Raw genomic sequence first — 230,686 nt, 5'->3', positions numbered from 1 at the left:
CAACAAACTGCTCGAAGTCGTCGCACAACCTGAAAGGATCCTTTCTTTCTTCAAGAGCAACGTCAAAACTTGGGTCAAGCAGATGCTCAGTCCGAGCCAAATAGGCGAAGTCGTGGAAAGTTTCGTGCTCAACGACTTGATCTACCCGCAGTTCACATCCCACTTGGAAGAAGAATTGCATGAGCTTTTGAACACGTCGAAAACTTTTGTGCAAGAGAATTATGAAAAATACTGGGACTTCTACAAGCGCTCCGAGCTGATGAGAAAGAGCTTCGAAGAGATGAGAAAATCTTTGATGGGAAATCTCTTTGACGTTTCCTACAAAGCCTTGACAGACAAAGGACCGATCGACAATTGGCAGAGCGTTCTTTTGGTCTTTCAAGAAACCATACCTTTCGTGATCGATCTTCTGAAGCTATTCGAAGTTCGCTATCCTGAGTTCAGAGAGATCAAAGAAGCGCTGAGCACGCTGTACCAAGCCTTGGACGCCATAGGCACACTGACGAAGACCTACGAAGTGGCGTTGAAGGTCGATTATTTGAACAGAGAATTCCATCAAAGGGTAGGATCAATGAGCGAAGCAGTTTATCAGTTCAAGTGATTCATCTTTTGCCGTGCGTTGGCTCCAAGTGAGCACGTTTTTTGTTGCACTCTTTGGCTACTCTGAATTTGTAATCACATACTATCAGTTCGAGCATATGTTATGATATTTTTAGATGGCCATCTTCACCATTTCTGAAAGCTCTTCGGGCTCCAAGAATTTGAACGAAACGATTCTGCGAGCGCACTCTCAATCAAGCATTGAAACGCGTTCTTGCAGGGTCAAAATTCTGAAAGGAGGTGCTTGTATGAGGAAGTTGTTGGTAGCTTTTCTGGTAACACTCTTAACCTTGGCAATCTTCGCGCAGAAGCTCGGAGGCAGACTGATCATCGCCATGGAGACCGAACCTGTCGGCTTGGATCCCCACCTCGTTACGGCGTTCGCTTCACACAGGGTGCTCGAAAACGTCTACGACGGTCTACTTCGCTACGGTGAGAACCTGCAGTTGATTCCAAACATCGCCGAAGAATTCCAAGTGGTCGATCCCTACACAATCGTCTTTAAGATTCGAGAAGATGTCAAGTTCCACGACGGCACACCTTTGACAGTCGAAGACGTGCTCTTCTCCTTCGAAAGAATACTGAACCCAGACACCAAATCCCCCGCCGCGGCGTTCTACCAAGATGTGGAATCCATCAAAGCGATCGGTGACAACAAGATCGAGTTCAAACTCAAAAAACCCATGGCCAGCGCACTCCTGCCGAACTTCGCAGGTGTGAACAGCTCGATAGTCAGCAAGAAGTTCGTCGAGTCTGGAAAAAATCTTCAACTCGAGACGAACGGAACTGGCCCGTTCTATCTGGCGGAGTACGTTCAGGGCAACTACATCGTTCTGAAGAAGAGCCCGCACTACTTCGTGAAAGACCAACCCTACCTGGACGAGATCAAGATCGTCTTCATGCCCGAGGAAGTTTCAAGAGTGTCAGCGTTGAGGAATGGCGATGTGGACATAGCGAAAATCAATGAACCCCTCAACGTGAGACAGTTTCCCGAGGGTAGGTTCAAAATCTACAGATCCCCCGTGCTCAGCTACTACTTGATAGGCATCAACACCACCAGAAAACCGTTCGACGATCCACGGGTTAGAAACGCTTTGAACTACGCCATCAACAGAGAAGCCATCATAAAGACGGTCGCGTTCGGTGAAGGTGTCGTCACAGGCCCACTGAGCCCGATGGTCCAGCCTTGGGCACTTTTGCCGAAAGACTTCGACGAGTACACTTACAACCCCGCGAAGGCGAAGCAACTCTTGGCGCAGGCAGGATACCCCAACGGCTTTGAATTCGAAATAGTGACCTCTCAGCGCTACAACTTCGACAAGGTCGCCCAGGTGATTCAGGCGCAACTCGCAGAAGTCGGGGTCAGAGCGAAGATCAACCTGGTCGAATGGGGCATATTCATAAAGAGATGGCGCGAGAGCGACTTCGACGCCTTCATCTCCATGAACAGTGGTTCAATCGAGCCAGACATTCAGTTCTACAGGACCTTCCACAGCAAAGGTTCGACCAACGTTTTCCGCTATTCCAACCCACGAGTGGATGAGCTGCTCGAACTCGGTAGGAGTACGGTCGATACCACGAAGAGGAAGGAGATCTACGATGAGCTCCAGAGATTACTCGTCAAGGAATCACCAATCATCTTTTTGTACAGTGCCAATCAGATCTTCGTCAGCAACGCGTCCGTTGAAGGCTTCAAGCTCTTGCCGAACGAGAGTCTCATTTTCTTGAGGGAGACTTACAAGAAATGAGCTTTGCTTATCTTCTGCGTCGCATTCTCACTTCGATACCGACGGTGTTCTTCGTCGTGTTCGTGGTGTTCATCGCGATACACCTCGTCCCTGGTGACGTTGTGGACATGATGCTTGGTACTCAGAATTATTTGACAGAAGAGCAGATAGACCAATTGTACAAACAGTACGGCTTGGACAAACCTTTGATCGTCCAGTTCGGTGTTTGGTTGAAGAACCTCTTCACGCTGAACTTCGGAACGTCTCTGAGAACCGGAAGAAGAGTCATAGACCTCATCCTCGATCGCTTTCCAGTGACGCTGGAGCTCTCCGTTCTGTCCATGTTCTTCGCGACTGTGATCGGCATACCCCTCGGCATCGTCGCCGCGATCAAGAAGAACTCCTTCGTGGATGGTTTGGTGAGAGTGATAGGTTTGATCGGACTGTCGTCCCCATCCTTCTGGGTGGGGGCGATTTTGATTGTTATTTTCTCCGGAACCTTCAAAGGTTTCAACATCTTCGGTTACGTGCAGCTACGTGAAGATTTCTTAAGAAACCTTCAAGTGATGTTTCTGCCCTCCCTCACGCTCGGTCTCATGCTCTCGGCGCAGATCATGAGGATGACCAGATCCTCGATGCTCGACGTACTGCAGCAGGAGTACATAAGAACGGCGAAGGCGAAAGGTGTGAGTTATTCAAGGTTGATAAGCAAACACGCGCTCAAAAACGCGCTCATACCCATCATCACACTCTCTGGAATTCAGCTGGGTTATCTCTTGGCAGGAACGATCGTCATCGAGAACATGTTCGCCCTACCTGGCCTTGGAAGATTGCTCCTTCAAGCGGTGAACGAGAGGGACTATCCAGTGATCCAGTTCGTGGTGATGTTCATTGCCATACTCATAGTCGTGCTCAACATCTTGATCGACTTCGTCTACACCTTGATAGATCCTCGCGTCGAACTGAGGTGAGCGCTCTCGATGAACAGGACGTTGAAGAAGTTCTTGAAAAGACCACTGAACTTGGTATCGCTCTCGTTGATAGTTTTGTTCCTTATCGTCGCCATTCTTCCTTCCACCTTCGCACCGCACAGTCCCTACGCGATGGACTACGACGCGATCCTCGAAGGACCATCTCTGAAGCATCCCTTCGGAACAGACCAGTTCGGCAGGGACATATTCTCAAGGTGCGTCCACGGTCTTCAAAAGAGCGTCGTCATAGCCTTCAGCGCGATCCTGTTCGCATCCTTCGTTGGAACGATCCTCGGACTCACGGCGGGTTACTACGGCGGAATCTGGGACCTGCTCATCATGAGGCTCTGCGATGGTCTGTTCGCCTTCCCATCGTTGATCCTCGCTCTCTTCATCGTGGCCCTCTTCGGCTCCAACCTCGTCAATTTGATAGTTGCCATAGGCGTGGTCTACGTTCCGATCTTCGCCAGGACCGTGCGTGGTGCGGCACTCTCTGTAAAGGAGACTCTCTTCGTGAAGGCGTCCAAAGCGATAGGAAAGAGCGATTTGAAGATAATGCTCACCGACGTGTTGCCCAATCTTTCATCTGTACTCATTGTGACCTTCACCACCAATCTCTCAACCGCCTTCTTGACCGAAGCTTCGCTGGGCTTTCTGGGTTTGAGCGTTCCACCACCCGAGCCGACGCTCGGAGGCCTGGTGAGCCAAGGCACCGCGTTCTTGTTGAGCGCACCGTGGATCTCTCTCTTTCCTGGCTTCGTCATAGCCCTCGTGGTGTTCGCCTTGAACGTGCTCGGCGATGGGCTGAGAGACGTTCTCGATCCGAGGAACAAGTGAGAATGACAGCCCACACGTTTTCGAGACGATCGCGTTTCAAAAACTCCCGTGGTTTTTTCAGTGTCAAAAAACCTGTATAATCTTCGTCGGTGATGGTGGAGGGTGAGCGTTTGAGCTTCTTCGATCCGATCGCGAACGTGTACGATCTTTGGTACGAAAAGCCACTTGGAAGATTCGTCGACGAAATCGAAACACGAGTCGCACTTGAGTTCTTCCACCCAAAGCCTGGCACCTGTGTGCTCGATGCTGGCTGTGGCACGGGCAATTTCAGCATCAAGTTGGCGAAGCTCGGTGTGAAGGTCGTTGGAATAGACATCTCAGAAGAGATGCTGAAGATCGCGAAGGACAAAGCCGATAAACTGGGTCTCGATATAGAGTTCAAAAAGATGAACGTCTACTCTCTGGAATTTCCTTCAGATCACTTCGACGGCGTCTTCTCCATGGCCACGTTCGAATTCATCCACGAGCCCAAAAGAGCCTTCGACGAGATGATGAGAGTTTTGAAACCTTCAGGTTATCTCTTGATCGGCACCATAAACAAAGACAGTCCCTGGGGAGAACTGTACGAACAACAGGCGAAGCAAGATCCAGCCTCTGTGTTCAGACATGCGAGTTTCAAAACTCAAAAAGACCTCGAAGAACTCGATCCAAAGAACTTGGTCAGAATAGCGCAGTGTGTCTTCATCCCACCGAACGCGTCCGAAGAACAGCTCAACTGGGAAGAAGAAAAAAGGCTTTCGAAAACCCAAAGGGGAGGCTTCATCGTCGCGCTGTGGAGAAAACCGAGTTGAGTTGCCAGATGAGTTTTTATCCGCTCGGAACAGAAAGGATCGATGAAACGGTCAACGAGGTTTTGAAGATCATAGAATCGTCTGGTTTGAAACACCAGATCAACCACATGAGCACAACGCTGTGGGGAAGACCATCCCAGATAGCTCAGCTGATCGAAAGAATAATCACATCGATGGACCAAACGAGGTTCGTCCTACAGATCACCATTTCGAACCACTGTGGCTGCACATTTGGTGGTTGGGGAGATGGTGATATAATACAAAACGCAAGCTAAGTTAACAGAAAAATCAACATGAGGGGGCTTTGATACAAGTGTTTCTGGTGTTCTTGAATTTCGTTAGCCTCTTTTTACTCTACAAACTCTTTGAAAGCACAGTTTATTCAATCGTTTTTTCACTTCTCGCAATTCTTTTCCTTTATACTTTCAGAGCTTACGATCTTGAAAATCTGGAAAGTTACACCGAACAACTCATCAGAACTCTTCTGAGCACCGCTACTTCTTTTGTACCGATACTGATCTTCAATGCTCTAATCGACGATCATGTACCAAAGCATGCATTCTTATTGAATCTGATGATAAACACATTAGTCCTACCGATCTTGAATGTATCCTTTTACAGGCTCACGCGGAAGGACAAGCCGATCACGTACCTCGTCGTCGGAAAGAGAGAAGATTTTGAGGGTTTCCTCCAAGTGATCGAAAAAGAAACGAACCACAGATACATCTTCGCTGAGTATGTCAACCCATCTGTCGATCTGTTGTCACAGAAAGCGAAGTATTACGACGCCGTACTCGTCGCAGACCAGCGGCTCTCTGATGTCGTTAAAAAGGCGTCTTTGAAAAACATCGAGTACCTTCCCACCTTCGTTGAGAAGGTCCTTCAGAGAATACCCGTGGAGATCGTGCAACGCTATAGAGAGTTTTACGAACTCAGCCTTCAAACTGTTAAAACTCGTTCTCCGGCGAAGAGGGTCATCGACGTCGTCGTTTCTATCGTTGCGCTCGTTCTGACTTCACCCATCATGTTGATCATAGCCTTGTGTATTCTAATCGAAGATGGTCGACCTATCATCTTCAAACAACGAAGAATTGGAAAAGATGGGAAACCCTTCACGGTCTACAAATTCAGAACGATGAGAAATTCTCAAACAAGTCAAGCGAAGTATGCAACGCACGAACAGGACAGAATCTTGAAAATAGGCCACATCATCCGCCCGTACCGGCTCGACGAACTACCGCAGTTCATCAACGTTTTGAAGGGAGACATGAGCGTCGTTGGTCCAAGACCAGAGTGGATCGACCTTGCAAACGAATATAGTCAAAAGATTCCGTACTATGACTTCAGGCACATCGTCAAACCAGGCATAACGGGTTGGGCACAGATAAAGTACAAATACTCGTCCTCGGTTGAAGAGGCAAAAGAAAAGCTTTCATACGATTTGTACTATGTCAAAAACCGAACGATCTTTCTGGATCTGAAGATAATGTTGCACACCCTCGAAGCGATCATCTTCCGAAGGGGCGCCAAATGACACGCTGTATAATTTGATTGTGCTGGGAGGAATGACGATGAGACGCTCGTTGCTGATACTCGCGCTTTTGGTCTGTGTTCTGTCTTTCTCCTACACCGTTCGGGTGGGTGACACGATCGCCATAGAGGTGTTTCAGCAACCTTCTTTCAGTCGCACGGTCAAGGTCGCCTTCGACGGGACCATTCCCTATCCCTACCTCGGCAACGTCAGAGTGGCCGGGCTAACGGTCGATCAAATAAAGGAGATGATCGAACAGATCGTCGGGAGGTTCATAAGAGAACCGGAAGTGACGGTCTACGTCCTCGAGTACGCTCCAATGTATGTCTACCTTCAAGGAGCTCTGAACCGTGCGATCGACATTTCCAACCATCCAGATCTCACGCTCACGAAACTTTTCTCCTTACTGAATCTAACATTGGACTCCGGCATTGACTTCGAGAATGTCCAGTTGGTGAGGGACGCGAAGGTTCAAAGGTTCAACGTTCTTTCGTTCTTCTTCGAAGGCAAGATCGAAAACGATGTACTCTTGAAAGAAGGCGACAAGATACACCTGCCACCTCTCAAGTACGAAAAGACCGTTCAAGTTGCTGGTGCTCACAGTCTCATCGAGAAGTACGTTCCTGGATTGACCTTGAGAACACTACTTTTGAAGCTCGACGCGCTCGATGAGGAAAAAGCAGTCATCGAGAGCGCTCAACTTTCGATCGACGGCGAAACGAGAACGATCGATCTGAGAAAGGTCCTCGATGGTTCCTTCGATGTCCCCTTGAAACCTGGCGCCTTCCTCTACATACCCAAAAGGCAAGAAAGGTACGTCTACGTGGTTGGTTTCGTTCCTGAACCAGGTTTGAAGACCTTCACCTCACAGGAAAGACAAACCCTCGCGCTCGCTCTGGCCAAAGCCGGTGGTATCTCGAAAGACGATGAGAAATGGGTTGAAAAGATCTTGATCAAAATGCCAGATGGGACCGTCCAAGAGCTGCCGTCTTCCGTTCTTGCAAAGGCGCACGAAATCGAGGTGCCGAACCGCTCGATCGTCGAGATCGTGAAACATCCAGAGTTCTACGTCTACATCCAGGGTGCGGTCAACAGGAAAGGCAGGATAGACTTCGAACCGGGCGAGAAGAGAACTTTGAAGACCTTGATCGACAAAGTCGGACTCGAGAATCCCAATGTTGAATGGGAAGGAAAGATCAGGATCAACAACACGCTCGAGATCGATCTGAAAGACGTCGTTCATGGAGACAAAGACATCGCGTTGTCACTCGGCGACTCGATTTTGGTAAGCTACGAACCTTTCATCGTTAACGTCGTTGGGGCGCAGACTGGAGTTCTTCAACTGAACCACTACGAACCCAAGACGCTGAACTATGTGGTGAAAAGATTGTCAGTTCAGCCCGAGTCGATCGAAAGCGTTCTGTTGATAAGAGGAAAAATCACATCGACCCACGATCCTTCTCAACTGGTAAAAGACCAGATCGAAGTGCCCCTACAACGATTCGACACCGTCTTGGTCAAAGAACTCGGTGCGAATGCGGTGTATTTGATCGGAGACGTGTCATCCTACGTGGAATTCAAACTCAACGAACCCATAACGCTTCAAAGAGTCCTCGCCAAGGTTGGTTTGAACGATCTGAGGAGAATAGAGAAGATCATCCTGGACGAAAAGCCGCTCGATCACTCCCAGGACCTTCCAATCGAAAGGGGAACCATACTGAAAGTCGAGCTCAAAAAGCCCATCCAGGTGACCGCCATGGGTTATCTGAAGAACACCGGAAGAGTTGAGTTTAACTATCACGAAACAGCTGATCTGAAAACGCTCTTTGCCAAACTGGGCGGTCTCATCATTGGTCCAGAACTTCACTACGTGTCTGACAAGATCTTCATCATGCGCGACAACACCATCGTAGCCCAGTACGACGCTCAGAAAGTCTTCATGGGTGTGGAAAATGCGATGCTTGAAGACAACGATTTCGTCTACGTGACCGTTAAAGAACCAAACCAAGTCTACGTCTTTGGAAAAGGTGTACCAAACGGCTTGGTGAAGTTCACTCATGCCGAGGAGTTCGACTTGAGAACACTCGTGGGAAAGATCGGAGGTATAAAAGAAGGCATCAGCAGGAAGATAACCATCGTCACCGAGAAAAGTGTTGAAACCTTTGTTTGGGACGAGTACGCCAACAGGGCCTTGACCAACAACAGCATAATCTTGTTCGACGTTGACAGAGAAAACTACGTCTATCTCATCAAAGCCGATGGAACACCAGACATGGTCTACATCGACCAGAACACCACGCTCTACGAAGTTTTGATGAAAGCCGGCGTCGACAAGAACTACAGAAAAATCGAGCTCACGAGGGGAATCGAAAAGTACTCCCTCGAACTGAAAGATCTCGCCCAGGCCAGATCTTACGTTGTGAAAGCCGGCGACGTGGTCAAGATACTCGACGTTCCGCAGAACTTCGCGTACGTGCTGGGAGAGGTGAACAAACCAGGAATAATCAAATTGACCGAGGGAACGACTGTGCTTCAAGCGATCATTCAATCTGGCTATTTCACCAACAAGGCCGCAGCTTCGAGCGTGTGGCTCTACAAGGGTGGTATCGATGGTAAACCTATCCGTGTCAACTTGGCAGGTGCGATCGGTGGTGGTAGAATTGAATACGATCCGATCCTCGAGAACGGTGACATAGTCTTCGTGCCTTCCGACATCTTCAAGACCGCGCTCGAGTGGATCCCAGTGATAAACAATCTCATCGTCTTCTACAACAACATCTCTGAGCTGTTCAAGTGATCTTTAGGGGAGGAAGTTCGTGTGGAGAAGTATCACGACGAAGAAATAACCTTGAGTGATATTCTTCGAATCCTCAAACGCAGAAAAAACTGGATCATTGGAATAACTTTTCTCACCATCTGTGTGACATTCGTCTATCTCCTTTACTTCGCAAAACCTGTTTATGAAATAACGGCAGTTATTAAATTGCCAAGAGGTGCATCATCGCAGATCGCTCTGTCTCCTCAACTTAGTTTCCTTGGCGTGAGCCAATCTCCCGCATTAACAGAACAAATGGAGATCATGAAGAGCAGAAGGGTTTTGATAAGCGTGGTCAACGATCTTAAACTTACCGAGTATTTTTCAAAGAAGAGCAAAGACGAAGTTTCCCAAGAGAGCGTTGTTTCGGCCCTTCTGAAAAACGTCGTGAACGTGTCTTCGGTCAAAGATACATCGCTCATCAAGCTGACCGTTTCTTTGGATGATAGGGAAATGGCCTACAAGATCGCTCGATCCATCATCGACAACTACATAAGGGTGGCGAGGGAGCTTAACAAAGACGAAAATACTTACCTCCTTGAATTTGTGGAAAGACAGCTCCCAACTGTTGAGAGAGAACTCACAGAGATCGAGAACAAGCTGTTGAACTTCCAAAAGACGAAATCCATCTTGCCCTCGGAAGAACTCAACGCGCTGATTCGAAAATTCTACGATCTGGACGGCAAGATAGTCGAAGCACAACTGAATTATCAAAATCTGCAGTCGCAGCTGAGCGTACTCAAACAAAACATCTCTCAACTGAAGGGCATGATCAAGATCTTGGAGTACGTTCCTGACAGCGCGAAGTTGCAAGAACTTCGAAAGCGTTTGCTCGATTTACAAATACGCTACAACACGCTCGAACTTCAATACACGGAGAATTCACCCGAGATGAGACAAATCGAACAGCAAATCAGCGTCGTTCAGCAGATGATCAACGAAGAAATATCACGTATCCTATCGTCTCAGTTCGAAACGGAAGATCCCATCCTCAGAGGTTACTATCTGCAACTGATAAACCTCCAAACCAACTTGGAGGTGTCTAAATCCCATATCTCGTCTCTGGAACAAGTGAGAATCCAGTTGGAGAAAGAACTGCAAAAATTTCCAGATCTACAGAGAGAGTACGCCACACTCTTGAGAGACTACAACCTCAAGCAGCAAACCTACACTCTTCTCAGATCAAGGAGAGAAGAGCTCAGACTCTCAACCGCAGGTATGTCGTTCAACGTGCCGATCGTGCTGGACGAACCTTATTTACCTGAAAGACCCGCCAAACCCAACAGGAGACTCATCTTGGCCGTCGCTTTCGTGCTCGGCGTTTTCCTCGGTGTGTTGATCGCCTTTCTCAGGGAAGCTTTTGATCAAAAGATTAGAGACGAATACGACGTTCTGAAAACAATTGGTGAAGAGCCAATCCTGTATCAACCTTCGAAAGATGGGAAGAAAGATTTGGAAGCGTTGAAACACATCGTCGTTCAAACTCTGAATTCAACCGGAGCCGAACCCTCACACGTACACCTATTGGTTTCCTCGACGAACAGTTCTTGGAAGATCCCGATAATCGAAGGAATGATAGAACTTTTATCGAAGAGTGGCAAAAAAACTGTGCTCGTCAATCTGGACGGCAACTCGAGCCTTCCACCTATTCCGAAAGAAGCCAAAGTTTTGTCCTTCGATGGTGAACCGCTTTCATTCTCTGATGAAGGTCTCAAAAAGATCTTGAAAGATGTCTCTCACGAAAACACCGTGGTGATCCTGTCGGCCCCAACTTTCACGAGCGCGGAAACAAAAGTACTCTCCTACGATGCGAATCAAACTGTATTGGTTTTGAAAGCCAACGACTCGAAGAGATCTGACCTTCTGTACGCTATGAAGAACTTGAAGAACCCAAAGTTCATTCTTGTGAGGGAAAAATCCAAGAAGAACTTGTGAATCAGCGGTGATTTGAATGAACAAGAAGAGAGTTCTTCAAATCATAACCCGTTCTGATTGGACTGGTGCACAAAAGGTTTTGTACAGTTTGGTCTACGGGTTGAAACAGTTTCATCCCGATGAATTCGAGGTTGAAGTTGCCTGCGGTCCACACAACGGGATGTTGATACCAGAGCTTGAGAAGTTGAACGTGAAAGTGCACGTCGTGAAAGACTTGGTCCGCGAGATAGACCCATGGAAGGATCTGAAAGCATATTTTCAGCTGAAGCAATTGATAAGACAAGGAAAATACGACGTGGTTCACTTGCATTCCTCCAAAGCCGGTTTTCTTGGAAGGATAGCAGCGAAAAGATGCAAAGTTCCAATGGTTGTCTACACGGTGCACGGTTGGTGGCCAATAGAACAATACAAAGGTCTGAAGCGCAGATTCTTCATTCTTCTGGAAAGGTTCGCTGCCAAGCACTCCGACAAGATAGTGTTTCTTTGTCAAAGAGATCTTCAGAAGGCCAAAGGATGGAAAATAGGAAAAGACCATCAATACGTTGTTATACCCAATGCGATAATTCCAGAAGCACCCGCACAAAAAGGCGCCTTGAGAAAAGAGCTTGGCATACCTGAAAGCGTGAAAATCGTTGGCAACGTTGCAAGACTCGACCCACCGAAGAATCCCATCAGGTTTTTGGAAGTCGCAAAGTCTGTGCTTCGAGAAAGAAGCGATGTTGTGTTCGTTTGGATAGGCGCGAGCGTGGTCGATGATGTCTACGGTGAGAAGGTGCGAAGGTGGCTCAAAGAGAACCCGCAGGTGAAAGAAAAAGTTCACTTTTTACCCTTCAGAAAGGACGCGGTGAAGTTGATGGCGGACTTCGACGTCTTGCTCTTGACATCTGACGCAGAAGGAATGCCCTTGGTGGTGTTGGAAGCGCTCAATCAGGGCGTGCCGGTCGTGAGCACGGACGTAGGGTGTGTGGGAGAGATGATTGGTGACGAACTGGTTGCTAAGGGACAGGACGACTTGTCATTGATTTTGCTGAACGCCTTACGTTTCGAGAAGAATACAAGGTCAGCATTCAAGAAGGACTATCAGATTTTCGTGAGTGCCTACAAGGCATTGTACACAAGGGTGTGAAACAAAGTGTTGAAGGAAGTATCAGTCGATATCACCAACAGTCGCGAGGTAATTCGGTATCGTAATTACGTTGTTTTTATGTGCATATATGTCTTTCTGTCTGGCTTTGTTTTCGTCGAGCCATCACCAGCGGAAATCTGGTTCACTGTGGCATTGCCGTTCTTGATATTAGGTCTCAAGACGAACAGATCGATCATCTTTGCCTTCAGTGCCCTTTTTTTGCCAATGCTGTTATCTGCCTTCATCGGTTTGATCTCTTTCGGTGTCTTAAATTTTAGGTTCGTCATCATAGACACTTATCTGTTCGTGTTTTTCTTTGTACTCGCATCTTACGCTAAATCCTTGACCAAGAACCCTTATCAAGAGAGGTTCTTAGATCGATTGATGATTCCATGGTCTTTGGCGGGTGCAGTGAACATAATCGTGGGCGGTTTTGGCTACTTGACAGGCAGAACGATGTTCTACGGTGCATGGATTTTGAAATATGGTAGACTGACCGGTTTCTTCAAGGATCCGAACGTCTTGGGACCGTTTTTGGTACCAGTATCGGCTTACTTCCTAATGCGATTCTTGAAAGGTCGAGGAAATGAATTTCTGAATCTTGCTTTTTTTCTATTCTTCAGTTTTGGGGTTCTGCTGACCTTTTCGAGAGCAGCGTGGCTGAACTACGCAGTGACAATCGTCTTGTTGGTTGGAACAGCTTTTTTAAACCGTGGCACGTGCTTAAAAGCCCTCGGTTTCTTTGTCATCGCAGCATTGATCTTCTTCGTGTTTTGGTATTATTTTGCGGATAAAGTCAATTTGCTCGGCGTAAGCCTTAAGGACTTTACTTTAGGTCGCCTTCGTTTTCAGAGTTACGATGTGGCACGTTTTGAAGCTCAACGCATGTTCATCGACATCCTAAGTTCCGCGAACGCTTTCTTCGGCATCGGTCCTGGCAACTACGAGCTTTACTCGCGAATGGCTACGCACTCTTTGTATGCCCGATACATAGGGGAGAGAGGACTGTTTGGTTTCTGTCTTTTTGTAATGTTCTGGGTTATAGTACTGAAGAAACTTTTCAAATCCCGCAGCAGAGGTTTTCTAATCCCAGTCCTTTTTGGGCAGTTAATAAATTCTTTGTTCATAGACAGTCTTCACTGGAGACATTTGTGGTTGTTGATCGAGCTTGCGTTTCTGGGTTGAGAAAAAGATCGATAAGTGTTGTGGGAGTTGGAGAGGGGAAAGACTCGTGAAGATAGTGATCGTTTCACCATATTCACCGAGATGGAATAACATAGCGTCCGTGAGATGGGAAAAGTTTGCCAAGTATTTGTCCGTAGGTCATTCGGTCTATTTCATAACAAGTTGCTTTCCAAGCAAACAGAGTTTCAGAAGCTTCGATTTGGGTCAAACCAAGTTGGTGGAGATCCCGTTGAAATACTTCAAGTACGATCCACACGTTGTGGTCAATAGTAAGTTTGCGAAAAAACAAACCATGTTCTCAAAACTACTTCGAATAATAAAACGTGAGATCAGGCCTGTCTTAGAAAAGTTTCTACCAGTATCATCTGGAGGTATGCTCCTTCATGATTATCAAGCTTATGTTACTGAACTGAGTAAGATTATCAGTGACCATGAAAGAACGGTCTTGATAACCACTTATGATCCTTGGTTTTCATTGAAGCTGGGTAAGTTATTTAAGAAACGGTTCCCCAAAACTGTCGTTTGGCTGGCTGACTTTAGAGACCCTTCGTTCAACTTACACGAATCTGTTTTGACGAAATTACCGGTTTTTGCTTACGCAACTAGACGAATCTTAGCCATGGCCGATGTAGTACTCGTTGTCTCAAAAAAGATGGTCGAAGATTATAAAAGGCTTTGTGGTGACAAGGTTTTCTTTTTGCCAAACGGTTATGATGGAGAGTTGTTTTTAGGAGAATGTTCAGATGATACACGTGAGAATTTCGAAATAGCTTACACTGGAAGTTTTCACCCTGGGACACGTGAACTTAGCTCGTTTATTTTGGCTCTCTCGAGGATCAAGGAGGAGAAAAGAGATATTTACTCCAAGCTCAAATTCATCTACGCTGGTAAGGACTATGAATACGTTCAGAGTTTATTTGACAAATTCTCCATGCTCGACATCTTAGAGAATCGTGGTTTTGTTTCAAGGGACGAGGCTTTGAGGTTGCAAGCTCAGGCTGATCTGCTTTTGCTGATCGTTTACACCGGTGAAGATCCACAAGAGGGTAGATCCATAAGGACTGGAAAAGTGTACGAGTATCTTGCTACGGGCAGACCCATATTGGTAATAGCTCCCAGGGACTGGGAAATGCGTGAAGAGATTGAATGCGATGGGATTTCGAAGGTGTTTGAGAAATCACAAACCGAAATGATGGCAGACTATATTGAACAGTTGTTTAGAAAGAGAAGTCCTGTGGATCGGAAAAGCCGCGAACAAGTTATTCAATCGTACCTCTACGAAAGCCTATCGAAAAAGCTTGAAGGAATAATAGAAAAAATAACGCTCGATGAATCAAGTGGAAAGAATGCTTAGGACTTGAGAATCCTGATTCTCACAAATCTGTTCCCCTTCGTGAATCAATTGTCAAGTGTTATATTCACAACTAAAAGACTCAAGCGACAAAGCTTGGCACTGACTACACAGCGGCACCAGTTTGGTTCCAAGACGATTTATTCGTGCGACTCGCAAGATATTTGCTCAGGAAAAGCTCATTCACTCCAGCCACGAACTTTAGCGGTGTTGATTATTCGCTCTTGAAATGTGGAAAAACGACCAGTTAGCTTCTGTGGGAAGTATTGAAAAGAATAAGCAAAGCTTTTGACGAGCGTACGATTTCAATCTACGCTCAATGCTTCGCCAGATGTGCCGAGAAAGGCTTTGATCTTTCCAAATTCAATTTGATCCACGCCCATGGGATGTACACACCATGAGCAGATTTACTTGTGCAGATTCTACTCAAAAGTATTCAAAACCGTACGTCTTGACAGTGCACGGAAGCGATGTCAATATCCTAAAAAAGAGAGAAGATCTATTTGAAAGTTTTCGAATTGGCTCAAGTAGTGATTTTTGTCAGCGATGAGCTTCTTGAGAAAGCAAAATCTTTCGGTTATTCAGCTAAAATGTGTTTGTGATTCCGAACGGGGAACGATCAACAGACTTTTAGACCACTCGACAAAGACCGAGTGAGAAAACAACTCGGTATACACGGCGAAGGCTACAAATAGGTTGGATTCGTCGGGAATCTGATAGAGATGAAACGAACAGATAGGCTGATCAAAATATTCGAAAAGGTGAGGAATCATATCGAGAGAGCGACTTTGTTTTGATAACTGGTGGAAAGATGAATCGTGACAAAAACTCATACGTGCCGATTCGCGCTTTCAGAAGTGTTGAATCTTTGGATCTACGTTTGATAATCTTTGCCGATACAGCGGAAGACGTCAAGAGAGTTGTTGGCAAGGCTATCGACCAAGACGAAAGGATCAAATACATAGGCTGGATAGACAGCAAAGAGATCTAAGAGTATTTTCTGGCATCCAACGTTGCCGTTTTTCCAGGAAGCATCAGTGTTCTTTGGCCGCAAGCCGTGGGATGTGGTCTTCCTTTGGTTTACAAATATTGGCCAGGCTCGGTGGAACATCTGGACCTTGGAGGTAACGTTGTCTTCTTGAAGGGTTAGTGCGGATGAAGAGTTAGAAAGAGAACTGACGGAGGTTATTCAAAGGTTGCTTTCGAGATCCGACATGAACGCACAAATGAAGAACATTGCTTCAGTGCTGGTGCCTAAGGTTTCTCATATGAGGGCATCGCCAAACGTTCTATCTTGGTTGTGGTGTTCTACAGAAACAGTCTAGGATCAGAAGCATCTTCAAGAAGTGACTGAACAGGTGAAAGGTACATCTGAGGAGAGCTGAACCCACAAGCGGATGACTTTTTAGATGTTTTCGTTATAAAATCAGGGATTGAAGAATTGGAGGACCGATCTTGGAATTTCGACGTCCGGTAGGGATATGTATAGTCGGAGGTGAGGAGGTGCACACACCAAATGTGTGGTATAGCTGGCATCATCAACGAAGACGGAGCGCCCGTCTTAGAGGAAGAAATCAAAGCCATGACAAGGCTTATAGCTCACCGAGGTCCTGACCACGAGGGTTTCTACTTCGGCAAGGACTTCGCCTTGGGTCACAGAAGACTGCGCATCATAGACCTGTCGGATTTGTCGAACCAGCCCATGAAGTACGTTGGTCAGAACGGAGAGTACGTCATCGTGTACAACGGGGAGATTTACAACTACATTGAGATCAGAGATGAACTGATCGCCGCTGGGTATCGTTTTTCTACACAATCAGACACCGAGGTGATCTTAGCTAGCTACGACAGATGGGGCTTGGACTGCGTGAACAAATTCAATGGTATTTGGGCCTTCGCTATCTATGACCAACGCAAGAATCTCATGTTTCTGTCTCGTGATCGATTCGGTGTGAAACCACTCTACTACACCAAGATAGGGAGCAAGTTCTGCTTTGGATCGGAGATAAAGCAGTTCACAACCGTCAAGGGTTGGAGAGCGAGAATGAACCACCGCAGGGTGTACGACTATCTGACGTTCAATCTCATAGACCACACAAACGAAACGATGTTCGAAGGAGTCTACCAGCTCAGAGGAGGAGAGTACCTTCTTTACGATTTGACCACGAAGAGGTTCACAGTGCAAAGATGGTACGACATCAAGATTGAGAAGATCGACATCCCTTACGAGGAAGCACAGAAGAAATTTCGAGAGCTCGTGTTCGATTCTGTGAGGTTACAACTTCGAAGCGATGTGAAGGTCGGTTCGTGTCTCTCTGGTGGTTTGGACAGTTCGACTTTGGTTAGTGTCATGAGGAGACTGCTCGGGGCGAATGGGAAGATCGAGACGGTATCGTTCTGTTCGGAGTTTGAGAAATATAACGAAGAAAAGTACGTGGACGAAGTTGTCAAGCATACAAATGTTGTTTCACACAAAGTCTCTCCGAAGTTCGAAGATTTCTTCGCCGAACTGAACTCCAACGGTTCCAACGAGATTGAATCGCTCGTCTGGCACCAAGACGAACCGTTCGGTTCAGCTTCGATCTTTGCACAATACAGCGTTTTCAAAGAAGCCAGAAAGAACGGAATAATTGTGATGCTCGATGGACAGGGTGCTGACGAAATCTTAGCTGGATATCATTCATCTGTAGGAATCTATCTTGCTTCTCTGCTGAGACGATTCAAGTTGCGAGTGTTCTCAAAAGAATTCAGGGCCGTGAAGAGCGTTTGGCCGAACGTTGGCGTCACGAAATACGTGTTGGTGAACATGCTTCCTGACAGTCTCAAAGTTCTGTTGAGGAGGAAAGTCGGCGGCTCAAGATTCTTCTCGGTGCCCAAAGATTATGATGGTGGTGTCAAATGGATGAATGTCAAAAACATCACCGAATATGCATACAAATTGGTATTTGAGTCTTCACTTCCCGCCCTGCTTCATTGGGAAGACAGAAACTCGATGGCTTTCTCGGTGGAATCCAGGGTACCATACTTGGATTACAGGATCGTAGAGTTTCTGTTGAGTCTTCCCGAAAGTTATATAATACGGAACGGATACACGAAAGCGATTCTGAGGGATTCGATGAGAGGTATTGTTCCGGACAAGATCTTGGACAGAAAGGACAAGATAGGTTTCGCCACACCGGAAGAAGTGTGGATGAGGAGAAATAGGAAGTTCGTGTTGAATAAGATACAAGAGAATGTCAAGATTTTAAAGAATATAGTGAGACCACAGTTCGCGGGTTACGCTGAGAAAGTATTGAGGGACGATGGTCAGAAGTACATTCCGACAATCTGGAAGGTTATCAATGTCGGTGAGTGGGTGAAAACTTTCAGCGTGGAAGTCTAATGGTGTGATTCTCCAAAGATGTATCGGAACGGAACTCACCGAATTTTGTCCACGGCCTATTTAAAACGTGTACGGACACACTTATTCGCGTCGGTCGTGATAATTTGGGACCGTGAATGGTGTTTTTCGTATTTGAATTGCGAACCGTTGACCTGGAACTTTCGTGCCAGGATTGGGGGTGAAGGTTGTGAAGGTACTGATTCTCGGCTACACGCACTTGAAGTATGACAAGCGCGTCTTCAGAACCGTTCAGGCGCTTTCAAAGTATGCCGAGGTTATCTACCAATTCCTTTCTGTTTCCAAGGAGCACCCGTATAAAGATGGAAACGTGAACTATGTGCCTTTGTTCAAACGGTCTAGTAAGAACTTTCTCGACAAAGTTGTGAAAAGGGTTAGCTTTGACAGAGCGATCGAGAAGTTAGTCACTGAAACCGATTTCGATGTTTTGTATTTGCATGATTTTTCATCAACGGCACCTCTTGCAGTCTTCAAGTGTGGGAGAAAGAAGGCGAAGAAAGTGGTCTTCGACATGCACGAGCTCTATCCCGGGGAGAGATACGAATGGTTGCCTTCACCCGTCAGGTTCATGAAGACGGCGCTTATGTGGAGAGTACTTCGTGAACAAATCTCACTGAGTGACAATTTGATCTTCGTCTCCGAAGAACAGCGTGATGAAGTGCTGAAACGAATCAGTCTTCCTCGCAAAACTATGGTGGTTCCAAACTATGCGTCCACATCGTACCGAAGCAACGAAAAAAACAAGGAAATATGTATAGTGGGCAGGACTCCGAGAAAATTCACACCGAACGAAATCAGAGTTCTTCGAGCGCTTTCAGATCTGGGCTTCACGATAAAGCAAATAGGTATAGTAACCAACTTACCCAGCGATTTAAACTACATGATTGTGTCCCCCTTACCCTATGATGAGATGATGCGAGAGATCTCAAAGGCAGCCTTCACTTGGATTTCCTACTACTCTGCCCGTGTAGACGTGTGTCTGAATGATGCTTTGTCACTACCAAACAAATTCTTCGACTCTATCGGAGCAGGCACACCTGTGATAGTCAAGGACTCGTTCGTGTCTATGAAAAGATTAGTTGAACGCTATGGCATTGGAGTGGTCATAAATCCAGACCAAGTGCAAGAATCTGTGGAGAAGATAACTCAAGCTTACGCGGAGTACGCACAGTTAGTTACAAACGTTCTGCGTCACCAACAAGAGTTTGTCTGGGACAGTAAAAAAGAAGAACAGTTTGTCCAATTTGTTTTGGGTTGAGAAAATGAACGAGACTGAACTGATGAGAAGCATAATGTTGCAGTTTCAAAATTACCGCAAGCTTTTAAGTTTTGGCGGGCCGATACCAAGCACAGGGGTTCAACGGTTTTCTTAGTGGAATCCAGCGTGCCATACTTGAGGCACAGGATTACAAAGAAGCTGTCGAGTCGTCACAAGGGATGTATGATCGAAAATGGATACACAGATTTGAAGGATTTCATGAGAGGGATCGGTCCGGACAAGATCCTAGACAGGGAAGACGAGCCGGTTTTCTTGGCACTTGAATGTTTTGGATCATGAACAACAGGTTGTGGGATGATGAAAGAGGGTCTGAAAGATGCTCAAATTCTTGGTTGTGAAGTTTTTGGAGATGGTTGCGAGATTGTTCTGCAGGGTGGATAAGAATTTGGTGACACTTTATTTCTTGAACTACTCAGGTTGCAATTTGAACCCAGTTTTAGAAGCCTACGAAAAGGGTGAGATAAAGGATTGCAAGTTCAAGGTCATAGAGTTGCCGGAGAAACCTTTTGAATCACTGTGGAAGAGATTACTATTCAAATGGCACATGATCGAATGGACTGCCAAGAGCAAGGTGATCGTGACGACGCACGGTGGTAGGAGGTTGCGTAGAAAGACGGTTCACATCGAGCTGTGGCACAGTTTTCCCACCAAGAAGGCAGGACTGATGGACAAGAGAGTTCAAAGATACGATAGTAAGCCAAACATCTTCTGTTCTTACTCCGATTTTGGCACCGTTTTGAGAAACGCGTGTGTGGGATTGTCCATCAGTCTATACGTTGTCACCGGTGCGCCGAGGAACGATTATCTGTTGACAGTGAACGGCAAGAAGAACCTCGAGAAACTCTTTGGTATGAGCCTCGAGGGAAAAAGAGTCATCATCTTCGCTCCGACCTTCAGGTTTGGGTACGAAGATTTTGTCGAGGGGAATAAATCTTACGACAACTTTTTTGGATTCAAGGAATTCGATATACAAAAGTTTTTGTCTTTTCTTGAGGAGAGTAACATCGTGTTCTTCTTGAAGCTCCATCCCAACGAAGAGTGGCTCTTTGTGGATCATTTCAAACGTTTTGGAAGCGATCGAATAAAAATCATAGAATCGGCGATTTTAAAACGTGAAAGAACAGATTTCTACAAACTGCTGAATGGTGCAGATCTTTTGGTCACAGATTATTCATCCATCTATTTCGACTGGCTCTTGCTCGACAGACCCGTCGTTTTCACGCCGGTTGATCTGAAAGAATACAAGGAAACTCGCGGTGGATGGCTGCTCGACTACGATTTCTGGGCAGCTGGACCGAAATGCGTGGACCAAGACTCGTTGCAGAAGGAAGTGAAGAAAAGTTTGGAAGATCCTAACTATTATAGACCAGAAAGACAGCTGGTAGTGAAGTTGGTTCACCAATACAGAGATGCCAATTCTACAAACAGAGTCTTAGAGTTGATCCAAAAGGCTCTCAGGGGGGAGAGGTTGGTATGAGAAGAGTTCTGACCTACGGCAGTTTCGATCTTTTCCACGTTGGACATTTGAACTTTCTGCAAAGGGCAAAGACTTATGGAGATTACCTGATCGTTGGAGTTGCAACGGAAGCGTTCAACCTCCAGAAGGGAAAGATCAGCCTGTTCAGTTACGAAGAAAGGGCCAAGATCGTGGAAAACATAAAGTGCGTGGATGAAGTTTTCCCTGCAAACAGTTGGGAAGAGAAGGTGAAGGACATCGAAAGGTACAAACCAGACGTGATCGTCGCGAGCGAAGAGTGGAAGGAGAAGTATGAACCGTTGAAGAAACTGTGTGGTGTGGAATTTCTTCCAAGGATGGCAAACATCAGCAGTTCCAAGTTTCAGCAATTATTGACCTCTATCGATGAACTGTGCTCGATTCTGAGACAGCTTCCCGATGATGACAGGCGAATTGTTTTGAACTTGATCAGAGAAAAGCTGAGAGATGAAAAGTAATGATCTGGCGATTATCAAAAAGTCACACCCATCAATTGAGTATTGAGAGCCACTATCCACCGAGGTGAGGAAGAATTGAAACAATACCTTAAGTCCTACATTTCGTTCTCTTTGGGCATGTGGTTTCGCGCAGTCATCTCTTTTCTCTCCGTGCCTGTCATATCTTACTTGATCATACCGGAAGAATTCGGAAAGAGCGCGATGTTCACGATGGTATTCAGCATCATAACTGGTTTCATATTCCTTGGCACAGATCAAAGCTTCATGAGATTCTTCAACGAATACAGGGAAGAGGAAAGAAGAAGACTTTTCTGGGTGTGTCTTTCTCCATCGTTTGTAGTGACCACGTGCGTTTCATTCATCCTGTTCATCTTTGGAAAACAAATCAGCTTGCTGCTGTATGGAAAAGTATATCCGAACATAAACTTGCTGATGTCGATCACCCTGTACTTGGTGGTGCTTCAACGTTTCAATCAAAGCTTGGTCAGAATGAGAAAGAAGGGATTTCTCTATTCACTTGTAGACTCCGTGAGCGCCGTCGGTAATCTTGCTTTCACACTTCTATACGCGTTACTCGTTGAGAGAAGCTTCATAGCCATAGTTTTCGGAAACATGATGGGATACGTTTTGGCTTTATTGACTGGTATTTACTTTGGAAAAGAGTACTGGAAGCCAGTGAGGTTCACTTTTTCTGAAGTTCGTGCCATCTTGAAATATGGTCTTCCTTTCGTACCGAACTTGTTGCTCAGCTGGTTGTTCACGTCGATGGATCGAATAGCACTCAGGCGATACAGCACGATGACGGAGATCGGTTTGTACAGTGCTGCGTTCAAGATAGTTTCGATCATGAACTTGTTTCAGACAGGTTTTTCTCTTTTGTGGATGCCCACCGCGTACGAGCGATACGAGAGGGACAGAGGGGACACGGTGTTCTTCAAAAAGGCGTTCGAGATGGTTTCTTTCGTTCTTTTCGCTGTTGGATTCTTGGTCGTTGGATTCAAAGACGTGATCTTTCTTCTCTTGGCGAAGAGTTACAGACCGTCTGCGCAGATTGCTCCTTTTTTGATACTGGTACCGATCACGCAGTTGTTGGGGTTAACGAGTGGTGTGGGGATAGATCTGACGAAGAAGACGTACTGGCACATGGTCATTTCATCCATATCGGCGCTTTTGAATTTCGTTGGCAACACTTTGCTCGTGCCGCTGTATGGCGGCCGTGGTGCAGCGATCTCGACAGGGCTTTCGTATGTGCTTTATTTCTACATGAGAACCTACATCTCAGAAAGACTGTTTCCAGTTGGGTACGATATCAAAAGGGCTTCGGTAGGAGTATTGATGATGATCACTGTATCGTCGATTGGCACACTCAACAGAAATCTTTGGCTCAACATGATGGCTGGAATGATTGGACTTTGCGCCGTTGTATGTCTCTACAAGAAAGAATTCGCTTTACTGAGAAAAGAGATGCTAAGCTTTGTTCGAACGAGGAGACAAAACTCTAAACCAACGACGTGAAGCATTCTTGGTATCTTTTTTGCTCCTGAACGAACCCTAACATTCCATGGCGAACGTCCACATCGGAATTGCGTTTCGAACAGGCAGGTCGATATCGCCGCATATTACAGACTTGGCTCGCTTTGACTTCTTGCCTGAGCCAGCGATTTCTAAACGGACGTTTCTGCCAGCACCTCATCTTTGTTCTTGAGGACAAGAGTAAAGAATGCCGCTTGTTTGACCGCGATAGTCTTTGTGGAAAATCACCTCAGAAGCGAAAACGCTTCAACTAATCTCAGTATCACTGCCAAGAATAACCACGCGGGAATCCCTGTGGTACCATCGTCCTTGAAGATGGTATCCTGGATGACAGAAATCTCATTTTATTCCAAGTAAACTGCTCGAATTTATAGAGTGCATTCGACAAAACCGCACGAATTTATCGATCATGATCTATGAGTATCGACTGAGAAAAGTGCGTGGCGTGTGATGATAAAATTGACCAGCCGCGCATCATTAACGACGGAAAAGTGGTCTGTGGTACTCGCGGATATCATCGTGGGTGGTTTCCCGCAATGTCAGCATGATCGCAGACAGTGATGTGAAAAGGTTATTTGGCAAAGGCCAACTGGAGAAGGAAGAAGAAATCGTGGTTTGTGTTCAGGGTGATAGGAACTGAATCATTCCTGCGGAGGTGTCTGGATGATTCTGGATCTGGCGAAGAAAAGAAAGACGGTTCGAAAGTTCAAACGGGAAAAACCTCCGATTGAAAAGCTCCTCAAATGCCTGGCAGTGGCCAGAGAAGCTCCCTCGGGCATGAACGCGCAACCCTGGCGTTTCGTGGTGGTGGAAAACCGGGAAAGAAGATCACAGATTCGAGAGATCTGTGAATCGGCGGAGAAGAGCTTCCATCTGAGTGTAAGGGGCGAACTTGGAAGTTGGTTGAAAGAGAAGGGTTTCAGCTGGGAGAAACCGTTTTTACAAGAGGCACCATATCTGATCCTCGTTTTCGCGCGGAAAGACGCCCCGTTCTCCAAAGAATCCACCTGGCTTGCCATTGGTTATCTTCTGCTGGCTCTGGAGGAGGAAGGTTTGGGGACGGTAACTTACACTCCGCCAAATCCGGGTGACGTAGCGAGAGCGATCGAGGCCCCCAGCGATTATCGTCTTGAAGTCATTCTTCCGGTGGGTTATCCCGAGGATGAAAGAGACAAATACGAAAGAAAGCCTCTTGAGGAAATCGTTTCTTTCGAGCTCTTAAAGGAATGAGATGTTTCTCTTTGCTTGAATAGAAGATAGAATCTCAGGACTCATCGAACTCTTTGTCGTTGGAGAAGAAGTGGCCGGTAGGATAGTGAATTTAGATGATTTTTCTCGATGAGCTGGCTTTAGACATAATTAGCGGTTATCTACTGCTTACCATTTTTGTGCATTTGATGGTGTTTTGTACCGTCAGAAAGATTCTTCAGTTCAATGCGATTCACGTAATCAACTCCGACGAAGACAAGCTACAGAGTGTTTCAAAAGATCGCGTGAATACGTTCAAGAACGTTCTATCATAGAAAGAATTACTCGGAAAATCGTGCTGAATCAGAACGTTGCTGTCGAAGCTGTAGTGGCCAAGGAAAATCGTTCGAATTTATCGATTATAATTTCGGGTGTTTATAAGCCGTTTGAGAATGACAGTGATCAAGCTCAATTTTCCACTTCCGCGAAAATCAAGGTGGAAGGTTCACCTGCACGTGAAACGCGATTTCAACTCGTTGTAGTTCGCACGACGCTTCTCAATGCCAGAACGACGATCCTTAGGTGTGAAGAAGACGCTTTCCTTTGTCAGAACGAAATGGGGGCGTGGTATCATTGCCGTGGGCAGGGAACATGACGAAAGATGTTGGGTTTCTGAAAGAGAAGAGCAAGAGGTTCTTTTCCAACGCGCTGTATTTATTGGAGAATGAGTTGTTCTTCGACGATCTGTCCGACGCCTACTTCGCGAGCAGGTATTTCCCGAAGGTCTTCACCAAGAACTTGGCTTAGAAGCTGATAGACGAATACAGAAAATTCTTAAACTTTCTGGAGGTCACCATGAATGAAAAGCTTGATTTCGATAAGTAAGAAGATTTGGGAAGAGAGGAAAAAATACTTCGAGAACTACCTTGAGCACGGTGAGAAGATAAAACGTATCGCGAGAGATCTTCTCAGCGACGATCTGAAAGTTTTGATCTTCGGTTCGGTCGTTCGAGGCGATTGGAACGCGAACAGCGATATAGACGTTTTGATCGTCTCAGAGAAGTTTTCTTCGAACTGGGAAGAGAACAGATGGGTGAGGACGCACATCAAAAGATCGATCGGCTCGCTTTCTCCGTTCCAGATCCATCTGGCGAGCGTTGAAGAATACGAATCGTGGTGGAAAAGGTTCGTGGAGAAGAATTGTGTCGAGGTGTGAAGAAGACGGATCAACGATTCGCCACAATAAAGCGAGTCACCCCTCGGTGGATTCGGTGTGTTCACTGGTATATTTCGACTGGCGATAGAGTTCTTCGCATGACTATCAGCACATTTTCACAAACTCCACAATGTGTGCTCATCACAGCCATGTGGGCATCTTGTGTGCTCATATAAAAAGCGCCGGCTCAGCCGGCGCGTTGTGGGGGTGGTGTTTACTTTGTGTACTCTTCGAGCGCGTCTATGAAGTCTTCGTCCAAGAACGCTGGTCCTCTGAAGCCTACCTTAGGCCCTGCGAACATCTCAGTCTTTCTGAGCCTGCAAGTTTGCATCAACCTCTGTAGCTGTTCCACGTTGATCGTCTTTTCTATCTCTTCTCTCATCTGATGTATGATCTCTGCAAGCTTTTGGTTCAGTTCTCTTACCTTGGTTCTGAACTCGTACACGCTCATGCTCTTGGAGTTCTCATGCAGCTCTTTGTACTGCTTCTGTAACTCTTCAAGCTTTACTTTCGCATCCTTGATCACGCTGAGTATCCTTCGAGCTTGTTCCTTTGTCAGGTTCATCTCTTCGAACAACTCTTGGTAGGTGAACTGCTGTTTTGTTTGATATCTTGGAGCTAAGGGTTGTCTGTAAGCTGGCAGATTCGGCATCTGTGGTTGGAAAAACCTGTTGGTCTGTGGAAGGTTTGAAAATCTTCCTGCCGCGAAGATCATTGTTGAGAGAATCAACAGTGTCACCGTCAAAACCATGAACCTTTTCACTCTGATCACCTCCTGAAGTTTTTTGTTTCCATTTCTATTGTCCTCTCATGAAAGATTTTTGTTTTGGTTTTTAAGAAAACTCTAATGATTTCACTGAACCACGAGAGAATCGTCACTGTGTGAGTCTTTTTTGCTTGAATGAATCTACAATGAAGACGGTGAGTGATCGTGACCTTAAGAGTCTTTGACGTCTGATCTTGGAGGTCTCAGACGACAGGCGTTATCTCTTGAAGGCCACTTACTGTGTGAGCCGCTATGCACCGACGTCTGAAGTATTCAACCTTTCTTGTCAACGTCTATTTACCTGTAAAGATCAGAATACCTGATGAACAACCGAGCAAGAAATTTTTGCTGGGATGATGGCTGAAAGATCCAGTTATGAAAGCAAACGCGTTGAGTCTGTCAGTTCGAGCCGAACGGGACCGATCTGCGAATGAATCTAATGACTCTCTTGGATCAACTTTGTATTACCGTGTGTCCGTTTTCTGTTTTGTGGCGTGAAACAGGACAAGAAGGTGTGATAGAATATGTGGTAAAACATGAAGGTTTTGGAATACGAGGGGTGAACCGTCCAACTAAACAGGACAGATTCAAGGGTGATGGGTGTGAAGAAGAAGTTAACCGCACTGATAGAGTGGCGCAGGCAGATTTTTAAGCCTTTGATCTTGCAAATTCCCAACTCTGAGTGGTTGTACATGCTAAAAGAGGAAACGAGAAACTCGCTCATGATAGAGGGCATCTTCGCGAGTGAGAACGATCTCGAGGCAGCTTTGACTGGAAAGTACAAGGCCAGTGACGAAGTGCTGAACTACTTCAAGACGGCAAGACTCTTTTACAATCTCGCGCTCGAGTACTCCATGACGGGTGAAAGGCCCTTTGGAACGACCTTGGTGAGGAGTGCACACAGATTGCTGTTTGAGAACATGATTGATCCACGAAAACTCGGCGATTTCAGACACGGTGCGATCGTTATAACCGGCGCGAAGATCAAGCCGCCAGTTTTCGACTTGGACGATTGGATTAGACTCTGGCTCGAATATGTCCAGTACGCGTACGAAAAACATGAGGTCCAAGAAGCGACCGCGAGGACACACGTTTTGTTCGAGTGTATACATCCTTTCGAAGATGGAAACGGGCGAATCGGCAGGATCCTGACGAACTTCTTCTTGATCTATTACGGTTATCTGAACGTGACGATCAAGGGTGTCGAGAACGAAGACAGAGACAGATACATCAAGGCGCTCGAGAGAGCGGAAAAGGGTTTGAGGGATCTGTTGAAGGAATCACCGAAAAATTTGTCGGTGCAGATGATAGATGAACGAATGAGCGAAGAGGACACCGAAGACTTGGCTGAACTCGTTGCTCGCGCGTTGATCGAATCCTACGATAGACAGATCTGTTGGTTCTTCGCAAAAGATCTCGTACCGGCCGAAGAGTTCGCGAAAAAGATCAACAAGACTACCGATGCGGTGAGGAAGATGATCGAGAGAAAGACTTTGATAGCCACCAAGCCGAAGGGAAGATGGATGGTCTATCCGAAGTTGCCGAGTGAGTCGTGATTCTCGAAGATCGTTCCTCTGAGTACGTGAACGCATGTCGTGATCCGTCATGTAGGGCTGTGTTAAACTCAGTTCGAAATCCAAGTGACTTCCTCTTGTTGAGAGCCCATTTCGGGAATCATCAACACGATGGATTGTGAACGGATGTAGCGCTCGCGTGAGGGGTCACGTTTACTTACTATGAGAATCGTCTTTACCAACCGATGGATGAAGATGCGGCAGAAGAATTCTTGGTGACGGGTCATGTGGCGGGCAACGAAACACTCTACAAAGAGATAAAGCAAGTCAAGGCGGGTGAAATGGCTAGAGTTGGTACACGGGTAAACAAAAGTGGTGGGATCAACGCTTTGAGGTATTTTTCGTATCGCAGAGGCATGGAAATTCATTGAATGGCTCAGCGTAGGAAGGAATGTACTAAGAAGCTTTTTTGTGAAAGGTCACTTCTCAACGATCTGGATTAAAAACAAAACCGCCTTTTCGAGTTCCGGAAGTTTTTCTTTTAGGACTTGCCACAATATTTCGCTGTCCACGCCAAAGTATTCATGGGTAAGTATGTTCCTGAGACCGGTGATTTTCTTCCAATCTATTGCGTAAAGATTTCTTAAATCCTCTGGGATCTTCTTTACCGCTTCGCCGATGTTTTCTAAGGCTTTCAATACTGCATAAAAAAACAAGGTCATCGGATTGGAGCTCATCAGCTGACTTTAAATGTGCTGTGAACCTTTTAATTCGCTGAATGTCTTCTATAATATCCTGCAAAAATAAGGTGATATCGCGTTTCTTAGACAAATTTTGCTTCCTCCAAAATGTACCGTTTCAACCTGGGCTTTATCGCTGATTTGATAACGAGGTCAACAGGTTTTTTGAAGAGCTCTTCGAGATAAAATTTGAGATCCATGTAGTTATCGAAGGTCTTACAGCCTTTTCTGAATTCAACCAAGATATCGATGTCACTCTCAAACGTCTTTTCACCTCTCGCATACGAACCAAAGAGGGCGATCTCTTCGACGCCGAATCTTTCAACAAGATACGGTTTTTGCTGTTTCAGTATTTCGAAAATATCATTCTTATTTTCCATAATAGACTCACCTCGAAAGCTTACTTCGGTACATTTGCTATTATATCGCGGATCTTTAATCCTTTGATCCTGCAAATTCCCAACTCTGAGTGGCTCGAGATATTGAAAGAGGAAAAAGACGAAAAATTCACGAAAACGATCGACAAGGGCACCGATGCGGTGAGGAAGAAGTTCCCAGAAAAGTTGTAATTCTCGAACATTGCTGCGTTGAGCACGCGAACCCATGTCGTGATCCAAACGCGAGTGAAGTATTGGCAGTCATCGCTTTTGAAGATAGGACCGGATCAAATCTTCGGTGGGTGGTACAATTACGTGTGAACCAACTCAGGTTGAAATCCAAGGGGGCTCTTTCATGTTGAGAACCCATTTCAGGAGTTATCAACACAATGGGTGGGTCAGTTCGATCGTGAACGGATGCGGCGCTCACGTGAGGGGGCATGTGTACTACGAAGGTCGTTTGTACTCTGCCATGGACCTGTGCCGACTAATCGTTAGCATGACGCCGTCCCAGATAGAGATCGAGATAACGAAGTTCAATGGATTATTCTCGTTCGTCAAGATGAATGACAACGAAATTGTTTTGGCTGTAGATCACATTAGAAGTATGCCTTTGTTTTACGCCTTTGAAGATGGCAACGTATATGTCAGCGACGATGCTTTCTGGATACTCAAACAACTATCTGTTGTGACGTTAGATGAAGATGCAGCAGAAGAATTCTTGGTGACGGGACACGTGGCGGGCAACGAAACACTGTACAGACAAATAAAGCAAGTCCAAGCGGGTGAGATGATTAGGATTCGTACGCGGGTAAACAAGGACGGTGAGATCAACGCTTTGAGATACTTTTTGTATCGCAGAGACAAGGAAAAAGAATTGAACACCGACAGCGAAACGCTCTTGACAATGCTGGATGATGTGTTGCAGAGGGTATTCAAGCGTGTGATAAAAGTTTTGAACGGCAGGACAGCGGTGATTCCGTTGTTTGGTGGGTACGATTCCAGACTGATCGCAATGATGCTCAAGAGATCAGGATACGAGAACGTTGTGTGCTTCAGTTACGGTGTTCCAGGAAACGTGGATTCAGAGGTTTCACGAATCATTGCCGAGAGTCTCGGTTACAGGTGGCTTTTCGTTGAGTACAGCGAAGAATCTTGGAAGAAGTGGTATGAGAGTGATGCGATGAGAAAATACGAGAAGTACTCAAGTGGTTTGGCATCGCTTCCCCACGTTCAGGACTGGCCAGCGGTGATGGAACTTCAAAACAGAAAGTTGATCCCACCAGATTCTGTTTTCATGCCGGGCCACAGTGCAGCTTTTGCACTCTACATTCCTGCGAAACTTGCCGGTGAGAGGAATGTCCTAAAAGCGATACTGTTGCGGTTCTACATATTGAACCCGTACAGTTGTGAGCAAAGAAACGTCTTTGAGGAAAGAATACGGAGCTTTCTCAACATGTTCGGTTCCTCTTACGACACCTTCGAGAAATTGGCATCTTTCTACCAATGCTGGCTTTGGCAGGAGAGGGAAGCAAAGTTCATTGGTAATTCCGTAAGAGTCTACGAATTCTGGGGTTACGATTGGCTGATGCCTCTCTGGGATTTGGAGTTGACAACATTTTTGTCGAGACTCCCACTGGAGCATTATTTGAACAGGAGACTCTACAAAGAGTACGTCAGAAGGCTGTGCAACATTCTGGGTGTGCCGCTCAAAACTTCAGAATTACCAAAATCGTCCTTGAAAACTTTCCTGAAAACTGCTGAGAAGTTCGGCAACAGCTTTCTGCCGCACTTTGCCCTGCAGTGGATTTGGAAGTTGAAGTGTGAGACGGTTTGCAAAAGGCGGAACGAGAAGGGCGACCTGGCGTTCTTCGGCATGGTTGATGAAAAGTATCGTGAAGAATACTGTTTCGATATCAACTCCTTTCTTTCCAGACGCTTCATTGAAAGGTTGAAAGCCGGAGTGTACGAGAACGTGAAACTTGAAACAGTCGAGAGAGTCTAAAACAAGAATTGAACGAGGACGAACAAGGCCGATACGCCAATCCCAAAGACAAAACCGTATGCACCCTGCGGATGCGTAAGATGCAAAAATTTCAACCGCGAGACACTCAAGAGTGAACCGTTCCAAGCTTATTGGTCGAACAACGAGCGATCGGTGCAACAAGCAAAACTTCAACTGAAGGTTTTCTGCTGTTAGTGCGTGGCCATAACGTACATCTGGTTCACTTCAGCTTCTCGAACTCTTCCTGAGCTGTCTTGACCGCACTGAAGTGCGCTGCAACCAACAAAGGATGCGGTTCCATCTCGAGTACTTTTTGGAACATCTCTTTAGCCTTCTGCTTGTTGTTCGTCTTCACGTAAAGATAGCCCAGTTCGAGATAGATGTTGGAGTAATTGGGCGTCAAGTTCGCCGCTTCGAAGAGCAGCTGCTCGGATTTTTTGTAATCGTACAGTGGCCATGGAACGTCTCTGTATCTCATGCCCGAGGCTATCAAAGCAAAGGTCTTGTAGAGTCTTTCTTTTTCGTTGTTTTCGTTCAACAGCGATATCGCCTTGTTTATGTATTTGTCGAAATCACCCAGCATGAAAAGACTTTGGATGATCCCCTTGTACTGTGCGAGCCTTCCTATCGCTGCACCTGCGATGTAGTGTGCCTTGCCGTTTTGAGAGTCCAACTTGATCGCGGCCTCCGCATACTTTCTCGCTTGTTCCAACGTTTTCTCCTTCTGTTCCTTCGCCACACCCCAATCGCCGTACTCCAGGTAACAATCTGCAAGAATGGTGAGCAACTCGCTGCTTTGGTTGAGATCGCCCCGTGATTCGAGCGTTTGAATGATCTGTAAGATCCTCTCGGTGTTTCTTTCTGAACGCGCCTCGAAAAAGAGTGCGTCGATCTCTTCGAAGGCGAAGATCAACGAGCCGAGGCACAACAATGAGAGCAGGAAGATCTTCCTCACCGCGACCCCTCCTTCTCGCAAGTGGTTTCAAGATTAATATACAACAGAAGAACACTCTGGATGGTATGACATCCTGTAAAATCAATCTGGAGGCAATTTGAGAGATCCTCTTTGCATGTTCGACTTCGGGGGTGATCTTTTGAAAGTCCTTTCTCTGGTCGGCGCGAGGCCACAGATCATAAAGGAAGCAGTGCTGCACGAGGCGTTCAAGGTTCGAGGAGTTCAAGAGCTCTTGGTTCACTCAGGTCAACACTACGACTACAACATGTCGGACGTGTTCTTCGAAATTTTGAAAATAAGAAGTCCCGATCACAACTTGAACGTCGGTTCAGGTAAGCACGGAGAGATGACGGGAAAGATCATGATCGAGTTCGAAAAGATCGTTGAGAAAGAAAGACCAGACATGATCGTCGTCTATGGAGACACGAACACCACCTTGGCCGGTGCGATAGTGGGTGCGAAGCTCAAAATACCCGTTGCGCACGTCGAAGCGGGTGTGAGGCAGCATCCCAAGGACATGCCGGAGGAGATAAACAGGGTCTTGACCGACCATGTTTCCAAACTCTTGCTCTGTCCGAGTCAGTTGGCTGTGGAGAATCTCAAAAAAGAGGGAATAACAAACGGTGTGCACTTCGTTGGAGATGTCATGTTCGATCTGTACAAGAAAATGGAGAAACATTTCAAGTACGATTGTCTGGAGAGGCTCAATCTCGAGGAGAATAACTACTTGGTGCTGACGCTCCATAGGGATTTCAACGTGGATCGAAAAGAGATCTTGGAGAAGATTCTGCGCGCGTTGGCAAAGGTGGCGGAGAAGTTCAAGATAGTTTTTCCAATCCATCCGCGAACGAGGAACAGGGTGAAGGAGTTCGGCCTGCAAGATCATTTGAAGAACATGATCGTGGTAGAGCCGTTGGATTATCTCAATCTGATGGGACTTGTGCAGAAGTGTTGGAAGGTGATAACGGACAGTGGGGGATTACAAAAGGAAGCGTACTTCGCAGGTAAACGTGCCATCATCTTGATGCCAGACACTGGTTGGAGAGAGCTCGTTGAAGTGGGTTGGAACAAGCTCGCGAGTGCGGAGGATCTGTTAAATGTGCTGTTGGAGGACGAAAAGGTACCGTACCCAGCGAACCTTTACGGAGATGGCCATTCGGCTGAAAGGATCGTGGAGATAATAGCTTCGTTCAGGAGTTGAAATTCGAAGAAGATTTGAGTCTTTCTATTTCTCTTCTGATCTCTTCGATGACCTCCGGGTTATGCAATTTCTTTTCGCCTTTTTCGCCGCTGGAGAACACGGTGAACACTTTGCCACCATATCTGCTCTGAAATTCTTCATGGGCTTTCCTTTGGCTTTCAATCCACTTGTGCGACTCTGGTGCTTGTTTGTAAGACAAAGGTTTTATCTGGATACCGATGCATTTACCAGAGATCTCGATGTAATAGTCGACGTTGTATCCCCTGTCCCATTCGTCTGGAGCCGGTTGGATGGATATCTCGAGTTTTTTTTCCAGTAATCCATGGACGGTTTCGATTTCCCTCTGGTATCCTTCGAAGGTCTTCTTGATCACGAGATCCTCGATGTACTTCACGCAGTCATCCAGAGAGATGCTACCTATCTCAGAGAGGACGACATCTTTGATTTTCTCGTAGAGTACCTTTCCGAGTTCCTCGAGATATTCTTTCGCCTCACGCTGAAAATGCTGTTTAAGTTTTTCGAAGTAATGTTGTCTCCACTCTTCCATGGATTTCGGTGCACATTGACGAATCCACTCCGAGACAGGCCCCACCTTGGTCTTTTTGTTCAGTCCCCATCTGTTCAACGACACGTTCAAAATCCATTGCTTCTTATCTCTTTTCTTTGGCACTTTCTATTTCCTCCTCTATCTCGATGAACCTTCTCTTGAACCGATGCTCTTTGGTTCTGTCCGCGAGAGCCATCCCGGACTTGATCAGATGAGTGTTGACGAATATCTTGTTTTTGGTGTAAACGTAGGCTTCCACAAACTTTTCGTACACCGAGTTTGGTGCGTCGAACTCAACAAAGACGTTTCTCTTCAACAAGTATCGTTTCAGATATTCGATCGTACGTTCTTTCTCGATCACCTTGACACCCAAAAACTTCACCAACAAACCGTTATCCAACTTCATCGTTTCTTCGTCGACGATTTCAACAACCTTGTGAAGATTCTCTCCACCAGAACTAAGCTCTTTCGGATCGATTCGTGGGCTTGCATCCTTTACAGTCGGCTCATACTCGTGCGCACTGTCAATCTTGATCTTTTCTTTTCTCTCCAATATCTGCACTTCACCCAACGTGAACAACCTGTTTTCTAAACCGATCTTTTCTCTCATCACGTTCAGGAATTCTTTGTTGATCTCGTAGCCAATCACGTTCCTGTTCAAACTCAGTGCAACTTTCACGGTGGTTCCACTGCCGAGGAACGGGTCCAGAACGATGTCTCCGACGAAGCTGAACATCTTTATGAGCCTGCGTGGTAGTTCTTCCGGGAACATCGCCTCGTGGCCAACCTGCTTTTCACCGTTGAACCTCCAATGTCCTTGAAAGTACTCTTTCCATTCTTCTTTGCTCAGTTTCGACATTTCTTTGACTTCGTCGGGGACTTTTTCCTCCTTTCCAGGCTTTTTGAAAATGAGTATGTATTCGTAGTCTATCTCGATCATCCCGTTGGGAGGATATGGATAAGATCCCATGATCGTGGCACCGCCAGTGGTGTTCATCGTGGTTTTCTTCTGCCAGATTATGGCTCCCATGTAGTCAAAGCCTATCAGTTCGCACTGGGAGATCACCTCGGCATGCAGCGGAACGATCTTGTAGCGGCCGTAGACGGTCGATCTTGCGAACTGATCGCCTATGTTCACACACAATCTTCTTCCCGGTTTGAGCACCCTGTACGATTCCTCCCATACCCGATAGAGATCCTTCAGATATTCGTGCAAACTTTGTCCATAACCTATCTGTCCCTCGACACCGTAGTCCTTCAAATGCCAGTACGGTGGCGAGGTGACTATCAAGCCTATCGTCTCGTCCGCTATCTCGGGCATTTTTCTACTGTCGGCAATTATGATCTTAGCCCAACAGGCCATGTGATCCCCCCGCGTACGATCAATGAGTTTACCAAAGAATTCGTCCAATTTCGAACTGTATTATACCACTGTGTAGTCACTGAACCTGACTCAACGCCCTTATCCTCTCCTCGGGTGCGGGGTGGCTGTAGTACCAGACTTTGTAGAGTGGGTGTGGATTGGCATTAGAAAGATTTTCCTTCACCAACCTCTTCAGTGCAGAGATCATAGCTGCAGGGTTTTTCAAGAGTTCTACAGAGAATAGGTCGGCCTCGTATTCCATCTTCCTCGAAAGGTAGTTCACGAGAGGCTCCAAAAAGTAGGATATGGTCGAAACGAAGAGAAAAGAATACACGAAGATCGTGTGAGGTCTTTGAACGTCGAAGGCGTTGGTCTTCAAGATGTGTTGGTAGACAAAATTCATCAGATACAACAAGATCGTTGCGTAGATTGAGAACAGGATCACGTTCTTTTGAATGTGTTTCTTCACGTGGTGCCCGAGTTCGTGCGCGACCACGGCGAGCAGTTCGTCGGAAGGATAGTTCATGATCGTGTCGTAGAGGACCAGTCTTCGAGATCTTCCAATGCCAGTCACGTAAGCGTTCTGCTTCTTTGTCCTCTTCGAGGCGTTCATCACGTAGATCTTTGGGATTTTCGCAGAAGATCTTTCGATGAGCTCTTTTATTCTTTTTTTCAGACCTTCGTCCTCGAGCTCTGTGAACTTGTAGAACAACGGTGCGATGAGCGTTGGCTGGATGAACCAGAAGAACAGTATGAAGCCAAAGGTCAAGATCGACGCCTGCCACCACCAAACTTGGTGTTTCAACAACCAAAGCAAAACAGGTATCAGGAGCGCGGAAAACACAAGGATGAGCGAAACTGCTATAGTTTGGTCCCTGAGGAATGTTCTTTTCGTCGCCGTGTTGAAGCCGTATTTGTTTTCGATCACGAAGATCGAATAGAGTCTGAAAGGCAGGTTCACGAGGTAGAAGATCGTACCGAGCGCACCGAAGAAGAGAAAGGCTTGAAGCAGTGGAGAATACGCAAGAAACAATCGCTCCAGCCGAGGAAAGCCTTGCAAGACGAGATAGATCGTCACGACGAGTTGTGTTGTTTCAGAGAGTATTCTCAGCTTCGTCCTATCTTTGAGATACTGCTTGGATTTTTCGAGCAGTTCCGGTGTGAGCTTGTCTTTCAGTACCTCTGGGATCTCAACCTGAGGGCTGGTCGAGTGGAGCAAGTTCAGAACTTCTAAAAAGATTCGCCAAGTCGTTCTGACGATGAGCACACTCAAGAGGATCGTTTCGATCATAGAGCCGCCTCCCACAACCTCTTCAATGTTGACAGAACGATTTTACAACGATTCACTGACTTTCTCAGAAAGGCGGGTAAAAGCCAACAGAAGTGAGTATTACTCGTCAGTCGTGTTGTTTGATCGAACTAACATGGTCGTACTATAATAAGATCAAAGGGAGATTCATCCTCGGGAGGTGAGGTTGTGAAGAGGTTGGCTGGTATCGTGATGTTGGTACTTCTGGTCGCGGTAACGTCTTTCGCCAGCGAACTTTCCATGGTCATCGCCATGACAGAAAATAGTGTTCTGCAAGCCCTTCCCCTTCAGGGGATGGGTAAGGAGCTTGTTCGTTATTAGCATGTGTTATAATTGTATAGGGTGAAAGCTATGCAATTAAGAAAAACAAGATGGAGTCTTTATAATTTGAACTATCATTTTGTGTGGATACCTAAATACCGCAAAAAGATTCTGGTAGATAGCGTTAGGCAAGAGCTCGAGAAACTTATTTTTGAAATCGCCAAAAAACATGGGATTGAAGTCCTATCTCTATCAGTTCAGCCAGACCATGTCCATCTTTTTGTTTCAGCACCACCGCGCTTATCCCCAGCTCAAATAGCCAATTTGTTTAAAGGAGTGTCTTCTAAAAAACTTCTTGAGAAGTTTCCACATCTAAGAACAAAGGAAGGATTATGGAGCAGAACATATTATGTTGGCTCAGCAGGAACGGTTTCAGAAGAGACTATCAGGAGGTACATCGAAGAATGTCAAGATATATAGTCAGAACTTATAAAGTGCCTGTTCCGAGAGAATTGTATCCTCTGTGTTCTGAACTGAACAGGCTCGCTGGTCGAATCTACAACAAAACCATGTCGCTGGTCAAAAAAGTAAAAAGCAAGAAAGGTTTCTGGCTTTCACCAGGAGCAGCACAAAAATATATCCTGCGCTGGAGTAGCACTATCAATATCCATACCCATTCCAAACAGGCTATAGTTCAGCAATACTTTCAGGCGCTTAACAGTTACTTTACTGCAGTCAAGACAAACCCACAGTTGAGACCACCACATAAGAAGAAAAGGTTTATGCCGTTCATCTGGAAAGATACTGCTATAAAACTTTCACCAGAAGGGGTTCTGAGACTTTCAATGGGTAGTAGTCAGGAGCCAATTTTGATACAAACGACACTGCCAGCCGGTACAACAATTAGGCAAGTAAGACTTGTGTATGAGGCTGAGAAATATTATCTTCACCTTGCAATAGAGGTGAAGAATGAGCATAAGAAGAAACAGTCTGTTGAAGTTATGTCTGTAGACCTTGGCATACTTCGTCCAATAACTTGCTTTGATGGCTCTGAAGTGATTTCGTATCACGGTGGTATTCTCAACAGTCTAATCAGATATCGCAACAAGAAGTTGGCAGACTTTCAGCAAACGTTAAGCAAATGCAAGAAAGGTTCCAAGAGGTATAGAAAACTGCTAAAAGCAAAGCAGCGAATGCTGAAACGAACAAAGCATCAAATAACGGACATACTGCACAAGATAGCAAGCAACTTTCTTAAGATGTGTTTACAGAAAGGGTATGGGACTATTGTAATTGGTGATATCACAAACATTCGAGAGCGTGTAGAAGGGAACGATAACTTTAATCAAAAAGTTCATCAGTGGTGTTTCAGAAAGATGGTGGACATGACAACCTACAAAGCACAGCTACTGGGAATTGAAGTGAAACTTGCTTCAGAAGAATATACGAGTCAGGTCTGTCCTGTATGTGGTAGCAAGAATCATGCGGTTGGTCGCAACTATGAGTGTAAAAGTTGTGGATTTAGTTATCACAGGGACGGAGTAGGAGCGATAAACATCTGGCAGAGGTATCTTGGGAAGAAGTTCCAAGTAGTAGCGGGATTGGCACCCGTCAGAGGTGTAAGGTTTAAACCGCACCTCTGTGGCCATGGAGTATCAAATGCTCCATGGAAGGCAGCCTAAAGAGCTGCTAAGAATCCCATCCCCTTCAAGGAATTGGGAGTGTCAAATAATCGCGAGTTTTCCTGAGTTTCACGGTACCATCGCAATGGAGTCCGTTCTGATCAGCAGATGGTTGGTTGATTATCCAGAGGAGAGCAAGCGGAAGATGCGCTTATACAAAGTCAAATCGGATCTGCTTGAACTGAGCGAAGCCCACTTGAAAGCTGTGAGGCGCTACTTGGTCGATGTCTTCGCTTTACCACTGTGAGACTGTCAACTTACGGAGGTTATCACTCAAACATGAATCCAGGCAGTGATGTTCGTCTAAAGACGAAACGTGGCTATCCAAAACTTGGTGCAACACCGGACGACAGCGGTGTTAATTTTGCCATCTTCAGCAGAAATGGTAGGAGGGTGATTCTCGAGCTCTACCAAAACCATTACGATGAAAAACCTTCTCACAGGTTCGTGCTGGATCCCATCAGAAACAGAACCGGCGATATCTGGCACATCTATGTTTACGGTGTTGGTCATGGTCAGTACTACGGCTGGCGCATCGATGGCGAATACGATCCGTTGAATGGAAAAAGATTCAACGTCAACAAACTGCTCTTCGATCCTTACGCCAAGGCAATTTCTTCTTCCATCGATTGGGAAGAAGATTACATTTACGGCTACGACAGGGAGTCTGCTGAAAAGGATCTTTCTTTTTCAACACTCGACTCGGCACAGAGTCCAGCCAAGTCTATCGTCATAGACGATTCGAAATACGATTGGGAAAACGATAGAAGACCCAAAATTCCGTGGAAAGACACCATCATTTACGAAATGCACGTTCGTTTCTTCACGATCAGTCCAACATCCAAAGTGAAACATCCAGGCACTTATCGCGGGCTTACCGAGAAACTCGATCATCTCAAAGAACTTGGAGTTACGACCATTGAGTTGATGCCCGTTTTCGAGTTTTCAGTGGATTCGAACACGAACATCAATCCATATACGGGAAGACGTCTGAAAGACATGTGGGGATACAATCCACTCGGTTTCTTTGCGGTCACAGGCAACTATTCAACTGGCGTGAAGTTGGGCGAACAGGTCTTTGAGTTCAAGGATTTGGTGAAAGAACTGCATAAGCACGGATTTGAGGTCATACTCGATGTCGTTTACAACCACACGGGTGAAGGGAACGAGCTGGGTCCCACGCTCTGCTTCAGAGGCATAGACAACGAGATCTACTACATGCTCGATCCAAAGAACAAGAGACGTTATCTGAATTATTCGGGTTGTGGAAACACCCTGAATTGCAACCATCCAGTTGTCAAGGAGATGATCATAGACAGCCTGAGATACTGGGCTACCGAAATGCACGTTGATGGTTTCAGATTCGATTTGGCCGCTATCTTAGGTAGAACTCCGGACGGAAAGTGGATCGGAGATTTCTCACTTCTGAAAGACATCTCCGAAGACGCGATATTGCACGATTTGAAACTCATAGCGGAGGGTTGGGATGCGGCGGGAGGATACTTCTTGGGTCAGTTCCCGGAGGGATGGGCGGAGTGGAACGGAAAGTACAGAGACGTGGTGAGACGATTCGTGAGAGGTGACGAGGGAACCGTCGTGGAGCTGGCAACGCGCATCGCCGGTAGTGCTGATTTGTACGCCGGTAGATCGCCGCACGCGAGCATAAATTTCGTCACCTGCCACGATGGTTTCACTCTTAGAGATCTTGTGAGCTATCGCTACAAACACAACGAGGCGAACGGGGAGGGAAACAGAGACGGCGCCGATGAGAATTTCAGCTATAACTACGGAGTTGAAGGTGAAACGGACGATCCACAGATCAACAGAATCAGAAAACAACAGGTGAAGAACTTCGTCGTCATACTCATGGTTTCGCACGGCACACCTATGATTCTGATGGGTGACGAGATGTACAGAACACAGAAGGGCAACAACAACGCTTACTGCCATGACGATGAAACCACGTGGCTTGACTGGACGTTGAAGGAAAAGCATGCGGACATATTCCGATTCTTTCAGAAGATGATTGAGTTCAGAAAGTTGCACCCGGCGTTGAGAAGGGAACATTTCTTTACAGGACAAGCTACGAGTCGTGGCATTCCTGACCTCACATGGCATGGGGTGAGGCCTTTCGAGCCAGATTTTTCTTACCATTCACACTCGATCGCCTTCATGATCAGTGGCGATGTGGGAAATGGCGAGCAGGATGACGACATCTACGTTATTTTGAACCAGTGGAGAGAGCCTTTGAGATTCGTTCTTCCATATCTGCATGGAAAAAGCTGGTACAGAGTTGTTGATACGTCAAAAGAGAGTCCAGATGATTTTCTGGACGAACCGGTTCACGTGGGTTACGTCTACGTGGCGCAGCCTCACAGCTCAGTCGTGCTCATCGGCAGATGAGCCTTTCATTCATTCTTAGCCACCGAGGAACGTTTTGGTTCCACGCTTAGGCAATATTGAGATACCAGTTTATCGGTAACTTGCGACATGGTCTTGTTAGAGGGAGTATAATCAGACTATAATGGATCACACTCCAAGGGGGGGGATTGAACGTGAGGCGGCTCATCGTGCTCACCACTATCCTGGCAAGCGCCATGGCCTTAGCCTTTGCACCGATCACGTCAGATTTTGCTTTGCTGATCAACAGATTTGACCGTGTCAAGGATTTGCTACCGCAGGGTGCGTTCACCAGTGAAGTGCCAAGAGGGTTTGTGTGCTTCTTTGGAAAGCTGACACTGAACCTCGCTGTGGCCTTTGAAATTTTCGAGTCCGAAGAATTTGAAAACGTACGAAACTTCACTGAGATTTCTGTGGTTACTGACGAACCTGAATGGGTCAGGGAGAATCTTTCCGAGGTCGTTCAGAACAGTGAACTGATTGAAAACAACGGTCTGTATTATTTCGCAAGTCCGTCCACGATCGAGGATGTGAAAGCGTTGATCGAAGGAAAATTGCCGGCCCTTGAACTTGATATGACCAAAGTGATCCACGGAAGAGTTCGCACGGTGCCCTTGCTGGGAATTTTGCTCCACGTGCTCGGTTTCAGTGAAGGTGTTCCCACTGAGGATGAATTCCTAATGGACCTGAAGGACGAGATGGTGGACTTGTTAATCACATCAAAGAAAGTGTGCAAATCGGACTGGGAGCTGACACAACTGGAGAAAAAGAACGTACCGCGAGGCTTGAAAACGCTCGTGCGGGCGGACGTGCGTGTTCTGACGCCAACCTCGATCCTCAAACAAGTACCAGCAGAGCTTTTAGAAGAATTCGAATTCGATCTGGGTGGTCTTGAGGAAATCTTGCTAAAGAGCAGTTACATCTCGATCAGCATGGCACAGGAAGAAGAGAAAATTCTGATTTCGTTCAACTTACAGGAAGAAGACGTTCAGGATGCGGTGAGATCACTTGAAGTGCAGGGTTTGGAGTCGAAACTGGAGGGCGATTTCATCTTGTTCGAGTCTGACGATTTCACGCTGAAGATACCTGCCAAAGGTGGGATCGGCTTGTTGTTTTCAAATGTGAGTGATGAAGATATGAAAGACGTCGATCCCAGTGCGATCCTGAGGTTCGTGCTTTCTCTGGAGGGTTCCATCGTTGATGTTTCGCTTTTCAGGGACGCGTGTTCTGTGATAGTGAAAGCAAAGGTCCCGAGCGCCCTGCTGAAAGAATTACTTTCCGAGATCTTCTTCGAGTTCATGCCGAAACCGAGCGAATTCACAACGCTCCAGAGGATCGTCCAAGCTATAGATGACGCCCACTATTACGCGAAAAGAAATCCTCCCGAAGACCTTGAGGAGTTGGAAGCTCTCCTCGGTGAAGGCTTGCCCGAGAACGTTCTTTATTCACGCAAGGAGGAGGACGGAAGTTTCCTCGTAGAAATTGGTATCACGAGCCCTCTCGCTCCGAGTCTCAGCGAGGGAGATGTCATGAGATTGATGAATTACAGCGTGAACTGGGTCGAGATTGACAAGGAAAAACAGATCATATTCGTGTTCAAGAGCTATGAGAAGTACGAGATCCCACCTGCCTCTGAGATCATACAGAGCTTGGTTGAGGCGCTTAGAAGTTACGTTGCCGATTATGGAGAATTTCCAGAGGATTTGGGTGATGTCGTGGTGTGGTACACCTGGCTACCCTATTCGGTGATCGAACTCGTAGATTACGAAGTGGACGAGAATGCGAGAACCGTCACGATGAAGCTGAAAAGTGATGAAGAGATCAATGAAACGTTGACTGAAGAATTGTCCTTGGAGAAACTCTTTCGTGAAGACGGATGGATCGTTGTGATCTTCAAGGTAGAGTAACTCAGCGAACTCGTTCGAAGGGGCAGCGTGCTGCCCCTTTTCTCTTTTCACAACTGTGCTAATCTAAACAAATGGAGCGATTCCATGTTTCTGCCGACGACGAAAGAAGAAATGAAGAAACTCGGCTGGAATGAGCTGGACGTGATACTCGTGACGGGAGATGCCTACGTGGATCATCCCTCCTTTGGTGTTGCTCTGATTGGGCATTACCTCGTCTCAAAAGGTTACAAGGTTGGTGTCATTGGCCAACCAGATTGGCGATCTGAGAGAGACATAACGCGCCTTGGAAGACCACGTTTGTTCTTTGGAATCACTGCAGGAAACGTCGATTCGATGGTTGCCAACTACACAGCTTCGATGAAGAAGAGAAAAAACGACGACTACAGTCCTAAAGGTGAGGCGGGAAGAAGACCCGACCGTGCCACGATCGTGTACGCGAACTTGGTAAGAAGGTGTTTCCCTGACGTGCCCATCGTCCTTGGAGGCCTCGAGGCCAGTCTGAGAAGGTTCGCTCATTACGATTGGTGGCAAGACAAAATCAGAAAGTCCGTTTTGGTGGATAGCAAGGCCGACCTTCTCGTGTACGGAATGGCTGAGAAGACAGTGCTCAACATAGCAAGGATCTTAGAAAAAACTGGAGACATCGACAGGTGCAAGGAACTCAGGGGTGTGATGTACTGGAGTTCACACAAACCAAACGACGCCATAGAACTTCCAAGTTATGAAGAAATCTCTATGGATAGGAAAAAGTTCGCTGAGGCAGTCAAGATGCAGCTTTTGCTCACAGATCCCTTCAGATCTGTCAAACTGTGTCAGAAACAAGACACCAGGTACGTTGTTCAAAACCCACCGGAAATGCCTCTCGAACAAGCAGAACTCGACGAGCTTTACCTTTTACCCTTCGAGCGGAGGGTACATCCTTTCTATGAGTCGATGGGACACGTGAAGGCCATAGACACTGTCCAGTTCTCGATCACGGCGGTGAGAGGATGTTATGGTAACTGTTCTTTCTGTGCACTGACGCACCATCAAACCACGCACGTCGTCTACAGAAGTGAAGAATCGATACTGGAAGAAGTGAAGCAGTTGACAAAACATCCAGACTTCAAAGGAATCATAAGCGATGTTGGCGGACCGACCGCTAATTTATACGGTGCACGCTGTGAAAGGAGAGAAACACATGGGCAATGCGCACGTTACTGTGTCTTTCCGAGCCCCTGTGAACGGGCCGTGCCGAACCATTCATCATTTTTGAATTTACTACGCAAAATCAAGTCGATAGCGAAGGTGAGACACGTGTTCGTTTCTTCCGGCATCAGGCACGATCTGGTTCTGTCAGATCCGTCGGGTGAAGAATTCATCAAAGAGCTGGTTCTCTTCACGCCGGGCCAGTTGAAACTCGCTCCGGAACACGCGCATCCCAAGGTCTTGAAGTTCATGAGAAAGCCTCCCGCTGAACTGTTCCTCGCCTTCAAAGAAAAATTCGAGAAGCTCGCCAGACTCCAAGGCAAGGAGAGGTACGTGATAGGGTACTTCATCGTGGCGCATCCTGGAGAATCTGAAAAGGAGAACGATTATTTGAAGAAGTTCATACAAAGCAAGCTTGGCTACAAACCGCAGCAGGTTCAAATATTCACACCTGCACCTGGTACTTTGAGCACTGCGATGTACTACAGTGGAATTGACCCGCTGACGGGCGAAGAGGTCTTCGTGGAGAAATCTCTGAAAAAGAGAAACTGGATGAAAGAAAACATCGTTGGCCCCAAAGCCACCCGAAGTGAGGACTTCACCTAACGAGCGAGGTGTCTGAGAGCGCATACCTTGAGCAAAACACGAGACAGGTCCTTGCTGAAGAGCGATCTCAGTCGGCGGAGACTTCAGAACAGAGTGAGTTTGGCTCGTCTAAATGATCTCTCTAAACTTGTTCGTCATAGGCATCCGCCAATCTTTGCCGAAAGCTCTGACAGATATCTTTGTTCCTATGGGGGCTTGTCTTCTTTTGTACTCGCTCGCATGGATCATTCGTAGAACTTTTTCGACGACAGAAGCGTCATAGCCTTTTTGCACTATTTCTTGCGCGTCGAGACCTTCGTCAATGTAGAGACGCAGTATGCCATCGAGCACTTCGTAGGGTGGAAGCTTCTCCTGATCCGTTTGATTGGGTCTCAACTCGGCCGTCGGTGGTTTGACGAAAACCCGTTGCGGTATTATTTCTCTGCCTTTCCAGTCGTTGTACCAACGTGCTATTCTGTAGACATCGGTCTTGTAGACATCTTTTATGACGGCGAAGCCTCCCGCCGTGTCACCATAGAGGGTACAGTAGCCAGTGGCGAGCTCGCTCTTGTTGCCAGTGGTCAAAACCAACCAGCCAAACTTGTTCGAAAGCGCCATCAGATAGTTTCCCCTGATGCGCGCTTGAATGTTTTCTTCTGTTGTGTCGCTTGGCATGTTTGAAAACACTGATGCAAGTGCCTGTAAGTATCCTTCGTAAACTTTGTTGATGGGTATCGTGAAAGTCTCGATCCCGAGGTTTTCGGCCAGGAGAGAGGCATCCTCGATGCTTTCTCTCGATGTGTACATCGAAGGCATAAGAACGCCCTTCACGTTCTCCGCTCCGAGTGCTTCGACCGCTATTGCTGCAACCAAAGAAGAATCCATTCCACCGCTCAAGCCCAAAACGACTTTCGTGAAGCCATTCTTTCTCACGTAATCTCTGAGTCCTGTTACGAGCGCCATGAACATTTCTTGTTCTCTCGTGTGGGGGTGTGCAATCGAAGGTGTCAAGTGTTGTTTTTTCTGTTTCGGTTCATCGAACTGTAGAACTTCCACCGGCGAGTTCTCCACGTACGTGTAACGACGCCGAGGTTCAGTCAAGTTCACTCTGAGATTCTCATCGAGATCGACGTCCACTGTGAGCAGATCTTCCTCGAAGGATTTCGACCGTGCGAGCAATTGACCGTTCGCATCACAAACGAAACTCGATCCATCGAAGACGATCTCGTCCTGGCCGCCGACCATGTTGCAATAAGCTATCGCTACATGGTATTCGTAAGCCTTCATCGACACGTACGATTCTCTGAACCTCGGCTTTCCAACCCAGTATGGAGAAGCCGAGATGTTCACAACGAGTTGCGTTCCGAGTCCGCTGACCAGTGAAGTAAGAGGCTCGGCAGGACTCCAGATATCTTCGCATATGGTCACTCCCACCTTGGCAGAACCGAATTTCAGCATAAGCAATCTGTCACCGGCCCGAAAGTATCTTTTCTCGTCAAACACGCTGTAGTTGGGAAGGAAGATCTTTCTGTAAACGCCTTTAACCTGACCGTCGTACACAACTGCAGCGGCGTTGTACAGGTCCTCGTCGAAATCCATGAAACCCACGATGGATACAACCTTTTTGTTGGCTGTACTCTCCACGAACTCCTCCAATGCCTTCCGATTGGCCTTCAAGAAAGAGAGCCTGAAGGCAAGATCCTCAGGAGGATAACCCGGGATGAACAGTTCGGGTATGAGTAGCAAGTCACTCTGTAGAGCGTGAGCCTGTTCTAATGCAAGCTTTGCCTTGCGAACGTTACCCTCGAAGTCACCAAGGGTCGGATTGAGCTGAGCAATAGTGAGCCTGATTCTCTTCATGTACGATCACCAAATAAATGATATCACCACGTTTGAGAGTAGAAACGTGTTAAAATAAGTTGTGGAGGTGGGGCCAGTGAAAGTGAGATATTTGGGTCACGCAGCTGTGCTGATCATCCACGAAGATAAGAGAATCATCATCGATCCTTTCATCACGAACAATCCACAAGCACCGATCAAGCTTGAAGACATCCCGAAGATAGATTACATACTCGTGACACACGGGCATGCAGACCATTTGGGAGACACCGTGACTCTGGCAAAACGCGACGGCTCGACAGTGATAGCGAACTTTGAGCTTTGTAGCTACATCTCGAGACACGGTATCAGTACCCATCCCATGCACATAGGTGGCAAATACGTTTTTGATTTTGGTAGTGTGAAGTTGACGCCAGCGCTCCATGGTTCGAGTATCGTGGAGGAAGATCTGCCAGTGTACGCAGGAAATCCCTGTGGTTTTCTGATCGAGATCGATGGTAAAAAGATCTATCATGCCGGAGACACCGGATTGACCAAAGACATGGAGCTTTTGAGAAGAGAAAACATCGATTTGACGTTTCTCCCCATAGGAGGCAACTTCGTTATGGACCTCTGGGACGCGATAGAAGCGGTGAAAATGATCCAACCTCGCATAGTCGTACCGATGCACTACGACACGTGGCCAGTGATCAAATCCGATCCCGAAAAGTTCAAAGAAGAAGTCGAGAAACTGAACGTGGAGTGCGTCATCATGAAACCCGGGGACGAACTTGAACTGTGAGGCGATGCACGTGCGCCTCACGATTGTTTTCTTATTGTGTGTGTCGAGTGTGGTTTTGGCGATGATCTACTACACGCCCGTTGGAAAGGTATTGCCCAACGAATTGTACGAATGGGTGGGCACGAAGTCGGCCAACTTCCAGTACATGGTCCTGAGCTACGAACCTGACCTCGTCATCTTAGTGAAGGGCTGGATTTTCTCGCCCGTCTCGGTGCCTGGACAGGAGGAGTACGCCTTCAAGATCGTCATAGAATCGGACGACTTCACACACGAAATCCGCCTGAGCGGGGAGAGGAGCGGTATATACATCTACATGCCCCAGCATCTCTTTGTACTGCCATCGAACACAAGATCTTTGAATCTGAACGGTTTCGTCGTAGAGATTCCAAAAAGGTGCACCTTCTCAACCAAGCAACTGTCGCGCGGAGGCATGGAACCTGGCGTTCATGTACTCGATGAGTCGATGAGAGAAACACATGTTTTCGAAAGGGGTCAGAAGGTCTTTCTGAGGGTTGACGCGGGTCAGAAAAACACCGGCGGATACTCCGTTAAGATCGACGAAGTGAGATTTGCTGAGAGAAGAATCTATCTGAGGGCACACGTTGAATCGCCAGAGCCAGGTGCGATGGTTACACAAGCGATAACGTATCCTGCGGCCGTGATCGAGGTCCAGGAGCAATTGGAGCCAGGTCTTTACACGGTCAAATGTGTGCTAATAGATAGAAACGTGGAGCAAACATTCGAAGTTGAATTCGAGGTGCGTTGAGACGTGAGAGTACTGAACAACGAGGTATCGAAGTTTTTCGAAGATTCATTCCACGATGCCAGGTTTTCACTCAAGAAGATCGATTCAAAGAACGCTGTCGTGGCGAAACTCAAAAGAAGCGATGAAAAACCATTCGAGATCTTAAGATGCAATAGAATATCGTGCTGGTCCTTCTCGGAACGATCTCTCAAGCACGTCTTCATGGAGAACGACACACTCGTTGGTTTTGCAGGTTTGGGAGAATTTCGGATCGAAGAAGACGCTGAGCAGGTGGTTGTTTTTGCGAAGCCACTCGTTGAGACTCTCATAGTTATCGTTCGAGGTTTTGACAGACTGAACCTGCTCAAGACTTTCTACCAAGTCCTGTGGAGTGAGTGCAATCTCTGCATAAAGACGCCAAAGACTTTGCTGATGAAGGGTTCCTTTGACGAAAAGTTCGATCAGCGAAGTGCTTTTTTGCTGCTTTCTTCGGACGAAGACAACGAGGTGAGAAGGTACTTGGAGAAGGGTGTCAGAGTCGCTGTAAAGCTGGAGAGTGAGGGAGAACTTCAAAGGTTCTACAACGTAGGGGTTCGGTGTTTTCTTCTGAACGACTTCAAAGATGAGTATCGCGAGAGATACGCTGACTGTTTTTTCATCTTGCAGAAAGGTAACGTTGCTTCAGCTATCGGGAAGGTCGACGGACTGATCGTCGATATCAAAGAATTCTCGCTGGAGGAGCTCGTCCTTGCAGGCCTGGTGAATCGCTTGTTGCCTCTGTACGTGTCTGCGGAAGGTGTAGATTCGAAGCTGTTGGATGTGCTGGGTTTCGGTGCAATTGGTTGGCGGAGGTGTACAAATCCCATCTTCACAAGAATCGAACAGGAACGAGAAAGTATATATGAAATCTCTTACGTGAGTGAGTTCAACGTCCCTGGACGTGTACGAATCGACGTTTCGAAAAATTCTGTGGAACGGTTCTTCGAGCAAAGCAAGACCAGCTTGAAAAAACAAACGTTGGAGAGAGAAGATGGAAGATACTTTCATTTTTACCGGGAAGGGGCATCGTAATGCTCGAGCTCAGGTACAATCCGCTCACGGACGAATGGATCATCGTTTCTGCCGAAACGCAAAGAAGGCCGGTGCAGCCTTCGCAGCAGAGCTGTCCCATATGTGTCGGTGGTGTCGAGCTACCTGAAGAATACGATCTGGTCAGTTTCGAAAACAGATTTCCCGCGTTGAAGCGGAATCCTCCACAGGTCTCATCTGAATCGGACATCTTCCTGAAAAAACGTTCCTTCGGTATCTGTGAGGTCGTGGTTTACACTTCCAGGCACGATGTGGCTTTGCCGGGGATGCCTTTGAGACAGATAGAGAAGCTCGTGGAAATGTGGGTCGACAGAACGGTGGAACTCTTCTCTCACGACTTCGTCGAGTACGTGTTCATCTTCGAGAACAGGGGTAAAGAAGTGGGAGCGAGCCTCACACATCCCCATGGTCAGATCTATGCCTTTCCTTTCTTACCCAAGCGAATCTTCGCCAAGGTCGAAGCTTTTTCAAGATGGCGAAATCAGAAAGGCTCGTGCCCTGTGTGTGATGTCGTTGTTGAAGAAGTCAAACTCAAGAAGAGAATCGTTTTCGAGACCGATTCGTTCGTCTCGCTCGTACCTTTCTATGCTCGCTTTCCCTTCGAGGTTCACATTTATCCAAAGAGGCACGTAATGAGTTTGCCTGAGCTCACGATTCAAGAGAGATCCGAGCTGGCTAAGCATCTCAAGATCATCACTTTGAAATATGATGGGCTTTATGGCCAAGAGTTCCCCTACATGATGATGTTTTTCCAGGCGCCGATGAAGAGGTTGGACGCAGAACTGTTTCATCTGCACGTTGAGTTCAATCCACCGAAGAGGGATAAGGACAAGATCAAATGGATGGCGAGTGTGGAAACGGGCACCTGGGCATTCATAAACCCGATGGTTCCAGAACAAGCGGCGGAGATGCTCAGGAAGGTCGAGGTGAACGAGCTGTGACGATTAAGATCAAAGCTCCAGGGCGTGTGAACATCATAGGTGAGCACACGGATTACAACGACGGTTTCGTCTTGCCTTTTGCAATCGACAGGTACGTCGAAGTTGAAGCGAGTCTGTCTAATAAATTCGTCCTCACATCGAAACTCTACAACGAAACAGTAGAGGTCGAGAAGAACGAAAAACGTGGGAGCTGGACCGACTACGTCATGGGGGTTGTTTGGGCGCTCGAGCAGGCAGGCTATCGTGTGGAAGCTTTCGAGATGCAAATAGACTCAACACTGCCGACAGGCGCAGGACTGTCGAGTTCCGCAGCTTTGGAAGTTGCGACGGCCGTTGCGATCGTCAAGTTGATGGACCACAGGATTGAGCCAAAGGATCTGGTTCAAATCTGTGTGAAAGCAGAGAGAGAGTTCGTTGGTGTACGCTGTGGTGTCATGGATCAATTCACCGCGGTGTTTGCCAAGAAAGATCACGCCATCTTGCTCGATACGATGACGATGGATTATGAATACGTTCCGCTGAACTTGAACAACTACGAATTTGTGTTGATAGATTCGAATGTGAAACACGAGCTTGCTTCTTCAGAGTACAACAAAAGAAGGGCAGAGTGTGAGGCGATTCTCAAGGCACTGAACAAGCGTTCTTTCAGAGAAATCGCAGAGAAAGATCTCGCCGCACTGGAATCGACGCTGCGAAAACGTGCCAAACACGTTTTGAGCGAGAACGAGCGCGTTCTGAAGATGGTCAAGGCTCTCAAGGATAACCGTCCGTTTCTGGCGGGATGTTATCTTTACGAGTCGCACGCGAGCCTGAGGGACTTCTACGAAGTTTCGTGCGACGAGGTTGATTTCATCGTGGGCTTTTTGAAAGGCAGGGCGGGCGTCCTCGGTGCGAGGATCGTCGGTGGAGGCTTTGGAGGAAGCGTTCTGGCCTTGCTGAGAAAAGGCTACACGGAATTCAGCTTTGAAGAGCTCGATATGGAGTACAGAAAGCTCTTCGGTAAGAGCATAAAAGTCTTACATGTGAACAGCAGCGATGGGGTTCTTTTCTCTCACTTTATATCTCCTGGATCCGTGAATGCGACCTGACGCGTGTTCTTGCGTAGATTATCAGTACTATCAACGTGAGAATGAACGGTATCATGTTCGTTATTTCGGATGGTATTCTCAAAGACTGCAAGGTGAAACCTGTCGCTTCTGCGACTCCAAAGAGCAAAGCACCAAGCGCTCCCAGAATGGCAGAATTTCCTCCCAGTGCTTGTGCCGCCAGAGCGATAAACCCTCTTCCACTGGTCATGTCACGGGCGAACCAAGAAACATAACCCATTGAAAGGAACGCACCGGCGAAGCCTGCAAAGACGCCGCTGAGCAACAACGACACGTACTTCACGCGCAAGACCGAAACACCGACAGATGTGGCGGCGTCTGGATTTTCACCGACTGCTCTCATTCGCATACCCAGAGGCGTCTTTCTGATGAGATAATCCACGAGAAAGATCGAGATCAGAGCAAAGTACGTCAGAGCGTTGTGGTTGTTCAAGACCTTTCCCAAAAAGGGTATGTCCCTCAGCAACGGTATATCGAGCCTCGGAATTGGTTGACTACCCAACGAAGCAGACGTTCCCTTCTCCCCAGTGAGTGCGAAGAGCATGAACACGGTGAAGCCAGATGCAAATAAGTTCAAAGCCACACCAGCGATCACTAAGTTGACTCTAAGTTTCAAATGCGAGAATGCCAGAAGTAGAGACATCGCTATGGCGCTCGCAATTCCAGCAAGAAGTCCGATCCAGGGGTTCTTCGCAAAGGCGCCGACTACATTACCCCAGAATGCGGCCATGAGCATCATGCCCTCGATGCCTATGTTTATCGAACCTGCGATGGAGCTGACTAACGCCGCCATGACAGCGAACAAAAGAGGAGTTGAGACTCTGAGCACGCTGTACCAGAAGGCGGGATCTATGAAATTCTGAAAGAAATTACTCACCTTTCATCGCCTCTCTCTCGACGATTCTCTTCTTGAACCTTTCCAGCAAGGCCTCTGCCGTCACGAGCAGAATCATAACACTCTGTATGACAATCACGACCTCCGGTGCCAGACCCGTCATCCTGCTCATGATGTTGGCTCCGACCCTCAAGTACGCTATGAAGAGCGCGCTCGGTATGACCAAGAAGGGATTGTTCCTTGCCAAGATCGCCACGATGATTCCATCGAAACCGAATCCGGGCAGAGATTGCCAGACGAACCTTCGATACATCGCCGTCAGTTCGATTCCGCCAGCCAATCCAGCGAGAGCCCCAGAGAGCAACTGCACCCAGAACGTCGTCAGAACGACGTTGATGCCCGTGTAGAAACCGAACTTTTTGTTGGCACCGACCACGCGTATTTCATACCCGTACTTCGTGAAGTAGAGAAGAAATCCGATCAAGATCGCTATAGAAACGGCAATGAAGAATCCGCTGTTCAGTCTGTAGCGTGTGAGTGTCGCAAGCCAGGCTGTCTGAGGAAAGCGATAGGAAACGAGTGCGCCCGCTGCCTTGTCCCTGAAGTAGTTGTTCACCAGGAAAAGAACCAAAAGGTAAGCGATGTAGTTCATCATCAAGGACGACACCAGTTCACTCGCTTTCCATTTCGCCTTCAAGATCGCCGGTACGAAGGCCCAGATGGCTCCGAACAGTGCTGCCGTGAGCAGGGTAACTATCAAATGAAGCACAGACAGTTGTGGAAACTCCAGAGCTGCCAGCATGGCACCGAAGCCACCAAAGAACAGACAGCCTTCAGCTCCAATGTTGAACACTCTGGCCTGAAAAACCAGTGAAAGTGCCAAACCTGTCATTATCAGTGGGACTGAGGTGTTCAGGAATTCTACGAACCTTCTCTGAGTTGACAATGGCCCGTACAAGAACCACTTGAACGCCTCACCAACATCCTCGGTACTGAAGAGCAGGAAGATGTAGCCTATGAGCAGTGCGATGAGGATCGTCAGTGCCATCCTCACTAACTCCAGCAGTGCGAGCGATCTCTTCATAGAGTCAACAACTCCTTGAGTTCCTCCTGACTTTGACGTTTTGTACCAAGCATATAGAAACCAAGGTCGGTCTCGGTGAGGTTTTCATTCTGAAGGTGCGCCACGATCTCACCTTTGTACAGAACCAAGATCCTGTCTGCTATTTGCAAAACTTCTTGCAGATCTGTCGAAATGAGAAGCACACCTTTGCCCTCGTCCCTCATTTGCAATAACTTCTTACGAATGAACTCGCTCGACGCAACATCGATGCCGTGCGTTGGTTGGTTCGCGATCACGATCTTCGGTTCGTTCGTCAACTCCCTCGCTACGACGACTTTCTGCATGTTACCACCAGAGAGCATTCTCACCAAAGTTGTGGGAGATTTCACCCTTACGGAAAATTCCCTGATCAACCTCCTGGCGAACTCGATAACGGGTCTTTTTCTGTAGACGATCCGCCCACTGAAAGGCCGTTGATCGTATCTATCGGATATCATATTCTCGGCCACGCTCATATCTAAGGCACTTCCCACTTCAATTCTGTCATCGGGGATGTGTGAAATTCCAAGCTGTCTCAGCTCCCAAGGTTTGGCACCCAAAACGTTTTTGCCGTCAACCAGCATTTCTCCGGACGCCTTTTCACGAAGCCCTGTGAGAATCTCAACCAGCTCTTTTTGCCCATTTCCCTCTAACCCAGCGATTGCCAAGATCTCACCGGACCTCAGATAGAATGACAAGTTCTTCAAGATGTGCGCCCCATCTTCCCTGAAGTAGTTCAGGTTTTTCACGACGAGCAATGGTTTACCAGGGATCGCTTTCACTCTGCTTATGTCGTACTCGAACTTTCTTCCGATCATCAGTTCCACGATCTGTGACTCACTGAGCTCTTCGTTCCTGTAAGTACCAACGACACGTCCCTCTCGCATGATCGTTATTCTGTCGGCGATCTGTTTGACTTCGTTCAGTTTGTGCGTGATGAAGATGATCGTGATGCCCTGTTGTGACAAGTTCTTCAACACCACGAACAACTCGTTCACTTCCTGAGGTGTCAAAACCGAAGAGGGCTCATCCAATATGAGCACCTTGGCACCACGTATGAGAGCTTTCATGATCTCAACTCTCTGCTTGACACCGACCGGCAGATCCATGACTTTCTCCCAAATGGGAAGTTCGAAATTCATTTTTTTCGCATACTCGCTTATGATCTGTTCCATGCGTTTGAAGTCGAGTGAGAACAGATTCTTCTTCGGTTCGATCCCGAGCATGATGTTCTCTGCCACAGTAAAAGAAGGAACGAGCATGAAATGCTGATGAACCATACCTACACCCATTGCGATGGCATCGTGAGGCGAATTCAGTTGCACGGGCTCCTCGAAGATTCTTATTTCACCGCTCGTTGGTTTCTCCATTCCGAAGAGGATCTTCATCAGTGTCGTCTTGCCGGCACCGTTTTCACCAACGACGGCGTGGATCTCACCGACAGTCGCAGAAAAATTCACGTTCCTGTTCGCGACAACACCGTTTGGATAAACCTTTGTCACGTTGATCGCTTCTATCGCCTTCATATCGACGCCTCCAGAAAGTGGGAGCCGCGAAGGCTCCCACCCTCATCACGGACGGACGCTCGCTCTGAGTTTGTTGAGCTCGTCGGTTGACATTCCGTAAGCAGTGCTGACTTTGATTTCTCCTCTGAGGATCTTTTGTTCGATCTCTTTTATCTTCGCTCGTATCTGTTCGGGCACAAGCTCTCTGTAGTATTTGTTGTCCGCCACACCGACGCCACCTTCGGCGATACCCAACGCTTCAGCCTGGCCGTACTTCAGCTTTCCTTCAAGGTGCAGTTTCAAACCACGGAAGATCGAGAGATCCACGTTCTTCATCATGGAGGTGACTATTCTCTTGGCGATTTCGATGTCTATATCCTCATAGATCAACGCCTGGTCGGAATCAACACCTATTGCCCATCTGTCAGCTTCCTTCGCGGCTTCGAGCAAACCGACGCCCGTGTTGCCCGCCACGTTGAAGATGATGTCTGCACCTTGTCTGTACATCGCAAGACTCAGCTCTTTACCCTTCGCAGGATCGTTGAAGCTTCCCACGTAGGAAATCAAGACCTTGATGTTCGGGTTGACGTACTTCGCACCTTCGATGTAACCAACCAAGAAGTCGTTGATCACGGGTATGTCCATTCCACCAAGGAAGCCTATGATTGGCTCTGGGTTGGTCTTCGGCATGCCGGAAGTTGTTATCAACGCTGCCAACGCACCAACGAGGAAGGAACCTTCGTTCTGCTTGTAGAGTATCGAGTAAACGTTGTCCAGACCAGGTTTGCTGTAGTCAACGGAGGTATCGAAAATGAAGTACTTCTTCTCTGGATACATTGGTGCAATCTCTTCGAGGATCTCCTGCATCTGCCAGGTTCCCACGATGATGATGTCGTAGTCTTGGTCTGAGAGGTCTTCCAGGTATGGTCTCCACCTTTCCTGCTGGTAACCTGCTTCGATGATTTTGGCCTGGATTCCCAGTTCTTTGATCGCCATCTGGATACCTCTACCCGCAGAGTCGAAGAAAGACTTGTCACCGAGTGTTCCGTTCAGCAAGAGTGCAACCTTGAGCGTTTTTGCGAAACTGAGCACGAAGAGCGTTGCCAACAGTATCACCAAGAACTTCCTCATGAACCAACACCTCCTTCTATGAGAATCTCAATGGCTTTCACGGCTATCTGGATCGACTTTTCCAAGCCTTCCTCAAATTTTGGACCGGCCTGGATGTATCCATCCTCTGAGAGTTCTTCCCTCACAGTGAGCACTGCTCCCGTCTTCAAACCTTTGATTCCCCCGACCACATAGAGCGCTCCGATCTCCATCTCTACGGCCAAGACACCTGCTTTAACGAGTAGCTTCTCCATATGCGAATGTCTCTCAGGGTCAAAATTTCTGCCATAGTAAGAGTCTGTGGAGGCGACGATGCCAACGTGGTAACGGTTCTTCACAAGCTCAGCAGCACGTACCAAGGCACTGACAACACGAAAATCAGCGATTGCGGGATACTCAGGCATGATGTACTGCGATGTTGTTCCATCCAGACGAACGGCTCCCGTCACGATGATGCTGTCACCGAGTTTGAGCTCTTTCTGGAACGCACCCGTCGTTCCCACTCTGATGACCACCTTGGCGTTGGTCGTTGCGAGTTCCTCGATTCCTATCGCCATAGCGGGTGCACCCATACCCGTGGACATCACGCTGACCTTCTTGCCCTTGACATAACCTGTGTAGGTCAGATACTCTCTGTTGTCGCCAACTTTCTTCGCATCCGAGAAGTACTTCGCGACACGTTCAACCCTTCCCCTGTCACCGACAACGATAACGAATTCACCCACATCTTCCGGATTCACCCTTATGTGATACCTTGGATCCACCAAAGCCATCTACCTCCTTGAAAGTGAACCGAATTTCTCGAACAATATATCGAAGAACTTCTCCCTGTTGACCTTCAAAAGCACTTTTGCGTTCGGTGTGTTACCCGTGGTTCGCCAGACATCGACGACTGTTTGTCCGTAGGTGAGCTCACCCTTCGTTTCCACATCAACGAAATAGTCTTGCGACTCGAAGATCTCAGGATGTAGCAAATACATCACGGTGCAGGGATCGTGTAGGATCGCACCATCGATATTGAAAACGTTCTTGTAAGTGGATTTGAAGAACATCAAAAGATCGGCCATGATCTGGAACCTTTCACCCATGCTTCTGAGTTTCTCAGCTTCTCTCTCAGTCGCCACAACTTGGTGTGTGAGATCGAGCGGTGCCATGACTATGGGTATACCCGATTTGAAAACGATCTTTGCAGCCTCAGCATCGGCGAATATGTTGAATTCTGCAACGGGTGTCACGTTTCCAAACGCGATCCCACCACCCATCAAGACTATCGTGGAAATTCTTTTCACGAGCTTAGGGTATTTCAGTATGAACAGAGCAATGTTCGTCAGTGGACCTGTGGGGACCAAGATGAGATCGTAGTATTTCTGTGCCATCTGGGCGATGAAATCTACGGCGTGGATTTTTTCTATACTCCGCTTTGGTGGAGGCATGGTTGCGCCATCAAGGCCAGACTGACCGTGTATCTGAGGCGCCACGACGATGTTTCTCAGCAACGGTTTGGCACAGCCGGGAAAGACCGGTACGTCCAGATCAAAGAGATCCAAAATCTTTCTCGCGTTGATAGTGGTGTTCTCGAGATAGGAATTACCAACGACCGTGGTCACACCGAGCAGTTCTATCTCCCGCGAGGCTGCCGCGAGCAATATCGCGAACGCATCGTCATGACCAGGGTCGCAGTCGAGTACTATTCGCAAAGCTTCCACCTCCGCTTTCTGAAAAAATACTATCATAATGCTACCATAATAATGTGTACAAGACAACGGATAACTCTGTGGAGGGGTGAGCATGAAGTTCTCTGAGATGCCTTACGAAAGGCCAAACTTAGACAAGATGAAGGTCGAATTCGAAAAGGCTATAGCGAATCTGAGGGACGCGCAGAAGCCCTCACAAGCTGTTGAAGCTGTGAAAACTGTCAACAGGTTGAGAAACAATTTCCATTCGGCGCTTAGCTTAGCGTTCATTCGCTACTGCATGAACACCCGAGACGAGTTCTACGCGAAGGAGAAAGACTTCTACGATGAAGCCCTGCCCCATGTAGAGGCACTACTGTTCAATTTCTACAAGACTTTGCTGGAATCACGGTTCAAGGAGGAACTCGAGAAAATTTTCAAAAGTCAGCTCTTCAACGTTGCCGAGATGACTGTCAAGACGTTCAGGCCGACAATCATCGAAGATCTGGAAAGAGAAAACAAATTGAGCACGAGTTACGCCAACCTTGTCTCCTCGGCACAGGTCGAGTTCGATGGACGAAAACTCACCCTCTCACAGCTGAGAGCCTACGAGCTCTCACCAGACAGGGACACCAGAAGGCGCGCTTGCGAAGCAAGGTATGAGTTTTTCGCGAGGAACCAAGACCAGCTGGACGAGATCTACGATCACTTAGTCAAGATCAGGCACGAAATGGCAAGAAAACTTGGCTTTGAATCGTTCGTACCGCTCGCATATCTGAGACTGAAAAGGTCAGACTACACGGTTGAAGACGTGGCGAAGCTCAGAAATGGCGTTCAGATGAAAATCGTGCCACTGCTCCAAAAACTCAGGGAAAAACAAAGAGAGATGCTGAAGATAGAAAAACTCAAGTATTACGACATGCCTATACTTTTGAAAGAAGGCGATCCGCGGCCGGCGGGTACGCGAACGGAACTTGTCGAGGCAGCGAAAATGATGTACGAGCAGATGTCAGATGCAACGGGGGAGTTTTTCAACTTCATGCTGACAAACGAACTGATGGATCTGGACAGTAGGGAGGGCAAATATCCTGGGGGATTCTGCGACTTCATACCCGATTACAAATCTCCGTTTATATTTGCGAACTTCAATGGGACTTCTCACGATGTAGAGGTGTTGACCCACGAGGCGGGTCACGCCTTCCAAGTATACAGGAGTCGGAACTTCGAGGTCCCCGAGTACTATTGGCCCACCACTGAGGCCTGCGAGGTCCATTCCATGGGCATGGAGTTCCTCGCCTGGCCCTGGATGGAGCTCTTCTACAAAGATCGCGCGGAGCAAGCGAAACTCGTGCACGCATGGAAAGCTCTGAACTTTGTTGCGTACGGTGTCTGTGTCGACGAGTTTCAGCACGTGGTTTACCAGAATCCAAACCTAACACCAGAGGAAAGGAGAAAACTGTGGAGACAGATCGAGGCCAAATACATGCCAGAGATTGACTACGATGGAAACCGTTACTTAGAAAATGGGGGCTTGTGGCAACAACAGATGCACATCTATGAAAGTCCCTTCTACTACATAGACTATGTGATCGCCCAGTTCTGTGCCTTTCAGTTGCTCAAACGCAGCTTTGAAGACAGAGTTTCCACGCTCCGAGACTATACAAAACTCTGCGATCTCGGTGGTAGTCTGTCTTTCCAACAGTTGTTGAAAGTCGCAAACATCGACTCGCCGTTCAGCGAAACCGTGGTCGAATCTCTGGGTAAATGGCTCTACGAAATGATCGATTCACAGATCAACAGATTGAAGAGTTCCTCGTAGGAACTCACCCTACGCCCATCGAAGTCGGAGTGAACCGAGTCAAGATCCAGAAGAACGAAGTCCGTTCCAGCGTTCCTGGCTGCAAGATAGTCGACCACGGGATCGTCGCCAACGTAAACTGACCGCGTCAGAGGAACATTGCTCTTGCTTGCGGCAAGCAGGAACATCGCCGGGTCTGGTTTCGGTTTTCCGGCAAGTTCCGATGTTATCATGAACTCGAAAAAACGTTCGAGTCCCAAGAGTTTCACCCTTCTTTCCTGCACTGACTGAACACCATTCGTGAGTGCGGCCATCCTGACGTTCAGAGCTTTCATCTTCATCAAGAACTCCTCAGCCCCAGGCAAAAAGTAGGCGCAGTTGGACAACTTTTCCAAGTATCGCCGTGAGACATCGAGTGGAGAAATTTCAGGATGTCCCAACCAAGACAAGAATTCCTCGAACCTTGCGACCACGATTCTCTCTTTCGAAGCCTTCCCCTCTGAGAAAAATCGCCACCACTTCTTGTTGATTTCAACGTAGGTCTGTATCTGATCGTTGCTCAAAGGGATGCCGAACTCTTCGAGAACAGCCCCTATGGATTCTCTCTCCGCCTTGGCGAAATCCAACAATGTGCCGTCGAGGTCGAAATAAACCATTTCATACTTCATCTATCGAATCCCTCGATCCTTCTTTCCTTCAAGAAGTTCAGAACTTCTTCGAATGTTGGTATTGAACTCTGAGCACCAAATCTCGTCACACTTATGGCTGCCGCAGCTGCTGCGAACATCAAGGATTTCTGCACGTCCTTACTTCTTTCAAACCAAACAGCGAACGCCGCGTTGAACACGTCACCCGCTGCGGTGCTGTCGACAGCGTTAACCTTGAAAGCATCTACTCTGAATGTTCCGAGTTTTCCTGTGAAATAACAACCCTTGTCACCCATCTTGAGCAGCACGTTTGCACAACCTCTTTTGAGTAACTCCTGCGCAGCGGATTCGCCGAATTTGCCTGTGAGTTGGTGTGCCTCGGACTCGTTCGGTGTGATTATGTCCACGTAGCTGTAGATCTCATCCTGAACACCCGTAGCAGGCGCCGGATCGAAGATCACGAGCTTTCCTTTCTCTTTGAACCGCCTTGCGACTTCCAAGTTCACCTCGAACGGTATTTCGTTTTGAAGCAGGAGAATGTCGGCTTTCAGAAGCTCGTTCAGATGTTTTTGAACGAGTTTCACATTCATCGCTGCGTTGGCACCTGGGAATATGATGATTCTGTTTTGACCATCGCGTGTCACCTCAATCATTGCAAAGCCGTTTGGAAGTTCCACATGTACCAGGCCATCCCTGAGCCCTGCTCGCGTCAGCGTTTCGAACGAGAATTCACCGTTTCCATCGTTGCCAACACACGTGAGAAAATAAACCTCGGCGGTGAGCTTCTTACAAGCTACAGCCTGGTTTGCCCCTTTACCACCCGGAAAACGTTCGTACGAAAGACACCTCTGGGTTTCCCCAGGTTGTGTGAAATGATCCACCGTGAGAACGAGATCGACGTTGTTGCTCCCAACGACTGCGATCATGCAATTCCCCCTTCACAAACTCTTTCCCGTCTTTCTGTAGTTTAATTGTATCGGATATGGTGCGCGAAGTGTTGGTCCAGAAACTGGTAACAAAAACGAAAATTCCCATAGCCAGATACGTTGTCAACCCCTACATCGGTTGTGGACACGGTTGCAGGTACTGTTATGCGCAGTTCATAGGTCCTTTCAAGAACACGGCCGGTGTTTGGGGAAGGGATGTCTTCGTCAAAACGAATGCGCCTGAAATATTCGAGCGTGAATTGTACAAGCTGAAGGGGAGCATACTGTTTTCGAGCATTTGCGATCCGTATCAGCCGATTGAGAAGAAGTATCAGCTGACGAGGACACTGCTGAAAATCGCTCTGGGCCGATTCAGAAGTGTGCATATTCTCACAAAGTCGAGCCTGATTCTGAGAGATCTTGACATACTTCAAAACAAAGACGTGAGTGTCACCATAACCATCACTACGGATGACGAGCTGGTGAGAAGAATTTTGGAACCAAACGCTGCACCCATAGACGAACGCATCGAAACAATAAGAAAGCTTCGAGAATCCAACGTTGATGTATCTGCCTTTGTCGGACCCGTGCTGCCCATGAACCCAGAAAGACTGGCAAGACTGTTATCGAAGCACGTTGGAAGGATCTTTGTGGACAGGTTAAACTATCCGTGGCTCGTCGAAGACATCTACCGTAAAAACGGCTGGACAGAGTGGTTGAGAGACGAAAAGTTCCACGAGGTTGTGGCCGTTTTCAAAAAGTTCCTCGACGTCGATTGATCACAGGTTCGTGAGAACGGTCTCTATCAGGTACTCCATGGCGCCCGTTAACATGGCGTCAGGATCCTTCTTGGACTTTCTGACTTCGACATCGAAGCCATAGAAGTGCTGTTTAACTTCAGCCTCCACTTTCGAGAGTAATCTCTCGTTGATATCGAAGGCTGTCCCACCCACAACAAAATTGACTACGTCTGGACGGGACAAAAGTCGGCTGTGGAAGTGCTGGAGTACGTGACCGAGGAAGTCAACAAGATGATAAAGAAATTTGGAACTTGGTGAGCTTGGCGCGGCGCTCAGCGCCGCGCTTTTAAAGGAGATGATGCTGTGATTCCACGCGTTTTCGATGTGCACGTGCACTTCGTTGAGGACGAGAGGCTTTACTCTGACAGAGTGGAACAGTTACTACGCTACGCTGAGGAATTCAACGTACGAAAGATCGCACTCATTGGCAATCTCGGGGCTAACCACTTGGTTGAAAAGGCGTTCAGGGAATATCCCGACGTGTTTGTGGGTTTGGCCAGAGTCGATCTCGATGCCGATGAACCTGAAGTGGTTGACGAGTACAATAAGAGAGGCTTCGCTGGTCTGAAGGTGATATTGACACGGAAAGACTACGACGATCCTTCGTACTTTCCTTTCTACGAAAGAGCAGAGGAAAACAACATGGTTGTTCTGTTTCACACGGGTGTGATAGGTGGACCCGTGGATTATTTACTGAACGAATCGAGCGCATTTCCTGGCAGAGAAGATGCCTCCTCGAAGATGTTGAGAGGTAAGTCATCTGCGAGAATGAGATCGTTGTTCCTCGACACCATCGCTAACACCTTCCCAAAGTTGAAGATCATAGGAGCTCATCTCGGTTGGCCGGAGTACCTTGTGTCTTGCGCAGTTGCACGATGGCGCCGAAATGTGTACTTCGACATCTCCGGTGGTGAGGTGGTCAGAAGGCACATCATTGAAGGGAAGTACATAAAGAGGGAAATCTCAGTGAAAAAAGTGCTCTTTGGAACTGATAGCAGCGTTGAAAAAATGCCGAGAGAAATCATATGCTGGTACGATGCGCTGAGGGGAATGGGTCTGACACACGAGGAGATAGACTCGATCATGTACGGCAACGCTGCAAATGTCTTTGGTTTGGAGGAATGAAAAACAATGACTTTGAGAAGAAAAGAAACCTTGGCCGCGTGGTTGTTCTTACTTCCTGGATTCGTGGGCTTTGCGATATTCGTCTTCGGTGCAGTCGTGTTCTCTTCCGTTCTGAGTTTCTTCGAGTGGGACATGCTGACCAAACCAACGTTCCTTGGCCTGAGGAATTTCACTAAATTGTTCCTCGAGGACAAAACCTTCCATCTGGTTTTCAGAAACACTCTCTGGTTCGTGCTTGGCACCGTCCCCACACGAGTCTTGCTCGGTTTGATCTTCGCACTCATCTTGGTTCGTAACATCCCAGGTCGTACGTTCTTCAGAGCCGCGATCTTCCTTCCAGTGATAATTCCAACGGTGGCAGCAGCGATGGTTTGGAGATGGATCTTCAACGCTGACTTTGGTTTGCTGAACGATTTTCTCTACCAAATCGGTGTTTCAAACTTGCCCAGATGGCTTTCTGATCCCAAGTGGGCGCTCGTTGCGATCGTGATTCTCAGTGTTTGGAAGGACGTGGGATTCTCAACTGTCATGTTCATGGCGGGCCTACAAAGTATACCGACGACCGTGTACGAAGCCGCAAGACTCGACGGCGCAAACGCTTGGAAAACCTTCGTTCACATAACGATGCCACTGCTTTCACCAACGACTTTCTTTGTTATCGTCATAAACGTGATCTCTTCGTTCCAAGTGTTCGATCAAGCCTATGTCTTAACTGGGGGAGGGCCTGGGAACGCTACCAATACCATCGTGTACTACATATACAACAATGCCTTTCAGTGGTTCAGGATGGGCTACGCAGCTGCGATAGCTTGGGTGCTGTTCGGCATAATATTCATCGCGACGTTCGTTCAGTTCAGGTACCAAAGAAAGTGGGTGTACTACGAATGAGGATGAAGGTCAAAGAAAAGGTTTTGAACTGGTCTTTGTTCTGTTTGATGGTGATAGTAGCTGTCGTCATGCTCGTGCCCTTCTTCTGGATGTTCTCAACATCGCTGAAGAGTTTGGGAGAGGTGTTCGAGTATCCACCAAAGTGGATTCCAAGACAACCTCACTGGGAGAACTACGCACGCATCTGGTCTGTGGTACCCTTTGGCAGGTATCTGCTGAACAGTGTCATAGTTTCCGGGTCCATCACGTTGTTACATTTGCTGGTTGCTTCGCTGAGCGCATTCGCATTTGCCAGATTGAACTTTCCTGGTAGGGACAAACTGTTCTTGCTGTACTTGGCTACGCTCATGGTCCCGGGTCAAGTCACGATGATACCAAATTTCATATTGATCAAACTACTCCGTCTCACTGATACCTACACGGGTTTGATCCTCCCTAATGTGTTCACAGCCTTCGGAGTCTTTCTGCTCAGACAGTTCTTCATGACGATACCCAAAGATTATGAAGACGCAGCACGCATAGACGGAGCTTCGAGATTCTACATCTACTCGAGGATAATTCTGCCTTTGTCTGTTCCCGCTCTCTCCACACTGGCGGTTTTCACATTTGTCTTTCAGTGGAACAACTTGCTCTGGCCGTTAGTCGTTGTGAGCAAGGACTCGATGAAGACGGTAACCATAGGGCTTGCGAGTTTTCAAGGAATGTATGGTACGACATGGAACTTGCTCATGGCGGCAGCCGTGATAGGCGTCCTCCCATCGATAGTGGCGTTCTTGATCGGACAGAGATTTCTCATAAAAGGAATCACATTGACGGGACTCAAGGCTTAGACCAAGCCCATGTCCCGCGAAAATACATGCTTCAAATTGTATAAATGGTCGATGAGATCGCAATGAAAAGTCTTCTAATATGGAAGTCGAAGAGCTTGAAAAGATTGTAAGGTAAACGCCTGGTACATCATCCTCTTTCATAGCAACTCGGAAATTCCACGTAATTCTTCTGCGGCTTTATCGACCCCCTTCAAAACATCTTCGTAAGTGAAGAAACCTTTTTCTTTTGTTAAAAGAAAGAGCGCCGCTCGCCGAACCCCGATTGAAAACGCCCTTCTGGAAAGTGCCCTGTGGCTTATCTCAACCACCTCGCCGGCATTTGAAAAGATCACCGTATGTTCACCGAAGATTCCACCAACCCTGATGGAACTGATCGATAAATCTCTTTGAATAACCTCCTTGAGCATCTTAGCGGTGCCAGAAGGTGCGTCCTTTTTTTGACTGTGGTGTATTTCTATCATTGCACAATCCCAATCCTTGAATTGTTCGCGGAAGGCCTTCAAGATCTCCTTCATGATGCTCATACCACTCGAAAAATTGTAACTCTGAACCACTGGCAACGTTTTCGAAAGTTCCCCCAACAACCTGAAAGATTCATCGGTTAAACCTGTTGTTCCGACGATCAGGCCACAGTTGTACTTTCTGCACAGCTCGACACTCTCTTTCAAGCCTTGCGGTGAGGAAAAATCAATGATCAACTGTGGGACATCCCGTTCTACGAAATGGTCAACATCCTTTTCAACGACGCATTCGTCGCCAAATGACGAGAAATATTCCATGATCTCTCTGCCCATCTTACCTTTGGACCCAACGATTCCGTACTTCAAACCACTCATTTGACCACCTCCAGTTCAAACAACGTTCTTCTTAATTGGTCCACTGTGGATTGTTTGGGTGGTACCAAAGGCAGACGAAATTCGTTCTCGATGCGACCCATCAGGTGAAGTGCAGCCTTCACCGGCATGGGGTTAGTCTCGACGAACAAGGACTTGAACAACTCAAGGTATTTGAAATGCAGTTCCCTTGCTTTCCTCAGGTTTCCCTCAAAAATCGCGTTAACCATCTCGACCATACGGTGTGGGATCACGTTCGACGCCACGGATATAACACCCTTCGCACCGGCACAAAGCATGTGAAAGGTTCTGTCATCGTTTCCGGAGTATACGTAGAAATCCATATTACGCGTCAGTTTCAAGATCTCATCGGATTGAGAAATGTCTTGATTGGCCTCTTTTATGGCGCGTATGTTTTTGCAGTCGTTCGCAAGTCTAGCCACGGTCTCTGGGGCTATATTTACACTGGTACGCGATGGAACGTTGTAGATAATTATGGGTATGTCAATTCTCTCCGAAAGGTACCTGTAATGAGCGTACAAACCTTCTTGGGTGGGTTTGTTGTAATAAGGTGTCACTACGAGTACAGCATCCGCGCCATTCTTAACAGCACTCAGGGAAAGCTCGAGAGTTTTGCGCGTGTCGTTGGTACCGGTCCCAACTATCACCTGAGCTCTTTTTTCACAGATTTCCTTGGTGACGGAGACCAAACGTTCCCTTTCGTCAATTCTCAGTGTCGCTCCCTCTCCCGTCGTTCCTGCAACCACAATTGCTTTGACGCCACTGTCGAGTTGCCACTCAACGAGCTTTTTGTAGCTCTCGTGATCCACCTCTCCGCCCTTGAACGGCGTCACGATAGCAGTTCCAACTCCCACGAACATGCCACTTTCCTCCATTTCTCAACCCCTCCTTATGAATAAAAAAGCGGGCTACATGTTTTGTAGCCCGCTCGTTGATGATCTTCTTTCTACATTGGCTTGCGCTCAGCTTGTACAAAACGAGCTAAGCGCAGGCCAACCATCAACGAGCGGGTGGCTGCGCTTAGCCTTCTTATTCTCAATAGAGTTCAAGGCAAATTGCCTGACAAATCGAAGAAATATGGCCATCACGATGGCACTCCTATGCTTTGTTTTTTGGTATTATACATAACCATCATGTAAGATGTCAAGAGATGAACAGACCGATGTCCTTGCGATAATACATGTTCTCGAAGTGGATTTTCTCAATCTCCTCGTAAACCCGTCTTCTGGCCTTTGCGTAAGTATCAGCCTTTGCACAAACGTTTAAAACCCTACCACCGCTGGTGACGATCTTTCCATCGACCTTCTTGGTACCTGCATGGAAAACGATCGCATCTTTCACCTTGTTCAAACCGAAGATCTCAAAACCCGTTTTGTAAGACTCGGGATAACCTCCGCTCACCAGAACCACGCAAACTGCCTTTTCTTTTGACCATAATATTTTGCGTCTCTCCAATTCTCCCTCGACCACGGCCTGGAGCATTTCCAAAAGATCACTTTCCAAGAGCAGCAGAATGGACTGAGTTTCTGGATCACCGAACCTGCAGTTGAATTCGAGCACTTTGGGACCATCTTGAGTGATCATCAGACCCAGATAAAGGACGCCTTTGTAGATCACGTTCCGCTTCTCGAGTGCTGGGAAAAGCTTGTCCAAGATTTCCTCTCTCACACTTCGCCACAGGTTCTCGCTGTAGTGCGGTGCCGGTGCGATTGAACCCATTCCACCCGTGTTGGGCCCCCTGTCGCCATCGTAGATTTTCTTGTAATCCATCGCACTCATCATGGGAACGTAAGTTTTACCATCGGTGAGAACCATCATGCTCATTTCTTTGCCTCGCAAAAACTCTTCGACAACGATCCTCTCACCCGACTCTCCAAAGATCTTTTTCCTCATCAACGAATCGATCACGTTGAACGCTTCTTCACGACTCATCACCACGTAACTTCCTTTACCTTGCGCCAAACCATCCGCCTTTATAACGATTGGAAATTCGCAGCGTTCAACATACTTTTCTGCCTGAACAGGGTCGTCGAACAACCTGAACCGCGCCGTTGGTATCCCACACTCGTCCATGAGCAGTTTTGCGTAAACCTTACTGCACTCGAGCTGAGACGCTTTTCTGTTTGGTCCAAAGATTTTGAGACCGTGCGATTCGAAAACGTCGACCACACCTTGTGCCAGATACGCCTCCGGACCCACGACAGTCAGATCTATCTTCTCTTTCAAAGCGAGCTGTAACAGTTCATCCACACTTTTTGCTTCGTAGCACGTCGCATCCTGGCAGATACCACCGTTACCTGGAGCGCAGAAGACTTCGTATCCTTCCTGGTGGAGTTTCCATACCAACGCGTGTTCGCGACCACCCGAACCTATGACGAGCGCCTTCATGGTACCACCTCAGTGCTTGAAGTGTCGTGTACCTGTGAAAATCATCGCCACGTTGTATCTGTTCGCCATCTCGATGACCTCTTGGTCCCTCACCGACCCACCTGGTTGTATGATGGCTGAAACCCCTGCTTTCGCCGCGATCTCGACAGCGTCCGGGAATGGGAAGAACGCATCGGAGGCCAGCACGGAACCTTTTGCCTTCTCTCCAGCCTGTCTGACGCAATGTTCTGTAGGCCAGACTCTGTTAGGCTGTCCTGCACCGATGGCGAGCGTGGTGCGATCCTTGGCCAGCACGATCGCGTTGGATTTCACATGCTTGACAACTTTCCAGGCGAAGAGCAGATCTTTCAGCTCTTCCTCGTGTGGTGCACGCTCAGTGACTACTTTCAACTGTGCGTAGTCGGTAAGGTCGGGTGTTTGAAAGAGCACTCCCCCGGAAATTCTTCGCAGATCGTAGATCTCACCCTTTTGGTTCAAATCGATCTGAAGGAGCCTCAGGTTCTTTTTCTTTTTCAAGATCTTGAGTGCTTCAGCGTCGAAACTTGGTGCCAGTATCACTTCGAGAAATATCTCAGAAAGCTTCTTAGCAGTCTCAGCATCGACACCTCGATTGAATGCCACGATTCCTCCAAAAATCGAAACTGGGTCAGCAGCCTTTGCCTTCTCGAAAGCCTCGAGAGTTGAATTTGCACAGGCGACAGCGCAGGGGTTGGTGTGTTTGACAACGACGCAGGTGGTGTCCTCGAAATCTTTCACAACCGACAAGGCAGCGTCGGCATCGAGGTAGTTGTTGAAGGAAAGTTCTTTTCCATGAAGCTGTTTTGCATTGACGATTCCAGACGGAACAAGCACATCTTTGTACAGGGCCGCTCGCTGGTGTGGATTTTCACCGTAGCAAAGTTCGCACACCTTCTCGTAAGATAACGTGAGGTATCTTGGGAAGAGATCACCCGCAACGCGAGAGAAGTACTGAGCAATCATAGCATCGTACCAGGCGCTGTACTGAAAAGCCTTCAAGGCGAGTCTCAATCTGTCGTTCAAGATTAAGGAATTGACCTTCACCTTTTCAACAAACCATTCGTAATCGGACACATCGCACAGCACAGCAACGTGTTTGAAGTTCTTGGCTGCGGCCCGAAGCACAGCGGGTCCTCCGATGTCTATGAAATCAACAAGCTCGTTGAGTTCTTTCTTTTCATGTACCGCGCGCGAGAAAGGATAGAAGTTCACGATTACTACATCGATTGGTTCTATCCCAAGCTGTTCAAGTTCTTTCATCTGAGAAGGATCGTCACGGTTCGCGAGGATCGCCGCGTGGATGTAGGGATGCAAACTCTTCACCCTGCCTCCCAGTAGCTGGTTGAAGGATGTGATGTTAGAAGTGGGAACGACGTTCACGCCGTTTTTGGAAAGAAATTCGGCCGTTCCACCTGTACTCATAATTGTGAATCCAAGCGTTGCAAGTTCGCGCGCAATCTCCACTATCTTTGTTTTGTCCCAAACTGAAATCAACGCTTTAGGCATCGTCTTCCCTCCTGATGAGAACTTTCCTACCGACTATGCGCAATTCGTTTTCCACGATCAACTTGATCGCTTCTGGCAACACCTCGTGCTCAACTTGTTTCACTTTTTCGGCGAGAGTCTCAGGCGTGTCGTCATCGTCAACCTCGACGGGTCTCTGCAGTATGATCGGACCTCCATCGACGCTTTCGTCAACGAAATGGACCGTGACACCCGTGATCTTCACCCCGTACTGGATCACGGCCTCGTGCACTTTCATTCCGTAATAGCCTGGACCACAAAAGGCAGGAATCAAAGACGGATGCACGTTGATGATTTTCCATCTGAAGGCGTCGATGAAATACGGAGAGAGTATGTTCAAAAAACCAGCCAGAACGACCAGATCAACGTTGTGCGCCTTGAGAATGGCTATCATTTTGTCCTCGTATTCGGTTTGGCTTTGAAAGTCCTTCTTCCTGACGACGTACGAGGGTATGCCCAAGGATCTCGCTTTCTCCAAGGCTGGAGCATTCTCTCTGCTGCTTATGACGACCGAAACAACTGCAGGTAATTCCCCGCTCAAACATTTCTTCGCAATCGAATACATGTTCGTACCGGTCCCCGACACGAGAATACCTAAGGAAGCTTTCCTCAAAGAACGATCCTCCTTTCACCCCTTTTGATCTCACCGACAACCCACACCTCTTCACCGAGATTCTTGAGTGCTCTGGCGATTCTGTCCGCAGAGTCTCTTTCAACGATCAACATGAAACCTATTCCCATGTTGAAGGTTCTGAACATCTCCGACTCGTTGATCATCCCGAGTCGCTGGATCAGGCTGAATATGGTCGGTACTGGCCAGGAACTTTTGTCGATTCGAGCCTCCAGACCAACAGGTATCACTCTGGGAAGGTTTCCAGGGATACCCCCACCCGTAATGTGCGCCATCGCATGGATAGAACTATCCAGAACTTTCAGCACGCTCTTCACGTAGATCTTGGTCGGCGTGAGCATTTCCTCACCGAGTGTTTTGCCGAGTTCGTCAACGTAAGAATCTACTCTGTAATGACTCAAGAGGATTTTCCTCGCCAAAGAAAAACCATTGCTGTGAAGCCCGCTCGAAGCGAGCCCAAGTACGAGATCACCTTCGCTGACCCTTGAGCCGTCCAGGAGCTGATCTTTCTCAACGATACCAACCGCAAAGCCAGCCAGGTCGTACTCGTCCTCGCCATAAAAATCTGGCATCTGTGCCGTTTCTCCCCCTATGAGTGCGCATTCGGCTTCCACGCAACCCTTCACGATCCCCGTGACGATCTGTTCCACACGCTCAACGTTCAACTTCCCCACCGCGAGGTAATCAAGAAAGAAGAGCGGTTTTGCGCCGTGCACCAAAACGTCGTTGACACACATCGCCACACAATCTATACCCACAGTATCATGCTTGTCCATCATGAAAGCGATCTTCAGTTTCGTTCCCACACCATCCGTGCCGGACACGAGCACCGGTTGACGGTAATTCGAAGGCAATTCGAAGAAACCACCGAAAGAGCCTATCCCTCCGAGCACTTGCGGTACGTACGTGAGCCGCGCCAAGCGTTTGATCCTTTCTACGCTTTCATCGGCTGCGTCCCGATCCACACCCGCCTCCTTGTAAGATCTCATCAAGGTTCTCACTCCTTTTCAAAAAGGTACTTCGTGCAAAAACTCGGAACCTGCAAAGGATAAATACCGTTGAAGCATGCGAGACAGAGACGATCCGAAGGCAGCCCAACAGCCTTTACCAGCCCTTCGAGGCTCAAATAGCCGAGCGAATCAGCCCCTATGAGTTGCTCGATCTTCTTTTCTTCGAGAACTGCCGCGATGAGTTCCCTCCTGTCGGATGTGTCGACTCCGAAGTAACAACCGTACCGTATAGGGGGTGAAGCGATGCGAACGTGAATCGACCTTGCCCCGGCAGTTCTCAACATCTTCACAATTTGACCCATCGTCGTGCCCCTCACGATGGAATCGTCAACCAAGACTATGCTTTTTCCTTTCACGAGCTCTCTCAAAGCGTTCAACTTGAGTCTGACCCCCAGGTTCCTGAGCTTCTGAGATGGTTGTATGAAAGTCCTACCGATGTATTTGTTTTTGATCAGACCCATTCCGTACGGGATACCACTCTGATTGGAATAACCAATGGCGGCGACGGTGCCAGAGTCTGGCACGCCTACGACAAGGTCTGCATCGGCAGGTTGTTCGATCGCCAGTATTCTGCCGGCTCGCTCTCGTGCAGCATAAACGCTCACGTTCTCCAGCACACTGTCGGGCCTGGCGAAGTAGACGAACTCGAAAATGCAGAACGCACTCCTTGAAAAAGCCGTCTTGTGAGACTCCACACCATTTTCATTCACCAAAACGACCTCTCCAGGTTCGATGTCTCTGACGAATTCGGCTCCCACGGCATCCAATGCGACCGTTTCCGAGGCGAACACCACGCAGTCATCCAGTCTGCCCATGCAGAGTGGACGAAAACCGAGTGGATCCCTGATGGCGATCAAACTATTTTGGTTCATGAGGAGCAAGCAGTAAGCACCCTGCAGGGTACGTGTCACATCGAGGCAAGCATGTAACATGTCCGGGCCTTGCTCGATCAAGAGTAACGCAATGATCTCACTGTCAGTGGTCGAACGAAAAGGTAATCCTTTCTTTTCAAGTTGACTCCTGAGCTCGCGCGTGTTGATTATGTTTCCATTGTGTGCCACCGCCAAGCTGCCTTGTTGACCTGCAACGACTATGGGTTGGGCGTTCTCGAACACGTTCGAGCCCGTCGTCGAATACCTCACATGGCCGATCGCAACGTGTCCGGAAAGCTCACCGAGCACTTCCTCGTTGAAGACGTCGTTGACCAGTCCCAAACCCTTATGATACTTGATCTTCTCTCCATCACCAACCGCGATGCCTGCACTCTCTTGACCTCTGTGCTGAAGAGCGATTAGACCATAATAGACAGTTCTGGAAATCTTCGGATCAGGTTTTGGAGAAAAGATTCCAAACAGTCCACATGATTCCTTCATTGGTTCACCAGCCTTTGCAAGGAAGACTCGTAGACCTCTTTGATCTTCCTCACCGGTTGGTCGATGAGCTTTCTTCCGTTCAGTTTTACGACGAGTCTGTCGCCCATGACCCTTCCGAGGACCGCTATGGGTACGTTTTCGTTTTTGGCGAGCTGGATCAATCGTTGGAGATTCTCCTCGGCCAAGCTGACGAGTATCCGGGACTGTTCTTCACCAAACAATAGAAAATCGGCTCGAGAATCGCTCCATAAATCGCATAATGCCCCGATGTTTCCTATGATGCACGACTCGGCAAGAGCGACTACCAGGCCACCTTCAGAAAGATCGTGTGCAGAATTCAGCAACCCATCTTTGATTGCGTTCAAGCAACACCGTTGAACTCTCTTTTCGAGCTCGAGATCGATCGTTGGGGGGAGTATGTTCTCGATCTTGTGTATCAGCCTCGTGTACTCACACAAACGCTGATCGGCAGACATAGGCCCGAGAAGGACTATGACGTCGCCTGGGTTTTTGAAACTTGCGGAGCAGATTCTCGATGCATCCTCTATGAGTCCCACCATGCCGACGATCGGTGTGGGATGGACCCTGCTCGTTTCTGTCTCGTTGTAGAAACTCACGTTGCCACTCACCACAGGAGTGTTGAGTGCTGTGGCCGCATCTCTCAGCCCATCGATCGTCATTTCGAACTGGTAAGCAACCTCTGGTTTGTCAGGATCGCCGAAATTCAAGCAGTCTGTCAAAGCCAATGGTTCGGCACCCGTAACAATCAGATTCCTCGCAGCCTCGCACACGGCTATCTGCGCACCGACGTAAGGATCTACAGAGCAGTAGAACGGATTGCAATCTGCTGTCACTGCCAAAGCCTTACTCGTTCCTTTTATCCTGAGGACCGCTGCATCGTGGCCGGGTCTGAGCACGGTATCTGTTCCAACCATGTGGTCGTACTGCTCGAAGACATAACGCTTGCTACAAATGTTGGGACTTGCAAGTATTTCCAGGAAGATTTCTTCAAGGTTGTTCGGCATCGGTATCTCAACGTGTGAAGAATTCACAGGCTTCAAAGCGACAGGATCGAGCTGGACCAGAGGAGCCTCTGTGAGAAGCGCTGCAGGAATTTGGGCAACGATCTTTCCATCGTACAGGGCTGTGAAGAAACCATCGTCCGTGACCTCGCCTATCCTTGTGGCCCTCAGACCCCACTTTTTAAAGATGGATTTGACCCTTTCCTCTTTTCCTTTTTCAACCACCAGGAGCATCCTCTCCTGCGACTCGGATAGGAGTATCTCACCCGGTGACATACCTTTCTCCCGAACCGGGACACACGAGAGATCTATCCGAACGCCCTTGTGGGCCTTTGCCGCGATCTCCGAACAGGCGGAGGTCAAACCAGCCGCACCCAGATCTTGTATTGTGAGAACTGTATCGAGCTTTGCTGCTTCAACGCAGGCTTCTATGAGGAGTTTCTCCATGAAAGGATCAGCTATCTGAACGCAGGGCCTCTTGTTTTCGCTCTCCTCTGATAGAGTCTCAGAGGCGAAACTGGCACCACCTATTCCGTCTCGACCAGTGAGCGATCCAACGAGCAACAAAGAGGCGCCGGATTTGACAGCTTTGGAGAACTTCAGATGTCTCTGCTCAGCCAGACCGACACACATGACGTTCACGAGTGGATTTTGTGCGTAGCATGGATGGAAATAGATCTCACCGGCGACCGTCGGAACGCCTATGCAGTTCCCATAGAACGAAATACCCGAGACGACCCCACCGAACAGATACTTGACGCGCGGTTCAGACAGATCACCAAAGCGTAAAGAGTCGAGCAAAGCTATCGGACGTGCTCCCATTGCGAGCACGTCTCTCACGATACCACCAACGCCTGTCGCTGCACCGTGAAAGGGTTCAACAGCCGACGGATGGTTGTGACTCTCCATTTTGAACACGACCGCCAGACCGTCACCTATATCCACAACACCGGCGTTCTCTCCAGGTCCCTGGATCACCCTTGGACCTTTCGTTGGCAACCTGCGCAGGGAAGACCTCGAGTGCTTGTAACTGCAATGTTCAGACCACATTACGGCAATCATCGCGATCTCGACGTCGTTCGGTTCTCTCGCGAGTTTTTCCAGGATGTGCTGATACTCCTTGTGACTGAGACCGTAATCTTCAATTCGCCTCATGATCGTGCCTCCGAGTGAAGTAACTGAGTAAAGATTCGAAGATTTTCCTACCGTCCGTGTTCCCAAGGATTTCCTCGCAGCATCTCTCAGGATGAGGCATCAGACCAAGAACGTTGCCTTTTTCGTTGATCACACCGGCTATGTTAAAGCAAGAACCGTTCGGATTGGAATCCTCTGTCACGTTGCCGTGTTCATCGCAGTACTGAAAAACTATCTGATCCTCTCTTAGCTGGTCATCAGGAATGAAGTATCGACCCTCACCGTGCGCAATGGGTATGCGCAGTACCTGACCGTCTTCAAGCAAACAGGTGAACGGTGTTCTGTTGTTCACAACCTTTATGTGGACGTCCCTGCACACGAACTTCAGCCCATCGTTTCTCAGGAGAGCCCCGGGTAGAAGTCTGCTCTCAGTGAGTATCTGAAAGCCGTTGCATATACCCAGGACGAACCTTCCTCGGCTCGCTGCCTCTCGAACGCTCTCCATAACTGGAGAGAAACGTGCGATGGCACCGGCGCGAAGGTAGTCTCCGAAGGAAAAGCCCCCGGGAAGGACTATCAGATCGAACTCGTCAGGTGGAAAACGATCTTCGTGAAAGATGTAGTGACAGTCGAGGCCGAAGACATTCTTCAGAACATGAAATGCATCTCTATCGCAATTCGACCCCGGAAAAACCACGACAGCACACTTCATGGGACTTCCTCCACATCGAGCAGTTGGTAGGATTCAATGATTGGATTTGCGAGTAATTTTTCACACATTGCTTTTGTTTGTACCATCAGTTGCGATTCGTCCTCTACGTCGATGAGGATCTCGATCAATTTTCCGAGCCGGACCTCTTTCACCCCGTTGAAACCGAGTTTCTCCAGGGCTCCCTTGACCGTATGACCCTGCGGATCGAACACACCGTCTTTTGGTAGTATCTGCACTTTCACTCTGTACATCTTCCTCACCCGCAAACGCGCCTGTAAATTTCCCAGTAGGCCTCTTCAACGTTTCCAAGATCCCTTCTGAACCTGTCCTTGTCGAGCTTCTCCTTAGTGGAAGCATCCCAGAAACGACAGGTGTCCGGGGAAATTTCGTCGGCCAAAAGGATTCGATCGTGATGTCTACCAAACTCCAGCTTGAAATCCACTAAGACGATGTTCTTTTCTGCGAGAAACTTCTTGAGAACTTCGTTCACTTTAAGGGCTATCTGTTCGATCTGTTTCAGCTCGTCTTCGCTCGCCAGCTCCATTGCTAACGCGTGGTAATGGTTGATCATCGGATCGCCGAGTTCGTCGTTCTTGTAACTGAATTCCAGAACGGTTCTTTTCAGAATAGTACCCTCTTGCAGTCCCAATCTTTTCGACAGGCTACCTGCGGCTATGTTTCGAACGATGACCTCGATCGGTATTATTTTCACCGCCTTCACGAGCATCTCTCTGTCACTCAAAAGCTTGACGAAATGAGTTTCAATATCGTTTTGCTCCAGCAATTGAAAAAACCTGGCCGAGATCTTGTTGTTCAAGACGCCCTTGTTCTGTATCACACCACGCTTCTTGCCATCGAAAGCGGTTGCATCGTCCTTGTACTCGATCACCAGATAGTCCTCGCTGTCGGTCCTGTAAACCCTTTTGGCCTTCCCTTCATAAATCATTTCGAGCTTTTCCATGCGGTTGTCCTCCTCTCAAAGATCTTTCTTGCCTGAACCTTTTTTTAGCGACTCACGGTACAAGAGAAGTTTCTGCTTCAGATCAGCATTGTTCAACGCCAGGATGGACACTGCGAACAACGCAGCGTTTTTGGCACCATCTATCGCCATGCAGGCAACAGGAACACCTGTCGGCATCTGGGCAACGGAGAGCAGCGCATCAAAACCATTCAAAGAGGCGCTCAGGGGAACTCCTATGACTGGGAGGATCGTGTTCGCTGCGACTACTCCAGGAAGATGTGCAGCTTTGCCCGCCATGGCTATGATCAAGGAGAAGCCGTTCCTTTCTGCGTCTCTGGCGAACTGAATCGTTTCAATGGGGGTTCTGTGGGCCGAAAGAACGTAAACTTCGCAGGGAACTTCGAACTGGGCAAGGACCTCTGCTGCCGCTCTGGCATGGTTCAGATCCGTTTCACTGCCCACCAAGATTGCCACTTTCAAGCAATTTCACCTCCATAAAAACAAAAATCCGGTAGGCCTTGGTCTCTACCGGTAAAGAAATGAGCCCTTGTAGCCAGGACAGTTTACGGCTGTCCGGTAGAGACCCCCGAGCCTTATTCCCGGGGTTATACAAGGGCCTTTCCCTGTGGGAGGGAATATTCACTTTACACTTTTATTTTACCACGGCAGGTGGCAGTGTGAAGGCGAGACGTTTTGAGAACACGTTACAAAGAGTTGAATCGCAGATAGCACGCGCTCGAAAGAGCAAAAAGCGCCTTTGCTGGGCATCGACTGGGTTTTCCACATTTTCGTTCGTCTCTGTAAGAATCTCTCCGTTTTGGCTCAACCGAACACCGCCAATCTCGAGTGAAGGATTTCTCAAACCTCCATTTCACGTCTTAAGGAGCGCGAAAAACCATTCTCTGCTCAGCCCATAAAGCAACACCTTAGATCAGTTCCAGTTACGATTTGACATTCCCAACTCCCTAAAGCGGATAGGATTCTTGAGTTCGTTAGGCTGTTTTCCGCAGAGCGTTGAATACTCCATAACCAAAAAGATGTGGATTAAACCTCACACTCTGACGGGACAATCTCACTAACACTTGGTACCTTTCCACGTTCTATGTACTTGTACCACAAAGTTTAATCGTCCTCAAGCCCCTTCATCTCCCTTAAGGAGAAGGACTTGCGGGGCTACTTGTTTGTCACGGTTGGCACATTGGCATTTTCCGAGGGGTGCTCCCCATCAAACAGATGAAGCGGAGATGAAAAGTTTTAACTCACCCTTTAAGTCGTGGTGCACAATCTTGCTCTAAGATCGTCTTTGGAGGTGCTGGAATGCTCGAAAGGGTTCTGGAACGAAGGAGCTTGGTCACAAACCTTTTGGTTGCGCTCGGATTCTCAGTTTTGACGGGTGTGGCAGCACAGATCAGGATACCTCTTTTCTTCACGCCTGTTCCGATCACGGGACAAACCTTCGTGGTTCTTCTGACACCGTTTCTCATAGGATCTTGGTCGGTGCTGAGTCAAACGATGTACGTCGCTTTAGGTGTCGCTGGTCTTCCATGGTTCAGCGGTTGGAAGGCAGGTTTGAGCGTTCTGCTCGGACCCACGGGTGGTTATCTGGTTGGCTTCATCGTTGCTTCACTTTTCCTTTCGAAGCACAGGACCAGGTCTTATCTTGGAACAGTTGTCTCGATGCTCTTTGCCAATTTCCTGATGATACACGGTCTGGGTTTAACACAGATGGCGCTCTGGTTCTATGCGAAGGGCTCTAACCCAGATCTCTGGAAACTGCTTTCGATGTCTCTTCTTCCATTCGTACCGGGAGACTTGGTCAAAATCTTCTTGGCTTCCTCGATCGCTGTGAAGACGCTTCAAAAAGAGTGAACCCCGCCTGGGGGTTCACTCCTCGATAGGCTCAAAATCTTCCTTGGGTGCTCCACATACGGGGCAAACCCAGTCCTCGGGGACGTCATCGAACGGTGTACCGGGTGCGATGTCGTTGTCTGGATCACCTTCGGCTGGATCGTAAACATAACCGCAGATGATGCATCTGTACTTCTGCATGAGAAAACCTCCTCGAAGTGTTTTCTGTCATCTCAGGTTTTGACCTCTCTCATGTCTCTGTTTGTCTTCAAATATTCTATCATGCGGAAGATGAATTATACTCATCTTGGTGATACAGAATGCTGCTCGAAAAGATTGACGAAGGTTTGTTCAAGCCGGATTACGAAAACTTTTCACTGGTGAACCTGTCAAACTTCGTTCTCAAGCATTTCAACGCTCAAATCAACCATGCACCGTATCCTCTCGAGCGTTTCATCTCCGGGGTGTCCGAGGGCGTCGAAAAAATTGTGTTCTTCCTCATAGACGCTCTGGGCATGTCAAGTTTGGAAAGGATCTTGAACAAGGATCGCGTCTTTCACGAGTACGTTGTGTTAGAAGCCACTTCGGTCTTTCCTACCACGACGTCTGCTGCGATAACTTCTCTTTTGACAGCCTCCGCACCCATCGAACACGGCGTTCTCGGTTACATCCTCTACATAAGACAGCTTGGAACACTACTGAACATGATCGAACTCTCATCACCGATCATGGGTAGGGTCACTTCCACGTTGAGTAACAGGGAACTCATGTTCGAAAAGACCGTGTTCGAGAAACTTTTGGAAGTAGGTGTGAGGAGTTTCGTTCTGACATCGAAGACGATCAGAGGTTCAGGCCTTTCGAATCTCATCAACGTTGGGGCGTCGATCAGATCTTACCAGAGCTTTGGGGACATGTTCGCCAAATTTCGTGATATCCTGCAGGAGAGTGGACCATCCTTCAGCTTCGTCTACTGGGGGCTCCTGGATTCGATCGGTCACAAGCTTGGCGTTAATTCCGAAGCATTCGAGAGTGAGCTTTACTGGTTGCTGAGAATGCTGTCGAGAGAAATACTGCCGGTCCTGCCACGAAACACCCTCTTGATAGTGCTCGGAGACCACGGCCAGATCTTCACGCCCTGGGAGAGAGAAACTTGGTGGTCGTGGAAGGATGAGGTTTCAACGTTCTTTTCTGTTCCACCCGGCGGAGAGATGAGGATGATGCACATCTACACCAATTGTTCAAAAGCAGTGATAGAATATCTAAATGAGAAATACAGAGATAGGGCTCTCGTACTGACGAAGGAACAAGCAATAAACCAGGGACTGTTCGGCGATACCGGTTCGATAGCTGCTGCAAGCATTGAGAGAATCGGAGACGTAGTGCTCATCGCAAAAGAAAATTATTCTTTCTACTTCAAGTACACGGGGAAAGAAGAGAGTTTGAAATCCAAACACGGGAGCCTCACATTGGAAGAACTGTTAGTTCCTTTGATGGTCTTCAGGAGGTGATAAGTTCTTACTGAAAAGTCCAACTCACGGAGAATTGGAGATCGACGAGGTGAAGTCCTGCGTCGACAGGTTTCTGAACAATGGTTCCTTCAAGCTGTTCATAGGTTCCGACAGCGACGAAAGAGACGGTGTAGTGACATTCGCCACAGTTTTTGTGGTTTACAAACTCGGTGTGGGGGCCATCTATTTTTATACTGTGAAGCGTGAGCGCCGGTACTACGACATATATTCGAGGATCTTTGAGGAAACTCACCTGAGCTTGGAGATGGCAAACTTCGTGAAACAAAACTTACACTTGGACAGTGCTGAGATCCACATAGACGCAGGTTATGATGGTCCCAGCAAGCAGGTCATACCCTCGATAGTAGGTTACGTCAAGGGTATGGGTTACAGTTACAGGCTGAAACCATGGGCTTTTGCGGCCACAAAGGTTGCCCACAGGCACACGAAATGAATCACGACTCGGCCATCGCGAAAATTTCGCACAGCTTTTGTCTGTCGACGTTTCCTCCAGAGAGCACCGCCACTATTTTCCCGTTTCCCGAGGGCAGCTTTCTAAACATGGCTGCGGCAACAGTTACGGCTCCGGAAGGTTCAACCAACACTTTGCAGCGCTCGAGCAAAAACACTACGGCCTGAGCAATCTCTTTCTCTGAAACAAGTAGGATGTCGTCAACGTACCTCTGGACGATGGGAAAGGTCAATTCGCCCGGGCTGGCTGTTCTCAAACCATCAGCGATCGTGTGAATGTTGTGAAGCTCCACTCTCTGCCCAGCCTTGAAAGACAGATAAGTACTGTTGCTCTGTTCAGGTTCCACTCCGTAGATCCTCACGGAAGGACGTCTTTCTTTCACGTACGTCGAGATACCAGCTATCAAACCGCACCCACCGCAGGGGACCAAGATGGCATCGACTTCGTCGAGTTGCTCAAGTATCTCCAGTCCGACGGTCCCCTGGCCGGCCATGATCCAATAATGATCAAACGGAGGAACAAAGACTCTTCGTTCCTGCTCGGAGATCTCCTGGGCCCGGCGCAACCTCTCAGTCGACGACGTTCCGAATCTCTCGAGTTTCGCGCCGTAACCCTGTATCGCTATGACTTTGGCGGGTGAGGCATCTTGCGGAACCACAACTTTCACGTCGATTCCAAGCATTTTTCCGGCGAGTGCCAGGGCCTGGCCATGGTTTCCAGAAGAACCAGTCACCACACCTCTGTCACGCGATTGCCTGTCCATTGACAAGAGGAAGTTCATCGCACCACGAATTTTGAAGGACCCACTTTTTTGGAAGTTCTCCGCCTTCATGAAGACCTGAAAGTTGGAGATTTCGTTGAGCGTTCTCGATGTGAGTAGAGGTGTTCTGTGAACGTAACTGTGAATCCTTTCATATGCTTGCTCCACGTCTTTCGCAGTCAACATGTTCATCATTCCACCCTTCTGATCTTTCTCGCTATTTCAAACATTATGATACCTGCGCTGACCGACACGTTCAGTGAGTCTATGTCTGAATACATGGGTATCGCGATCAGCTGATCGCATTTTTGTTTGACGAGTCTGCTCAAGCCCTCACCTTCATTTCCAAAGACCAACCCAACGGGTGGTTGAAAATCCTCTTCGTAGATGCTCGTTCCCTCCATGTCGGCACCGTAGATCCAGTAGCCCTTTTCCTTCAGATTGTCTATGGTTCTGGGAAGATTCGTTACCTTCACCACAGGGATTCTCAAAAGAGCACCCGCCGACACCTTTACGGCCGATGGTGTGACATCCACGGAGCGATCCTTGGGTATCACGATTGCACCTGCTCCCGCTGCCACAGCAGTGCGGGCGATCGCACCAAGGTTATGAGGATCGTTTATGTGATCGAGCAAAACTACGAGATCACCTTTGATCTCGGATTCATCGGCGTACTTGAACTCCAGATCGATTACGACACCTTGGTTTTTCTCTTCGCCACAGAGTTCGGCAAGTTTTCTGCTCGAGACAAACGTGAACGGAAAGTTCGCTTTCTTGAGCTTCTCAACGAGCGAAGAAGGCTTATTCCTTTCATCCGCCCTCAGATAGACTTTCCTCACCAAATGATGCGATTTTAGAACTTCCTCAAGGACGTTTCTACCGTAGACGATCATCGTTGCGCTCCATCAAACTGAAATTCAGAATCTCGAGCAGACGATCGCGATCACCTGCAAGGTAGAGATAACCTATGAGTGCTTCCAGCGCTGTACTTTTACGGTAGTTCTCATCGTTGCCATATCTTTTTGCACATTTGCTGTTCATGGCACGTTTTACTACACTGAGCTCCTGTTCGCTGAGTCGAGGAAAGAGTTGTTCGAGACATTTAGCTTGGAACTCCCTCGAAACCAAACTGGTAACTTTTTTGTGTATCCGTCCAACGCTCAGGTTGTTCAACGATCTGACCTTGGCGAAGAAAGAATGTACGGCGTCTCCCAAATAGGCAAGCGTTGCGATGGGTAAGGAACTCAAATCAATCTTGCTTTGAGACGGCAAATTTTCTAACAGCCAGTTCGTCAAGGTAGAGTCTGTGTGCTCGATCCTGCTCGAACACATACGTTCTGAACCTTCTTTCCCTCAGGTTCTGAAGTATTTTTCTTTCCTTCCTCGCTTCGAGGTACTGATTCCTCAGGATGTCTTCCTGTTGTCTGAGCTGAGTTAACTTCTCCATTAGAAGACTGAGTTCAGCTTGAATCGAATCTTTGTAGGTCAAAAGCTGCGACAGTTCTAAGCCACTTATTCCTCGTGACGACAGGGTCAAGGTTTTCAGCTGGAGGCCCTTCAACTGTTCCTCACATTTTCTCAGACTGTCTTCAATGCGTCTCATCTCAGTCCTTAGCGCGCTCAGCTGTATTTTGAGCTGTTCTTCCTGCGACATTTTCAGCGATAGAAGTCTTGACAGTCTGAATCTGAACATACCAACACCCAAGAATATTATAAGTGATACAATGATTTTCAGAACGGCTGTGGAGGTGCGACGATGGACTTGGTGGACTTCAAGATGACTAAAGATGGGCTCGTGCTGGTGATAAAGGATTACGAGAGCATCCAGGTGATACTTGATCAAATCGTGTCGAAGCTTTCTCAGATGAAGGGATTCTTTGCCGCGGGTGACAAGATCATGCTCATGATGGAAAGGCACGAAATGCACTCACACGACATACCCAGAATCGTTTCACTGTTGAGACAGCACGGGATAGATGTTGCGCAAATTCTTATAGGTGAGTCTTTTCAGAACGATTTGAGTTCCTTGAGCAGGATGAAGTTGCTCGAGGAGCGCGAAACGAGATCTGGCACCAAAGTTGTGAAGAAGCATGTCAGATCGGGTCAGGCCGTGGTTCATTCGGGAGACATCGTGGTTTTGGGTAATGTTCATGCGGGTGCAGAACTGCTTGCAGGTGGTTCCATTGTTGTTTTCGGCAACGTCAAGGGTACGCTTCGAGCCGGTCTGAACGAAGGAGACAGCGCGATCATCGCCGCTTTGAGCATGCAACCGACGTTGCTCCAGATTTCCGGATACATCCTGAGAGAAGTGTCAAACTACGAAGAACCGGTCATAGTTCAGGTGAAAAATGGTAAGATCGTTGTGGAAAAAGCCAAAGCTTGATAAGTGTACCGGTCTCGTCATCACAAGCTATCGTTGGAGAAGTCTTAGGAGCGGCAGAGGTGAACGTTTATCAAAACCAAGGATGGTCATAGAATACTGACGGTATGGGTCGAAACCCCTGTCGTGTTTGGTTGGTATGACTTCTTCTTTACTCAAAACGTTGTTTGTTGGTGACTAACTTGAATCAACTGGTTTTTGGAGGTACCATGATGGAGATCGAAGTAGTTGAGCTTTGTCTTGAGTCATTGAGGTCAGGTTGTTTTCCAGTCGGTTCGGTAATTACAAATGCTGAAGGACAGATAATCTCAAAGGGTAGAAACACCATTCACGAATCAGAGCCTAAAGGTTATCCAGTCTTTGGTAACAGCATTGCTCATGCTGAATTGAATGCACTGGTTTCTATGAAAAGAATCCCAGACGATTTAGACGTCTCTGATTACGTTATTTATACTTCTATGGAACCGTGTGTCATGTGTTTTGGAGCGATCTACATGTCGGGAATAAAGAACGTGGTCTATGGAATGAAAGATGGTGTGGGTGGTGGATTGAATCTGTACGGTTTGACCCAGTACTACAGCAGAAAGAAGATAAACATTTGTCAAAACAAGAAACTCGAAAAGATCCAGGCGGTTCTGGTGGGTTTTCTGTGCGATAAAAGCTATGTGCAACGCGCGGGATTTTGGCAGACTTATATTTCGATGTATCCAGCTGAATATTCCATAGCCGAACAATTAAGAGAAAGTGGTGTCTACGATAAAATCATGGCTAACGAACTCGGCGCAGCTCAATTCATTGATATCGTTGAAAGATCTACTCGTGGGTGAATCGATCTTTACTCAAAAGGATTTGCGTTCTTCATAACACGAGCATGTTCTGATTTTCCATAAAAGATTAGATCCAACAAAAAGCAAGATGTCAAGAACACCTTGAGTATCAAGTTCTGAGACAAAGGAGTGATGTGCGTTGAACACGAAGGAGTTGCTCATGCAGTTGTCGAATTTGGACGGACCATCTGGTTTCGAAACAATCGTGCTCGATGCGATAGAGCCCATGCTGGCAAAGGTGTGCGACAGAACTTGGCGCAACAAGGTCGGCACACTCGTGGGCGAGGTGAAAGGTTCAGGCAGAAAGAAGGTTGGAATCTTCGCGCACGTTGATGAGATTGGTCTTGTCGTGGCAAAGGTGGAAGAAGGAAACTTTCTCAGGCTTGAAACTGTCGGCGGTGTCGATCCGAAAGTCTTACTCGCGCAGAGGGTCAAGGTGTACACGAAGAAAGGAACCGTCAGCGGTATCGTGGGCACGCTTCCTCCTCACCTTCAAAAAGAAGAACACAGAGCGCGTTTCCCGGATTACGACAAGATCTTTGTTGATGTCTCGTGCGACACTGCTGCAGACGATGTGCGTGTCGGTGACGTCTGTGTATTTGATGTCAAGGCGATGGAGATAAACGGTAAAATCTGCGGTAAGGCCTTGGACAACAGGGCTGGGTGTGCTTCACTCTTGCTTGCAGTAGAGTCACTTCAAAGGCTGAGGCACGAATCAGACGTGTATTTCATCTTTTCGAGTCAAGAAGAGATCGGTGGCCCGGGAGCTGGTTCAATTGCTTATGAACTTGAACTTGACGAAGCGATCGTTATCGATGTGACCCACGCGAACGTGAAACAGAGTGCATTTCCGACGATCAAACTCGGTGAGGGTCCCGTGCTGTCAGTTGGACCGGCGATCGACTCGGAATTCTATAAACGTGCGGTTGAAACTGCGCAGAGAAACGGAGTGAAAACACAGATTGAACCGATACCGGGCCGTTCCGGTACGGACACAGACCAGGTACAGATTACACGCATCGGTGTTAAAACCTTGCTCGTGTCGATACCACTCATGTACATGCACACGCCCGTCGAGGTGGTCGATCCGAGGGATGTCGAAGAAACGGCAAGGCTCTTGGCATTGATCGTGGCCGAGTGAGGAGGTGTTCGTTTTGTATCTGAGAGACTTGTCTGTGATCAATGGGACTTCCGGTGACGAGAGCAGGGTGCGTAGTTTCATAAAACAGCAGATCCAAGGTAAAGTCGATGAGGTCTGGGAAGACAGGCTCGGCAATCTCATCGCTTTGAAGAAAGGTACGAAAGCTAATCGAAAGATTCTCTTGGCCGCGCACATGGACGAAGTAGGGTTCATGGTGACGAACATCGATGAAGATGGTACGCTCTGCTTCGCTCCGGTCGGATCTGTGGAAACTCAGGTGGTGATAGGCAAGCAGGTGAAGGTCAACGATTCGATCCCGGGTGTGATCGGATTCAAACCGATACATCTTCAAGAGAAAGATCAGTTGCTTAGACCACCGAAGTTCGAAGAGCTGAGAATCTACATAGGAGCGAAAAGCAAAGAAGAAGCCCTGAAAATCGTCAAAATAGGTGACTACGTGAACTTCGTTACCGAGTACAGAGAAAACGGTCGCAGGGCGAGTGGCAAGGCGTTCGACGATCGCGTGGGCTGTTCGGTGTTGATGGATGTCATAGACAAGCAGAAGCGCTATGAGAACGACGTTTACTTTGCTTTCGTTGTTCAGGAAGAAGTCGGACTGCGTGGCAGCGCGGTCGTGGTGGAACAGGTGAAGCCAGACGTTGCCATCGTCATCGAAGGCACCATCGCTGGGGATGATCCGGGACTGGAGAAGGATCGCTGGTCAACCCACTTGGGTGAGGGTCCTGCCGTGACCTTCATGCACAGCGGTTACGTGGTCAACCAAAAGGTTTTCCAAGCCATCTTGTCGGTCGCTGAGAAATACGGAATACCTTACCAGTTCAGGAGAAGGACACAGGGTTCCACAGATGCTGGCAGACTGGTCAGAACGGGCCCCGGAACAGCGTCAGGTGTGATCTCAGTTCCAACCCGATACATTCACAGTCCCGTTTGCATGATCGATCTTGAAGATTACGCGAACACGGTTCGTTTGATAGAGAAGATCCTCGAAGAAGGGGAGGTATTCGCAAGATGACAGAACTCGTCAAGAAACTGACAGAAGCGTATGGTCCAAGTGGCAGGGAATCTGAGGTGCATCAGTTGATACTTGAAGAGCTGTCAGACCACATAGACGGTTACAAATTCGACGCAGTTGGAAATCTGCTCGTGTGGAAATATGGAAGCAGTGGAAAGAAAATTTTGTTCGACGCCCACAGCGATGAGATCGGACTGGTGGTGACGAACGTCACCGAGAAAGGTTTCTTGAGGGTTGACGCCGTTGGGGGAGTGTTGCCTCACACCTTTGTCGGGCATCGCGTGAGATTTGGAGATGTGGTAGGGGTCGCGTACGTTGAGGGTGAAACGGAGGAAGAGAGGAAGAAGAACTGGAATAATCTCAGTTTGGACAACATGTTCGTCGACATAGGTGCCAGGAGTTACGAAGAAGCGAAAAACAAGGTTCCCATTGGCTCTTTCGGTGTCTATGACAGCCACTTTTATGAGATGGGAGACTATCTGGTGAGCAAGGCGATGGATGACAGGATAGGCTGTGCGGTGATCGTTGAACTGTTTAAGAGGTTGAACTCTTGTCCGAACACGATTATAGGTTCTTTCTCCGTTCAGGAGGAAGTCGGTTTGGTGGGAGCCTCCGTTGCAGCTTACACTCTTTCGCCAGACGTGTGTATAGCGATCGATGTAACGGATTCAGCTGACTATCCAAAGGCTTTCAAGAGGCATTCCATGGTGCTTGGAAAAGGTCCGGCGATAAAGGTCAAGGACAAAGCTTCGATCAGCAACAGAATGGTCGTTGAAAAGCTCGTTGAACTCGCTGAAGCCGGTGGAATCCCTTACCAAATGGAAGTTCTCACCTTTGGAGGTACCAACGCTGCAGCTTTGCAAAGAACCAGGGCTGGTATTGCCTCCGCAACAGTTTCGATACCAACCCGGTACGTGCACAGTCCCAGTGAAATGGTGTGCAAATCCGATGTGGAAAACACTGTACAACTGTTGATCGAGTACGCTATGAAAGGAGTGTGATAATGCCGCGCAGAGAGATCAAACTGACCGATACGCAGGCGCGCATACTGGCTCTGTTGATAGTGATCTTCAGTGTGGGATTCGTGGGATTCAGTCTCGCAACTTTTCTCTTGGTGAAAAGTCGCGAAAGAGTGAGAATCGAAATTGTGGAACTTCCTCCAGCGAAGATCGAGGTGCCACAAACAGAGCAAGAGTTTGAGGAACCAATCGTTCCAGAGCAACTCACCGGGGTGTATCAACAGGAAACTTACGACTACAAAAAGCTGTTGCTCGAAGCCACAGAAATGGTTGAAAAAGGCGTCACGGTTTCAACGTATGTCTTGGAACCAAATGAGGCACTGGGAGTGATCCGAGCAGCAGACAAACCGTTCTTGATAACGGAGATTTCCAGCGAGACGTGTTGCATAAGCATCGTTGGGGGTCACAAGCTGCAAGACAAACGCGAATACACAGCGCTGTACGGTGTGTTCGTGTTATCCAGTACGAACAAGGACTCAACGTTGGAAAAGATGCTCGCACTGAGGAGCGCAGGTTATCCGTCGTACATGATGAAATTTACCAGGGATGGCAGGGATTGGTTCACTGTCGTTGTTGGCGCCTTCCCAACGATCGAACTGGCAGAAGAATTCAACAAGAATCTGAACTGGAATGAGGTGATGAGAATATCCGGCACCAGTAAAGTCGGTTACGCTGGGAGGATCAGTCCTTGAAGTTTTCCACCTCGGAAAAGAGACTGATGCTGTTACTGTTCGTCGGGGTGCTTCTACTGAGTGGAGCTATCGTGGAGTTGAAGACAAGAAGCAGTGAACAAGCCATTGTAGAGACTCGCAAAACGGTTGAATTTCCCATAGATGTGAACACGGCGAGCGAGAAAGATTTGATGGCTTTGCCCGGCATAGGCGAAACGAAGGCGAGGTTGATCGTAGAATACAGAGAGAAGAACGGTCCATTCGGAAGCCTTGCCGATCTTGAACGTGTACCGGGAATCGGAAAGAAGACGGTGGAGATGTTGGCACCTTACGTGAACCTTACAGTGGCCGACGTCGCCGCGGCTCAGCGAAAGATCAACGTGAACACGGCGAGCCTGGAAGAATTGATGAGTCTACCTGGCATAGGTGAAGTCAAGGCGAGCGAGATCATCAAGATGAGGCAACAAACACGTTTCTCAAGCCCAGAGGATCTTTTGAAGGTACCAGGCATAGGTCCCAAGACGTTGGAGAAGATCAAAGATTTCATAACATTTTAGGAGGTGCTGTGAGAGTGAAACGCATCGTGATCGTTGGAGTAGTTCTCGCACTTGTGCTTGTTTTCCTCTATGGTTCGAGTGCTGGCAACCCTCGCATCGTTTTTGCGGACGTGAACCGAGTGGTGCAGGAGTATCCGAAGTGGATAGAGCTGAACCAGAAATATGCGCAGGATGCACAGTTCTACCAGCAAAAATTGAACGAGTTGCTGGCCGAGCTCGACAAGCTACAGAAAGCCGGGGCTCCACAGAGCGAGATTGAAAAGAAACAGGCAGAGATAGCTTCGAGGAAACAACAGTACGAACAACTCTTGCAGAGTGAGTATCAGCCGAAGATGCAGACGGTGCTCAACGAACTTGCTGAGAAAATAGAGGCCTTTGCGAAAGCGATGGGCTACGATTTCGTTCTTAAGAAAGAAGCGTTGCTTTACGCGGACGACGCGTACGATGTGACGGAACAACTGGTCAACTATCTCAAGAACCAATGACGGAAATGGTTTGCCAAGGGTTGGTCAAGAAGTTTGGAAGAAAAACTGTTGTGAACAACGTCGATCTGCACGTGCGCCAGGGCGAAGTTGTGGGACTACTCGGACCAAACGGTGCAGGTAAAACGACTCTGTTCAACATGATCCTCGGCTTGGTGACACCCACAAAGGGCGAGGTGTATCTGGGAGACAAGAAGATTACCAACATGCCTGTTAGCCGTCGTGCGAGGCTTGGTGTTACATACCTGCAGCAGGAAACATCGGTCTTTACAGGAATGAAGGTCTGGGAAAACATCGATTTTGTGCTCCGTTTCAGAGTGAAGGACAAGCTCGAGCGTCGAAAGCTGGTAGAAGAACTCTTGCGAGAGTTTGGCATCTGGGAATTGAGGGATCAGTACGCTTCGGATCTTTCCGGTGGCGAAAAAAGAAGGCTGGAGCTTGCAAGGATGATGGCTTTGAAACCACTCTTTTTGCTCCTTGATGAACCTTTCGTCGGTATCGATCCAAAGACGGTCAAGGACATACAGCAGATGATTCGCTCACTCAGTGCCAGAAACATAGGTATAATTGTGACCGACCACAGCGTGGATGCACTCGTGCCCGTCGTGGACAGACTGTACATCATACACAAGGGAAAGATCATCGCGCACGGTGAGCCTCAGGTGGTTCTGAACGATCCTGTGGTCAAGGAGGTCTATCTGGGTACATGAATGTCGCAATCGTCGGTTATTCTGGCCCGACCGATCGTTCACCAGTGCGAGACATAGCAGATGTCTGTCTGGATCTCGGTGAAGCTTTGGCAAAGAGAGGCCACACGATCGTGTGTGGTGGGCGGGACGGTGTGATGGAACTGGTCAGTCAGGGTGCAAGACGAGCAAGTGGTACCATCATAGGAGTACTTCCAGAAGGAGAAGAGGGCAACACGTACCTGACGATCAGGATCAAAACCCCGTTCGACAACGTCACGAGGTCCCTCGTTTTGGTCCAAACGAGCGATGTGGTGATCTCGATCGGTGGGGAAATCGGAACAGCGATAGAGGTTCTGATAGCGTACGCGAGGGGCAAACCTATCATCCTTTTCGAAGGTACAGGTGGCTGGACGGACAGGTTCACGCAAGTACTCATAGAAGGCAAGTATCTTGACAATCGGAAGATCGTTGAAGTTCATAGAGCGAAGAACTCATCACAAGTACTCGAGTTACTGGAAAAGATCGGGAGGTAAGATCGTGCGCGAAGTGAGGTTGAGATTCGCACCAAGCCCTACAGGATATCTACATGTCGGAGGGGCTCGAACGGCACTTTTCAACTGGCTGTACGCACGAAGGATGGACGGAAAATTCATACTCAGGATAGAAGACACCGACCTGCAACGATCGACGAAAGAGTACGAGCAGGCCATCTTGGATGCGCTGAGATGGTGCGGATTAGATTGGGATGAGGGTCCGGACGTGGGAGGTCCTTACGGCCCGTACAGACAAAGCGAAAGGACGAAGGCGGGTATTTACTCAGAGTACGCGAAAAAACTCGTCGAAATGGGTCGTGCATACTACACCGTCTACGACAAAATCGACAAGAAGAAGGAGTTGCTGAGAACCTTCGAGTTTCCAAAGGACTATGTCGACCAGGGTCACGACGTGACGATCACGTTTAAAGTACAAAAGGGTAAAACGAAGTTCTACGATCTGCTGAAAGGCGAACTGGAATTCGACAACTCAACGATAGAAGACTTTGTCATGATCAAATCGGATGGTTTTCCAACCTACAACTTCGCCGTCGTCATAGACGATCACCTCATGCGCATAACCCACGTCTTCCGTGGTGAAGACCATGTTTCTAACACACCGAAGCAGATCATGATTTATGAAGCTCTTGGCTGGGATATACCTCAGTTCATGCACATTCCCTTGATCCTTGGTTTCGACAGAACTCCTTTGAGCAAGCGCCACGGTGCCACCAGTGTTGAGCACTTTAGGAGAATTGGCATACTGAGTAGAGGCTTGATGAACTACCTTGCACTGTTAGGTTGGAGCGTAGGGGAAGAGGAAATATTCGATGTTAAAGAGAAAGTGAAACACTTCAATCCGAGCACGATCTCGAACAAAGGCGTCATCTTTGACCCATCGAAACTGGAATGGGTGAACGGAAAGCACATGAGATTGATGAATATTGAAGAGTTACTCGAGGAGTTCAACGACTGGATCAGCTTCGCGGGTAAGAAGATGCCACAGGTGGAAAGACCTTACATGCTGAGAGTCGTTCAGGTGTGTCGTGAGAAGGTCAACACACTCGCACAGCTGTACGACTTCGCGTATCCGTTCTTTTTCGACGATTACAGCTTTGAGGAACAATTCGTCTCAGAGTACTTGCTGAGTCCGTTTGCTGAAGAGCTGTTGAAGAAAGCGATTGATATGTTCATCAGCCTCGAGGATTGGAGCGTCGCGGGCACCGAGAGGGTGTGTCGTGATCTGGCAGGACTTGGCATTGCATCGAAGAACAAAGTATTTCAGACGCTTCGCGGTGCCGTGACCGGACGGCTTGTTACACCCGGTCTTTTCGAGACTCTCTCGATTCTTGGAAAGCAGAAAACAACAGAACGGTTAACCAGGGCCCTGGAATACCGAAGTACAAAGATTCGGGAAAGAACAGCTCAAACTTAGAGGTGGCTTCTGCGAACAGCGCCTTTGTTTAATCAAATCTGAGCTTTGAATCAGGATCAATTTTTCGGCAATAGTATTATGACCGCCAGAAGTACAAGGTCTTCATTTGAGTTGTTCTCCACAGAGTGCGTCTCACCTGACATGGTGAGACAAATATCGTTTGCTTCTATCTCCACAGGTTTGCCATTGTCGTAGAAGATACCTTTCCCAGAAAGGACGAAAAAGATTTCGAATTCGTTCTCGTGCGTGTGTGGACCTATGGACGCACCGGGCTTCAGCGTGAGTTTTGCGAACAACCTCGCTTCGTTGGCGAGCAGGTCCTTTTCGACCAGATGAACTATTTCCACTTGCCCCTTTCCGCCCCTCATGTTTTGAACGATTTCTCTTCTCATGCCTTCGGGTTTGAAGACCATCGTGACACCTCCCATTCTTTTGTACCACAGATCGCTTTTCGAAGATCAAACACAACGGCTCACCTTTTTCATGAAGAGTTTCGAAGATATCTCAACACCGCTGAGTTGAAAGGCTCTCATGATTTTCTCACTGTCTCTGAAGAGATGAAGCTGGACTGCATCCATGGGTTTGACATCGCTGAGTGATACTCCGAGCATCCTAACCGGAGCATCTCCAATGACTCGTGAGAGGATCGAATCCAAGAGTTCGGTGAATTTCAAAAAATCGTTTGACCAATCGCTCAAACTCTTCGAACAGGAAACTGTACCAGATTTCGCGCTTTTGACGATCAGAGAAACGGTCCTCGCACCGTAACCTTCCCTGACCATTCTTAGATAGGCTCTGTAAAGAAGGTATATCGCCACCTGTTTCAAGGTGTAACTTTCTGACACGTCGAGATCAAAAGTCTTCATGTGGGAGAAACTCTTCGGAGGTTTTCTCCTGAAGAATTCTTTTCTGTCGAAGTCTTCACTCAAGAGAGAAGAAACGAGATCTTTTACACTATCCGGTGCGAAAGACGTTTTTGAAAATTCTATCAAATCCTTCACGGTTTCGACCTTCATTCGCTTCAAGTACTCTTCCGTCTTCTGCCCAACACCGGGAATGACGGAGATCGGTAGATGTTGTACAAAAGGAAGGATCTGTTCTTTGTCCACCACTTTAAAACCATCCGGTTTACACATCTCGGAAGCGATCTTACTCAAGACAGGATTTGGCGCGACTCCGATGGAACAGGTCAGACGGTGTTTTTGGAAAATTTCCTGTTTCAATCTCCTCAGCCTCTCGATCGGGTTGGTGATGTTGAGATCTATGTAAAACTCGTCTATGCTACTTCTGACGTAAATGGGGAAAAATCTGCACACGAGCGATTCTATGTCCAGAGAAATGGACTCATACTCGGCGAAGTCAGCCTTCACCAGGACCAAATTTGGACACAACTTTTTGGCCATCTGCGGTGCCATGCCAGTCTTTATACCGAACTTTTTCGCAATGTAGTTCACGGAGGATATCGCTGTCCTCTTCCCCCACCCTATCACTGCAACGGGTTTACCGCCCAGAAAAGGATTTCTCACACACTCAACGGAGGCAAAGAAAGCATCCATGTCCAACAACGCCACCATCGGATACACCCCACACAATTATAGTATACTTATGATTAAATGTCAACTTATGAATACCTATAAGTTGGAGTGCAAACGAGTTCTCTCCGATCGACTCGAGTCCTGATACGGCGTGCCACTCAGTTCAATGGCAAAGTTCATCGCAACTGAGATGAACTCCAGGGCGGTGTCAGTGATATAATCTTCTCAGACCTTGTGAATTTCTTAACAGGAGGTGAAGCAGTTGCAGGACGTCTGCACGACGGGAGAAAGACTCTTCAAAGAGCTCGACGAGTACATCAAGTCCATCAACGCAACACCCGACAAACTCATCTCCGTCCTCCAAAAGGCTCAGGAGATCTTTGGTTATCTCTCACCGCAGGTTCAGCAGTACATAGCCGATGCGCTCAACATCCCGGTGTCACAAGTCTACGGAGTTGTCACGTTCTACAACTTCTTCTCTACAACGCCGAAGGGCAAGGTACAGATAAAGGTATGCCTCGGAACGGCGTGTTATGTAAAAGGAGCCGACAGAGTTTTTGAACGCTTCTTAGAGGAACTCGGTGTAGAGCCGGAAAAACCAACGAAAGATGGTCAGTTCTCCGTGCACGCGGTTAGATGCTTAGGTGCGTGCAGTATGGCACCTGTTGTACTGGTCGGCGAGAAGGATTTCTACGGCAGGATGAAACCGGACATGGTGCCGAGAATCATAGCCAAGTACAGGGAGGTGAAGTCATGAGTAAAGTTAAATCTATCGAGGATCTCATGAAAATCAAGGAGAAAGCGTTGAAGGAATTGCAGCTCAGGGACACGGGTAAGAGAGGCAAGATCACCGTGGCGATGGGTACGTGCGGTATCGCCGCTGGAGCGAAGGAAACGCTGAGAGCAGTCGTTGAAGCTCTCACTGAGAACAACATCAACGACATTGCGGTGGTGCAATCTGGTTGCATGGGGCTGTGCGAAGTGGAACCCACGATCGAAGTCCGTCTCGAAGGGCAAGAACCTGTGGTGTATGGGCACGTGACTCCGGAGAACGCGAAGCGAATCGTGAAACTTCACATACTCGAAAATCAGATCGTTTCCGATTTGTTAGTGAGAAAGGGAGAGATGTGATGTGCCACTCACCACGAGTACCATCCTGATATGCGCCGGAGGTGCATGCATTTCGTCCGGAGAAACCAGCGTCAAGGAAACACTTCAGAGAGAAATAAAGAAATACGGCCTCGATGAGGTTGTGAGGATAGTCGAAACTGGTTGCATGGGTGCATGCAGCCTTGGACCAATAATGGTCATATATCCTGAAGGCGTTTTCTACCAAAAGCTCACGCCTCAAGCTGCCGTCAAAATAGTTCAGGAACATCTGCTCAAGGGTAGAATCGTGCAAGAACATTTGTACAAGATGCCCACAGGTGAAGTCATACCTGAAGCGATGGACAAGCTCCCGTTCTTCGCCAAACAGGTGAAAATCGCGACACGAAATGTTGGATACATAGATCCAGGAAACATAGAAGAGTACATTGCCAGGGATGGCTACTTCGCTCTGACCAAGGCGCTCAGGGAGATGACACCGGATCAGGTGGTTGAAGAGATCAAACGCAGCGGTTTGAGAGGAAGAGGTGGAGCTGGCTTTCCAACGGGCCTGAAGTGGGAGCTCACGAGAAAGGCCAAAGGTGACAGAAAATACGTCGTCTGCAACGCTGACGAAGGCGATCCTGGAGCCTTCATGGACAGATCGGTGCTCGAAGGCGATCCACACACAGTGCTCGAAGCGATGGCGATAGCAGGTTACGCCGTAGGTGCTCAGCAAGGTTACATATACGTGCGCGCGGAGTATCCCCTCGCGATAGAGAGACTTCAGATCGCGATAGCTCAGGCGAAGGAATACGGTTTTCTTGGGCAAAACATTCTTGGTAGCGACTTCAGTTTCGACATCGAGATTCGAATAGGTGCAGGTGCGTTCGTGTGTGGCGAGGAAACTGCGCTCATCGCATCCATAGAGGGTAGACGGGGTCAGCCGAGGGTGAAGCCACCGTATCCCGCCCAGAGTGGTGTGTGGGGTTGTCCCACGGTTATAAACAACGTTGAAACGCTCGCCTGCGTGCCACCCATAATCATCAAGGGTGCGGACTGGTTCAGGAGTATCGGAACTCCAACATCACCTGGCACCAAGGTCTTTGCACTCGCCGGCAAGATCACGAACACAGGTCTTGTGGAAGTGCCGATGGGCATCACGCTGAGAGAGTTGCTGTACGAGATCGGGGGAGGCTCCTCCACGGGGAAAAAGATCAAGGCCGTGCAGACTGGTGGACCCAGCGGCGGATGTATCCCAGCTGAGTATTTCGACACACCCGTGGACTACGAATCGCTGCAAAAGCTTGGAGCCATCATGGGTTCTGGCGGTATGATCGTGATGGACGAAGACGACTGTATGGTGGACGTTGCCAAGTTCTTTTTGGAATTCACAGTTGACGAGTCCTGTGGTAAGTGTACTCCTTGCAGGGAAGGAACGCGTCAAATGTTGAAAATCCTGGAGAAGATAACTTCAGGTGAAGGCACAGAGGAAGATCTGGAAGAACTTGAAAGGCTTGGCAACATAATAAAGGATACTTCCCTGTGCGGATTGGGTCAGACCGCACCAAATCCTGTTTTGAGCACGTTGAAATACTACCGTCACGAGTACGAAGCACACGTGAAGGAGAAAAGATGTCCCGCGCTACGCTGTAAAGCACTCGTGAGGTACGTCATAGACTCTTCAAAGTGTGTCGGGTGCACCGCGTGTGCACGCGTGTGTCCCGTGAACGCCATCAGTGGCGAGCTCAGAAAGGTTCATTCCATCGACAACAACGTGTGCATCAGGTGTGGCAGCTGCATTGAGGTCTGCAGGTTCGGAGCCATAAGCAAAGTCTCACCGTGAGAGGGGGAATCGCTGGTGGTCGACCGTGAAGCCGTTGCGGAATTGGTGAGAAATATCAAGAAACAGGCACTTGAAGAGAGGGACATGCTCATCAACGCCCTGCACCAGATTCAGGATCGTTTCGGCAACTACATACCTGTTGAAGCAGCGAAAGTCGTCGCTGAAGAACTGAACGTACCCGAGTCCAAAGTTTACGAAGTTCTCACCTTCTACACGATGTTCTCTACCAAACCGAGGGGCAAATACATCATAAGGGTCTGTGTGAATCTACCGTGCCACGTAACGGGAGGCAGACAAATCGTCGAAACGCTGAAAGAGACACTCGGTATTGATTTCGACCAGACCACGAAGGATGGTCTGTTCACGCTCGAGCGAACGAGCTGTCTGGGCCTTTGTGGCGTCGCCCCCGTCATAATGGTGAACGACGAATACTACGGTGACTTGACACCGAAGAAGGTAAAGGAAATCATCGAAAATCTGAGAGCGAGGGGTGATGCGAGATGAAACCCATACTCGTTCTGGTCTCTGTTGATTCAAACAGCATTCTTCTGGGGGCAAAGCAGTTCGTCAACTATCTCAGAGAGACTCTGGAAAAATACAACCTGAAAGACTCGGTCGATGTGCTCGAGACCGGTAGCATGGGTGTTTACACTCAAGGGGTCGTGATGGCGGTCTTCCCAGACGATGTGTATTACTCCGTACGATCAGTGGCAGACGTTGAAAAGATCGTTTCAGAGCACCTCTTGAAAGGCAGGCCCGTGCTGTCCCTCGAGATACCCAGAGAACGCCTCAAGCTCGTTGTCGAGAGAGAGAAGGTCACGGAAGAAGTACGGATCGTGCTGAGGAACATTGGAATGATAGATCCAAGAAGCATAGATCAGTACATCGCAAGGGATGGTTACTTCGCACTCCACAAAGCGCTGTTCGAGATGAAACCCGAGCAGGTCATTGAGACAATCAAGGAATCTGGCTTGAGAGGAAGAGGTGGCGCTGGTTTTCCAACGGGTTTGAAGTGGCAGTTCACAGCGAAGGCTCAGGCTGATCAGAAGTACGTGGTGTGCAATGCGGACGAGGGTGAACCCGGGACCTTCAAAGACAGGTTGATCATGGAAGGAGACCCCCACTCAGTCATAGAAGCGATGATCATCTGTGGCTATGCCGTGGGAGCAACGAAAGGTTACATATACATCAGGGGTGAGTACTACGGTTCGGTCGAAAACATACAGAAAGCGATCAAGGATGCGTACGAGTATGGCTTCTTGGGTGAGAACATCCTCGGAAGTGGTTTCTCTTTCGATCTCACGGTCAGACTTGGGGCCGGTGCGTATGTTTGCGGCGAAGAAACCGCGCTGCTGGAATCGATCGAGGGAAAGTCTGGCAGGCCCAGGCTCAAGCCACCGTATCCACCCACGAATGGACTATTCGGCAAGCCAACAGTGATAAACAACGTCGAAACATTCGCCAACGTTCCACAGATAATTCTCAACGGTGCGAACTGGTTCAAACAGTTTGGTACGCAGGGCTCGCCCGGGACCAAGGTCTTCTCTCTGGTAGGCAACGTCGTCAGAAGGGGTATCGTCGAGGTACCCATGGGTGTAACCGTCAGGGAGCTGATCTACAAGTTTGGTGGGGGCCTGGTGGGAGGAAAGCAGCTGTACATGGTACAAACTGGTGGGACTGCAGGAACATTCATAGGTGTTGATAAACTTGACGTGCCACTTCACTACGAATCTTTCAGAGATCACGGTGTGTCGATCGGCTCGGGTGTGATACTCGCCATGGACGAGGACGTCTGTCCTGTCGACGTTGCCCTGAACACGATGGAGTTCTTTGAACATGAATCGTGTGGTAAGTGCACACCGTGTCGTGAAGGTACGAGGCTCGCAGTTGAGATTCTGCGCAGGATGAGCAAAGGCCAGGGGAAAAGAGAAGATCTCGACACTTTGAAACAGATCGCGATTACCACGCAGGAAGCCTCGCTGTGTGGTCTTGGTCAGAGTATAAACGTTCCTTTGCTCTCAATACTGGATAACTTCAGAGAAGACTTTCTTGCCCACATCGGTACCACGGCCTGTCCGAAAGGTGTGTGCAGGTTCGAAAAACCAATGAAAGTCAAGACGAAGGTGTGATTGTGTGCTCGGCCTCGTGGCCGAGCACGTTTTCTATTGCGATCATGTCTCTGAAAGATCTGCTCAGATCGTAGAGGTATTTTCCTGCTTTTCTCCTTCTCGTGAGGACTCCCGCTTTGTGTAAAGATCTGACCAAATGAGAAGACTCTTTCCCCCTGATCTCGTTGATCGCGGCGATCGTCAAAGGTCCGTTCAAAACTATCGCAGCCACAATCTCCAACTGGTTGGAAGTGAGCTTCACAGTGCGTAGGCTCGTGGCGTTTACGACGAACTGTGCGTACTCGGGTTTGGTGTAGAACTTGTACACGTCACCCAGCTTTCGGAGCTCGACACCGTGTTCCTCCCCGAGATAATCTTTCTCGATCTGGTCGATGACTTGCGAGAGTTCCTCCTCCTTGACCTTCAACAAGTGCGAAAGCCTTTTCAGAGTCATCCCACGGCTCGCAAAGATCAGTGCCTCAACCATTGCCCTGAGGTTCAAATGCCTCGTACCCCCTCACCAGAAGAGTGCCGTCTCGACTTACCAGTTCAACTTTTCTGAAGTGTATCAGTTCCAGTATCGCAAGAAAACGAACAATCAGCTCATACTTGCTGCTGGACTTCTTCAAGATCTCGTATACTTCAAGCTCGCTTCCGTTGGTCAGCTCCGTCAAGATTTCGTTCATCACCTGATCCACGGTTATGGGAAGTCTCTTCAGTTTCAGCGCGGAGTTCCTTATGTTCATTTCTTCCAGAAGTGCTTTGAGAATCTTCGTCAACTTCTCCTGTTGCACATAAGGAACAGGTGTGACACGCACCTTTCGCCGTGACAGGAAATTTGTAATGTCCTTTTCGAGCCGATTTGCGAGCTGTTTCACCTGCTCGTAGAGCTCGATGCGTCTGTAGATGTCTTCTTCCAACTTCTTCAGTTGCTGTCTCTCCCTGTCCGAGAGCGACGGCAACAGGTATTTGGACTTGAGTTCCATCAATTGTGAAGCCATCACGAAAAAGTCGGAAGCTATCTGCAAATCGAGTTTCTTCATCCTTTCCACGTATTCTATGAACTCGTCGGCGAGCTGTGATATGGGAATCTGTCGCACATTTATTTTGCGCTTCTTCGCGAGATGTAAAAGTAAATCCAGCGGTCCTTCAAACTGAGGTAGCCTGAAAACGAGCTCCAAGCCATCACCTCAAAAGAGCAGATTCATTCTGCTCCTGACCAACGCCATCGTTTCCTCGGCCGTACGCTTGGCCCTGCGATTCCCCTCCGCGATGACTTCCATTGCGAATCGTGCGTTTATCCTTGAATATCTCTGCCAGATTGGTTCCAGCTCCCTCAACATGTTCTTGAGCAACAGTTTCTTGCAATCGATACAACCAATCTTCGCGGTCGTACAACCATCGAAAACCCACTGTGATTCCTCTTCACTTATTCCGAAAGCTTTATGGTAATCCCACACAGGACACTTGTTTGGATCACCCGGATCGCTCCTGCGCTTTCGTGCGGGATCCGTCACCATCGGGAGTATACTCTTTTCCAGTTCTTGAGCGCTGCACTCCAGGGGTATTATGTTTCCATAGCTCTTGCTCATCTTTCGTCCATCGGTTCCGGGAAGCTTGGGAACAACCGACAGTACAGCCTGTGGCTCAGGGAAGGTTGGTCCATAAAGGTAATTGAACCTCCGTGCGATCTCTCTTGTCAGCTCGACATGATACACCTGATCCTCTCCAACGGGAACGCCCTCTGCGAGATAGATCAGTATGTCCGCCGCTTGAAGCACCGGATAGAGGAGAAAACCCGCGTTGGACAGGTCTTTTTCAGAGAGTTGCTGTTTCATTTCCTTGTACGTGGGTACCCTCTCCAGCCAAGGGAGGGGCACTATCATCGAGAACAACAGCGCCAGCTCAGCGTGTTCCTTGACGCCAGATTGAACGAACAGAACAGACTTTTCGGGGTCCAGACCGCAGGCAAGAAAGGCGCGCATCACTTCCACCGTGTGATCCTGAAGTTGCTTCGTATCGTCGTAAGCGGTCGTCAAAGCATGCCAGTCTGCAACGAAGAAGAAACACTCGTGACCTTCGTCCTGGAGTAACTTCCAGTTCCTGAGCGCCCCAACGTAATTTCCGATGTGCGGTTTACCCGTGGGTCTCACACCGCTGAGAAGCCTCAAACCTTACCACCCCTCGATGCGATTCGCGCGACACGGTTCATCAGTATGGCTGTGGTCACAACACCCACACCTCCCGGCACAGGTGTGAGCGAACACTTTTTTTCGACCTCTGGATCCACATCCCCAACAACCCTGTCACCCACCACGTTGATGCCCACATCTATGACCAGGGCATTCTCTCTCACCATCTCAGGTTTCAAAAACCCTGCATGCCCCACCGCTACAACGACGATATCAGCCTGAAGCGTTTTTTCTTCCAGATTCTGCGTCTTTGTGTGGCACACCGTCACCGTTGCGCTCCTGTCACGTCTGAGGAGCATGACGCTCAACGGTAAACCAACCGTGTTGCTTCGGCCGACTATCACGACGTTCTTTCCCATCAGCTGTGTGGTCCGAGTGAGTATCTCAACGATGGCAGCAGCGGTGCACGGTGCAAAACCCTCCTCACCGTACATGAGCCGTCCGAGGTTGACAGGGTTTCTCCCTTCAACGTCTTTCTCTGGATCGATGAGCGAAGCGACCTGTAGCTCGTCGGCACCCTTCGGTAAAGGATGTGCCACGAAGATCCCATGCACTGTCTCGTCCTTGGAGAACTCCAAAAGTTTTTCCGACAGAATTTCAACGTTGTCCAACACGAAAATTTCATGCTCGACGTTCAAACTCTTGGCCTTCTTCTGCTGGCTCTTCAAATACGAGATCGTTCCTTCATCTGGATTCACCGCTAAACTGACCAGCTTCGGCTTGGTTAGCCTTGTGAGGGCTATCGTTTCCTCATCTATGGACTTAGCGATGCTCTTACAATCGATGAACAAGTGACATCACCTCAGAAGAGTCCAACGATGTTACCGTTCCCATCGATATCGATGTTCACCGCGTTCGGCTTTTTGCCAAGCCCTGGCATCAACATGATGTCTCCCGACACAGCGACCACGAAACCTGCGCCAGCGGACAAGAGAAAATCCCTCACGGTGAAAGTGTAGTCTTTGGGTGCACCGAGCTTGTCAGGATCGTCAGAGATCGAGTACTGCGTCTTTGCGACTATCACGGGCAAGTTGCCGTAACCGTTCTTCTCGAGCCTTTCGAGGGAAGTTTCTGCTTCCTTGGTGAAAACAACCCCCCTGGCTCGATAGATCTCTCGAGCGAGTATTTGGATCTTTTCGCGCACAGATTCTGATCCCTTCAACAGAGGTTCGTACCTGGAATCGTCCGCCACTCGGACGACTTTCTCTGCCAACTCGATCGCACCTTCGGAACCCTTTGCGAAAGCTTCGTTCAACGCAACGGGAACGTCCATGTCTTCAACACACTTCTTCAGGAGTTGAAGTTCCTCATCGGAATCGGTTTCGAACCTGTTGATTGCGACGACAACGGGGACACGGTACTTTCTCATGTTTTCGACGTGAACCTTGAGATTCTCTACACCCTTCTTCAACGCCTCAAGGTTCGGTTTGGCCAGTTCCTTCAAATTCATTCCTCCATGATATTTCAACGCCCTCACAGTTGCCACGATTACGACTGCCGAAGGCCTGACGTCAGCTACCGGCGCAACGAAGTCCAGAAATTTCTCAGCACCGAGATCTGAGCCAAAGCCCGTCTCCGTTACCACGAAATCGCTCAAGCCAAGCGCCATCTTCGTGGCGATTATGGAATTCGTCCCATGTGCAATGTTGGCAAAGGGTCCTCCGTGAACGAAAGCAGGGGTGTTCTCGCTCGTTTGAACCAGGTTCGGGTTGATGGCATCCTTCAAGAGGACCGCAACAGAACCTTGAACCTGGAGGTCTGAAACTCTGACCGGCTTGTTCGTCCTTGTCCAAGCAACAACCACATCGCCAACGCGCTTCTTCAAATCGTGCAAGTCTTTGGCCAAACAGAGTATGGCCATAATTTCGGACGCCGCAGTGATCACGAAACTATCCTGCCTGGGATAACCGTTCGCATGCCCACCCAGAGCCACAACGATCTGTCTCAACGCACGATCGTTCATATCCATCGTTCTGGGCCAGTTGATCTTGGTCACATCTATGTCGAGCTCGTTGCCGAATCTCACGTGTGCGTCAATCATGGCGGAGATCAAGTTGTGCGCACTCGCCACAGCGTGTATGTCTCCGGTGAAGTGAAGGTTGATGTCCTCCATCGGTAAAACCTGAGACTTGCCACCACCCGTCGCGCCCCCCTTTATGCCGAAAACCGGACCCAAGGATGGCTCTCTGAGGGTCACGATCGAACTGTAACCGAGTTTGTTGAGTGCCATCGACAGGCCTATGCTCGTGGTCGTTTTACCCTCCCCGGCAGGTGTCGGAGTTATCGCAGTGACGATGACCAGCTTGCCTTTGGGCTTCAGCTCCGAAAGCAATTTGTGCGAGACTTTGGCTATGTAATCGCCGTAGGGCTTGAGATGCTTTCTCGGAATAGAGAGTTTCTTAGCCACCTCTTCGATGGGCAACAACCGAACCTGGTTAGAACCTGTCATCAATGGCTCCTCCCTTCACAGGCGCCATTTTTCCTCAGGAACGTACTGTTTGGCCAGCCTGTCAAGCACACCGTTGACGAACTTCCCACTGTTGTCCGTTCCGTACCTCTTGGCGAGTTCTATCGCTTCGTCGAGTGTCACCTGCACGGGGACATCTGGTTCGTAAAGCAACTCGTAAGTTCCCAATCGCAGAACGCACCTATCCACGGACGACAATCTTTCCAAAGTCCAGTTCTCCAGGCATGAAGATATCTTTTGATCTATGGAATCGATATGACTGTATATGCCCCTCACGTATCTCTCAACATCTTTGCGAATTGAGTCTGACTTTTCTTTGCTGAGAACTTCCTGAAGAACCGCATCAACGACATCTTTTCGAAACTCATTCTGGAATATGATCTTGAAGACTAAATCCCTCATCTTGCTGCGGCGCGCCATCTTGAGTTCACTCCTTCGTCTCTTCCTCCCCCTGTTCTGTTACACCCAATTCCTCAACGTCCTCGATCGTTACGTTCACGGAAACCACCTGTTGACCCGTCATTCTTTCAATGTCGAGTTTCACCTGCTCCATCAATTTCCGCCCTGTTTCGACGAAAGACTTGCCGAAGGGCACTGCGATCTTCATCGAAACTATGATGTTGTCTTCCGGTGTTCGCTCGATATCGATCGACTTCTTGAGTTTCTTCTGTTTCTTCTCATCGGTGATTTCCAGCACGGAGCAGGCACTCCTGAAAGCGATCTCCCTTATCGCGTTGTCGGATATGTCGATCGTTCCGAAACCTTTTTCCATACGATCACCTCCTCAAGCTCTCTCTACGTACTCACCTGTCCTCGTGTCAACCTTGATCAGCTCATCCTTCTCGACGAAGAACGGTACGGTAATACGCAAACCGGTCTCGAGAACGGCCGGCTTTCCTCCACCAGCGACGGTGTCACCTTTGAAGCTTGGTTCCGTCTCAACGACCCTGAGCACCACAACGTTGGGAAGCTGTATCCCTATTGGACTCTCTTCGAGCATCAGGATGTCCACCTCAAGGTTTTCTGTCAGATACCACTTCGCATCTCCGATCTCTTCTTCACTGAAAGTGAGCTGTTCGTAATCATCCAGACACATGAAGTGGTAATGATCTCCGTCGTTGTAAAGGTACTGAGCCTTCCTGAACGACAGTTCGGCCTCAGCCACTCTGTCGCCGCTGCTGAACGTGACATCTCTCACGAGGCCTGTTTTGACGTTCTTCAACTTTGTTCTGACAAGACCTCGACCCATTGCCATGTGGTGCTTGTTCACGTCGATCACCCTGTAGGGTTCTCCTTCGTACATGATCACCATACCTTTTCTCAGGTCAGAGACTTCTATCAAAGCTTCCACCTCCGTTCAAAACATCTGAAGCTTCCTTTCCAGATGGGTGAGTCTTTCCAGGTGGTCTTCATGTACCACGACATCCTCTTCTATTCTAACACCGAATTTACCTTCGATGTAGATTCCCGGCTCGATCGTCACGACCGCTCCGACTGGTAGGATCGACTCGTTGCTCTGGTTCACCCTCGGTGCCTCGTGAACCTCCAGCCCCAGACCGTGACCAAGACCGTGGCCAAAGTATTCACCAAGACCACAGCTGGATATGTGCGTGCGCGCCACGGAGTCCAACTCCTTACCAGTCATCCGGCCAGAACCTTTCTCGAGTGCCAGAGATTGAGCTTCAAAGACCGTGTTGTACACCTTCACGAATTCTTCGTCTGGCTTGCCAAAATAGAAAGTCCTGGTTATGTCCGCACAGTAACCGTTGAACTTTGCGCCAAAGTCGAAGAGCACCGGCTCGTTCATCCTCAGTCTTCGTTCCGAAGCTCTTCCGTGTGGCAGCGCCGTTCTCGGTCCTGTTATGACGATCGTTTCAAACGCGATCCCGTCAGCGCCGAGAAGCTTCATTTGATACTCAAGCTCGGCCGCAATGTCCTTCTCTGCCACCCCCTCTTTGACGAGCGGAAGAACTTTCAGGAGTGCTTCTTCGCTTATCTGAATCGCCTTCCTGATGAACTCTACCTCCTGAGGCTCTTTGATCATGCGCATCTGTTCAATGATGTGATCGATGGGCTTGTAAAGAGCCTGGTACTTTTCAGAGAGCTTCAGATACATGTCGTGGCTTATTCGAGAAAATTCCAGTCCAACTACCTTGGGTTTGATCGTTTCAAGTACACCAACGACGGTGTCATAAATGTTCGATCCGCGATGTTCAACCAGCGTGAACTTGGTCTGCTGCTTGGCCTGCTCGAAGTACCTCGAGTCTGTGACTATGAACTGAGAGTCCTTCGTGATGACGAGGAAACTGAACGAACCGGTGAACCCCGAAAGATACATCGTCGTTGGTCGAGAGGAGTACTCCACGTTGCATATGAGTGCAGCGTCGACGTTTTCCTTCTCCAATGCTTCGACGAACTTCTTGACTCTCTCCATGCTTCGATCACCTCCATCGTTTCGATTGTACAATATTTCATGAGGTGGACGATTCAGTGAATGAGCCTGGCAGAATTGTCGAGAAGATAGTGAAACTGTTCCCACAAGAAAGGTTTTCATCCGATCCTTTCAAGATTCTCATCTGCACCATACTCAGTCAACGAACCAGGGATGAAAACACAGAAAGCGCATGCGAAAAGCTTTTTGCCCGGTACAAAGACGTCTTCGATCTTGCGAAAGCATCGCCAATCGATCTCTACGAACTCATCAAAAAGAGCGGTATGTACAGGCAGAAGGCTCAGAGAATCGTTGAGGTGGCGAAAATTCTTGTCGAAAAGTACGGCGGAAAGGTCCCGGACAAACTGGAAGAACTTCTGAGACTACCCGGTGTAGGTAGAAAAACAGCGAACATAGTGTTGTACCAGGGCTTTGGTCGACCGGCGATCGCCGTGGACACACACGTGCACAGGATCTCAAACAGACTGGGTCTCGTAAAAACGAAGCGACCTGATGAAACTGAAGAACAACTCAAAAAAGTGATCCCGAAGCGCCTGTGGGGACCTATGAACGGTTCCATGGTGGAGTTCGGAAGAAGAATTTGCCTGCCGGTGAGACCAAGATGTGAAAACTGTCCTCTGAACCAGGAATGCAACTATTTTTTGCAGAAAAGACGTTGAAATCATGGCGCAGCGGCAGTATAATTAGAGTAAACTTGGTTTAGGGGGCGATCGCATGAGAAGATTCTTGGTTGTTTCCTTACTCGTACTGGCACTTATGGTGGCATTCAGTCAGAAACAGACCATGGTCGTCTACGCCTACGGTTCTGAGATGATAACGCTTGATCCCAGCACGGAATTCTCCAACTCCATCATTGTGCTGAACAACGTTTACGAAACTCTGACACGCTATGTGGATGGGAAACTCGAACCGCTCCTCGCTACAGAATGGTCGGCGAACGAAGATGGCACAGTGTGGACCTTCAAGTTAAGAAAGAACGTCAAGTTTCATGACGGTACTGAGCTCACATCCGAAGCTGTGAAGTTTTCCATCGAGAGAACAATCAGGCTCGCAGGTGGACCTGCTTACATTTGGGACAGCGTTCAGGAAATCGAAACACCAGACCCCTACACCGTCGTCTTCAAACTCAAGTATCCTGCGAACATTCCGCTCATTGCCTCGGCCGGCTATGGGGCCTTCATATTCAGTCCGAAGGTGGCTCAGATCGGAGACGACGAGGCAATTGCGGACTGGTTCAATGCTGGCAACGATGCAGGCACAGGTCCCTACACCATCACCAAGTACGATCCCAAGACACAAGTAGTCCTGAGAAAGTTCGACGGTTACTGGCAGGGTTGGACTGAAGGGAAGTTCGATATCGCCGTCATTCAGATCGTGCCAGATCCTTCTTTGAGGATGCAGATGGTCACCTCCGGCAAAATCCACGTCACGAGGGAATTAATTTACGACGATCTGAAAAAACTGGAGAACAACCCAAACGTTTACATCTCTCAGAAACCCAGCTTTCAGGTGCTGTATCTGTTCTTCAACACGAAAAAGTTCCCTCTCAGCAATCCAGACTTCAGAGCCGCTGTGGCTTACGCGATACCATACAAAGAGATCATCGATCACGTTCTGCTCGGTTACGGTCTGCAACCTTCAGGGATCATACCCAAGGGCATGTTCGGTTATGCAGATCATTTACCACCCCTCTCTCAGGATCTGGAGAAAGCTAAGGAGCTACTTGCAAAATCAAATGTTGATCCAAAGAACGTGAAACTGGTGCTGACGTACCTGCAATCCAACGAGAGCGAGAAAAAAGCATCGGAGCTCATCTGGTCAAGTTTGAAGAAACTCGGCATAGAGGTTGAACTGAGACCCATGAACTGGGAACAACAGTGGGCATGGGCGAGGAGCGAGCCAACGAAGGCGCAAGACATGTTCATCATGTACTGGTGGCCCACGGTGATGACGCCGTACGACTTTCTCTTCAGTATGTTCCACACGGAAGAGGAAGTGCTGTTCAACCTTTCCTACTACTACAACGAAGAAGCGGACAAGCTCATGGACGAGGCCGTGCAACTCGAAGGGACGAATCCGAAGCGTGCCGAGCAACTCTACAAGATGGTCGAGACGATCTTGCGCAGAGATCTGCCTGCAGTCCCACTGTACCAGATCAGCGATATTTATGTGGTTCACAAATCGATCAAAGGATTCACACCGAATCCCGCTTATCCAAATGTGGTTTTCTTCTGCGAACTTGAAAGTGGATCCTGAGGTTGATCGCGCGTGAATTTTCTGAGGTACACCGTTTCAAGACTGTTCTGGTCGATTTTCGTCGTCCTTGGAGTCGTGTTCGTGGTCTTTTTGGTTTCGAACGTTGTACCCTCTGATCCAGCTGCGCTGTGGGTGGGTCCCAAAGCCACCCACAGTGCTATTCAAGCGGCGAGAGAGAAATTGAAGCTCGACAGACCGATACTCGTGAGGTTTGGTTACTTCCTGAAGGACCTGCTTCGATTCGATCTGGGTACATCGATAAGAACGCACAGGCCTGTGATCGAGGACATAAGGAAAGCCTTGACGGCGACGTTCGAACTTTTGTTGGTTGCAGAATGTATCGCAATAGGGTTGGGTATTCCGCTCGGAGTTCTCGCCGCGGTAAGGAGAAACAGATGGTTTGACAACCTAAGCAGGATCTTTGCGGTCGCCGGTGTATCACTGCCGAGCTTCTGGTACGGTATGATCCTGCAGCTTCTGTTCTTCAAATGGCTCGGTTTGCTACCCCTGTCAGACAGGATAGATACGTTTGTTTCTCTCGTTTACCCGTTCGAGGAAAAGACAGGTTTTTATCTTATCGATACCCTACTCGCGCGAAACTACGTTGCCTTTTTCGATGTGATAAAACATTTGATACTTCCAGCCATAACACTCGCCGCATATCCCATAGGTTTGATCACCCGACAGGTGCGTTCCATGATGGTTGAAGTACTGCAGGAGAACTACATCAGAACGGCCTTTGCGTACGCTATTCCCGAGCGGAAAATTTACTACGGCTACGCCCTCAAAAACGCCATAGCGCCCGCGATGGTGACGGTTGCTCTTTCTTTCGCCTACACACTCGTGGGGGCGTTCCTTGTCGAATTGATCTTCAACTGGCCGGGATTAGGTAGGTACGCCGCAAACGCGATACTGAGCATGGACTATCCAGCAATCGTGGGGGTAACGATAGTGGCGTCGGTGTGTTACGTGCTCATCAATTTCGCGGTTGACCTGATTCAAGCGAAGATAGATCCGAGGATAAGGTTTTGAGGGGGAATCCTTCTGACTGCAAAACTGGTTAGACTCGCTCTCAAGAACCGACTCGCGAAATTCAGCCTCACGATAGTCTCGATCTTTGTCTTGCTTGCGTTGATTGCTCCATGGATAGTACCTTACAGGGAACAAGCTCTGGGTGAGCCGAACGTGGCGGAACGCTTGTTACCCCCGAGCTTGAGACACCCCTTTGGCACCGATCACATGGGTCGCGACATCCTCAGTCGCATGATTTACGGTGCGAGAACTTCGCTCTTTACAGCGATCTCAGTTGTCTTCCTCTCTGCTCTGATAGGTGTTCCGATCGGTATCGTAGCAGGTTACTCCGGAGGATTCTTAGACAACGTTCTGATGCGTTTCACAGATGTCTTTTTGTCTTTCCCCCCGCTCTTGCTCGCACTCTTGATCGCGTCGACCCTCGGTAAGGGGTTGTTCAATGCCATTCTGGCGCTCGTGATAACCTGGTGGCCATGGTACGCACGGTTGGTACGATCCCAAGCCTTGTCGATGAAGTCACTTGCGTACGTTGAGGCAGCGAGAGCAGCGGGTGTTTCACACTTCGTCATCATGTTCAAACACATTCTTCCAGGTTGCGTCGCGCCGCTCGCCGTTCAATGTACGATGGATATGGGCAGCGCCATCTTGGAGGCCGCAGCTTTGTCTTTTCTTGGCTTGGGAGTTCAGCCTCCAATGCCCGACTGGGGTTTGATGATAAGCGAAGGTAAGGCTTACTTTTTGAATTATTGGTGGGTACCAACGTTCCCTGGTTTGTTCATGCTACTTTTGGTCATGTCTTTCAATTTGCTTGGCGACGTTTTCAGAGAACTTATAGATCCAAGACTGAGGAGGAGAATGTTGATTTGAGTGAACTTGTGAAATTCGAGAACTATTCCTTGACTTTCAAGACTCTGCACGGTGATGTGAGAGCGCTGAGAAATCTGTCCTTTACAATTAACAGCGGCGAAATCGTGGCGTTGGTTGGAGAGACAGGTTGTGGCAAGACTGTGACTGCACTTTCGATCATAGGCCTTCTTCCAGAGAACGCCTCGCAGACCGGTAAGATCTTTTTCAAAGGGATTGAGGTGAACCACGAAAACGTCAAGAGAATACGTGGCAAAGAAGTTGCAATCGTTTTTCAAGACCCTACTTCCTCGTTGAACCCGCTCTACACTGTTGAGCGACAGCTTGTGGACGTACTGATGAGTAGGTGGGACATCTCTGTAAACAAAGCGAGAGAAAAAGTAGATGGGCTTCTCAGACAGGTTCAGCTGTTCGATGTTGATAGAGTCCGACGAGCCTACCCACACGAACTTTCCGGGGGTATGAGACAACGTGTTATGATCGCCATGGCCCTTGCTTGCGAGCCAAGTTTGTTCATTGCTGATGAACCTACGACGGCCCTGGATGTGACCGTGCAAAGGCAAATACTCTATTTAATCTGGGAGTTGCAAAGGACAAAGAAATTCTCGGTACTCTTCATCACACACGATCTTGGTATTGTCGCACAACTCGCCGACAGGGTTGTGGTCATGTACGCAGGAAACATCGTGGAGATGGCACCAAAGAAAGAGTTATTTTCAAACCCGCTACATCCTTACACGTCCGGACTCCTGAACTGCGCGCTTGATCCACGTAAGAAGAAATTGCCAGAACCGATCCCTGGTTCTCTACCGTCTCTCACTGAGCCCCCAAGCGGTTGTATCTTCAGAGAAAGATGCCGGCGAGTCCAGAACGATTGTGGCATCTTAACACCTGAACTGGCAGAGGTACGGCCAAGCCATTTCGTCGCTTGCCATCTTTGGAGGGAACACCGTGGTTGAGGTCAAGAACCTCAAAAAGTATTTCGTCCTCAGGGGTAAGGGACTGTGGGGAAAGAAATATCTCGTCAAAGCGGTCGATGACGTGAGCTTCTTCGTCAAAGAAGGTGAAAGCATTGCAATCGTTGGAGAGTCGGGTAGCGGAAAGAGCACACTGGTCCGCTGCATCAACGGTTTGGTCAAGCCCACGAGTGGACAAGTGTTCTTGGATGGCGAGCCTGTTGTAGGGCTCAAGGGAAATGAATACAAAGAAAAGGTCGCAAAGAAGGCCCAGATGGTCTTTCAGGATCCCACAACGTCTTTGAACCCAAGGCTCAAAGTTTTCGACATCATCGTGGAGCCTGTCCTCGCCCAGCGAAGGGTTATCAAGTCTGAACTCGTTGATCTTGTGAACGACTTACTACGAAAGGTGGGACTCGATCCTAAGCTTTCAGACAGATATCCTGGCGAGCTAAGCGGTGGCCAATGCCAGAGGGTAGCGATAGCGAGAGCGCTCTCCGTGAGACCAAAGGTCCTTCTCTTGGACGAACCCACCTCTTCGTTGGACGTGTCAGTTCAGGCGCAGGTTTTGAAACTACTCAACGAGTTACGCCAAACTTTCCATTTGACTTACATCTTCGTGAGCCACGATCTGGGAGTGGTGAGGAACGTCGCAGAAAGGGTCTTCGTGATGTATCTTGGAAAGATTGTAGAAGTCGGTCCCACAGAAAAGGTCATAGATCAACCTTTGCATCCTTACACGAAACTTCTTATCGAGTCCATTTTTTATCCAGATCCAAATGTTGAAATGAAGAAACCAGCGATCGTTGACGAGGTAGGAGCGACAATGAACGCCGGATGCAGATTCAAAAGTAGGTGCCCGTTTTCTACAAAAGAGTGTGAGATTTACGACATGAAGCCACTCGAAGCATCAAGAGATAGATCAGTGTCGTGCATCAAATGGGAGGAGGTAGGAAAATGGTCGAGCTGAGTTTGAGGGACATCGAGCAGATCCTTTTTGGCTGTGCAGTTCTCGGAACAGGCGGAGGAGGAGATTTGCAGAAGGGTTTGGAAACGGTCAGAAGGACTGTGAAGGAAAAGGTTGTACTCATGGATGTTGATGAGTTCGCTGACGATGAACTGGCGGCCTGCCCGTACTTCGTTGGGTCTGTTTCACCAACGACGAAAACGAAAAATCTTGAAAGAAGGATCGAATCACCTGTATACGAATCCTTCAAACTCCTCGAACGTTACGTGGGAAAGAAGTTCAGCGCAGTCTTTCCGACCGAACTTGGTGGTGGGAACACGGCTGTCGCGTTCGAAGTTGCAGCGCAGACAGGCGTAGTCGTTCTGGATGGAGATCCCGTCGGAAGAGCTGTTCCGGAAGTTCAACACACAAGTTTCTACTTGCTGAATGTCCCTATGACCCCATTCACAGTCTGCAACCATTTCGGTGACAAAATGATAGTCGAAGAGGTCAGTAGCGACGAGCAAGCCGAGCAGATCACGCGTGCTGTGGCGGTTGCGAGTGAAGGAAAGGTCGGTGTCACCTCGCACCCACTGAAAGGCTTCGTGCTGAAAAAGAGCCTTGTGAAGGGTACGGTGAGCCTCGCGTGGAAGGTTGGAAAGGCCAGAGAAGATGCACTCGTCGAAGGAAAAAATCCAGTGGAAGCGATCGTGGATGTTCTGAATGCGACGATTTTGTTCGAAGGGGTCGCTGAGTCTGATGCCATGTGGGAGGACAGGGATGGTTTCACCTACGGTGAGATGCACTTTGCTGGAGTTGGACCGTTCAAAGGTAGGAAATTCAGAATCTGGTTCAAGAACGAAAACCTCGTAGCTTGGATCGATGAGGAGGTGTGCCTGACTTGCCCAGACCTGATCATCGTTCTCAGAGCCAAGGATGGAACGCCCGTGCTGAACCCACATCTGAAAGAAAATGAACGCGTCGTGGTCCTCGGTGTTGCTGCGAACGAACTTTGGAGGAGTCCAAAGGCGATCGAAATCTTTGGACCGAGACACTTTGGGTTCGATTTCGACGAGGTACTCTTGAATGGGAGGAACACAAAATGAGGTTCGATCTCTCCAAAGTTGCGATGAAATTAGTCTGTGACATTTTCAAGGTCAAACCCAATGAAGAAGTCGCGATCACCTACGACACACTTTCACATCTTGCAGTTGTAGAAACTGTGGCCAGCGAGATTGTTCGCGTTGGTGCGAAGCCACTCCTACTGTGCGTTCCGGCCCCGAGAGGAGTCGGCAAGGCTGCGGATCCCGATCTTCCTCTGAAGGCCCTGAGCGCTGCGCTCCAAAACGTCGATGTATGGATCGAATTCAACCAGCAATGGTTGTTGTATTCCTCGGCATTTGAGGCGGCGATAAAGAACAAAAGCCTCAGATACATGTGCTTGGTCGGCATGGATGAAGATATGTTCGTTCGCACGTTGGACATAGATCTCGAGAAATTGACGAGCTTCATGAAGAGGTTCGCTCAGATCTTGAAGAATGCAAGAGAAGTCAGGATAACGAACCCCTCGGGTACCGACGTGAGATTCAGTAACCACCCACAGCGACCCATAGTATGCGATTACGGTGATGCAAGCAAACCCGGCATTCACATGCTACCTGGCCAGATGAGCTGGACTCCCATCGAAGAATCGATCAACGGTAAGATCGTGTTCGACGGCTCCATCGTTCCTCCACTTGGAGTGTTGAAAGAACCTGTCACGCTCGTTGTTAAGGAAGGAAGAATCGTTGAGATAGTCGGTGGGAGTCAGGCGCGACAGTTCAAATCGTGGTTGAAGTTTTTCAAGCATGAAGGTATGTTCAGACTCGCACACATTTCGCTCGGTCTCAATCCGGGGGCCAGGCTCAGTGGAAACGTCCTCGAAGACGAACGCGTCTGGGGCTGCAGCGAATGGGGTATAGGTTACATCAGCGAAGATCTCATCCCGGACAAAGTCTACACAGACCAGGCGCCATCTCACTGCGACGGTGTGTGTTTGAACTCGACGGTCTTGGTGGACGATAGAGCAATTTTCGTCGATGGTAACTTGGTGGACGAGGAGCTACGCAGGTTGCTGGAAGACTGATTACATAAAGTTAATGTTTATGCCAGATATGCGGTAAAATCTTTTTCAGAAGGGGGGATTCAGCGATGAAAAGGTTTCTAACAGTACTTCTGCTCATCGCCACGATGATATTGTTCGCAGCGAGGCTTACGATCCTGCACATCAACGACACGCACGGCCACGCGTGGGCCTGGAGTGAGACGAACAACCCCAACATTGGTGGCTTCGCTGCGATAGCAACGATCGTTGAAGAGGTGAGGAAAGAGGTTGAAGCTTTGAACGGTCACGTGTTGTTCTTGCACGCAGGTGACATGAACACGGGCGTTCCAGAGTCGGACATGCTCGATGCAGCACCGGACATCGTTGCCTTCAACATGATGAGGCTCGATGCCATGGTCTTGGGTAACCACGAATTCGACAAACCCAAAGAAGTGCTCGCAAAGCAAATGAAGCTTGCCAAGTTTCCTATGCTCAGTGCTAACTTCCACGATCCGGAAGGGATCGTCAAACCACAGCCTTACGTCATCAAAGACTTCGGCGATCTCAAGGTCGCGATCATTGGTCTCACGACGGAAGAAACTGCGATCTTAGAACCATTGCATCTGAGAGGTGCCACCTTTGCAAACTGCGTGGAGACGACCAAGAAGCTCGTCGAAGAGCTCAAAGACAAGGTAGACATCGTTGTGGTCCTGGCACATCTGGGATGGGGACCGGAAGGCGAAGGAAAAACGACGAGCAAACAACTCGCTCAGTTGGTCGATGGTATACACGTCATCGTCGATGGTCACAGCCACACGAAATTCGAAGAGGCGCAGGCGGTGAACGGAGTCATCGTAGTGCAAGCCTGGGAATGGGGTAAGTACGTCGGAAGGCTCGATTTGGAGATAGAGAACGGAAAGATCGTCTCCCACACTTGGAGACCGATCCCGGTCAACTTAAAGATCCACAAGGGTAAGGATGCGCAAGGTAAAGACATCTACGAGTTCGTCGACAAACCCTACGAGGAACATTTCTACGTCAAGACTGTGCTCGACTATTTCAAACAACTCGGTGACGAACAGCTGAACACGGTGATAGGCAAGACACACATCTTGCTCGACGGTGAGAGGGCGAACGTGCGTTCTAAGAGCACGAATCTGGCGAACATGATCTGTGATGCGATGCTGTGGAAAGTCAACGCTGATGTTGCGCTCATGAACGGTGGAGGAATAAGAGCTTCCATAAAACCTGGTGACATCACCGTGAGAGACGTTCTGACGGTTCTGCCTTTCGGAAACACGCTGTACGTGTTGAAAATGACAGGAGAACAGCTGATGAAAGTTCTTGAATACGCTGCGACCGTCAAGGAAGGTCAAGGAGCGTTCCTGCAAGTCGGTGGACTGACCTGGAGGAGCGTCGATGGCAAAGTCGTCGAGGCAAAGGTGAAGGGTGAACCGATAGATCCCAACAGAGTGTACGTCGTCGTGACGAACAACTACCTCGCAGGTGGTGGAGATGGTTACACGATGCTCAAAGATCCCGCAGGTTACGACACAGGCTTCAGGCTCGATAGCGTCCTGGTTGAATTCATACAAGCTGTGCTGAAGGGAGAAATAAAAGACTACGACGCATCACTCAGGTACGTGAGAGAATAACTAAAGAGGGGCCTTCGGGCCCCTCTTCTATTTCACGGAACTCTCAATCGAGTGGTTGCCACTCCACATGAAACGTTCCGGGCTTATCGATCCTTTCGAAGGTGTGAGCACCGAAGAAGTCCCTCTGAGCTTGTATGAGGTTCGCAGGCAAACTGTCTGTTGTGAGACTGAAAAGATAGTCCAGACAACCATTGATTGCAGGTGAAGGTATCGCGAGTGATCGCGCGAAGTTACTCACCTTGACGGCAGAATCGAGTCTTTCCTCGACGAATTTTTGAGCTTTCTCGTCGTTCAAGAAGGTCAAATTGTCTTGCGAGTCTTTCAACAACTCTATCAAAAAATCAAGCATTTTCGACCTGATGATGCATCCACCTTTCCAGATGCGCAAGACCTCGAGTAGATCGATGCCGTAATTGAACGTTTTGGACGCCTCATGGATCAACCAGATGCCCTGCGAGTACGAAAGAAAGTATGCCAGCGAGAGCGCTTTTTCCAATTCTTCTATAGTGACACTCTCGGACAGGGTCAAATGCTTGTGGTACAACTTCGACAATCTTTGTCTTTCCTCTTTGTAATACGATACGACGCGCGCGAAGACTGAGGCGGCCATAGAGAACGTAGGAACTCCAAGATCGAGCGCAGCCTGAGTGGACCACTTACCCGTGCCCTTCTGCTCAGCTTTGTCGAGTATGAGCTCAACGAGTGGCTTTCCTGTTTCCTCATCATTCCATCGCATGATCTTGGAAGATATCTCCATCAAGAACGATGACAATTCACCGTTGTTCCAATCCTCAAAGATGGAACCGATCTGCTCAGTGGAAAGGTTCAATCCTTTCCTCATGAGATCGTAGATTTCTGCGATGCTCTGCATGATGCTGTACTCAATACCGTTGTGCACCATCTTTACGAAATGTCCCGCTGAACCATCGCCAACGTAGGTACAACAGGGTCCATCCTCCGTCCTGGCAGCTATGTCCATCAAAATCCTTTCGACCAAGGCGTAGGCGTCCCTCGTTCCTCCCGGCATCAACGATGGACCATGCAAAGCACCGTACTCTCCTCCCGAAACACCCATGCCCAAGTAGAGGATGCCTTCTTTAGCGAGTTCTTTCAGCCTTCTGTCTGTGTCTGCATAGTGTGAATTTCCTCCGTCTATTATGAGATCTCCTTTTTCAAGGTATGGTAGGAGTTCACCGATCATATCGTCAACAGGTTTTCCTGCTTTGACCATGAGTATTATCTTCCTCGGTTTTGACAGACTGTTCACGAAATCCTCAATGCTGTAAGCGGGTACTATCTTCTCAGACTTGACCCTCTCTTCGATAAATCTCTTCGTCCTCTCGGCGGTTCGATTGTAGACCGCCACCGTGTAACCTTTCCGTGCAATGTTCAGAACCAAGTTCTGCCCCATTACTGCAAGACCGACAAGCCCGACATCAGCTTTCACCGCGTTCGACCTCCCCGATCTTTTCTCCAAATACAATGATACATCAACGGCTCAAGCGTAGAGGAAGTAACTGCCTTCTTTCACAAGGACTTGCACTGGTTCGTTCAACTGAAAGTCCTCCTCACTGTTTATGAAAATGTTGTCTTCCAGCTCCTGCAGTTTCACTTCGTAACGCGTCTTCGCACCAAGATAGAGCTTGCCAACTATAAGTCCGTTCAACAGTATATCACCAGGCGCCTTCTCGATCGAAGCGTTATAACGACTCAGAACGGCTTCCTCCGCCCTTATGACCAAGCTGAGTTCTTCTGCACCTTCAAAGACAGCTATACCCAGTTTTCTGACTGCTTCAGGTCTGGCACGAACAACGCAGTTCACGCCAACAAAATCGGCCACGAAAAGGTTCGCCGGCCTTCGATATATCTCACGAGGTTCGCCCACCTGGAGTATCTTGCCGTTGCTCATCACGGCTATTCTGTCAGCTATACTCAATGCCTCTTCCTGATCGTGTGTCACGTAAAGCGTGGCAATGTTGAGTTTTTTCAACATGGCTCTCAATTCGAAACGGATCCGCATCCTTATCTTTGCATCGAGATTCGACAGAGGTTCGTCCAGCAAGAGTAAGTCAGGCTCAACGACGATCGCCCTGGCGAGTGCCACTCTCTGTTGTTGTCCGCCAGACAGTTGACTCGGCTTTCTGTTCGCCAGATGTCCTATATCGAGAAAGTTCAGGACCCATTCAACTTTTTCTCTGATCTTCTCTTTGCTCAGCTTTCTCACCTTCAAACCATAAGCAACGTTTTCGAAAACAGTCATGTGTGGCCACAAAGCGTAGTTCTGGAAAAACATGGCAACGTTTCGTCGTTCCGGGGGCAGATCGGTCACATCGCGCCCTCTTATGTAGATCTTCCCACCATCCAGCTGTACAAAACCTGCGACGGATCTCAATAACGTAGTCTTTCCAGAACCGCTCGGTCCGATCACCGCGAGCAGTTCCCCTTCATTGATCTCCACCGAGACGTCGTCCAAGGCTTTCACATCGCCGTAGTACTTCTTCAAACCCTCGGTTCTCAACACTACCATGATTTCATCCCCCAATTCCTGCTATGTATTCGGCTTTTAAGAACCTCTCAATGACGAACATGAACAGGAGGGACGGTATCATGAGCACGATTGCGATTACGCTTGCGATCTGCATGTTGTAACCGGCACTCGCTGTGTACATGAGTACGGGGGCCGTCTGTATGAAAGGAGCTCCTATGAAGAACGCCGCGTTGAATTCACCCATCGACCAAAGAAAGACATGTATCGCACCAGCTATGACACCTGGAATGCCCAGGGGAAACGTGATCGTCCAGAACACCCGCCATCTGCTCGCGCCGAGATTTTGTGCGGCCTGTTCCAGTTCGAGTGGTATAGATTTGAACGTCGCCGTTATTATCCACAGAGAGAAAACCAGCGAGGCCATCGTGTGGGCCATGACGATACCCCACATGTTGCCTCTCAAACCCATCTTTCCGAAAATTCGAGCGAGGTTGATGAAAACTGGAAGTTGTGGAAAAGCCTGAGGCATAAGAAAAAGAAACAACAAGATGCGTTCTGCGGGCAATCCGTACCTCGCGAACGCGTAAGCGGCGGGAATAGCGATCGCTATCGAGAATCCCACAGTGAGCAACGCGATCTTCAAGCTGAGTACAAGCGAGTCGAGCACTCTACCCTGCCTGAACACTTCAGACCAGTAGCGCAACGTGAATTCCTGAGGAATGGGGCTTGGCCAATACCAGACCCTTGCAAAGCTCCAGATAGCAATTCCGACGAAAGGGCCTACGACGAACAAGAGTATGATAAAAACCAGGACAACTTTCAGTGTGAGCTTCAAAATTGAGAACCTTCTCACGCCTTGATACCCCCTCGCTCGGCAGCCATGAACCTAAGATAGTAGATGGCAAACACCATGACGATCAAATACGAGATCACGCCCAGAGCGTTTGCAGTGCCCCAGTCATTGAAATAGTTCACCCTGAACATCATGTTCACAGTGATCATGTTCGGACTCGCTGGTCCAACCATTATAGGTATGGTCAAACTGCTTATGGTTCTGACGAAAGTGAGGATGAACGCCACCATGATCGAAGGTCGGCACATGGGAATCAAAATATCGACCACGATCTTCCACTTCGAAGCACCAACGTTCTGTGCCGCTTCGATGTATGCACTGTCCAAGCTTCTGAAGGCGCCAAGTACGATGAGCGTGGCGTACGGGGTCATGATCCAGACAAAAGCCCAAACCAATCCGATCCAACTTCTGGAGAGCCCTGGTAGTTCCTCAATCCTCAGGATCCTCGTCAACAAATTGTTCAACGTCCCATGGGGTGCGAGGAACACCCTCATCGCATGTCCCACGATCAGAAAAGGTATGAAGAGAGGAAGTTTGTACATCAGTTCAAGAAATTTCCAGCTCTTGAAGCGAAGATAACCCGACACGACAACGCTCACGATCAGTGTCACCACAGTTGTGATGAAACTTATCAGTACACTGTAGATGATGTCACGCCAATAGATATCGAAAGCCTTTGCATAGTTTGCCAGACCGTACTTTCCCTCAACTGTGAAACTCGTGTAGACAGATAAGATCAGAGGATAAACGTAGAGTGCTCCCAAGACGATGAGTGCGGGCAAAATGAGCAGAAAGCCGACGAAAAGTTCCCTTCGCCGTTTCATGGGCTCAACCTCCGTGAAGAAGGCGAGGCACGAAGCCTCGCCTTGGCTCATTTCTCAACCCATCGTTCGTAAGCTTCAAGCATCCTCGTTCTGTAATCGGCTATCGGCATTCGCTTTCCAAACTTGAGTAGGTCTGCTTCTTTGATATCCCTGTAGAGCCTTTCGAAAACTTCCTTACCGAGATGGGGTGTCACGTATTCTACACCGATCGCTGGGTACCAGTTGAACTTGTCGACGATGTACTTTGCATGCACGGCCGGAGACGTAACGAATTCTATCAACTTCAGCGCGTAGTCAGCGTTGGCCGCCTTTGTAGGTATTGCGAAATACATCGGCTGGCCCGGCATACCTGGTTCTGGCAGGATCAACCTGATGTTTGGATCCATCCTTCCTTCCCTTATCCAGGTGTAGAACATGTCGACCCACACTGGACCCATCCAGATTTCTCCTCTGTTCAGGGCGTCGAGTGTACCGGCGTTCCCTGCAGTCAGCGTGACGTACTTGTTGAATTCCTTGAGCTCGGCGTAAATCTGTGGCCAGTCTTCCATGTACTTCTCATCGAATGGTCCGTTCATGAGTACATCGGGATTCTTAGACTTCCAGTAAACCCATCCAAAGACGAACGACACGCCAGACATACCGCCCTTGATACCGTTGTAACCGAACTTCTTCGGGTTCTTCTTCACCCACTCGACGAGCTCTGCGTAACTTTTCGGAGGATCCTTAACGAATCTCGGGTTGTACGCTATGGCCGTCTGACTGTGGAACATTGGCATGACATAACCGTCGACGTTCACACCGAGCGCAACCTCAGCCGTTTTCATCGTGACAAGTCTTCTGGTCGTCAAAAAGTCCGTGTACGGCCTTATGAGACCGCGTTCGATTCCCCAGATCGTTCCAGCTTCGTGAATCACGACCAAATCGATGGCCCATTTGTCCTTTCCGGAGTCCTTTTCAAGCTGGAGTTGCTGAATGATCTGTTGAGAGCCCGCATCACCCGGTCCGGTACCAACGACCTTGACCTTGACGTTCGGGTACAGCTTCTCGAACTCCGGAGCGATCTCGTACTGGAAGAAATCGACCATGTTTTGATCTCCTGCGACCATCATCGTGAGTGTGACTTTGATCGGAATGTTTAGCTGGGCAAGCAGCACTGTGGCCACGATCAACAGCACTGCGCCGCACAACCTTCTCATAGACTCACCTCCCCTTGGAATTCAACCAGCAAAAATTCAAAATTCCTTCAAAATGCTTTGCAAAGTCTTGAAAGCCAACCTTGCCGAGGCTTCTGATCCTCCCGGTAGTGGTAAACATTCCACCGAAACAAAGCCATCGTAACCAGTGTCGTGCAACGCTTTCAGTATCGATGCGAAATTCAAATGTCCCGCGCCCGGTGCCCACCTGTTGCTGTCTGCGACATGGAAGTGTTTGATCCATTTTCCACACTTTGTTATGCTCTCTTCGATGCTGACTTCTTCTATATTCATGTGGAAAGTGTCTGCTAAGATTCCGGCGTTCTTTCTATTCAGTGACTCGAGCACAGACTTCACTTCCTCGAGTGTGTTGAGAAAATCCGTCTCGTACCTGTTCAAAGGTTCGATCACCAGCTCGACACCCTTCTTTTCTGCATAATCGGCGAGTTCCTTCAGGCTTTCGACGAACAGTTCGAGTACCTCATCCAGAGCTCGCTTATCTCTCTTTCCACGTACGAGCCCGATGATCACTTTCGCATTAAAGATCGAAGCGAAATCGATGTGACTCTTCAGCCTCTCCATCGCACGGTTTCGAACCGAAACGTCCTGCGCCGTGATGCTCAAACCATCCGCAAGATACGCCTGTCCAGTACCGATTGCAGCAACAGGCATGCGAAGTTCATAAAGCAGTTCCTTCAGTTCTTCCACATCCACGGTGCTCGGATCCCTTATGGCGATCTCAACCGCATCGTAGCCGATCTGCTTCGCCATCTTCACACCCTTCATCAGATCTCCCTTGAAAGCGAGTGCATCAAAAGCCGCATCCGAAGTGCTCACAACGAGTGAAAGTCTCATGAGAACACCACCTTCTCGGCACATTTTTCGACGAACTCTTTCAGGCCAAGGTATCCACAGTTATGCAGAAGCACCTTTGCACACTTCTTCACAGTTTCCGGAGCAAAAGCAAAACTCACGCCGAGCCCTGCAGTTCTTAACATCTGTGAGTCGTTCTCACCGTTGCCAAAGGCGACGACTTCTTTCAAGTCGATCCGCAAGAACGTGCAAAGCCATTTCACTGCTTCTGCTTTGCCCACGCCGGCGGGGAGAACTTCGAGAAGATCTTCTTCTGATCTCGTCGCGTTCATTTCCAGACTGTGATCGAACTTGAAAAGTAGCTCCAGTCTGTTCAGTTCAGAACTCGGACCTGTGAAGACCAGTTTCGTGACCCTCGCAGTGTGCAACTGTGAGAGATCATCGATCGGATGGTAGCTGAGCCCATCTCGAAAGATGTAGTTGGTTGCATGCAGAGAAACGTTCATCGCATAAACATCTTCGTCGATGAAAAAGAAGATAGCAACGTTGAAATTCCTGCATTGCGAAACAACTTTCTCGACCACGTGGCCCGGCAAGAGCTTCGAATACAGATAATTCTTATTCGTCGGATCAAAGATGCGCGCACCATTGAACAGTATTACTGGCACCGTGATCGAGAGGGATTCGACGAAATTCATGGCGCTCTTCAACGAGCGGCCTGTGGCGATTGTACTGCGAATGCCAACGCTTTCAAGCCGTTTGAGCAGTTCGGCTGTTCTCACGTCGAGCGTTCCGTCTCTTTCCAAAAGCGTTCCATCCAGATCGAAAACGAGCAGTTTCATTCTCTCTTCACCAGCGCCACAGAGAATCTTTCAAAATCCACACCCACGATCTCACCAACTTGAGGAACTGCTCGCACATCGTGACTGTGCATCTCTACACTGACCTGTCCGAGATCTGTCTTGATCTCGAAATAAAACGTGGAACCCGTATAAACCCTTGTGATCACTTCTCCACTCAGCAATCCTTCTTTGCTCGCAACAAACCTGCCACCTTCGGGTCTGAGAACCAGCAAAACTTCCTCTCCTGGTGCAAAAGCAACACCTGGTCTGGTTTCCACATTGATTTTCTTGCCGTTTCTCAGTTCAACGAGACATTCATTTTCCTTCTGTTCGATCAGCCTTCCCTCAACGAAACTCGCACGGCCGATGAAACCGGCCACGAACACGTTCGCAGGGAATCTGTAGAGCATCTCGGGAGTATCTGTCTGAACGATCTTTCCATCCTTCATCACAATGACGTAATCAGAAAGCGTCATTGCCTCAAGCTGATCGTGCGTGACGTAGATGCTCGTGATCCCGAGGTTCATCTGGATCTTTCTGAGTTCCACCCTCATCTGCTCACGGAGCTTCGCATCCAGGTTCGACAAAGGCTCATCTAAGAGAAGCACCTTTGGCTCGACGACCAGCGCACGCGCCAGCGCAACCCTCTGCTGTTGACCTCCGGAAAGCTGACTGGGGTACCTCATCTCAAGACCCACGAGCCCCACTATGGCAAGCACGTTCATCACCTTTTCACGTATGACCTCTCGCGGCATCTTTCGCGCCTTCAATCCATAAGCCACGTTCTCGAACACGTTCAGATGCGGAAACAACGCATAACTCTGAAAGACCATCGCAGTGGGACGACGGTTGGGCGGAAGGTCGTTGACGACAACGTTGTCAATGAGTATCTCGCCAGAGGTAGGTATTTCAAATCCACCTATCAATCTCAAAGTCGTGGTCTTTCCACATCCTGAAGGTCCCAAGAGGGTGACCAGCTTTCCTTTTTCTACGCCAAAGCTGACCCCATCGACAGCCCTCACAGTGGAGCGGGTGGCCGGATCTTTGAACAGTTTCACCAGATTCCTTACTTCGACATAGTAGTTGCTCACCTTTCAACCCTCCTGAGCTTCATCTGGTAAGAAAGATTGATCGTAGCGAACCTCATCAGGAACATGGCGACGACGATGATACCGATCAGTGTACAACTCAGTGCAGCAGCCTGCGCCAAATCTCCGTTGCTCACGGCCCCAAGGATGCGCACCGTGATCAAATTCCACTTTGCCGACACAACGAAAATCACCGCGCTGATAGCCGTCATACTTCGAACGAAAGCGTTGAACAGAGCGGTGAAGAATGCAGGCATCAAAAGTGGGAGCGTAACTTTCCAAAACGTCTGATAACTGTTGCTCCCCAAATCCATCGAGGCTTCCTCTATGGACTTGTCGATCTGATACAGCGCCGCCACACCGTTCTGAACTCCCACGGGGAGTTCCCTGAAGACGAAAACCAAGATTATGATCAGGGCGGTTCCCGTCAGAATCAGAGGTTCCTGGTTGAAAGCCAGAAGATAACCTATGCCCACCACCGTACCCGGAACGGCAAAGGGAAGCAACGACAGAGCTTCCATGATTCTTCGGCCGAAGAAGTCTTTTCTTGAAACCAGATAAGCAATCATTATTCCCAGCACACCACAGATCGGAGTGGCTATAGACGCGAGAAATAGGGTGTCCTTCATGTATTCCCAGCTGAAGTTGAAAACGTATTTGTAGTTATCCAGCGTCAACGAATGGTTCACGCCCCAGAGTTTGGTGAACGAGCCGAACAGAACCGTTCCGTAAAACAACCATATGGAAGCTGTGAGGATCAGGCAAACGACGGTCAATATCCCCTTGGCCCACTTAGGTAGTTCCATTGCCCTCGACAGGAACGATTTACCCGTCACGGTCACAAAGGACTTTCTCGAGAGCCAGTAGCGCTGTACGAAGAATGCGATCAACGTCGGTATCAACAGTATGATGGCGAGCGCTGAACCATGGGGAATCCTGTAGCTGCCGGTGATCTCTAAGTATGCGGAAACGCTCAGCACATGGAACCTACCACCGAGCACGAGCGGGTTTCCAAAGTCAGCCATCGACTGCGAAAAAACCAGCAACCACGCCGACAGAACACCTGGTAAGCTCAGTGGAAAGGTCACACGCCAGAAGGTTCTCCATTTGCTGCATCCAAGACTCTGAGAGGCCTCCTCGAGGTCTGAGCCTATGGAAAGCAGCGTACCCTCCAAGGTCAAGAAAGCCGTTGGAAAATACGCCAGAGTTTCGACTATGACCAAACCCCAAAAGCCATATATTTCGAACGGCGGAGTCCCACCGAACAGTTTTCTCGTGAACAGTCCGTTTCGACCAAACAAGAGTATCGCTGCCAAGGCAACCACAAAAGGTGGCGAGACTATCGGGAACGTTGCGATGGTTCTGAAAAAATTCTTTGCAGGTACGTTCGCCTTTGCCACAGAGTACGCAAAGACGTAGCCAATCAAAACACCAAAGCAGGCTACCGTTACACCGAGTTTCAAAGTGTTGAAGATAGGAACAAGAAAATACCTCTTCGAGAATATGGTCTTGTAAACCGCCAGACCGAACGTACCGGGCTTTGGTTCGAAACTCTTCAGACCGACCATTAACAACGGATACACCACGAACAGAGCCAAAAGTACCCATACCAAAACAATCATCGCGAGAAGAACAGGTTCGTTCAAAAGTCTTCTCATTTGCTTTGTGAACATTCTCCCTTCACTCCTCAGAAAGCTGGCGCGGACAAGCCGCACCAGCGAGAAGATTCATCTTCCGTACTCGATTTCTTCCTTCCAGCGTTCGATGAGCCTGTCTTTTTCCCTACCAAAGTAGTCAAAATCCATCGGTACGAGCTTGACTTCTTCAAGCTTGATCGCACCGGCTGCAACTTCGGCCTGTGGATTTGCTGGCAATCTGTACCACTCTTTCATGAGGTTCTGCGCTTCGACACTGAGCATCCAATCGATGAACTTGGCAGCAAGATCAGGCTCTGGTCCACCTTTGATCAGCGACATCGCGCCGATCTCGTAACCTGTGCCCTCTTTGGGGAACGTGAGCACTAACGGATAACCTTTGGCGATACCCCTTGCTATGATGTCGTGTGCAAAGGCGATCCCGACCGCAGCTTCACCCAGACCTGCCTGTACCACTGGAGCGGAACCGGACTTGGTGTACTGCTGAATCTGCTTGTCGAGCTTTTTCCAATAATCAAAAGCGGCATCTTCACCCATGAGCGCGACCAAAGACGCCAGGACAGTGTAGGCAGTACCAGAGGTGTACGGGAACGCGACCGTGATCTTACCTTTGAACTCAGGTTTCAACAGGTCGTACCAGGAAGTTGGTGGATCGACGTTGAGCTTTTTCAAGATCTCGGTGTTGCTTGCAAAGCCGATGGCCCCGAAATAGATGCCCACCCAGTAGCCCTCAGGATCCTTCAGAGCCTCAGGAACTTGTTCCGTCATTGCCGACTTGTAAGGTGCAAGCAGTCCTTTCTTTTTGGCAGCGATCTGATCCACAGCGGGGCCTCCGAACCAGATGCTCGCTCTTGGATTCTTCGACTCAGCCTCGACGCGTGCAAGTAGCTCTCCAGAAGAGAGTCGAACGACCTCGACCTTGATACCCGTCGCCTGCTCGAACGCCTTCACATAGATCGGCCACTCGTTTTCGTCCAAAGCCGTGTACATATGAAGAACCTTTTCTGCGGACAGTCCCAGAGCCACCAGCAACACTATCAACCCGAAAGAGACAAACTTTCTCACGAAACCTCACCTCCCCTGTAAGGTCCTGCGTACTGCATTTTCGCCGTTGTTACCTTGGCGGCGAGCTCAACGGCCTGTCTCACGTTCTTTCCGTCAATTAACGCCGCGAGAAAGGCTGCCAAACACGTGTCACCACGACCTGTACGGCCAAGCATCTTGTACTCCGAGAAACCTGCTTCATAGAAATTCTTTCCATCGTATGCAATCACACCGTCTTTGTGAGTTGCCAGAACGATTTTTGGCCCATAGTTCGATATTCTCTTGCAAGCCTTTTCCAAAAGACGTTCTTTAGTCATGACAAAGGCTTCGTTGCTGTCCACTTTGAAGATGTCTATGATCGGAAGGTACACGTGCTTGAACTCCCAATCGGAATAACTCATGGTTCCATCCTCGAGCACGTTCCTCAAAAACCCCTGCGCATCCACCGCCATTGTCTCCACCTGCGTTCTCAAATGTTCCAAGAGTTTTTCTGGAAACTCGCCGTGCCAAAGTGCACTGACAACCACGAACTTTGTTTTCACTCGTTCCAGGTCATCCAGATCGAACGGATCTGCCCTGTGCAGGATCCTGCTTTTCCTCTCGTCTGGATTGCTCGATGGATAGATGTTCTCTATCGTTGTGGTCTCAGAACTCGGTAAAATCACCAGTCGAGCACCCACCTCCTCGATCGGTTTGAAGAGAGAGGCGTCCTTCGACGAGATCTTCGTCACCACCACGCTGGGTACGTTCAACCTCTGTGCCGCGATCGAACCGTAGAAAACTCCTCCGCCCGGCGCGACGACCGTCTCGGTTGGGGTCCTGTTGATGTCTTTCGAAACATGTCCGATGAAAGTCAACTTGACCAATCAAACCACCTCATTTAACACCTGCAGCAGCGGCGATCAGGTCCATCACCTGCTGAGGCGTAACCTCTTCTCGTTTATAATCACCAATCTTCTCGCCGTGCTCGAGTATGACGAGCCTGTCCGCAACTTCGTAGACGTGGTAGATGTTGTGAGTGATGAATACAACCGATATTCCCCTTTTCTTAGCCTCAAGTATGTGTTCGAGCACTCTCCTTGTCTCGCCAACCGAAAGTGCCGCGGTCGGCTCATCGAGTATCAAAAGCTTCGCACCAAAGTGTATGGCCCTCGCTATGGCAACGGCTTGTCTCTCGCCACCAGAAAGGAAAGCCACCGTGTCATCCACACTTCGAACTTTTATACCGATTTCAGAGAGCGCTTCGCGTGCGATCTTCCTCATCGCCTTTCTGTCGAGACACCTGACTGGACCGAGTGTGCGAACGATCTCTCGTCCCAGGAAAAAGTTCCGCCACAGGGGCATGAGGTTGACCAGTGCGAGATCTTGATACACGGTTTCTATGCCGTGTTCACGAGCTTCACGCGGTGAACTGAACCTTACACGCTGCCCTTCGAAATAAATTTCTCCCTCATCGGGCTGATGGTACCCCACGAGCACCTTGATGAGCGTTGACTTTCCGGCGCCGTTGTCTCCCAAGAGGCCCACCACCTCTGCGTGTCCGACGCTGAAATCGACTCCCTTCAGTGCCATTACCCTACCAAAGTTCTTTTTGATGTTTCTCATCTCAATCAGTGGCTGACTCATCCTGCCACCTTCTTTCTGATGCGTGCGTTGATCACGGCTGCGACTATGAGGATGACACCGATGAAGGCCCTGTACCAATAAGCTGGAGCTCCGGCGAGCACGAGTCCGTTGCGCACCATGCTGATCATGAATGCCCCTATGCACGCACCTATCACGCTACCGTAGCCTCCTGTGAGCAACGTGCCCCCCATGACGGCGCTCGCAATAGCTTCCAGTTCCAGCTCCTGACCAAAGGTGGGATCAACGAGCGTGAACCTGGCAAAGGTCGTGAGACCCGCAAAACCCGCGAGAACGGAAGAAAAGATGAAGTTGACGAGTTTCACACGTGTGGTTCCTATTCCCAGCGCACGTGCCGCGCCGAGGTTTCCACCGGTAGCGAACACCCAGTTTCCAAAGCGTGTTTTTTCCAAAACGATCCAGAAGACGAAGCCAAGTACAAGGAACCAAATCGCCGAGTACCTCAGACCACCGTAGACCCTTCCACCGAGGTACTGGAGCATGCTCACCTTCCTCGAGAGGATGATGGGAAAACCCCCAGTGACTGCGAGTAGTATACCGCGCCAGAACATCATCATGCCGAGTGTGGTTATGAAGGATGGAATACCCGTTTTCAGTGTAACGGTTCCGTTCACAAGGCCTATCCCTGCGCAGACTGTCAGAGATACGACCAGAGAAAGATATGGATTGTACCCCGCGTTGACCATGGTCGCGAAGATCATTGGAGCGACGGCGAAGACGGAGCCAACTGACAGATCGAACTCTCCGCTGATGATGAGCATCGCCACACCTATCGAGATGATGCCGAGCTCGGCGGCCATGGTGAGGGTGTTGAAAACGTTCTCGGCCGTCAAGAACCTGTTCGACAAAAACGAGAAGAGAACCAAGAAAACGATCACACCCACTACGGCACCGAACTCTTTTATTCTGAGAAAGTCAGGCAGCGTGAGCTTTTCTTTTTTCAAAGATCTCCCTCCTGTAGAAGGGGTGGTCCTGCGACCACCCCTTGGATCTTGAGGGTTGTTCCGATCAACGATAACCGAGCTGGACAGTTTTTTCGACTATGTCGACGTTGCTCTTGTCCACGATAGACGGCCCTGTAAGAACGTTCTCGTGAGGTATAAGACCGAATTCTTTGTAGAGATACAGGAAGACTATGGGCAAATAACCCTGCAGGTACTGTTGCTGGTCAATCGTGAACACAACTACACCTTTCTTGATCGCGTCCGTTATTCTCGTTGTGAGGTCGATCGCACCGATCTTGACTTTGCCCACCAGTTTCTCCTCTTCGACCAGTTGTATCGCGGGGTGTGCACCCAGCGGTCCGAGTGTGAAGATGGCGTCCGTGTCTGGATACTTAGCAAGATAGCTCTTGAGCAACGTCAGAGCTTTCGTTGGGTCGGTGGTTATGTCCAGTTTCTCAGCTGGGATCTTCTTCTCCTTGAGCACATCGATGATGCCCTTCGCCCTCGCTTCCAGTCCCACGTGTCCCGGCTCATGAATGGCTATGACGGCGCGTTTGGGAGTGAACTCTTGTAACATCCTCCGTGCCGCGTACACACCAGCCAGGTATTCGTCCATACCGACGTAGCACAGATACGGAATCTTCTCGTCAACTGGCCTGTCGTCTGGCACATTGATGGCCACCACGGGTATACCCATCTCGATGGCCCTTCTGAGTGGTTCATCCAGAGCAACCGGGTTCGTCATCGTTACAACCAGACCGTCGGGCTTCTTGGCTATCGCGGCGTTAACAAGGTCGATGAACTCCTTCAGTGAGAACTTCTCTGGGCCCAAATACACCGCTTCGACGCCGAACTTGCTGGCCGCGTCCTTGACACCCTTCATCACGACACCCCAGAAGGGATCTGCAGGACCACCGTGCGATACCACATAGAATGTGTAGCTGAAACCAGCAACCACGAGTAGGACAGCCAGAGCTACCACAAGCAACCTTCTCACACGCATCCCCCCTTCAAAAGCGGGCGCGAGCGCCCGCAGTGTCACCACATGTTACCAATGCTGTAGATACTCCTCCAGCCTGGTGAAAGTGGTTCCTTCAGCACCGCGTCAAGCTCTTCCTTAGGTCTCTGTGAAAGCTCGTGCGCGGGTGGAAGCTTTCCTGCTGGGAACTTCTCCATGATGTCGTTCACCAGCTTTTCAAGATAATCCAACAGAGCCTCCACACCCTCTTTGGCCTTCTCAGCACTCGCCGCAGTTGCCTTTCCGACGACACCCTCTGGGTACGCGACCACTTCTATTGGTCCTCCACCCACATGGCCGTACCAAGCGATAGGCCTGTGCAACAAATTCCCCGCTTTGTCGATGTGTCCTTCTGGCAGATAGCCACGCGGGTTGGTATCGACTGCCCACTCTTGATGACAGAACTCTGGGAAGAGCGCCAAACTCCAGGAAGTTTCCACCTCGTCGGCGTGGATGAACTTGGTCTCGTAGGGGCCTCCCTCCTCTTTCGTCTTGAACTTGTCCTGAATCGCATGGTACCAGTTCACGTTGACTATCAGTGCCGGAACTTGGAATATCTTCGCAAACTTGTGTATCGCCACTGGTATCACGAACTCCTGTCCATGGCCGTTCAGTAAGATCTGCTTTCTGAAACCAGTGTTCCAGAAACCTGCGATCACGCTGACGAGAAAATCGATGAAAGCCTCATCCTTGACGGGCACTGTTCCTGGCATACCGATGTGATGGTACGGATGAAAGCCGTACCAGATGGGTTCTGCGACAGTGCAACCAGTCTTGAGCGCAACTTGCTCTGCCATTCGCGTCACGAGGAAGGTGTCTTCACCCGTCGGTGCGTTGGGCCCATGGTTCTCGGTGCTCCCGACGGGAATGATTATGAGATCACACTTCTTCAATCTTTCCTGTATCTCCTTCATGGTCATCGTTTGAAAATAGACTCCCGTGGGCCTTTCCATGTGACCTCCCTCTGGAGGTATCTTCCATTTGGACATCTTCATCCCTCCAATCTTACGTGTGCATTTCCGCCTTCAACAGCCTTATAGCAAGCGTCTATAATGCGGATCACGGCAACTCCATCCGAAACGGTGACTGGCGGTGTCTTCTTCTCCTTGACACAGTCGATGAAAATCCTGTTCTCCTCGACGTAGCCCCATTTTTCTTTGAAATCGACCTTCATGAAATCGTGGCTCTCAACCTCTTTGCCCAGTCCTTTGCAGAAGTGAACCTTTTCCATTTCCTCGTTCATGAGCATGTTGTGCTCACCGTACACTTCGACTCGCTCGAATGGGATCATCCAGCTCGCATGAGCGCACGATGTGAATGTTCCTATTAGGCCATTTTTGAGCTTCATGACGATCGCCCAGTCATCGATGTCCGGATAAACGCTCTTCTTTCCAAGCACGTACATCTCCTCAACGTCTCCGAGAAGCCATCTGACCATGTCAAAGAGGTGGATGGTACTTTCGAAAAGAAATCCGCCGGTGTAGTTCCTGTCACTTGTCCAAGGTGGGTTCAAGAGCTCACCACGGTTCATCTTTATCTGGAACGAGAGCGGTTTGACAGAACCATTCAGTATCTTCTCCTTCATGAACTTATACACGTACGCGAATCTTCGATTGTGTCCAACTTGGAACACCAGATTCTTTTCTTTGAGCTTCTTCTCGAGTTCGATCGCGTCTCTCAAAGAGATGGTCATCGGCTTCTCACAGAACACATTCAGGCCCAGATCGAGTGCGCTCATGGCGTAGTCAAAATGAGTTCTGTTTGGAGATGTTATGTAGACGACATCAACACCCGCATCACGCATTTGTCCAAGATCGTCAAACACCTTAGCGTTGAATTTCTCTGCAACGATCCTTGCTCTTTCTCTGTCAACATCCATGACGCCAAGAATCTGCACATCTTCAAAACTCGACAGTATCTCCAAATGTACCTGTCCTATGAACCCACTGCCAACGACACCAACCTTGACTTTGTCCATGTTTCTTCACCTCTCAGGGGTTGAGCATCGTTACTTTCACGAGCTCCTTGTCGGTCTGAAGCCTTTTGATGTATTCCGGAATTTCGTCGATGCTCACCGTTTTGGAAATGATCTTCGTCATGTCCATTCCCGTAGCCATGAGGCTGATCACCCTCGGGAAGTTTCCGTGTCCGGAGTGTCCCTGAGATCCAACGATCTGTGCGCGTCTCACCTGGAACACTTCACCTGTGAGCGGTATCTTCGCATCGGCTCGCGCGACGATGACGACGGTCGCGTTGATGCCCCTCGCTCTCCAGATGACTTCCTCTATGTCTTTCCAAACGATCTGTGGCAATCCCGTCGCCTCGAGGTACAGTTTCGCACCCATCCCGTTGGTGCTGTCAAGGACAGCCTCAACGAAGTTTTCCTTCGTTGGATCGATCACAACGTCTGCTCCGAGCTGCTTTGCGATATTTCTGCGTGTTGCTGACGGTTCTGAAAGTATCACCTTGGCCGCTCCTGCCCGCTTCAAAATCGCTACCGCCGCAAGACCGATGGGTCCACCGCCGAGTATGACGACGTTGTCGCCCGGTCTTATGCCCCCACCCCTCTCTATCACGGCGTTGTATGCGACGGACGTAGGTTCCACCAAGCTACCCGCCATGAAGAGTCTGTCTCCTTCGTAAACACCTTCGAGCTCCTTAAGACTCCAGAGGTACTTCGACTCGAGAACGATGTACTCGGCGAAAGCTCCGTCGACGTCGAAACCCATTTCGTGCAGGTTCTCACAGTGGTTTGGATAACCATCCGCACAGGGTCTGCAGTGTCCACACCAGAACATCTCTTCGGCCGTCACCGGCTCACCAGGCTCGAAGCGTTTGTTGGTTCTCCTGTTGATCGCTTCAGGGCCTGCCTCGACCACGATGCCTGAAAACTCATGCCCGAGCGTGGTCGGAAAACCCGTCAAACCTGGATACAGAATGTAACCTTCTTCGTCGGTTTGCGCCATGTGAACGTCGCTGCCACAGATGCCGCAAGCCTTGACCTTGATGAGTACCTGCGTGGGTTTCGTGATCTTCGGTTCTGGAACCTGTTCGACACGAACTTCAGGATACCTCCAAACCTTGCTACCGAGCCAGCAAACTTTACCTTCAACATCTTTCGGACCAGGCTTGAACCCCGGTCTCGGGTCCCACTTGGCGTGTAATCTGACCGCTTTCATTCTTGTCCCTCCCGCTCTGTGACAATCTCTGTCATTAAGTTTATAACCATGTGACTGTGATTCCAAACGCCAAAATTCGCAGTTAACACCCCCTGAACTGGCTTTCACTTCTATTTCCTTTTTCTTTCTCGCTCTTGCACAGTTTTTCGAAATCTTACTTTTGGTTTCGAGAATCGCTTTCGCAACGCTTGGTGTTATAATCACATGGGGGATCGATGTTATGTTTACAGAAGAGAGAAGGAACATAATCCTCGACATTTTGAAGCGAAAGGGAAAAGTAACCGTACAGGAACTGGTGGAAAGGTTCAACGTGAGCAGCGTAACAATAAGAAAGGATTTGGAATTCTTGGAGTCGAACGGTTCGATCGTGAGAACCCATGGTGGTGCGATCCTCGCCGACCATTCGAAGTCGGAATGGAACTTTTTGAAGAAGATCCACCAAAAAGAGGCCGAGAAGAAGCGCATCGCTAAAAAGATCGTTTCGCTCATCGAAGATGGAGACACGGTGATATTGGACAGCAGCAGTACTAACTATTACGTCACGTACGAGCTTCGACACGCAGATTTTTCGTCGATCACTGTGGTCACTAACAACGTCTTCATCGCGGGAAAGTTGATAGAACAGGGTATCGAAGTGATCGTTCTGGGTGGCGTGGTGAGAGAAAACAGTCTCTCACTCGTTGGCCCGTGGGCATTGAGGTTTCTGGAAGAAATCAACGTCGACAAAGCTTTTCTCGGAACAACGGGTTTTTCCATCGAAAAGGGCTTCATGACACCGAGCATAGTCGAAGCGGACGTGAAGAGGGCGATGATCAAAAGTGCTTCGAAGGTGTACGTGGTCACCGATTCAACGAAATTCCACAGAAGCGCCTTTGCATCTTTCGCTATGCCCGAGGAAATCGACGGTGTCATAACGGATATTGGTATTCCTGAGGAATTCGAAAAGTTCCTGATCGAAAAGGGCGTTGAAGTGTACAAAGTGTGAAAGGAGTTGGTTCCATGTCCAATCTGTTTGCCGAGTTTCAACACCTCACAAGGGGCAAATTCGTCCCTTACGCCACCTCGCTGAGAAAAAGCACGGATGCCACGTTCTTTCTCGTACGCGACGAGCTCGACAAGTATCTGATCGTGATCGGCAAGAAGGGGATATGCGAACTGTTCGAAGGTCAAAAGATTGGTGAGATCGATCGACAGGACGTTGTCCTGTGTGCCAAAAACGATAGAAACTGTCAAAGTCTCATGAGTCTGTTTCCCTCACTAAAACCACAGATTTGCAACGCGAAACTTTCGTTTGGTTTTGGAGACAGGCTTGGTGTGGCTACGGCCGCGCACGCTCAGTGTGTGCAAAAAGAAAAACTGTTCCCCATTTTTGCCCAGCAGTCAGTTCGGGAGATATCACGAACGGAGAGAAACTGGCTCGACGTGTTACACAGCGCCGTATGGGGTGTGTTCGAGAGTGGCTACGACGGGCCCTTCGGAGCGGACGCGGACCACGTGAAGAAGATTGAAGATCTGGAGAGCGCGGCACGCGCGGGCTACACCATGTTCACGATCGACCCTTCGGACCATGTCAAGGATCCTGCAAAATTTGACAAGAGAGAACTCGTCAGGTTCTACGAAGAGCATCCAATGAGACGCACACTCGAAATGAAATACATCGGAAAGAGCTTCACGGTCCTTGGAGAAAAACTCACGTTCGACGAAGAAAACTTTGCGGAGGTGTTCGTGACCTACATCGATGCGATCGAACATGTGGAGAAATGCTACAGGGCACTGCGAGCAGTGTGCAAGACGAGCTTCGATCTGGAGGTCTCCATAGACGAGACGTCTGTACCAACAACGTCCCTTGCACACATCTTCTTCGTGCAGGAACTCGTGAGGCGCGGTGTGGAATTCCGAACCTTAGCGCTGAGGTTCCCGGGAGAGTGGCAGAAAGGAATTGACTACGTGGGTGACATCGATCTCTTCTCTGAGAACCTTGACAAGCACGTCGCTATCGTCAAAATGTTCACAGGTTACAGATTGTCTCTGCACTCCGGTAGTGACAAGTTCAGCGTGTACCCTATCTTAGCTGAGAAAACAGATAGAACCATCCACGTCAAGACAGCTGGAACGAGCTATCTGGAAGCCATCAGGGTCGTTGCGAAGTTCGCTCCGGATCTGTACAGACAGATCCATAAATACGCTCTTTCAAGATTTGACCAAGACAAAGCTTCCTACCACGTCACGACGGAGCTTTCGAAGATCCCAGACGTTGATAAACTTGAAGATTCAGAGCTTCCGTCCTTACTGGATCAACCTGACAGTAGACAATTGATACACATAACTTACGGTTCCGTTCTGACTGCGAAAAAAGAGGGTAGATCTCTCTTCAAAGATCGTATAATGAGAGTGTTGTTCGAACACGAAGCTGAGCACTACGATTTTCTCAAAAAGCACCTTGGTAAACATATCCAGCTTTTGGGTGTTTGAAAGGGGTGTGAGGATCATGAACGAGGCGTACAAGCTTTTCAGTCTCGAGGGTAAAGTTGTTGTCATCACCGGTGGGGCTGGAATCTTGGGATCCGCGATAGGAGAAGGCATGGCAAGGTTTGGAGCCAGCATCGCAATATGCGACATCAGAAACTACGAAGAGAGAGCGAACGAATTTAGATCCAAAGGCCTCAACGCCAAGGGTTATCACATGGACGTGATGAACATCGAGAGCATCAGGAAAGCTCACGATGAAATACTCAAAGACTTCGGCAGGGTGGACGTGCTCATAAACGCAGCAGGTGGGAACATGCCAGAAGCGACCACCTCACCGCAACTCAGCTTCTTCGACATACCTTTGGAGGCGCTCCAAAAGGTGGTTGGCCTGAACTTGTTCGGTGGCGCGATACTACCATCTCAAGTCTTCGGAAAGACGATGGTGAAGAATCCCGAGGGTGGTTCGATCATCAACATCTCTTCGATGGCCGCGTTCAGACCCTTGACGAGGGTACTTGGCTATTCTGCAGCGAAGGCAGCCGTGAGCAACTTCACTCAGTGGCTCGCTGTGCATTTGGCGCTCGAGTACAGCAAGAAGATCAGAGTGAATGCGATTGCCCCAGGTTTCTTCCTCACCAGCCAGAACCGATACCTCCTGCTCGATGAGCAGGGCAACCTCACCGCGAGGGGTAAAGCGATCATCGATCACACACCGATGGGCAGGTTTGGCGATCCCGAGGACCTCATCGGTGCCTGTGTCTGGCTCGCTTCAGACGCCTCCAAGTTCGTAACCGGTGCGGTCATCCCTATCGATGGAGGTTTCAACGCCTACTCCGGTGTGTGAACAGAGGTGTTCAAGATGAAGTACATTGAACGGTTGCAGGACAGTCTTGACAGAACAGATTTGCTGCAACTGATCCGGGAAACCCTACCGGACAGAAAGCTTGAAAAAGTCCTGCTGATCCATCCAGATTACACGCGTGTCGATTTCTCACACCTGCTCGTTCCCATCATCCACGGAGAGTTGAAGAAGAGAGGTTTGAGAACTCTTCACACGCTCAACGCGAGTGGAACCCACAGGGCAATGAGCGAGCAGGAGATCAGAAAAAAACTTGGACTTTTCGAAGAAGAGTTCGTGATGTTCAACCACGATTATGCAAACCCAAATGCACTGATGAACGTTGGTGAACTGAGCGCAGAGTTTGTGAGCCAAAAGACAATGGGGGATTTGCAACAGCCTTTACCGGTGACACTCAACAAGCTCTTCTTCGAAAAGTACGACCTCATCATCGTTTTGAGTGGAACCTCTCCGCACGAATCTACTGGATTCTCCGGTGGACTGAAGTCGATCATACCAGGCATCGCAGGACCCGATGTGGTCGGACTCTTCCATTGGGCTGCTGTGCTCATAGGCATTCCGAGATTGATCGGGCTTGTGGACAATCCCGCGAGGGACGTGATCAACGAGGCCAGCAAAATGGCTTTTGAAAAAGTTCGTTCCCCCGTGATCTTTTACAACATGGTCTATGAAGAATCTTCGTCCGGCGTTCTGGCGAAGGGTCTTTACTTCGGCGAAGGGTATGAAGGAGCTCTCGAGGCGTACAGGCGAGCGGCGGAAGCGAGCAAAAAAATTCACATCGTGTACATCAACAGGCCCGTGAAACGTGCCGTGCAGGTCATCGACGAAAACTACGACGAGATCTGGACGGCGGGCAAAGGCTCGTACAAACTGCAACGTCCCGGCGTGATAGAACCCGGCGGTGAGATCATAATCTATGCACCACACATAAAGATCTTCCACTCAAACAAGCAGATGGATCAGGCCATAAGACAGATCGGCTATCACTGTAAGGACTACGTGAAGGAGTTTTTGAAGAGACATCCCAATTTCGACAGGAACGTCGCTGCACATGTGATAAATGTCCGAGGCGATGGAAGGTACGATCCTGTCACTGGCAAGGAAGAATGCCTGTTCAACGTCACACTCGCCACAGGAATAAGCAAAGAAGACTGCGAAGCTGTTTCACTCGGTTACAGACCCTGCCAATCGATACGCCGTGAAGATTTCATGGATGAGGATTCTCTTTGGATAGAACATGGAGGCAAGTTCCTTTATGAGCTGCGTGGAAACAACTGACTGTCATTCCCTGAAAACCAGCAGTTAACAATTGTGCGCAATAATACTTTCGCTCAAAAAGCACGCCTTCCGATCCCGAGCCTCGGTGCCCTTCACAGGGTCGGCAAGGGAGATGACGAAGGCGGAAGGTTCAACCAAATCGGGAGGTGTTTTGATGCCGGTTATCACGATGAAACAGTTGCTCGAAGCAGGTGCACACTTTGGCCATCGCACAAGACGCTGGAACCCCAAGATGGCACCGTACATCTACGGTAGCCGCAAGGGAATCTACATCATTGACCTGCAGAAAACGCTCAAGCTCATCGAAGAAGCTTGTGAATTCATTCGAGCCAAGGCAAGTGAAGGCGGAACCATGATCATGGTCGGTACGAAGAAACAGGCTCAGAGAGTCATTGAAGAAGAGGCCAAGAGATGTGGCGCTTTCTATGTCAACAACAGGTGGCTCGGTGGATTGCTGACGAACTTCAAAACAATCAAATCCAGGATCGACAGACTCATCGAGCTCGAACAGATGGAAGAGAGTGGCGAGCTTGCAAAGCTACCGAAGAAGGAGCAAAGCAGGCTGAGAAAGGTGCTCGAGAAACTTCGCAAGAACCTCGGTGGTCTGAAGGGAATGGAGAAACTTCCCGATATCGTGTTCGTTGTCGATCCGAGAAAAGAAAAGAATGCGGTCGCCGAAGCGAACATCCTTGGTATACCTGTCGTGGGCATCGTGGACACCAACTGCGATCCTGATCCCATCGACTATGTGATCCCGGCGAACGACGATGCGATAAGGTCCATCAAACTGATCGTGTCCAAGATAGCCGACGCTTATCTGGAAGGTAGAGAGGGTGTCTCCTTTGCTGAGCCGGAACCTCAGCAAGCACCGAAAGCTGAAGTTCTCGAGGAGAAGGAGAGCGAGATAGACATCTCAGATCTGTTCGAAGACACCAGCTTCGAAGAGGAGGAAGAATGAGGGGGAGTCGATCCCCCTCTTTTCATTCATGAGGGTGCATTTCAAGACCTACGGTTGTCAGATGAACGAGAACGATACACAGATCATGGCAGGAATTTTACTCCACGAAGGCTTCGAGATCGTCGATGAACTTGAACTCGCCGATGTGGTCATACTGAACACGTGTGTAGTGAGGCAGAAATCACAGGACAAATATCACTCGGCGCTCGGTCAACTCGTAAAATTGAAAGGGCAGGGAAAGATAAAGCTGATCGGCGTGGCTGGTTGTGGTTCGAACCTCGAAGGTGAAAAGCTTTTGACACTCGGAGCCGATTTTGTTATTGGTTCACGTTCGATTGTGGATGTCGCTGAAGTGCTGAGAAGATCCGCAACCGGAGAGAAAGTGGTTCACCTTGAAGACAGAACGCACCTTCTCGAAGCGGACATTCCGAGATTTCGCAAGGTGAAACACCACGCATGGATAACCATCGTACACGGTTGCAACAGGTTCTGTACTTACTGTATCGTGCCGTACACCCGCGGCAGAGAACGCAGCAGGCCCATGCAAGACGTACTGAGAGAGGTCGAAAGACTTGTCGCAGAAGGCACGATCGAAGTCACCTTCTTGGGCCAGAACGTGGACGCTTACGGTAAAGATTTGAAGGATGGCACAAGTCTGGCAAGGCTGATCGAGGAAACGAGCAAGTTTGAACAGATAAAAAGGATATGGTTTTTGACATCTTATCCAACCGACATCACAGACGAATTGATAGAAGTGGTTGCGGAAAATCCCAAGGCGGCAAAATCTTTTCACATACCTGTCCAATCCGGTAGCGATCGTATCCTGAGGATGATGAATCGTCGTTACACTTCGGCACAGTTCCTGAGCCTGGTGGAGAGAATACGATCACAAGTGCCTGATGCGTCGATAAGCAGTGACATCATCGTGGGTTTTCCGACAGAAACTGATCAGGATCATCGAGAAACGATCAATCTGGTGCGTCAAGCAAGGTTCGAAAGACTCAATCTGGCCGTTTACTCACCTCGACCTGGCACAGTGGCGGCAAGGTTCTTCAGCGACGATGTGCCGAGGGAAGTCAAAGTCGAACGGCTGAACCAGCTGCTGGAAATCCAGAAGCAGATAAACGCCGAGCTGAACGGTGCGTACCTTGGCAGAGTGGTGGAAATCATCGTCGAAGGTAAGACGAAGGATGGTTCTTACTACGGGCGTGACATCAGGAACAAGATCGTCATCTTCACAAGCGATGAGCAATTGAATCTTGGTGAAACGGTGCGCGTGAGAGTGGAAAGAACGACGGCGGGGCCACTGTACGGGAGAAAGGAATAGAAAATGCGAGCCCTGGTGGGCCCGCCAAAGCCGTGGGGGGTGTATCTCAAGGGGGATAGGGGGGTTCCTGTGTTCACTTTCCAACTACATTGTAAAGGTTCCAAGTTACATTATCTATCAGTTTAAGTTCCTGTGTGACAACGTTTGTGTTAACAAATCTCTAACTAAACTGGTCCTAGATTCTGCCTCATTATTCTTGACCTCTCCGCCTGATCTCTGGTTCAAACACCTTTGCGAACCTTCTGAACGATGAACTGGCTCAACACGTCCTCCAGGTTGGGTCTTCCTATCTCCTGCAACTCGTACCTGACCCTAACTGCGGGTTTGTTGAGCTTCATGAGTCTTCGCAGATCGATCGGTGTGCCGATGATCACAACATCAGCATCTGCGTTGTTTATGGTCTGCTCGAGCTCTTTCACCTGTTTTTCTCCATAGCCCATCGCTGGAAGTATCAGGTCCAGATGCGTGTATTTTTTGTAGGTGTCCAGTATCGAGCCAACAGCGTAGGGCCTCGGATCAACGATCTGCGATGCACCGAACTTCTTCGCTGCTACGAAACCTGCACCGTAACGCATTTCCCCGTGAGTTAGAGTTGGGCCATCTTCCACAACGAGTGCCCTCTTGCCTTTGATGATGCTTGGATCCTCGACGAATATGGGTGAGGCAGCATCCACGACGATGGCCCTCGGATTCCATCTTTCGATGTTCTTCCTGACGATCTCTATGGCCTCTGGTGAAGCCGTCTCTTCCTTGTTTATGACCACAACGTCCGCCATGAGCAGATTGGTCATGCCGGGGTGGTATGTTACCTCGTGACCTGCCCTGTGTGGGTCGGCCACTACGATCAAAAGATCGGGTTTGTAGAACGGAAAGTCGTTGTTGCCACCGTCCCAAAGGATGACGTCGGGATTCTCCGCCTCGGCGCTGTCGAGTATCGCTTTGTAGTCAACTCCAGCGTAGATCACCGACTTTCTGTCTATGTGAGGCTCGTACTCCTCGCGTTCTTCGATCGTGCACTTGTATTTGTCCAAATCTTCGTACGTCGCGAACCTCTGCACCTTCTGCGCCACCAAATCTCCATAGGGCATCGGGTGTCTTATCGAGACTACCTTAAGACCCTTCGATCTGAGTATGTCCAAAACGCGGCGCGTCGTTTGACTCTTGCCACATCCAGTCCTGACCGCACAAACGGCCACGACGGGTATGTTGGAGACGATCATCGTGTGCATCGGTCCCATGAGCTTGAAGTCTGCACCTGCGGACATGACGATCGCGGCTCTCTCCATGACGTATTGGTGTGATAGGTCACTGTAAGCCAAGATCACTTCATCGACGTTGTACTTCTTGATCAACTCGACGAGCTTGGACTCAGGTTCGATCGGTATCCCGTTCGGATAGAGTTTGCCCGCGAGCTCTGGTGGGTATATCCTGCCTTCTATGTCCGGTATCTGGGTCGCTGTGAACGCCACTACCTCGTATTCTTCGTTGTCTCTGAAGTACACGTTGAAGTTGTGAAAATCTCTGCCAGCCGCACCCATGATGATGACCCGTTTACGCACTATGAACACCTCCTGTTCAGTATTTGTTGCCCCGATTAATATACCAAGAAAGATCTTTCCTGTCACGTCTCGAACCCACCGTGTTTCATGCGCTAAAGTCGATCTCACCCGGACAGGGGTCAGTTTTTTGATTATGCTCACGTATGCATGAGTATGCTTGAGAATGCATCTTCTGATATACTTTGCTCAGCGAACGTTCGACGAGGTGATGAGCGATGCACTACTTCTACTTGATCGTAACGCTTTTGTTTTTTTCCTCCATCGAGGTTGTCACGAAGCCTGTTTCTGGAAAGATCGATCCGTTCTTCCTGACGTTTTTCCGATTCCTTATTGGAGGTAGTTTCTTGATACTCTTTTCACTCTTCTCTAAGAAAAGAATCGAATCACACGATCTACCCAAACTAATACTCATCGGTTGTTTGAACGGTGTGATTTCTATGAGCTTGCTTCAACTTTCTGTGAAGTATTCCAACGCCTCAACCGCCGCAACTCTAGTAGCGATGAACCCATTGTACGTGAGCATGTTTTCCCAGCTTCTCGGTAAAGACAGATTGAGCAGGCGAAAGTGGTTTGGTGTCGCGCTCGGTGCCCTTGGAGTACTGGTCCTTTCCTCGGCGAACGTTTCTGGCGACAGTGCGTTAGGTATCGTTTTTGGTATTTCAGCTTCCATCAGTTTTGCACTTTACACCGTGCTCATGAAGGATTTTTCGAACAAGTACGGTCCACTTCTGGCAACCTCTGTTTCAACCTTTGCTGCGGGGATTGTTTACGGCGCGCTGCTTGCCATCTTTGGAAGGCTCTCTCTATTGGATGTGAACTGGTGCGAAGGTTTGATTTTTCTCTACGTAGGTATCGGTGTCACCGGTGTGGCCTACGTGACATTTTTCAAAGCGATCCAGCACTTTGGTCCTGTGAAAACGAGTGTCATATTCTACTTGAAACCAGCCGTAGCGAGTTTTTTAGCATTCTTGTTGCTATCGGAAACTGTCAACGCTCAAAAGATCATCGGAACGATCATCGTGGTGGTGTCTTTGTTTTTGAAATGATGATGTGGTATCATGGTAAGCGAGGCAAAAAATATGAAACAAGCACTGTTGATTCTTCTGCTCGTTTGTTCTCTTCATTTTGCCTTGTCTTTGAGAGTGGGGATATACGACAATCCACCTCAGGTGTACCTGCTCGATGGTCGCCCCGCTGGTCTCTACATAGAGGTGCTCGAAAAGATCGCAAAGGAAAACGGTTGGAAAATTGAGTACGTTTTTGCCACCTTTCCGGAGCAACTTGAGAACCTGAAGACTGGCAGGATCGACGTACTCGTGTCCATAGCGTACACGGAAGAACGCGCGAAGGTGTACGACTACAACAGTGAAGCTCTACTGCTCAACTGGGGCGTGATCTGTGTTCAAAAAGATTTTCAGTACAGAGACATTACAGATCTTGCGGGAAAAACTGTGGCTGTTGGCAAAGGAGACGTGTATGGTCAAGCGTTCTTGAGAGAACTGCAGCGCTACTCGGTGTCTGTGGACTTGCTCGAACTGCCCGATTATCCTGACGTTTTGAGGGCCGTCCGGGAAAGACGTGCCGTGGCTGGTGTTGTGAGCAGAATATACGCCGTACAAAATCACGAGAAATTCGGTGTGAAGATCACGGGCACTATCTTTTCTCCGGTTGAGTTGAGGTTCGCGTTCCCAAAAGGTTCTGCAATCAACGCAACGTTGATAGACAAAATCGATGAGCATCTCAGAAAACTCAAGAGTGATCACGAAGCTTACAACAGTTTGATCGCGCGCTACCTCGGGATGGAGAAGCGCGTGATTCCACCTTGGTTGGCGACACTTCTCTTGGTGACTGGTGTTGGGCTCGTCGTCTTTGCGTCTTGGACTTTGAGCTTGCGTGTGATGGTGAAGCTCAAGACAAAAGAACTGTTGAAAGCAAACGATGAACTCAAGCAGTTGAACGAAGAGATCACGGCACAACAGCAAGAGCTTTCGGCGCTGAACGAACAATTGGAGAACACTTACGCGCGGTTGGAAAGTTCTTTGAAGCGTTTCGGTGATGTTCTGAGCTTTCTCTCTGGCATCTCGCCAGATGTGTCGCGTGAGGATTTCTACACGATGTTTCTCTCCTCGGCGCAGAGGTTCGATTCCAACGCTCTTGTGGTATTGATGGACGATGACGTGTGTTATCTTCTGGAAGATGGTTCAATGAAGAAGACCTCCGTGAAAGGACTCACACTGTTGCATGATAGAAAGAAACTGTTGGATCTCGTGAGTGAGGCGTTGAAAATCAATTTTGAAGCGGTCGTTTACGACGTGTCTAAAGACGGCGAAACGGCACTCCTGTTCCTGTACAAGGACCACGTCACGTATTGTGTCGAAGAGGATCTTGCGAAAGCACTGTGCTCGGTCCTGACAATCTACACAAAATTGAAGAAGCACGAAGAAGCCCTGGCGTCTCTCAGCGAAGGTGTCACACGCGCGTTTCTCAGAGCACTGGAGTTCCACGAACAACACACAGCAAAACATTCAGAGACGGTGAAAAACTACGCAGTGAAGATGGCTGTAAAACTCGATCTGGATGAGCGTTGGGTGCGGCTCATCAGTTGCGCTGCTTTGCTCCACGATCTTGGGAAACTCGCCATTCCCAGCACGATTCTGAACAAACCTGGGAGGTTGTCAGCGGAGGAGTTGCAGCTGGTGAAGCAGCATCCGGTGATCGCCGCGGAGATCATTCGGCACATCAAAGGACTCGAAGAAGTCGCAGAGATCGTACAACACCACCATGAAAGATGGGATGGTAAAGGTTATCCTGACGGTTTGTCGGGCGAGGAGATTCCGCTCGGCGCCAGAATCTTGTGCGTTGCGGACGCTTTCGAGGCGATGACTTCGAACAGACCCTACAGGAAAGCGATGAGCATCAGTGAGGCTGTCTCGGAACTGATCAACAATGCGGGCAAGCAGTTTGATCCCAACTTGGTACTGATTTTCCTCGAAATACTCAAAGAAGAAGGAGTGATGGTGGTTGAAAGTTGAAAAGTCACGTGTCGCTTTGTCAATGTTCTTCATCGTCGTGCTCATCGTTCTTCTGAACGCCGACCAAATGGTCATGTCACCGAACATTGGCAAGATCGAGGAAGAATTCAAGGTGAGTGACGCACAGATAGGCTTCGTTGGGGCAGTCTTCACTGTGATCGGTGCCGTGATCAGCTTGGTGTGGGGTTATTTCGCAGATAGGTACAATCGAAAACGTCTTCTGATCTATTCGATACTCGTTGGAGAGATACCGTGTTTGATGACGGCCTTCTCAATGAACTTCGGTCAGTTCTTCTTCTGGAGGATGCTCACAGGTATAGGCGTTGGCGCATCTTTCCCGATCGTCTTTTCATTGATTGGGGACATGTTCGATGAAGTAAACAGAGCTAAAGTTGCAGCACTCATGGGTGCAGCGATAAGCGTTGGAAACATTCTCGGTATGGTCGTGGGAGGCTTCGTTGGCCCCACGTTCGGCTGGCGCGTTCCCTTCGTGCTGGTTTCTCTGCCCAACGTGGTCTTAGCCATGGTTGCCCTGTTCGTCCTTCAGGAGCCAGCGAGGGGAGCCTTTGAGAAAGGCATAGGAGAACTCGTCAGAGCAGGCTATGCCTATCCTAAGGTGCCAAAAGTTGAAGACTACGCGAAACTGGTGAGCATCAAAACGAATTTCCTCTTGTTCCTTCAGGGCATAGCGGGAACGGTACCATGGGGTGCAATACCGTACTTTCTGGTCGAGTTTTTCAGGAGGGAGAGGGGCCTGTCCGTCGAGCTCGCAACGCTCGTGTTCGTTGTTTTCGGAGTTGGGAATATCCTTGGAACGATCATCGGTGGTTGGATTGGCGCTATTCTGTACAGAAGATCGAAACCGCTTGTTCCTCTGTTCTGCAGTTTTACAACCGCCGCAGGCGTCTGGTTGACGGTGTTAACGTTCGATTATTCCAACGCGACAGGTTCTGGTCTGTACGTCTTGATGCTTCTCGGTTTGCTCGCCGCGCTCACCGACAGCTTGACAGGGCCGAACGTGAAGATGATGCTCTTGAACGTGAACGAACCGCAGGACCGTGGCAGGATCTTTTCGATCTTCAATTTGACCGATTCTTTGGGCACGGGCATTGGGAGGTGGATAGGGGGGTTGCTCTCGGTGGGCTTGGGTTCGCTCGGGGCGGCGATGAAGGTTTCTGCGTACTTCTGGTTGATCTGTTCGTTCTTCCTCTTTCTTCTCATCTTCAGATTTGCGAAGGATGTCGAGACTTTGGAATCACAGATGGAGGCTCTCGCTCAACAAATGGAGAAGTGAGGAGGTGTGGAGATGTTCCCGAAAGATTTTCTCTTTGGAGCATCGATGTCCGGTTTTCAAGTCGAAATGGGTTATGCGAAGGGCGATCTCGATCCAAACACGGACTGGTTCGTGTGGGTGAGGGAACCTGAAAACTTGATCAACAGCGTCGTGAGCGGTCATCTTCCCGAGTACGGTGTGGGCTACTGGTACAACTTTCCGACGATCCACAAACTTGCATCCGATTTTGGGATGAACGTGCTTCGGACCAACATCGAATGGTCGCGCATCTTTCCAAGACCAACCTACGACGTAGACGTAAAGGTGGAGCAAACTGAGTCGGATATCACATCCGTGCAGATCGACGAGCGTGCGCTCAGAGAACTCGACGAACTCGCAGACAAGGAGGCGGTGGAGCATTACCGTGAGATCTTCTCGGATATGAGAAAGAAGGGCTTGAAGGTTTTCGTCAACCTCGTGCATTTCACGCTGCCCATCTGGTTACACGATCCGGTCGCTGTTCATAAAAGACAAGAAACTGACAAACTCGGCTGGGCAAGCAAGAGGAGTATCGTGGAGTTTGCCAAGTTTGCAGCTTATGTGGTGTGGAAGTTCGACGATTTGGTCGATATGTACAGTACCTTCAACGAGCCCAACATCGTGAGCCAGATGGGCTACGTGATGAGTGTCTCTGGTTTTCCTCCCGCGGTATTCGATACAGAGAAATTCTTCGCCACTTTCGTGAACCAGATCGTTGCGCATGCGAGGGCTTACGATGTCATGAAAACACTGACAAACAAACCCGTAGGATTGATCTACGCAGCATCAATTTACGAATCGACCAACAGTGATGCAGAACTTGAAGAAAGCGTAGGTCAGTTCATGAACTTTGCGTTCCTCGACGCAATCAACAGTGGTGTCCTTTTGTTCCAAACAAGAGAAGATCTCGCAGGCAGACTTGACTTTCTTGGTCTGAACTACTACACCCGTACTGTGATCCAGAGATCGGCCCAGGAACTGAGTTTTGGTCTGGTGAACATGAACTGGTCCATCGTTCCAGGTTACGGTTACAGTTGCCAGCCCGGCGGTTTCTCGCGAGACGGAAGACCGGTGAGTGATTTCGGTTGGGAGACTTATCCGGAAGGCTTGCTGAAATTGCTCCGTATGATGAACGAAAGGTATGCCCTGCCAATTTACGTGACCGAAAACGGTGTTGCGGATGCTCGCGACTGGCTCAGGCCATACCATCTTGTGGCACACATGTACGCGGTGGAGAGGGCCGTCGAAGAGGGTCTGAACGTGAAAGGCTACTTGCACTGGTCTATAGTGGACAACTACGAATGGGCGAAGGGATACCACATGAGGTTCGGGCTGGCCGAGACGAACTACCAAACCAAGTCGTACAACCCCAGGCCTTCGATGTACATCTTTAGAGAGATCGTGAAGGAACTATCAACGGAGAAGTTCAGAAGTTATCTTTCATCCCCGTACCAGATTTGGAGACAGAAGGGCTGAGGCTTGAGAAGAGAAGCCTGAACGCATTGAAAGTACAAAGAATCATTACACCCGTGTCGGCGAAGACACCTTGCCACATGGTTGCCTTACCCATTGCAGCCAAAATCATGAATGCCACTTTTGTACCGATGGCAAGGACGATGTTTTGAAGAACGATCCACCTGGTTCTTTTAGAAATCGTGAAGAGGTGCCATACCTGTATCGGTTCTGCGTTCATCAGCACGGCATCGGCGATCTCGATCGCACTATCGTTTCCAAGCGAGTTCATGGCAACGCCAACGTTGCTCCGTGAAAGCGCCGGAGCATCGTTGACGCCATCGCCCACGAACATTGTTGTCCCATCTTTCATGATCCTTTCTTCCAACAGCGCAAGTTTGTCTTCGGGTCGAAGGTTGGCGAAGTACTGAACTTGCCCTAAATTCTCCGTGACTTCTTTGACCGCACCCTCAGAATCTCCGCTCATCACGTACACCTTCAAGCCTGCCTGTCTCAACTTTTTCACAGTCTCCTGCGCTGTGTTCTTCAGTTTCTCCTTGAAAACGAACGTTCCCGCGTACTGTCCATCGACACCAAGGTGCACCACCTTTGCCTTAGCTTCGCACACACTCTTCGGATGCTCCACGTGTTCTTCGTGCAGAAACCTGTCGTTGCCGAGATGGACGAGCCTATCCGCGACGACGGCTTTCACACCGAGCCCCGGAATTTCTTTCGAATCCTTCAGCAAGCTCGCATTGACCTTGAAGGATTCAGAGAGCGTCCTCGACAAGGGATGGTTCGAGCCTAAAGCCGCATGTGCCGCTAAGAACAAGACTTCATCTCTGGAGAACCCTTCCTGGGGTTCAACGGAGGCAAGTTCGAGCGTTGTCTCGGTCAACGTGCCAGTTTTGTCGAAGACGACGTTCTCGACATCCGCGATCGCATCCAAGTACTGTGCGCCTTTCAAGAATATTCCCTTTCTCGAAGCCTTTCCGAGCGCCGCGACGTAGGTCAACGGTACGCTGAGCACCAGCGCACAGGGACAAGAGATTACCAGGAGAATGAGGGATCTGTAGAGAGATTCAGAGAAGTTCAGAGCAAAAACAAAACGGAGCACGAAGATCAGCACGACCGCACCGATGACAACGGCGGGAGTGTAGTACCTTGCGAACTTCGTGATGAACCTTTCCGCCTTTGTCTTCCTCTCCTGGGCTTTCTGCACGAGCTCGACCACTCTCGCCATCGATGAATCTCTGTATCTTTTGGATATTTTCACCTTCAAGGTCCCGTTTTCCACTATGGAACCAGCGTAGACATTTTCTCCTACGGTTACGGCTTGTGGCAGAGGTTCGCCCGTGAGATGGGACACGTTGATCTGTGCCGATCCTTCAACTACGATTCCATCGCTTGGAACCTTCTCACCGAGCCTCACGAGAACTACATCTCCCACCATCAGTTCGTCCACGTGAACCTGCTCAATCGAGTCCTGTTTCAACCTCCACGCGTACCTCGGCGATTCAGTCAAAAGCTTTTTCATCTCTCTTCGAGATCTGTCGATGGTGTAATGTTCGATGAACTCTCCGAACCTGTAAAGAACCATCACGGTTGCTGCCTCTGGAAATTCTCCAAGAAACAAAGCGCCAAGTGTGGCGATGCTCATCAGACTGTTTTCATCGAAGAACTTGAGTCGAGCAAAATTCTTGATAGTCTTCTTGAAAACTTCGAAGCCTGACAAAAGATAAGCGAACAACGAAATCTGCGGTTTTCCCATGAGCAAAGATACAAGAAGCGAAGAACCTGAGAGGATCAACAAAAAGAGGGTCGAAGAGCGTCTTTCTTTGTGATCGACATGGCACACTTCGCAGCTTTCCACTTCACTCACTCCTTTGCGTGTTCCAAGGCCGAAGAAATGAGCTCAAGCACGTGTCTGTCCTTGAGCCTGTAAACAACCTGCTTGCCAATCCTGATGGAGTCTACGAGACTCGAAAGTTTCAACACTCTGAGCTGGTGAGATATGGCTGAGGATGAAAGCGATAGGATTTCAGAAAGGTCGCACGTGCACAAGTTGGCTTTCGAAAGGGCAATGAGAATCTTCAGGCGAGTCTCGTCTGCGCACGCCCTAAGGAGTTTCACCATCTTCTCTACGATCTCTTTCGTTTCAAGTTCAGCCTTGATCTTTGAGACCCGCTCTTTGTGTTCGTGCCTCTCATCGCAAACGTTTCTCACCCAATCACCTCAACAATTGAGCAATTGTTCAATTATAAGTATAACACAAGAAGCGTCTACAGGTTAATGCATTGATGTTCTTCAGACACAAGACGGCGCTCCGAACGAGCGTTCAAAGCGTACGAATTGACCGTCCTTTCAAAAGTCGTTCTCTTCGACCCACACACTCAGTGAATCAACCACGTCTTCACATGTTTGATCTTCGTTTTCTCGCTCAACGGTTCTTCAGCGAAGTCCACCTCGATCGCTCGACGGGTCGTTTTCATCGATGGTTCAGATCCATCCGGACAAAACAACCTCAAGATCACGCCTTCTTCGGATGGTTTGAAGGCAGACAAAAAGCCCTTTTCGACTCCGATGTCGATCCTCGGTAACTTTTCAAATCTCGCTTGAACTGCGAGTGGTGCAATCGCGCATTCTCTGACGGCCTTGTAGACGTTTTCAATGTCGTAGTCGTCGTGCAAAAGGATCGAAAAACTCGCCTTGTGCTCTCCCAATCCCTGTGCTTGGGGTGTTTCGAAACCCGGCCCAGCGTGCCCAGGACGTGTGATCAGATCGTTTCTTGAAAGCCATCCAACGCTTCGGAGTATCGTCAAATGAAGGCCTTTTTCGTCCACGAAGACTTCTCTCAATCCTTTGGGGACTATCGTCATTCTGTACTGCGGAACGCTGACGAACCAGTACGTCGGAAACTGGTTTTCGGGTAACTCTGACCAGGAAGAATAATCGCCTTCGAGCTTCTGGATCGATCTCTTCACGGGTCCAAAATAACCATCGCTGATCAGTTCACTCAAGCCTTTCAACGGAAAAACAACACTCATTCTGTGATCTTTCGCGGTGTTGTTGAAGAAGACGTCGACGTCCACCCTTTTCATGTCCCTATGGAAGGTGTAGACGAACCTGAAGGGTATCGAGACGGTCTGCCTGGACCTACTCTTTCTGTCCGCAGCGATCTGGGCAGGCACCTCGAGCGAAAAACGTGCCTCGACACGCTTAAAGAAGCTTGAATCTATCAGCGTTTCGATCTCGGCGATGCAGTTCTTCGAATCGTACTTCTCTTTACACGCGTAACTGTAGTTGTACTCGTCACCGACATCCTCGACATCCTCAACGTAACACAGATTCTCGAGCGACTTTCCATCGTGCTTTGCCTTCAAGGTACCGTTTTGCTGGATAGTAAAAATCGATTCAAACGTACCAGCTTTCTGTCTTTCTCCGTGAACGAAGCTGAGCTGCTTGAACGACAGACCCTGGACGGGTGTTTTCAAAAAACATCTGTACCAGCGGCCTTGATCTTTGAACACATCGATCGTCGAAGGGTGGGAGTAGAAATCGATCAACGTGTTCAAATCTTTCTGGACGTCCTCGGTGGGGAACAAAACACATTCAATAGGCCTGCCATCCTGGCTCACCAACCTCCACTCACCCTCGGGCAATCGAACGTTCAGCTCGACGACGCCGTCGTACTCGCTCTCCGTTGGGTTGAAAAGGGTGATGCCCATCTTGTCGACGGGCTTGCCACACATCTCGAGCAAGGCTCTCACCAAGATCGCCTTTCCATGGTTGATTGCCCTCGCCAATCTATCCTGAACGTTCTTGTGGACTTCGTCCACGCTACAACCACACAAACTGTCGTGTGGATGGCACTGCAGAATCAGTTTCCAACCGTACCACAGACTCTCCAGCGGAAGATCGATACCGCCGAGTTTTGCTGTCGCAAAGAGGGGTTCCACGTAGTGCAGATAGAGTCTTTCTGCTTCGTACTGCATGAGCTTTTCCCAGATTCTCGCCGACAACACGTCCTTGAGGATGGGGGCACGCTTTGGACTTCTCAGCTCTCCAGACAAGCTTTCTCTGGGCTTTTTCAACCGCGAAACGTACTCTTCGAGCGAGGCGTGAACGAACTTCATCTCCTCGTTGCTGATCTCCTTCAAGATCTTTCCCACGTCGGGTCTGGGCATCTCGTGGTCCGTGCCATTCATCAAGAGTGGTTCGTTCTCTGGGTCCAAGCTGGTCAGCAACTTCGCTTCCGATAACAGATGTGACTTGAAGTGTTCCTCGTCTTGGCCCCAGTGTGCCGCATTCGAATAGCTGTGCACCAGATAAACCGTATCTATGGCCTCTCCCATTGGAGAACTCCATACGAAACTCGTACCTTTCACATCGTCCACACCACGCCAAACCACGGCCCACTCCATCCCAAGGCCTTTCAAGATTGTGGGCGTGTACGCGTTGTGTCCGAACATGTCTGGCAGGTAGGCAACTCTCGAGAGGGGCACGTTGAATCTCTTCGCAACCTGCTGACTGTACAGATAATTTCTGATGAAAGATTCTCCGCTTATCAAAAACTCGTCGGGGAGCACGTACCAAGGTCCCACGGCGATCTTACCCCGTCTCACAAGTTCGAAGAATTCTTCTTTCGTTCCATCGTTTTCAACGAAATCTTCAAGCACCACGGTTTGACCGTCCAAGTGGAAATGTCTGAAGGTATCTTCCGTCTTCAAGATCGACACGAGCTGGCTCAGTAAGATCGAAAGCCTCTGCCTGTAGACCTCGAACGTGGTGTACCATTCCCTGTCCCAGTGCGTGTGTGTCACGACGAACACTCTCTTCATCTTCACTCACCTCGAGTCAGGTAGATGGGATTGCTTATCAAAATTGGTCTTTCCTTCTCATCGAACGCGAGCAAGGTCAGAAGGTCTTCCTTCTCTTCGACCTCGATCCTTTCTTCGAAAGTTCCATAAACGTTGAAGCTTCGTACCGTTTTCTTTGTCACGACCAGAAGGTTCGACTTTGGTAAGTTTTCTATTCTCAGAAATACATTTCCATCGTGTTTTGCAGTTTCGCCGACGTTGTTTCCAGAAACATCGATGTTAACTTCTCCGATCGAGGAGAGATAAGTTCTACCGAACTTGATCGACCAGAGCACTTCCATCAGTTCCAAACTCCTCGCTGAGACGTAATTAGCCATCCAATCTCTTTCGTCCTTCGTGTGCAAATCCCTGCCTGCGGTGGCGATCACCCTCTTGCCACTCCTGACCGCTTTCAACCAGCTACCTATGGCTTCGTAGTTCAGTTCCAACCTGGACAGATCGGCGTTCCAAACTTCGACAAAATCTGCATCGAACGGATCGAATTCGTACGTCCATTTGCATCCAACGCAGGCTGGTTCTCCCATTACGAATGGATGAGCAACACCGATCAGGGCGTTCTGTGCGTGCGCTTCACGGACGATCTCATCGAAATCTTTCTCCCTTCCCTCTCGATCCTTCCAGTCGACGAATGTCTTACCGCCAAGAACAAGTGCATGGCCCTTGAACGTGTTCATCTCTTGGCCGGGAAAGCCCACAGCACCGGGAAGCTCTTCGAGTTCTCTCCAGCCAGAGATGTTACTGTGGTCGGTCAGAAAGAAGAAGTCAAAACCTTTCTCTTTGAGGAACATCGAAAGTTCACTCACACTCATGGTTCCGTCGCTGTGCCGAGAGTGAGTGTGGAACTCTCCTTTGAAGGTTTTGAACCCTTCTTCACCTTCACACAGAATCTCAAGTCTGTAGTGAACATCACTGAAGAGATAATGATTCTCGAAAAAGACTGTCCATCTTCCAGGTAAGGGGCGTGTCTGAACGGCAGCTTCGCTGGCTTGTGGCGCAACGACGAAGTTCTTCGTACCTCTGTCGCACCTACCCATGAACCTTCCGAGCGAATCGTAGAAGAGGAGATTCACGTGGTTCTGCACGGGACCGAGCGATGTGGGAGAGTACTCAAAGCGGACGGTGAGTTTGCTGGCGTTGCGTGGAACATCGAAATCGATTTTCTTCACCGTCTTGCTCTCGCTCAGGTTTATTTTGCCTTCGAAGATCACGCCTCATCTCTCCTGCGTACACGAACACCGTTTTCGTCAAAAACGTGCAGTTTGTCTTTTCTGAACTTCAAAAATATTCTATCACCGCTTCTATAGGGCACATCCTCGAAGACCAAGACCCTCAAGGAATTCATGTTCACTTTGACCGTCACCACCGTCTCAAATCCAAGTGGCTCGACCACGTAGACCTCACCGACGAGATCCCCTTCTTTGGTGTTCAGAGCGATGTTCTCAGGTCTTATTCCTATGAATCCCCTTTCTTTCGGGAACTCAATCAGTGCCAGCTCTGAAAGATCGATCTTTTGACCGTCCAGAATGCATGCCGGACCATCAAATCGACATTCGACGATGTTCATCGGTGGATTGCCTATGAATGACGCCACGAAGGTGTTCGCCGGTGTATCGTATATTTGTCTCGGTGTTCCCACCTGGAGTACATGGCCTTGGTTCATCACAGCGATCTTCGTCGAAAGCGCCATCGCTTCGGACTGATCGTGTGTCACGTAGACTACGCTCGTTCCGAGTTCCATACTGAGCCTCTTCAAGAAACTCCTCGCCTCTATCCTCAGCTTCGCGTCAAGGTTACTCAACGGTTCATCCAACAAGAACACGTTTGGTGTCTGTATCACTGCTCTCGCCAATGCGACTCTCTGCTGTTGTCCTCCGCTGATCTGTTGAGGGTACCTTTCAAGTAAATCGGATATCTGAAGGCTCTCCGCAACGAACGCAACCTTCCTTTCGATCTCTTTCTTTGGAACCTTCCTAACGAGCAATGGATAGGCGATGTTCTCCCTAACGGTCATGTGGGGATAAAGTGCATAATTCTGAAAAACCATCGCCACGTTTCTGTTCTTCGGAAGTTCCATCGTGACATCCCTTTGGGCGATGTAGATCTTTCCTTCGTCTGGAAACTCCAGTCCAGCGATGAGCCTCAACGTGGTCGTTTTTCCACAGCCGGAAGGTCCGAGCAACGTGAAGAAGTCTTGCCTTTCGATCTGCAAATTCACCTTGTTGACCGCTACAACGTTTGAGAATCTCTTCGTCACACTCTCCAAAACGATCCACGACAAAGTTCTTACCCCCTCAACCTTTGATGCCACCATAGAAGGAAAAACCGAATTTACGTTCTATGAGCACGTAGGCAAAGATAACGGGCAGGGTGTAAAGAAAAGCGTACGCCGATATCATGCCTATGTCCGGAACGCCCACCTCACTAAAAAAAGTGTAGATCGCAACTGAAACAGGGTACTTGCTCGTCGATCTGAGAAGAACGAACGGCACAAGGAAGTTGCTCCAAGACTGTGTGAAAACGAGCATCGCTATGACGATGATCCCCTTGCTCGAGAGTGGTAAGAAGATGCGAAACATGACCTGCATAGGGGAACTCCCATCCACGAGCGCCGCTTCTTCGTAAGTTCTTGGTATCGAGTCGAAGAAGTCTTTCAAGATGAACAAAGCGGTGGGCATAATCCCACCCGACAGCGTCAAAATCACACCCAGTTCGGTGTTAACCAATCCGAGCCTCAGATTCAAGATGAATATCGGTACCATCGCAGCGGCACCACTCACCACACTCGAAAAAAGCACGAGCATGTACAGAAGAACGTTTCTCCCCTTAAAATCGTGCCTGGAAAGAACATAAGCTGCGAACAGCGCACACGTCGTCACCAAGACGACCACCGAAACGGAGATCACGAGGCTGTTGCGAAAGGCGTTTATCGCGGTCCGGTTCTGGAAGACGCGCGCGAAATTGTTCAACGTGAATCCGCTCAGAGAGATGAACAGAGAAGGTCTGATTGAAAACGGCGTGACAACGAGCCAGACTATGGGGCAGATGAAGAAAGCCACGATGGGTGCGAGGATTATGTAGGAAACGATCTTGCTCGTTCTTCTTGGATCTTTCATGCCCTTCTCCTCCTGGACAGGCTCAAATAGAACATCGCGAGCGCGAAGTTGATCAACAACGCGATCGTGGCGATGGATGCACCGTAACCGAGTTTGAAGTATCGAAATGCCGTTCGGTAAATGTATATCGACAGAAGTTCAGTCCTGAACGAGGGACCTCCACCAGTAAGCAAATAGGGAGTGAAAACGTTGAAGGTCCAAAGTGTTATGAGAATCAGGTCGGTCAGTATGTAAGATTTTATGTTTGGGAAAACGACGTCTTTGAATTTTCTCCAACTCGATGCGCCTATCACTTCCGCAGTTTCAAGATAAGAAGGTGGGATCGTTTCCAAGGCAGCAGAAAACAATAGCATGGAGTAGGCAGTTCCTCGCCAGACGTTGAAGACGATGATCGTCAAAAGTGGATACTCATAGAACCAGTTGATCTTGTTCAAACCAATCGCAGAAAGAAGCACGTTCAACGTTCCATAATCTTTATCGAGGAACGCTATCCACAGATAGGCAACCACGACTTCTGGTATGATCCACGCCAGGATCACCACGCTTTGAACGAAACTCTTCAGTCTCCGCTTTCTGTAGGTGAGCAAGGCGAGCGAAAGTCCAAGCCCCGCTTGACCGATGATCGCAGACCCGAGGACAAACAGAAGTGTTATTCTCAGTGCGTTGTAAAAGAATCTATCGCTCAAAACCTTCGCATAGTTTTCAAACCCCACAAAATCAGGATTTCTCGCTTTGGCTCCGGTGAGTGTTTCGTTCGTCATGCCTATCTTCAAGACCCAAACACCCGGCAAGATGAGAAACACAAAGATCAAACTCAGCGCAGGTATCAACAAGAATATGATGACCTTTCTACCCATCAAAGACCGTTTCAATCTCTTCACCACCACAAAAGGGCGGGCAGAGCCCGCCCATGTTTCACGGTTTCTCTATGACGTTTTCTTTGCCCACGATCTTCGTCACTTCTTTGGCGAACTCTTCGAGGGCTTTTTCAACACTCATCTGTCCGGTTACAACCCTCTCTGTGAGCAACTGAGCCTGGAACGAGATCTCAGGATAAACTGGAAAGGCTGGTCTAAAGGTTGTGTACTTAACCAAAGTGCGACTCGTCTCCGCGATGAACTTGTCTTTGTTGACGGTCCAGCATGAGTCGGCAAGATCCGATCTTGGCGACACGAACGGTTTCATCTGGAAGTAGGACAACTGGGGTTCAACGTATAGCAATCTCTTCAGGACTTCTGCGACGAGCTTCGGATTCTTGCAGTTGACGTTTACGGCGAAACCGGTACCACCGGAGATCGAAACGAACTCAGGATCTTGTGGTTTGCCACGACCGGGCATCGCAGCCCAACCGATGCGCTCGTCTCTGTCGGGAAATCCCCAGGATGGGTTGTTCGGGTTCAGCACCGATGTGTAGAACCAAGTTCCTTCGACGTACATCGCGATCTTCTCTTGTCTGAACAGTTCGAACGTCTTTTCCCTCGCACCTGGAGACACCTGCAAAGCCGCATCGCCGAGTTTTTCGTCCACGTAGATTTGCTTGTAGAAGTTCAACGCGTCCTTCAGGGCACTGCTCTTAACGATCCACTTGCCAGTTTCCCAATCGTACAGGTTACCACCAGCACCCAGCAAGACCATGAAGAAACCTTGCATCGTGGTCGCTTCACCCATCTCAGTGCCCGCGTTGAGCTGAATGGGTATCACGCCCGGTAGCTTCTCCTTGATGATCCTCGCCGTTTTGATGATGTCTTCCCAGCTCTTCGGCTGCCATGGTACTGGGATTCCGGCTTTCCTGAACAGCTCTTTGTTGTAGTAAATCATTCTCACATCGGTACCGGCCGGTATCAGATACGTTTTGCCCTTGTAGCTGCCCATCGCTTTCATCGGTTCATAGTAGTACTTCCAAGCTGGTATCTCTGCAAGTATATCGTCTATGGGTCTCAGATACCCGGCTTCGACGAACTCTGGGACCCAGAAACCATCGATCCAGAGTATGTCTGCTCCGCCTCCACCTTTGATGTCCAGAACGATCCTTGCCTTGAAGTCCTCGTCCTTGATACCCGTCTGGATCAACTCGACTGTGATACCCAGCTCTTTCTCGATGTCAGGAATGTACTTTTCGAACCAGTCGACCACTTGCGTGTTCTTACCACCCTTGATCGCGTTGGCGATGATGGTTACTTTCTGTCCAACCGCGATGATTACCATGATCGACACCAACACGGCCACCAGCCACTTTCTCACAGTAACACCCCCTCAGAAATGATGGTGCTCCACACACCCGCACGAATTTCTCACGATCAACTTCGTTGGAACGTAATGCTTTTTGATGGGAATTTCGCCCCAGCTCAAGAGTGAGAGTAGAATCGCTGCAGCCTTTTCTCCCATTCGTTCGGGATACTGCCTGACGGTCGTCAGGCTCGGCTGAACGAAAACGCTGAACGGTAGATCGTCGAATCCTACCACCGCCACGTCCCTTGGGACCTGCACACCACACATCTGTAGACCCGACATGATTTCAACCGCAAGAAGATCCGTGCATGCGAAAATTGCATCGAAGTTTTTCAGTTCTTGGCATAGTTGTTTGACTCTACCCCTTTCGACTTCGATGAGTGTTAGGTTGGCATTCATATCACTGCACGCTAAACTCGCACCATGGAATCTGTCCTTCACACTGCTTACTTTCGGTTTTTCCCACGTGATGAACGCGATACGTCTGTATCCATGAACTTCTATCAAGTGCTTGGTCACATCGTAGGCGCCCTTGCGGTTGTCCGATTCGACGGAATAACCATCCATTCCTTCCACAGTCCTGTCGACGAAGACGATCGGACGTTTTTCAACGACGAGCCGTTTGACCGACTCGTTCTTTAAGGTGCTGATGTGCGGAAAGATTATGAAACCAGATACGTTGAGTTCCAAAAGTCTCTGGAATTTTTCCCTTTCAGAAGAACCGTTCTCATCTGCAAACTGAACCACGGCGTGAAAACCCAGACTCGAGATGTGCTGTTCTATGCCTCTGAGTATCCCAACGCTGAGAAAATCCGATGCTGAGCTCAGAAAGACACCGATCAGGTTCGACGCTTTTTCGTGTTCTTCCTTCTTTCTCACGAAGCTCCCTATACCCTGCAGTCTGTAAAGATAACCCTCGATCACCAGCTCGTCTATCGCCTTTCTCACCGTGATCCTGCTGACTTGAAACATCTCCATGAGCTCTTTTTCGGACGGAACTCGATCGTCCGGCAGGAGCTCACCAGTTTTTATCTTGTTCAGCAGATACTCCTTGACGACCTTGTACATGGGTTTTTGCCTGCTTGTACTCATCATGACATGTTATATCATGTTATTGCAAAAATGTCAACAGCTCGGACAAGATTGTTCCAGTGAGGCTACGCGAGCGTATCTACACAAAACACGATTCGCACCCGCTGGCCAGGAAAAAATTGGACTCGGTTAGTCTCACGCTCGGCACGTTCTTGAGCGATGACTGTTCGGTGGTGAAAGAAAAGAGGTAGAAGAAGCAACAAAAACGAAATGAGCTCGCTCGCCGAGACGCTCACACTCAGTCCTCGTTGAAGATGAACAGCTCTGAACGCTCAGGGATAGATCTTTCTCCCACGTTCATCGCTTATCCCCGTCTTTCTGTAGAAGTACGTGTTGACCACATCCCTCCACTCCTTAGCATGCTCCAACTGCACTGTGAGTCTTTCCAGCACACGCTTATACTTGACTGGATCGATCTTTCCCTCGAGCCGTTGCCATGCCTTCAAGAACTCTTCGACTTGTTCGACGCCTTCGAAGTGTAAATCGTACATTGATTGAAGCAGAGTCTTGCCGGATCTCAGCTTGTGGTCGTAGCGAACTCTGTGGAAAAACAACAAGAGATCTTCCGGGCACGTCTCGATGCTGTCGAAGATCTCTCTCCAGGGTGAGTGATACTGCAATGTGAAGCCAGTTCCCTTCGATGACCTGTCCACAGCGATAGCCTCGTGGTTCGCCCTGTGGTAAGTCCCCCACTTGGAATACTCGTAGCCCTCCGGATTCGGTCCATAGTGATGATTGGGATTCACCATCCAGCCTAACCCGAATGGCGTGGTATACTTTTCATAAGCTCTGTGAGAATTCATGAGCATGTGCTTGATGGTCGCTTTGACTTCCTCATCTTTTCCAAACGTTAGGGTGATCCAGTCATCAACGATCTTTTCCACCAACTCATCCGGATTCCAAGCGAGTCTTGCAAACGTGTACAGATTCGCCTGTGCCAAATCGTGTCCTGTCCAATTTGGGTCCCTTCCCACGTTGGAGACTCCCGCCATACCGCAGTACTTCCTGTTGAAAACTGTGCCATCGACGATCCTCTTCACAAAGGACCCTCGGCCTCTGGCGAATGTGTCAAAATCAAGTATTTCTTTCCAGAAAGGTCCAAGGTAGCACAAATGTATCTGCTGACCGGTGTATTCTTGGGTGATCTGCAGTTCGAGGATCTGATTCGTCCGTTCCAAAGCTCCAAACAGTGGTGAAACAGGTTCTCTCACCTGGAAATCCATTGGGCCGAACTTGGTCTGCAGGATTACGTTGTCCCTGAACTGCCCATCGAGTGGCTTGAAGTTTTCGTAGGCTGCCTTCGCTCTGTCGGTGTTGTAATCTCTCCAGTCCTGTAAGCAGTTGTAGACGAAAGTACGCCAGATCACAACACCTCCGAACGGTTCCAAAGCTTCGGCCAGCATGTTTGCTCCGTCTGCATGTGTTCTACCGAAGTAGTGTGGGCCTGGATTGAATTCAGAATCGGCCTTCACAAGGAAACCCCCAAAATCTGGGATGAAACTGTACAGTTTTCTGGCCTGGTCTTTCCACCACTTCTTTATCCTGTCGTCCAACGGATCAGCTGTCTCGAACTTTCCAAGATACATCGGTGAAGCGAAGTTCACACTGAGATACAATTTTATACCGTAGTTTCCGAAAACTTCCGCGAGCTTCGACAGTGCTTTCAAATACTTTTCATCATCGATCAATTGCACTGCCTTGCCCCTCACGTTGACGTTGTTTATGACCACGCCATTAATACCCACCGAGGCCAGCAATCTGGCGTAATCTCTTGTTCTACGATTCAGGATAACGCGATCTTTCTCAAAGAAGATGGACCTTCCAGAGTAACCCCTCTCCACGGAGCCATCCAAGTTGTCCCAGTGATTGATCATTCTCAGCGGCATTGCAGGCGTTTGAACCACATTCATTTTCTCAAAGGATTCGCCAAGCCTGGCACGTTTGATGACCTCGAACGTGCCGTACACCAAACCAGCTGTGTCGATCGCACCAATCACGAGAGTGTCTTTACCGGAAAGCTTCCTGTGCGCAAGGAAGAAAGAACCTTCTCTTTCGAGTTTCGGCACATCGAACAGCTCACTGAGTTTGTCAATCTTCCCGAGTATTATTGTTCTTTGATTTTGGATAGTGTTTTCAACCAGCATTTTCGTTCCTAAGGCGTCTCTCGCAAAAGTTTTCAGCTCTGTGAGTGCCGTTTCGACTTCCCATGGTTGAGCAAAGGGCACCGCCGATTTGAACCATTCTCTGTGGCAAGCAATTTCCCAGTCTGGTAATCTTCGATATTCGAGCCAGCAAAGTTCGTACTCGTTGTTCATCCTTCTCACCTCAAATATCTACCTTTTCGAGGATCAACACACCGTGCGGTTCCAAAACCAAGCTGTCAAAGAAAGTTCGACCACTCATGAGGTCTCGCCACTTGCCCTCCTTCAGGAGAACTTGCTTTCTCTTGCTGTCAAAGTTCATGACAAACAAATACATTCTTGAATCTTTGCTGCGCCTCCTCACTACCTCGACACCGTCCACAGGACCGCTGAAGGAAGTTTCAATTCCATGTCTCTCGACGATGTATCGAACAAAATCGTTGCACAGTTCTTGCGAGGCACAGGCAGCAACGTAGTAAGCGAATCCCTCGCCATACTGGTTGAAGGTGATACAGGGTTCGTTCGCGTACAGTCCGTCTGAGTAGGTTCCCATCACGAAGGCTTTCTCGACCCTCACCAACCCCTCAATGAGCTTCACCAGATATTTCTTTCCCAAAAACAAGACCGTTCTTTCTTCGCTCAACGGAAACGCATCGAATTCCTCAACCCGCACGCCGAAAACATCGTTCATGGATGCCAAATAACCCCCGAGCCAGGCCAAGTTGTTCTCGTCGACAACCCCACTCATAGTGGTCGCTACAAAGATGCCGCCGGATTCCACGTATGACCTTATATCTCTGCCGATTTCGTCGCTCACCATGAACAGTGTTGGAGCGAAGATGGCTTTGTACTTACTGAAATCTTCTTCCACACCTATCACGTCGACTCCTACACCCATTCTCAACAACGCCCTGTAGTACTTCTCGACCTCTTGTAGGTAGCTAAAGTCGATGTTCGGTCCCGGGCTGTCCTCCAGCGCCCACCAGCTTTCCCAGTCAAATAGGACTGCAACCTGTGCATCGACACGCGTGTTCAGAACCCTGTCTTCGAGTTTCTTCAGATCCTCGCCGATACACTTCACAGCTTCGAAAACGCGCGTCCCGTTCGTGTTTGCGTGCGTTATGACCGCTCCGTGGAACCTTTCGCAACCACCCTTGGACTGGCGGATCTGAAAGTAGAGTGCCGCCTCGGCACCGTGTGCAATGGTTTGGAACGTGTGTAACTTCAAAGCTGAGGCAGACTTCTGATGGTTGTACCATTTCCATATCGCTTGTGATGGGGATTGTTCCATGAGAACCACAGGTTTTCCACGGGCGACACCTCTCATCAGCGCACATCTCAATGAGACTCTCACGTGATCCTCTCCGTAGTCCGGATAGCTGTCCCACGATATCACGTCCATCTTCTTGGCCCACAGGAAGTAGTCAAGAGGTTTGAAGGTAGCCATGAGGTTCGTCGTGACCGGCACATTCGGTGTGTACTTCTTCAGAGCCTGGTACTCCAGCTCGAAACATTCCAGCAGGCTCTCGTTCATAAATCTCCTGTAGTCTTGATAAATCGCCGGGTTTATGGATTGGAGCCTGTCTTTTCTGAACAGGAGGAAGTTCCGTGTAGTTGGAAGGCTAATTTCTTCCCAGTCGTAGATTCTCTGGCTCCAGAAGTCTGAATACCATTTCTTGTTCAGCTCATCCAGAGAAGCGTACTTATTTTTCAACCATTCTCTGAACTTTCGCTCGCACGTTTCGCAGTAGCAATAGTTCGAATACTCGTTATTCACGTGCCAGAGCACCAATGGTCGATAGTCTCTATACCTCTCTGCGAGTTTCTCCGCAATTCTTACAGAGAATTCTCTGTATTTTTCGCTGTTTGGACAGAAATTCGCCCTGCCACCGGGTTTTCTCATGTGCCCGTTCACATCCACAGACAAGATCTCAGGATACTTTCGAACCATCCAGAGTGGCGGGGCAGCCGTCGGCGTGGCCAGGCAAACATAGAATCCTTCATGCTCCAAGATCTCGAGCGCTCTGTCCAAGAAGGAGAAATCATAAGTGGACTCGTCCTTCTGGACAATGGCCCAACAGAAGACGCCGATTGTCGCGATGTTCATGTTCGCTTCTCTCATCCATCGCAGATCTCTTTTGAAGGTATCCTCATCCCACTGTTCTGGATAGCATTCCCCACCGTACCAGAAACCGTTTCTTTTCATATCAATCAAAAGGACCACCTCTCACGAAAGTTTTGGAAAAGGGCCTACCATAATGGTAGGCCCCTGAAGCGAAAGTTCACCTGGATCATTTCTGCTTGATGAAGAACTGCATGGGCATTGCGTTGAGCGGGCTTCTCAAAACGTCGTCAGTCACGATCTTTTCTGGAACGTTTCTGAAGTTGTTCTTGACGATCGCTGGCGATAGGTCTTCTCCGACCGTTCCAATGAGCCACAGGTTCTCTCTGTGGATCTTGGTTACCTCTCTCATGTACTCTTTGATTTCCTCATCGCTCGTGGCTGTCTGTATCATCTGCCACAGATCGACGAGCCTGATGACTTCCTGTGGTGGCACTTCTGCATCAGCAGGTGGTGTTTCACCCTTCAGGTAAGCTTGTATCCACGTGCTCCACGGCGCATACCACCAGTCTGAATACTGCGTCACAGCCGGGAAGGTGAGCATCGGGGAAGCCAATGGCTGCGCTGCCCTGTCGAACGCCCACACGGCCGCATCGTACTCACCCGTACCCATCCTGGTCTCGAGCAGGGACCTTTCGATGTTGTTGACCTCGATCCAGACCCCTATCCTCTTCCAGTGTTCCTTCACCATGGTCCACACGTCGGCATGCATTTGCCCGGTGACTTCAACGGTGAACCTGAGAGGCCTGCCATCGGGGAGCAACCTGTACTCGCGCTTGGCGTCCCACTTGAGTCCCATCTCGTCGAGCAGCTTGTTCGCAAGGTCCGGGTTGTAGTCGGCGTACGCCTTCTCCCACTCAGGATCGTAATAGGCCGAACCGCTCACGAAAGACGCCTGCCTGGGCTTGGCCATACCGTTAAACAGAACTTCGCTTATCTCCTCCCTGTCGATCGCCAGAGACAAGGCTCTTCTGAACCTGACATCGTTGAAGATCTTTCTCAGAACCGGATCTGGGTGTGCGGGGTTCAATGATACCCTGCTGACCGATCCGTTCGCAGCAATCCAGTTCAAAACCCTGTAATCACCCTTCTTTTCGTTCTCCTTCAGCAATGTGTAGTTTCCGGCTCCCGCTGCAAGACCACCTATGTGTCTCCATTGCATGTCGATCTGCCCAGAAATAGCCCTCAAAAGGATGATCTCGTTGTCCGTTACGTATTCGTGCCTGATGTAGTCTATGTAAGGAAGCTGGTTACCTTCGATGTCGACTGCCCAGAAGTATGGGTTTCTCTCCAACACGTAGAACGGTTCGGTCGGGTCAGTGATGGCCTTCCACGGTCCGAGCACTGGCAACTCCACGTTCCTCACTATGTTGTTCTTCTGGTTGAACAGATCGACCCAGGTGTTCACTCCGGAGACCTTCTTCATCTCTTCCTCGATTTTTTCCATGGGCGTGTACTTGGGATGGAACTGCTTCAGATAATGCTTGGGAGCCCCTGTAAAACCTGTGCTGTAGGCGACCTGGAGCATGAACAAAGCGTAAGGTTTGCCAAACTCGAACTTGATCGTGTAATCATCGATCTTCGTCACCTTCGTTTCCTGGCCTCCGATCCTGAACCATTCCGGCTTGGTCGGCGTCAGATCGTTGTTCGCCACCATGTCTTCGACCCAGAACAGTATGTCGTCCGCTGTGTACGGATGTCCATCCGACCACTTGACACCCTTCCTCAGATAAAAGATGTAGACTCTGCCATCCTCGAGTATGTCCCAAGCCTTGGCGAGACCCGGCAGGAACGATCCGCCTTCCATGTCCCAGTACACCAAATGTGGTTCGACGATCTTGTAGATTCCCCACTGGTCCGCCAAACCTTTCCAAACTCTTCTCCACGTTCCCCCGAACTGACCTACTTCTTCGTGCGGTATGACCACGAGTGGCTCTTCGGGAAGTCTCTCTTGCACCGGAGGAAGCTTTCCCTGCTTTACAAGGTCTGCCAGCATGGGTGATTCTTTGTACTGCGTGATCTTCTTACCGGTTTGCTTCTCCATATCCGCCGGCGTGGCGTACACACCCCAGGCGAAGGCCCAAGACACAATCAGAGCCAGTACACAAACCACCAGCAGACGAACCCTCATGCAGATACCCCCTTTCTTAAAGTTGCCTCACGCCTTTCAGCGAAAGTCTTTCCGCAAAGTGACAAGCAACGTAGTGCGGATTCTCGACTAAACCTACGTCTCGAAACTCAGGCACTCGTGTCCTGCAGACTTCCTCCGCGTACTGACACCTCGGATGGAAATGGCAACCAGACGGCGGGTTGACCGGGCTCGGGACTTCGCCCTCTATGGGCCTGAATTCTTCGACCGCTTCCGGGTCTGGTTTGGGAACCGACAAAAGCAAGGATTCGGTGTAAGGATGCTTCGGCGAGTCGAAGAGCCCCTCAGTCGACGCGAGCTCGACAATCCTTCCGAGGTACATCACAGCTACCCTGTCACTCACGTGTTGAACCACGCTCAAATCGTGCGAGATGAAGATGTAGGTCAGCTTGAACTTCTCCTGCAGTTCCATGAGCAGGTTCAAAATCTGCGCGCGTATCGACACATCCAAGGCTGCAACGGGCTCATCGCATATGACCAACCTTGGTCTCAGGGCCAGAGCTCTTGCTATGACGATCCGTTGTCTTTGACCACCGCTGAACGCGTGAGGATATCTGACCATGTACTCCGGCCTCAAACCAACAGCTTCCAGGAGTTCGGCGACCTTCTCTTCCAGTTCCTTGCCCTTGGCGATCTTGTTAACGAGCAGCGGTTCTCCAACGATTTCTTTCACCTTCAAACGTGGGTTCAAAGATGTGTACGGATTTTGAAAGATCAGCTGCATATACCTCCTGAGCGGCTTGAGTTCCTTCCTACTTAGTTTTGCCACGTCCACCATTCTTCCATCGATGTTGAGTAGTATCTGACCCTCAGTTGGATCGATGGCTCGAAGTATGCAGCGTGCAGTCGTCGTCTTACCGCAACCGGACTCTCCAACGAGGGCGAGGGTCTCGCCTTCAAACAAATCGAAACTTATGTCATCCACTGCCTTCACATACGCTACGACCCTCTTGAAGAGCCCCTTTTCGATAGGAAAATACTTCTTCAAGTTTCTCACTTCGAGCAACTTGTGTTCAGCGGCCAATTCATCTACCCCCATAAAGGAAGCACTTCACTCTGTGGGCTACATCGACTTCGACTTCCGTCGGTTCTCGCTCATCACAAAGACCTCGGATGAAGCTATCACATCTGTTGTGGTACCGGCAACCGATGGGTAAGTTATAAGGATCGGGTACGACACCTTTTATCGCTTCAAGCTTCTTCTTCCTTCGGGCCAACCTTGGTATGGATCGCAACAGCGCCCTTGTGTAGGGATGCAGCGGGTTTCGAAAAAGATCCTTGACCGGTGCCGTCTCAACGATTTGTCCCAGGTACATCACGGCAACCCTGTCAGATATCTGCGCAATCACGCCCATATCGTGCGTGATCCACATGATCGCAGAACTGTACTCCTTTTGGAGTTGCTTCACCAGATAGATTATCTGTGCCTGAATCGTCACATCAAGTGCTGTCGTTGGTTCGTCAGCTATCAAGACTTTCGGATTCAAGGACAGAGCCATCGCAATCATACACCTTTGTAGCATTCCTCCCGAGAGCTGAAACGAGTATCGGTCCAGAACGCTCTCTGGATTGGGTATCTTGACCTTTTCGAGCATTTTGAGTGCCAATCTTCTCGCTTCCTGCTTCGACATGTCTTCGTGCAAGAGGATGGCCTCGATCATTTGTTCACCCACGGTGTAAACTGGGGCAAAACAGGCGGCCGGTTCCTGAAAGATCATCGCGATGTCTTTTCCTCGAATGTTTCTCATCTGCTCGCCTTCAGAATCCAGCTTTGTCAAATCCATCGCACCTTGCTGGTTCCAAAACAAGATCTCCCCACCCACAATCTTGGCCGACTTTGGGAGTATCCTCATGATAGACTGCGCCGTCACGCTTTTTCCGCAGCCTGATTCACCGACGATGCCCAGCACCTCACCCTCGTTCAACTGAAAGCTGACCCCGTCGACGGCTCTAATAGTTCCTTCAACAAGCTCAAAGTGAGTTCGTAAGTTCTTAACTTCCAGAACCTTCCTCATGCTCCTCCCCTCATGTCTTGTAGGGATCTGCCGCATCTCTTAAACCATCACCAACAAAGTTGAAACACAAAACTGTCACGATTACAAAGAATGCAGGCGAAAGGAGCCAAGGATACAATGCGACAGTTCTTATGTTCTGCGCCTCTTGCAGCAAAACTCCCCAGCTTATGGCAGGGGATCTGAGTCCCAAACCCAGAAAACTCAGTCCAGTCTCACCAAGGATCATGCCCGGTATCGCGAGTGTCACGGATGCTATCAGGTGACTCGTCAGGGCTGGCAACATGTGCTTGAAAATGACCCTGAATTCGCTTGCACCAGCAAGTCTCGCAGCAACAACGTAGTCTTCCTCTTTGAGCGCCAGAAATTTGCTTCGTACGACACGCGCCAAACCAGTCCAGCCTACCAGAGAAAGGATCACGGTGATTCCAAAATAGACCTTCACCTGTGACCAATACCTCGGCAACGCTGCTGCGAGTGCCATCCACAACGGGATAGTTGGAATACTCCTGATGAACTCTATCGACCGCTGCACGAAGTTGTCCACCCAGCCACCGTAATATCCCGAAATGCCACCTATCAGGATACCCAACACCATGCTTAGAAAGACTCCAACCAAACCGATCGTGGTTGATATCCTCGCTCCGTAGAGCACACGTGACAGAACATCACGGCCCATTCGATCCGTGCCAAGCAAGAACATCGTGCCTCGTTCCACTCCGAAGAAGTGCAGGTTCGTTTTCCACATCCCCCAGAACTTGTACTCGTCTCCTCTCACGAAGAACTTGATCGGATAAACTTTGCTCGGATCTTCTTTGTAAATCCTTCTGAGAGTCTGTGGATCGCGCTCGATCTTGAAACCATAAACGAACGGCCTGGTGAGTTTGCCATCCTTGAAGAAATGTATTCTCTGCGGTGGAGCATAAACGTAAGCTGAGTAGATTTTCTCAGGATTGTACGGTGCGAAGAATTCACAGAAGATACCAAGGACATACAAAACGAACAATACCAAGAGCCCAACGATCGCGAGTTTGTTCTTCTTGAACCGCCACCACATCAGTTTCCATTCTGACGCTAAATAGATCTCTTCAACCTTGGTTCTCTTGGTCACACGCCCGTTGATCGCCATCCGGTCTACCTCACTCGAAACGTATTCTCGGATCCAACCATGCGAGGAGGATGTCGGAAATCACCGTTCCAATGATCGTAAATATGCTCAAGAACATCACCAGGCTCCCCGCCAGATACATGTCCTGCGATTTGAGAGCATCGAGCAGTATCACACCCACTGTTGGAAGGTTCAAAACGATCCCGGTCACAACCGCACCAGAAACTATCTCGGGCAGAACCCATCCTGCGGTACTCGCGAACGGTATCACCGCCACTCGCAGCGGGTATTTCCAGTACAGTTCCTTGCCGGGAACGCCCCTTGCCTTTGCCGCAATCACGTAAGGCTTCTCGAGCTCGTCCAGCAAGTTCGCACGTAGAATCCTTATCAGGCCTGCCATGCTGCCCGTACCTATGACGATCACCGGTAACCAGATGTGCTTCAAGAGATCAACGAACTTTGCCCAGCTCCACGGAGCGTTCGCGTACTCCGGCGAGAACAATCCACCTAAGCTCACACCGAAAGTCACGTACACTGCCCAGAGGAGTATCAACGCGAGCAGAAAGTTCGGAGTCGCAAGGCCTATGTAACCGAGAACGGTGAATGTGTAATCGCCTATCGAGTACTGATGAATGCCTGAGTAGACACCGATGAGAAAACCAAAGACCCAGGCGAAAGCGGTTGCCAGCACCGAGATGAGCACCGTGTACCAAAGGCGCGGTCCAATGAGCTGACTGACCGGTTTTTCCCACATGAAGGAATAACCAAAGTCGCCCTTAAGAACTCCTTTGAACCATATGAAGAATCTCACCAGGAGAGGTTTGTCGAGGCCGTAGCGCGTTCTGAGAACCTGCAGAGCTGCTTCATCTATGGCCTCACCGCTTTGCTTGAGGTTCATCACGTACACTGTCAGATAATCTCCCGGTGGGAGTTCTATGATGATGAACGAGACGACCGCTATGAGAAAGAGGAGTGGTATTGCGAAGAAAAGCCTTCTTAACAGGTAAGTGAGCATGAAACTACCCCCGTTGTTTCTTTACTGACCGCAATTATTTTGACATGACCGTCACATTCGTGTCAATCGCAGTGTCGGGTGATATCCCTGGATTAAATAGAATGGTTCTCACTTTTCACACTTCTTTTTCAGCATTTCTCATTCTGGCTTTTTGTTCTACCTTCTTTCACATTCTTGCTCGCTCATCGACATGCGGTACGTTCAGTGATCGTGTTTTGAACGAAGTCTCAGTGAGAAAAACACAAGCAGGATACCGAGCGCGGGTTTGACAAAGTACCTCGCACACTCCGACCAACCAAGCCTGTAGCCCAGCGTCAGGAAGAAAGGAGTCTGAAAGAATGTGATCAGTAAGAATTGAAGCCCTGTGAAGATGAAGAAGCGATCAAGAAGTCTCTTCATCCCTTCCTTGGCCCTGTTTCTGTAATGGTTTTCAAAATACACAATCATCGCGATGATCAACACCGCGAAGACGATGATAAAAAACTTGTTGAGGACGTTCATCGTTTCGATCTTCATTCCTACCGAAGCAGCCGCGGTGTAGAAAAACTTGTACGCTTCGAAAAGCATCTGGAACGACAACAAAACGTTGATCAACAGGAAAACGTAGGCCAGAGCATTTTTCAGACCTGTCCCTCCCGGAACGTGTCCTTCAAAACGTGGTACAATTCCTTAAATCTCGCGTAGACCTTATCATAAGCTCCTCTGTTTTCGGGCGTTGGTCGAGTCGTTTCCCTCAGCTTGAACCACTCTTTAGATACCTTTCTCACATCCAGTTTTGAATAACCTGAACACGCCAAGATCGCCGCACCGTAAGATGCCCCTTCATCCACCAGGGGCTTCTGTATCTCAACGCCGAGTGCATCGGCCAACATCTGGTTCCAAACCTTACTCTTCGAACCTCCTCCAGTAATACGTACGTTCTTGGGTTCCAGGCCCAGTTCCTTAAGAATCTCGAAGGAATCTCTTATTCCGAAAGTTACCCCCTCGAAGATCGCGCGCACCACATCCCACTTCGAATGGAAGGAAGACAGTCCGAAGATTACACCCCTCGCGTGCGGGTCCCTGTGAGGTGTTCTTTCACCGTTCAGATAGGGCAAGAAAATGATCCCGTTCGAACCGATCGGCGTTCTCGCCACACAGTCGTTTATGTCGTCGTATCCCTCTTCCAAAAATCTCTCCTTGAACCATTCCAGAGAGTACGTAGCTGTGAGCATCACGCCCATGTGGTATCTCATGTTTGGAACCGTGTGTGCGAAGAAGTGAACCCTGCCCATTGGATCGTACGAACCAACGTCCGTTGGTGCCACCACGGTCCCAGAGGTACCAAGGCTCACCATCACGTCTCCCGGTTCGATCACACCCACACCGAGCGCCGCACAGGCGTTGTCCGCACCCCCCGCGACGACGATCACGTCCTGAAGATCGAGCTCTTCTGCGAGCTCTCGTTTCACCTTTCCAACGATTCCGTTCGATGGCAGAATCTCGGGAAGAATCTCAGTTGATATCTTCAAAGTTCTGAGAAGTTCTTCGCTCCAGCGCATTCTGAAAACGTCGTACATTGTGGTTCCGGATGCATCCGAATGGTCCGTTGCTATGTTACCCGTGAGCATGTAGTTGATAAAGTCCTTTGGGAGCATGACCTTGTAAATCCTCTTGTACAGCTCAGGTTCATTCTTTCTCAGCCAGAGCAACTTCGGCAGTGTGAAACCAGGCAGGATCGGATTACCAACGATCTTCAGAACCTGCTCTTCTCCTCCAAGCAAATTCGTGGCCTCGTCACACTCAACGTAAGTCCTCTGGTCGCACCACAGTATCGCATCTCGAAGAACACGACCTTCCCCATCGACGACCACAAGACTGTGCATCTGCCCACTCGTGGCGAGTGCCCGTATCCTTCCGCCAATCTCACGCGAACGGTTTGAGAGTGCTTTCAACACTTTCAACGTTGCGGACCACCACTCGTTGGGATTTTGCTCTGCCCACGCCGGCTTTGGGGTCGAGAGCGAAAGTCTTTCACCGTGCACGGCGACAAGGCTTCCCCTCGCATCAACGAGGATCCCCTTCACCCCGGTCGTTCCAAGGTCTAAGCCCAGAAACAATTCCAAGAGTACCACCTCACCTCACGTTCTCAATGATGTTCTCGACGGCGAGGACCGCAGCACCCACCAAGTTCGAACTTATGGTTCCGAAGATCGAAGGTCTTATCTTCAGTTGCTTCGTCGCGTCCTTCAGTGCCCTCTGTTTGACCTCTTCCTGTACGATCCGATAGAAGTACTCTCCAAGGTCCTGAACCTCTCCACCCAGTATCACTATTTCCGGATTCAGGATGTTCACAATGTTCACGATACCGATCGCGATGTTCTGAGCTAACTTTTCTAAAACTTTTCTGCTGTCTTCTCTCTTTTTCAGCGCGGCGAACTTCTCTATCGCGTTCTTCCCCTCCAATTTGCCTTCGTAGTGTTCTATCGCCCAGTTGATCGACGCATAGAATTCCCAGCACCCTTTGTTTGAACAGTGACAAAGCCTGTTGGAGCGCATGTCCACCGTCATGTGCCCAGCTTCGCCCGCTGTGTACGTCGGGCCACGGTACAACTTCCCGTCGATGAGAACACCCGTGCCGACACCTTCCCTCACGACTATAAAGATTGCCTCCTTCACTTCCTTCATATCCTCTGAATGGTACTTCTCCGCAAGTACGGAGAGGTTAGCCTCGTTGTCTGCGAGTATCGGAACGCCCAGTTGCAGAAACTCATTTATCGAGACGTCGCGCCAACCAAGGTTCGGTGCCATCAGTATTCGGTTCTCCTCCATGTTCACCATACCTGGCACAGATAACGAAACACGGCTGATCTTATTGTCGAGGGAGTACTTCTCGAAGATTTCTCTCACTTTCATGAAGAACTTTTCGGGTGCCCTGGGCGTCTCGAAGGAACCACCGAGCGACACTGTACCATCGAAGTAGCCGAGGCCGTAGGTGGTGACGTTCACGCCGACATCGAACACGAGACTGAGGAACGCATTGTTCTTTATATCGAGCAGGATTCGACGTCTACCAGGGGAATTCTTCCCTTCCGAGCCTATTTCCTGCACGAAGCCCTCTTCGATCAGTTCTTTCGTGATCCGTGTGACACTGCTCGGTGTCAAGCCCGTGATTTCGGAGATCTCCGAACGCGACACGGGTCGATTCTCATGCACGATCTTCAAAATGTTCCTCTTGTTGAGCACTTTGATCCACGGAGAGTTGTATTTCAAGGCTCATACCTCCCGAAGTGAAAAAATCTCTTGCAAAAATTGTATCTTAAGTCTTGTGTGATACGATCCCCCTCCCTCGTGGCCAGCAAAAGGATAGACTTCGATTCTCTTGGGTCCGGCGTAGTAGTTGTAGGCAGCGAAGATCGTGGAAGGTGGACATATGTCGTCCATGAGTGCCACGGAAAACAAGGCCGGACACTTTGCTCTCACTGCAAAGTTCACCCCGTCAAAGTAAGACAGCGTCTTGAAAACTGTCTCGGTTTGTTCTGGATGAACCTTGCAGTAACTACTGATCTCAGCGTAAGGCATGCTGTCCACCAGTTTCACTGCCCGCTCGAAGTGACACAGGAAAGGCACATCACAGATCAGCCCTTTCACCCCCTGAGCGAGAGCCGCGGTGGCGAGCGCTATGCCGCCACCTTGGCTCGTCCCCGCCACGGCTATCCTCTTGGCATCGACGCCTGGAAGAAACGCGACAGACTGAACGGCCATCACGGCATCGGTGAAAACCCTTCTGTAGTAGTAAGTCCTCGGATCGAGTATGCCCCTCGTCATGAAGCCAGGATACTGTGGTCCATGAGAAGGTTCATAGTCCGGCGTGTCGCCTTTGAGCCAGCTGCTTCCTTGGCTGCGCGTGTCCATGACGAGGTGCACGAAGTTTGCACACACGTAGAGTAGCCAGTCGTGTGGAAAACCTCTTCCACCACCATAACCAACGAACTCGACCACACATGGAAGTTCATCCTTCAAGTCCTTCGGGACGATAAACCATGCCTTGATCTTCTGACCCATGTATCCGCTGAACGTGACATCGTAAGTCTTCAGCAGTTTCAGTCCAGAATCCACTTCTTCAAAAACTGGTGGCTCGAAGCGCCCCAGGCTCTCACTTATTGTCTCCCGCCAGAAATCATCAAAGTCCGGTTCCTCTTTCCTCTCAGGTAGGTATTGTCTCAACTGCTCGAGTGGCAGATCGTACTGTGCCACTCAGAATACCTCCGTTTCACTGAAAAATTTCCTCAGACTTGGGACCTTTCTCTCCTCGCCCACCAACTCCACCTCATCCGAGAACCTGATATCGACAGATGAAGCGCCCACCATGAACCTGTACACACCAGGCTCGACAACGAGCTCCATCCTTCTGTTGTAATAGGAAAGGACATCGGTATGTATCTTGAACTGCACCGTCTTCTTCTGACCGGGCTCGAGATGCACTCTCGCAAAACCCTTCAGTTCCTTCAAGGGTCTTGTCACCGAACCGTGCTCTCGACCAACGTACAGTTGAACGACTTCTTCTCCCTCTCTTTCTCCCACGTTTTTCACGTCTACTTTCAGGACGATCTCGCCGGCTGTGGGAACTCGCTTGGATTCGATGTAAAAGTTCGAGTACTCGAATTTCGTGTAGGACAAACCGTGTCCAAACGGATAAAGTGGCTCGACCGGCTCATCTACGTAGTCTTTGTGCCAGTGTGATCTACCGCCAGAGGGTTTCACATAGTGGAACACGGGAATCTGACCAGCACTTCTTGGAAAACTGATCGGAAGCTTTCCAGAAGGGTTCACTCTGCCGAGCAACACGTCCACGATCGCTTGTCCACCGGCTTCCGCTGGCAACCACGCTTCCAGTATCGCACTCATTTTGTCCTCGACACTTTCCAGTGCGTACGGTCTGCCGGTCAAAAGCACCAGCACGATGGGTTTGTGCGTCTTCGCAAGCTCCAGCAACAATCTTTCCTGTAGACCGGGAAGCCTCAAATTCGCGCTGTCCCTTGACTCACCCGATGTACAGTCCTTCGTCAAACCAGACCTGTCGCCCATTACAGCCACGATCACGTCACATTTCTCCGCCAGATTTACTGCTTCACGAATAGTGCTTTCGTCTCCTTCCAGCACACCGCAACCTTCGGCCCATTCAACATCGACACCTTCACTCTTCAACGCATCGTACACACTCATGACGCGCTGCAGTTCCTTGTTGACGATCTGATCCACTCTCTTCAGATTGAAACTCGGCGCGTTGATCGATCCCAGATTGGCGGTGTCGAGTAGCGCCTTTATGTGTGTGTAATAAGAATAGTCACCGAACATGTTCCGTACACTCTTCGCGTTTGGCCCCACCAACGCGACCCTGAGGTTCTTCTTCAAAGGAAGTATTCCATCGTTTTTCAGAAGAACGATCGATTTTCTCGCCACTTCCAGTGCAAGATCGTCGTGCTTTGGTAACGAGGCACAATCTTCCACATAAGGGTGTTCAAACAATCCAAGCCGGAACTTCATCAGTAATACCCTGTAGACCGCTTCATCCAGAGCACTTTCAGAAACCTCACCCGTCTCAACGAGTCTTTTCAGTTCATAGTAGCAATCTATCCTGGGAAGTTCTATATCGATACCTGCCTGGAGGGCTAATTTCGCCGCTTGGCCTTTGTCTCTGGCAATTCTGTGGTAACTTCTCAAAACATCGATGGCGAAATAGTCAGAGACTACGATCCCTTTGAAACCCCACTCTTTCCTGAGCACATCACTCAAGAGTTCCTCCGAGCAAGCACACGGAACGCCGTCGATCTCACTGTAAGAGTTCATCACCGACATGACGTTGGCGCATTTAACAGCTGCTTCGAACGGAAACATGAAAACTTCACGCAGTTCCCTCGGAGCGACAGTGCTCGGCGCCCAGTTCTTGCCACCCTCAGAGGCACCATAGGCAACAAAGTGTTTCGTGGTCGCTATGACACCGTTCTCTTGAATCCCTTCAACGTAGGCGACGCCCAGACGTGCCACGAGGTAAGGTGATTCGCCAAAGCTCTCTTCGGTCCTTCCCCACCTTGGATCTCTAACCACGTCGAGCACTGGCGCAAGTCCCTGATGTGCGCCAACTTTCTTCATGTCGCTTCCAATGGCGTGTGCCACACGGCGGATCAGGTCAGGATCCCATGTACTCGCCATCGCTATGGGTTGCGGAAAGTTCGTTGCTCCCAAGCCCATGTACCCTGCGAGACATTCTTCGTGAACCATCGCTGGAACGCCAAGTCTGGTCCTTTCAACCAGGTATCTTTGAATTTGGTTCACAAACTTGACGACCTCTGCTGGCTCCAGGTTCGTTGCCCCACCGGGTCTCGTTATCTGTCCTATGCCGTGCCTCAACAGTTCGTTCGCCTTCTCTTCAGAGAAGCGTCCCTCTTGGTCAAGAAGTTCGTACCCCCAGACAGAACCCAGCTGCATCATCTTTTCTTCTAAGGTCATCTTCGACAGCAAATCTCTCGCTCTGATCTCTGCGGGTAAATCCGATCTCTTGTAGAGTTCCACCTTACCACCCTCCTTCAACGGTACAGGAAACACTTCACCCTTACCCCGTCGACCTCGTAGTGAATTGGCGATTCTCTCTTACAGATTTCCATCGCACTCGGGCACCTTCCAGCAAATTTGCAGCCCATTCTCAGGTATTCCTCGTGCTCCTGTTCTGCGAGTAACACCTTCGAAGTCCAACGTTTTGAAGGATCCGGTTCTGGGACGGAGTCTCTCAGCAGTCGCGTGTAAGGATGCTTAGGCTCCTGCAAGACTTTCTCCGCAGGACCAAGCTCGACGATCTCACCGCGGAACATTATCGCCATTCGATCGCTCACGTAGTACGCTGTGGCAAGATCGTGCGTTATGTAGAGAATACTCAGACCGAACCTGTCGCGTAAGTCTTTGAACAGGTTCACTATGGACATTCTGAGGGAAGCATCGACCATGGAAACAGGTTCGTCTGCGATCAGCAAACTCGGATTCGTCAGGAGCGCCCGGGCAATGGAGATTCTCTGAAGCTGACCTCCGGAGAACTCGCTCGGATACTTCTCACGAAACTCCTCGTACGCCACGCCGACAGCCTCCAGCTTTTCCCTGACGATCTTCTCAGCCTCTCTTTCTTCCTTCGCGATCCCAAAGTTTTGAAGTGCTTCAAAAAAGTATCTGTCAACCTTTCTCAGTGGGTTGAACGTGGAAAAAGGGTTCTGAAAGATCGCCTGTATCTCCTTTCTCAAGCTGAATCTTTCGTTGGGTTTAATGTTGTCTATCCTTCGTCCCTTGTATTCAACGATTCCTCCTGTGGGATGCTCGAAACCTAACAGTATTTTTGCGATCGTCGTTTTGCCGCAACCACTCTCGCCCGCAAGCGTGAAGATCTCTGCCTTCTTTATCTCGAAAGACACATCGTTCACCGCAATTATCTTCGCCCGGGAAAAGATACCACCGATGGTGAACACCTTCCTCAGGTTCAGAACTCTCAGCATTTCCGTCAACTGTCATCCCTCCGCGAGCCAGCATGCGACCTTGTGTGATTCGCCCACGTTAAAGATCACAGGTTCTTCCTTTTCACACTTGACCATCTTGAACGGACAGCGTGGATGAAACGCACATCCCGTAGGCAGATTGAAGAGTGAAGGAGGGCTACCCGGAGGGCTCTCCCTCTTCGATCTGTCACCGAATCTCGGTAATGATTTGATGAGGTACTGCGTGTAAGGATGTCTCGGATTCTCGAACAGATCCTCAGTCCTTCCCTCCTCTATGATTTTTCCTGCATACATCACACTCAGCATGTCCGATATGTTCGCGTGCACTCCCATATCGTGCGTGACCAAAACGAGCGCGCTACCCTGCCGCGACTGTATGTCTTTCAAAAGCTGAATGACGCCACGTTGAGTTACCACGTCCAACGCTGTGGTGGGTTCGTCGGCGATGATGACCTTAGGTTTCAAGACTGTAGCGAGCGCGATGGTGACTCTCTGCCTCATGCCACCGGAAAGCTGGTGTGGATAGGCATCCAAGATCTTGAGAGGCAAGCCCAAATCCCTAATGTGTTCTCTGGCCATCTCGTACGCTTCAATCTTGCTTCTCCCTTTCAGATGACTCGAAATGAAGTCTCTGAACGTGTCTTTTATCTTTAGGACGGGATTGAGCACACTCATGGAGCCTTGGGGAACATAGGAAGCAAAGGACCATCTCAGTTTCTTCCTTTCAGACTCATCGATCGCGTAAAGATCGATGGTTCCCGTGCCATTCAGGTAGTACACCTTCCCATCGATCATTCTCAGCGGTGGCTCAATAGCTGCAAAAAGAACTTTGAGCAGTGTGGTTTTGCCACAACCGCTCTCGCCCGCTATTCCGTGCACTGAGCCTTCCAAAACGTCCAAATCCACGCCATCCACAGCTCTGACGGTCCTCTGCTTCCCGAAGATGTCAAGAACGTAGTACGCCTTAATTTTCTTCACTTCGATCAGCTTTTTCATCCGCAACACCTCAGGCTCGACCTATCCTTTGAATTCTCATTCGCGGATCGAGGTATTCGCTGATGCTCACAGACATCAAATAGAGCGCGATGAACAAGAAGACACTCGTGGTCACAGGCGTGAGGATCCACCACCAGTAACCCAACAGAATCGATTGGTAGTTGATCGCCCAGTACAACATCGTTCCGATCATCGGTGTTTCCAGATTCAAAACACCCAGAATCGCCAAGACTATCTCCATCCCAATCGCCCAGGACATGTTTCCAATGAGTGTCGCGAATACCAGAGGAATCAGGAACGGCATATATTCCTTAAAAACTATGGCTAACGTCGAAGAACCCGAAAGGATGGCAGTGTAAGTGAAATCCCTCTCACGCAGACTCAACACCTGCGATCTTATCACTCTCGCGTCCCATGCCCAACCGAACACACCGAGCAACAGTCCGAGTCCGAGTAGGTTCATTCTACCTTTGACCATCACTGCGAACATGAGGATGATCAAAAGCAAAGGAATGATCAAGAAAGAATCACTGAGGAACATGAGAATTTTCTCAGTCTTTCCACCCTTATGACCCGCCGTCAAACCGATGATGATGGCTATGACACGTGAGACCATGCTGGCAATCAAGGACATTGTTAGAGAGTTACGCACAGCGAAGGTGAGCAACCAGAAAAGATCCTGACCGGTGGAGGTCGTGCCGAGCACGTGTGGCCACTGAGGTGGAAGATCGCGTGGCACAACGTTCCACCTGTAGGGATCGTAAGGTGAAAAGAAGGACATCACAGACAAAGCCAGAAGAACCAGAAACACTGTGAACGCGAACCTAAATCTACCGTCTCTTAGAAGATCTTTGAGTGTCCTCATCGTATTCACCTCATCTGTACCTGACCCTTGGATCGAAGATCGGATAGAGCAAATCTATCACGAGGATGCTCGTTGTGATCACGAAGATCGACATGGTCATTATGCCCATCAGTAGGTTGTAATCACCCGTGAAGATCGCATTGTAAAGCAACGTGCCTAAACCCGGGTAAGAGAAAACGATCTCCGTGATCAGTGCACCACTGAATATCTGGCCCAACGAAAGGGCCAAACCTGTGATTTGCGGGAGCATCGCGTTTCTCATGACATATCTACTCACGATTTTTGATTGGCTCAGGCCTCCGAGCCGTGCATAAGAGACGAAGTCTTCGTTCTTCACGCTTTGAACAACGAGCTTCATGGCCTGAAACCAGAGAAAGACACCTATGAGTATCAAAGACATCGCCGGTAGAAAAGCGTGCTTGAGCAGTATGAGAATGCTTCTAAGATCGAAACTTATCCTGCCTCCTATGAGAAACCCCCCACCCAGAGGAAAGATTGGAATCAAGTATGCGAAGAGTAAGAGCAACGACAAAGCCAGAACATAGTAAGGCATGGGTCTTATTACCATGGAGATCACGTCGAGGATTTTCGCCCAACTTTTCTGAGGAAAATAACCTCCCAGGGCTCCCAAGACGTTACCCAAAATCCAGGAGACCACTGTAGTAGTCAGCAAGAGCCCGAGTGTCCATGGCAAGGATTGTCTTATCAGCGAGATGACGGGTACAGGAAATTGATAATAAGACGGTCCGAAATCTCCCTTCAACAATCTTCTCCAAAAACCCCAGTACTGTTCCCAAAGTGTACCCTTCAACCCGTACAGTTCCTTGAGTGTTTCTATCATGTAATCCAACGTCTTTGGGTCCAGATAGGCCCCGGTCGAGGTGATCTGTCCGATCATCTGTTGGATGGGGTCTATGGGGAGCAATCTGGGTATGATGAAAACGATCGTGACTCCAACAACGATCACAAGAAAATACATGAGAATTCTTGGAAGGAGATACGTTTTGAAGAATCTCAAAGCTCCGACCTCCTTTGAAAATGCTGGGGCGCGGGCGCCCCAGCGTGGAGTTATTTCCTACCCGTCGGCTTCAAGAATGGGAGCATGTACTTGAAGTTTGGCCAGTGATGGTACGGCTGACAGTACATGTTCTCGGCACCTGGATAGTTCGTCCAGTAGTATTCGTCCCACGCCACGACACCTGGATAGTTGAATGTCGGTATGGTCGGCATTTCCTCGATCAACAACTTGAGACCTTCTAAGCCCACATTTATGATGCTTTCTGTGTCGTTCCAATCGGTGTCCTTGAGCTTAGCAATGACAGAGTCCATCTTTGGGTTGCTCCAACGTCCGTAGTTACCCCATGGTGCATTTTCTCCTATGGGCACAAGGTACTGAGAACTGAATGGGTCCAGCACTCTGAACAGGTCAGGGTGACCTCCCCACGGCTCTGCAGCAGGCCAGTCAGTGGTCACTTCGAACTCTCCACGTTGACCCAACGTGGCCAGAGCATCACTGGTCATGACAGTGACATCGATTCCAAACTTCTTCCAAGCCTGCGAAGCAGCGAAGCCGTTTCTGTAACTTGGATGCGCAGGGTTCGTGGTCGTCAAGATCGTGATGGTCCAGGGTTTGCCATCCGGCAACAGCCATTTTCCAGTCTTGGGATCTCTCTTGAAACCGTTCTTGATCAGCAGTTTCTCCGCCACGTCCGGCGCGTATTTGTACCAGCCGGGTCCGAAAATCTTCTTGATCTCCTCTGGATCTGTTGGAACCTTGTAACCCCTCTTTCTGGCATACTCGGCGAGCCTCTGTCCCGCGGTTGGATCGTACGGTTTGAACTTCTGTCCATCGCCGATGTCAAGTTCGAAGGACTTGAGCCATTCTTCGATACGTGTGAAGTACCAATCGTAGTAAGCGCTCGTCAGCGGTATATGGATCGGACTCAGCGTCACTGCACCGTCGAACGCGTTCGCTGCATACTCGACGATGTCGATGGCCAGCGTCAAAGCCCATCTGACCTCACGATTGTTGAACGGTTCGATTGCGTTGTTGAAATGTAGTCCTGTCACGCACGGGTCTATGTTCACAGTCCACGGATAGTCCCGTCTCCAGGCCCTCGCTGTGTTGACTCTTTGCAGCACGGCTCTGAGCCCTTCCATGGTCAGGTCCGCCGCGTCAAGTTCGTGTCTGGCCATGGCAAGCACCTGCTGTTCTGCTGTACCGAACGTTTGGATCAAGACGTACTTCGGTGCGGGTTTACCATAGAGCATTCCGGTGGGTGTTCTCTGCCAGTCCTCTCTGAGCTCCCACAGAGTCCAGTATCCACCTGGATCGTACGCCTTGAGCACGTAGGGTCCTGTTCCAACTGGTGGGTTGAACTCGAACGTCATCGGATCCTCCACTTTCTCGAAAACATGTTTTGGAAGTATCCTCAATGCGCCCCACCTGTCGAGCAGGTACGTGTGGAACCTCGAATTTGGCTCGGTGAGTTTCAGCACGACGGTGTAGTCATCGATCTTCTTCACTTCTGCGACGGACTGCATCTGTGCGTTGTAGCTCATGCCCGGAACTTTCTTGACGAGTTCGATCGTGTACACCACGTCGTCCGCCGTGAACGGCACGCCATCGCTCCAGTAAACGCCTTTCCTCAACTTGATCGTGAGCTCGGTGAAATCAGCGTTGTAGATCGGTGGTTCTGCCGCCAAGGCGTTGATGATCTCACCGGTCGCGTACTCCACACACCACAGCGGTTCAAGCAGCAGGTTCTGAATGCCTCTGTCTTGCCAGCGCCATCCTGCCCAGAGGTTGAAGTTGCCTGGTGTTCCGACACGTCCCGTCAGCTGGTTGGCGATGAACGTCTCATGTCTTGGCACGTTGGCCGCAAGTTGCGCCAGGGTCAAGCAGGCTAAGAGCAGTGTTACTACCAGCAGTACTTTCCTCATGCGTACACCCCCTCGTTTTTGGTTTCTTCCTGCAAAAATTATAACGGAAATGTATTATCGCTTACAAAGTCCGTTACGGACCATTTTCGTGCATGAACACCCGCCATTTGCGATTTTTATCCCGAATCTTTCCTTTTCGTTCAATATCTCACTCTTTCTCACTTTGTCTCTCTCGCACACACGATGTTACAATCGGCTGGTAGAAACTCAAACTTGTTCACAGGGGGTGAAGTCGTGAGGAAGTTGTTCTTCGCGGTTGTCTTGGTGCTTGTAGCAACTTGCTCCGCATCGAATGGATTGGAGGGAGAATCCTTGAGGTCATTAGCCGAGAAACTCGGCATCTACATCGGTTATGCCTCTATCAACCATTTTTGGACTATTCCGGATTCCAACAGATATATGGAGATGGCGAGGAGGGAATTCAACATACTCACGCCCGAGAACCAGATGAAGTGGGATAGTATTCATCCGGAGCCTGACAGGTACAACTTCAGTTACGCAGAGCGTCATGTCGAGTTCGCTTTGGAAAACAACATGCTCGTTCATGGTCACACCCTGGTTTGGCACAACCAGCTCCCGTTCTGGTTGAACAGACAATGGACCAAAGAAGAACTCCTGAAAGTCCTTGAGGACCACATCAAAACAGTCGTTGGTCACTTCAGAGGAAGGGTGAAGATTTGGGACGTGGTGAACGAAGCGGTCAGCGACATGGGCAGTTACAGAGAGACCATTTGGTACAAGACTATAGGACCCGAGTACATCGAAAAGGCGTTCGTGTGGGCAAGACAAGCCGATCCGGAAGCGATCCTTATATACAACGACTACAACATAGAAACGATCAATCCCAAATCGAACTTCACCTACCAGCTAATCAAGGAACTGAAAGAAAAAGGTGTACCGATAGACGGCATCGGTTTTCAAATGCACATAGACATCAACGGAATAGACTATGACAGTTTCAGAAACAACTTGAAGAGGTTCGCTGATCTCGGTTTGAAGCTCTACATCACGGAAATGGATGTGAGAATACCCAAGAGCGCAACTCAAAAAGACTTGGACAGGCAGGCAGAAATCTACGCGAAGATCTTCGAAATCTGCTTGGAGAATCCTGCGGTCCAAGCCATACAGTTCTGGGGTTTCACGGACAAGTATTCTTGGGTACCGGGCTTTTTCGCAGGCTACGACCACGCTCTGATCTTTGATAAAGATTACAACCCCAAACCTGCGTATTTTGCGATAAAAAGGGTGCTCGAAGCCAAAGTGAGCAAAGGGCGCTGAAACTCTTCTCTTTTCATCATTCTGCCCCGCTTGCGGGGCTTTTTCTGTTACAATCTAACCTTGAGCTGGGGGTGAACTCGTGATCTTCGCGGTTTTCGAGTCACTCTGTCCAAACTGCGGTGGACGAATCGATGCCGAAAGACTCGAAAAGGGTCTGGTGTGTGAGCGGTGCCTTCCAGAGCCAAAGGAAGGTGATCTGTGCGAACTGCTGGAAAAAAGACAGTTCTATGAAAGTGTTTGTGAACTGATGGAAAAAGAGCGACGCTTTGCTGAATTCTTTCACCTCGGTGTCGGCAACCCTCCGTGGTCACTTCAAAGGCACTGGGCAAAACGAATATTCCAGGGTCAAAGTTTTGCCATCGTTGCGCCTACTGGAGTGGGCAAGACCACTTTCGGTGCGGCCATGGCCTGTTTCCTTGAGGGCAAAGCTTACATCCTCGTTCCAACCCGTGTACTTGTTAAGCAGGTCAAGCAACGCTGCGAATCTCTTTCGAACAAAAGGGTAATCGCGTACACGGGTAGAGAGAGCGAGAAAGAGAGAATTCGGAAGGGCGATTTCGATGTTCTCATTACGACGAACATGTTTCTTTCGAGAAATTTCGATGCACTCGAAGATAAAAGATTCGATTTCATCTTCGTCGATGACACAGACTCTCTTTTGAAATCTGGCAAGAATGTGGACAAAGTGCTCAGACTGCTCGGTTTCACCCAGCGGCAGATAGATCTGGCCGTTAGAAACCAGCTTCAGGAAGAGCCTAAACCAAAAGGTATCTTGGTGGTGTCTTCGGCAACGCTCAGACCAAAGACGAACCGCGCGGTACTTTTCAAAGAGCTTCTCGGCTTTGATGTTTCGCCCGTTCGCATTTCTCTCAGAAACGTTCTGGACACTTATCTGCATGTTGGGAACGAAGAAGAAGCGCTTGAACGATTGGTGGAATGGATCAGAAAGCTCGGAGATGGTGGTTTCATCTACATCAGTTCAAGGTTTGGTAAAGAGGGTGTCGACAAGATCGTGTCCTGGTTGAGGAAGCACAAGATCGAGGCGGTGAGTTACGAAGAGTTCGACCCGGGGGAGTTCAGAAAAAAGAAGTTCAAAGTCGCCGTGGGGATTTCCATGCCCAACAACGTTTTGGTCCGTGGGCTCGATTTACCGGACGTTGTACGATATGCCATCTTCTTGAATGTTCCACACGTGTCTTTTCCCATGAGATTCGAGAACGAGAACGTTCAGCGTGCTTTACTCGTGGCTCTGAGGAATCTCGTTCAAGACGAGAGGATAGAGAAATACCTGTCTTGGATAATTTCGAAGCGTAGAAGAACCATCGATCAGTCACAGGAAATTGCGAAATTTCTCAGCGAACAGTTGAGCAAAGAAGAGATCTTGGAGAAACTAAAAAGTTCCAACGATGTGCTGATTGAAGAGAATGATAGTGATTTGTTCATCAGCCTTGCGGATGCGGCAACGTACGTTCAAGCTTCAGGCAGAACTTCGCGCATGTTCGCTGGTGGTGTGAGTCGAGGAATTAGTCTTGTGATTTTTTGGAACGAAAAGTTGTTCAACAATCTCAAAAAGAGGCTGAGACTGTTCTTCGATGAGATCGATTTCGTACACGCAGAAGACGTTGACTGGCAGCAAGAGCTCGAGAGAGTCGACGAAGATCGCAACAAGATCGTGAAGCTTTTTTCCGCGAAGATGCCTACACAGATCTCGGTGAAGTCGAGCCTGGTGATCGTTGAATCTCCGAACAAGGCTCGAACTATCGCGCGTTTTTTCGGTACTCCGCAGATGAGGTTCGTCGACGATGTGTTAGTGTGGGAAACGACAACGGGGGATCGTTTGATCGCCATAACGGCCTCGCTCGGTCATGTGTTTGACCTGGTTGAGAACGAAGGTTTGTACGGTATCTTAGAACAAGGTGACCATTATGTGCCGATCTACGCATCGATCAAGGTCTGCGAGGAGTGTCGGGAACAGACGACGAACCAGACTTGTTCCAAGAAACATGCCAAGATCCAGGACAAACTGAAACTGATCAGCGCGTTCAGAAAGCTCGCAGTACAGTTCGATGAAATCTTGATCGCCACAGACCCTGACGCCGAAGGGGAAAAGATCGCTTACGACTTGACCTTGGCTTTGAGGCCCTTCAACGGCAACATCCGGCGTGCCGAATTTCACGAAGTCACCAAGAACGCATTCACACGTGCAATTGACGTTACGAGAACGGTCGACGAGAATCTGGTGAAAGCGCAAATAGCCCGACGGATACTGGACAGATGGGTTGGATTCGAACTTTCGAGCAGACTGTGGCGTGCTTTCAAGAGGTACGACCTCTCCGCCGGCAGGGTGCAAACACCTGTCTTGGGGTGGGTCATCGAACGGACCGAGCTTGTGAAGCAGAGAAAAGCGCTTGTGAAACTGCTCGTTCGAGACGAGGTTCAAAACAGTGTGTGGCTCAGTTTCGAAATGGATAATCCGCTTGCTGCCAAGAAGCTCGTAAGCGAGCTGGCCGGAAAGAAGCTGAGCATTGTTGGGCAGTTCGAACAAGACCTCCAACCACCCAAACCTTACAACACCGCAACGATCTTGAGCGAGCTCGCAGGAAGAGTCTCTTCTTCGATGCTCATGGACATCCTTCAAGAACTGTTTGAACAAGGGCTCATCACTTACCACAGGACCGATAGTTTCACTGTCTCAGAGGCAGGGATCAAGCTTGCCGAGCAGATCATTTCAGAAGATTTCTCACGAGAGCTCTTTCATCCGCGCCGCTATCCATCAGAGGGTGCTCATGAATGCATAAGGATAACGAAACGTTTGAAAACCGAAGAACTTCGACTCTGGATTGAACTTGGAAAGGTCAGTTTCTCTAATCCAAAACAGTCTTTGTTCGTGTACGACGCGATCTACAGGAAGTTTCTCGCTTCGCAGATGAAACCAACCAAAGTCTTGAAGAAGAAGCTCCGACTCGAGCTGGCCTCTAACACTTTCGAATGGGAACTCGTCGACGGCATCATTGAGCACGGCTTCGATCTGATATTGCCATTCAAAGTGCAACATCTGGAAGGCAAACCGTTCGTAGCTTCAGTCGACATCAAGCTCGTACCCAAGATGGTTCCTTTCACGCAAGGAAGCCTCATAAAACAGATGCAGGAGAGGGGCCTTGGGAGGCCGTCTACGTACGCGAAGATCGTGCAGAATCTGCTCGAGAGAGGATACATAGTTCAAAGAGGAGAGTACTTGTTCGCCACTGCACTTGGACGTCGAGTTTTCTTGTGGCTGAACGAGCACTATCCCAACTTCGCCAGTGAGTTACTGACGCGGGAGCTCGAGGAAAAATCAGACCTCATAGAGCGTGGTGAGATGGATCATCAGGAACTCATCAGATCTCTCAGACTGAGTGAACTTTTCTCTTGAAACGGTGCTAAAATACTGTTCACACTGTCGTGGCACCGTGAGGTGGTAATGGATGCTGTACGTGCTCTCGGCAATTTTTCTGGGTTGGATCCTCGGCGCGAACAACACAGCGTCCATCTTTGGGCCTGGTATCGCATCGGGTGTTTTCAGCCATAGAAAAGTTGCGTTGATTGGCTCTGTTTTCGTCGTGCTCGGCGCACTGATCAATGGAAGCGAGGGGTTGAAAAATCTTTCCTCGCTGGGTTCAAACTATGCGTATGATGGTGCGATAGTGCTTTTGTGTGCGGGATTAACCATGCTTGCACTGACAAGACTTGGTTTCCCGGCCTCGGCCACCCAGACTGTCTTTGGCGGTATGGTCGGAGCAGGACTGGTACGTGTAGGAGTCGCAAGTATGAACTGGCACATAGTTGCACGATTCCTGCTGTCTTGGGTCTTGACGCCCCTTTTTGCCGCTCTGACTGCCTTTTTCATCTATCACGTGCTCGCGTTCTTTTTCAGAAAAATTCACCGAACTCAGTTTCAAGACATATTCGTTTACATCGCTTCGTGGCTCGCAGGGCTGTACGATGCGTACGCGCTGGGTGCCAACAACGTTGCGAACGTCACGGGTCCGGTGCTGATTCATCTCTCTTCCTTAGAGCTGGCCGCATTGCTCGGTGGTTCTTCCATCGCCTTAGGTGTCATTTTCAGCAGTAGGAAGGTCATAGACACGGTTGGAAAACAGATCGTTGCACTCGATCATTTCTCATCGCTCGTTGCGATGCTCGCTCAGGCCACCACTCTCTTTACCTTCAGTTTTGTCGGGATACCCGTTGCGGCTTCGCAAGCCATCGTGGGTGGGGTGATAGGAGCAGGTTATGCAAGAGGTATCAAGCTTTCGAGTTGGAAAACCGTGCTGTCAATGATGAGTGCGTGGCTGTTGGCCCCCTTAGCTTCTGGTGTGCTCTCGGCATTCGTGTGTAGATTCTTCTGAATAGGCAATTGGTACAATGTTAACTGTTGAACCGCAATCTCTTGGGAGGTGAGCGCATGAGGAAGTTGTTGATCGTTTTGCTCGTGGTTAGCCTGTTGAGCGTAGGTGTGGCCCAGAAATGGCCAGCCCAATTGAGGTTCGTTTCTGGACCTTCAGGAGGAACCTGGTTCGCGCTCGGTGGTACACTTGCGGGAATGTGGACAGAAAGCGTCATACCCATGACAGAAAATAGTGTTCCGCAAGCCCTTCTCCTTCAGGGGAATGGGTAAGGAGCTTGTTCGTTATTAGCATGTGTTATAAATTGCATAGGGCGAAACAATGTCAAGATATATAGTCAGAACTTATAAAGTGCCTGTTCCGAGAGAATTGTATCCTCTGTGTTCTGAGCTGAACAGACTCGCTGGTCGAATCTACAACAAAACCATGTCGCTGGTCAAGAAAGTAAAAAGCAAGAAAGGTTTCTGGCTTTCACCAGGAGCAGCACAAAAATATATCCTGCGTTGGAGTAGCACTATCGATATCCATACCCATTCCAAACAGGCTATAGTTCAGCAATACTTTCAGGCGCTTAACAGTTACTTTACTGCAGTCAAGACAAACCCACAGTTGAGACCACCACATAAGAAGAAAAGGTTTATGCCGTTCATCTGGAAAGATACTGCTATAAAACTTTCACCAGAAGGGGTTCTGAAACTTTCAATGGGTAGTAGTCAAAAGCCAATTTTGATACAAACGACACTGCCAGCCGGTACAACAATTAGGCAAGTAAGACTTGTGTATGAGGCTGAGAAATATTATCTTCACCTTGCAAAGCATCAAATAACGGACATACTGCACAAGATAACCAGCAACTTTCTTGGCATATGTGCACAAAGAAAGATTGCAACCATCATGATTGGCGATGTCACAAACATTCGAGAGCGTGTAGAAGGGAACGATAACTTTAATCAAAAAGTTCATCAGTGGTGTTTCAGGAAGATGGTGGACATGATAACCTACAAAGCACAGCTACTGGGGATTCAGGTCTGTCCTGTATGTGGTAGCAAGAATCATGCGGTTGGTCGCAACTATGAGTGTAAAAGTTGTGGATTTAGTTATCACAGGGACGGAGTAGGAGCGATAAACATCTGGCAGAGGTATCTTGGGAAGAAGTTCCAAGTAGTAGCGGGATTGGCACCCGTCAGAGGTGTAAGGTTCAAACCACACCTCTGTGGCCATGGAGTATCAAATGCTCCGTGGAAGGCAGCCTAAAGAGCTGCTAAGAATCCCATCCCCTTCAGGGGATTGGGAGTGTCAAATCTCGGACTGATCGATGGATCTTCAAGAGAGAAGAGAAATGAATAGGAAATCTCAGCCCCCTGAGCGGGGCCTTTTATTTTTTTTTCATTGTATCAGAGAGTTGAACTTGTTCCTCTGCTCGGTGAGAAAGTTTTCGAGCTTTTCCATGTCCAACTCCGCTAAGAGCACGGCACTACCTTCCAAAGATTCGTTTCTCACGATGTATCCGTCGTGGTTCTGGGTGATGGGAATGGGACCACAGACGCAGGCCTTATCCTTCAGACGATTGCGGGCCACTTTTCCAACAAGAGTCGCTTTGAGACTGTAATATCCCACCATTTGCGCGTGTGACCAGAAGTGATACTTGTCGTCCCACTCGTTGTAAACGTTGCTCCCGCTTGTGGGTGTCACTACGATCCTGATCCCATCTTCCACCAGACTGGAAAGAAACTCGCTGTTCGTGAGCCAGCGTTTCGGTACGAGCGCCAGGCCCCGATCCTTTACCAAGACTCTCTTTTCAGCAATGAACCTACCCTGACCGCAGAGCTTCAATCCGTGTACCGTGCCGAACGCTACCACACAGTTCATCTTCCTCGAGACTTCAGCCATGAACCATTCGCACTGTTGTGTAACAGGATCCGGAATGCCGAGTCCGTTCTTCGGGAATCTTTTAAAAAAAGGAAGGGACCAGATACCGTTGACGAAGAACAGATCCGTGAGCGCCGGGAAAACGACCACGTGAGGCATAAAACTCGAAATCTTTGAAAGGATCGAGAGAAAAAAATCCGCAAAGACCCTGCCATTTCTCAGGCTGGGGTCGTACTCAAGTTGCAACACGGCTGCTCGGACAACGTTATTTGGTTCAGAACGTTTTCGTGAAGGCGGCAAACCTCTTAGTAGCTTCCAGAATCGCACAGAGAAAGGATTCATATTTCCCTCAGCTGGCGAGGCTCTTCACACTGAAGGTCTTGCCGGAGTCTGTTCGAGACACGTCGAGCTCAACAACACACGAGGAAGTGGCATCGAAGAGTATCCCAGAGTGCTCCCTACCCTGACCTGGCACACAGAAGAAGAGGTGGGTCGCGTCACCGTGTTTTGCCAACAACACGATGGGTACGTTGAACTCTCTACTCGAGCCCCAGCAGATCGTTTTGGCCAACAACAGTTCTTCCGGTTTTGACACATCCTGAAAGACGAACAGAACGTTGGCACCAAGGTCGGCAGCCTTTTTTGCGTACCTCCAGTTCATGAAACCCGTTGCCACTGCGAACAGTCCTTGCGGGAGTTCGAGCAAGTGAAAACCAGAGCCGTAGCTTGTCTCCTCGGAAAAATTGGAAAGCAGGATGTAACCTCTCTCACTTCCGAGCAGGTAGAAGTTCGCACCGGCGATCGGTTGCTCCACCCAGGAGACCGCAAGGTCAACGTGGAAAAATTCGCTCAGCACAATCTGCCTTCCAACGAGAAGCCTCACTCGTTCACCTCGAAGAAATTATAACACAAAGGGAGGGCACCAATGCCCTCCCCTGGCGGGGACGACGGGATTTGAACCCGCGACCACCGGTGTGACAGACCGGCATGCTAAACCAGGCTGCACCACGTCCCCGACTCTCCAGCGATACTTAGTATATCATAGACCTCCAGAAAGATTCAAGAGGTATTTTTTTGAGTCTCAGACCTTTCTGGTTCTCACGAAGTTCTCTATGGATCTATCCCAGGTTTTCTCCACATCGTTTGAGAAATAACACGCAGGAAGTTCTCCACTGCTCCTGTGGTAGGCCAGGCACTCACAACAGATGCCCTTTCTTGGGCATCCCGGATAAGAACAGTTGCACCTTTTGAGGTTCTTCTCCTTGTTCACGCAGTTCATTTTGAATCCCTCCTCATTCGGATTTCAAGAAAAGGTTAGCAGCGACAGTCAGCATTGTCAAACCACAGATCAGGAAAAGCGCGTTTATTCCCCAAAAGATATGCGAATTCATGAGTTGGAATCCCGCGGAAGCCCTGACCAGATCGGCAACATACTTCACAGGCAAAACATAAGCGAGCCACCTCACGTAAGATGGCATCCAGTGAACGGGGAAATACACACCAGCGAAGAACATCATGATCGTGTTTAACAGAGAAGCGACGTTCGAAGCAGTCTGAGGTTGTTTGAAGATCGCCGTCAGTAGCAATCCCAACGCCATCATGCCCAAGGTGGAGAACACTAAGGTCAGAATCAACTTGAACCAGTTGAACGGTATGCCGGCGTTGAAAAACAGTCGGGCAAGGAACAAGGTCATGAACAAAGAGAGGAAACTCATGAGAACTCGTACGAAAGCCACAGCAGAAACTATCTTCACTGGTTTAACGGGCGTCAGGATTATTCTTCTCAAAGCACCTCTCTTTCTGTAATTGCCGAACACGGTTATCATAGAGAACATGCCGTTCGAGAGAACCGAGATCGCTATGACACCGGTCAGAATGTACTCAAAAGTCGTGATCTTTTTTCCCGAAGGACTGTGCTCCATCCTCGAAACCGTGAAATAAGAACGCGCGTTGTTCAGTTTCTTCTCCAAAATACTCTTCACAACGATCTGGAGCATTTTGACTTCCCCAACGACATTCGTGTTCCTTTCGTTGTAAAAGAGCTCAACGTTGGAACCGTTCATGCTCAGTCCGATCGAAAGCTCACCCTTTTGGATAGCAGACACCAACGCTTCACGATCCGAGAAAAATTTGAAGCGCCATTTTCCAACCCCTTCAAGTTCTTTCAACACATCTTCGTTCAGCTGAGCGATTCCCACGGTACGTGCAGACTCACTGGTCGAGCCGAACACGAAACCAAAGATTATCAAGAAAACCACGGGAAACAGAATGCTGAAAAACATTTCCAGCCTGTTCCTCGCAGAATCCAGAAACAGAAGTTTCACAAGCGTTAAGAGCTCACTCATAACCCATCACCCTCTTGAAATTGACGACGAACAAAACCAGAGATAGCACGAACCATACGGATGGAACCAAGAAGGTTTGAAGCGAACTGAAAGAGTACACGTTCTGTCCCAGGCTCTTCCTCAGATCCTCGACCAAGTAGGTCGTCGGTAACGCCAAACAGATCCACTCCAAAGGCTTTGGTAAGCCGAAGTTCAAGAGTGGAAAGTAGAAACCTCCCAAGAACATCAAAATCTGGTTCATGATCTGGCTGACTACCAGAGCGGACGAACTCTTCTTGAACAAGGCTGTGATCATTATGCCCAGGCTGAAGAAAACCATCATCGTGAACAAAAGTTTGAGGATAAACTCAAGAGAGAGACAGGAAGGCTGCACTCTGTAGACCATCATTCCAAAAACGTATATCAACACGCAGGAGATCATCATTATGAAACCCATCGACAGAAGCAACGATGTGAAATACTCGAAAGGTTTCACTCCACACGTGAAGAACCTTTTGTTGATTCCAACCTCTCTGTTGTAAAGGATGTTCAGCGGAAGATTGAACAGACATATCGCCAACCAAGACATCAGAATCACTGCTGGGAAGAGATAGGTCGGATAGTGAAAGTCGCTTTCTTCCACGTTCGACACGGGTTTTTCTTGGATCTGAACCTCAACGTAGGATCTGGCCAAGCCTGCTCGCTTGAAGAATTCCAAGTTCGCTTGCTCGAAGATCGTCTGAAGCAACTGAGCTGCCATCTCTGATTCCTGATGGGCTTTCAAACAATGTACTTCCAACTCGGGCAGGTTTCTATCCTGTTTCGTCAAAACAACCCAGGTGAGTCTTCCACTGAAACCTGAAGGAACCTTCAAGACGACGTCGAGTTTTTTCTTTTTCAAATCCTCCAGAGCTTTCTCCAAGGTGTCGTATTCGCTCAGTTGAAATGGCTCAGGTTGAACCGCCTTCAAAACTTGGTTCAAAAACTCGGCGAATCCCACCAAACGCTCTTCGAAAACCACACCGACTTTGAAGCTCACACTCTCCGTCGAACCTCCACTCCAAAAAACCGAGGTCAAAACGAAGAACAAAAAAAGAGGAAAAACAAATGGCCAGAAGATCCCGTTGAAATCCCTCACGCTGTCCAGAAGAAAGGCCTTCGCCAATTTGAACAAGCAAACCACCTCAGTCTCTCAGATGCCTGCCAGTCAAGCTCAAGAAAACGTCCTCCAGGTTCGGTCTTCTGACCACGAGGTTTTCGACGCTTAGACCTTCGTTCTTTGCCAAGACGAATATCTTCTGCACATCGTCCTCGACTTTCTTAGTCGGAACCGTTATTTTTTCATCGTTGAGCATTCTCGCCCCCGGCATTCTTTCCAGGAACACCTCCGGTTTTTCGACAACGAACTCCAGATAACTGTCCATGTTCAGCATCTTTATCAGGTCATCGACTGTGCCTTCGGCTATGATCTTTCCGTGGTCCATTATCAAAACGTAATCGGCCAGCTCTTCGGCCTCCTCCATGTAGTGGGTCGTCAAGAGTACGGTTTTTCCCTTCTCTACAAGGCCTCTCACGATCTGCCACACGTGTCTCCTCGCTTGCGGATCCAGCCCGGTCGTGGGCTCGTCTAAAAAGACGATTTTCGGATCGTTCACCAGGGCAACGGCGAGCGCCAGTCTCTGCATTTGACCACCCGAAAGAGCCTTCACACGTGAGTTCATCTTCTCTTGAAGCATGAACATTTCGATCAATTCTCTGAGTTGAGAAGCTTTGAGGGATATTCCGTAAAGTCCAGCGAAGAGTTCGAGTGTTTCTTTAACGGTCAAATTATCCAGAAAAGCGCTCTTTTGAAGCTGTACACCGAGTATCTTCTTGATCTCTTCGTCAATGGTCTCGACTTTTCTACCGAAGTAGAATATCTCCCCCTCGTCCTTCTTCCTCAAACCTTCGATGATCTCGATCGTCGTCGTCTTGCCTGCACCGTTCGGTCCAAGCAGGGCCACGATCTGTCCCTGTTCCATTGTGAACGACACGCCATCAACTGCTTTAACGTTTCCATAGTATTTCTTAAGATTCTTGACCTCCAGAACGCTCAAAGTCTTTCCCCCTTCATGTGCAGTATAACATCCGCTTCGGATCTTTTCAAATACCAGTCTCAGGGTCTCTAACCGTTTTTTAATACGTCATGTCTAAGATTGTGAAAGAGTATCCCGGCAAAGGGGGGATGGCCATGAAAAGGTGCGTGTGGTTCGTGGCGTTTATTTTGCTTTCAACGTTTCTCTGTGCACAGCCAGCGATTCTCATCAACGATGGTTGGGTCAAAGTGCGTGTGCTCAGCAACATGTCGAGGCAGTATCCCTATCCCACCGACTACGTCATCGAAGTGCGAGCGCTGAATCGAAACATGCCGGTGGAAGTCTCTTATTTGATCATCGACAACACCGGAACGCCTCAACATCCATCTACAAACTTCGTCATGAAGGGCTCGAACTTTGATCCTCCTTGGGATGGTAGCTGTTTCTTCAAGACCGAGGTCGGAGGATGGGCTCAAGCAGAGTTCGTGCAGAATCCAAGGTATCTACCATTACCACACTATCGAACGTGTCTGCTCTTGCTCGCCAGATACGAAAACATCTACGCCGTGTTTCTGAGAGAAAACGATGGTCGAGTAGGATACAGAGTCCTCAAAGGGGGTGCTTTCACGAGCTTCGAGATACCATCGGTTGCGAGAGTCGAGCGACAGGGTAACGATTTCGTGATCAGCTCCCTGGGTCAGCCGGTGGAAGTGGGCATTTGGGTCGAAGGTAGATACACCCACGACGAAGTTGGTGGTTGGGCTTCCCCAGCTTATGCGGCGAGGACAAAACGGTACAAGATACCCCACTACGAGATGTTCATGATGATGATTGGCCGTTACGACAAGCTCGCGTTGATCATGGGCAAAGAGAACGATGGACGGCTCGGTGTGATCGTGTTCCAATCTTCTCAGGACTGGTCGCGAGCCAAAGAAACGAAGGGTTTCTGCATGAGCCGAGCTCGAGGGATCAATCTCACTGTCACGGCACTCTCGAACCAACCCGTTGAAATCACACACTTTTCTTTCGACAACACGTCTTGGCAGTGGGAAGTCGGTGGCTGGGCGAATCCAGACTACGCATCGAAGCAACAAACGTTCACTCTGAAACACTACACACCAGGCTTGATCGTTCTCAGCAGGTACGATCAAATGGTCGTGATCACTTACAACGAGAACGACGGGATTAACGGGGTTATACTCTTGACTGAGTGAGAGATCTCCCCGAAGGTGTCACGCCTTCGGGGAGGTTTTCACCTTTTGCTCAATGAGCTTAATCAGTTCGTCGACGATCGTGTCCGACGGGATCGTTTTCACGATCCTTCCAGATTCGAATATCACAGCCTTTTGCTTGGTTCCAGCAACTCCAATGTCGGCATGCCTTCCTTCGCCAACTCCGTTCACGATGCACCCCATGACCGCAACAGTCAAATCGGTTTTCTCCACAAGCGGTTCGATCGTCTTCGCGATTTTCTCCACATCTATCTCACACCTGCCACAGGTCGGACAGGCGATGACCTGACCTGCCTTTCTTAAACCTAAAGAAGCGAGGATCCTGCGCGCCACGATCACTTCCTTTATGGGATCTCCCGCTATCGAAACCCTGACGGTGTTTCCGATACCCTCGAGTAAAAGGTGTCCTATCGCGATTGAAGATTTCACAATCGCCGTTTCTCCAACGCCAGCCTCCGTGAGTCCTATGTGCAGAGGATATTCCACCTTCGAGGCAACGTACTCGTTCGCTTTGACTGTTTCCAGAACGTCTGTGCTCTTGACCGAGATGACGATGTCGAAAAAACCGAGTCTCTCGAGCAATCGCACCTCGTAGAGGGCAGATTCTGCAAGAGCTGTGATTCGATCGTACTTCTGCTCGAAGTCCTTTCGCAAAGAACCACTGTTCGCACCAACCCTTATGGGAATGGAACGCTCTTTCGCAACTTCGACGAGCTCTTTGACTTTCCAATCTTGACCTATGTTGCCTGGATTTATCCTCACCTTGTCTGCGCCACTCTTGATCGCCTCTATTGCGAGGCGATGATCGTAATGGACGTCCGCCACTATCGGAACGTCGAAATCGAGAAGCTGCTTGATTTTTCTTATCGACCTCGCACTCTCTAAGTCTACTACGGCAACTCTCACTATCTCACAACCGGCCACGACAAGCTCTTTTATTTGCTTCACGGTGGCATCGACGTCACTGGTCTTCGTGTTCGTCATGGACTGAATGGACACTGGATAACCCTTTCCGATGAAAACTTTCCCCACCTTCACAACTCTGCTCATCTTCCCATCAACCTGCCTATATCGCCGAACGTGACGAAGACCATCAGCGCGATGAGCAGCAAAAAACCGATGAAGTGTATCAGGTTCTCCAGTTCGGGTTTGACCTTCTTTCTGCTCAACAGCTCGATCAAGGAGAAGACGATCCTACCACCATCCAGGGCGGGCAACGGCAACAAGTTGAAGATGCCCAAGCTCATCGTGATCAGCGCAACGAGGGTCAGCACAGGTTCGAGTCCGGCCTTCGCCGTTTCCCCGATGAACGCAACCAATCCAACGGGTCCAACGACACCACCAGCTTCCCTGCCACGGAAGACACCAAACAACGATCTGTACATTGTGACGAGAACGTTGTTGCATCTGTCCACAGCAACGGCGATCACTTCGAAAGCGTTTGCAGGTCTCAAGTTGCTTGTCTTTGGTTCGAACAGACCTGCTGTTTCGAGCACGTTCTTGATTAGTGAAGAAGGAATCTTCAGTTGGATCTCTCGATCGTCTCTCATCAACGTCACAGACACTTCGTCGGGTAAACCGCGCCTGGCCCAGACGATGCGGTCATGTTGAACTTCGATGTAAAAGCCTGTTTCTTGTGCAAGCACGAGTTGATAGATCCTCGAGAGGTCCACGTTGTTTTTCACCGTGATATCTTCAACACTCAATAGCACGTCGCCCCTCTTGAAAACATCGAAATCTTTTCTGAAAACGTTCGAGACCGTGGCGAAGTAAAAACCGAGTGCGTATTTTGGAGGATCGTACTGGTACTGTTTCAGTAACCCTCTGAACGTCCCAGCGTCCGTTTCCACCGACACGTAGTTCTCCACAAGGCTCGAAAGCTGCGCCGGGTTCAGAGGTTTTCCCGCCACCGAGTTGATGCTCGTTCCCACTTGAACGTCTCCGACCACGTCTTTCAGCAACATGAAATGAGATTCTTCGAACAACTTTGGTGCGGCATTTATAACGATCTTTTCTCCGTTCCTGAGCACGGTCAGTTCCACCGGGTTACCCTTCCTTATCGTCTGGCTGACGGTGTAACTGTCGTAAACCCTCCTGCCGTTGATCTTCAAGATTATGTCTCCGTCTCTGAGGCCTGCTTCGTGCGCAGGCTTGCCTGGCTCAACGTAAGCTATCGATATCGCGGGCACGCCCCACATCGAGACGATGAGGACAAAGAGCATGTAGCCTGCCAATATGGAGAAGAGAGGCCCGGCGAGGAAGATGAAAAGTCTTTGCCACGCCGGTTTTGAGTACAAACTCTGCGGGTTCTGCGCTTCTGTGGGGTCTTCACCTGCAAGCTTCACGTAACCACCGAGCGGGAAAACGTTTATCCTGAAAAGCGTTTTCCTGAACTTTTTCTGGTAGATCTTCGGGCCAAAACCTATGGCGAACTCATGTACGTCCACCCTGAACAGTTTCGCAAACACAAAATGACCAAGCTCGTGTACAACAACCACAGCCATGAACACGATCAAGAAGTACACTACAGCCATTCGATCACCTCTTCTGCGAGCTTCCTACTCGCTTCATCTACGTCCTTCAGATCCTGCAAGTCCCTCGGAGTACCTTCGATCTTTTCAACGACCTTCGCAAGGACTCTGGCAATGTCCGTGAACCTTATTCGACCCTGAAGGAACGCCTCCACACACACTTCATCAGCGGCGTTGTACGCAGTCCTTTTAGCGTAATCGTTTTCGATTTCGTAAGCAAGATAAAAGGCGGGATAGCGACACTTTTCAACTTGCTGAAATCTGAGCTGTGTTTCGGCGAAGTTCGGCCATTTTCTGTGTTCGTAGCGTCTGTCCGGATACGTGAGTCCATAGGCGATCGGAACTCTCATGTCGGGAAAACCCAGATGCATCTTAATCGTTCCATCTTTCAGAAACACCGCGGCGTGGACCAAACCTTCTCTGTGGATGAGCACTTCTACTTGGCTTGCCTGCAACTGGAACAGCTCGCACGCTTCTAAGACCTCGAAACCTTTGTTCACCATGGTCGCAGAATCTATCGTTATTCTCTTGCCCATCTTCCAGACAGGATGTCTCAGAACGTCTTCAGGCTTTGCCCTATCCAAATCCTCCAACTTCCAGTCTCTCAACGCTCCACCGGACGACGTCAGCAAGATTCCCTCCACTGAAGGTTCGTAGAGCTGCATCACGGCGCTGTGCTCGCTGTCGAGAGGAATCAGCTCGCAGGACGTTTCTTTCATCGCCTCTTTGACGAGCCAACCACCGCACACGAGTGCCTCCTTGCTCGCGAGCAAAACCCTCTTCGACGTTCGTAACGCCTTGAGCGTGACGGGAAGGCTCGCAAAACCTGGGATGCAAACCATCACGATGTCTGGCCTGCGCTGTTCGAGAAAGGCTTCAAGTTCTTCGTAACCATCTTTGGTGCAGATTAGCTTTTCAACCGCATATTCTTTCGCGAGACTTTGGGCTTTGTCGAAACTGGAGTGGTACGTTCCCGCCAAGACTCGGAAGGATCCCATTTTCTTGATCACTTCTAACGCCTGACTACCCATGGAACCCGTCATGCCGACGATCACGACGGTTCTTTCAACCATCTGAAGTACGCCACCTTTCCCCGTTCAACCGATATTTTGACTCGCGGCAAGATCGCGATGTTGCTCACCCCGTAAGGATGGTCGCATGGCATGTTTTTGTTAGCGATCTCGTACTTGAACCCCTTCAGTGTGACTCCGTACGCATCTCCGGCGATTGGGATGATGGACCATTTCTCGTTCGGATTCGCTTCGAGTTCCAACTCTGTGGAAACAACGCCCACGATCAGTTTCCGACTCTTTGCGGTGATTTTGACGTTGAAAGAACCCATCAGGTACATCAGCGCCAGAAGCATGTCCAGCCTCTCGCCCATCCAGCAGAAAATGTCTATTTCCTTTGCCCCTCTTTCGATCGCCTTTCTGAGCGCGAGCTCGGTGTCTATCTCGTCCTTCTCTTTCGGGAACAAAAGCACTTCACAGCCGAGCGCTTTCAGTTCGTTGAGATCGGACTCGTCCAGCGAGTCGCCGTCTCCAACGAACAAATCCGGCACCAGACCGGCTTTCAAGAATCTTTTTGCCCCTCCGTCCACCGCTATGATGAGGTCGTAGTCTTCCAGATCTACACTTTCGAAGTCCTCACAATCACCGTTCAGAAACAGAGCGCTCCTCATGGATGATGCCTCCGATAATGTTCCTGTATTTGTTCACGGTGCGTCTGCTCAGCTCGATACCGTGTTCCTTCAGAGAACGTCTCAGTTCCTCGTCGGTCGAGTTGGGATTGTTTCTCAGCAGTTCGCAGAGCAAGGGTAACAGGAATTTCACTTCGACGTTCCGACCGAAGAATACGCGCATCGGGAAAGTGCCTACAGGCGTTTTAACATACTTGGCAGAAACGGCCCTCGAAACGGTGGAAACGTGCAGTTCCAGTTCCTCTGCGGCATCGATGAGCTTGATCTTGTTAGGATAGCTCGATTTTCCAAGCAAGAAATTCACGTTCTTTCTGACGATCATGTTTCCAAGAGAGAGCAGTATCTCCTTTCTGCGCTGCAGCAACTCGTTGAGGTAAAGGAAGATCTTTTCTATCTTCTTGTTGAAACCGCCGAAGTAGATGGCAATCTCCCTGACCTGCACAGACAGATCGTCTCGGATCACCAGGTCCGGTCTCACGTACGACGCGCTTTCCCCAAAGCCTGAAACACAGCCTTCGAACAGGCCCTCAGGCCCAACGCTCTTGATGGCTTCGATCAAATTTTCCAGTTTTTCCTGCGTTATCGAGAATTTTTCGCAGATCTCTCTTTTTTCCACCAGAAGCTTTCCAGAATCGTCAAGATTGTATATTATGTACTCTGCGATGTGTTCCTCTTCCTCATCGAGCCGAAGCAAAACGATGAGCTCCATGAGTTCTTCCTGAAGAGATTTCTCACCGCTTCGCAAGCGGCTCGTCCCTGAAAGTCCAGTCTCTTCGTCCTCCGCATCGAGACTCACGTGCGGAAAGCTGTCTTTAAGGAACTCAAGAAGTTCTCCCGTTGGAAGCTCGACGAACTTGAAGAAGATCTCTCTGTTGGAGAATTCTCGGCTTAGATCGAGTCTCAGCCTCATCGTTCTCGCTCCCACATTACTATACACTCAGAGGATGAACATGGCATCTCCGAAGGAATAGAATCTGTATCGCTTTTCCACAGCTTCTTTGTAAGCCTTCATCGTCAGTTCATAACCGGCGAAAGCAGCCACGAGCATCAGAAGGGTGGATCGTGGTAGATGAAAGTTCGTGATGAGTGCGTCCACAATCTTGAATTCAAACGGAGGGTAGATGAACAGATCCGTCTCACCCTCTCTGAGATTCGTACGAGCGAAGGTCTCGAGCGTCCTTGCTACCGTCGTTCCCACCGCGATGATCCTGCCACCTTCCGATTTCGCTTTCTCTATGGTTTCGACCACATCCAGGGGTATTGAGTAACGCTCAGCGTGCATTCTGTGTTCCTCCACGTTCTCCGTCTTCACCGGTCTGAAGGTACCGATGCCCACATGGAGTGTGATCTCCACTATCTTCACACCGAGAGAACGGATCCTCTCCAGAAGTGTTTCTGTGAAGTGAAAACCAGCTGTGGGGGCAGCCACAGAACCAGCCACTTTGGCGTAGACTGTCTGGTATCTTTCAAGTGGTATCTTTGTTCGAACATAGGGTGGGATGGGCGCCTCTCCCATCCTTAACAGTTCCTCGTCGTTCACGCTGAATTCGATCAGTCGCATCCCTTCTTCGCACTTGTCCAGGCATCTCGCCAGGATGCCTTCGTTCAGTTGCACTACAACCTTTGGTTTGATTTTTTTGCCAGGCCTCACCAGGCATTTCCAGACTCTTTCGTTCACTTTCTGCACCAGCAATATCTCGACCTGCCTGTTTTCAAGCTGACCGAAAAGTCTTGCGGGGATCACCTTGCTGTTGTTCAGCACCAACACATCGTTGCAAGTCAGATACTCGAGAATCTCCCGGAAGATCCTGTGCTCTATAGAGCCCGAGGCCCTGTGAACGACCATCAACCTGGAACTATCTCGGGGTTCGATGGGCGTTTGGGCGATCAGTTCTTCGGGGAGTTCGTAGTCGAAGTCAGACACCTTCATTCGAACAGCCTCCTGAGATCCAGTCGCTCTATCTTGCAGTTCCACTCCTCGAATTTGTCGTTGCTCACGACCACGGCGTTCTTTTCAAGCGCAATGGATATGATGAGTTCGTCCGCAGGAGAGTGAAAGTACGTTCTTTCCGCGTAGAACCATTCATTCTCTTCGGTGAAGATGTATTTGATATTCCTGTCGAACACCAGATAATAAGGATAATAAAACTCTTCAAAGTTTGCAAGCCTTTCCAGAACAAAATCTATGTCCGAGAGCTTACCTCTCAACCTTGCAATGTTGCTTCCGTCCAGGACCACAGCTCGCACAGGTCTTTTCAAAAGCGCCGTCTTGACGTAAACATGACACTTCAACCTGGACAAGACATCCGCTTTGGAAAACTCGTCAAGTTCTCTGAAGAGCTCGACGAGTGTTTCCAGTTCACTCATGTGTGTGATTCGAACAGAATTGATCTGCTCGACGAGCCAGTCCAAACCTTCGTTTCCACCCCTCATGAGGGCAGCCTGAAGTTCGAGAAAATCTTCCAATTTCGACTCTGAGAGCAATTGTCTGGCACGCTTCACGAAGTTCAGAATGTCTCTGTCGTTTATCAGCTCCATCAGCTCGTACGACGGGGGAGGAAACCGTCTTGGTCTCAGCCAGAAGAAGGGTTCCAGTCCAGCGATTTCAATCGAGTCGTTGATCTTCGCGAAGTTTCTCAGTTTGTCGATCATCGTTCCGGGACCGTACACGAGCGAACGCAGGGATTTTAAAAGTTTCTCGGAGGCCTGTGCAGATTTGATTGGTCCCAGTGAATTCTGTAAGAACAATATTGCTGCCCCATCTTCGTCGCGGAGCCGGCGCAGGTATTCCAGCTGGTTTTTTCTTTTGATTTGCAATATTCTGAGCCTTGTGAGAAAGCTTGGATCATAAACGTTGAGCTGCACGTTGTTTCACCTTTCGAATCACGAAAAGTGTCGCGTATCCTACCGCAATGGAGAAGATGGATCTGTAGAGAGAAACCATCAATGGGGTCTTTATGTGACAGAAAGTGTTGAAGGTGGAAACCAGCGCAACACTCGCGAGCAGTTCAAGAACGAAGGACCATTTGAAGTTTGGAAAGCTCAACCACAAAGCGAACGCAGGATAGCCCACAATCTCTTTGAACCTCGGTCTCACCCAAAGCAATCCTTCGAGTATGTCACGGAACTGCCTTTCGAAGTAAGCAACGAAGGCCGTGTTCCCGGACCGTGACAGATAGTAGAAACCTGCGACTGCCACCACCGTGACGCCTGCTAACCAGTATTTTTTCAACCACTTCCATTCTCTCAGCACGCTCTTCACGAGGACGAAGAATGGAAGAAGTGAAAGAGAAAGCTTCACGCCCCTGTACACGTCAAGATCGTTCACATGCCAAAAATCCCAGAGTGCAGCGTTGGTAAGCAGACCGAGGATCAGATACAGTACGGGCAAGAGATGTTTTTCCCTGTAGGAGTATAGAAGAACGGTCGCGATTATGGAAACTACTGAGACGGCGATGGATTGGTTCCAAAACCAGAATGGTGCGGTGAAGATCCCGAGCAGGGGCTTTTGTGAGAATAAAAGCAGAACCATAGACAAAAAAGCGAGCCACTGAAGTTTGAACGAACCAATGTTTGGTGAAGGAACCGCTTTGGGTTTTCCAAACTGGCGCTCTATCCTTTCGAGTATTCGTTCCACGTTCACGTTTTCGAGTGACTGGATCCAGATCATGTCGATACTGCGTTCCAGTATCGCCCTCCTGAACCTGTAATAAATCATTGACTCGGTGAGTCTCATCTTCTCGACTTCTTCCTGTCGGACGGTGTGTATTCTGAAGAACCTTTCAGGTTGTTTTCGGAGTAACTGGATCTTCTTCACAAAGCTGGCACTGTCGTTGAACTCGAGCATACCGATCCAAACACCATAAAGGTCCGCCTGATCCGCGTAGGTTTTTGCCTCGTAACCGCTGAAGTCGCCCCGGAACGTCACGTACTCCATGTACGGCTCGATCCGTTCTGCTGGATCTATGACGTAAACGATCTTTCCAGAAGGTAGCATGATCCTATCATCGTCGATCGAGATTCCCAATGTGTAGGCAAGATCTCTCTTGTCAGCCACGAACCTGCTTGGTACGAAGATCACCAAGCACACCAGTGCCGAAACAAAGAAGGCAATTTCAGCGACTTTTTTCAATCTGGAGGGTTCTTTCATTCACTTTCACCTCGAAGGATGGAGCTTCGAAAAGTTGCCATCTCAAATACGGCGAGAAAAATCTGAAACCTCCGATGTTTACAACTTTCTCTTGTGAAAACACAGCCATCTCTGTCAGTCTCTCCAGGATTCTGACGGCATAGGCAACGTTTCCAAACACATCCGCAGCCACTCCGATCAAGGTGTGCTTTCCAGAAGAAAGTGTCAGAACACCTCTCTGCATGTCGATCTTCTCTCCGTCCACGTAGAGAAAGTTCTCGAAGACTGAAAAATCTTCCACGTCCATCTGAATCTGGCACATCGAGTCCAGCCATCTGACGTTCATCGTCAGTTTCGGTGGCATCGTGTCCTTCACACGGAAGTCACGGACAACGAGCTGTTCGTCAGAAAAGTGCAGAGCGACGTACCTTCCCGGGTACAGGAAGCGTTCACCAGGTTGCAAGCCTGAAGGAAAGAGGAAACTGTCTTCACAGACTGTTCCGAGTTCAATCTCATCGCTTTCGAACCGGATCTCCCATTCTGGGAAATTCAGTGTCAAGCGGGTCGCGTCGTTGAGAGAGACGATCTCAAGGGTGTGCTGCCCTGGTGCTAAAGCTATGCAGAGTCCCTTCGTCTGATTATCGTTCTCGGCAAACGTGAGCTCGAAAGGTCCGTCTTCGAAGATCGCCATCACGACGCCGCCGAGCCCGGGAAAATACGAAACAACAAGTTGATAATTGCTCGTCCAGTGCAAGCTGTGTTCTCCGATTCCTGGCACTCTCGGAACTTTTTCGAAGAAGTGGCTCAAGAAGAACTCGATCTTTTCTTTACTGACGGGCTCGACTACCTTTATCCTGTCTGGATAGATCTCTATAGGGTATCTGTCCACCAGAAGCTCCACTTTCTTACCGGATTCCACCATGTGAGAGAGCTTTATGAACATCTCTTCGGGTACCACGATGTCCGCCATCTTTGTGCCAACGGTGAAGCCCTGCTGACTTATCAACAACGGCACATCGGGCATGGGAATGTAATTCACAGTCAGATTGATCGGTTCGTAGAGGTCCACGATCTCGTCGGTCAACTTCATATCCTCAGGACACTGGGCTTTGAATTGCAATCGCTCACCGTCCATGAACAGATACGCGCTCATATCAAAGGTGTTGATGAGCAACTGTGCGGCCAAACATTGACACGAGAGGATCAAGAAAACCACTGACCATTTCATGTTCTCAACCTCTCGAGCACTTCTTCAAGATCTTTCGGCAGTGGTGCCTTCAGTGTGATCCTCTCAGGTTTGCTTGGGTGCATGAAACTGATCCTTATACAGTGCAAGAACTGCCTTCTGAGCCCGTAAGCCTCACGAAATTGGTGGTTCACGTTCCTGTTACCGTAGATCGTGTCTCCAACGACGGGATTTCCCAGCGCGGCGAAGTGCCTCCTGATCTGATGAGTCCTTCCCGTGTGTAGAATCACGCGGACCAAGGTGGCCTGTTCGAACTTCTCCAGAACTTCGTATTCACTGACGGCTTCCTGTCCATCTATTGGAAGTTCTATCCTTCCGTGTCCATGCAGTCTTCCTGCGACGAGTGCGATGTATTCTTTGTCGAGCAATCGTTCTCTGAACATGTGACTGAGAATCCTCGCACTTCTGTTGTTCTTCGCGACTAAGAGGACCCCGGACGTGTCTCTATCGAGCCTGTGCACCAGATGCGGTGTGAAGCCCTTCTGCCTGCCGTAGAACATGAGACCGTGTATGAGTGTGGTGCCTCTGGTCTTGTCCCCGGGGTGCAGTGCGATACCGGCTTTCTTGTTGAGCGCAAGCATGTCTTCGTCTTCGTAGATGATGTCGAGTTTCAGTGGAACGGGCCTCACCGAGACGGTTTGTCGCGAATACCTCGACAGATCATCGTCGATGCGTACACTATCACCCGGCTCGAGTTCGTAAGCGGGATCTCTGATGATCTTTCCGTTCACGACGATCTTTCCGGTTCGCAACAGCTTGTATATCTCCGAAAGAGGCACGCTTTTGAGTTGCTTTCTCAGGAACTTGTCCAGCCTTCCGTACGCGTTGTCCCTGTCGACTGAAAGTTCCAACCTTTATCTTCCCCTGTACTTCACGTATTCTCTCAATTTTCTTTCAAGTTCCCTCTCTCTTATCTCCTCACGCTTATCGTACTTCCTCTTACCCTTTGCGAGTGCTATCTCGACCTTAGCGATGCCCTTGTCGTTGAAGTAAAGTTTTGTTGGTATGAGGGTGAAACCGCCGGCGCTGAGTCTACCGGCCAATCGCTTTATCTCACGCTTGTGCAGCAACAACCTTCTTGGTCTTTCCGGATCGTGGTTGAAATGGCTCGCGTGTTTGTAAGGGCTGATGTGCAGGTTCAACAGATACACCTCGCCATCCTTGATGCGGCAAAAAGAATCTTTAAAAGAAACGTTCTTCTCCCTTAGAGACTTCACCTCTGTACCCTTGAGCTCTATGCCCGCCTCGTAGGTCTCTATTATGTGGTAATCTCTCGCCTTTTTGTTCACCGCGATGATTTCCATGGTGAAGAACCTCCTCAAAACTGGACGCCTTCGAAGTGCTCGATACCTTTCTCGCTGACTTCTACGACATCGATGCGCAGAGCTTCGTATTTGATTTTGTGCTTGAGCAAGTATTCGTTGACAGCAAGTTCTATTCTTTTGACTTTAGAAAGGTCCACGCGTGTTCGCGGAAAGTACTCGCTCTTTCCACTCTTAACTTCAACAAAAACGAGGTACCCACCGTACCTCGCCACTATGTCTATCTCGCCGAAACGTGTTCTGTAGTTACGCTCGATTATTCTGTAACCCTTCCTCTTGAGGAACTTAGCAGCGGCCTCTTCGGCTTCCTTCCAGTTCAAGCATGTATTCCCGGCACAACGATGTGCCCGTCTCTTCGCTTCGGGAAGTTCATCTTTATGGCTTCCACATCTTCGAAGGGTCTGACTTCATCGGGTCTGAGATCACTGTTCGACTCAATGGGTGTGTACATGGGCTCGACACCATTCACGTCCACCTCGTTCAGCAATTCCATGTAGGAGAGTATCTCACGCATGTCCTTCTCGATCGATCTGCGCTGCTCGTCGCTCAACTGCAATCTTGCAAGGCTTTCAAGGTGTCTGATCAATCCCTCGTCTATTCTGATCAATCACTTTGACCCCCTTCAGCGAATCGACACTCACGCTCGACGCTCTCAGGTTTTCCTCGACAATCTTTTTGTATATCTCCGTCCTGTATATTTTAACATGTTTGGGAGCGGAGATACCTATCTTCACCTCTGAACCTTCTATCTTGAGCACCACCACCTCGATCTCGTCACCGATGATGAAGCTTTCCCCCACCTTTCTCGAGAATACGAGCATGCAAGCTCACTCCTTCTGCATCCTTTTGAGAATCTCATTGCTCCTTTCGAGTTCCTCGCTGATTCTATGCCTGAGTTTGTACTCGCTTCCCTCGAGAAGAACCTGTTTTGCCAGATTCCTGCTCTTGTTGATCACAATGGGGGCAAAGAGGTTTACACTCGCTTCGCTCGGCACACCGGCAGGTATCGTGACCACCACCCAGACCTCTATTTCATCGGAACTTTCGAGCTTGAGTTCTTCCCTGTCCGCCTCGCTCAAATCGAAAGAGTAGTCCACCCTCACGAGCCAGGGATTAACGATGGGCAAGGCCACGTTCGCATCTTCGAGCGAAACAAGCCAGCGGAAAGGTTTGGTTTGTTCCAACTCTACGATGGTGAATTTGCGAAGATGTTCAAAACCCGGGATACCTCTTTCGAAAACCAATATCTTCGATTCGCTGACTTCCACCTCTCCAACCTTCGTTTCACAGAGCATCGTCTCACCCCTAAGAGATGTAATCGACCAACGTGCTCCTCAGGAGGTTTGCCGCCGATTTGAGTGCCGCGTTGAGCACGGCTTGTTTCATCGAAAGCTCCGTGACCGCTTCGGTGATGTCCACATCGCGTTCTTTGGACAAATGTTCGGTCATGAAGTTGTTCAGATCAACGATCCTGTTCGCCGCAGCTTCAACCATCCTCTGTGTTGCTCCGACCTTCGCAAGGTTCTCCGACACAGACTTTTCCAGATAGTTCACCCCCGCAAGGGCCACGTCGCTCAGAAATTTTGGATCGTTCCTCTCCAAAGCCTTCAAAGTCATGTCTATCAAGCTGAACACGCTCTGATTCCCGTCGGTCACGAAGATATCCTTGACGTTGATTCCGAACTCTAAAGGATAACCCAGCACCATCGTCGTTCTGCTCCTCAGCGCCTCTGGCTTCACCATAATCTCTCCATCTTCGCTCACCGGAGGTTTACTGCCATCCAGCCCTGCAAAGATGTAGTCTGAGCCGACCTGCGTGTTCGCGATCTGAATCAGCTGCTGCTTGATACGCTTGATCTCCTCAGAAATGGCGTTTCTCTGATCTGCGGTGAGCGTTCCGTTTGACGCTTGGACGAGCAACTCTCTGATCCTCTGATAAAGCTCACTCACTTGCTGAATTGATGTATCGTACCCTTTGACCAAGTTCTGTACGTAGTTCACGTTGCGCTCGTACTGCTGCAGTTCGCGCAATCTGCTGTCGAGGTTTGACGATCTTGTCGCCAGAACCGCATCGTCACTGGGATATCTCACCTTGGAACCAGAAGAGATCTCATCGTGTAACTTCGCGATCTGTGTAATGGTCTTTTGAATGTTGTACAGAACCCTGTCACTCGTCATCCTGTCTGTAATCCTCATACGATCACCTTCCCACCACACCGAGTTTGTCGATCACTCTGCCGATCATCTCGTCGACGGCCGTGATCACACGCGCCGCCGCAGCGAACGCGTGTTGGTATTTGATCATGTTAGCCATCTCTTCGTCCAGCGAAACACCCTTGACTCTCTCTCTTTCTTGATCTATCTCCAACTTCAGAGCTTCACTGTTGTCCCTCATCTTCTGTGCCGTTTCCGACTCGACTCCCAGCTCGGCGATCACGCCACCGAAGTATTCGAAGAAACTCTCCTTGCCGTCTGCGAGCAGCTTCTCGTACTTCGCATCGCGAATGTACCTGACTGCGTCAACGTTGCTCGATCCGATCGGAAGTATCGACAGTGCGTTCCAAACGTCGTTGGACAGCGCCTTACCAAGGTCAACCGCGAGTGCTTCGGCGTTCGCTTTCAAAACACTCGATACGTCCCAGCTGGGAACGAAATAGAACGGTTCAGTTCTCTCTCTTCTGTTTATTGTGAACAGTTCACTCACGCTGAGTTTCGAGCGCAAACTGCTGATATCGTCGCTCTTAGAGATGAGACTGTATTCCTCGTTCCAGTCAGCGTCGAAACTCGCTGGATCGCCATCTGTGTCTATCAAACCCAAAGCTTCGAACAAACCTTTTGGACCAGTTATGTTGAAACTTCTCAAGTCGAACTCGAAGCTCCTTCCAGCTCGAAGAACGAAGGCGTTGTGTGGTGTGAGGTCTGCGATCAATCCAGTACTGAGTTCGTTGATCTTCTTCACTAAGCTTTGTAGCGTGTCCACGGCTGGATCGATGTGTATCTGTGTGTTGTTGATGAACAGCTGATAGCCTTGCGAAGGATCGAAGTTCGTCGAACCGTGGAAGACGTTTTCTAACGTTGGCAATGGCTTTAGCACTTCGAAAATCTTGTTCTGCGCTCTGACCTGAGTCAGAAAGCCCATCTCGTCTTTGATCTGCACCCTGCTCCAGTCGAATTCCAGCTGGCTGGTGACAGTCAGTACGAGAGCACCGTCAACGATGAAGGCTCTAATGTTGCTCAGTTGCGTGTTGATCTCATCTCTGATCGATACGAGTGTCGTGGCGGAATCGATCGTCAACGTCAAACTCTCGCTCTGCTTCGTGCCGTCTGGGAGCGTTTCTTCGAAGGTCAACGTGTATGTGCCTTGAGCCAAGTTCGAAAGATCGTCGAAGGTCACGAAGGTTTTCTGTTGGGTTTCGAAACCGAGATTCTTCAGAACGTTAGATTTGGTGTCTATGATCAAAACATCGTTCAGGTTCTTTGTACCTTCGAAGTACAACCTGTACGCGTTGGAAGAAGACGTTGGTTGATGTTGGCCTACGTTCAAACTCAACCAACTCGGCCAACTCTTCAAGAGCAGATCATCCACTTTATCTCCCGCGTTGATTTCGAGCTCTTCTGCATCGTTGTTATCGAAGAACACCAACTTGCCATCCTGTGTGAGCACCGTGTTTCTTATCTCATCTTCTGTACGGTTGTTCATGCCAGTGACAAAAAGAATAGGTCCAGACAGCATCCTCCTGTTTCCAGCGATCCTGAAGATGGCAGGATCTGTTGTTTCCAACGCCGGATTGAGAACGAAGAAGTTCAAGTTCGTCGTTTTTCCGGAGGCATCGAATCCCGAACGGTGGATGAGGTTCAGCTTATCGGTCAAGTTCAACGCAAACTCGTCCAGATAGAGCATGTACTTGACTATGATTGAATCTCTCAAATCGATGAGCGCCTTTAGCTTGCCATCAGAGAGATTAAGCTTCGTCTGACCCACGAACAGTTCGTAGAAGCCCTTACCGTAAGGCCTTTCCAGGGCCCTCACGGGGTTTTGGACCGAGCCTGAGAGCACGACTTGATCACCGAACATGAGCATCACTTGGCCATCTTCCGTTTCTCTGTAGTTTATGTTCCCGTAGTTGGCAAGCTCGTCCAAGATTCTGTCCCTCTCGTCTAACATATCGTTCGGCGTTGTCTTGAGCGCGATCGCGATACGTACCTGTTCGTTGATCTGTCTGAGCCTTGCAACGAGCTGGTTTATTTTGTCTGCCAACAGTGAGATCTCTTTGTTTATGTCCTCACGGAGCTGTTCGAGTCTCGAGTAGAGGTCTTTGATTCCATCGACGAGCTCTTGGGCACGGGACACGATCTGTCTCTTTGCGGCAACGCTTGCAGGATCACTCATCACCTCTTCGAAGGAGAGCGAGAACGCGTCGTACAAGTTTCTTATACCGTTCTGCCCAGGTTCTGCCAAGAGTTGTTCGAAAAAGTGAAGGTTCGAAAAGATGCTGTTCCAATAGTTGTACCTGTTCGAGACCTGACGAAACTGGATATCTAAAAACATGTCCCTCACACGCTGTATGTCCCTCACTTGCGAACCGGTTCCAAGCATCAGGGGTATGGACGGTTGCGTCAACGTCGTGAGGGGTATAGGGGGCGTCGGCTCGATCACTGGACGTTGACGCGAATAGCCATCGGTGTTCGCATTCGCTATGTTGTGTCCCACAACGTTCATGGCCAGCTTGTGCGTGTAAACACCAAGCAGTGCGGTGTTCAAACTTCCAAAGAGGCTCAAATTGGCCATCGCATCACCTACCTAATTTTTCTCTCAGCTTCAAATTCTCTCCTAATTTTTATCGGCAGATCAACCTTCGGCCTTGAAATTCCTTCCTTCCTGTGAGCCGAGGCGGGCTTTGGAATCGTAGGTGGGAAGAGAAGGAGGGTTCAAAAGTTTTTTCAAAAAATCGAAATACGCCTGATGGAATTCTGAGAGGCTACGAATCCTTTCGATCCTGTGCGAAAGGTCCTTGAGGCGATCGACCAGTTTGAACAACCTTTCCATCAGGGCGGAATCTTGTTTGCAGAAATCGAAAAAACTCGCTGACTCGCCCAACCCAAGTTCTCGTTTCATCGCTTCGAAGAAGTCCCTGCGACTGTTCTCAAGGCGTGAGAACTCCTCAAGGAGATCTTCGAGTCGAACGAGTCCCTTCTCGACGAGCGAAACGTCCTTTTTCAACAAAAAATGCTCGCAGCGAGCGAGCTCGTCCTCAATCTGCAACAAAACACGTTCCTCTTTTTCGAGGATCGAAAGCAACCGTTCCATCGAATCACAACTGCCTCATTATGTGCTTTGCTATCCTCCCCGGATCGATCGTGTAGGTGCCTTGTTCTATCGCGATTTTGAGCTGTTCTACGAGTTTTTCACGTACTTCTGGAGTTTCCTTCGCTTCTTTCAGCAGCTCGACTATGTTCGTTTTCTCCCCAACGTTCAAAGACTCGCCTTCGGTGCGGGGCTTTCTCTCGGTCTTCTCCGGAGGGGCTGGTTGCTGAATCTGAAACGGCCTTCCGACGCCATTGATCTCCTGCATGAATTTCCCTCCTCGTCTTGTATAATCGTCCATGTGAAAGAAAACTTTAATGGTTGCGTGGTGATCCCTTGGAAGGCTTCGGCAAATACACCTACAAAGACTCGCTTGTCCACGCGATCAATCCCGTGCTCAAGATCGTGTATCTCATCGTGGCATTAGCGCTTTTCTTCACTTCACGTTCAACTTTTAATTATATCACACTCTTCTCAACATTGTCGATCCTGATGCTTCTATCGAGAGTTGGCCTCAGGATCTTTCTGTTCGATCTGTTGAAATTCAAATGGTTTTTGCTGATCATCTTTTTTGTACAAATTATCCCGTTTGCCAGTGCAAACCTTACGGGCTCGCTGGTTCGAGCGTCGAGATCAGTTCTTCTTGTGAGTTTCAGCATTCTGGCAACCTCACTCATCTTCAGAACCACCTCTAACGTGATGCTCGCGAGGGCTTTCGAAGTCATCCTCAGAGGCCTGGGTATGAAAAAGGTTGCGCGAAAAATCTCGCTGATGATCATGCTCGCCCTCACGCAGATACCAATCCTCTTTGAACAGATGGAAAGGATCAGGACGGCTCAGACGTTGCGTGGCCAAACTTGGCGGACGAAGAACCCCGTGCGAGCGCTGAAGTCTCTCGAGTCCATAGTTGTACCTCTGCTTTTCTTCAGTTTGAAGCGTGCAGAATCTCTGTCTGTATCTCTGGAGATGAGAAAGTACAATATTTCCAGCAAACCGACACTCTATAAACCTTTGAAACTGTCCTGGCCCGATTCTTTGCCCTTGCTGATGATCACTCTGTTGTTTGTCTCAAAGTTTCTACGATGGTAAAATTACTTTTCAGGAGGTGTTGTGCATGAAGAAGTTTCTTTTTCTCGTCGTGCTGTTGCTTTCGACGCTCTTGCTCGCCAAACCGAGTCGCGTGGCGTACGTGATAAACGGTTCGCTCGGAGATCAGTCTTTCTACGATTCTGGGTACGCAGGGATCAAGAAGCTTGAGGAAGACTTCAAGGTTCAGACAAGGGTCATAGAATGCAACTTCGATCCTTCACTCTACTATCCAAGTTTGGTGACAGCCGCACAGTGGGCGGACGTGATATTCGTCATATCCTATGGCTTCGAGGAAGAACTCAAGCAGGTCGCGATGAAGTTCCCGAACAAGATCTGGGTGAACATCGACACAGTTGTGCAGGACGAAAAGGGCATCATCTCCAGCGTCGACTACCGTGAAGAGGAAGGTGCCTTCCTTGCGGGTGTTGTTGCGGCCATGGTCACGACGATGACGAACTTGCCCGGCATCAACCCAGAGAAGATCATCGGTGCCGTCGGTGGAGACGACGACATAGTGATAAGATCCTTCGTCTACGGTTACGAGCAGGGCGCGAAGTTCATCGATCCAGAGGTTCAGGTGAAGGTGATCTACGTCGGTACATGGGACGATCCGGCGAAGGGCAAACAGGCTGCGCTCCAGCTTTACGCGGAAGGTGCCGATGTGGTTTTCCAGATCGCTGCGCTCACAGGTTTTGGCGTCCTTCAGGCGGCCAAGGAAGTGGGTAAGTACGCCATCGGTGTGGACAGCAACCAAAACCCGCTGGTTCCAGGACACGTGATCACGAGCGATCTCAAGGAAGTGGGCAAGTCGATCTATACCATATTCAAGATGATCCTCGATGGAACCTTCGAGCGTGGGAAGGTCTACAGCTTCGGTGTGAAGGAAGGCATGGTGGGCCTCGCGATCGACGAATACACGAGAAAGATACTGCCAGAGGATGTGGTTCAAAAGATCATCGACATACAGAACAAGATGGCAAGTGGAGAGATAAAGGTAGAACCGTACAGGCCTTGAGGTGAAGTGTTTTGCTCGTTGAGATGATCGATATATGCAAAGTCTATCCACCGAACGTGGTGGCGCTCAAGCATGTGGATTTCTCGCTCGAGCGTGGTGAGATACACGCACTCGTTGGAGAAAACGGAGCAGGAAAATCCACACTTATGAAGATCCTATCAGGCCTGATTAGACCCTCGTTCGGTGAGATACGCATGAACGGACAGAGAGTGCAGATCAACAGCCCGGTCGTGGCCGCACGGCTCGGGATAGGTATGGTCCATCAGGAGCTCGCACTGGTTGGTTCTTTGAGGGTGTACGAAAACGTGGTTCTCGGTTCGGAGCCGTCCCGTTTCGGCCTTTTCCAGCCACAGAAATCCTCACAGATAGTCAAACAGCTCGCAGAAAGGTTCGGCTTGAACGTTGACGTGAACGCCATAACCCAGGAACTCTCCGTTGCGGGACGTCAAAAAGTGGAGATACTCAAGCAACTTTACAGGAACGTGGACATCTTGATCCTGGACGAGCCCACCGCGGCCCTCACACCCCAGGAGAGCGAGGAACTCTTCGACGAGATGTTCAGGCTCAGAGACAGAGGAAAGACGATCGTTTTTGTTAGTCACAAACTGGACGAGGTTCTGAAGATCTCCGACAGGATCACCGTGCTCAGAAAAGGCGAGAAGATCACCACCGTTAAGAACGATGGAAGTATCAACGCTGCCCAACTTGCAGAGATGATGGTTGGTAAGAGAATTGAGCTCGTTTCGATCAAAACGCGCCGATCCGCAGGTGATCCCGTCTTAGTGGTGAAGGATCTGTCGTTGGTCGATAGAACCAATGGGAAGAAACTTCTTGATGGTGTGAATCTCACCGTGCATGCGGGCGAAGTTGTGGGAATCGCAGGTGTAGAGGGAAACGGTCAAAACGAACTGATCGAGGTTTTGATCGGCCTGAGAAAACCGAGCTCGGGTAGCATAAATATCTTGGGTAAAGACGTGACAAGCCTTGATTTGAGACGGAGGCGTTCCTTCATAGCCTACGTACCGCAGGATAGAAAGAACGTGGGACTCGCACTCAAAGCCACTATCACGGAAAATCTCATCATGACGCACCACATGAATCCTCCGTTGAGGAGAAAATGGTTGCTCGATAAATCTGTGGCAAAAGGTCTTGCTTCCCGACTCATAAAAGATTTCGAAATCGTTTGCAGGAGTCCTTTCGAGAAAGTGCAGAACCTATCGGGTGGTAACCAACAGAAAGTGGTCGTCGCAAGAGAGATATCTCTGAACAGACAGCTCATCGTGCTTGACCAGCCCACCAGGGGTCTCGATGTGGCCTCGACGCAGTACCTGCGAGATCAGGTGCTCATGTTGAGAGAATCCAACAAGGCCGTGTTGCTCGTGAGTGCAGATCTGGACGAGTTGATGGACCTTTCGGACAGGATCTACGTGATGCGCTCGGGTCGCATTGTGGCCGAGCTGGATCCTCGAACCGTCGACAAAACCGTCGTCGGTTATCACATGCTGGGGGTAAGCGCGTGAGCCATGTGAGGTCCATCTTTCAAACGATCCTCGCGATAGTATTCGCCTTCTTGGTCGCGGCGATTTTCGTCCTTCTGCACCACAGTTCTCCGCTTGAGGTCTACGGAGCACTCTACCAGTACGGTCTGGGTTCTTGGTTCTCCTTCTCCAACACGTTGAATGCGGCCTTTCCACTCATTTTGACCGGTCTCTCAGCCTCTATCGCCTTCATGTCCGGTGTCGTGAACCTTGGTCAACACGGCCAGTTTCTCTGGGGCGCTCTGGTGTGTGCGGTGCTTGGAGTGTATCTGAGGTTGCCAAGCTGGCTGGCCGTTCCCTTGTTGGCAATCCTCGGTGGACTCGCTGGCGCGGCGTGGGCCGGGCTTGCGGCGTTTTTCAAACGAAGGTACAGGATGGACGAATTCATCTCCACGCTTATGCTCAACTTCTTAGCTGAGTACATGACGCTGTATCTGGCGACTTACCCTTTCCTGGACCCGAAGGCCTACGTACCGGCAACACGTTTGATAAGGCGTGAGTACTTCATGACGAGCGTGTTCGATGTGAACGTTGCGTTCTTCGTCGCTCTCTTCATGGTTCTTTTGTGCTGGTGGTTCGCGTGGAAAACTTGGCGGGGTTATGAAGCACGCATGATGGGTTACAACAAACTCTTCGCCACCGTCGGTGGATGCGATGTGGAGAACGACACGACCTTAGTCTTACTTTTCAGCGGTTTTCTCTCGGGTCTTGCCGGTGCGCTGCTGATACTCAACGGTACTCAACACAGGTTCACCAAGGGAATAGGTGCCAACTTTGGTTGGGACGGAGTCATGATCGCGATCATGGCGAACAACGGTGTTTTTCAAACGCTCTTCTACGCTCTCTTCATAGGTTTTCTGAAGAACGGGGCGGTGGGTATGGAGTTTGAGACATCCGTGCCTTCGGAATTCGTGATGTTCTTGCAGTCGATAATAGTACTCACGCTCGTTGGAACGCGTTCTGGCCTCGCCAGCCTCACCGACTGGCTCACGGCAAAGCGAGAACTCGGCAAGCTGGTGAAGTGATGTGGGTGCGATCGTTGTTCAACTTCTCCACGCGGCGTTGAGCAGTGCAACACCGATAGCTCTGGCGGCCTTTGGTGGCATGTTCAGCTACCACGCCAACGTTTTCAACATCGCGATGGAAGGCATGATGTTGATGGGCGCTTACTATGCAGTCTACGGTGCATACAGGTTTGGACACTGGCTCTACGGCATGTTGTTTGCGCTGTTGAGTGGACTCGTTTTGGCAGGCATATTCTCACTGTTTGCGATCGCTTTGAAAGTCGACGAGTTCATAACAGGAATAGGAATAAACATGCTCGCTTTGGGTTGGACAACCTACTCGTTGAGGGCCACCTTCCAGGTCAAGGGTGCTTTCATTTCGCAGACCATACCACCCATACCGAAGGTCAGATTGCCCATGATCGAGAAAGTTCCTTTTCTCGGAGCGGTTTTGTCTTCACATCCCTTCCTCGTTTTCGTCGCGGTGTTGGCTGCGTTTGTTTGCCATCTGGTTCTATACCGAACCAGATTCGGCCTGAGGCTGAGGGCCACCGGCGAAGAGCCAGCCGCCGTCGCTTCCGTCGGTTTGAATATCGGCAGACTCAAACTCTGGAGCGCGGTACTCTGTGGGATTTTCTCTGCCCTGGCAGGTGTTTATCTCTCGCTCGGCTACGTAACACTGTTCTCCGAAAACATGTCCAACGGTCGTGGATGGATATCTCTTGCGATCATCATTTTGGTTCGTGGCAGACCCGTTCCTATCCTGTTGATGTCTTTTGCCTTTGGACTTCTGGAGAATCTGGGCCTACTGCTTCAGAGGTATGCCGTGCCACCCCAGTTCACAGCCATGCTTCCGTACCTTGCGACACTTTTCGTATTGTACAGTTATGCAAGGAGGTTGAAGATTTCATGAAGGCCTGGCAGTACGAACATGAGCTCAGAAGAAGCGCAAAGCTCGATTTGAACTGGCGATCCGAATGGAAATCGGTGGGAGAGTATGAGATCTTTCCCAGGGATCTGGTATCCATGTTCTGGTCCAGCAGGGTTCCGGGTTCCGGAGCTCCTGAATGCCTCATCGCGGGTGCGATACAGTCTGTAGAAAACATGGGACGGGACGTGTCCCGTGCGGAGAAACTTTTCGAGGAAGGTCTGAAGCTCTTCGAGGAGGGACAGATCGAGCATCTCAAAGCGACAACAGCGTTGATATTCGATGAGCTGTCTCGAGCACCGATTTTGAAGGATCATGCCTATCACACGTTTGAACGTCCCCTCTCCTGGAAGGAAATATCAGCGCAAATCTCTCGTGAGAACTTCGACGTCGAAGCTTCCCGTCTGTACAGTTCTGTGCTCGGAGGATGGCTGGGACAGATCAGTGCCGCAAGCATGGGTACCAAGTTCGAAGGTTTCTTTGGTAAGGAGCTCGAATTCGTTTCCAGAGAAGATCTTACAAACTACGTTGAAGAAGAGGGTGGTTACAACGACGACATTGTGTACGAGATCGTAGCGATCGAAGCGCTTTCCCGCTTGAGGAAACCGTCTTCGAGGCAGATCGGTTTGTTCTGGCTCAAACACATCCCGTTCGGTTGGAGTGCCGAGTACATCGCGCTCGAGAACCTCAAAAGGGGCATTTTCCCGCCGAATTCCGGCAGATTCAGAAATCCCTTTCAAGAGTGGATAGGCGCTCAGATGAGGTGCATGCTCTATGGCCTGATTTGTCCGGGAAAACCTTACGAAGCCGCAAGGCTCGCACACATGGATTCAGTCATCTCCCACTCCGGTAACGGTGTTTATGGTGGAATGCACAGTGCTGTGCTCACATCGCTCGCGTTCGTGTTCAAAGATCCGAGAAAGCTCCTTTTGAAATCTCTGGATTATATCCCTCGGCGCAGCGAGTTTGCAGACGTTTTGAGAAAAGCCATCGACCGGTGTAAAAGCTGTGATTCTTTTAGGCAGGTCAGAGAGTGGATAGAGGAAGAGTTCAAAGACTACAACTGGATCCACGTTTATCCGAACGCTTGTTGTGTCGTGACGGCACTCTGGTTCACTGAAGGCAACTTCGATGAGACTATGGAGATCGTGCTGAAGATGGGTTTCGACGTCGATTGCAACGCGGGAGAAGTTGGCACCGTCTTAGGTGTGATGATAGGCGCAAATTCACTGCCACATCGCTGGGTAGAGCCTTTGAAGGGCAATGTGAAGACGTATGTGAAGGGTTTCGAGAAAGTTTCGATAGAACGACTCGCAGAGCTCACTTTGAAGCTTTCTGAGAAGCTTTCCTGTTGAATTTTCAAATTTTCCCTCTTGACATTCCTCGCGAGTGATGCTTTATAATATCGTGACTCGAGATCGACGGGAGGGAGACAGCAGTGGATAAGGAGGAACTCATGGAAAGGATCAAAGAAATAATCGCTGACAAACTGGGTGTGGAAATCGACGAGGTCACGGACGACGCAGACCTCATTGACGATCTGGACGCAGACTCTCTCGACCTCGTGGATCTGGCAATGGCGATCGAGGACGAGTTCGGTGTCACGATACCGGACGAAGAACTCGAGAAGATACGCACCGTGAGGGATATCTTCAAGGAGTTGTACGAGAAGATAAGGTTGGCTGAAGAGGAAGAAGAGGAGAGCGAAGAGGAAGAATGAACGTCGCTGGCTTTGCCCAGCGACGTGTTTTCATTTCTCGATTTTCACGACGAGCGCTTCACCTTCTATCGTTTCATCCGCTATGATGAACGTCTCGTAAGCTTTAGTCGCGATTTGGGCCACGAATCCTTCCTTCAGAAAGACGACGATCGATAGACCTATCAAGTGTGTTCGGCCAAAGGTGTGGTGAACGCTGAAAGTCCCACAGTTCAATTTCTCAAAGTTCCTATGTATCAACTCTTCGATTCGAAAATCCTTGACCGCCATCGACGCTTTCTCGATGTGAGTCTCTCTCTTCCTACCCCAATCGTATATCCTGTATGTCAGATCGGAGGCTTGTTGGATCTCAACGACGACGCTCTCGGGTCCAAGCGTGTGTATCAATCCTGCAGGGACGAAAAAGAGATCCCCGGCGCGCATGTCCAGATAGACCAAATGTTCAGAAATTTCTGAAGGCTCTGAACAGTTTTTCAAGACCGTACCGTTCGGTACCACGGCAATCTTGCCAGGTTCAACGAAGTACCAACACTCTGTTTTACCCCAAGGTTCGTTCTCAACTGCTCGCGCAATTGTATCGTCCGGATGCACCTGTATCGAGAGCCACTGTGCGGGCGAAACGAGTTTGATCAACACTGGAAAACGTGGAAAATCCATGTCGAAGTCCTTCATCAACTTCTTCAAACTCGTTTTTTCTTGATCCACCGCACTCGTCACGAACGGTTCCAAATCGGACAGGAGCCACACTTCACCTATGAACGGCGAGGTTTCTATGTTGAACAGCCTGTTCAATTTTGGATTACCCCAGACCATGGACCTGAAGCGAGGTTCAAACTTCACTATCACCGGAATAACCCCCAACTCTCACCTGCTCGTCTTCAAGGACCAGCAAAACTTTCTGAAGAGACTTGTCGTTGTAATATCTCTTGTCGAAGATGCATATTTCCACACCGGGATGCAAAACTCTCCTTGCGATAACTTTGGCGAACATGTACTTCTCCCTCATACGCCTTTGGATCTCTTCGAGCTCTCTTTCCGCCAGTTCTATGTTGTTTCTCAGATTTATCATGCTCTGGCCGACTTTTCTGAAAAGTTCTATCTTGTCCGGGGGAAGTTTGCCCTGGTTTCTGTCCATGATTTCTTTGAGTGTTTTATAAACGGCGACGAGTTTGCTCAAATTTTCTCTATCGAGCTCAAGCTGAGCCTTCAGCACTTTCATTCTTTCTCTTTCTTCCGGCTCCACCCCAACCTCTACATGTGTACTCACACCAAGTTCAGAACCGATCTCTTCAGCCTCAACGTAAAATCCTGCCGAGATCGTTCCACCCACGATGACGCCCTTGCTGCCCTTGGCAATAACCTTTTCCCCGGCCTTTATTTGCGAGTTCGTGATCGGACCGTCGACAATGACGGCCTTTCCAGCCTCCACTACCGCGTTCTCCACAAATTTCGCCCGGACCTCTTCCTTCGCCTTGACGATGCCTTTTTCCCTGCCCTTTATGCCTAAGGCCGAGACACTACCTTCGAAAGAAACCACAGTGGCCGCCTCTACGACACCGCCAACGACGACGTCACCTTTCGCCTTCACAGTGAAGCCGGGTTTCACATCGCCTTTTATCCGCACTTCACCAGGAAAATCGATGTTCCCGGTGGAATAATCTACATCGCCTTGAACGTTCAAAACCTCGTTGACGTCTATAGTACCATCCGTCGCTGCGATAAGGATGCCGTCCACCGCAGCAACGACCTTCTTTCCATCTTCGATGAGTCTCACGTTCCTGCCAAGTTTCAGCTGCGGAGGTTTTCCTACCTTGGGTTTCAGGACCCTGCCGAGCACGTTTCGGCCCTCTTCTCCCTCGGTTGGTGGGATGATCTCAGCCACAGTCTGACCAGCCTTCACGATCGTTCTCATACGTGCAGGAAGTTCCCTCAGGTCGATTTTCCCTTTATCGGCAATACTCTGTCCATCTTCGGTCTGCTCCGGTTTGATGATCACGATCTGCCCATCTTTTCCGTCTACAGGCTTTTTCCCGACGGCAACGAGCACGGGCTTGTCGAAGATTTTCGACTTCACGATGTTCTCAATCGCGTCTTCCATGATACCGTAGACGACACCGTGAGATTTGAGTTGAGAGAGCAAATCTTCTTTGCTGATCTCCTCGTTCGGTTCCGCCGACACTATCATGTGAGCCTCCATGGCATCCTGAGAAACCTTCACTTGTACCTTCATCGGCCCTATCCCTCTCTCCAACCTGCCTCAACGAGGAATCTTTCCAAGTCCCTCAGAGACCTCTCCGCTGCTCTCTGTCTGTCTCTGCTGTCCTTCAACAAACCATAGTTCGCGTACATGGGCTGGAGTTGATCCGCGATACCGTTGCAAACATAATCAAAGAGCGAACCCATCATCGTGGTTGTCGGAAGTTTGAGCAAGCTCTGTCTTTTCAGGTATCTGTAGATGTTCAGCGCCACGTAAAGACCGCTCGCCGCCGATTCCACGTATCCCTCCACACCCGTTATCTGACCGGCAAAGAAAATTTTCTCTGTTCCCTTCAATCGAAAATGGCAATCCAAGACCTTCCTCGAATTCACATAGAAGTTTCTGTGCATCACACCGTACCTGAGGATCTCGGCATTCTCCAGCCCGGGAATGAGTCTTATCACTCGTTTCTGTTCTGGCCACTTCAACCTCGTTTGAAAGCCCACTATATTGTACATCGTACCTTCGACATTTTCCTTTCGCAATTGAACGACCGCGTACGGTTGTCTATTGGTTCTCGGATCTATCAAGCCTACGGGCCTCAGAGGTCCAAAGAGCAGAGACATCTTTCCAGACCTCGCGATCTCCTCTATCGGTTTGCATCGTTCGAAGAGCATGCAACTGTCGAACCCTTCAATAGGTACAACCTCTGCGCTCAGCAGGGCCTCGTAGAATCTTTCGTACTGTTCTTCGTTCATGGGACAGTTGATGTAATCGCTCGTTCCCGCACCGTAGCGGTCAGCGAAGAAGACTTTGGAATAATCTATGCTGTCCGCAGCGATTATGGGAGCCACGGCGTCGAAAAAATACAGAGCGTTTCCGAGTTTCTCATTCAGCCAATTCGCGAGAGATTCACTCGTGGCTGGGCCCGTCGCGATCACCCATACGTTGCCATCGTCAGGTATCTCGCTGACTTCTTCCACTACGAGTTGAACTCCACTCTTTAAGACCTCTTCTGTCACCCTTGTGGAAAATCTTTCGCGGTTCACGGCCAGCGCTTTACCGGCAGGTACACGGCATTCCTTCGCGATTCTCAGCGTCAAAGAACCAAACAGTTCCATCTCTCGTTTCAACAAACCCGATGCGTTGTGGAGTTCTTCCGATTTGAGGGAATTGCTACACACGAGTTCGGCGAAGAAACCCGTTCTGTGCACCGGTGTCATCTTGGCGGGCCTCATTTCGTGCAAGATCACTTCGATACCCCTTATCGCAAGCTGATAAGCTACTTCTGAGCCAGCGAGACCTGCACCGACAACGTGAACCTTCAACAGACTCGACCTCTCACTTTCTTTTTCAAAACCAACAGATTACCCCGACACACGTTCGAAAATTCGACAGAGTCGAACACTCTGTGGATTATGTAGAGCCCGAATCCGCCTTCTCGTTCGGGATCCGGTAACCTGGGCTTCAGCAGTTTGGGATCAACGTGATCACCGTAATCTCTGATGAAAACCTTCAGTTCCTCACCATCCCAGAGAATCGAAATCTTTATTGGTTTGGTTTGATCGCCTCTGTACGTGTGCCTTATGACGTTCGTCAAGGCTTCGTTGATGGCGATCTCCAGATCCCACACGTCTTCCTCTGCGATGCCGCGCTGTGTCAGGAAACTCTTCACGACATTGCGCGCCATTCTCGTGTTCAGAGGATTGGAATTGAACATAGCAACGAGCCAATCATTCATCCTCTCTCACCCTGCCTTCCTCTCGCAAGTCCCCGAGCGTAAGCGTGGCATTCCAGTCCGATGTCGAACCTCAGCAGATATTTGTCCTCAAGTTCTCTCTGCAGTTGGAAAGCCTCGGTCAGTGAAGTGTTTAGCCTCGTCGCGAAGCTCCGTAAATCTTTGGAGATCAACCTCTGAGCGATTGTTTCCAAGTCAGAGTCGTCTATCTTGACGTTCAGTTCGTACTCGAACAGTCTTTCGTAAAAGAATGTTCCCTCACCCACCACGTATCTGTCAAGCAACAAAGCTTCACGAATCGCTTCTCTTGGATCTTCACAGGCACTCGACACGCACAGTTTCGCATTCAGGAGTGCTGGCAATACATTCGTCGAGAAGATGTACAGATCGTGTTCTCCGACGTTCAGTGTGCCGATCGCCACCGAACTCAGCCTTTCTCTCGCCGCGTAACGCTGAGCAAAATCCATAGCGCGGAGCAGGCCCACGTACCTTTTTCCACGCCACGCGTCAATCTGACTGGCGAGTTGTTCAACGCTGTCGGGCCAGCGCCTTTCACTCAACAGCAACTGATCAACGTAACATCGCACAGCATCGCCGAGAGACTCGTCTTTCAGCAAACCGAGTACCAGCCTTCCTGCGACGGTTTCGATGCACGTCAAAAGGATTTCTTGGCCGTGCGACCGAACCGAGACTGATGTGTTTGATTGCAGGACCAACCGAACGTAGTCGAGCATCTCGTTCCCAATTCCGATATCATCTCTGATGATCCCTTCAGCGTTGGCGAGCACGCAACGCATTCTTTTCCTCCCTCTCTTGCAAAGATCTCAAACAACCGCAGTAGTTCTGTCGGTAGAGTCCGAGTTCTCTGCTCAGTTGAACGCTTCTGAGAAAGCCATCTTTTTTCTTGAAATCGCTCGGCATGTAGGAGATTTTAAACTGCTTTTCCAGCTCCGCTCCGATGGAGTTTATCAGTTTCGCATCCTTTTTTGGGCTCGTGGTCAACGTCGTGGCAAAAACGCCGTAGCCCATATCGCTCGCGAACTGGGCGGTCACGATCAACCGGTGCCTTATGCATTCTTCACAACGTTTTGATCTTTCCCCAAGGTTCAAAAAATCTGCGACAGACTTGTGCCATTCCTCTTTACCTTTTTCCAACGCGATGAGTTTCAGATTGCATAGCTGAGATAGCTTCACTACAGCCTGTAAGCGTCTGTCGAACTCCTCTTCGGGTTCGATGTTGGGATTGTAGAAGAACAACACTGGTTCAATCTTCGCCATCCTCAATCGTTCCACGGCCACCGTAGCATCCGGAGCACAGCAAACGTGCAAAAGCATCAGAATCTCCTCTCGCTGTCGAGCAGAATTGTCACAGGACCGTCGTTGATCGATTCGATCTCCATATGCGCTCCGAAGATACCCTTCTCAACTTTTCTCACTTGCCCTCGCATCTTTTCAACGAACAGTTCGTAAAACTTTTCACCCATCTCTGGTGGAGCAGCTTCGTCAAAAGAAGGACGCCTTCCTCGTCTGCAATCTCCATAGAGGGTGAACTGAGATATCACCAACAGCTCACCGTTCACCTGCAGAAGGCTCAAATTCATCTTGCCATTCTCATCCTCGAATACCCTCAAATTTGCGATTTTTTCGCACATCCAATCCACGTCTTTCTCCGTATCGTTCTTACCCACGCCCAGATAGACCAGCAAACCTTTCTCGATGCGACCCACCAGTTCACCATCAACAGTGACGCTCGCTCTGTGAACCCTCTGTACAACTGCCCTCAAGAGCTCTTCCCCCTCTCGACACGCACAACGACGGGATTATTTTCCAATATTTGTCTCGCCTCATCGAGCTGGTTCGTATCAGTCACCATCACCGTCAGTGAAGCCACAGAGTAGTTCCACCTCGTCGACACGAGTTCTGCTCTGACGACGCTTGCTCCTTTGCTCTCCAGAGCCTGAACCAGCTTACCGATCTCCGCCTTGTCTCTGAACTCCACTCTGAGCGTGGTTTGATAGCGATTTTGAGTCTGTCCGTTCCAGCGCGCGTTGAAGACTTTTTCCGGGTCCACATCCTTCACATTTTTGCAGCTCGCGGTGTGTATTGTGATACCCTTCCTGCTCACGACGCCAACGATGTCGTCCCCGGGAACTGGCCCACAGCACTTTGCCAGGTGGATCTCTATGTTCTTCAAACCGTCGATTTCGACATCTGCACCTATCCGAGCCTTGCTTTTGGAACGTTTCGAAACCTTCCGCTCACTCTCTTCTGCCAGGGGGCTGAGGAGCCTGACAAGTTCTTTGGGACCTATCGTACCTTCACCGATCCTGCTGAAGAACTCAGTTTCGTCTATACCCTGAGACTGAAGATACTTCTTCATCTCGGGTGTTTTCAGGATTTCTTCGATGGGTTTTGCGAACTGCTTGCTGATCCTCCTCAGCACGTCCTTGCCCCTCTCAACGAGCTCGCTTTGAAGTTGCTCTCTGAAGAACTTTCTTATCTTGGCTTTCGTGCGAGGGGACTTTGCGTATTTCAACCAGTCCAAGCTTGGCCTGCCCGACTTGTTCACAATGATCTCGACGATGTCTCCATTTTTGAGTTCGTAATCTATGGGAACGAGTCGGCCGTTCACTTTGGCCCCGCCGAACCTGTGACCGATCTCCGTGTGCACTGCATAAGCAAAGTCGATCGGCGTTGCACCACGGGGCAAATGTTTCACTTCTCCCTTGGGTGTGAAGACGAACACTTCATCTATCTCAAGTTCCTTCTTCAGTTCTTCCAGACCCGTGAGGTTCTTGGTGAGCTCTTTTCTCCACTCGAGCAGTTGTGTAACCCATTTCTGCATGGTCTTGACGTTGATTTGCTCTTTGTATATCCAGTGTGCTATGAGACCGTACTCGGCTTCGGCGTGCATTTCCCAGTCTCTTATCTGTACTTCTAAAGGTTCACCGTAACCGGTGATGACCGTCGTGTGCAGTGATCTGTAGCCGTTCGACTTGGGTGATGCGATGTAATCCTTGATCCTACCGGGAAGCGGTTTCCAAAGACTGTGCACTATCCCGAGAACGCTGTAACACGTCACTACGTCGTTCACGATGGCCCTGATCCCAAACAAATCGTAGATTTCGTCGAATTCTTTCCCTTTTTGGTTCAATTTCTGCCATATGCTGTAGTAGTGTTTGAACCTTCCCTCGACGTGCGCCTCGATACCACTCTGCCGCAAAGCTTCCTTCAACGTCTTCACGTACTCGTTTATCCGCTGCTCTCTTTCCTTCCTTCTCTCGGCCACGAGCATCTTGATCCTGTTGTACTCGTTCCGGTTCAACGTCTTGAAGGACAGATCCTCCAGTTCCCATTTTATTGTGTATATGCCCAGCTTGTGTGCGATAGGGGCGTAGATTTCGAGCGTTTCTTTCGCTTTGTAAATCTTTTTCTGTTCGTCCTTCACGAAATCGATGGTCCTCATGTTGTGCAATCTGTCGGCGAGTTTCACCACGATGACTCTGATGTCCTCCGCCATGGCGAAGAGCATCTTCTGGATCGTTTCCAATTTGAGGATCGAGTCCGCTGAATCCACCGGAGCGTTGATCCTGCTCACTTTCGTGACACCGTCCACTATGCGCGCAACCTGCTTTCCGAACATTTTTTCGATGTCTTCCAGTTTCACCCGTCCCTGACTGTCCTCAACTGCATCGTGGAGCAAGGCCGAAATCAACGTTTCAATGTCGACGTTCATCGAAGCGAGTATCTTGCACACTTCCAAAGGATGGCTCAGGAAAGGTTCTCCGGATTCCCTGAACATTCCCTCGTGCGCATAGCAGGCCAATCTGTACGCTTTGGCCAGTTTTTCTTTGTCTTCCTCAGTGAAGTTCCTCGTCGAGAGCTTCAATATATCGGAAACAGTTTTCATCTCATCACTCATCCTCTTCGCCTCTTTCTCCCCTCTTGCCAGCCTTCAGGTAGAACGCGAGGGCAGCTACGTCGGACGGAGTGATGCCCGGTATTCTGCACGCCTGTAACAGTGTCTTCGGTCTTTCACGTGAGAGTTTTTCTCGCGCTTCGTACGAAAGGTTGACTACCTTCGAGTAGTCAAGGTCCTGTGGAATTCTCACTTCATCGAGATTCTTCAACATCTCGGCTTCTTTCACCATTTTCTCTATGTAGTCTTCGTACTTCGCCGAGAGTTCGACCTGTTCTATCACTTCCACATCCTCTATGGGTGATGGATCGAGCACCTTGATCTTTTCGTAGTTGACGTTTTGTCGCTTCATCAAGGTGAACAGGGACGACGGTTGACGAAGAGGTTGTGTGCCGATTTGGACCAACAACTCGTTCACTTGGTTCGTCGGTGTTACAATGGTTTGCTTCAATCTTTTGACTTGTTTTTCGATCTCCTGTTTCAATCGTAGCACCTTTTCGTAGAACCACTTGGGTACGAGCCCCATGCGATAACCTTTCTCTGCCAATCTCAAGTGGGCGTTGTCGTGTCTGAGCAACAACCTGTACTCAGCGCGAGACGTCAGCAATCTGTAAGGTTCATCCACGCCCTTCGTCACCAAATCATCTATCATCACACCTATGTACGCTTCCGATCTATCCACGTATATGGGTTCTTCGCCTCTGAGCTTCTGTACGGCGTTCATGGCCGCGATCAATCCTTGACCTGCAGCCTCTTCGTAACCGCTCGTGCCGTTGATTTGCCCAGCGAAGAACAGACCCTCAACGATCTTACTCTCCAGAGTGTGGTAAAGTTGTGTGGGATCTATGTAATCGTACTCGATCGCGTACGCAGGTCTCACGATGTGCACGTTTTCAAGCCCAGGTATGGTCCTTATCATTTCGATTTGTGCCTGATACGGCAAGCTCGTGCTCAGGCCGTTCAAATAGTACTCGTCGGTGTCCCTTCCTTCGGGTTCGACAAAGATCTGGTGCGAGCTCTTTTCCGGAAACTTCACCACCTTGTCTTCTATCGATGGGCAATACCTTGGCCCCTTCCCCGAGATGAGTTTGACCTCACCATAGAGCGGAGAGAAGGCCAGGTTTTCCTGGATGATCTTCTTCGTCTTTTCGTTCGTATAAGTGAGCCAGCAGGGATAATCCTTCGGCAAGACCTTCGGCTCGCTGAAGTAGGAGAAACAGAGTGGTTCATCCGCGGTGTCCTGACGCTTCATCTTACTGAAATCGATCGTCTTGCCGAGAACCCGCGCAGGTGTGCCCGTTTTGAACCTTCCGATTCTAAAACCGAGCCTCATCAGAGCCTCCGAGAGTCCCTTGGCTGGAAAATCTCCGAGCCTACCAGCCTCGAAGGTCTGTCGACCTATGAAAATCTTCCCGTTCAGGAACGTCCCGGTGGTCAGTATGACTGCACGCGCCTCGTAAACTATGCCAAGTTTGTCCACGATCGCTTTTATTTGACCGTCTTCGACGATGAGATCGCACACCTCCGACTGCTTCAAGAAAAGGTTTTGGGTCTGTTCCAACGTTTTCTTCATCGTCAGGCTGTATCCGACCTTGTCGATCTGTGCGCGCAGTGCGCGCACGGAAGCACCTTTGCTGATATTAAGCATTCTCACGTTTATCATCGTTCTATCCGTCGTCTTCGCCATCTCTCCACCGAGCGCGTCGATTTCCCTCACTACAATGCCTTTGGCAGGGCCACCGATGGCAGGGTTGCAGGAAGCCCAGGCTACCCTGTCGAGGTTGGAAGTTATCAGAAGGGTCTTGAAGCCACACCTTGCGGTGACGAGGGCTGCCTCAACTCCGGCATGCCCCGCACCGACGACAACCACGTCGTAAGACTCTCTCAACTTTCTCACCTCTGGTCTTGTTCAACAATTGATTGTAACATGTGATGAAGAAAGCTTTCCTTCGCGAGATGGTCATGAATTTTGTGGTAAAATCTTGCTGCGACGTGAGGTGATGAACTTGCGCATCCTGCTCACCAACGACGACGGTGTCACATCCGTCGGTCTTTTGACACTCGCAGAAGTTCTTTCCGAAAGACACGACGTTTTGGTCGTGGCGCCGGAATCTGAACAGAGCGCCACGGGTCATGCGATAACCGTGAGGATGCCGATTTGGGTGAAGCGCGTGAAGGTCTTCGAACATATACCCGTGTACGCTACGACGGGAACTCCCGCGGACTGCGTGAAACTCGGAGTGGAAGTCATAGGTGAAAAGAACATAGATTTGGTGATCAGCGGCATAAACTTTGGTTACAACCTCGGCACCGACATCGTTTATTCGGGTACCGTGTCCGGTGCCATAGAGGGTGCACTCCTTGGGATACCTTCCCTCGCTCTGTCAGCTCCTGCCGTCGAAGATTTCGACTACAAAAGAGCGGCGAGGTTCACCATGGATTTCGTCGAAGAATTTGACTTTTCAATCCTCGAAAGGTTCACCGCGTTGAGCTTGAACTTCCCGGCCGGCGAGATCAGAGGCTGGAAGGCGGCCCGTCAGAGCGCAAGGAGATACGCGGACCGGTTCGAGGCAAGGGTCGATCCAATGGGAAACACCTATTACTGGATGTACGGCGATGTCGTGGAGGACGACGAAAGAGCCGATTGTGACTACGTGGTAGTGAGAGAAGGTTACGTCGCCGTCACACCGATAACAGTTTTCATGACACACGAGCGATTGCTCGAGAAGTTGAGGGAGGTAAGCGAAAATGAGAAAGATAAGGCTCCTTGGAGATCCAGTGCTCAGAAAGAAGGCCAAGGAAGTCTCTCAGATAGATGAGAACGTTTTGAGTATCATCAAAGACATGTTCGAAGTCATGTACGCTGAGGACGGCGTCGGTTTGGCCGCCCCACAGGTGGGGGTATCTCTCAGGATAATCGTGATGGACGATGGCACACCGAGGGCCATGATAAATCCTAAGATTGTCTACAAGAGCGAAGAAAAAGTTGTCGGTGAGGAGGGTTGTCTGAGCGTTCCGGAAATCTTTGAAAACGTGGAGCGCAGTAAAGAAGTGATCGTGAAGTACACAGATGAAAACGGAGTCGAACACGAAGAAAAGTTCATCGATTACAGTGCGCGGATTGTTCAACACGAGTACGATCATCTCGATGGGATACTCTTCATCGATCTGATACCTCCAGAGAGAAGGGCTGCGATCCGCGAGAAATTGCTGGACATAGTGAAGCGCTCGGTGCATCAAAGGTGAGACAAATGAGAATACTCTTCCTTGGAACACCGCACTTCGCTGCAAAACACTTAGAAACGCTGCTGAAGGAAGGTTTAGACGTCGTTGCGGTGGTCACGCAGGCCGACAAACCTTTTGGTCGTGGTTTGAGACTGACGCCGAGCCCGGTGAAGGTTCTTGCACAGCAAGCCAAGATACCAGTCTACGAGCAGCTCAAACAGGTCCCCTTTGACGTTCTCAACATAGATATCTGCATTGTCGTCGCGTACGGAAAGATTATTCCCAGGAAATACCTTGACATGTTACCGTTCTACAACGTCCATCCTTCGTTGCTTCCAAAGTATCGGGGAGCTGCGCCGATACAGCGCGCGATAGAGAACGGTGAGGAATCGACCGGGGTGACAATCTTCAAACTGACCGATCAGCTGGATGCGGGTCCAATCGTCATGCAGGAGAGTGTAGAAATAGAAGAGTTCGAAACCTTCGACGAGGTGGAAGCGAAGCTTTTGAACCTCGGCTGTCAGATGTTGGTCGAATTTTTGAAAAATCCATTCTCTCACGATCTCGTTCCGCAAGATGAGTCGCAGGCCAGCTATGCTCCGAAGATCGAGGAGAAGGATCTTCTTGTAGATTTTGCACAACCTGCAGAGCGAGTGAAGGACAAGATAAGGGCTTACGACTCAAGACCAGGAGCGAGGACCTTTTTGAACGGACAGTGTGTTAAGCTCTTCGGGGTCAGGGCGATCGAACCCTGCTCGACAAATGTACCAGGAACGGTGATTCGCATAAACCGAGACGGGGCATTCGTAGCGACCTCTACGGGTCTTGTTCTCATCTCGCACGTTCAATTTCCCGGCAAGAGGAAAATGACGTTCTTTGAAGCCTACAACGGTAGATTGATCAAGATCAATGATAGATTTCACGTTTGACTCCACGGAGAGGGATGGGTGGTCGCGGGCCTGATTGGCTCGAGGAAAGTCCGGACTCCACAGGGCAGGGTGCTGGGTAATACCCAGGAGGAGCGATCCTCGGAAAGGGCCACAGAAACTTCAAACCGCCCGAAGAGGGCAAGGGTGAAAAGGTGAGGTAAGAGCTCACCAGCATCGGGGTGACCCGATGGCTCGGTAACCCCCACCCGGAGCAAGGCCGAGCAGGGGTGGGTGGCCCGCCCATAACCCCGGGTAGGCCGCTTGAGGAGGGCGGAAACGCTCTCCCCAGATAGATGACCACCCTCGACAGAATCCGGCTTACAGTCCCTCTCCGTGATTTTAAAGGAGGAAACGTTGGTGAAACGGTTCATGGCAGTGATCTCGTACGATGGGACAAATTTCTTTGGTTTTCAATCGCAGCCCGGCGTTAGAACCGTGCAGGGCGTCATCGAAACAGCCCTGGAAAGAATATTCAAGTCCAGGACCACAGTTCTGGTCTCAGGAAGAACCGACACCGGAGTGCACGCGATCGGTCAGGCTATCGTGTTTGACAGTCCCATCGATATAGATGAGACGAGTATGAAGAATGCGCTCAACGCTAATCTGCCGGACGATGTGTACGTCAAGAAAGTCGTCGAGGTTGACAAAAATTTTCATCCACGCTTCGAGGCGAAGAGGCGCATATACCATTACTTCATATACAACGCCCCCGAGCCGAACCTGTTCTTGAGAAACTACACCTGGTGGTTCCCCTACAAACTGGACGTCGAAAAAATGCGTCAGGCTGCAAGATATCTTGAAGGAGAACACGACTTCAGAAGCTTTGTCAAAGTGGAAGCTAATGAGAGCACAGTGCGTACCATTTACAGAATCAGGATAATGCGTCTGAGAAACAGGATAATACTGATTCGCGTGGAAGGCCGTTCCTTCGCGCGTAGGATGGTCAGAAACATCGTGGGAGCTCTGGTGAAGGTGGGGACGGGACAGTGGGAGCCAGAGAAGTTGAAAGAGGTGCTCGAGGCCAAAAACAGATCGCTCGCTCCAGCTACCGCACCTGCACATGGCTTGTACTTCTACTCTGTGGAGTTCTGACGGCTTTCGAGGTTGAGAAAATCGATCTGTTCAACACAGAAGTGTACATCGTCCAGGACAGAGGAATCCTGTACTACGTTGGTGAGACGGAGCCGGCGACGGAAGATCTTCTTTTGATAGAGGAATGGATGAGAATTCCAGTCGTCTCACTGCTCTACGATGGCCCAGGCGAGATGAAAACAGCTGTCGAGAATTGCCTTTTTGAAGCGGGTACACTCGTTGGAGTTGGAGATCTTTTCTACGTAAAGGTGAGAAAACAATCGGGTTTGTGTTACATCAGACTCATATACAGGGACTGGCAGTGGGACAATTCTGATCAGCTCTGGAAAGAAGAGGAGTTTGAGAGCAAATTGAGAGAGCGTCTGAAGGAAATGTTTTCTTCTCAACTCGATCGGCCAAAAGTGGGTTATCGCGTCCTTGTTACGGATCGAATCGTCGTTGAAAAGCGC

At 49.3% G+C, this 230,686-nt stretch carries 220 protein-coding genes, 1 tRNA gene, 1 other RNA gene and 1 riboswitch (2 of these 223 only partly in view); of the genes, 98 read left to right on the top strand and 124 right to left on the bottom strand.

Going from position 1 to position 230,686, the window contains the following annotated elements:
* From AJ81_RS08740 to AJ81_RS08640, 21 genes are all read left to right on the top strand, one after another.
* Positions 1-601 carry the 3' portion of a vWA domain-containing protein gene (locus tag AJ81_RS08740; RefSeq protein ID WP_031502281.1) on the top strand. 1,877 nt of this gene lie to the left of the window's left edge, so only the last 601 of its 2,478 coding nucleotides appear in the window; its start codon lies off the left edge, out of view; its stop codon occupies positions 599-601.
* Positions 602-848: 247 nt separating this feature from the next.
* Positions 849-2,348, top strand: a complete 1,500-nt coding sequence (locus tag AJ81_RS08735; RefSeq protein WP_031502283.1) for an ABC transporter substrate-binding protein — start codon at positions 849-851, stop codon at positions 2,346-2,348.
* Positions 2,345-3,298 (top strand): ABC transporter permease, encoded by a 954-nt coding sequence (locus tag AJ81_RS08730; protein WP_031502285.1) that lies wholly within the window; start codon positions 2,345-2,347, stop codon positions 3,296-3,298. Before AJ81_RS08735 ends, AJ81_RS08730 begins: the two co-directional genes overlap by 4 nt.
* A gap of 9 nt (positions 3,299-3,307) precedes the next feature.
* Positions 3,308-4,135: an ABC transporter permease gene (locus tag AJ81_RS08725; RefSeq protein WP_031502287.1), complete on the top strand. Its 828-nt coding sequence runs from the start codon at positions 3,308-3,310 to the stop codon at positions 4,133-4,135.
* Positions 4,136-4,245: 110 nt separating this feature from the next.
* Positions 4,246-4,926: a class I SAM-dependent methyltransferase gene (locus AJ81_RS08720; RefSeq protein ID WP_051368779.1), complete on the top strand. Its 681-nt coding sequence runs from the start codon at positions 4,246-4,248 to the stop codon at positions 4,924-4,926.
* Positions 4,923-5,201, top strand: a complete 279-nt coding sequence (locus tag AJ81_RS08715; protein ID WP_144316868.1) for a YkoF family thiamine/hydroxymethylpyrimidine-binding protein — start codon at positions 4,923-4,925, stop codon at positions 5,199-5,201. The genes AJ81_RS08720 and AJ81_RS08715 overlap by 4 nt, the downstream gene beginning before the upstream one ends.
* 38 nt (positions 5,202-5,239) lie before the next feature.
* Positions 5,240-6,460, top strand: a complete 1,221-nt coding sequence (locus AJ81_RS08710) for a sugar transferase (RefSeq protein WP_051368976.1) — start codon at positions 5,240-5,242, stop codon at positions 6,458-6,460.
* Between the two features lie 37 nt (positions 6,461-6,497).
* Positions 6,498-9,254 (top strand): polysaccharide biosynthesis/export family protein, encoded by a 2,757-nt coding sequence (locus tag AJ81_RS08705; RefSeq protein ID WP_031502292.1) that lies wholly within the window; start codon positions 6,498-6,500, stop codon positions 9,252-9,254.
* Positions 9,255-9,275: 21 nt separating this feature from the next.
* On the top strand, positions 9,276-11,207 hold the full coding sequence (locus AJ81_RS08700; RefSeq protein ID WP_051368780.1) for a GumC family protein: 1,932 nt from the start codon (positions 9,276-9,278) through the stop codon (positions 11,205-11,207).
* A 16-nt stretch (positions 11,208-11,223) separates the two neighbouring features.
* Positions 11,224-12,333 (top strand): glycosyltransferase, encoded by a 1,110-nt coding sequence (locus tag AJ81_RS08695; RefSeq protein ID WP_038059530.1) that lies wholly within the window; start codon positions 11,224-11,226, stop codon positions 12,331-12,333.
* A gap of 6 nt (positions 12,334-12,339) precedes the next feature.
* Complete coding sequence (locus AJ81_RS08690; RefSeq protein WP_144316869.1) at positions 12,340-13,518, top strand: O-antigen ligase family protein; 1,179 nt, start codon at positions 12,340-12,342, stop codon at positions 13,516-13,518.
* Positions 13,519-13,564: 46 nt separating this feature from the next.
* On the top strand, positions 13,565-14,872 hold the full coding sequence (locus AJ81_RS08685) for a glycosyltransferase family protein (RefSeq protein WP_031502298.1): 1,308 nt from the start codon (positions 13,565-13,567) through the stop codon (positions 14,870-14,872).
* Between the two features lie 865 nt (positions 14,873-15,737).
* Positions 15,738-15,860 carry a hypothetical protein gene (locus AJ81_RS11040; RefSeq protein ID WP_257008729.1) on the top strand — a complete coding sequence of 41 codons (123 nt, stop codon included), beginning with the start codon at positions 15,738-15,740 and terminating at the stop codon, positions 15,858-15,860.
* Between the two features lie 525 nt (positions 15,861-16,385).
* Positions 16,386-18,251 (top strand): asparagine synthase (glutamine-hydrolyzing), encoded by a 1,866-nt coding sequence (asnB, locus tag AJ81_RS08675; protein WP_031502300.1) that lies wholly within the window; start codon positions 16,386-16,388, stop codon positions 18,249-18,251.
* A 187-nt stretch (positions 18,252-18,438) separates the two neighbouring features.
* Positions 18,439-19,527 carry a glycosyltransferase gene (locus AJ81_RS08670; RefSeq protein WP_031502303.1) on the top strand — a complete coding sequence of 363 codons (1,089 nt, stop codon included), beginning with the start codon at positions 18,439-18,441 and terminating at the stop codon, positions 19,525-19,527.
* Between the two features lie 337 nt (positions 19,528-19,864).
* Positions 19,865-21,025, top strand: coding sequence for a CDP-glycerol glycerophosphotransferase family protein (locus AJ81_RS08665; RefSeq protein WP_051368781.1), 1,161 nt, complete (start codon positions 19,865-19,867; stop codon positions 21,023-21,025).
* The gene (locus tag AJ81_RS08660) at positions 21,022-21,501 is read left to right on the top strand and encodes an adenylyltransferase/cytidyltransferase family protein (RefSeq protein ID WP_038059533.1); all 480 of its coding nucleotides are present in this window, start codon (positions 21,022-21,024) and stop codon (positions 21,499-21,501) included. Before AJ81_RS08665 ends, AJ81_RS08660 begins: the two co-directional genes overlap by 4 nt.
* Before the next feature lie 75 nt (positions 21,502-21,576).
* Positions 21,577-23,016, top strand: coding sequence for an oligosaccharide flippase family protein (locus tag AJ81_RS08655; RefSeq protein ID WP_031502308.1), 1,440 nt, complete (start codon positions 21,577-21,579; stop codon positions 23,014-23,016).
* Positions 23,017-23,697: 681 nt separating this feature from the next.
* The gene (locus AJ81_RS08650; protein ID WP_031502310.1) at positions 23,698-24,264 is read left to right on the top strand and encodes a nitroreductase family protein; all 567 of its coding nucleotides are present in this window, start codon (positions 23,698-23,700) and stop codon (positions 24,262-24,264) included.
* 609 nt (positions 24,265-24,873) lie between these two features.
* On the top strand, positions 24,874-25,029 hold the full coding sequence (locus AJ81_RS10855) for a hypothetical protein (RefSeq protein ID WP_154655770.1): 156 nt from the start codon (positions 24,874-24,876) through the stop codon (positions 25,027-25,029).
* A gap of 52 nt (positions 25,030-25,081) precedes the next feature.
* Positions 25,082-25,438, top strand: coding sequence for a nucleotidyltransferase domain-containing protein (locus AJ81_RS08640; protein WP_031502314.1), 357 nt, complete (start codon positions 25,082-25,084; stop codon positions 25,436-25,438).
* A 214-nt stretch (positions 25,439-25,652) separates the two neighbouring features.
* Here AJ81_RS08640 and AJ81_RS08635 read toward each other — a convergent pair whose 3' ends face one another.
* On the bottom strand, positions 25,653-26,201 hold the full coding sequence (locus tag AJ81_RS08635) for a hypothetical protein (protein WP_031502316.1): 549 nt from the start codon (positions 26,199-26,201) through the stop codon (positions 25,653-25,655).
* A gap of 605 nt (positions 26,202-26,806) precedes the next feature.
* On the opposite strand from AJ81_RS08635, the gene AJ81_RS08630 reads away from it, so the two are divergent.
* Positions 26,807-27,760: a Fic family protein gene (locus AJ81_RS08630; RefSeq protein WP_157724368.1), complete on the top strand. Its 954-nt coding sequence runs from the start codon at positions 26,807-26,809 to the stop codon at positions 27,758-27,760.
* Between the two features lie 437 nt (positions 27,761-28,197).
* Here AJ81_RS08630 and AJ81_RS08620 read toward each other — a convergent pair whose 3' ends face one another.
* Together AJ81_RS08620 and AJ81_RS08615 are read right to left on the bottom strand one after the other, a co-directional pair.
* Positions 28,198-28,440 (bottom strand): HepT-like ribonuclease domain-containing protein, encoded by a 243-nt coding sequence (locus AJ81_RS08620; protein WP_231845471.1) that lies wholly within the window; start codon positions 28,438-28,440, stop codon positions 28,198-28,200.
* 101 nt (positions 28,441-28,541) lie between these two features.
* Positions 28,542-28,838 (bottom strand): nucleotidyltransferase family protein, encoded by a 297-nt coding sequence (locus tag AJ81_RS08615; RefSeq protein WP_031502321.1) that lies wholly within the window; start codon positions 28,836-28,838, stop codon positions 28,542-28,544.
* 63 nt (positions 28,839-28,901) lie between these two features.
* Here AJ81_RS08615 and AJ81_RS11035 point away from each other — a divergent pair, with 63 nt between their 5' ends.
* A complete protein-coding gene (locus AJ81_RS11035; protein WP_257008728.1) occupies positions 28,902-29,027 on the top strand; it encodes a hypothetical protein in 126 nt (41 codons plus the stop codon).
* A 163-nt stretch (positions 29,028-29,190) separates the two neighbouring features.
* Positions 29,191-30,840, top strand: coding sequence for an asparagine synthase C-terminal domain-containing protein (locus tag AJ81_RS08610; protein WP_031502323.1), 1,650 nt, complete (start codon positions 29,191-29,193; stop codon positions 30,838-30,840).
* 220 nt (positions 30,841-31,060) lie between these two features.
* On the opposite strand, the gene AJ81_RS08605 is transcribed toward AJ81_RS08610, so the two are convergent.
* Positions 31,061-31,795, bottom strand: coding sequence for a tetratricopeptide repeat protein (locus AJ81_RS08605; RefSeq protein ID WP_031502325.1), 735 nt, complete (start codon positions 31,793-31,795; stop codon positions 31,061-31,063).
* Positions 31,796-31,934: 139 nt separating this feature from the next.
* On the opposite strand from AJ81_RS08605, the gene wecB reads away from it, so the two are divergent.
* Positions 31,935-32,996, top strand: coding sequence for a non-hydrolyzing UDP-N-acetylglucosamine 2-epimerase (gene wecB, locus AJ81_RS08600; RefSeq protein ID WP_031502327.1), 1,062 nt, complete (start codon positions 31,935-31,937; stop codon positions 32,994-32,996).
* Here wecB and AJ81_RS08595 read toward each other — a convergent pair.
* From AJ81_RS08595 to AJ81_RS08585, 3 genes are all read right to left on the bottom strand, one after another.
* A complete protein-coding gene (locus AJ81_RS08595) occupies positions 32,986-33,666 on the bottom strand; it encodes an MjaI family restriction endonuclease (RefSeq protein WP_038059535.1) in 681 nt (226 codons plus the stop codon). The genes wecB and AJ81_RS08595 overlap by 11 nt on opposite strands.
* Positions 33,647-34,906 (bottom strand): DNA methyltransferase, encoded by a 1,260-nt coding sequence (locus tag AJ81_RS08590; protein ID WP_031502331.1) that lies wholly within the window; start codon positions 34,904-34,906, stop codon positions 33,647-33,649. Before AJ81_RS08590 ends, AJ81_RS08595 begins: the two co-directional genes overlap by 20 nt.
* Positions 34,907-34,982: 76 nt before the next feature.
* Complete coding sequence (locus AJ81_RS08585; RefSeq protein ID WP_031502332.1) at positions 34,983-36,197, bottom strand: M48 family metallopeptidase; 1,215 nt, start codon at positions 36,195-36,197, stop codon at positions 34,983-34,985.
* A 186-nt stretch (positions 36,198-36,383) separates the two neighbouring features.
* Between AJ81_RS08585 and AJ81_RS10850 the strand changes: the two genes are divergently transcribed.
* The 6 genes from AJ81_RS10850 (at position 36,384) to AJ81_RS08560 (ending at position 44,259) form a co-directional block, all read left to right on the top strand.
* A complete protein-coding gene (locus tag AJ81_RS10850; RefSeq protein ID WP_154655771.1) occupies positions 36,384-36,536 on the top strand; it encodes a hypothetical protein in 153 nt (50 codons plus the stop codon).
* A gap of 30 nt (positions 36,537-36,566) precedes the next feature.
* Positions 36,567-36,956 carry an IS200/IS605 family transposase gene (gene tnpA / locus AJ81_RS08580; protein ID WP_039658585.1) on the top strand — a complete coding sequence of 130 codons (390 nt, stop codon included), beginning with the start codon at positions 36,567-36,569 and terminating at the stop codon, positions 36,954-36,956.
* Positions 36,941-38,158 (top strand): RNA-guided endonuclease InsQ/TnpB family protein, encoded by a 1,218-nt coding sequence (locus AJ81_RS08575; protein ID WP_039658583.1) that lies wholly within the window; start codon positions 36,941-36,943, stop codon positions 38,156-38,158. The genes tnpA and AJ81_RS08575 overlap by 16 nt, the downstream gene beginning before the upstream one ends.
* A gap of 279 nt (positions 38,159-38,437) precedes the next feature.
* On the top strand, positions 38,438-40,561 hold the full coding sequence (gene glgX / locus AJ81_RS08570; RefSeq protein WP_031505150.1) for a glycogen debranching protein GlgX: 2,124 nt from the start codon (positions 38,438-38,440) through the stop codon (positions 40,559-40,561).
* A 152-nt stretch (positions 40,562-40,713) separates the two neighbouring features.
* Positions 40,714-42,465, top strand: coding sequence for a hypothetical protein (locus AJ81_RS08565; protein WP_031505149.1), 1,752 nt, complete (start codon positions 40,714-40,716; stop codon positions 42,463-42,465).
* 84 nt (positions 42,466-42,549) lie between these two features.
* Positions 42,550-44,259 (top strand): YgiQ family radical SAM protein, encoded by a 1,710-nt coding sequence (locus AJ81_RS08560; protein WP_031505148.1) that lies wholly within the window; start codon positions 42,550-42,552, stop codon positions 44,257-44,259.
* Between the two features lie 108 nt (positions 44,260-44,367).
* Here AJ81_RS08560 and AJ81_RS08555 read toward each other — a convergent pair whose 3' ends face one another.
* Complete coding sequence (locus AJ81_RS08555) at positions 44,368-46,098, bottom strand: NAD+ synthase (protein ID WP_031505147.1); 1,731 nt, start codon at positions 46,096-46,098, stop codon at positions 44,368-44,370.
* Positions 46,099-46,174: 76 nt separating this feature from the next.
* On the opposite strand from AJ81_RS08555, the gene AJ81_RS08550 reads away from it, so the two are divergent.
* From AJ81_RS08550 to AJ81_RS08530, 5 genes are all read left to right on the top strand, one after another.
* Complete coding sequence (locus AJ81_RS08550) at positions 46,175-46,858, top strand: metal-dependent hydrolase (protein ID WP_031505146.1); 684 nt, start codon at positions 46,175-46,177, stop codon at positions 46,856-46,858.
* Positions 46,859-46,919: 61 nt separating this feature from the next.
* Positions 46,920-47,624, top strand: a complete 705-nt coding sequence (locus tag AJ81_RS08545) for a protease complex subunit PrcB family protein (RefSeq protein ID WP_157724367.1) — start codon at positions 46,920-46,922, stop codon at positions 47,622-47,624.
* A 3-nt stretch (positions 47,625-47,627) separates the two neighbouring features.
* Complete coding sequence (locus tag AJ81_RS08540) at positions 47,628-48,674, top strand: hypothetical protein (protein WP_031505144.1); 1,047 nt, start codon at positions 47,628-47,630, stop codon at positions 48,672-48,674.
* Positions 48,674-49,633 (top strand): galactose-1-phosphate uridylyltransferase, encoded by a 960-nt coding sequence (gene galT / locus AJ81_RS08535; RefSeq protein ID WP_031505143.1) that lies wholly within the window; start codon positions 48,674-48,676, stop codon positions 49,631-49,633. The genes AJ81_RS08540 and galT overlap by 1 nt, the downstream gene beginning before the upstream one ends.
* A gap of 2 nt (positions 49,634-49,635) precedes the next feature.
* Complete coding sequence (locus tag AJ81_RS08530; RefSeq protein ID WP_051368978.1) at positions 49,636-50,721, top strand: galactokinase; 1,086 nt, start codon at positions 49,636-49,638, stop codon at positions 50,719-50,721.
* Here the strand turns inward: AJ81_RS08530 and AJ81_RS08525 are convergent.
* From AJ81_RS08525 to AJ81_RS08500, 6 genes are read right to left on the bottom strand one after another with little or no spacing between them, the layout of a single operon-like run.
* Positions 50,690-51,616, bottom strand: coding sequence for an ABC transporter permease (locus tag AJ81_RS08525; RefSeq protein WP_031505141.1), 927 nt, complete (start codon positions 51,614-51,616; stop codon positions 50,690-50,692). The two genes, AJ81_RS08530 and AJ81_RS08525, sit on opposite strands and share 32 nt — an antisense overlap.
* Entirely contained in the window at positions 51,609-52,658 is a 1,050-nt protein-coding gene (locus AJ81_RS08520) for an ABC transporter permease (protein WP_031505140.1), read from the bottom strand. The genes AJ81_RS08525 and AJ81_RS08520 overlap by 8 nt, the downstream gene beginning before the upstream one ends.
* Complete coding sequence (locus AJ81_RS08515) at positions 52,655-54,202, bottom strand: ABC transporter ATP-binding protein (protein WP_031505139.1); 1,548 nt, start codon at positions 54,200-54,202, stop codon at positions 52,655-52,657. Before AJ81_RS08515 ends, AJ81_RS08520 begins: the two co-directional genes overlap by 4 nt.
* 45 nt (positions 54,203-54,247) lie before the next feature.
* A complete protein-coding gene (locus AJ81_RS08510) occupies positions 54,248-55,312 on the bottom strand; it encodes a BMP family lipoprotein (protein WP_031505138.1) in 1,065 nt (354 codons plus the stop codon).
* The gene (locus AJ81_RS08505; protein ID WP_031505137.1) at positions 55,309-56,064 is read right to left on the bottom strand and encodes a nucleoside phosphorylase; all 756 of its coding nucleotides are present in this window, start codon (positions 56,062-56,064) and stop codon (positions 55,309-55,311) included. The genes AJ81_RS08510 and AJ81_RS08505 overlap by 4 nt, the downstream gene beginning before the upstream one ends.
* On the bottom strand, positions 56,065-56,988 hold the full coding sequence (locus AJ81_RS08500) for a nucleoside hydrolase (protein ID WP_038059851.1): 924 nt from the start codon (positions 56,986-56,988) through the stop codon (positions 56,065-56,067).
* Positions 56,989-57,079: 91 nt separating this feature from the next.
* On the opposite strand from AJ81_RS08500, the gene AJ81_RS08495 reads away from it, so the two are divergent.
* Positions 57,080-58,783, top strand: coding sequence for a M3 family oligoendopeptidase (locus AJ81_RS08495; protein ID WP_031505135.1), 1,704 nt, complete (start codon positions 57,080-57,082; stop codon positions 58,781-58,783).
* Here AJ81_RS08495 and AJ81_RS08490 read toward each other — a convergent pair.
* Complete coding sequence (locus AJ81_RS08490) at positions 58,735-59,430, bottom strand: YjjG family noncanonical pyrimidine nucleotidase (RefSeq protein WP_031505134.1); 696 nt, start codon at positions 59,428-59,430, stop codon at positions 58,735-58,737. The two genes, AJ81_RS08495 and AJ81_RS08490, sit on opposite strands and share 49 nt — an antisense overlap.
* Positions 59,427-60,335, bottom strand: coding sequence for a ribokinase (gene rbsK, locus AJ81_RS08485; protein WP_031505133.1), 909 nt, complete (start codon positions 60,333-60,335; stop codon positions 59,427-59,429). Before rbsK ends, AJ81_RS08490 begins: the two co-directional genes overlap by 4 nt.
* A 68-nt stretch (positions 60,336-60,403) precedes the next feature.
* On the opposite strand from rbsK, the gene AJ81_RS08480 reads away from it, so the two are divergent.
* Positions 60,404-61,114 (top strand): SPL family radical SAM protein, encoded by a 711-nt coding sequence (locus tag AJ81_RS08480; RefSeq protein WP_248691116.1) that lies wholly within the window; start codon positions 60,404-60,406, stop codon positions 61,112-61,114.
* Here the strand turns inward: AJ81_RS08480 and AJ81_RS10970 are convergent, their stop codons facing one another.
* Positions 61,115-61,465, bottom strand: a complete 351-nt coding sequence (locus AJ81_RS10970) for a hypothetical protein (protein ID WP_041425786.1) — start codon at positions 61,463-61,465, stop codon at positions 61,115-61,117.
* On the opposite strand from AJ81_RS10970, the gene AJ81_RS08475 reads away from it, so the two are divergent.
* From AJ81_RS08475 to AJ81_RS08465, 3 genes are read left to right on the top strand one after another with little or no spacing between them, the layout of a single operon-like run.
* On the top strand, positions 61,439-62,260 hold the full coding sequence (locus AJ81_RS08475) for an amidohydrolase family protein (protein ID WP_031505131.1): 822 nt from the start codon (positions 61,439-61,441) through the stop codon (positions 62,258-62,260). The genes AJ81_RS10970 and AJ81_RS08475 overlap by 27 nt on opposite strands.
* Positions 62,261-62,266: 6 nt before the next feature.
* A complete protein-coding gene (locus AJ81_RS08470) occupies positions 62,267-63,148 on the top strand; it encodes a carbohydrate ABC transporter permease (protein ID WP_031505130.1) in 882 nt (293 codons plus the stop codon).
* Positions 63,145-63,978 carry a carbohydrate ABC transporter permease gene (locus tag AJ81_RS08465; RefSeq protein WP_031505129.1) on the top strand — a complete coding sequence of 278 codons (834 nt, stop codon included), beginning with the start codon at positions 63,145-63,147 and terminating at the stop codon, positions 63,976-63,978. Before AJ81_RS08470 ends, AJ81_RS08465 begins: the two co-directional genes overlap by 4 nt.
* A 137-nt stretch (positions 63,979-64,115) precedes the next feature.
* On the opposite strand, the gene AJ81_RS08460 is transcribed toward AJ81_RS08465, so the two are convergent.
* From AJ81_RS08460 to purE, 12 genes are all read right to left on the bottom strand, one after another.
* A complete protein-coding gene (locus AJ81_RS08460; protein WP_051368783.1) occupies positions 64,116-64,814 on the bottom strand; it encodes a 4-hydroxy-tetrahydrodipicolinate reductase in 699 nt (232 codons plus the stop codon).
* Entirely contained in the window at positions 64,811-65,692 is an 882-nt protein-coding gene (dapA, locus tag AJ81_RS08455; protein WP_031505127.1) for a 4-hydroxy-tetrahydrodipicolinate synthase, read from the bottom strand. Before dapA ends, AJ81_RS08460 begins: the two co-directional genes overlap by 4 nt.
* A 283-nt stretch (positions 65,693-65,975) precedes the next feature.
* Positions 65,976-67,220, bottom strand: a complete 1,245-nt coding sequence (purD, locus tag AJ81_RS08450; protein ID WP_031505126.1) for a phosphoribosylamine--glycine ligase — start codon at positions 67,218-67,220, stop codon at positions 65,976-65,978.
* Positions 67,221-67,229: 9 nt separating this feature from the next.
* Positions 67,230-68,744: a bifunctional phosphoribosylaminoimidazolecarboxamide formyltransferase/IMP cyclohydrolase gene (purH, locus tag AJ81_RS08445; RefSeq protein WP_031505125.1), complete on the bottom strand. Its 1,515-nt coding sequence runs from the start codon at positions 68,742-68,744 to the stop codon at positions 67,230-67,232.
* Entirely contained in the window at positions 68,737-69,375 is a 639-nt protein-coding gene (gene purN / locus AJ81_RS08440) for a phosphoribosylglycinamide formyltransferase (RefSeq protein ID WP_031505124.1), read from the bottom strand. Before purN ends, purH begins: the two co-directional genes overlap by 8 nt.
* Entirely contained in the window at positions 69,372-70,382 is a 1,011-nt protein-coding gene (purM, locus tag AJ81_RS08435) for a phosphoribosylformylglycinamidine cyclo-ligase (protein ID WP_031505123.1), read from the bottom strand. The genes purN and purM overlap by 4 nt, the downstream gene beginning before the upstream one ends.
* Positions 70,383-70,390: 8 nt before the next feature.
* Positions 70,391-71,776 carry an amidophosphoribosyltransferase gene (gene purF / locus AJ81_RS08430; RefSeq protein WP_031505122.1) on the bottom strand — a complete coding sequence of 462 codons (1,386 nt, stop codon included), beginning with the start codon at positions 71,774-71,776 and terminating at the stop codon, positions 70,391-70,393.
* Positions 71,773-73,953, bottom strand: coding sequence for a phosphoribosylformylglycinamidine synthase subunit PurL (purL, locus tag AJ81_RS08425; protein ID WP_031505121.1), 2,181 nt, complete (start codon positions 73,951-73,953; stop codon positions 71,773-71,775). The genes purF and purL overlap by 4 nt, the downstream gene beginning before the upstream one ends.
* The gene (purQ, locus tag AJ81_RS08420; RefSeq protein ID WP_031505120.1) at positions 73,940-74,644 is read right to left on the bottom strand and encodes a phosphoribosylformylglycinamidine synthase I; all 705 of its coding nucleotides are present in this window, start codon (positions 74,642-74,644) and stop codon (positions 73,940-73,942) included. Before purQ ends, purL begins: the two co-directional genes overlap by 14 nt.
* Entirely contained in the window at positions 74,641-74,895 is a 255-nt protein-coding gene (gene purS, locus AJ81_RS08415) for a phosphoribosylformylglycinamidine synthase subunit PurS (protein WP_031505119.1), read from the bottom strand. The genes purQ and purS overlap by 4 nt, the downstream gene beginning before the upstream one ends.
* Positions 74,896-74,900: 5 nt before the next feature.
* Entirely contained in the window at positions 74,901-75,605 is a 705-nt protein-coding gene (gene purC, locus AJ81_RS08410; RefSeq protein WP_031505118.1) for a phosphoribosylaminoimidazolesuccinocarboxamide synthase, read from the bottom strand.
* A 15-nt stretch (positions 75,606-75,620) separates the two neighbouring features.
* The gene (purE, locus tag AJ81_RS08405) at positions 75,621-76,079 is read right to left on the bottom strand and encodes a 5-(carboxyamino)imidazole ribonucleotide mutase (protein WP_231845491.1); all 459 of its coding nucleotides are present in this window, start codon (positions 76,077-76,079) and stop codon (positions 75,621-75,623) included.
* Between the two features lie 56 nt (positions 76,080-76,135).
* A riboswitch (purine riboswitch) is annotated at positions 76,136-76,238 on the bottom strand.
* Positions 76,239-76,922: 684 nt separating this feature from the next.
* Here purE and AJ81_RS08395 point away from each other — a divergent pair.
* Complete coding sequence (locus tag AJ81_RS08395; protein ID WP_038059850.1) at positions 76,923-77,474, top strand: biotin transporter BioY; 552 nt, start codon at positions 76,923-76,925, stop codon at positions 77,472-77,474.
* Positions 77,475-77,489: 15 nt separating this feature from the next.
* Here AJ81_RS08395 and rd read toward each other — a convergent pair whose 3' ends face one another.
* A complete protein-coding gene (gene rd / locus AJ81_RS08390; RefSeq protein ID WP_031505114.1) occupies positions 77,490-77,654 on the bottom strand; it encodes a rubredoxin in 165 nt (54 codons plus the stop codon).
* Between the two features lie 119 nt (positions 77,655-77,773).
* Here rd and AJ81_RS08385 point away from each other — a divergent pair, with 119 nt between their 5' ends.
* Complete coding sequence (locus AJ81_RS08385; RefSeq protein WP_031505113.1) at positions 77,774-78,961, top strand: alkaline phosphatase family protein; 1,188 nt, start codon at positions 77,774-77,776, stop codon at positions 78,959-78,961.
* 49 nt (positions 78,962-79,010) lie between these two features.
* Positions 79,011-79,415, top strand: coding sequence for a ribonuclease H-like YkuK family protein (locus AJ81_RS08380; protein ID WP_231845472.1), 405 nt, complete (start codon positions 79,011-79,013; stop codon positions 79,413-79,415).
* Position 79,416: 1 nt separating this feature from the next.
* Here the strand turns inward: AJ81_RS08380 and AJ81_RS08375 are convergent, their stop codons facing one another.
* Genes AJ81_RS08375 through fliJ form a run of 4 tightly spaced genes read right to left on the bottom strand, consistent with a single transcriptional unit; the run spans position 79,417 to position 81,886 of the window.
* Positions 79,417-80,385, bottom strand: a complete 969-nt coding sequence (locus tag AJ81_RS08375) for a threonine ammonia-lyase (protein WP_231845473.1) — start codon at positions 80,383-80,385, stop codon at positions 79,417-79,419.
* Positions 80,385-81,086, bottom strand: a complete 702-nt coding sequence (gene rlmB / locus AJ81_RS08370) for a 23S rRNA (guanosine(2251)-2'-O)-methyltransferase RlmB (RefSeq protein ID WP_031505110.1) — start codon at positions 81,084-81,086, stop codon at positions 80,385-80,387. Before rlmB ends, AJ81_RS08375 begins: the two co-directional genes overlap by 1 nt.
* Entirely contained in the window at positions 81,070-81,441 is a 372-nt protein-coding gene (locus AJ81_RS08365) for a Mini-ribonuclease 3 (protein WP_257008727.1), read from the bottom strand. The genes rlmB and AJ81_RS08365 overlap by 17 nt, the downstream gene beginning before the upstream one ends.
* A gap of 1 nt (position 81,442) precedes the next feature.
* Positions 81,443-81,886: a flagellar export protein FliJ gene (gene fliJ, locus AJ81_RS08360; protein WP_031505108.1), complete on the bottom strand. Its 444-nt coding sequence runs from the start codon at positions 81,884-81,886 to the stop codon at positions 81,443-81,445.
* Positions 81,887-81,955: 69 nt separating this feature from the next.
* Here fliJ and minC point away from each other — a divergent pair, with 69 nt between their 5' ends.
* The 11 genes from minC to gltX all read left to right on the top strand — a co-directional run bounded on the left by minC (position 81,956) and on the right by gltX (position 90,960).
* Complete coding sequence (gene minC / locus AJ81_RS08355) at positions 81,956-82,576, top strand: septum site-determining protein MinC (protein WP_038059859.1); 621 nt, start codon at positions 81,956-81,958, stop codon at positions 82,574-82,576.
* 209 nt (positions 82,577-82,785) lie between these two features.
* Positions 82,786-83,400: a nucleoside deaminase gene (locus AJ81_RS08350; protein ID WP_051368786.1), complete on the top strand. Its 615-nt coding sequence runs from the start codon at positions 82,786-82,788 to the stop codon at positions 83,398-83,400.
* A gap of 139 nt (positions 83,401-83,539) precedes the next feature.
* Positions 83,540-84,541: a M20/M25/M40 family metallo-hydrolase gene (locus tag AJ81_RS08345; RefSeq protein ID WP_031505105.1), complete on the top strand. Its 1,002-nt coding sequence runs from the start codon at positions 83,540-83,542 to the stop codon at positions 84,539-84,541.
* A 13-nt stretch (positions 84,542-84,554) separates the two neighbouring features.
* Positions 84,555-85,574: a M42 family metallopeptidase gene (locus AJ81_RS08340; RefSeq protein WP_031505104.1), complete on the top strand. Its 1,020-nt coding sequence runs from the start codon at positions 84,555-84,557 to the stop codon at positions 85,572-85,574.
* Complete coding sequence (locus AJ81_RS08335; protein WP_031505103.1) at positions 85,571-86,575, top strand: M42 family metallopeptidase; 1,005 nt, start codon at positions 85,571-85,573, stop codon at positions 86,573-86,575. Before AJ81_RS08340 ends, AJ81_RS08335 begins: the two co-directional genes overlap by 4 nt.
* A 2-nt stretch (positions 86,576-86,577) precedes the next feature.
* The gene (locus tag AJ81_RS08330) at positions 86,578-87,285 is read left to right on the top strand and encodes an SPOR domain-containing protein (RefSeq protein WP_031505102.1); all 708 of its coding nucleotides are present in this window, start codon (positions 86,578-86,580) and stop codon (positions 87,283-87,285) included.
* On the top strand, positions 87,282-87,821 hold the full coding sequence (locus tag AJ81_RS08325; protein ID WP_051368787.1) for a ComEA family DNA-binding protein: 540 nt from the start codon (positions 87,282-87,284) through the stop codon (positions 87,819-87,821). The genes AJ81_RS08330 and AJ81_RS08325 overlap by 4 nt, the downstream gene beginning before the upstream one ends.
* Positions 87,822-87,835: 14 nt before the next feature.
* On the top strand, positions 87,836-88,306 hold the full coding sequence (locus AJ81_RS08320) for an OmpH family outer membrane protein (protein ID WP_031505100.1): 471 nt from the start codon (positions 87,836-87,838) through the stop codon (positions 88,304-88,306).
* Positions 88,303-89,013 (top strand): LPS export ABC transporter ATP-binding protein, encoded by a 711-nt coding sequence (gene lptB / locus AJ81_RS08315; RefSeq protein ID WP_031505099.1) that lies wholly within the window; start codon positions 88,303-88,305, stop codon positions 89,011-89,013. The genes AJ81_RS08320 and lptB overlap by 4 nt, the downstream gene beginning before the upstream one ends.
* On the top strand, positions 89,010-89,525 hold the full coding sequence (locus AJ81_RS08310) for a TIGR00725 family protein (protein ID WP_031505098.1): 516 nt from the start codon (positions 89,010-89,012) through the stop codon (positions 89,523-89,525). Before lptB ends, AJ81_RS08310 begins: the two co-directional genes overlap by 4 nt.
* A gap of 4 nt (positions 89,526-89,529) precedes the next feature.
* Positions 89,530-90,960 (top strand): glutamate--tRNA ligase, encoded by a 1,431-nt coding sequence (gene gltX / locus AJ81_RS08305; protein WP_031505097.1) that lies wholly within the window; start codon positions 89,530-89,532, stop codon positions 90,958-90,960.
* 56 nt (positions 90,961-91,016) lie between these two features.
* On the opposite strand, the gene AJ81_RS08300 is transcribed toward gltX, so the two are convergent.
* Positions 91,017-91,373 carry a cupin domain-containing protein gene (locus tag AJ81_RS08300; protein WP_031505096.1) on the bottom strand — a complete coding sequence of 119 codons (357 nt, stop codon included), beginning with the start codon at positions 91,371-91,373 and terminating at the stop codon, positions 91,017-91,019.
* A 45-nt stretch (positions 91,374-91,418) separates the two neighbouring features.
* On the bottom strand, positions 91,419-92,534 hold the full coding sequence (locus tag AJ81_RS08295) for a Y-family DNA polymerase (RefSeq protein WP_031505095.1): 1,116 nt from the start codon (positions 92,532-92,534) through the stop codon (positions 91,419-91,421).
* Positions 92,535-92,757: 223 nt separating this feature from the next.
* Here AJ81_RS08295 and AJ81_RS08290 point away from each other — a divergent pair, with 223 nt between their 5' ends.
* The 5 genes from AJ81_RS08290 to nuoF (AJ81_RS08270) are packed head-to-tail and all read left to right on the top strand — an operon-like array spanning position 92,758 to position 97,556.
* Positions 92,758-93,252 carry an NADH-quinone oxidoreductase subunit NuoE family protein gene (locus AJ81_RS08290; protein WP_031505094.1) on the top strand — a complete coding sequence of 165 codons (495 nt, stop codon included), beginning with the start codon at positions 92,758-92,760 and terminating at the stop codon, positions 93,250-93,252.
* Positions 93,249-93,626 carry a (2Fe-2S) ferredoxin domain-containing protein gene (locus AJ81_RS08285; RefSeq protein WP_031505093.1) on the top strand — a complete coding sequence of 126 codons (378 nt, stop codon included), beginning with the start codon at positions 93,249-93,251 and terminating at the stop codon, positions 93,624-93,626. Before AJ81_RS08290 ends, AJ81_RS08285 begins: the two co-directional genes overlap by 4 nt.
* A 1-nt stretch (position 93,627) precedes the next feature.
* The gene (nuoF, locus tag AJ81_RS08280) at positions 93,628-95,427 is read left to right on the top strand and encodes an NADH-quinone oxidoreductase subunit NuoF (protein ID WP_031505092.1); all 1,800 of its coding nucleotides are present in this window, start codon (positions 93,628-93,630) and stop codon (positions 95,425-95,427) included.
* Between the two features lie 12 nt (positions 95,428-95,439).
* Positions 95,440-95,931, top strand: a complete 492-nt coding sequence (nuoE, locus tag AJ81_RS08275) for an NADH-quinone oxidoreductase subunit NuoE (protein ID WP_407636281.1) — start codon at positions 95,440-95,442, stop codon at positions 95,929-95,931.
* Entirely contained in the window at positions 95,928-97,556 is a 1,629-nt protein-coding gene (nuoF, locus tag AJ81_RS08270) for an NADH-quinone oxidoreductase subunit NuoF (RefSeq protein WP_031505090.1), read from the top strand. Before nuoE ends, nuoF (AJ81_RS08270) begins: the two co-directional genes overlap by 4 nt.
* On the opposite strand, the gene scpB is transcribed toward nuoF (AJ81_RS08270), so the two are convergent.
* The 9 genes from scpB to AJ81_RS08225 are packed head-to-tail and all read right to left on the bottom strand — an operon-like array spanning position 97,540 to position 104,628.
* A complete protein-coding gene (gene scpB / locus AJ81_RS08265) occupies positions 97,540-98,037 on the bottom strand; it encodes an SMC-Scp complex subunit ScpB (protein ID WP_031505089.1) in 498 nt (165 codons plus the stop codon). The genes nuoF (AJ81_RS08270) and scpB overlap by 17 nt on opposite strands.
* Positions 98,015-98,716: a segregation and condensation protein A gene (locus AJ81_RS08260; RefSeq protein ID WP_038059849.1), complete on the bottom strand. Its 702-nt coding sequence runs from the start codon at positions 98,714-98,716 to the stop codon at positions 98,015-98,017. The genes scpB and AJ81_RS08260 overlap by 23 nt, the downstream gene beginning before the upstream one ends.
* A 9-nt stretch (positions 98,717-98,725) precedes the next feature.
* A complete protein-coding gene (gene trpS / locus AJ81_RS08255) occupies positions 98,726-99,706 on the bottom strand; it encodes a tryptophan--tRNA ligase (protein ID WP_031505087.1) in 981 nt (326 codons plus the stop codon).
* Entirely contained in the window at positions 99,703-100,518 is an 816-nt protein-coding gene (locus AJ81_RS08250) for a bifunctional 5,10-methylenetetrahydrofolate dehydrogenase/5,10-methenyltetrahydrofolate cyclohydrolase (RefSeq protein WP_031505086.1), read from the bottom strand. The genes trpS and AJ81_RS08250 overlap by 4 nt, the downstream gene beginning before the upstream one ends.
* Positions 100,519-100,529: 11 nt before the next feature.
* On the bottom strand, positions 100,530-102,176 hold the full coding sequence (locus AJ81_RS08245; protein ID WP_031505085.1) for a formate--tetrahydrofolate ligase: 1,647 nt from the start codon (positions 102,174-102,176) through the stop codon (positions 100,530-100,532).
* Positions 102,177-102,191: 15 nt separating this feature from the next.
* On the bottom strand, positions 102,192-102,614 hold the full coding sequence (nusB, locus tag AJ81_RS08240; protein WP_031505084.1) for a transcription antitermination factor NusB: 423 nt from the start codon (positions 102,612-102,614) through the stop codon (positions 102,192-102,194).
* A 7-nt stretch (positions 102,615-102,621) separates the two neighbouring features.
* Entirely contained in the window at positions 102,622-102,966 is a 345-nt protein-coding gene (locus AJ81_RS08235) for an Asp23/Gls24 family envelope stress response protein (RefSeq protein ID WP_031505083.1), read from the bottom strand.
* A 12-nt stretch (positions 102,967-102,978) separates the two neighbouring features.
* Entirely contained in the window at positions 102,979-103,536 is a 558-nt protein-coding gene (gene efp, locus AJ81_RS08230; RefSeq protein ID WP_031505082.1) for an elongation factor P, read from the bottom strand.
* Positions 103,537-103,551: 15 nt separating this feature from the next.
* Positions 103,552-104,628, bottom strand: a complete 1,077-nt coding sequence (locus AJ81_RS08225) for a M24 family metallopeptidase (protein ID WP_031505081.1) — start codon at positions 104,626-104,628, stop codon at positions 103,552-103,554.
* A gap of 56 nt (positions 104,629-104,684) precedes the next feature.
* Between AJ81_RS08225 and nth the strand changes: the two genes are divergently transcribed.
* From nth to AJ81_RS08180, 9 genes are all read left to right on the top strand, one after another.
* Positions 104,685-105,305, top strand: a complete 621-nt coding sequence (nth, locus tag AJ81_RS08220; protein ID WP_031505080.1) for an endonuclease III — start codon at positions 104,685-104,687, stop codon at positions 105,303-105,305.
* A 55-nt stretch (positions 105,306-105,360) separates the two neighbouring features.
* Positions 105,361-106,902 carry an ABC transporter substrate-binding protein gene (locus AJ81_RS08215; protein ID WP_031505079.1) on the top strand — a complete coding sequence of 514 codons (1,542 nt, stop codon included), beginning with the start codon at positions 105,361-105,363 and terminating at the stop codon, positions 106,900-106,902.
* A 12-nt stretch (positions 106,903-106,914) separates the two neighbouring features.
* Positions 106,915-107,934, top strand: a complete 1,020-nt coding sequence (locus tag AJ81_RS08210; RefSeq protein ID WP_031505078.1) for an ABC transporter permease — start codon at positions 106,915-106,917, stop codon at positions 107,932-107,934.
* A gap of 6 nt (positions 107,935-107,940) precedes the next feature.
* On the top strand, positions 107,941-108,801 hold the full coding sequence (locus AJ81_RS08205; RefSeq protein ID WP_051368788.1) for an ABC transporter permease: 861 nt from the start codon (positions 107,941-107,943) through the stop codon (positions 108,799-108,801).
* Complete coding sequence (locus tag AJ81_RS08200; RefSeq protein WP_031505076.1) at positions 108,798-109,757, top strand: ABC transporter ATP-binding protein; 960 nt, start codon at positions 108,798-108,800, stop codon at positions 109,755-109,757. The genes AJ81_RS08205 and AJ81_RS08200 overlap by 4 nt, the downstream gene beginning before the upstream one ends.
* Entirely contained in the window at positions 109,750-110,724 is a 975-nt protein-coding gene (locus AJ81_RS08195) for an oligopeptide/dipeptide ABC transporter ATP-binding protein (RefSeq protein WP_031505075.1), read from the top strand. Before AJ81_RS08200 ends, AJ81_RS08195 begins: the two co-directional genes overlap by 8 nt.
* A complete protein-coding gene (locus AJ81_RS08190; RefSeq protein WP_031505074.1) occupies positions 110,712-111,806 on the top strand; it encodes a DUF917 domain-containing protein in 1,095 nt (364 codons plus the stop codon). Before AJ81_RS08195 ends, AJ81_RS08190 begins: the two co-directional genes overlap by 13 nt.
* The gene (locus AJ81_RS08185) at positions 111,803-112,825 is read left to right on the top strand and encodes an aminopeptidase (protein WP_031505073.1); all 1,023 of its coding nucleotides are present in this window, start codon (positions 111,803-111,805) and stop codon (positions 112,823-112,825) included. Before AJ81_RS08190 ends, AJ81_RS08185 begins: the two co-directional genes overlap by 4 nt.
* A gap of 65 nt (positions 112,826-112,890) precedes the next feature.
* Positions 112,891-114,438, top strand: coding sequence for a bifunctional UDP-sugar hydrolase/5'-nucleotidase (locus AJ81_RS08180; RefSeq protein WP_031505072.1), 1,548 nt, complete (start codon positions 112,891-112,893; stop codon positions 114,436-114,438).
* Between the two features lie 43 nt (positions 114,439-114,481).
* On the opposite strand, the gene gndA is transcribed toward AJ81_RS08180, so the two are convergent.
* From gndA to iolM, 17 genes are all read right to left on the bottom strand, one after another.
* A complete protein-coding gene (gene gndA, locus AJ81_RS08175; RefSeq protein WP_031505071.1) occupies positions 114,482-115,885 on the bottom strand; it encodes an NADP-dependent phosphogluconate dehydrogenase in 1,404 nt (467 codons plus the stop codon).
* A gap of 51 nt (positions 115,886-115,936) precedes the next feature.
* A complete protein-coding gene (locus AJ81_RS08170) occupies positions 115,937-116,965 on the bottom strand; it encodes an ABC transporter ATP-binding protein (protein ID WP_031505070.1) in 1,029 nt (342 codons plus the stop codon).
* Positions 116,966-116,969: 4 nt separating this feature from the next.
* A complete protein-coding gene (locus tag AJ81_RS08165) occupies positions 116,970-117,779 on the bottom strand; it encodes an ABC transporter permease (protein WP_031505069.1) in 810 nt (269 codons plus the stop codon).
* Entirely contained in the window at positions 117,776-118,603 is an 828-nt protein-coding gene (locus AJ81_RS08160) for an ABC transporter permease (RefSeq protein WP_031505068.1), read from the bottom strand. Before AJ81_RS08160 ends, AJ81_RS08165 begins: the two co-directional genes overlap by 4 nt.
* Positions 118,604-118,650: 47 nt before the next feature.
* Entirely contained in the window at positions 118,651-119,799 is a 1,149-nt protein-coding gene (locus AJ81_RS08155; protein ID WP_031505067.1) for an extracellular solute-binding protein, read from the bottom strand.
* A gap of 36 nt (positions 119,800-119,835) precedes the next feature.
* A complete protein-coding gene (iolO, locus tag AJ81_RS08150) occupies positions 119,836-120,651 on the bottom strand; it encodes a 5-keto-L-gluconate epimerase (RefSeq protein WP_031505066.1) in 816 nt (271 codons plus the stop codon).
* Positions 120,648-121,451, bottom strand: coding sequence for a Cof-type HAD-IIB family hydrolase (locus AJ81_RS08145; protein WP_031505065.1), 804 nt, complete (start codon positions 121,449-121,451; stop codon positions 120,648-120,650). The genes iolO and AJ81_RS08145 overlap by 4 nt, the downstream gene beginning before the upstream one ends.
* Positions 121,448-122,542, bottom strand: a complete 1,095-nt coding sequence (locus AJ81_RS08140; protein ID WP_031505064.1) for an ABC transporter ATP-binding protein — start codon at positions 122,540-122,542, stop codon at positions 121,448-121,450. The genes AJ81_RS08145 and AJ81_RS08140 overlap by 4 nt, the downstream gene beginning before the upstream one ends.
* A complete protein-coding gene (locus AJ81_RS08135; protein WP_031505063.1) occupies positions 122,539-124,212 on the bottom strand; it encodes an ABC transporter permease in 1,674 nt (557 codons plus the stop codon). The genes AJ81_RS08140 and AJ81_RS08135 overlap by 4 nt, the downstream gene beginning before the upstream one ends.
* A 54-nt stretch (positions 124,213-124,266) precedes the next feature.
* Positions 124,267-125,259, bottom strand: a complete 993-nt coding sequence (locus AJ81_RS08130) for an ABC transporter substrate-binding protein (protein ID WP_031505062.1) — start codon at positions 125,257-125,259, stop codon at positions 124,267-124,269.
* On the bottom strand, positions 125,256-126,104 hold the full coding sequence (locus AJ81_RS08125; RefSeq protein ID WP_081708871.1) for a PfkB family carbohydrate kinase: 849 nt from the start codon (positions 126,102-126,104) through the stop codon (positions 125,256-125,258). Before AJ81_RS08125 ends, AJ81_RS08130 begins: the two co-directional genes overlap by 4 nt.
* 10 nt (positions 126,105-126,114) lie before the next feature.
* On the bottom strand, positions 126,115-126,864 hold the full coding sequence (locus tag AJ81_RS08120) for an ATP-binding cassette domain-containing protein (protein WP_031505060.1): 750 nt from the start codon (positions 126,862-126,864) through the stop codon (positions 126,115-126,117).
* Positions 126,861-127,826, bottom strand: coding sequence for an ABC transporter permease (locus tag AJ81_RS08115; RefSeq protein WP_051368790.1), 966 nt, complete (start codon positions 127,824-127,826; stop codon positions 126,861-126,863). Before AJ81_RS08115 ends, AJ81_RS08120 begins: the two co-directional genes overlap by 4 nt.
* A gap of 64 nt (positions 127,827-127,890) precedes the next feature.
* Complete coding sequence (locus AJ81_RS08110) at positions 127,891-128,829, bottom strand: sugar ABC transporter substrate-binding protein (protein ID WP_231845476.1); 939 nt, start codon at positions 128,827-128,829, stop codon at positions 127,891-127,893.
* A gap of 35 nt (positions 128,830-128,864) precedes the next feature.
* Positions 128,865-129,833 (bottom strand): 3-dehydro-scyllo-inosose hydrolase, encoded by a 969-nt coding sequence (gene iolN, locus AJ81_RS08105; protein ID WP_031505057.1) that lies wholly within the window; start codon positions 129,831-129,833, stop codon positions 128,865-128,867.
* A gap of 2 nt (positions 129,834-129,835) precedes the next feature.
* On the bottom strand, positions 129,836-130,822 hold the full coding sequence (locus tag AJ81_RS08100) for a Gfo/Idh/MocA family protein (RefSeq protein ID WP_031505056.1): 987 nt from the start codon (positions 130,820-130,822) through the stop codon (positions 129,836-129,838).
* A gap of 13 nt (positions 130,823-130,835) precedes the next feature.
* Positions 130,836-132,023, bottom strand: a complete 1,188-nt coding sequence (gene iolM, locus AJ81_RS08095) for a scyllo-inosose 3-dehydrogenase (RefSeq protein ID WP_031505055.1) — start codon at positions 132,021-132,023, stop codon at positions 130,836-130,838.
* A gap of 220 nt (positions 132,024-132,243) precedes the next feature.
* Here iolM and AJ81_RS08090 point away from each other — a divergent pair, with 220 nt between their 5' ends.
* From AJ81_RS08090 to miaB, 6 genes are all read left to right on the top strand, one after another.
* Positions 132,244-133,008: a DeoR/GlpR family DNA-binding transcription regulator gene (locus AJ81_RS08090; RefSeq protein ID WP_031505054.1), complete on the top strand. Its 765-nt coding sequence runs from the start codon at positions 132,244-132,246 to the stop codon at positions 133,006-133,008.
* A 14-nt stretch (positions 133,009-133,022) separates the two neighbouring features.
* On the top strand, positions 133,023-134,495 hold the full coding sequence (locus AJ81_RS08085) for a tagaturonate epimerase family protein (RefSeq protein ID WP_031505053.1): 1,473 nt from the start codon (positions 133,023-133,025) through the stop codon (positions 134,493-134,495).
* A 16-nt stretch (positions 134,496-134,511) separates the two neighbouring features.
* A complete protein-coding gene (locus AJ81_RS08080) occupies positions 134,512-135,336 on the top strand; it encodes an SDR family oxidoreductase (RefSeq protein ID WP_031505052.1) in 825 nt (274 codons plus the stop codon).
* Positions 135,337-135,351: 15 nt separating this feature from the next.
* Positions 135,352-136,629 (top strand): lactate racemase domain-containing protein, encoded by a 1,278-nt coding sequence (locus AJ81_RS08075; protein WP_051368986.1) that lies wholly within the window; start codon positions 135,352-135,354, stop codon positions 136,627-136,629.
* Positions 136,630-136,783: 154 nt separating this feature from the next.
* Positions 136,784-137,587, top strand: coding sequence for a 30S ribosomal protein S2 (rpsB, locus tag AJ81_RS08070; protein WP_031505050.1), 804 nt, complete (start codon positions 136,784-136,786; stop codon positions 137,585-137,587).
* A 28-nt stretch (positions 137,588-137,615) separates the two neighbouring features.
* A complete protein-coding gene (gene miaB, locus AJ81_RS08065) occupies positions 137,616-138,914 on the top strand; it encodes a tRNA (N6-isopentenyl adenosine(37)-C2)-methylthiotransferase MiaB (RefSeq protein ID WP_031505049.1) in 1,299 nt (432 codons plus the stop codon).
* 221 nt (positions 138,915-139,135) lie between these two features.
* On the opposite strand, the gene AJ81_RS08060 is transcribed toward miaB, so the two are convergent.
* On the bottom strand, positions 139,136-140,473 hold the full coding sequence (locus AJ81_RS08060; protein ID WP_231845477.1) for a cyclic 2,3-diphosphoglycerate synthase: 1,338 nt from the start codon (positions 140,471-140,473) through the stop codon (positions 139,136-139,138).
* 215 nt (positions 140,474-140,688) lie between these two features.
* On the opposite strand from AJ81_RS08060, the gene AJ81_RS08055 reads away from it, so the two are divergent.
* From AJ81_RS08055 to bgaS, 4 genes are read left to right on the top strand one after another with little or no spacing between them, the layout of a single operon-like run.
* Positions 140,689-141,519, top strand: a complete 831-nt coding sequence (locus tag AJ81_RS08055; RefSeq protein ID WP_031505047.1) for a DMT family transporter — start codon at positions 140,689-140,691, stop codon at positions 141,517-141,519.
* Between the two features lie 33 nt (positions 141,520-141,552).
* Positions 141,553-143,505: an HD domain-containing phosphohydrolase gene (locus AJ81_RS08050; RefSeq protein WP_064462344.1), complete on the top strand. Its 1,953-nt coding sequence runs from the start codon at positions 141,553-141,555 to the stop codon at positions 143,503-143,505.
* Between the two features lie 16 nt (positions 143,506-143,521).
* Positions 143,522-144,799, top strand: coding sequence for an MFS transporter (locus tag AJ81_RS08045; RefSeq protein ID WP_031505045.1), 1,278 nt, complete (start codon positions 143,522-143,524; stop codon positions 144,797-144,799).
* 12 nt (positions 144,800-144,811) lie between these two features.
* A complete protein-coding gene (gene bgaS / locus AJ81_RS08040) occupies positions 144,812-146,293 on the top strand; it encodes a beta-galactosidase BgaS (RefSeq protein WP_031505044.1) in 1,482 nt (493 codons plus the stop codon).
* Here bgaS and AJ81_RS08035 read toward each other — a convergent pair.
* The 26 genes from AJ81_RS08035 to AJ81_RS07910 form a co-directional block, all read right to left on the bottom strand.
* Entirely contained in the window at positions 146,244-148,142 is a 1,899-nt protein-coding gene (locus AJ81_RS08035) for a heavy metal translocating P-type ATPase (RefSeq protein WP_051368791.1), read from the bottom strand. The two genes, bgaS and AJ81_RS08035, sit on opposite strands and share 50 nt — an antisense overlap.
* A 5-nt stretch (positions 148,143-148,147) precedes the next feature.
* Positions 148,148-148,495, bottom strand: coding sequence for an ArsR/SmtB family transcription factor (locus AJ81_RS08030; RefSeq protein WP_031505042.1), 348 nt, complete (start codon positions 148,493-148,495; stop codon positions 148,148-148,150).
* A gap of 167 nt (positions 148,496-148,662) precedes the next feature.
* Positions 148,663-151,110 carry a glycoside hydrolase family 38 N-terminal domain-containing protein gene (locus AJ81_RS08025; protein ID WP_031505041.1) on the bottom strand — a complete coding sequence of 816 codons (2,448 nt, stop codon included), beginning with the start codon at positions 151,108-151,110 and terminating at the stop codon, positions 148,663-148,665.
* Between the two features lie 2 nt (positions 151,111-151,112).
* The gene (locus AJ81_RS08020) at positions 151,113-152,357 is read right to left on the bottom strand and encodes a CehA/McbA family metallohydrolase (protein WP_031505040.1); all 1,245 of its coding nucleotides are present in this window, start codon (positions 152,355-152,357) and stop codon (positions 151,113-151,115) included.
* Positions 152,354-153,427, bottom strand: coding sequence for an ABC transporter ATP-binding protein (locus tag AJ81_RS08015; protein ID WP_038059848.1), 1,074 nt, complete (start codon positions 153,425-153,427; stop codon positions 152,354-152,356). The genes AJ81_RS08020 and AJ81_RS08015 overlap by 4 nt, the downstream gene beginning before the upstream one ends.
* Positions 153,428-153,440: 13 nt before the next feature.
* Positions 153,441-154,262 carry a carbohydrate ABC transporter permease gene (locus AJ81_RS08010; RefSeq protein ID WP_031505038.1) on the bottom strand — a complete coding sequence of 274 codons (822 nt, stop codon included), beginning with the start codon at positions 154,260-154,262 and terminating at the stop codon, positions 153,441-153,443.
* Positions 154,259-155,134 (bottom strand): carbohydrate ABC transporter permease, encoded by an 876-nt coding sequence (locus AJ81_RS08005; RefSeq protein WP_231845478.1) that lies wholly within the window; start codon positions 155,132-155,134, stop codon positions 154,259-154,261. The genes AJ81_RS08010 and AJ81_RS08005 overlap by 4 nt, the downstream gene beginning before the upstream one ends.
* Before the next feature lie 43 nt (positions 155,135-155,177).
* Positions 155,178-156,503: an extracellular solute-binding protein gene (locus AJ81_RS08000; RefSeq protein ID WP_051368792.1), complete on the bottom strand. Its 1,326-nt coding sequence runs from the start codon at positions 156,501-156,503 to the stop codon at positions 155,178-155,180.
* 12 nt (positions 156,504-156,515) lie between these two features.
* Positions 156,516-157,559 carry a GntR family transcriptional regulator gene (locus tag AJ81_RS07995; RefSeq protein ID WP_031505035.1) on the bottom strand — a complete coding sequence of 348 codons (1,044 nt, stop codon included), beginning with the start codon at positions 157,557-157,559 and terminating at the stop codon, positions 156,516-156,518.
* 296 nt (positions 157,560-157,855) lie between these two features.
* Positions 157,856-159,898, bottom strand: a complete 2,043-nt coding sequence (locus AJ81_RS07990; protein ID WP_031505034.1) for an alpha-glucuronidase family glycosyl hydrolase — start codon at positions 159,896-159,898, stop codon at positions 157,856-157,858.
* A 10-nt stretch (positions 159,899-159,908) separates the two neighbouring features.
* Positions 159,909-161,930: a beta-galactosidase gene (locus AJ81_RS07985; protein WP_096325212.1), complete on the bottom strand. Its 2,022-nt coding sequence runs from the start codon at positions 161,928-161,930 to the stop codon at positions 159,909-159,911.
* Positions 161,931-162,015: 85 nt separating this feature from the next.
* Complete coding sequence (locus tag AJ81_RS07980; protein WP_031505032.1) at positions 162,016-163,977, bottom strand: ABC transporter substrate-binding protein; 1,962 nt, start codon at positions 163,975-163,977, stop codon at positions 162,016-162,018.
* Between the two features lie 16 nt (positions 163,978-163,993).
* Positions 163,994-165,034, bottom strand: a complete 1,041-nt coding sequence (locus AJ81_RS07975) for a dipeptide ABC transporter ATP-binding protein (RefSeq protein WP_031505031.1) — start codon at positions 165,032-165,034, stop codon at positions 163,994-163,996.
* The gene (locus tag AJ81_RS07970; protein WP_031505030.1) at positions 165,021-166,010 is read right to left on the bottom strand and encodes an ABC transporter ATP-binding protein; all 990 of its coding nucleotides are present in this window, start codon (positions 166,008-166,010) and stop codon (positions 165,021-165,023) included. The genes AJ81_RS07975 and AJ81_RS07970 overlap by 14 nt, the downstream gene beginning before the upstream one ends.
* A 10-nt stretch (positions 166,011-166,020) precedes the next feature.
* Positions 166,021-167,136, bottom strand: coding sequence for an ABC transporter permease (locus tag AJ81_RS07965; RefSeq protein WP_031505029.1), 1,116 nt, complete (start codon positions 167,134-167,136; stop codon positions 166,021-166,023).
* 10 nt (positions 167,137-167,146) lie between these two features.
* Positions 167,147-168,130 (bottom strand): ABC transporter permease, encoded by a 984-nt coding sequence (locus AJ81_RS07960; protein WP_031505028.1) that lies wholly within the window; start codon positions 168,128-168,130, stop codon positions 167,147-167,149.
* 201 nt (positions 168,131-168,331) lie between these two features.
* Positions 168,332-168,697 carry a hypothetical protein gene (locus tag AJ81_RS07955; RefSeq protein WP_218915834.1) on the bottom strand — a complete coding sequence of 122 codons (366 nt, stop codon included), beginning with the start codon at positions 168,695-168,697 and terminating at the stop codon, positions 168,332-168,334.
* A gap of 53 nt (positions 168,698-168,750) precedes the next feature.
* Complete coding sequence (gene xylB / locus AJ81_RS07950) at positions 168,751-170,244, bottom strand: xylulokinase (protein ID WP_231845480.1); 1,494 nt, start codon at positions 170,242-170,244, stop codon at positions 168,751-168,753.
* A 1-nt stretch (position 170,245) separates the two neighbouring features.
* Complete coding sequence (locus AJ81_RS07945) at positions 170,246-171,382, bottom strand: ROK family transcriptional regulator (RefSeq protein ID WP_031505025.1); 1,137 nt, start codon at positions 171,380-171,382, stop codon at positions 170,246-170,248.
* A gap of 3 nt (positions 171,383-171,385) precedes the next feature.
* The gene (locus AJ81_RS07940; RefSeq protein ID WP_031505024.1) at positions 171,386-172,366 is read right to left on the bottom strand and encodes an acetylxylan esterase; all 981 of its coding nucleotides are present in this window, start codon (positions 172,364-172,366) and stop codon (positions 171,386-171,388) included.
* Positions 172,367-174,682 (bottom strand): glycoside hydrolase family 3 N-terminal domain-containing protein, encoded by a 2,316-nt coding sequence (locus tag AJ81_RS07935; protein WP_031505023.1) that lies wholly within the window; start codon positions 174,680-174,682, stop codon positions 172,367-172,369. It lies immediately after the preceding gene.
* Between the two features lie 14 nt (positions 174,683-174,696).
* Entirely contained in the window at positions 174,697-175,647 is a 951-nt protein-coding gene (locus AJ81_RS07930; RefSeq protein WP_081708937.1) for an ABC transporter ATP-binding protein, read from the bottom strand.
* Positions 175,648-175,659: 12 nt separating this feature from the next.
* A complete protein-coding gene (locus tag AJ81_RS07925; RefSeq protein WP_031505021.1) occupies positions 175,660-176,643 on the bottom strand; it encodes an ABC transporter ATP-binding protein in 984 nt (327 codons plus the stop codon).
* A gap of 10 nt (positions 176,644-176,653) precedes the next feature.
* Entirely contained in the window at positions 176,654-177,508 is an 855-nt protein-coding gene (locus AJ81_RS07920; protein WP_031505020.1) for an ABC transporter permease, read from the bottom strand.
* Between the two features lie 10 nt (positions 177,509-177,518).
* The gene (locus tag AJ81_RS07915) at positions 177,519-178,526 is read right to left on the bottom strand and encodes an ABC transporter permease (protein WP_031505019.1); all 1,008 of its coding nucleotides are present in this window, start codon (positions 178,524-178,526) and stop codon (positions 177,519-177,521) included.
* A 50-nt stretch (positions 178,527-178,576) separates the two neighbouring features.
* Complete coding sequence (locus AJ81_RS07910) at positions 178,577-180,451, bottom strand: ABC transporter substrate-binding protein (RefSeq protein WP_031505018.1); 1,875 nt, start codon at positions 180,449-180,451, stop codon at positions 178,577-178,579.
* Positions 180,452-180,685: 234 nt separating this feature from the next.
* On the opposite strand from AJ81_RS07910, the gene xynB reads away from it, so the two are divergent.
* From xynB to AJ81_RS07885, 5 genes are all read left to right on the top strand, one after another.
* Complete coding sequence (xynB, locus tag AJ81_RS07905; protein WP_031505017.1) at positions 180,686-181,729, top strand: xyanlase XynB; 1,044 nt, start codon at positions 180,686-180,688, stop codon at positions 181,727-181,729.
* 79 nt (positions 181,730-181,808) lie between these two features.
* Positions 181,809-185,141, top strand: coding sequence for a reverse gyrase (rgy, locus tag AJ81_RS07900; RefSeq protein ID WP_031505016.1), 3,333 nt, complete (start codon positions 181,809-181,811; stop codon positions 185,139-185,141).
* Positions 185,142-185,193: 52 nt separating this feature from the next.
* Positions 185,194-186,117, top strand: coding sequence for an inorganic phosphate transporter (locus AJ81_RS07895; protein WP_031505015.1), 924 nt, complete (start codon positions 185,194-185,196; stop codon positions 186,115-186,117).
* A gap of 56 nt (positions 186,118-186,173) precedes the next feature.
* Entirely contained in the window at positions 186,174-186,386 is a 213-nt protein-coding gene (locus AJ81_RS07890; protein WP_031505014.1) for a hypothetical protein, read from the top strand.
* Positions 186,387-186,435: 49 nt separating this feature from the next.
* Complete coding sequence (locus AJ81_RS07885) at positions 186,436-187,368, top strand: IS200/IS605 family accessory protein TnpB-related protein (RefSeq protein ID WP_039658582.1); 933 nt, start codon at positions 186,436-186,438, stop codon at positions 187,366-187,368.
* A gap of 132 nt (positions 187,369-187,500) precedes the next feature.
* Here AJ81_RS07885 and AJ81_RS07880 read toward each other — a convergent pair whose 3' ends face one another.
* The 7 genes from AJ81_RS07880 to AJ81_RS07850 form a co-directional block, all read right to left on the bottom strand.
* The gene (locus AJ81_RS07880; RefSeq protein ID WP_144316866.1) at positions 187,501-188,229 is read right to left on the bottom strand and encodes a hypothetical protein; all 729 of its coding nucleotides are present in this window, start codon (positions 188,227-188,229) and stop codon (positions 187,501-187,503) included.
* Between the two features lie 103 nt (positions 188,230-188,332).
* Positions 188,333-188,866, bottom strand: a complete 534-nt coding sequence (locus tag AJ81_RS07875; protein WP_031504082.1) for a hypothetical protein — start codon at positions 188,864-188,866, stop codon at positions 188,333-188,335.
* 53 nt (positions 188,867-188,919) lie between these two features.
* Positions 188,920-188,998, bottom strand: a tRNA-Asp gene (locus tag AJ81_RS07870).
* A 66-nt stretch (positions 188,999-189,064) separates the two neighbouring features.
* Positions 189,065-189,262, bottom strand: coding sequence for a DUF6485 family protein (locus AJ81_RS07865; protein WP_031504084.1), 198 nt, complete (start codon positions 189,260-189,262; stop codon positions 189,065-189,067).
* 13 nt (positions 189,263-189,275) lie between these two features.
* Positions 189,276-190,328: an ABC transporter permease gene (locus AJ81_RS07860; protein WP_031504085.1), complete on the bottom strand. Its 1,053-nt coding sequence runs from the start codon at positions 190,326-190,328 to the stop codon at positions 189,276-189,278.
* Positions 190,321-191,481, bottom strand: coding sequence for an ABC transporter permease (locus AJ81_RS07855; protein WP_051368761.1), 1,161 nt, complete (start codon positions 191,479-191,481; stop codon positions 190,321-190,323). Before AJ81_RS07855 ends, AJ81_RS07860 begins: the two co-directional genes overlap by 8 nt.
* Before the next feature lie 10 nt (positions 191,482-191,491).
* Positions 191,492-192,403 carry an ABC transporter ATP-binding protein gene (locus tag AJ81_RS07850; RefSeq protein WP_031504089.1) on the bottom strand — a complete coding sequence of 304 codons (912 nt, stop codon included), beginning with the start codon at positions 192,401-192,403 and terminating at the stop codon, positions 191,492-191,494.
* 134 nt (positions 192,404-192,537) lie between these two features.
* On the opposite strand from AJ81_RS07850, the gene AJ81_RS07845 reads away from it, so the two are divergent.
* Positions 192,538-193,596: a hypothetical protein gene (locus AJ81_RS07845; protein ID WP_031504091.1), complete on the top strand. Its 1,059-nt coding sequence runs from the start codon at positions 192,538-192,540 to the stop codon at positions 193,594-193,596.
* 18 nt (positions 193,597-193,614) lie between these two features.
* On the opposite strand, the gene ispG is transcribed toward AJ81_RS07845, so the two are convergent.
* From ispG to flgM, 19 genes are read right to left on the bottom strand one after another with little or no spacing between them, the layout of a single operon-like run.
* The gene (gene ispG, locus AJ81_RS07840; RefSeq protein ID WP_031504092.1) at positions 193,615-194,664 is read right to left on the bottom strand and encodes a flavodoxin-dependent (E)-4-hydroxy-3-methylbut-2-enyl-diphosphate synthase; all 1,050 of its coding nucleotides are present in this window, start codon (positions 194,662-194,664) and stop codon (positions 193,615-193,617) included.
* Positions 194,661-196,148, bottom strand: coding sequence for a site-2 protease family protein (locus tag AJ81_RS07835; RefSeq protein WP_031504094.1), 1,488 nt, complete (start codon positions 196,146-196,148; stop codon positions 194,661-194,663). The genes ispG and AJ81_RS07835 overlap by 4 nt, the downstream gene beginning before the upstream one ends.
* Positions 196,139-197,218: a 1-deoxy-D-xylulose-5-phosphate reductoisomerase gene (locus tag AJ81_RS07830; protein ID WP_031504095.1), complete on the bottom strand. Its 1,080-nt coding sequence runs from the start codon at positions 197,216-197,218 to the stop codon at positions 196,139-196,141. Before AJ81_RS07830 ends, AJ81_RS07835 begins: the two co-directional genes overlap by 10 nt.
* Positions 197,197-197,826: a thiamine diphosphokinase gene (locus AJ81_RS07825; protein ID WP_031504096.1), complete on the bottom strand. Its 630-nt coding sequence runs from the start codon at positions 197,824-197,826 to the stop codon at positions 197,197-197,199. Before AJ81_RS07825 ends, AJ81_RS07830 begins: the two co-directional genes overlap by 22 nt.
* Positions 197,798-198,754, bottom strand: coding sequence for an RNA polymerase factor sigma-54 (locus AJ81_RS07820; RefSeq protein ID WP_144316865.1), 957 nt, complete (start codon positions 198,752-198,754; stop codon positions 197,798-197,800). Before AJ81_RS07820 ends, AJ81_RS07825 begins: the two co-directional genes overlap by 29 nt.
* Positions 198,755-198,781: 27 nt before the next feature.
* Complete coding sequence (queA, locus tag AJ81_RS07815) at positions 198,782-199,774, bottom strand: tRNA preQ1(34) S-adenosylmethionine ribosyltransferase-isomerase QueA (RefSeq protein ID WP_031504098.1); 993 nt, start codon at positions 199,772-199,774, stop codon at positions 198,782-198,784.
* Positions 199,771-200,709, bottom strand: coding sequence for a hypothetical protein (locus AJ81_RS07810; RefSeq protein WP_031504100.1), 939 nt, complete (start codon positions 200,707-200,709; stop codon positions 199,771-199,773). Before AJ81_RS07810 ends, queA begins: the two co-directional genes overlap by 4 nt.
* Complete coding sequence (locus tag AJ81_RS07805; RefSeq protein ID WP_031504103.1) at positions 200,690-201,994, bottom strand: DUF5693 family protein; 1,305 nt, start codon at positions 201,992-201,994, stop codon at positions 200,690-200,692. Before AJ81_RS07805 ends, AJ81_RS07810 begins: the two co-directional genes overlap by 20 nt.
* Positions 201,960-203,201, bottom strand: a complete 1,242-nt coding sequence (locus AJ81_RS07800; RefSeq protein ID WP_031504105.1) for a hypothetical protein — start codon at positions 203,199-203,201, stop codon at positions 201,960-201,962. The genes AJ81_RS07805 and AJ81_RS07800 overlap by 35 nt, the downstream gene beginning before the upstream one ends.
* Positions 203,198-204,070 (bottom strand): RluA family pseudouridine synthase, encoded by an 873-nt coding sequence (locus tag AJ81_RS07795; RefSeq protein ID WP_031504106.1) that lies wholly within the window; start codon positions 204,068-204,070, stop codon positions 203,198-203,200. The genes AJ81_RS07800 and AJ81_RS07795 overlap by 4 nt, the downstream gene beginning before the upstream one ends.
* Positions 204,071-204,073: 3 nt before the next feature.
* Positions 204,074-204,523: an SsrA-binding protein SmpB gene (smpB, locus tag AJ81_RS07790; RefSeq protein WP_031504108.1), complete on the bottom strand. Its 450-nt coding sequence runs from the start codon at positions 204,521-204,523 to the stop codon at positions 204,074-204,076.
* A gap of 14 nt (positions 204,524-204,537) precedes the next feature.
* Entirely contained in the window at positions 204,538-204,861 is a 324-nt protein-coding gene (locus AJ81_RS07785) for a YraN family protein (protein ID WP_031504110.1), read from the bottom strand.
* The gene (gene gatC, locus AJ81_RS07780; RefSeq protein ID WP_031504112.1) at positions 204,858-205,148 is read right to left on the bottom strand and encodes an Asp-tRNA(Asn)/Glu-tRNA(Gln) amidotransferase subunit GatC; all 291 of its coding nucleotides are present in this window, start codon (positions 205,146-205,148) and stop codon (positions 204,858-204,860) included. Before gatC ends, AJ81_RS07785 begins: the two co-directional genes overlap by 4 nt.
* Positions 205,111-205,362 (bottom strand): carbon storage regulator CsrA, encoded by a 252-nt coding sequence (gene csrA / locus AJ81_RS07775; RefSeq protein ID WP_031504114.1) that lies wholly within the window; start codon positions 205,360-205,362, stop codon positions 205,111-205,113. Before csrA ends, gatC begins: the two co-directional genes overlap by 38 nt.
* A gap of 6 nt (positions 205,363-205,368) precedes the next feature.
* Positions 205,369-205,836 (bottom strand): flagellar assembly protein FliW, encoded by a 468-nt coding sequence (fliW, locus tag AJ81_RS07770; RefSeq protein ID WP_031504115.1) that lies wholly within the window; start codon positions 205,834-205,836, stop codon positions 205,369-205,371.
* A gap of 10 nt (positions 205,837-205,846) precedes the next feature.
* A complete protein-coding gene (flgL, locus tag AJ81_RS07765) occupies positions 205,847-206,737 on the bottom strand; it encodes a flagellar hook-associated protein FlgL (RefSeq protein ID WP_031504117.1) in 891 nt (296 codons plus the stop codon).
* Positions 206,738-206,741: 4 nt separating this feature from the next.
* Positions 206,742-209,330 (bottom strand): flagellar hook-associated protein FlgK, encoded by a 2,589-nt coding sequence (flgK, locus tag AJ81_RS07760; protein WP_031504119.1) that lies wholly within the window; start codon positions 209,328-209,330, stop codon positions 206,742-206,744.
* 60 nt (positions 209,331-209,390) lie between these two features.
* Positions 209,391-209,849, bottom strand: coding sequence for a flagellar export chaperone FlgN (flgN, locus tag AJ81_RS07755; protein ID WP_031504121.1), 459 nt, complete (start codon positions 209,847-209,849; stop codon positions 209,391-209,393).
* A gap of 4 nt (positions 209,850-209,853) precedes the next feature.
* The gene (flgM, locus tag AJ81_RS07750) at positions 209,854-210,114 is read right to left on the bottom strand and encodes a flagellar biosynthesis anti-sigma factor FlgM (protein WP_051368758.1); all 261 of its coding nucleotides are present in this window, start codon (positions 210,112-210,114) and stop codon (positions 209,854-209,856) included.
* Between the two features lie 68 nt (positions 210,115-210,182).
* On the opposite strand from flgM, the gene AJ81_RS07745 reads away from it, so the two are divergent.
* From AJ81_RS07745 to acpP, 7 genes are all read left to right on the top strand, one after another.
* Positions 210,183-210,935, top strand: a complete 753-nt coding sequence (locus tag AJ81_RS07745) for an energy-coupling factor transporter transmembrane component T family protein (protein ID WP_031504123.1) — start codon at positions 210,183-210,185, stop codon at positions 210,933-210,935.
* A 25-nt stretch (positions 210,936-210,960) separates the two neighbouring features.
* Positions 210,961-211,950, top strand: coding sequence for a BMP family ABC transporter substrate-binding protein (locus AJ81_RS07740; RefSeq protein ID WP_031504124.1), 990 nt, complete (start codon positions 210,961-210,963; stop codon positions 211,948-211,950).
* 11 nt (positions 211,951-211,961) lie between these two features.
* A complete protein-coding gene (locus tag AJ81_RS07735) occupies positions 211,962-213,470 on the top strand; it encodes an ABC transporter ATP-binding protein (protein ID WP_231845467.1) in 1,509 nt (502 codons plus the stop codon).
* Positions 213,467-214,513, top strand: coding sequence for an ABC transporter permease (locus tag AJ81_RS07730; protein WP_051368757.1), 1,047 nt, complete (start codon positions 213,467-213,469; stop codon positions 214,511-214,513). Before AJ81_RS07735 ends, AJ81_RS07730 begins: the two co-directional genes overlap by 4 nt.
* A gap of 1 nt (position 214,514) precedes the next feature.
* Positions 214,515-215,405, top strand: coding sequence for an ABC transporter permease (locus AJ81_RS07725; RefSeq protein ID WP_051368756.1), 891 nt, complete (start codon positions 214,515-214,517; stop codon positions 215,403-215,405).
* Entirely contained in the window at positions 215,402-216,775 is a 1,374-nt protein-coding gene (locus tag AJ81_RS07720) for an ADP-ribosylglycohydrolase family protein (RefSeq protein WP_031504132.1), read from the top strand. Before AJ81_RS07725 ends, AJ81_RS07720 begins: the two co-directional genes overlap by 4 nt.
* A gap of 83 nt (positions 216,776-216,858) precedes the next feature.
* Positions 216,859-217,140, top strand: a complete 282-nt coding sequence (acpP, locus tag AJ81_RS07715) for an acyl carrier protein (protein ID WP_031504134.1) — start codon at positions 216,859-216,861, stop codon at positions 217,138-217,140.
* Between the two features lie 30 nt (positions 217,141-217,170).
* On the opposite strand, the gene AJ81_RS07710 is transcribed toward acpP, so the two are convergent.
* The 9 genes from AJ81_RS07710 to mnmG are packed head-to-tail and all read right to left on the bottom strand — an operon-like array spanning position 217,171 to position 226,888.
* Complete coding sequence (locus AJ81_RS07710) at positions 217,171-217,983, bottom strand: type I phosphomannose isomerase catalytic subunit (RefSeq protein ID WP_031504135.1); 813 nt, start codon at positions 217,981-217,983, stop codon at positions 217,171-217,173.
* Positions 217,967-219,367: a DUF342 domain-containing protein gene (locus tag AJ81_RS07705; RefSeq protein ID WP_031504138.1), complete on the bottom strand. Its 1,401-nt coding sequence runs from the start codon at positions 219,365-219,367 to the stop codon at positions 217,967-217,969. The genes AJ81_RS07710 and AJ81_RS07705 overlap by 17 nt, the downstream gene beginning before the upstream one ends.
* Before the next feature lie 5 nt (positions 219,368-219,372).
* Positions 219,373-220,662: a methylenetetrahydrofolate--tRNA-(uracil(54)-C(5))-methyltransferase (FADH(2)-oxidizing) TrmFO gene (gene trmFO / locus AJ81_RS07700; RefSeq protein WP_031504140.1), complete on the bottom strand. Its 1,290-nt coding sequence runs from the start codon at positions 220,660-220,662 to the stop codon at positions 219,373-219,375.
* Positions 220,659-221,075, bottom strand: a complete 417-nt coding sequence (locus AJ81_RS07695; RefSeq protein ID WP_031504142.1) for an ATP-binding protein — start codon at positions 221,073-221,075, stop codon at positions 220,659-220,661. Before AJ81_RS07695 ends, trmFO begins: the two co-directional genes overlap by 4 nt.
* Complete coding sequence (locus AJ81_RS07690) at positions 221,072-221,869, bottom strand: DUF4940 domain-containing protein (protein WP_031504144.1); 798 nt, start codon at positions 221,867-221,869, stop codon at positions 221,072-221,074. The genes AJ81_RS07695 and AJ81_RS07690 overlap by 4 nt, the downstream gene beginning before the upstream one ends.
* Positions 221,844-222,407: an epoxyqueuosine reductase QueH gene (locus AJ81_RS07685; protein WP_031504146.1), complete on the bottom strand. Its 564-nt coding sequence runs from the start codon at positions 222,405-222,407 to the stop codon at positions 221,844-221,846. The genes AJ81_RS07690 and AJ81_RS07685 overlap by 26 nt, the downstream gene beginning before the upstream one ends.
* On the bottom strand, positions 222,407-222,856 hold the full coding sequence (gene dtd / locus AJ81_RS07680; protein WP_031504148.1) for a D-aminoacyl-tRNA deacylase: 450 nt from the start codon (positions 222,854-222,856) through the stop codon (positions 222,407-222,409). The genes AJ81_RS07685 and dtd overlap by 1 nt, the downstream gene beginning before the upstream one ends.
* Positions 222,853-224,994 carry a RelA/SpoT family protein gene (locus tag AJ81_RS07675; RefSeq protein WP_031504150.1) on the bottom strand — a complete coding sequence of 714 codons (2,142 nt, stop codon included), beginning with the start codon at positions 224,992-224,994 and terminating at the stop codon, positions 222,853-222,855. The genes dtd and AJ81_RS07675 overlap by 4 nt, the downstream gene beginning before the upstream one ends.
* Positions 224,987-226,888 (bottom strand): tRNA uridine-5-carboxymethylaminomethyl(34) synthesis enzyme MnmG, encoded by a 1,902-nt coding sequence (gene mnmG, locus AJ81_RS07670; protein ID WP_031504151.1) that lies wholly within the window; start codon positions 226,886-226,888, stop codon positions 224,987-224,989. Before mnmG ends, AJ81_RS07675 begins: the two co-directional genes overlap by 8 nt.
* A gap of 109 nt (positions 226,889-226,997) precedes the next feature.
* Here mnmG and surE point away from each other — a divergent pair, with 109 nt between their 5' ends.
* The 6 genes from surE to AJ81_RS07640 form a co-directional block, all read left to right on the top strand.
* Positions 226,998-227,810, top strand: a complete 813-nt coding sequence (surE, locus tag AJ81_RS07665; protein WP_051368972.1) for a 5'/3'-nucleotidase SurE — start codon at positions 226,998-227,000, stop codon at positions 227,808-227,810.
* Positions 227,740-228,237, top strand: coding sequence for a peptide deformylase (def, locus tag AJ81_RS07660; protein ID WP_031504155.1), 498 nt, complete (start codon positions 227,740-227,742; stop codon positions 228,235-228,237). The genes surE and def overlap by 71 nt, the downstream gene beginning before the upstream one ends.
* Positions 228,238-228,242: 5 nt before the next feature.
* Positions 228,243-229,145, top strand: coding sequence for a methionyl-tRNA formyltransferase (fmt, locus tag AJ81_RS07655; RefSeq protein WP_031504157.1), 903 nt, complete (start codon positions 228,243-228,245; stop codon positions 229,143-229,145).
* A 6-nt stretch (positions 229,146-229,151) separates the two neighbouring features.
* Positions 229,152-229,482, top strand: an RNA gene (gene rnpB, locus AJ81_RS07650) — RNase P RNA component class A.
* 20 nt (positions 229,483-229,502) lie between these two features.
* On the top strand, positions 229,503-230,237 hold the full coding sequence (gene truA / locus AJ81_RS07645) for a tRNA pseudouridine(38-40) synthase TruA (protein ID WP_031504158.1): 735 nt from the start codon (positions 229,503-229,505) through the stop codon (positions 230,235-230,237).
* Positions 230,132-230,686: the start of a hypothetical protein gene (locus AJ81_RS07640; RefSeq protein WP_144316864.1), read on the top strand. Its footprint extends 861 nt past the window's final position; only the first 555 of its 1,416 coding nucleotides appear in the window; the start codon lies at positions 230,132-230,134; its stop codon lies off the right edge, out of view. The genes truA and AJ81_RS07640 overlap by 106 nt, the downstream gene beginning before the upstream one ends.

The organism is Pseudothermotoga hypogea DSM 11164 = NBRC 106472, assembly GCF_000816145.1.
Classification (GTDB): Bacteria; Thermotogota; Thermotogae; order Thermotogales; family DSM-5069; genus Pseudothermotoga_A; species Pseudothermotoga_A hypogea.
This window is presented reverse-complemented; position numbering and strand designations above follow the sequence as displayed.

Coding starts and splice junctions, on each gene's coding strand:
- AJ81_RS08735 (WP_031502283.1), top strand. CDS start 849: ATGAGGAAGTTGTTGGTAGCTTTTCTGGTAACACTCTTAACCTTGGCA.
- AJ81_RS08730 (WP_031502285.1), top strand. CDS start 2,345: ATGAGCTTTGCTTATCTTCTGCGTCGCATTCTCACTTCGATACCGACG.
- AJ81_RS08725 (WP_031502287.1), top strand. CDS start 3,308: ATGAACAGGACGTTGAAGAAGTTCTTGAAAAGACCACTGAACTTGGTA.
- AJ81_RS08705 (WP_031502292.1), top strand. CDS start 6,498: ATGAGACGCTCGTTGCTGATACTCGCGCTTTTGGTCTGTGTTCTGTCT.
- AJ81_RS08695 (WP_038059530.1), top strand. CDS start 11,224: ATGAACAAGAAGAGAGTTCTTCAAATCATAACCCGTTCTGATTGGACT.
- asnB (WP_031502300.1), top strand. CDS start 16,386: ATGTGTGGTATAGCTGGCATCATCAACGAAGACGGAGCGCCCGTCTTA.
- AJ81_RS08665 (WP_051368781.1), top strand. CDS start 19,865: ATGCTCAAATTCTTGGTTGTGAAGTTTTTGGAGATGGTTGCGAGATTG.
- AJ81_RS08660 (WP_038059533.1), top strand. CDS start 21,022: ATGAGAAGAGTTCTGACCTACGGCAGTTTCGATCTTTTCCACGTTGGA.
- AJ81_RS08650 (WP_031502310.1), top strand. CDS start 23,698: ATGATTCTGGATCTGGCGAAGAAAAGAAAGACGGTTCGAAAGTTCAAA.
- AJ81_RS10855 (WP_154655770.1), top strand. CDS start 24,874: ATGACGAAAGATGTTGGGTTTCTGAAAGAGAAGAGCAAGAGGTTCTTT.
- AJ81_RS08640 (WP_031502314.1), top strand. CDS start 25,082: ATGAAAAGCTTGATTTCGATAAGTAAGAAGATTTGGGAAGAGAGGAAA.
- AJ81_RS08620 (WP_231845471.1), bottom strand. CDS start 28,440: ATGACCTTGTTTTTTTATGCAGTATTGAAAGCCTTAGAAAACATCGGC.
- AJ81_RS08615 (WP_031502321.1), bottom strand. CDS start 28,838: ATGGAAAATAAGAATGATATTTTCGAAATACTGAAACAGCAAAAACCG.
- AJ81_RS08610 (WP_031502323.1), top strand. CDS start 29,191: ATGTTGAGAACCCATTTCAGGAGTTATCAACACAATGGGTGGGTCAGT.
- AJ81_RS08590 (WP_031502331.1), bottom strand. CDS start 34,906: ATGGCCTGTTGGGCTAAGATCATAATTGCCGACAGTAGAAAAATGCCC.
- AJ81_RS08585 (WP_031502332.1), bottom strand. CDS start 36,197: ATGATCGAAACGATCCTCTTGAGTGTGCTCATCGTCAGAACGACTTGG.
- tnpA (WP_039658585.1), top strand. CDS start 36,567: ATGCAATTAAGAAAAACAAGATGGAGTCTTTATAATTTGAACTATCAT.
- AJ81_RS08575 (WP_039658583.1), top strand. CDS start 36,941: ATGTCAAGATATATAGTCAGAACTTATAAAGTGCCTGTTCCGAGAGAA.
- glgX (WP_031505150.1), top strand. CDS start 38,438: ATGAATCCAGGCAGTGATGTTCGTCTAAAGACGAAACGTGGCTATCCA.
- AJ81_RS08560 (WP_031505148.1), top strand. CDS start 42,550: ATGTTTCTGCCGACGACGAAAGAAGAAATGAAGAAACTCGGCTGGAAT.
- AJ81_RS08555 (WP_031505147.1), bottom strand. CDS start 46,098: ATGAAGAGAATCAGGCTCACTATTGCTCAGCTCAATCCGACCCTTGGT.
- AJ81_RS08545 (WP_157724367.1), top strand. CDS start 46,920: ATGATCTACTACACGCCCGTTGGAAAGGTATTGCCCAACGAATTGTAC.
- galT (WP_031505143.1), top strand. CDS start 48,674: ATGCTCGAGCTCAGGTACAATCCGCTCACGGACGAATGGATCATCGTT.
- AJ81_RS08520 (WP_031505140.1), bottom strand. CDS start 52,658: ATGAAGAGATCGCTCGCACTGCTGGAGTTAGTGAGGATGGCACTGACG.
- AJ81_RS08515 (WP_031505139.1), bottom strand. CDS start 54,202: ATGAAGGCGATAGAAGCGATCAACGTGACAAAGGTTTATCCAAACGGT.
- AJ81_RS08510 (WP_031505138.1), bottom strand. CDS start 55,312: ATGAGGAAGTTCTTGGTGATACTGTTGGCAACGCTCTTCGTGCTCAGT.
- AJ81_RS08505 (WP_031505137.1), bottom strand. CDS start 56,064: ATGGCTTTGGTGGATCCAAGGTATCACATAAGGGTGAATCCGGAAGAT.
- AJ81_RS08495 (WP_031505135.1), top strand. CDS start 57,080: ATGAAGTTCTCTGAGATGCCTTACGAAAGGCCAAACTTAGACAAGATG.
- AJ81_RS08490 (WP_031505134.1), bottom strand. CDS start 59,430: ATGAAGTATGAAATGGTTTATTTCGACCTCGACGGCACATTGTTGGAT.
- rbsK (WP_031505133.1), bottom strand. CDS start 60,335: ATGATCGCAGTCGTTGGGAGCAACAACGTCGATCTCGTTCTCACGGTG.
- AJ81_RS08470 (WP_031505130.1), top strand. CDS start 62,267: ATGACTTTGAGAAGAAAAGAAACCTTGGCCGCGTGGTTGTTCTTACTT.
- AJ81_RS08465 (WP_031505129.1), top strand. CDS start 63,145: ATGAGGATGAAGGTCAAAGAAAAGGTTTTGAACTGGTCTTTGTTCTGT.
- AJ81_RS08460 (WP_051368783.1), bottom strand. CDS start 64,814: ATGAGTGGTTTGAAGTACGGAATCGTTGGGTCCAAAGGTAAGATGGGC.
- dapA (WP_031505127.1), bottom strand. CDS start 65,692: ATGTTCGTGGGAGTTGGAACTGCTATCGTGACGCCGTTCAAGGGCGGA.
- purD (WP_031505126.1), bottom strand. CDS start 67,220: ATGAAGGCGCTCGTCATAGGTTCGGGTGGTCGCGAACACGCGTTGGTA.
- purH (WP_031505125.1), bottom strand. CDS start 68,744: ATGCCTAAAGCGTTGATTTCAGTTTGGGACAAAACAAAGATAGTGGAG.
- purM (WP_031505123.1), bottom strand. CDS start 70,382: ATGAGATCTTACAAGGAGGCGGGTGTGGATCGGGACGCAGCCGATGAA.
- purF (WP_031505122.1), bottom strand. CDS start 71,776: ATGAAGGAATCATGTGGACTGTTTGGAATCTTTTCTCCAAAACCTGAT.
- purL (WP_031505121.1), bottom strand. CDS start 73,953: ATGAGGCGAATTGAAGATTACGGTCTCAGTCACAAGGAGTATCAGCAC.
- purQ (WP_031505120.1), bottom strand. CDS start 74,644: ATGAAGTGTGCTGTCGTGGTTTTTCCGGGGTCGAATTGCGATAGAGAT.
- purS (WP_031505119.1), bottom strand. CDS start 74,895: ATGTACAGAGTGAAAGTGCAGATACTACCAAAAGACGGTGTGTTCGAT.
- purC (WP_031505118.1), bottom strand. CDS start 75,605: ATGGAAAAGCTCGAAATGATTTATGAAGGGAAGGCCAAAAGGGTTTAC.
- AJ81_RS08395 (WP_038059850.1), top strand. CDS start 76,923: ATGCTCGAAAGGGTTCTGGAACGAAGGAGCTTGGTCACAAACCTTTTG.
- rd (WP_031505114.1), bottom strand. CDS start 77,654: ATGCAGAAGTACAGATGCATCATCTGCGGTTATGTTTACGATCCAGCC.
- AJ81_RS08385 (WP_031505113.1), top strand. CDS start 77,774: ATGCTGCTCGAAAAGATTGACGAAGGTTTGTTCAAGCCGGATTACGAA.
- AJ81_RS08375 (WP_231845473.1), bottom strand. CDS start 80,385: ATGAACATGTTGACTGCGAAAGACGTGGAGCAAGCATATGAAAGGATT.
- rlmB (WP_031505110.1), bottom strand. CDS start 81,086: ATGATCGTCTACGGTAGAAACGTCCTTGAGGAAGTTCTAAAATCGCAT.
- fliJ (WP_031505108.1), bottom strand. CDS start 81,886: ATGTTCAGATTCAGACTGTCAAGACTTCTATCGCTGAAAATGTCGCAG.
- AJ81_RS08350 (WP_051368786.1), top strand. CDS start 82,786: ATGGAGATCGAAGTAGTTGAGCTTTGTCTTGAGTCATTGAGGTCAGGT.
- AJ81_RS08335 (WP_031505103.1), top strand. CDS start 85,571: ATGACAGAACTCGTCAAGAAACTGACAGAAGCGTATGGTCCAAGTGGC.
- AJ81_RS08330 (WP_031505102.1), top strand. CDS start 86,578: ATGCCGCGCAGAGAGATCAAACTGACCGATACGCAGGCGCGCATACTG.
- lptB (WP_031505099.1), top strand. CDS start 88,303: ATGACGGAAATGGTTTGCCAAGGGTTGGTCAAGAAGTTTGGAAGAAAA.
- AJ81_RS08310 (WP_031505098.1), top strand. CDS start 89,010: ATGAATGTCGCAATCGTCGGTTATTCTGGCCCGACCGATCGTTCACCA.
- AJ81_RS08300 (WP_031505096.1), bottom strand. CDS start 91,373: ATGGTCTTCAAACCCGAAGGCATGAGAAGAGAAATCGTTCAAAACATG.
- AJ81_RS08295 (WP_031505095.1), bottom strand. CDS start 92,534: ATGGTGGCGTTGTTGGACATGGATGCTTTCTTTGCCTCCGTTGAGTGT.
- AJ81_RS08285 (WP_031505093.1), top strand. CDS start 93,249: ATGAGTAAAGTTAAATCTATCGAGGATCTCATGAAAATCAAGGAGAAA.
- nuoF (WP_031505090.1), top strand. CDS start 95,928: ATGAAACCCATACTCGTTCTGGTCTCTGTTGATTCAAACAGCATTCTT.
- AJ81_RS08245 (WP_031505085.1), bottom strand. CDS start 102,176: ATGACAGGTTCTAACCAGGTTCGGTTGTTGCCCATCGAAGAGGTGGCT.
- nusB (WP_031505084.1), bottom strand. CDS start 102,614: ATGGCGCGCCGCAGCAAGATGAGGGATTTAGTCTTCAAGATCATATTC.
- AJ81_RS08235 (WP_031505083.1), bottom strand. CDS start 102,966: ATGGAAAAAGGTTTCGGAACGATCGACATATCCGACAACGCGATAAGG.
- AJ81_RS08225 (WP_031505081.1), bottom strand. CDS start 104,628: ATGGAGAGAGTCAAGAAGTTCGTCGAAGCATTGGAGAAGGAAAACGTC.
- AJ81_RS08215 (WP_031505079.1), top strand. CDS start 105,361: ATGAGAAGATTCTTGGTTGTTTCCTTACTCGTACTGGCACTTATGGTG.
- AJ81_RS08190 (WP_031505074.1), top strand. CDS start 110,712: ATGGTCGAGCTGAGTTTGAGGGACATCGAGCAGATCCTTTTTGGCTGT.
- AJ81_RS08185 (WP_031505073.1), top strand. CDS start 111,803: ATGAGGTTCGATCTCTCCAAAGTTGCGATGAAATTAGTCTGTGACATT.
- AJ81_RS08180 (WP_031505072.1), top strand. CDS start 112,891: ATGAAAAGGTTTCTAACAGTACTTCTGCTCATCGCCACGATGATATTG.
- AJ81_RS08170 (WP_031505070.1), bottom strand. CDS start 116,965: ATGGTAGTGTTGAGAACCGAGGGTTTGAAGAAGTACTACGGCGATGTG.
- AJ81_RS08160 (WP_031505068.1), bottom strand. CDS start 118,603: ATGAAACGGCGAAGGGAACTTTTCGTCGGCTTTCTGCTCATTTTGCCC.
- AJ81_RS08155 (WP_031505067.1), bottom strand. CDS start 119,799: ATGAGAAGGTTGTGCGGCGCAGTGCTGTTGATCGTGGCCACAGTGCTG.
- iolO (WP_031505066.1), bottom strand. CDS start 120,651: ATGAGACTTTCACTCGTTGTGAGCACTTCGGATGCGGCTTTTGATGCA.
- AJ81_RS08145 (WP_031505065.1), bottom strand. CDS start 121,451: ATGAAACTGCTCGTTTTCGATCTGGATGGAACGCTTTTGGAAAGAGAC.
- AJ81_RS08135 (WP_031505063.1), bottom strand. CDS start 124,212: ATGTTCACAAAGCAAATGAGAAGACTTTTGAACGAACCTGTTCTTCTC.
- AJ81_RS08120 (WP_031505060.1), bottom strand. CDS start 126,864: ATGAGTCAGCCACTGATTGAGATGAGAAACATCAAAAAGAACTTTGGT.
- AJ81_RS08110 (WP_231845476.1), bottom strand. CDS start 128,829: ATGCGTGTGAGAAGGTTGCTTGTGGTAGCTCTGGCTGTCCTACTCGTG.
- iolN (WP_031505057.1), bottom strand. CDS start 129,833: ATGTCCAAATGGAAGATACCTCCAGAGGGAGGTCACATGGAAAGGCCC.
- AJ81_RS08100 (WP_031505056.1), bottom strand. CDS start 130,822: ATGGACAAAGTCAAGGTTGGTGTCGTTGGCAGTGGGTTCATAGGACAG.
- iolM (WP_031505055.1), bottom strand. CDS start 132,023: ATGAAAGCGGTCAGATTACACGCCAAGTGGGACCCGAGACCGGGGTTC.
- AJ81_RS08090 (WP_031505054.1), top strand. CDS start 132,244: ATGTTTACAGAAGAGAGAAGGAACATAATCCTCGACATTTTGAAGCGA.
- AJ81_RS08085 (WP_031505053.1), top strand. CDS start 133,023: ATGTCCAATCTGTTTGCCGAGTTTCAACACCTCACAAGGGGCAAATTC.
- AJ81_RS08080 (WP_031505052.1), top strand. CDS start 134,512: ATGAACGAGGCGTACAAGCTTTTCAGTCTCGAGGGTAAAGTTGTTGTC.
- AJ81_RS08075 (WP_051368986.1), top strand. CDS start 135,352: ATGAAGTACATTGAACGGTTGCAGGACAGTCTTGACAGAACAGATTTG.
- rpsB (WP_031505050.1), top strand. CDS start 136,784: ATGCCGGTTATCACGATGAAACAGTTGCTCGAAGCAGGTGCACACTTT.
- miaB (WP_031505049.1), top strand. CDS start 137,616: ATGAGGGTGCATTTCAAGACCTACGGTTGTCAGATGAACGAGAACGAT.
- AJ81_RS08055 (WP_031505047.1), top strand. CDS start 140,689: ATGCACTACTTCTACTTGATCGTAACGCTTTTGTTTTTTTCCTCCATC.
- AJ81_RS08050 (WP_064462344.1), top strand. CDS start 141,553: ATGAAACAAGCACTGTTGATTCTTCTGCTCGTTTGTTCTCTTCATTTT.
- bgaS (WP_031505044.1), top strand. CDS start 144,812: ATGTTCCCGAAAGATTTTCTCTTTGGAGCATCGATGTCCGGTTTTCAA.
- AJ81_RS08025 (WP_031505041.1), bottom strand. CDS start 151,110: ATGAAGAGAGTGTTCGTCGTGACACACACGCACTGGGACAGGGAATGG.
- AJ81_RS08010 (WP_031505038.1), bottom strand. CDS start 154,262: ATGAAAGATCCAAGAAGAACGAGCAAGATCGTTTCCTACATAATCCTC.
- AJ81_RS07995 (WP_031505035.1), bottom strand. CDS start 157,559: ATGTACAAGGTCGTCAAGGAGTATCTGCTGAACAAGATAAAAACTGGT.
- AJ81_RS07990 (WP_031505034.1), bottom strand. CDS start 159,898: ATGAACAACGAGTACGAACTTTGCTGGCTCGAATATCGAAGATTACCA.
- AJ81_RS07985 (WP_096325212.1), bottom strand. CDS start 161,930: ATGAAAAGAAACGGTTTCTGGTACGGTGGGGAATGCTATCCAGAACAG.
- AJ81_RS07980 (WP_031505032.1), bottom strand. CDS start 163,977: ATGAGGGTTCGTCTGCTGGTGGTTTGTGTACTGGCTCTGATTGTGTCT.
- AJ81_RS07975 (WP_031505031.1), bottom strand. CDS start 165,034: ATGGGGGTAGATGAATTGGCCGCTGAACACAAGTTGCTCGAAGTGAGA.
- AJ81_RS07970 (WP_031505030.1), bottom strand. CDS start 166,010: ATGAGGAAGGTTCTGGAAGTTAAGAACTTACGAACTCACTTTGAGCTT.
- AJ81_RS07965 (WP_031505029.1), bottom strand. CDS start 167,136: ATGGCGATCAACGGGCGTGTGACCAAGAGAACCAAGGTTGAAGAGATC.
- AJ81_RS07960 (WP_031505028.1), bottom strand. CDS start 168,130: ATGCTCACTTACCTGTTAAGAAGGCTTTTCTTCGCAATACCACTCCTC.
- AJ81_RS07955 (WP_218915834.1), bottom strand. CDS start 168,697: ATGCTTTTCGAAGCGTACAAGTTTTTCTACACCGCGGCTGCTTCGGTA.
- AJ81_RS07930 (WP_081708937.1), bottom strand. CDS start 175,647: ATGCTGAGAGTTCTGAACCTGAGGAAGGTGTTCACCATCGGTGGTATC.
- AJ81_RS07925 (WP_031505021.1), bottom strand. CDS start 176,643: ATGAAAAAGCTGATCGAAGTGAAGAAAATTAAGGCGTACTACGTTCTT.
- AJ81_RS07920 (WP_031505020.1), bottom strand. CDS start 177,508: ATGAGGACACTCAAAGATCTTCTAAGAGACGGTAGATTTAGGTTCGCG.
- AJ81_RS07910 (WP_031505018.1), bottom strand. CDS start 180,451: ATGAGGAAAGTACTGCTGGTAGTAACACTGCTCTTAGCCTGCTTGACC.
- AJ81_RS07895 (WP_031505015.1), top strand. CDS start 185,194: ATGCTGTACGTGCTCTCGGCAATTTTTCTGGGTTGGATCCTCGGCGCG.
- AJ81_RS07890 (WP_031505014.1), top strand. CDS start 186,174: ATGAGGAAGTTGTTGATCGTTTTGCTCGTGGTTAGCCTGTTGAGCGTA.
- AJ81_RS07885 (WP_039658582.1), top strand. CDS start 186,436: ATGTCAAGATATATAGTCAGAACTTATAAAGTGCCTGTTCCGAGAGAA.
- AJ81_RS07865 (WP_031504084.1), bottom strand. CDS start 189,262: ATGAACTGCGTGAACAAGGAGAAGAACCTCAAAAGGTGCAACTGTTCT.
- AJ81_RS07860 (WP_031504085.1), bottom strand. CDS start 190,328: ATGAGTGAGCTCTTAACGCTTGTGAAACTTCTGTTTCTGGATTCTGCG.
- AJ81_RS07845 (WP_031504091.1), top strand. CDS start 192,538: ATGAAAAGGTGCGTGTGGTTCGTGGCGTTTATTTTGCTTTCAACGTTT.
- ispG (WP_031504092.1), bottom strand. CDS start 194,664: ATGAGCAGAGTTGTGAAGGTGGGGAAAGTTTTCATCGGAAAGGGTTAT.
- AJ81_RS07835 (WP_031504094.1), bottom strand. CDS start 196,148: ATGGCTGTAGTGTACTTCTTGATCGTGTTCATGGCTGTGGTTGTTGTA.
- AJ81_RS07830 (WP_031504095.1), bottom strand. CDS start 197,218: ATGGTTGAAAGAACCGTCGTGATCGTCGGCATGACGGGTTCCATGGGT.
- AJ81_RS07825 (WP_031504096.1), bottom strand. CDS start 197,826: ATGAGGAGCGCTCTGTTTCTGAACGGTGATTGTGAGGACTTCGAAAGT.
- AJ81_RS07820 (WP_144316865.1), bottom strand. CDS start 198,754: ATGAGGCTGAGACTCGATCTAAGCCGAGAATTCTCCAACAGAGAGATC.
- queA (WP_031504098.1), bottom strand. CDS start 199,774: ATGAAGGTGTCTGACTTCGACTACGAACTCCCCGAAGAACTGATCGCC.
- AJ81_RS07805 (WP_031504103.1), bottom strand. CDS start 201,994: ATGAAAGAACCCTCCAGATTGAAAAAAGTCGCTGAAATTGCCTTCTTT.
- AJ81_RS07800 (WP_031504105.1), bottom strand. CDS start 203,201: ATGAAATGGTCAGTGGTTTTCTTGATCCTCTCGTGTCAATGTTTGGCC.
- smpB (WP_031504108.1), bottom strand. CDS start 204,523: ATGGAAATCATCGCGGTGAACAAAAAGGCGAGAGATTACCACATAATA.
- csrA (WP_031504114.1), bottom strand. CDS start 205,362: ATGCTCGTATTCTCGAGAAAGGTGGGGGAAAGCTTCATCATCGGTGAC.
- fliW (WP_031504115.1), bottom strand. CDS start 205,836: ATGCTCTGTGAAACGAAGGTTGGAGAGGTGGAAGTCAGCGAATCGAAG.
- flgL (WP_031504117.1), bottom strand. CDS start 206,737: ATGAGGATTACAGACAGGATGACGAGTGACAGGGTTCTGTACAACATT.
- flgK (WP_031504119.1), bottom strand. CDS start 209,330: ATGGCCAATTTGAGCCTCTTTGGAAGTTTGAACACCGCACTGCTTGGT.
- flgN (WP_031504121.1), bottom strand. CDS start 209,849: ATGGAACGGTTGCTTTCGATCCTCGAAAAAGAGGAACGTGTTTTGTTG.
- flgM (WP_051368758.1), bottom strand. CDS start 210,114: ATGCAGGAGATCAATGGCGTCGGAAGGCCGTTTCAGATTCAGCAACCA.
- AJ81_RS07740 (WP_031504124.1), top strand. CDS start 210,961: ATGAAGAAGTTTCTTTTTCTCGTCGTGCTGTTGCTTTCGACGCTCTTG.
- AJ81_RS07720 (WP_031504132.1), top strand. CDS start 215,402: ATGAAGGCCTGGCAGTACGAACATGAGCTCAGAAGAAGCGCAAAGCTC.
- AJ81_RS07705 (WP_031504138.1), bottom strand. CDS start 219,367: ATGAAGGTACAAGTGAAGGTTTCTCAGGATGCCATGGAGGCTCACATG.
- AJ81_RS07695 (WP_031504142.1), bottom strand. CDS start 221,075: ATGAATGATTGGCTCGTTGCTATGTTCAATTCCAATCCTCTGAACACG.
- AJ81_RS07690 (WP_031504144.1), bottom strand. CDS start 221,869: ATGCGTTGCGTGCTCGCCAACGCTGAAGGGATCATCAGAGATGATATC.
- AJ81_RS07685 (WP_031504146.1), bottom strand. CDS start 222,407: ATGCTTTTGCACGTTTGCTGTGCTCCGGATGCTACGGTGGCCGTGGAA.
- AJ81_RS07675 (WP_031504150.1), bottom strand. CDS start 224,994: ATGAGTGATGAGATGAAAACTGTTTCCGATATATTGAAGCTCTCGACG.
- def (WP_031504155.1), top strand. CDS start 227,740: ATGAGAAAGATAAGGCTCCTTGGAGATCCAGTGCTCAGAAAGAAGGCC.
- fmt (WP_031504157.1), top strand. CDS start 228,243: ATGAGAATACTCTTCCTTGGAACACCGCACTTCGCTGCAAAACACTTA.